Here is a 230,686-nt window from a genome sequence, read left to right as displayed (position 1 = left end):
CTGAATTTGGCCCATTGCCGGATCAATCCATGCATGAGAAAACGACCGTTCCAGCATTGATAAAGGAAATTTATGATTTCTTGCGTCAAGCAGATGCCATCGAACTCAACGATTTATTTGCAAGGCTTGAAAAGGGTGAAGACGTACAGGACCAAATTGATAATTTTGAAACCCATATTGTTCCAATTATTGCGGATATCGACGCTGGTTTTGGAAATGAAGAAGCGACTTATTTGTTAACGAAGAAAATGATTGAAGCTGGTGCCTGTGCGATTCAAGTTGAGAATCAAGTTTCCGATGCCAAACAATGTGGCCACCAAGATGGAAAAGTAACCGTGCCACATGAAGATTTTATAGCAAAATTAAATGCAATCCGATATGCTTTTATAGAATTGGGCATCCCTGAAGGCATCATTGTGGCAAGAACAGATTCTGAGGGCGCCAGTTTAACCCAAAAGTTACCCGTCAGCAAAGCGCCAGGCGATTTGGCTTCTCAATATCTAGCCTTTGTAGATGCAGAAGAAATTACGATCGACGAGGCCAAGGATGATGATGTCATGCTTAAAAGAGACGGAAAACTATACCGTCCCATAAGATTGGCCAATGGATTGTATAAATTCAAAGAGGGCTCAAATATAGATCGCGTGGTTCTGGACTGTATTACGAGTCTACAAAATGGAGCAGATTTATTATGGATTGAAACGCCTACTCCAAATGTTAAGCAAATTGCACATATGGTCAACAGAATTAAAAAAGTGGTACCAAACGCCAAATTGGTTTATAATAATTCACCATCTTTTAACTGGACCTTAAATTTCCGTCATCAAGCTTACGATGACATGCTTGCAGAAGGTGAAAACATGACCGGTTACAATAGAAACAATTTGATGGATGCAGACTATGATCATTCAGAATTATGCTATCGTGCCGATGATAAAATTAGATCCTTCCAAAGAGATGCTGCAAGAGACGCAGGGATTTTCCATCATTTGATCACTTTACCAACATACCACACCACAGCACTTCACATGAATGATTTGACTGAAGGCTATTTTGGAGACGAAGCGATGCTGGCTTATGTAAGAGGTGTTCAAAGGCAGGAAATCCGCAAAGGTGTTTCTTGTGTAAAACACCAACGTATGGCAGGCTCCGATCTTGGGGATAGCCACAAAACCTTTTTTGCGGGAGATAATGCGCTAAAGGCGGGAGGCGAAAAGAACACGAGTAACCAATTTGAATTTCAAAGAAAAGTTGCGAAACCAGAGCTTGTGTTGGAGAAATAGATTGGGTTTTGTTAACTGCGGTAGGTGCTCTATCGCAGTTAACATTACTTTTTATCAAATACGCGGTCGGTGATGGAATTAGCAGCATTGAGTGTTTTTTTTTAGCGCTTGCACCAGATGACGGCATTCTTCAATTCTCAAATTGAGTTCACGGCGCAACACTTTATCGTATGCTATTTCAAATATCCTATGAATTGATTTCAGAAATTTCTAATTCACCATCCTCTACAATTTTTTCATTATTTTTTTATCGTAATTAATAGTTGCGATTTATAAGAGACTCTATATTTCTCCTAACCTATAAAGTCTCATTGAGCTTATAAGCTTAGAATTCCCGTTTTTCAATGGATAAAATATACAAATAAAAACTTAACCCCACCCTCCTATCAGAATAATCTTACTTGTTGTAAAAATGGTTCCATTTGTGTTGAACTCATTTTATGCTAATAGCTAACAATTTTCTCAATGATTGGAAGCTCAGAACACTAACAGATTTGATTGATTTTCCTTCTTATCGTAATTTGGATTATAGAAAATTAAATCTATATTTGTTAAGGTCAATATAACGTTTTGTTAATTAAAGGCTAAAATAAATGAATATTAATTAATTATTTACTTAAATTATGAAAGTAAGATTAACTGGATTTTTAACACTGTTAATGCTTTTTCTTGTGCATTTGAGTTTTGCACAGGGAAAAATAGTTACCGGGACAGTGACCGATGAGAAACAACTTCCACTGCCGGGTGTGAACGTAATCATTCAAGGCGCCGCGAGAGGGGCCGTAACAGATTTTGATGGAAAATATTCATTGGAAGTCGCTGAAGGACAAACCTTACAATTTACCAGTATGGGATTTGAAGATCAATTAATAACAGTTGGAGCATCCAATGTTATTAATGTTTCTTTAAGAGAATCCGCAACGGCTTTGGATGAAGTTTTCGTAGTCGCATACGGAACCGCTACAAAAGACACCTACACCGGATCGGCTTCTGTTGTTAAAAGCAGTGACATTGAAGACGTGCCGACTGCTTCTTTTCAAGATGCTTTGGCAGGTAAAGCTGCAGGAGTGAATGTTACCAAAGGATCAGGACAGGTTGGATCTTCAACTAGTATTCAGATTCGTGGAATTGGCTCTATGAATGCGTCCACACAACCGTTGTATGTTATTGATGGGGTTCCGGTTTCTTCTGGAAACTCAGGCCAACTATCAGATCAAATATTGGTTAGCAATAATATCATGAATACCTTGAATCCAAGCGACATTGCATCGATCACTATTTTAAAGGATGCGGCAGCATCTGCACTATATGGGTCTAGAGCCGCTAACGGTGTGGTTATGATTACTACCAAACGAGGAAAAAAGGGAGAGCCTCGAATCACGATCAAATCTTCAACCGGTTTCAGTCCATCTTGGGCAACCGACAACTATGAACCTGGTAGTACTCAAGAGAACGTAAATTATTTATATCGCGTCTTCCATGACTATAATACTTCAAGCGGAAAAGATGACACAGTCGCAAATGCAGATGCTCTAAGACGTCTAAACGTAAAGTTTAATAAGCATGGGTATTATTTTGAAACTAATGGTACTGGCGTAGGAGAAAACCTGATGATTAAAGGAATGACCGATGGGTTGGTAAATAGAGAAGGTCAATATTATGATTGGGAGAAGGCTTATTTCAGAACCGCTGTAAATCAAAGCCAAGATATTTCAATAAGTGGTGGAGACGAAAAAACTAATTATTATTCTTCTTTTTCTTATAGCAAAGATGAAGGCAGAGTAAAAATTAATGGAAATGAACGTATTTCAGGACGAGTCAATTTAGAACAGAAAATCGGGAAGTACATCGAATTCACGGCTAAAGTGAACGTTGCACAAACTGAATTGTCTGGGTTCAATGATAGTCGAAATCTTAGTTCTAACTATTACGAGCAAACCCGAAATCTCCTTTGGGGCTTATACCATCCTACAAATTATAAAACTGGCGAACCGTGGACCGCGCGTTTCGGAAGTTTGGCACAGAACAACGTATATTATGACAATGAATGGGAAAACTCTTCAAGAACATTAAGGGTAAGCGCAATAGAAGGTGTTAAAGTTAATATTCTCCCAGAGCTTAATGTACAAACTCTTTTTTCTTATGACAATATTGAAACTAAAGATCACTTGTATTACAGCCGATTACATTATAATGGACAAGGTCTCGGAACAGTAGATGAAATGTCTACAAATACTCGAAGTTTGGTTTCTTCGACTACCCTAAATTACGCGAAAGATTTTGGTGTACATCATTTAGATTTTTTGGCGGGTTATGAAGTTGAAAAAAATCAAACCGACTATATACGCGCTTCTGGTAAAGACTTGCCTTCAAGCAACCTGCACACTGTTGCCACTGCTGGCGAAAAAGATGCTACCGCTTACTACTGGGGCAACAATATGATGTCTTTCCTTTCCAGATTGGAATATAGTTTTGATAAGAAGTACTATATTTCTGGATCTTTCAGACGTGATGGGAGCTCAAAACTTGGCCCGGATTCACGCTGGGGTAACTTTTGGTCAGTTGGTGCTTCTTGGAACATCAGTAAAGAAGGTTTCTTAATGGATGTAGAAGCAATCAACAATCTAAGCTTAAGAGCTTCATACGGGGTTAACGGTACTTTGCCACCTTCTAATTTCGGTTGGAGATCACTTACAGGGTACGGAGCCCAATATATGGAGACTGCTGGTGGAACACTGAGTAATGTCGCTGATGAAAATCTATCATGGGAGACCAATTATTCAACAGACATAGCTTTGGAGTTTGGATTGTTACAGAATCGGATTTATGGCACCATCGAATATTTCACTCGGGACAGCAAGGATTTATTGCAAAGTGTACCAATTTCAAGAGTAACAGGATTTGGTTCCACCCTTAAAAACATTGGGTCTATTAGGAATAAGGGCTTGGAGCTATCGTTAGGAGGTGATATTATCCGCTCAAACGATATAACCTGGAGTGCTTCCGTAAATGCATCTTTTGTTGATTCAAAAGTGCTTGAGTTAAGTGAAGGTGCAGATATTATATGGGTTAATGATGGAGACGCTACAGCCCAATACATTTACCGTGAAGGGGAATCAACCTTAGCTTTTTATGGTTATGAATATGCTGGAGTAGATCCGGCAAATGGTTTGAGCAGATATTATGTAAATGATAAAGACAATCCTCAAACTGGAGATTTTCTTCTTAATGGACGAGGTGCAACCTACGATTTCAAAGATGCAAACTACACTATTATAGGTGATGGTATTCCTGATGTTTTTGGAGGCATAAATACTCAAGTTAAATATAAAGGAGTTTCCTTAGGTTTAGATTTCATCTACAAATTGGGTGGAAAACTATATGATGGGGCTGAAAAGGATATTGCAGATGATGGTTATTACTGGGAGCGTATCCGTTCGCAATATGCTATTGACAATATGTGGACTGAGGAAAATCCAAATGGTAGTTTGCCTCAAGTAAGAGGAACCGACCTCACCGATGCCATACAGAAAAGTGGAAGACACATTTATGATGCAAGCTTTCTTAGATTGAAGAATATCCGATTAAACTATGATCTACCGACCAAATTGATAAATCCAATTGGGTTAGAAAACGTAAGATTATATGTCATTGGAACCAACTTACTCACGTTCTCTAAGTATAAAAATGCAGATCCTGAAGTAAATCAATTTGCAGCAAGAGGCTGGGAAACGCCTTTTATGAAGAATTATACCTTTGGTATTGAATTATCATTATAATTAATTAAAAACTACTGAAAAATGAACAAGATAAAATCTGTCATAATTATTATTCTATTCCTTGGGTTAAGCTCATGCGATGATGATTTTCTTGATGTTACCCCAAGCAATTCCGGAGATGCTTCAACATCTATTCAAACGCTTGCTGACGCAAAAGTGATGCTTACCGGAATTATGAGCAACATGACTTCCTCAAATTATTATGGTCGTAATTTCATTTTATATGGCGATGCTAAAGGAGGAGATCTTACAACATTTTCCATGGGAAGAGGACTCGACGGTCTTTATTCCTTTAACCATTCTCCTACGAGCGGATCATATTCTGGATTCTGGAATAGCATTTACAATAGTATCCTTCAAACCAATAATCTTATTGTTAATATTGAAAGGTTGGAAGAAGCCGGCGTCGAAGCTAATTTTGACGATGTAAAGGGCCAAGCTTTAACAGCAAGGGCATTAATGTATTTTGATTTGGTTCGAATCTATGGAAAACCATACTCCTACGACAAGGAATCTTATGGAGTTCCTAATATCCTCGTACCTTTAGATGCCTTAGAGCAACCTTTGAGAGCTACTGTAGCAACAAATTATAATCAAATCATCACTGATTTGACAAACGCACAGCCGCTTCTTTCAAAAAGCAAGACTAACGGTTATTTAAATTATTATGCCAACTTAGCCATCCAAGCAAGGGTATACCTTAACATGGGACAATATCCTGACGCTCTTACTGCCGCAGAGGAAATCATTGATTCTGGAGTTTATTCTCTGTATTCTAACAATGAATGGGTCGACTCCTGGACTGGACAGTTTGGATCGGAATCCATATTTGAATTGGCCATTCTTCCAAGCGAAGCAGATTTAGGAAACTCTAGTCTTAGTGTTTATTTAAGAAGAGCGGGACATCAATCTTCAAGTGCAATTGGTCAATTTATAGCCAGTGACTACTATTTGAACCGTTTAGGCGAAGATCCCAATGATGTGAGATTTGGCGTCCTTTCTTACGATGAGGTTAGCGCAACCCACATGGGTGCGAGTTACAAATATAGTGGTGATATAGCTTTAAGTGGAGATGGAAAATCTACGACTACAGCAGTAAACATCAAAGTTATTCGGTTATCTGAAATTTACCTTATTGCAGCCGAAGCAGCATTCCATTCGGACAAAGATTTGGCAGCCACTTATCTTAACGAGATTCGAAAAAGAGCGCCTGATTTAGCACCTGCTACAGACGGTACAATTACTATTGATATGATTTTGGACGAAAAAAGTAAAGAATTGTTTACTGAGGGCCAACGATTCTTTGATTTGTTGAGATTAAATAAGCAAATAACATTTAATGACGATCTTGGAGGCGTTCCAATTTCAACCAGAGCAAAAACAATTGATCGGTCATTTTATAAGACAATTTTACCAATTTCTCAGGAAGAGATCAATGCTAACCCTGAAATTGGGAATCAACAAAATCCAGAATACTAAAACTTATGAGCATCAATTTTCGTTGAATCGAAATTAATCAATAATTAAGGGTATTGTCTTTAATGTCTATTACCCTGACAATAAAAGCCTAAAGAATCGTTGATTTTTTAGGCTTTTTTTTGTCTACTTTAACAAAGTGTTCGAATAACGATCAAGAACCTCGGCGGTCATCCAACCAGCAAGGAAGGCCAAGTCCTCTAAACATGAATAATAAACTGTCTTTTCGATCGAGGCACACCTTCAAGTGATAAACGCCACGTGCGGGAATACAAAATATTACTTTGGTTGTGATAACATAAAGGTTAAGAGGTATAAAATATCGATTTTTCCCGAACATTTCGTCAGGATAAGCTAATAGCAACCCTATACCTCAATATTATAAAGCCGAAATATAAATACTATTTCGTAAATGATAAAAATCAGCACGAGAACCTTATGGAAAATTCTGTTGCTGGTTATTATAGCTAAAAGACAAAGAAGCACGTGAGCTGCAATACATATATAATATTCAGTGTTTGCCCATATAAAATAATCTGCACCTTTTATCAAGGTATCGACCAAATCGGCTAAAAAGCATAAGGCCAACAGACCAAAAAACCATTTTTTTCGCGAATAGAAATAACCCTCGTATCCGTCGTATCCGTCAAGATCTTCAGGATATAAAATGGCGCATAGAAGAAAAAAAATCAAAGCGTAACAGATGATAAAAAAATAGTCCAGAAAATACCATTGAACGATCACTTTAAGATTAAATTCCCACCACCAGAAATGTATAAGCAGGAGAAAAATATAGAATACCCATAGCAAATGCGATTTTAGACATAGGAGTACGCTCAAGTCCGCGTTCAACAATAAGCTGGAGCGCCGCTTTTAAAATTCGTTCTGTTTTAGTCATTACAAAATATTATAGAGTGACAAAAATACGATATAAATAAAAAAACATTTATTGCGATACCGAATAAAATTGAGATCCTTGCATTTTAGGTGAAATTTATTGTATTCTACGACTTTCGAACATGCATTAGTTTAAAATGAACAACCGCAACCTAAGAGAACGAAGCCACAAATAAGAAATTCTTTTTTAACTTCGACGCAGAGCGCTGGAGAATAGAACCGAAGGATCCTGCTGAAAATCGGGATTATCATGATAGCTATCAGGACAACTATCACTTTTTGAAAATTGAGTTTCACTAATTTAAATACCAACTAAAATCAGTTTCCTACTTCTTATTAATTAAGCAGCGGTTTTAGCGCCCAACCGAAAGGAATTTTATAAATTTATCGGTTATATGAAAAAACGAAAATGTCCTTCGGAAAAAAACATTCCATTTATAAAAACGAACAGTTATGAAAAATGCACTTCTAATGATCAGTTTAATATTGAGCAGTAGTTTAATGATGGCCCAAAAGACAATGACACCCGAATTATTATGGAAGGTCGAACGCCTAAGCGTGATGGGGCTTGACAAAGAGGGATCAACGATCTATATACAGGTCAAAACTCCAAATATTGACGAAAACAATTTCGACTCCAAATACTATATAATGTCGGTTACGGGAGGTGATTTAGTCGAAATTAAAAAAGAAGATGTCGCGACGACCGACAAAAACACATCACCTGACGGAGCCTACAAATTGTTTCATAAGGAAGTTCACATTGAAGATATCAAAGGGACGGATCTCTATAAAGATTTAGAAAAGTCCGATGCGTATGTTTTTACTGATTTGGATATCCGCCATTGGGATACGTGGCAGGATGGTAGCTACAATCACTTATTTTATAAAAAATCAGGGGCTGACGACGATACCGGCACGGATATTATGCCCAACGAACCCCACCATACCCCACAACGGCCTTTTGGTGGCGATGAGGATTATATTTGGTCCCCAGACAGTGAGAGTATTTATTATGTCAGCAAAAAACTGAAAGGCAAAGCTTATGCCACCAGTACCAATACCGATATTTACAAGTTCAATTTAGAATCCAAAACCACCGAAAACATCACGGAAGACAATAAAGGCTACGATACCAATCCTGCCTTTTCATCGACAGGTGCTTTAGCGTGGCTGCAAATGAAAACCGAAGGTTATGAAGCCGATAAAAATGATATTGTTGTATTGCACAATGGCGTTAAACAAAATTTAACCAACAGATGGGACGGTACGGTCAATAGTTTTTTATGGAGTAACGACGGAAATCATCTTTTTTTCACAGCTCCCATAAATGGAACCATTCAGCTTTTTAAGGTGAATTACCCTGGCAAAAAACGAATCGCACCGTTGGTCGAACAATTATCTGAAGGTCAATTTGACGTCACGAGTATAATTGACCAAAAAGACAATACGCTTTTGGTTACAAGAACGGATATGAACCATGCTGCTGAAATCTTCAGTTTCAACTTAAAGGACAAAAGCTTTAAGGAATTGACCAGGATCAACCAAGATTTATATAATGCTATCGATCTCCCAAAAGTTGAAAAACGTTATGTCACCACCACCGACGGCAAACAAATGCTCGTATGGGTTATTTTACCACCCAATTTTGACGCATCAAAAAAATATCCAACCTTATTGTACGCACAAGGAGGTCCACAATCGGCATTATCGCAGTTTTATTCCTACCGTTGGAATTTCCAATTGATGGCGTCTCAAGGTTACATTATTGTAGCGCCAAACCGTCGCGGCATGCCAGGTCACGGCGTGGAATGGAACGAAGCCATCAGCAAGGATTGGGGCGGTCAAGTCATGGATGACTACCTGTCTGCCATTGACGCTATAGCAAAAGAACCGTATGTAGATAACGACCGTTTAGGTGCCATTGGCGCTAGTTATGGGGGCTATTCGATATTTTATTTAGCCGGAATTCACAACAAGCGCTTTAAGACGTTCATCTCCCACGATGGTGTTTTTGACACCAGAACGATGTATGGAACCACTGAAGAATTGTTTTTTGTAAACCACGATTTTGGAGGTCCGTATTGGGATAAAGACAATAAAACAGCACAAAAAGTCTATAATGAATTTAATCCTATCACGAAAGTTTCAGAATGGGACACGCCTATTCTAATTATCCAAGGTGGAAAAGATTTCCGTGTGCCTATTGAGCAAAGTCTGAGTGCTTATCAAGCCGCACAGTTGTTAGGGATAAAAAGTAAATTGGTGTATTTCCCTGAGGAAAACCACTGGGTGTTAAAACCTCAAAATGCTCTGGTTTGGCAACGTGAATTTTTTAAGTGGCTAAAGGAGACGCTGTAGGCAACGTTCCAATTTATAAATCATCTGTTAGTATTCAATCTTAAATCCAATTAAAATGACTTTTACATTTTCAAAAAACACCTTTCCGTTATTCTTTTTATTATCATTTTTAATGATTTCCGTAAACACAAGTAACGCCCAAGGCAAAATAAAAAACATGCCAGGCTATGATCGGTATCAAGAAATGTCATCACAGTTATATAGTTCCGTACCGAGAATTTCATCAAATATCGATTGGAGCGCAGACGGAAAAACATTCACTTATTTCGAAAATGATAAGGCGCATACGTTTGATGTTAGAAAAAAGAAGGTCATTAAATCTGAAGATTACCAAGCGCCTCCAAGAACTCGTTTTTCTCGCCAGGGCAGACCAGCAAGGGGAAGACAATACGCATCGTCCATCTCTCCTGATTCTACATTAAAAGCTTTTACAAAAGACAGAAACATGTACATCAGTAATCCTGATGGCTCCAATAGTGTTGCAATAACCACTGATGGAAATGAAGAAAACCAAGTAAAATACGGCATTGCTACATGGGTTTACGGTGAAGAATTGGGCCAAAATACAGCCATGTGGTGGTCGCCTGACAGTAAAAAAATTGCGTTTTACAGATTTGAAGAAAAAGATGCCATAAAGTATTATGTCCTATATCATCAAACAAAAATTCAAGACTCGGTTGAAGTTGAAGCCTATCCAAAAGTGGGCGCTAAAAATTTGCCTGTCGATTTGTTGGTGTATGACCTTGAAACAAAAAAGACGATTACCCTTGATACAAGAGACGGAAAGCCTTTTAATGACGGCGCTGTTGGCACCTATTTATACGACATAGAATGGTCACCTGATGGGAAGGAATTACTTTTTCACAGCACCAATCGCAAACAGGATATCATGGAGTTTAAAGCGGCCAATCCGACAACGGGCGAAACTAGGGTTGTGGTTAGAGAAGAATGGTTGCCAAGTTTTACCGTAAATTCGCCAGAAATCCATAAGCTTTCAGACAATAAACATTTTATTTGGGCTTCTGAACGCAGTGGTTTTAAGAATTATTACCTCTACAACTTTAATGGTAAGTTGGTAAATCAGCTCACAGACCACGATTTTGAAGTGCAGCGCATTATTGAGGTTGATGAAGTCAATAAACTCGTATATTATATGGCAGCCAGTGGTGATAACCACATGAAAATGCAGTTGCATCGCGTTAAATTTGATGGCTCAAAAGATGTTCGATTAACCGATCCTGCTTTCAATCATAATGTGATCCTATCGCCTACGGGGAATCACTTTATTGATATTTCACAAACCCATAACATCCCTCCTTTCATGAATCTCGTGGATGCCAAAGGAAAGGTGGTTTCAGAAATCTTAAAAACCGATCTGTCCAAATTTAAGGAGCTGGGATTGAAAACTGTTGAAGCTTTCGAATTTACTTCCGCAGATGGCGAAACTCGACTGCACGGCATGATTCATTTTCCATCGGAGTTTGATCCTTCAAAAAAATACCCGTTAATTTTAAGTAATTATGGTGGACCTGGGGTTAATGCATTTACAGAGACATTCCGTCTCCCGAGTGCTATCACCGAATTTGGATTTTTAGTAGTCAATATAGACGGAAGAAATGTTGGCGGAAGAGGTAAAAAGATGCTGGATAAATTATATGGGAACTTGGGCATTGTTGAAATGGACGATTTTGCTGCGGGCGTACGCTCATTATACGATCGTCCGTATTTTGACAAAACGAGAGTTGGAGTCTATGGCACATCCTATGGAGGAACTGTTGCCGCTATGAGTATACTAAGATTTCCAGATGTTTACCACGTAGCCGTTGCCAATTCAGCAGTAACCGATTGGAGGAACTATGACAACATCTATACCGAGCGCTTTATGAATTTATTGGAAAACAATCCAAAAGGCTATGAAGCTTCCAATTTAATGAACTATGCCAACAATTTGGAGGGGGAATTAATGATTTTTTACGGTACGAACGACAATAACGTGCATCCGGCAAATTCATTGCAATTAATACAAGCTTTACAGAAAGCAGGGAAAAGTTTCGAGGTACAGGTGGGACCTGATCAAGGCCATACTGCAGTGAATTTTGAGCGAATGATGGAGTTTTTTATTCAACATTTGATTTTGAAATAAACCACTATGGATTGGAAATCTGTGGTTTTATCTCGGCATATTTGTTGTTTGTTTTAGAGTCGTTAAATTTCCATTTTACAGTACTATTGCATCTGAAGACCAAAAATGTAGCAGTAGAACACCCATTGGTATTTACTAAAGCGAGATCCATGTTTTTCAAGATGCTATTTTAATCTTTATTATATTTGTTTAACCTTAGCCTAGGCATCTTTTTGAAAATCTGACTTATATGAACCATTCCAAACTCTTATTTCCCGTCTTTTTTCTATTGATATTTGCCTGTGAAAAAACGACCCAAAAAGAGCAAAGGGAATTAATCTCTACAGATCACAAATTAGAAAAATCTATCGAAATAAAAACGGATAGCATTTACCAAACAAAGAAAGTTTATGTTCCCGTTTATTCGGACATCTATCAACGCACCCGCAATGAAAGAACATTGCTCACTTCTACCCTAAGCATTCATAACACCAGTGAGACCGATACGCTTTTTATCAGTCGCATTGATTATTATAATACCGAAGGCAAGTTGGTTCGGAAATACATAGAATCTACCATCTTTCTGACGACGTTTGAGACTTTGGAATATGTTGTGGATGAAGAAGACAAAACAGGTGGATCAGGTGCAAATTTCGTGATTGAATGGTATGGCAATGAAAAACTCAACCCTATTTTTCAAGCGGTCATGATCGGAGGTTTGGGCAATAAGTCATTTTCATTTACCACAGAAGGTGTAGAAATACATTGAGTTTTGATGGTCATGCATGAGCCTTAGGACGATTATACGATGCCAAATCGATGCCCGTTTATAATTCCAAACATAACACAATGGCCTCATTATTATCAACATTACATCCTGTAAAAGCGTGTTTGAATGTCTCTTAACTTATAAAGTCGTTAAGTTTTTCTTAAATACACTATAAAATTCTCTTGTGACCCTTCATTTTATTCTTTTAACAGTAGTTTTGTACTTTATTAAAATACAAAAACACAATTATGAGTCAAGTAAAAGAAAATGATACAGTGAAAGTACATTACACAGGAAAGTTAACCAATGGTCAAGTTTTTGACAGTTCTTTAGAGCGTGAGCCTTTAGAAATTACTGTTGGTGAAGGCAAACTGATTCCTGGTTTTGAAAATGCTCTCATCAATATGAAAGTGAACGAGAAAAAAACAGTTGAAATCGTAAAAGAGGAAGCTTATGGGGATATCCAAAAAGAACTTTTTCATCAAGTTACAAAAGATCAATTGCCACAGGATATCCAACCAGAAGTTGGTATGGGATTAGCTTCAAAAGCTCCTGACGGTACTGAGCATCAGTTTAGAGTTGTAGAAGTTAAAGAAGACCATATTGTTGTTGATGGCAACCATCCACTAGCTGGTCAAGATTTAGTTTTCGATTTAGAATTGGTTGAAATCAAATAAATCACACATATTTTTATTTCAAAAAGCCATTTACTTATCGTGAATGGCTTTTTTTAATATTGGTGTTAAAAATTCAGATCCGTGCGTGTTTTTGTTTCCCTTAGATGACGCAGATGCTCGCAGATGAATTCTGCAAAACCATCTTTAATTTAGCGACTGGCCAGCAAATTTGTTGAGAGATAGTTACAAGATTGGAATTTATAGTTAATTTACGCTTCCAAAACATTCTGAAAAATTCGCCAAACCTATTGACAGGTAGGCCTACAGGAGAAAATAGCATTAGACCATCAAGTCTTTCACTTCCTCAAAATCCAATCCGCCATAAGTACCCGAACTCATCAACAACAAGACCTTGTTGTCAAATTTCTGCGAAAACAGGAAGTTCTTAAAATCGTCAGGATTTGTATAAACAATCAAATCGTCGCGGTCAAATGCATTGGTGATTTGTGCTTGGGTCACTTCCTTCAGTTTTTTAATTTCAACCGCATGTGGCGAATAAAATACAACCGCTACATCAGCGGCATCCAAGGTGCCTTTATATTCTTTTAAAAAATCGGCATTCAAGCTACTGAACGTATGCAACTCTAAACAAGCAACAAGAGTTTTGTCAGGAAACTGCTCTTTGACAGCATTGGTGGTCGCTTCAACTTTACTTGGAGAATGTGCAAAATCTTTAAATGCAAGACTGTTTTCACCCTCTCCTATTTTTTCAAGACGTTTACTGGCACCTTTGAAACTGGCAATGGCTTCGTAAAAATCGTCTTCATCCACGCCCATGTGCTGGCAAATCCATTTGGCTCCTGCGAGATTATTTAAGTTATGCTTTCCAAAAATCTCAATTGGCAAAGGTCCTTCGGAAGTTTCCAAAAGTGTTTCTCCATTTACTACAGTATATTCTGGTGTATGATAAGGTAATTTTCTAATGGTGTTTTCTGAAGCTTCCACTACTCTTTTCACTTCATCATCTTCTTCATTATAGGTAATGCTTCCGCCTTTGACAATGCAATCCACAAAGATTTTAAACTGATCTACATAACCTTCATAGGTTGGAAATACATTGATATGATCCCAAGCAATTCCGCTCAACAGAGCAATATTGGGTTGGTATAAATGGAATTTTGGGCGTCTGTCAATCGGCGAACTTAAATATTCATCACCTTCTAAAACTATAAAATCATTATCATCGGTCAATTTCACCATCACATCAAAGCCTTCCAATTGCGCCCCTACCATATAATCGACATCCCTATCGTGATAGTCCATCACATGGAGAATCATAGACGTAATTGTTGTTTTGCCATGACTGCCGCCAATCACCACGCGGGTTTTATGTTTGGACTGCTCGTACAAAAATTCAGGGTAACTATAAATTTTCAAGCCTATTTCCTGTGCTCTTAGTAATTCCGGATTATCGGCTTTGGCATGCATTCCCAAAACCACGGCATCAATTGAACCATTTATTCTTTCAGGAAACCAACCAAAGTGTTCTGGAAGCAAACCTTTCTGCTTTAATCTTGTTTTTGAAGGCTCATAAATCTCATCATCACTTCCTGCGACCTGATATCCTTTATTGTGCAAAGCTATGGCGAGATTGTGCATGGCACTGCCACCAATGGCTATAAAATGTACATTCATAGTTTAATTTTGAAGACTTCAAAGATAGTTTTTTTGATGCGAATGGCGAATGATTTTATATGAAGATGGAAAGTAATTACGCTGAGCTACGCGGAGTGTCACAGAGAGATTAACAAAAATATTCGTGTATTCGTGGCGATAAAAAGTCAGAGTTTAAGAATGACCGTTTTTTCCGACTGAAAAAGTTGATTCTTTGGCAATTCAGCAATAGCAAGTTCGATATATTTCAACGCATCAGGCTTATGGTTTTTAAGTTTATAAACCTGCGCCAATCGGTAATTTGCCCATGCTTTTGGCACCTCATCTTTCACAGAGTAATTAGTGATATACAGATGGAGATGCTTTTCTCCCTTGTTCAACTGGGTGTTGTTTTCCGCAGCCATCTTCCCTATTTCGTAATTTAGGCTGTTACTATCATGCCTGTCCTGAGCTACCTCCATATTGGCAATGGCCTTATCTGGTTGCTTTTGGGCTTCGTATAAGTTGGTGAGCTTCTCATAGCATGTTAAGGAACCACCTTCTTCCACGGCTAGTTTGTAATATTTTTCAGCGGTTTTTAAATCGTTATCGTATTGATAGATATAGCCTTTTGCCAGATAGCCATCTACCTTAGAAAGTTGTTGCAATTCATCAGCATATTTAAGCGACTTGCTCATGCTACCTCCAATAATTCCCGGCAACTGCATATACAATTCCACCAATGCCCAACGGGCTTCAATATGCTTTGGATCAAGATCTGCTGCGGTAATAAAAGCCTGTTTTACATCTCCGATAATCGATAGCGCTTTCATTTTATTAACCGATAAGGCTTTCATGCCCAATGCACCACCATATTTGTAATGATAATTAGCCGTTTTAGGACTCGCCTCCACCAATTTCTTATAGTTCTCTATTGCGCCTTCCCATTTTTTCTGATGGCCATACGCATCGCCCAAAAGTTCAATTCCAGCAAGGTTATTTGGATTCTCCTTCACATAATTTCTCATCAATATTTCAGCTTTTGAAAATTGTTTGTCAGTTAAAAACTGTTCAGCCTTTTGAAAGTCAGTTTGACTTACCGCTGTCAATGAAAAAAAGAAAATGTAAATAGAGAATTTCATAGTGAAGTTTCTGAATTCAAAAATAAACATTCTCAAGCACTATTCGATATTAGCTATTCGATATTCTCTAACCTTTAATTTGTTCTGGTATTGTTTTTGCTAAATCATAAAAAGTTATAAAGTTAACTTCAGAATTCGTTAACTTCACTCAATCAAACGTAGGTGTGGCGCATTTCGTCTTTTTCAAGAGGTCTAATCGTGTTAACTTACACATAAATCCATGTTAAGGATTCAAATCAATTCAAATGATGAAACAGTTTATAGCCCTATTTATGGTCATATTTTTTGCGAATTTTGCACAGGCACAATCCAACAATTACGAAAAACTCTGGCAAGAGGTCGAAAAACATGAAAATGAAGGTTTGACCAAATCAGCCTTGGCCGTTGCCGAACAAATTTCAAAATTGGCAGTCGCCGATAAGAATACGTCCCAGCACATCAAAAGTTTACTGTATAAAAGCAAATATGCACTCGTTTTAGAAGAAGATGCACAACTTAAAATTATTAACGATTTTAAATCGCAGATTACAAACGGCGAAATTCCGACCAAGAACATTCTTGAGAATATGCTCGCCAATTTATACTGGCAATATTTTCAGCAAAACCGATATCAATTTTATAACCGAACCCATACGGAAAGCAAAGTTGATGCGGACGATTTCAGAACTTGGGATTTACAGACCTTGTTTGCGGAAATTGATGTTCATTATCAAAATTCGCTTAAGAACGGATTGATCCTTCAAGAAACTCCATTGGTAAATTATGATGAATTGTTGCACAAAGCAAACGACTCGAAGCTATTTAGGCCTACGCTGTTTGATTTTTTAAATCACAATGCCTTAGCCTTTTACCAGACCGATGAAACCAGCATCACTCAACCTGCTTATAAATTTCAGATTGATAATCCTGAGTTTCTATCGGATGCCAAGACTTTTTCAAGGCTGGACATCACCCATCGAGATTCCACATCCTTACAATTAAAAGCTTTAAAGATTTACAAAAATTTAATCGCATTTCATCTTAAAGACAAAGAGCCTTACGCTTTAGCAGATGTTGATATTCAACGACTCCAGTTCGTTAAAAACAACGCTACCTTTAACGCTAAGGACGCTGTCTATTTGAAGAGTCTCAAACAAGCTTCATCCTCATATAAAAACCATGAAGTATCTGCACTTTACGATTTCGAAATAGCATCATTATACCATCAACAAGGTCAAAGTTACGATCCTAAAACCAATGCTGATGTCCGTTGGAAAATCAAAGATGCCATTGCTATCTGTGATTCTGTAAATGAAAATTTCCCGAAAAGTAAAGGTGCAGAAAAATGTGCTGTTTTAAAGAATATCATTTCAAATCCCTTCTTACAGTTGACTGCTGAGAATAGTGTTCCTATTCAAGATAACAGCTTAATATTGGTTCGCTATTCAAATTTAAACAGTTTAAAATTTAGAGTTTATAAACTATCACCATCACAGTTAGAGAGCTTCAATAAGACCTACCGTCAAGATGAACGTTATGCCTTTATCAAAAAGTTAAAGGTAACGGAAGAATGGGACAAGCAGCTCAAGGATGAAAAGGACTTTCAGGTGCACACTACCGAAGTTGTGGTTCCAAAATTGAGCAACGGACAGTATCTTATTGTGGCGACTCCAGATGTCTCGAACGATGGATTTTTCTCCACCAAAACCTTTCAAGTGACCAATATGGCTTTGGTAACTAAATCAGATAGCAATAGAGAGCTTTTTCAATTGATCAATAGAACCAATGGCCAGCCAATTGAAGGTGTAAAAGTGACGGTTAGATACCAAATCAATTACAATAACGAGTACAAAACGCTCAATTTTCAAACAGATAAAAATGGGGAATTCAGCATGGAGAATTCCAAGAATCACTATTATAACATGGATATCACAGCGGTCAACAATTCAGACACCGCATACTTCAAGGGTTATTATAGCCAAGGATATTACAACCGAGACACTAATCAAAAACAGATTAGTTATCATTCATTTTTATTCACAGATCGAAGTGTTTACAGACCTGGTCAAGTTGTCTATTTTAAGGGGATTGCCACAAAAACAGAAAACAAAAAGACCACGGTTTATGCCAATCAATCGGCCAAAGTGACGCTCACCAATGTTAATGGTGAAGTGGTCAAGGAACTGCAGCTCAAGACCAACGATTATGGTTCAGTCTCTGGAGAATTCGTTCTGCCGAACACTGGATTAACCGGTCAATTTAGTCTAAGCATGCAAGCAGGTAGCCTTGGATATGCAAACATTTCTGTTGAAGAATACAAACGTCCAAAATTTGAAACGAAACTTCTTCCAATCACTGAAACCTTCAAAATCAATGATTCTGTAACGATAAAAGGAAATGCTTTAGCCTATGCTGGCAGTTCGATTACGGATGCAAAAGTAGTCTACCGAGTGCATAGAAAAGTCCAGTATCCGCGTTGGTATTACTGGTATAGACCGTGGTTTAACAGTGAACCGCAAGAAATTGCCCATGGCGAAAGCATGACGGACAAGAACGGCAATTTCGAAATAAAATTCAAGGCTATTCCTGATGAAAGTGTGGACAAAAGCAGTCTCCCGGTATTCAATTATGAAATCACGGCGGACGTTACAGATTTAAATGGTGAAACCCGCAGTACTACTACCATTGTGAATGTTGGTTACCATGCGCTTTTAGCCAACATAAGTATAGAGAACCAATTGGATAAATCGAAAAAAAACCATCAACTTTCTCTAAGTACAAAAAACTTGAATGGCGAATTTGTTGCCGCACAAGGCACTATCAAAATTTATAAACTCCAATCTCCGAAAGAAGTTTTAAGACCACGCCCGTGGTCTGCACCAGATTATCAAGCTTTATCCCGAGAAGAATTTAAAAAATTATTTCCTCATGAAGCGTATCAAGATGAGCACAATCCCGAAACATGGGAGAAAGCCAAGATGGTATTTGAGACCAATTTTGACACTTCAAAATCGAAGGATATCAAATTGGAAAACCTTAAAAAATGGGAATCTGGCAATTACATCATTATTTTAGAAAGTAAGGATCGGTTTGGTCAATTGGTAAAAGATCAAGCGCGGACTTTTGTGTTCAGTCCTGATGACAAAACGCTTCCGGATAATCAGTTGTTTAGTTTAAGTACGGATCAGTCCACTTATAAAACAGGTCAAAATGTGATCATCACCTTTGGCTCTGCCGCAGAAAACGTAGCGATTACCGTGGATGTTGAAAAAGGTCAAAAGATTATCAACACCTATATTCTGCAGTTGAGCAACAATAAAAAATCAATTACGATTCCTGTGACCGATGCCGATTTGGGCGGTTTCGCAATACATTACAGTTTTGCGGCCTTCAACAGTTTTCAAACCGGGACACAGACCATTGCAGTCCCATATCCAAAATCGGAGTTGACCATTGAAACGAAAACGTTTAGGGACAAATTAGAACCAGGAACAGACGAAACCTGGAGTTTCAACATCAAAGGGCCACAAGGCGATAAAGTGAGCGCTGAACTATTGGCAAGCATGTATGATATGTCATTAGATCAGTTTCAACCACATCAATGGCAATTTAGCCCATTATATCAACCTATTTATTATAGCCACAACCAAAGACGCGCCATCCAAAGCTTTGGAAGTACTAATTTTAACGTCTATTTACCGACCAACAATTTGAGCTACCCTTATCAAAGCTACGATCAGTGGGATTGGTTCGGGTTATATTTTGGTCGAGGCAGATATAATATGATGCCAATGGTTAGAGGAAGTGCCTCTGGTGTTCAATTGGAGAAATCCAATATGATCGCTGAAGAATCAGAGTCAAGCTTGGATGAAATTGTCGTAACAGACAATGAAACAACTGAACAGCCAAACAAACCTTCTACTGATTTACCTGAGCCAAAAGAAGACTTGCAATCCGTTGCCATCCGTAAAAACCTTCAAGAAACGGCATTCTTCTTTCCTCAATTGCAAACGGATGCCGACGGCGATGTGTCTTTCAGCTTCACAACACCTGAAGCATTGACAAAATGGAAATTGCAACTCTTGGCGCATACCAAAACCTTAGAAAGTGCTACGTCCACTATGGAAACCGTCACTCAAAAAGAATTGATGGTGATCCCGAATGCACCTCGTTTCTTACGTCATGGGGATCAAATCTCAATAAGCACAAAAATTACCAATCTTACCGAGAATTCATTATCTGGAAGAGCAATACTCCAACTATTTGATGCTATTTCAGGTAAAGATATCTCTGATAAAATTATTCGCAAACAAGCCAGTTCTCCCACTTCGGGGGAGTTAGAGGGGGCTTTTATTGTACCTGCCAAAGGCAACACCCAAGTTACTTGGAGCCTTACCGTTCCTGATGATGTAGACGCCGTCCAATACAAAGTGATCGCAAAATCAGGTGCATTTAGTGATGGCGAACAAAACTTACTGCCTGTACTTTCAAACAGAATGTTGGTGACGGAAACCTTACCGATGTGGATACGCTCGAATGAAACACGCACTTTTACTTTGGACAAATTAGCTGCGACAAACGCTGTCAACAACTCCAAAACGCTTAAAAATCATAAATTGACCTTGGAAATGACCTCCAATCCAGCGTGGTATGCCGTTCAGGCCTTACCTTACTTAATGGAATATCCGTACGAATGCAACGAACAAATCTTTAGTAGATATTACGCCAATGCCTTGGCAAGTCATATTGCCAACAGCAATCCGCGAATTAAAGCAGTATTTGATCAATGGGCTTCACAGGATGCCTTAATCAGTAATCTTGAAAAAAATGAAGAACTGAAAAGTCTTCTTATTGAAGAAACCCCTTGGTTGCGCGATGCCCAATCTGAAACGGAACAAAAGAAACGCATTGCTCTATTGTTCGACATGAACAAGATGAACAACGAATTGCAGTCGGCGCAACGCAAACTTCAAAACAATCAAATGAGCAACGGCGCTTGGGCGTGGTTTGAAGGCGGACGACCAAACCGATTTATTACACAACAGATTATTGTTGGTTTTGGGCATTTAGATCATCTCAATGTCAAGTCCTCTAAAGACAAAGAGTTCTCCAATGAAATGATCAAAAAAGCCATCTCCTATCTTGATGCGGAATTTGTCCAAGAATACAAAGACCTTCGCAAATACGATAAAAACGTGGATTTGAGCAAAGACCATTTAAGCTACACCCAATTGCATTATCTCTACATGCGTAGCTTCTTTCCTGAAATCGCCAAAAACAAAGAGGTGCAAACCATAACGGCTTACTACCAAACCCATATCCAGAAGTATTGGTTAAGTCGATCGTTGTACGCAAAAGGACTAATGGCGATGGTTTCGCACCGTACCAAAGATTCTAAAACAACTGATAAAATACTAAAATCCCTAAAAGAGAATAGTATTACTTCTGACGAAATGGGCATGTATTGGAAGAGTAATAAAGCGTCATGGTTTTGGTACCAGGCGCCGATTGAAACCCAAGCACTCATGATTGAAGCTTTTTCTGAAATTCAAAATGACGTGCGGACAATTGATAATCTAAAAATCTGGTTGCTTAAGAATAAGCAGACCAACAGTTGGAAAACAACCAAGGCTACTACCGAAGCGGTTTACGCATTGTTATTGCAAGGCAGCGATTGGTTGAGCGTCACCGACATGGTAGATGTTACTTTGGGTGGCGAAAAAATAGAAGTTTCAAAATTAGAGAACGTCAAAGTAGAAGCGGGAACTGGCTACTACAAAACGGCTTGGGATGGCTCTGAAATAAAACCAGAGATGGCAAATGTTACCTTGACCAAAAAAGGCGACGGTATTGCCTGGGGAAGTTTGTACTGGCAGTATTTTGAGGATTTGGATAAAATAACTTTTGCCGAAACACCTTTGCAATTGAAGAAAAAACTGTTCTTAAAATCCAATACCGACAAAGGTGAACAGCTTTCAGAAATCACTTCTAAAACCGACTTAAAAGTTGGCGATTTGGTAAGGGTACGAATCGAATTACGAAGCGATAGGGACATGGAATTCTTACATATGAAAGATATGCGTGCGGCAGGTTTCGAACCCGTCAATGTGTTGTCTACTTATAAATACCAAGACGGACTGGGTTATTACGAAAGCACAAAAGACGCTGCCACAAATTTCTTCTTCGACTATTTACCAAAAGGCATCTACGTTTTTGAATACGATTTACGCGTGAATAACAGCGGCGATATGAGCAATGGCATCACGACCATTCAAAGCATGTATGCGCCGGAGTTTACGAGTCATAGTGAAGGGATGAGAGTGAATGTAAACTAAAACACTGGAAAAATTAAGTTTATCGTCATACTTTCAATCTTACAGATGCCCTGAAAATTCCTTCCCTTTAAAAGGGAAGGTGGATTCATCCCGCTGATACGGGATGAAGACGGAAGGGTTTATTCTAAAAATCGATAATTTAGGAATAAAAGAGAATAACAAGAACTATTGAATTGCTCCAAACTAAAAACCACCTCGACTTCTGCTTCTCTACGGAAGCAGAAGCCACTCCTCCTTAAAAAGGAGGAGAAGTTGGTGGGAGCCACATTTTTAAAATGTAGACAAATAATAAAACTAATTGAGAAACAGGAACTGACGAGAAGTTAGAAATGAAAGTATACTCTTTCATTATAACAGCAAACGCAGCTCAAACAAAAATTCCTTCCCTTTCAAAGGGAAGGTGGATTCATCCCGCTGATACGGGATGAAGACGGAAGGGTTTATTCAAAAGCGACGATTTAAGAATTAAAGAGAATAACAAGGACTAATGAATTGAGCCAAACTAAAAACCACTTCGACTTCTGCTTCTCTACGGAAGCAGAAGCCACTCCTCCTTAAAAAGGAGGAGAAGTTAGTTGGTTGCTAAGTTTTTAAATGTAGACAAATAACAAAATTAACCGAGAAGCAAGAAGTGGCAAAAGTTTGATTTTTAACTAAATCTTGAACCGTGTCCAATCAAAAAACTCCTTCGCTTCCGCAAGAAAAGGAGTTTTTTTGGCTCACAGAAAAATAAAAGCCCGAAGGATTATCAATACCTGAGCAATCTTGATTCCCACCTTCAAAAAATTTACGGACGGGCAGACCAGATTCTAATAGCGAAGCGGTCTTGATTCTATTAAAATTTAATCAATATACCCCATTTCTTTCATCCACTCGTTGTTGAACATTTTGCCCACATAACGACTGCCATGATCATGGAATAAAACCACCACCACATCATCTTTAGTAAAATGTTCTTTCAATTGCAATAGACCCTTAATGGCGGCTCCCGCAGAATTGCCTAAGAACATGCCTTCTTTCTTCGCCAATAATTGGGTATAAACTGCGGCGTCCTTATCAGTCACTTTCTCAAAACCGTCAATAATATCAAAATCGACATTTTCAGGAAGAATATCTTCACCAATCCCTTCGGTTACGTAAGGATAAATTTCGTTTTCGTCAAATATTCCGGTCTCGTGATATTTTTTGAAAACACTGCCATAGGTATCAATTCCCCAGACTTTGATATTCGGATTTTGTTCTTTCAGATATTTGCCAACGCCAGAAACCGTTCCGCCAGTCCCTACTCCTACCACAAAATGCGTAATCTTACCGCCCGTTTGTTTCCAGATTTCAGGCCCTGTACTTTCGTAATGCGCTTTTGTATTGCTTAAATTATCGTATTGATTCACGTACCAAGAATTCGGCGTTTCTTCACTCAAACGTTTGGCTACCGAATAATAACTTCTTGGATCGTCTGGTGCTACATCGGTAGGACAAACAACAACCTCTGCACCAACCGCACGGAGGATATCCATTTTCTCTTTGGATTGCTTATCGCTCATCACAAAAATACATTTGTAACCTTTCACGATGGCCACCAAGGCCAATCCCATTCCCGTATTTCCAGATGTGCCTTCTATAATAGTACCTCCAGGCTTCAATCGGCCGTCAGCTTCAGCATCTTCAACCATTTTAACCGCCATTCGATCCTTAACGGAATTGCCGGGATTGAAGGTTTCATATTTAGCCAAAACTAAACATGGTAAATCTTCAGTTAATTTATTGAGTTTGACCAAAGGAGTATTCCCAATGGTTTCAAGAATATTTTCTGCGTAGTGCATGCGTTTTATTTTAAGAATGCAAAGGTAAGTGGAATTTTTGATTTATTAAATTGTAGGTGACACAGAGATTCACAGAGAAATCACGGAGATGCATAAAGTTTTTTGAGATCTGCACCAATCTACACAATCTGCGGGAAAATCATCAAAAGTTATTGCACAAAGTTTCACTGAGACGCACAGTGTTTCGTTGAGAGATCTGCGCCAATCCGCGCAATCTGCGGGAGAAATTCAGCTATCTATTAACTGCTGACTGCGAACTGCTGATTGCAAACTGCCGACTGCTGACCGCAAACTGAACTAATCAAACCGCATCGCCTTAACCGGAGAAATCTTAGTGATGATCACGGAGGGAATTAAAAGCATCAATAAACACACAATGAAGGTTCCCAAATTCAACAACAAAACATAGTCCAAATTGAGATAAACAGGAGCTTCTGAAACATAATAGACTTCGGGATTTAACGGCACCAAACCAAAATATTTTTGTGCAAACAACATTCCCAATCCGATTAAATTTCCCCAGAATAATCCCAACCCAATCAAATAGGTTGCATTATATAAAAACACTTTTCTAATGCTCCAATTATTGCTTCCTAAAGCTTTCAAAATGCCAATCATTTGGGTGCGTTCCAAGATGAGCACCAATAATGCTGTGATCATATTAATACCAGCCACAAGAATCATGATCCCGATAATGCCATAAGTATTATTGTCAAAAATACTGATCCACTCAAAAATAGAGATATATTTTTGCTCCACAGTTGTTGCATCAAGATCAGAAGGGATATTCTGGTAGATTTCCATTCCTTTGGTATCAATCTGTTTAAAATCGTCAATGAACACCTCAAAATTTCCAACTTGATCCTCATTCCATTTATTGAGTCGCTGTACATGGCGAATATCACCCATTAGAAATTTTTCATCCAACTCCTTAAAACCGGAATTATAGATCCCTACGATCTTAAAAGCACGTAAAAAGGGCATCTCATCAATGCTTTCCTTTTTAAAAACCATTTGAAAGCTCTCGTCCAACTTGAATTGCAATCGGTTGGCTAAATATTGTGAAATCAGAACTTCATTGCTCATTTCACCCTTATAATCTGGCAATCTTCCTTCAAGCAGAAACTCTTCAAAATAGCGCCAATCATAATCTGATCCAACACCTTTGAGAACAACCCCTTCAAAATCAGTTGATGTGCGAATGACGCCAAATTTGGTAGCTGTTGCCTGAACATGCCTAATTCCATCAACGCTCTTGAATTCCGGATAAAAATCTTGGTTTTTGCTGATTGGAATTTCTGATTCATCAGACACATTACTATCAAAATTAGTAATGGTCACATGGCCATTGAAAGCCACCACCTTATCTCTTATTTTTTGCTGAAGTCCGATTCCAGTAGCAATGGCGATAAGCATCACCACAATACCAATAGCAATGGCCGCAATACCAATTTTTATTATTGGGGCCGATACACTACTTTTATACGCTTTACTGCCTATAATACGTTTAGCTATAAAAAACTCGTAATTCAAAATTTTAAGATGCGATTAAAGATGTTCAAAAATACATTATTCCCGATAATAACGGTGATTGTTTTGGTATTGATTTCTTGTGGAAATGGAACTAAGAGTACAAAGTATGAAGTACAAAGTACAAAGGTGGTCGACGGAGATCAAAAAACATACAAAAGTAAACTGCCTACTGAAGACTTGCTACTGCCGACTATAGAAGTGGGCGCCAATCAAACGGAAAACTACCTGAAACTATTAGAAACCAAACGGGTTGGTGTTGTTGGGAATCAGTCGAGTGTTATTTTTAAGGACAAAAACCGAAAGAATGATCACGGAGATTACACCCATCTTGTTGATTCACTACTTAGTTTAAACATCAACGTAAAAAAGGTTTTTTCCCCAGAACATGGATTTAGAGGTACCGCTGATGCTGGTGAGAAAATTCAGGATGGTCTCGACCCTAAGACAGGGTTGCCCATCATTTCACTTTATGGCGACAATAAAAAACCAAAACCAGAACAGCTCAAGGGATTGGATGTTTTAGTATTTGACATTCAAGATGTGGGGGTACGTTTTTACACCTATATTTCTACTTTGCATTATGTCATGGAGGCTTGTGCGGAGGCCAACATTCCACTTATTATTTTGGACAGGCCTAACCCAAATGGCCATTACGTAGATGGGCCAGTTTTAGAAAAAGCAAATACCAGTTTTGTGGGAATGCATCCTATCCCAATCGCTCATGGGATGACCATTGGCGAATATGCAAAAATGATCAATGGCGAAAAATGGCTAAATAATGGTGTGCAATGTCAATTGACCGTTATTTCGATGGCAAATTATACACACCAAACGCCTTATAGTTTACCTATTAAACCATCGCCAAATTTACCCAATGACCAATCCATTGCCTTATATCCAAGCTTGTGCTTTTTTGAAGGCACCAATGTGAGTGTCGGGCGCGGGACAAATAAGCAATTCCAAATTTTCGGCAGCCCCGACTTAAACAAGAGTCACTTTACTTTTAGCTTCACGCCACAACCTAATGAAGGTGCAAAAACCCCACCTCAACAAGGAAAAAAATGTTATGGAGAAGATTTAACGCAAGTTGAAGTTAAACCAGGGATAAATTTAGATTATGTTATTGATGCTTATGCACATACGACGGATAAGATCAAATTCTTTAATTCGTTTTTTGTGAAATTGGCTGGCACTACAAAACTTCAGGAGCAAATAGAAAAGGGGCTTTCTGAAAAAGAGATTAAAGCCACTTGGTCAAAAGGACTTGAAGATTTTAAAAAGATTCGGAACAACTATGTACTGTACCAATAGAATAAGGTATTGGTTTCACGATCCTTTATAAGGCCTTGAAAGTTATTTAGAAATGAAGATTGGTAATCAATTGAGCTTTCCTCACATTGACTAAAGAAACTTTACTTTTCCACAGCTCTGAGTTTTTTTCATCTTTTCTAAGTTGGTACGCGGTATAATAAACGAAAGCAAGAAGAGATTCAGTGGTTTCATCAATTTCTGTAACGTCAAATCTTCTCAGTAATCTTAGCACCTTTTTTGGTCTATTTTGAAGAAGGTATTGTGACCATCTCAATAGGCTGATCTTATCTTCAAAATGCTTCGTACCATTGATACTATCAGTTAATAAATATCTTTCGGCATCGTCCAAATACCTCAGACTTAAGTTCACAATGTCTTTTCTTGTTTTTTGATTAACCAAAATAGCATAATCCATATATTTTGAAGCCAACCGATAAGCAGTTCCAAAATTTTTGTGCTCGGAATAATTACGTAACTCAGCATTCAGATAAGAAGTACTCAAACCATAATTGGTTATGAATTGGGATAAATTAAAATAAGCTTCAGGGGAAAATGAGGTATTGACAATATTTAAATTGGGATCCATAATCTTAATATTATCATCTTCAAATTGAAGCATATAACTTCTGCTTTTCGTGTCTTTAATCTCATTATATAATTCTCTATAAAGATTTTCGTCTACTTTTACTGGCACAAAATATTTCCAAATAATCCGAGTGATCTCTTCATTTTTAAACAAGTCGTCAAACAATATTTCGTTCCCATCTGTATCATTCATAATGGCAGGGTATGGAATTGAAGCAGCTTCTTCCCAAATCATGAACAAAAATTTATCTTGAACTAAGGCCGTACGTTTTGCAGCCTCCAAAGAAGTCATCCATTCCTGAGACAAACAAATATTGGACGTTAACATGGTTAACAGTAAAATTAAAACGCCTTTTTTGAAATTCATAAGTTTATAATTTATTACGCTGTTTCACTCCTGCTATAGTATAGAATAATTCTGACAAAACAACAACATTTTTATCACAAATTCATTACTGAGCTGATACCTTCATTTAAGACCCAATGTATCTCCTCTACAAACTTGCTACTTATCTGAATGATCGCAGCGCCGATTGAAAAACCTCAAAAATAAATGTTCTTTCACTTTCGACTATCTGAGAGAAGTTTTCATTTTCCTTATATGTATCTTTGCTCTGCTCTGTGAGATTCTGGGAGCAATCTTATAGAGTGTAAAAATAGCACATTTTGAACTTAAAATTTCCAGCATTATGGAAATGAAAAAAAATGCCATGAGAGATATATTTGGAAAAGCATTATTGGATTATTATAACGGGAATTACACTGAAGACGTTTTTACAGCGACAAATATCTCTGATGAAGATGCATTGCCACTGCCATTCCTCTTCAGAAACTATGAGGAAATGCCAATATTAGAGAAGAAGTCCATGGAACTTGCCAAAGGAAGAGTATTGGACGTCGGCTGCGGCGCAGGAAGTCACGGGTTGTATCTTCAGGAACAAGGCTTTGAAGTAAAAGCTATTGACGTTTCTGAAGGCGCCATTGAGGTTTCGCGAAAACGTGGACTTAAAAATGTAGAAGTAATTGCTCTTTTAGAAGAAACTGAAAAATTTGATACCATTTTGTTATTGATGAATGGTAGTGGAATTTTTCAGGAACTCTCAAAAGTCCCCCTCTATTTGAACCATCTCAAGTCATTATTAAATCCTGGAGGTCAGATATTACTCGATTCCACAGATATCATATACATGTATGAGGATGAGGATGGCGGGATTTGGCAAGACCTGAACGCCAATTACTATGGCGAACTCGATTATCTTGTCAGTTATAAAGGCGAATCAGAACCCCTTACAACCTGGCTCTATCTGGATTTCGAAACTTTGTTGACGGCTTGCAAATCGGTGGGATTAGAATGTGAATTGGTGATGGAGGGTGAGCATTATGATTATTTGGCACGAGTTTATTAACGGTTATTACACAGAGATTCGCGGAGAAGTCACAGAGGTACGCAGAGAATTAATTGTAAATTAAGGTATTTCTGTATAACTCCTCTGTGTAATAATTAAAGAAATAGCAGGTACTTATTGCTTCTCCCCGCCCACAAAGGTTCCTTCCACTTTAATGTTCGGGATCTCATGAACCTCAACGGTCATTATATCTTTATCAAGGATGATAAAATCGGCGAATTTACCTTTTTCGATGCTTCCCTTTTCATTTTCCTCAAAATTTGAATACGCAGCCCATAGCGTCATTCCTTTTAAAGTTTCTTCTCGGGTCAATGCATTTTCCATTTGGTAGCCACCTTCTGGAAACGACTCCAAATCCTGACGTGCTACTGCGGCATAAAAGGTTAAAAACGGACTCACCTGCTCCACCGGGAAATCAGTTCCCAAAGCAACTTTCCCATAAGCGTCCAATAATTGCTTATAAGCGTAAGCACCTTTAATACGTTCTGATCCCAAACGGTCTTCTGCCCAGTACATATCGGATGTGGCATGTGTTGGCTGGATCGATGGCATCACGTTTTTATAGAGTTCGAAATCTTCTGGTGATACAATTTGCGCATGCTCCACACGCCAGCGTCTATCAGATTGACCCTTTAGTACTTTATTATAGGTTTGCAATACCGCATGATTAGCAGAATCGCCGATAGCATGAGTATTCATCTGAAATTCAGAATTTGCAATCCGCTTTGCAGCATCATTAAAAGTTTCCAAATCCGTTACCATCAAACCAAAATGATTTGGCTTATCACTATATGGAGCTCTTAACATTGCTCCTCTTGAACCCAAAGCACCATCGGCATAAAACTTAAAACTGCTCACGTTGAGTTTATCGTTTTTACGAACACCTTTATTCAAATAATAATCTACATTTTCCTTTGACCCAGAAACCATCGCATAAACGCGGATAGTCAAATCGCCAGATTGTTGCAAGCTATCGATAAGCTCAATGGCTTGTCGAGATAAACCAGCGTCATCTACAGTGGTCAATCCATAATCAAAGCAAATTTTCTGAGCATCCAAAAGTGCGTTTATCAACTCTTTTTTTGAAGATTTCGGCCAATGGGCCATCACCAAATTCTCGGCGTTATCTACTAATACTCCTGTCAGCTCTCCATTTTCAATAACCACTTCTCCACCGTCAACCTTGCTGTCAACAGTCACATTGCCCAAATCCAAAGCGGCTTGATTAGCTAAAATAGCATGTCCATCAATACGTGTTAGGACGATTGGCGTATCAGGATACAAGGCGTCCAACAAGGCTTTATTTGGAAATTCCTTGACCTCCCAATTGTTTTGGTCCCAACCACGACCCGTTATGAAGTCGAGGTTTTTCTCATTCTGAAAATCGCTGATGCGCTGAACTATTTCCTCAAAACTTTTAGTACCTACTAGATCGACAGATTGTTGGTTTAGCCCCAATCCCAAAAAATGGCAGTGTGCATCAATAAACCCCGGAACAATGGTTTTCCCATTAACATCGATGATATTGTTGGAAGCATACTTCTCCTGAATAGCTTTGGCACTCCCTATTTCAAGAAATTTTCCATCTTTAATGGCGAAGGCTTCGGCTTTGTCCGAATTGTCATTTACCGTATAAATATTAGCATTGATAATAATCGAATCAACCTCAGTTTTTTCGTTTTCACAAGAAAAAATAAGGGCTAAAAAAAGGAGAACTAATAGTTTTTTCATCTTAATGAATGGTTTGAGTTGGATATTGATTGTCTTGTAAAAATAAGAAAAGCATTCCAAATGAAATGCTTTTCAAAACTTATCTCTTACGTTTTCTGTTTTTCACGTAATCATCTATAGCCTCCTTTGTAGTCAACCAATTCCTGCCTTCCTTATAAGCATCTATCTTTCCTGTACGAGCCAAAAGGCTGATATATTCCTGACCATAGGGAAGATTTTCTTCTTCTACCAAATTGGAAATCTCTGTATATTCTAAGGTGTTCCCTGGCAAAGCATTCAGATAAATGTTTAAGGTACGCTCTATGGCCTGGGACATAAGAAGCATCAACTTTCCATAACGTCCTTTGTTGGCATCATTAAGCGCTGTATAATATTTCACTCGATCATTTGTCAAAATAATAGCAGGCGGAAATCCATGGGTCATCAACAACAAATTCATGGCCAACCGTACGGTCCTACCGTTTCCATCAAAAAATGGATGTATCCAAACAAACCGATGATGAAATACGGCAGAAAGTTCAATAACATTCAAATTTAAAGGATTCTCTTTCGTAAAAGTTAAAAGATCATCCATCAAACCAGACACTTTTACGGCATTTGGAGGCACAAAATTCGCTCCTGAAATACGCACACCACCGTTGCGAAGTCTTCCCGCAAATTCTTCTTCTATGGAATTCAAAACGAGTCCATGTAAAGAAAGGATGTCATGAATGGAAAGTGTTTCACGACGTTCTACTAATTTATAAAGAAGGTTTATGGCTCGTTCATGGTTTTTTGCTTCAAAATGCTCTCGGAGTGATTTCCCTTTTATAGTAATGCCATCTTGCAATACCATTTGGGTTTCTCTTAAACTTAAAGTGTTACCTTCTATACTATTGGAATTATAGGTCCACTCAACAGTCAAAGCCTCCCTGATTTTGTTTAAGGCCAATGAAGGCAAAGGTCGGTGCTTTTTTAATTGCTCCAGTTTCATTTCAAGACGCTCAAAAATAGGCGTCATTTCTTCACGATATGTTAAATCCAAATGTTTCACTTAACAAAGATACTCTTTTTATCGGATACTATCTAAATTATATCTATCCGATATTAATATGATTGAAAATCGCAAGAACCCATTTTAACGGGGAAATATTTATTTTCAACAATGAGCAATACAATTCTTTAATGGAACGTAAGCCTAACCATCAGTTCAAACAGGTGACGCTGATTGCCCATGATGAACGATGATTTAATTTGGCATTCAAATTAGTAAAGAAAATTAAGCGTTTATGTTTCAATGATTTCTACCTGAATCCATACTATATAAAAAAGCACCCAAAATTTGGGTGCTTTAAAGCTCTGGTGGTAGTCGAATAAACTAATTTTCACTTCTCATCATGAGATTCCTGCCTCCGCAGGAATTTGACTCCGTAGGGATTTTTAGAAATCAAATTGATAAGTAGCTCCAGCTAAAAACTGAATCCCTTGAACTGGCGTATTGATCCAGCGTTGATATCTCTTATCTGCAATATTATTGGCCTTTACATAAAATGATAATTGGTCATCAAAACGATAGCCTACGTGAGCATTGGCATCAAAATAACTATCCAAAGTTACGGTTGCCTGTATAGGCGTTATGTCTTGAATGTAACTATACTGCAAAAACTGATCCTTGCGTTCGCCTACATAGAACAAGCCTGCTCCAGCAAACCAGTTTTCGTCAATTTGGTAATCCATAAATAACGATGCTTTAAGATCTGGAAGATTCCATGCCTCTGCTTCGCTACTGGAACTATAGGAGAAATATTCGGCTTTGGCACCCAATTTAAAATTTCGGTTGACATCGACATTTAATTCACCACCAAAGGAAAACGTTTTGACATCATCATGGACTATTCCGAAGGAGTTTCCATATTGATAATCCTCAGTAGCTTCGATAAAAACAGGGTTTGAAGTGTACAAGGCTTTATTAAACTCATTCATATAACGGCCGCTCACGCTATAGCTTATGCTATTGGACAATTTCCCTTTTAAGCCGGCTGACAAATTGTATTTTTGATCGGTGGGACTGATATAAAGTGTAGGTGATACAAATGGATTCTCTTGGGCAAAATCATAATATGAATGTTGTTGGAGTCCACCTTCAAGACCGCCAAAAGCAATCATCAACTCGTCCACCACTCTGAAAGTTGCCGTAATATTAGGATAAATATGCAATTTACTCGCTCCGAAATCGCCCGTATTATTCTTATATACCAGATTCACACCTAAATTCAGTGTTAAATCATCTTGGGTCAATTGATAACTTGGTGCAATTCCGAAACTTACGTTGCCGTAGTTTATTTTATTGTCCGTATAAAAATTTCTATCAAAAGATCCGTTGATATAATCGATAGTAACTTCGGTAGAAATCAATTCATCCTGAAATGGGATATCTGCAGTTGCTTTTACCACAAAGCGGTTTTCACCCGAACCTTGGTTGTCGCCAAATCTTCTGTAGCGTGCACTGGCATCATTAATTAGATAATCATGAAACTTCACTTTAGCCCCAACATTTCCACCATAAAATGTGTGACTTACATTTAGCGTGTCAGCCGTTGTAGCATCAAAATAAGGCTGCGGCAAGCCATACCAATTGTATTTTTGAAATAAACCGCCAGCTTCTATAGTCCAAGACAGATCTCTAAGGCGTTGACTGTAATTCACATTCAGCTTGGTGTCAATAAAATCATCGTCCAAAAGTACGCCATCAATACCACCACTCGAGGAATGGTGCGTAAAATAGCCACCTACATTCTCTCCTCTACCCAACTCATGATTTAAATACACTTCGCCCAAAACCGTGGTGTAGGTGCCGACACCCAAGGTGGCATAATTATCATATAATTTAACCGCTTTAGGCCTGTTGACCGTGGCCGCTTTTCCTTTTGCCGGAGTAAATGTTGACGCCACGGGAATTGAAAAAATATTGTATTTAATCTCTTTTTTCGTGGTATTGACATCATCGTCCAGCACTGGAGTTTCCTTTATTTTAAAGGCATCTGCAACCGTTGGCGTATAAGGTTTGACAACATTGACCACTTCAGAATCCAAAGTGTCTTTTGTGCGTTCTTGTGCAAAAGATGCAGTGCTTATCAGAACTGCGATGAGGGAAATATATTTGATTTGTTTTAGCATTGTTTATTTCGTGTTAATTTCCAAAAATAAAATTCCAAATTCCAACCGTTACTGACATTCATAATCGAGAAATATTCCAGAAAACGTTGCCTTGACAGGAATTTAGTTTTCTGTTGTGATTGATGAATTTGTTTTTGCTTCTTGTGCTTTAATGTTACTGAGTTGCGCTTGTGCTTCCTGAACCACATCTTTAAATTCGGGGAAGTTTGTAATTACACTCTCCAAAATATAAGTGGCTTGGAACGCATCTTTAAGTGCATAAAAATTCTTGGCCATAAGCACCAGACCTTTTGCACTGAAGTATTTGTAACTTCCGTAATCTTTAGCCAATTTCTGAGTGGTTGCATTAGAAGCTTCGTAATCACCTTCCTTGTTTTTAAAGTAGGCGTTGTAATACAAAGCTTCAGCAGCCAAAGCGCCTGTGGCTATTTTTTCAACTGTGGCGTATGCTGATTTCGCTTTAGATTCATTCCCCGTTTTAATGGCAGAACGCGCAATAATGATCTGTGCGTCACTTTTAACCTTATTATCTAATTTGGATCCTGATAACACCTTTTCAGCATAACTTTCTGCGTCCTTGTATTTCTCCTGTTGGTAGTAGGCATTCATCAGGTTAGACTGTGCATAAATGATGTTCTGTGGATAATTGGCTTCTATTTCCAATTGCTTTAACAGCGGAATGGCTTTGTTCCATTGTGAACCGTTCAAATAAATCTCTGATAGTTTGACGATGGCTTGCTCCGTATATTCACTTTTAGGTCTGTTAACTACAAACTCATAATGTGGTTGTGCAGTTTCTGGCAAGGATTTTTTAGTATATAATTCCCCTAAATAAAAGTGCGATTTTAAAGCATGCATCCCATTAGGAAATTGATTTAGGTACCCATTAAATTGTTTGATGGCATTATCAGTCTTGTTTTCCAAATATTGTTTTTCTGCCGCCAAGTAAGTGGTATTGTCCAAATCAGCATCGGTCACTTCAACAAAATCCAAAGTTTTCACCCAGGCCGCATATTCGTCAACCCTTCCCGTATCAATATAAATCAATCGGGATGTGGATACTGCTTGAACGGCTTCTTCACTACTTGGATAATTTCTGGCAACGTTTTTAAATTTGTTCAAAGCTTGTTCGTTTTGACCAGCATTGTAATAAATAAGACCTTGTCTCAAAATTGATCTCGAAATGAACACAGAATTCTTGTACTCCGAATTCAATCGGTCATACATGGCAATCGCTTTATCATTCTGATTGGCTTTCACATAAGAATTTGCCAATTCATACATCGCATCATCTCTTAAAGACGATTTGCTGTATCTGTTTATAAAACTGTTCAGTTCCTGGATCTTTGTATTATCCTGTCCGATATAGCCATAACTCATCGCTTTTTGAAAATCGGCATAATCAGGTTCAATTTGTTTAAGGGCGATGGCTTTATCATAAGCGCCAATCGCATCCTTATAATCAGACGATACAAAATAACCATCTGCCAATCTCAAATAAGCGTCATTCAATCGCAATTTATCATCCTTACTTTGGTTGACAAATGTTTTGAAATGTTCGGTCGATTTTGAATAATTTTTCTGTTTGAAATAGGTATAGCCCAAATTATAATCGATGTTGGTCATCTCTGGTGTTGTAGCAGCTTCATTTTGTTGTTTAAACTGTCTAAAACCGATTAAGGCCTCATCATAATTCCCAATATTATAATCAGATTCTGCTTTCCAAAACGTGGCTCTTGCGGTAAATTTTGCGTCACGTGGTTCCTTTAAGGATTTTTCAAACAGGTTTTTTGCTGATCTATAATCGCCTTCATTATACACTTCAATTCCTCTGTAAAAAGCAACCTTTTGATAAGCGACTTTATTTTCAAAGCTGTTTTTACCTTCCAACAATCTTAAGGCTTCCTTATAATTTTTTGAGGTGATATAAGAGTCAATCAATAAGGTTTCAATTTCAGCTTTGCTTGCAGTTTGTGGATATTTCTCCAAATAACTGGTCAGCACCTGCGGCACCGATTGGTATGGATTTCCTATTTCATAACTCAACTTTGCATAGTTCAACCAAGCATCTTCTTGGATTTTAAGATCATAATCCATTTGAGAAGCATTTCTAAACGCATTCAATGCTTCTTGTTTTTTGTCCAAATTGACATAGCTTTCACCTAAATGGTAGTATGCATTTTGTGCGACACTATCATTCCCCCCAATTATTTTATTGAATTCAGAAATGGCTTTCTCAAAATCATTTTGCTTGTAATAGGCGTAACCCAATTGGTAATAATCGGTATTGCTCCATTTTCCTCTTTTACCGTTATATGCGGTCAAATATGGAATGGCTTCCTTATATTTTTGGAGGTTGAAATAACTTTCGCCAATGATTTTAGACAATTCCGACTTTTCACTCGGATTGCTCTTTTTCATTTGTGCTTCGGCAAGCTTTATTGCCTCTTCAAATTTGCCGAGCTTAAAGTTCAAATCCGCTTGGTAGTATGAAAGTTTCTCTTGATATTTTTCATTATCGCTGACTTGTTCAAAATATTCATTGGCCCGATCATAATCGTCACCTTCGTAAGCCATAAATCCGATATAATATTTGGCTTGTGAGCCATATTCCTTCGAATTCACGACACGATTAAAATATTTTTGTGCTTCCGCCTGGTCCTTTGTTGAATACAGGCTGTAGCCGTAATTGAACGAGAATCGATCCCGTTCAGCAGCACCAATACTACCTTCGTCAACTTTTTCATACCATTTTCTGGCATGGGCGTATCTTCCGCTATCAAAGTAATAGTCGGCTACATCCATAAACGCAGAATTCCGTTTGGTACTGGTTGGATGTTTTTCAACAAAGTCCTCAATAAGCGCATCGGCGTTAATCTGGTTGAGCCGCACTGCACAATTTGCGTAGTAGTAGGTGCAATCAGCAATCAACTGTTCATTATCGGTCGCATCTTTCACCTTATCAAACATACTTTGTGCTGCTTGATATTGTTTGTTGTTATATAACGTAAGTGCTTTTTGATAATCAACAAGTTCATTGGTATAAGTTGCCGATTGTTGCGCGTAAGTATGTCCTATAAGTAATAGGAAACCTACTAAAAGTGAGAGTTTTTTATTAAGCATTAAATTTGTTTTTTTTGACGATCAAAGATACTTGAATCTTAAAGCTATAACGAAGGATTTTTTTTTTAATTATACACGAAGTTATTAAAAGAGAAGTTGACGGTTTTTAGTGGGTAGTGGGTAGTATTTAGTCTTCAGTCAGCATTCTTCAGTCAGCAGTAAGTAGTAATTAGTAGTCAGTCGGAAATTGGAATATTTAGTCAATAGACAAAAGATGTCAGGAGATAAAAACTATCACACCACTCCTATGTTTGAAAATCCATTGTTTTATATTGGTAGATTGAAAGACTACTTCGTGAAATAGCTGGTAAAATATAAAAAAAAACAATTATTCGTGCACCCGCCTGAACGTACGGGCAGGTTCTTGGCTCAAACATTTATAGAAACACTATGCGACTTATTCAAAATCATCTGCCGAAAAGAGTTTTATAAGCGTAGCGCAAAAAAGCTTCCGACCGATAAACTGCCCCATTAACTTCCAACTGCAAACTGCCGACTGCCGACTGCCGACTGCCAAAAAATCACTCATCCTCCCCATAGATCAATGCGATAAAATCGTCTTTTGAAATATCTCCAAAGTACTCATTTATCTCGATCTCTTTCAGTAATTCTATAATATCTGCTTGGTCATAACGAGCGCCACTAAGTAGTTTTTCAAGATTTTCTACAGGCTCTTTTCCAAAGAAATCTCCAAAAACCTTAAATTCTGTAATATGTCCTTTCTCAACGAATATTCGGAGATCAATTTCTCCAATAGCAAAACGTTTGCTGCGTTGAATGTTGAATTTTGGAGAACGGCCATAGTTCCAATCCCAGGTATCATACTTTTCTTCCTTTAATTGGTGAACTGCTTTCCATTCGTCAGCCGTGAGATGGTAGCTTTCAAAAGCTTCACTTTGATCGTAGAGGCCCTCGAGTAATAACTGTCGAAAATCCTCAATTTTCAATGGGTCATTTAAAAATTCTGTGATGTTAGCGACGCGACTTCGCACCGATTTATGGCCTTTGGATTGAATTTTACTCATTTTTACGTTCAGTGCATTGGCAACTTCACCTAAATCTGTATTATACAATAAAGTCCCGTGACTGACCATCCGCTTGCCCGTAGAAAACTGAGCTGTTCCGGAGATCTTTTTGTCATCCACCTCAATGTCATTCCGACCTTTCAATTCGGCATTCAATCCCAAACCGTTCAAAACCTTAATGACTGGAGCCGTGAACTTTTTGAAATTACTCAAACTTTTGACATCGTGATTGGTAATGAAACTAAAGTTGAGATTGCCAAAATCATGATATACCGCGCCCCCACCAGAAATTCGTCTTACAATATGAATGTTGTTTTCCTCAACATAATTGTGGTTGATCTCCTCCAATGTATTTTGATTACGGCCTATAATGATGGAAGGTTCATTGATATAAAACAGCAGATAATCGTTCTCAGCACTAAAATTTCGCAGTGCATATTCCTCCAAGGCCAAGTTTAGCTTCGGATTGGTATTGCCTTCATTTTCTATAAAAATCATGGTAGTGGTTTGTTTTGCACAAAGATAATTAATTGTTGGCAGGAAATGGGATGAGGGATTAGGGATTTAGGACCTGCCCGAACGTACTTTTTCCTACCCAAATAAGTCCGTTCTGGCGGGCAGGTTAGGGATTAGGCATGAGGAATTAGCATTCGGCACATACAAAGGGCAGGAAGGAGGTTGAAGTTGAAAATGAAAATGAAATTGATAGTGGAAACGCGAAACCTGCTTGCCCGAAACTTTTGTATATGCGGGAAGCGAAGCGGAGGTGGGAAACTCGGAACTCGGAACTTGGAATTTCCTTGCGATAAGCTTAGTTTTACAAAAAATTGAATTCCATGAAATTTTCGATTACCAAGTTAAAGGCTGCTTTTGGCACTAATAAATCTGTTGAAGAACAACATGACAACACCTATACTGAAGCTATTATTAATGATGTTGAAGGTGCGCCTTTTGCGATGTCAAATACCAACGTCATGTACGCTGGAATGAGCGAATTAGCTGGTTACCATTATTTTAAAACCATCATTATTGGCACTTTTAAGATTAAAACGTTTAAAGGCGCAAAACTGATTATAAATGGAGAGGGTTTTAAATTGGAACTAAAATCGGATATGCTCGAATTGAATTCTGAGTCCTCTGCCGTTCCTAACCGAAATATTACGGCCATTGATTTTGAAATTGATGAAGAAGACCTCCCAAAAATCAGTAGATCGAAAATTCAGTCTCTTGAACTTTCAGCTAAAAAAGAAAAAATAGTTTTCGATATTATAGAAAATACGAAAGAGGAGGAAGAATAAAAGTTATTTCGGAGCGAGACACAGAATTTTATGGAGTTTCCCATAGAGAAAAGAGAATAAAAGCTTCCTTGTCCGGTATTTTTGTGATGACAGCAAACTGAAAATGAGACTTAGAACCATCCAAATTATCACTTAAAACTGACAACCGAAAACTGACAACCGCCTTCCGACAGCTACCTTCTACCCACTTTTCAACAAATAACTGAGCCTGCCTACTGCTGACTGCCAACTACCCACTGATATCTCAATTCGCCACTTCACTAATAAATTTAATTCGGTATAATCGTAATTCCTCATCGTCGTAATCGCCATCAAATTCATCTATCGCCACATCAATTTTATCGGTTTTTGATTCCATAAAATAATCATGGATTTCTTCTTGCTGCTCTTCGTCCAAAATATCATCAATCCAATAACTAATGTTCAATTTAGTCCCAGAATAGACTATAGCTTCCAATTCTTTAATAAAATCCTTCATATTCATCCCTTTAGCTGACGCAATATCATCCAAAGGTAATTTACGGTCGACATTCTGTATAATATAGAGTTTTAAAGCCGAATTGCTACCCGTACTCTTGACCACCAAGTCGTCTGGTCTGATGATATCATTTTCCTCAACATATTCTGCAATAAGGGCAATAAAATCCTTACCGTATTTTTTTGCTTTCCCATCTCCTACCCCATGAACATTACTCAACTCCTCTAAGGTAATCGGATATTTCAGAGCCATATCTTCCAAAGAAGGATCCTGAAAAATAACAAACGGAGGTACCCCTATTCTTTTGGCATTTCGTTTTCTTAAATCTTTCAACATGGCCATCAGTTGTTCATCAGCCACAGCACCTTCACCTTTTGAAGCTGTAATGATCCCCTCATCCGTAGTCTCGTCAAACACATGATCTTCCGACATCATGAATGACGTAGGCGATTTTAAGAATTCTCTCCCACTATCCATCAAGCGCAGAACACCATAAGTTTCAATATCCTTTTTCAATAGTCCTGCCACCAATACCTGACGGATCAATGCCATCCAATAGCGCTTATCCTTATCTTTTCCAACACCAAAAAATGGCATCGTATCAGTTCTATGGGATGCAATCAATGCATTCGATTTCCCGGTAATGACGTGTACCAAATCCTTCGATTTATATTTATCGTTGGTCTGATCTACGGTCTCCAACAAAATGACAACATCGTCCTGTGCTTCAAATTGCTTTTTAGGATAGCGAACATTATCGTCCATATCACCACCATCACCCGTTTCGTTGTCAAACTCTTCCCCGAAATAATGGAGAATAAATTTCCTCCTCGACAATGAACTTTCGGCAAAAGCAACCACTTCCTGAAGTAAAGCGTGTCCAATCTCCTGTTCGGCAACAGGTTTACCCGCCATAAATTTCTCCAGTTTCTCAATATCTTTGTAGGCATAAAAGGCCAAACAATGACCTTCTCCACCGTCACGTCCCGCACGACCTGTTTCTTGATAATAACTTTCTATACTTTTAGGAATATCATGATGGATTACAAAACGAACGTCGGGTTTATCGATGCCCATTCCAAACGCAATAGTAGCAACCACCACATCCACATCTTCCATCAAAAACATATCCTGATGTCTCACTCTGGTTTTTGCATCCAATCCGGCGTGATAAGGCACCGCCTTAATCCCGTTGACTTGTAACACCTGAGCCAGTTCTTCAACACGTTTGCGACTCAAACAATAGATAATTCCCGACTTTCCATCATTCTGTTTCACAAATCTGATAATATCAGAATCTACATTCTTTGTTTTTGGTCGGACTTCATAATAAAGGTTTGGCCTATTAAAAGACGCTTTAAATGTATTGGCTCCGGTAATGTCCAAACTTTTAAGAATGTCTTCCTGAACCTTAGGCGTAGCAGTAGCAGTCAACCCAATGATGGGAATATTATCTCCAATACGCTTTATTATATGTCTAAGATTTCTATATTCTGGCCTGAAATCATGTCCCCACTCACTAATACAATGCGCCTCATCAACAGCCATAAACGAAATGGTCACGGACCTTAAAAATTCAACATTCTCTTCTTTGGTCAATGATTCTGGAGCAACATAAAGCAGTTTTGTAATCCCGCTTTTTATGTCCTCTTTAACCTGTTTAATTTCAGTTTTGTTCAATGATGAATTCAACACATGGGCAACGCCCTCATGTTGTGATACAGCTCTAATAGCGTCCACCTGATTTTTCATTAGTGCAATTAAAGGTGATACTATAATTGCGGTGCCTTCTTTTATCAATGCAGGTAATTGATAGCACAACGACTTTCCACCTCCTGTTGGCATAATAACAAAAGTATCGTCTCCTTTAACCAAACTCTTAATAACGCTTTCCTGAAGACCCTTGAATTTAGAAAATCCAAAGTATTTTTTTAGTGCTGCATGTAAGTCAATTTCTTCTTTACTCATTAATCCCTATTAGTATTTTATATACATTTGCATTGGATTAAAGATACTAAAATTCTTTAGATGCATCAAACCCAAAAATCAATAAATTTTGAATATTAAAAATTCGATCCTAAACACTGCAAAAAAGACCATTGACTTAGAGAGTTCTGCTATCTCCAATCTTGCCAATTTATTGACTGACGACTTTGCTGATGCCGTAGAACTTATTTACAACTCAAAAGGAAGGGTCATTATCACAGGCATAGGAAAAAGTGCCATTATTGCCAATAAAATCGTAGCCACATTAAACTCCACAGGTACACCAGCTGTTTTTATGCATGCTGCAGATGCCATTCATGGCGATTTAGGACTTGTTTTGCAAGATGATGTGGTGATTTGTATATCTAAAAGCGGGAATACGCCAGAAATAAAGGTTTTAATCCCTTTATTGAAAAGCGCCAAGAACAAAATGATTGCCATCACTGGAAACATAACATCCTATTTGGGGCAACAAGCGGACTATGTTTTAAATACTCACGTTGAGCAGGAAGCCTGCCCAAATAACTTAGCCCCCACAACCAGTACCACTGCGCAATTGGTTATGGGTGATGCCCTTGCTATTTGCCTGGTGGAATTAAGAGGATTTTCAAGTAAGGATTTTGCCAAATACCATCCCGGTGGTGCCTTGGGTAAGCGTTTGTATTTACGAGTGAACGATCTATCCTCCGTTAATCAAAAACCTCAAGTAGGTATAGATACCAATGTGAAACAGGTCATTGTTGAAATTTCCGAAAAAATGCTGGGTGTGACAGCTGTTGTGGAAGACGAAAAAATCATCGGCATCATTACTGATGGCGATTTAAGACGAATGCTCACCAAGAGCGACGCCTTTATTCACTTGACCGCAAAAGACATCATGAGTTCCAACCCCAAAACAATAGATGAAAATGCGATGGCCGTCGATGCATTGGAGCAAATGGAAACTAATGGAATCTCACAACTTTTGGTAGAAAATGAAGGCAAGTATGCTGGTGTAGTGCATCTACATGATCTTATCAAAGAAGGAATTATCTAATGACAAAAACAACTTCCAATGAGATGTCCTTTTTAGACCATCTCGAAGACTTACGCTGGCACCTCATCCGGATTACTTTAAGCATTGTTATTGCAGGATCAGTTGCATTCATTTTTTCACGATGGATTTTCGATGTCATTATTTTCGGTCCGAAAAGCATGGATTTCCCTACGTATAAATATCTGTGTAAACTATCAACGTTTTTAAATATCGATTCTACATTTTGTGCGGATGCATTTCCGTTTACCATTCAAAGTAGAACGATGGGTGGCCAATTTTCCGCCGATATCTGGACCTCTATTTTTGCTGGGTTCATCATTGCATTCCCTTATATCATCTATCAGCTCTGGAGCTTTATTAGCCCTGGACTTTTGGAAAATGAACGCAAAAACTCCCGTGGCTTTATTGTCGTATCATCTTTATTGTTCTTTATGGGTGTATTGTTTGGCTATTATGTCATTACCCCGTTATCCATCAACTTTTTAGGCACCTATTCTGTAAGTAGTGAAATTACAAACCAATTTGATATCAGTTCCTATATCAGCTTAGTGAGATCCTCCTCTATTGCGGCAGGATTTGTATTTGAATTGCCAATCATTATCTATTTTCTGACCAAGGTTGGCCTCGTTACCCCACAGATTCTTAAAAAATATAGAAAATACGCTTTGGTGGGCGTTCTGATTATTTCTGCAGTCATCACACCTCCAGATGTGGCAAGTCAGGTGATTGTCGCCATTCCTATTTTAGTATTGTATCAAGTAAGTATCTATATTTCCGCCATCGTGGTGAGAAACCAAAAGCGACAAGAAAAACGTAAAAACAAGAAACATGTCTGATATTGTAAATGAGTTTAATGACTATCGCACCAAAATGAACGATAAAATTTTAGGCGATGGCAATAACAAGATCATCAAGCGGATTTTTAATCTCGACACCAATGCCTATGCAGAAGGTGCATTGGACGTCAAAACCAAAGAACTCTTGGGTTTGGTGGCTTCTACAGTATTGCGATGTGATGATTGCATTAAATACCACTTGGAAACAAGCTACAAACAAGGACTTACCAAAGCTGAAATCAACGAAGCACTCGGCATAGCCACGTTGGTGGGCGGCACCATTGTGATTCCGCATCTTCGTAGGGCTTACGAATTTTGGGAAGCTTTAGAAGCTCAAGGTTAAACTTTTTATAAAAAGGAATTGGATTATTAGGTGTCCTCTATGATTTTACTATTTTTAGCCTTACAAATGAAGCTATGAAGTTAAGCGCAACAAATTTAATGAAGTCCTACGGTGGACGTCAAGTGGTCAAGGATGTTTCTTTAGAAGTCAATCAGGGTGAGATTGTGGGCTTGCTCGGCCCAAATGGTGCTGGCAAAACCACCTCTTTTTATATGATTGTTGGCTTAATCAAGCCCAATGGCGGCAAAATCTTTTTGGACAATAAAGAAATCACCAAATATCCAATGTACAAACGTGCCCAACATGGGATTGGTTATTTGGCACAAGAAGCATCCGTTTTTCGAAAGTTGAGCATTGAAGACAATATTTTAAGCGTATTGCAAATGACAAAACTCTCTAAAAAAGAGCAACTTGATAAAATGGAATCCTTAATTGACGAATTTGGACTGGGACATATTCGTAAAAGCAGAGGCGACTTATTATCTGGTGGTGAACGCCGCCGAACTGAAATTGCGCGTGCCTTAGCTACAAATCCTAATTTCATTTTATTGGATGAGCCTTTTGCAGGAGTGGATCCAGTGGCCGTGGAAGACATTCAACGGATTGTAGCCCAACTGACCAAAAAAAATATTGGGATTTTAATCACTGATCACAACGTACAGGAAACGCTGGCTATTACGGACAGAACCTATTTAATGTTTGAAGGCAATATCTTAAAAGCCGGAATTCCAGAAGAATTGGCTGCGGATGAAATGGTGCGAAAAGTATATTTAGGCCAGAATTTTGAATTGCGCAAGAAGAAGATACTTTTTTAGAGCTTGAAGCTCTTTTTTATTTGATTTTCTTATTTGGATCCTGATGCGTGTTGAAGACTGAATACACGATAATCTCTGAATCAACTTCTTTTACCTCATAGACTAACTACGTTATTGTTGGTGTTTCCCACCAAGAATTCCCCCTATCAACACAACTTGTAAATATAAATTAAAAAACTTAATCTTTTAGACTCAGCAAACTTCAGCAGAAGAAAAACTGTTGAAGTCCTTCCTGCTACAAAAATCACTTCTTCAACATGCCAACCAACATTTTTATCCCATTAAAAATTAATAAGGCTACAAATCCAAAAATGACACCCACAATAAATTCTCGAAGAAGAGAAGGCCAAGTTTCTAAAAAATGATGAAAGAAGTCCAGATTATGTACAAAAATTCCACCGGCCACAAGCAATAGGGCAATCGTACCAATAACACCTAAACTTTTGATAACCCAAGGTAAGGCATTGACCAGAAGATGACCAAAAAAATCGGAAATACTTTTATCCTTGTCATTGAAATTAATCAGACTGTACCCAAAGTCGTCCATTCTGACAATAAGTGCGACAATCCCATACACACCCACGGTTGCAATAAGCGCCACAATGGAGACCACCAAAATCTGATTAAGAAGAGGGAGACCCATAACAGTACCCAAGGCAATAATGACGATTTCTACGGATAAAATAAAATCGGTGACGATGGCGGATTTAATCTTGGATTTTTCAAGTTCCACAATCTCGGTTGGGCTCATGCCACCTTTATCTTCAATGGCTGGAGAATGATGATGAGGCACTAAATATTCATAAGCCTTCTCAGCACCTTCGTATGCCAAATAAATTCCGCCCAACACCAACACCACTGTCACGGCAACTGGAAAAAAAGCACTTAATAAAAAGGCCACCGGTAAAATGATAAGTTTATTGATAAAAGAACCTTTCGTAATGGCCCATAGCACCGGGATTTCTCGCGAAGCAACAAATCCAGATGCCTTTTCGGCATTTACTGCCAAATCATCGCCTAAAATACCAGCGGTTTTTCTAGTTGAAATCTTAGCCATGGAAGCCACATCATCCATTAGGGCGCCAATATCATCTAAAAGTGCAAAAAAACCTGATCCCATTAGTTTGAAAGAATTAGTTACGACGATACGCCGTTAATTTAAATAATAATGATGGTCTATGTTGTTAGCGATTTTGAAAACAGAGATAACAAAACATAAAAAACAATAATCAATGGAATCGCCAAAAACTTGAAAAGAACGATAAATATGATGCTCATAATGATGAAAACATAACGCACCGCATTCGTTTTAAAACTCCAATCTTTGAATTTCAATGCGAACAAATTTATGCCTGAATTCAGTAAATAGCAGCTTAAAACAGTTACTGCAACCAAAAACCACGGATTCAAGATGATCGTATTTATGGTATCACTGTTTTGAAACTCCATGATCAACGGCAATGAAATAATCATCAGCGCATTTGCAGGCGTTGGCAATCCCTTAAAGGAGGCCTGTTGCTCCTCATCAAGATTAAATGTTGCCAACCGATATGCAGAAGCCAGTGTGATAAAAAAGCCAATGAAGGCCAATGGTGAATAATGATGTAGACCTTCAAATATATTTGAGGAGTCCCAAAGTGTATCGGCATTTTCTGCAACTGGATGACCTATGGCCCAATTCAGTAATTTGAACATAACAATCCCTGGCACCAAACCACTGGTGACCATATCTGCCAAAGAATCCAATTGAAGTCCCAACGCGCTCTGTACATCCAATTTCCTGGCGACTAGACCATCAAAGAAGTCAAAAAATATTCCTAAAAACATGAATAAAGCTGCCGCCACAAAATAGTTTTGCACGGCTAATACAACTGCAATGCTACCGGAAAACAAATTGAGTAGTGTAATGATATTGGGAAGATGTTTCTTTATGGCCATGGTATAAGTTTGTGTAAAAATAACAAACTATTTTTATAAGAATATGCTCATAAGCGAATATTGAAAACTTAAATGCCGAAATTTTCTGGCGCCATTGGAATCAAGAACCTCGGGGCATTAAAACCCACCGGTGGAAATTAATACAACATCCATTCGTCAAATCGTTGATAAACACAATATCTACAGAGATTTATAGTTTAACTAAAAGAAGTTATACTTAGGCAAATTCGCCCTTAATTGTCGAAGTTTTAAACTTGAGATCCCGCCAAAAAAGCGAAATTAGTTCAACTTTTTGTGCATCTTTGTAAAAATTTTGCGATTGAAAACGAATATAGTTGTTGCGTTCTTCCTCTTGTCCATACTTGCCTATGGTCAAACTACGCGTAAATACTCCAATGAGTTTATGAATATTGGAGTTGACGCCGCTGCCTTAGGAATGAGCAATGCCGTTGTATCGCAATCTTCCGACGTGAACTCAGGCTATTGGAACCCAGCGGGACTGGTCATGCTTGAAGACAGTCAAATCGCCTTAATGCACTCCAGTTATTTTGCCAACATAGCCAATTACAATTACGCAGCCTTTGCCATGTCTCTTGATGATAGAAGCGCTGTGGGAATTTCGTTGATCCGATTCGGTGTCGATGATATTCTGGACACGACACAATTGATTGATGCTCAAGGCAATATTAATTACGACAGAATCAGTCTCTTCTCAGCTGCCGATTATGGTTTGACGTTTTCTTATGCCAGAAAAATTCCTTTGGATGGGTTTAGTTATGGTGTTAATGCGAAAGTCATCCGCAGGATTATTGGTGATTTTGCCTCGTCTTGGGGATTTGGTCTCGATTTGGGCATCCAATTCGAATCGCAAAACAATTGGAAATTCGGATTGATGGCTCGGGATATTACGACTACTTTTAACGCGTGGACTTTTGATAAAGATAAACTGGCGGACATTCAAGATGCTGTGGCCGGTCAAAATCAGGAAGTTCCGGAATCGACTGAATTGACCATCCCAAAACTTCAATTGGGCATGTCCAAAAAGTTCATTTTCCATTATGACTATTCTCTGGTAACTGCTTTGGATCTCAATGTACGATTTGAGCAAAACAATGATGTCCTCTCTACTTCCTTTGCAAGTATTACGCCTTCCCTAGGATTCGAATTTGGTTATACTGACTTGGTGTTTTTAAGAGCTGGCGTCGGCAATTTCCAAAATGAACTCCAACTTGACAATTCAGAAAACTTGACCTTTCAACCTAATTTTGGCGTCGGTTTTAAATATCGTGGCATCCAAATAGATTATGCATTTACTGATATTGGCGACCAAAGTGCCGCCTTATATTCCAACGTATTTTCTTTAAAATTGGATTTCAGTGTTTTTAGGTAATCCGGGAGTCGTTTCTTGTTTCTCGTTTTGAGGTTTAGCCATAACTATCAACCTTCGATCATCTATTCTCAATGACTGAACACGATCAACAATCAGCAATCTTAAATCGTTAATCATCAATCAATAGCGTCCGATATAAGAGTCAAGACCGCTGCGCTATAAGAATCAAGAACCAAACCTAAAAAACTTAAAGCATTTAAATTGTGGATTTTAAAATTTAAAGCTCGACGGAATTAGCATAATTTTGTGTTTTTTTCTAAACAGATATAATGACAGTTATCCTAAAGAAACTCTCCGAGAGACTTTAGTGGTCAGACTTTTAGAGGATCATTGAATTTTAATCGGACACCATTGAATCATCAATCGTTAATCCTCAGCTTTGAACCGCAGTCTTGAATCTTGGTTCTTGGTTCTTGATACTTAATACTTATTTCTTATTCCTCATTTCATACTACCAAATTAATATTTTTGTTCGTAAATTTCCCCAATGAAAAACTTCCTTTTTGCCATACTCTCAGGATTACTTTTAGCTTTTGCATGGCCTACCTACGGATTCCCAATCTTGCTCTTTATTGGGTTTGTGCCGATTCTATTCGTGGAGCGTCATGTCCGACTTTCCGATATCAAATGGAAAAAAATATCGATTTTTGGATATAGCTACATCAGTTTTGTCATCTGGAATTTCATCACCACCAATTGGCTCCAATACGCCGATGTATTTGGTGCCAGCTTTGCCATTTTAGTGAATTCCATGCTCATGGCCATCCTAATGGTGGTTTATCACAGCATTGCAAAACGTGCTACCGTCAACATTAGTCTTTTGTTTTTGATGTGCTTATGGATAGCTTTTGAAAAGTTGCATTTAGGATGGGATTTTTCTTGGCCTTGGCTGAATTTGGGTAATGGATTCTCAGAATATTTCACTTGGATCCAATGGTATGAATACACCGGAACTTTTGGAGGTACCTTATGGGTTTGGCTTGTGAACATTTTGATTTATAAATTGATTGTGAAATATCAGATTCAGAAATCCATAAATAGCGTTAAATCAAATGGCATCATTATTTTGGCTGTAATCATTTTGCCGATTTTAATCTCCTTAACCATCTATTACACTTACAATATTGAAGGCGAACAGATAAATGTAATTGCTTTACAGCCCAACATCGATCCCTATTCTGAAAAGTACAATGTGTCCAATGAAGAAATTGCCGATATGTTGCTAAAGTTGGCAGACACTAAAATCAATGCACAGACAGACCTTGTCGTAGCTCCGGAAACGGTGTTTGCGGACAATGTGAAAATCACCCAGTTGGAAAACGCCTATTTCAAAAGAAAACTGGATGTCTATATTTCTGAACATCCCAATCTAAATATTTTAACAGGGATTTCGTTTATCAATTTCATCACAGACAAATCACTTGTCAAGAAACAGTCCAATTACCACAAAAGCGGATTTTGGTATGACGATTACAATTCGGCCATGATGCTCAACGCGAGCGATGATGTACAACTCTATCACAAATCAAAATTGGTTGTAGGCGTAGAAACGCTGCCTTATCAAACCATTATAAAACCTCTAATTGGCGATTTCATGATTGACCTGGGCGGTACATTGGCCATGAAAACCACCCAAGAAGAACGCACGGCATTCACAACCACTAATCCCGATCTAAAGGTTGGTCCCATTATTTGTTATGAATCGGTATATGGGGAATTTGTAACAGGGTACATTCGAAATAATGCCAACGTATTGGCCATTATCACCAACGATGCTTGGTGGGGTGAAACACAGGGCCATAAACAACATTTAAGTTACGCAAGACTGCGCGCAATAGAAACACGAAGAGATATCGTGAGAAGCGCTAATACTGGTATTTCTGCACTGATCAATGCCAAAGGAGATATCACATCGTCATTAGCCTATGATACGCAAGGTGCTTTGTCCGGAACCGTCACAACTAACGAAAAAATAACATTTTACACTTGGGCTGGTGACTATATTGCGAGAATTGCGATGTTTATTGCGCTTTTTGTGTTTTTGATTACGATGTATAGAAAAAGCAGGGTGTCTTGATCGACTTAGTTTTTTAAAAATCCTACTTTAAAGTAATGCACAAACCTATAAACAGATAGACCAGTATTCAAAAATAAAAATCAACTCTCCCCCTATCGTTAATCTGCTGTAGACTAATGACTTGCAACTATCCATCCAAATAATTCAAAATAGCAATACTTAATGTCCTTCTGAAGAGTATCACAAAACCTTAAAATGGTACGGAATTACAGTGTTTTAGAAAAAAAATGACACAAATGATTTTGCTATCCTATAAATAGCAGTTAATTTTGCAATAAATAAATTTAAATTCTAAATAACAATGAAAAAGTTAATCTTAGTATTTTTAGTAGCCTTAGCATTTAGCTGTGGCGACAAGAAAAAAGAAACACCTGCAGCTACAACTGATACCAAAGTTGAGAAAAAAGCACCTGCTGAAGATCCAAATGTGGCCGTTTTGACCATAGAGGGTAATGACCAAATGCAATTTAACAAAAAAGAACTTAAAGTTAAAGCAGGTCAAAAAGTGAAACTTACTTTAAAGCATGTTGGTAAAATGGATATACAAGTTATGGGTCATAACTGGGCTTTACTTACCCAAGATGCTGATGTAGCTACAGTAGGAAATGCTGCTGCAATGGCAAAAGACAACGATTATATCCCTGCTGATATGACCGACAAGTTTATTGTTCATACAAAAATGATTGGTGGTGGAGAAACTACAACTATTGAATTTGACGCTCCTGCTCCAGGAACCTACACTTATTTGTGTACTTTCCCAGGGCACTACGCTTTGATGCAAGGTAAATTTATCGTGGAATAATTAAACACGAGTTACTTAGGACCAAGTAGTACACTTGAAGTTCTAAAAAAGAATAAAAACTAAAGTGCCCATTAAAGTACTTTAATTTAAAAAGCTGCAAATTTATTGCAGCTTTTTTTATGCTTATTACTGCTTTTCAGTTCTCTGACATCCTAAGTATTCTGATGTCAAGTCTTATAAAGGAACTGCTGTTGACTACCGACTCATTTTTAAAATATTTGATATTTGATTATTTTAACAATACATTTACAACTCTTAAAAACATACGTAAAAAAATGTCTGAAACTGTTTTAGAATTAAAGGATGTCTCGATATATCAAGGAGACAGCATGGTGTTGTCTGAAGTTAACGTCGAAATGAAAAAGGGTGATTTTGTGTATCTCATTGGGAAAACAGGAAGCGGAAAAAGTAGTTTTATGAAAACACTCTATGGCGATCTGGAACTGACCACTGGGGAAGGCCATATTGTCGATTTCGATTTGCGAACGTTAAAAGAAAAGGACATTCCGTTTTTAAGAAGAAAGTTAGGTATCGTTTTCCAGGATTTTAAATTGTTGCCGGACAGGACGGTTAATGGCAACTTGGAGTTCGTCTTGAAAGCAACCGGTTGGAAGGACAAAAGCAAAATCAAGGAACGTGTTGAAAAAGTTCTCGATAAAGTCGCCATGAAAACCAAAGGCTTTAAATTTCCACATGAGCTTTCGGGCGGTGAACAACAGCGTATTGCCATTGCAAGGGCCTTATTGAATGACCCTGAACTTATTTTGGCCGATGAACCTACAGGAAATTTAGATCCACAGACCAGTATTGAGGTTATGGAAGTCTTGCGTGAAATCAACAAAAACGGCAATACCATCTTAATGGCCACCCACGACTATGCACTTCTATTACGTTATCCAAGCAAAACCCTAAAGTGTGATGAAAATAAGGTTTTTGAAGTGGTACAGCGTAAAGGTTAAATTCCTAACCAATCAAATAAGCGTTTGAACAACGGTAATTTCTTTTCTGAACGCTCTACACTTTGAAACTCAATAATAAACACCCCGAAGTTCGCAAGAGTATATTTAGAGATAAACCTACCCTGATTTTGACTACAGCAGCAACTGATTTAATTAGGATTTTTTCTTATAAACATGCGGATTTTTACGAATCCCCTTTTTAAAGATTCTCCTGAGCAGCATTCTTAAACTCGCATCAAGGTTCAAAACGACATTTGTAAAAGTGTCTTCTGGCCTTCCTCTAAATTTGGTTACATGGAACTTATCCGTAGGTTTTAAGGGCGAATCACTAAAATAATAATTGGAAATGCAACATCTGCTCCCATTATCAGTGACTTTATTTACGGAATGCCAAGACGTATCGTGTGTGGCCATAATCACCAATCTGTTAAACTTACTTTCAATGAGCACAGGTTTTTGTTTTGGACCATCAGGCCACACTTCCAAATGCCCACCGTTTTCTAATTTCCAATCTGGTGTAACGTAATAGAGCAAATTCAAAACCCTCCAACGCTCACGTTCGGCATCGTGCGAATTATCTAAATGGGGATGTAAAAAATTATCCTTCGCCATTAATGATAAGCCTCCTGCATATAGCGATTCGTCAGCATAAAGCGAATCAATACCACAAATTGCGCCAATAAGTGTTACAATCTTGCGGTCTTGAAAGGCGTAGATAACAGCTTCTAAAAATGGTTCGTGTTTATCCATTTGTGCCGATACGTGCTTGTATTCTCTCATACTTTTCAGACAGCGCATTTCTGAAGGATCAGGAAAAACCTCATAACATTTTTGCGCGATGGCTTCAGGCAAAATATCATCAATATAAAAAAAACCAATTTGAGATTTGGTCTTGTTATAAGCAGCCGTCAAAGCTTTTTGCTCACTTTTTATTTTAGCATAGATGTATTCTGAAATTTCATCCGACACTGAAACATTCATAGTAATACGGTATTTATGGATTTGATGCAATTTAAATCTTTTATACCGAAGACCTCTTTTAAACCTTCATAAATCGCATTTCTAAACTTCTATTTACGTGGTATTATTTCGGTGCTAATTTCTAACGACAGGTCTGTGGACTTCCCGTCGAATTATACAATCCCACAAAAAACATGAAAAATAATGGGCTTTTATTACCCTAAACTTCTGTCACAATTTGCTGTAGTTTTTTCGCCATTAAAGCTGGATGGAATTGTTCCAAAACACGCGCTCTTTCAGGTGGAAATTTATAATCTTTATTAAACACATCCTGGATCCTTTGAAGGTATTGCTCGGTGGTATTAGCTACCTCACAGATTTTTAAGATCCGATCATCATCAACAATGTTATTATTTACAATGCAAAAGCGTCCATTGTACAAAGAATAAAACACTTTCAACTTTGTGCCTGTGGCTTGATTGGAATACAACACATTCACATGGGCCTCAGCAATCAATTGATTTACTTGCTCATCATCACCAAGTTGGACGTAACGAATATGCTCATATTTTTCGATCAGTTTCCCCAAACTAGCAGGCATGACAGCACTCGCAATGATTAATGGGTATTTCAATTTCTTAAATAACGATAGAATATATGTTGCGGATGCAATATTGTCTGCAGTGGATAAATCGCCATGGTATAAGGCGTATTTACCATTGCCAATTTGTTTTTGAATAACCTCATTCCCATGAAAAACAGGTAGATAATATGCTTTTGAATTGTACTTCTTTTGGAAATAATCAAATTCGATTTTTGAAAGTGCCAAAATTCCGTCAGATTTATTGAGAACTTTCTCGTAGTTCTCGAATTTGTTACCTTCAATCCTGTACACCAACTTTTTCAATAGATTTTTTTCACTATTGGCCAGACCATAAAAATAAGAATGCTCAATGTTATGAACCCTTATAAAAATCTTACATTTGAACTGATGGTTCAGCAACACGTGGGTTGTCTGCAAACCTTCAAATAAAATGGGGGCATCGACTTGAGTCAGATTATTATAAATTTGTTTGGATGTTCTTGAAGCGACTCTAAATGGCAAAGCATTAAAAAGCTTAAAAAATGATTTGTTTCTTTTATACACAAAAATCTTTTTGCAATAGGGCTTTAAGGCTTCGGTATCAAAACGATCATCAAAAAAGATATGTAGATATAGTTCAACTCCAAGATTATGCAAATGTTTAATCTTATAAAAAACATCAATCACACCACCATAATTTGCAGGATATGGATTATTGAAGGACACAATTTGTAGCTTTGTAAGAGTCATTAAAACAAATTTAAGATATTCATCTGCACGATTTCATTTAAATGCATTAAAGTTTAATCATGGCTTATTTTTCAGTAATTATTTCACTTTACAATAAGGAAACACATATTAAAAGCACGATTGAGAGTGTATTGGCACAAACGTTTCAGGACTTTGAAATTATTGTGGTCAATGATGGCTCTACAGATGGCAGTGAAGCTGTGGTAAACTCAATTTCAGACCATAGAATAAAGTATTTTAAACAAGACAATAAAGGTGCCTCTGCAGCTAGAAATGCCGCCATCTCAAAAGCGAGCGGGCAATACCTTGCGCTTTTGGATGCGGACGATCTTTGGCAAGAAAGCTATCTTGAAACTATAAGTCAGCTTATTAAATCTCATCCTGACCATCAGGTATTTGCGGCCGCAGTAAATATAGAAACGTCAAATGGTGTCATCCGCTCAGTTTACTCTATCAAAGATATCAGAGACAAAGACATCTATATCGTTGATTATTTTGAATCCAGTTATATCAACACAGTGCTGACAAGCTCTAGCACTGTTGTTCACCAAAGCGTTTTCGACAAAATCGGCACTTATGATACTTCCCTGAAAAGTGGACAAGACACAGACTTATGGATCCGTATTGGACTGCACTACAAGGTTGTTTTCATTAATGATGTGCTTGCAACCTATCGCTACGAAAAAAAGAGTCTTTCCAATAGAACAAAACGTGCGGATAAACCGAAATTTGATAATTACATCAAATTTGAATCGGGCAATCCAGGCTTGAAAAAATTTATAGACTTAAATAGATTTTCGATGGCCGTTTTATCGAAATTGGAAAATGATCAAGATAGTTTCAGAAGATTCGAAAAAGAAATCGATTATAACAATTTGAATAAAAAACAGCAGTTTTTATTAAAACAACCAACAAGTGTAATTCGGTGTTTTCATTTCTTCAAAAAACGAATGCAGCATTTAGGAATTCATTTAAGTGCTTTTAAATAGCTTAAATTCGTCATAATCTCTAATGTAGTCTGCTTCATCAAATGTGTCTGAAGCCAACACCAAACAGACCGCTCCAGAAGAGAAATTATCAAGTTCACGCCACATCATCGTGGGAACGAATAGGCCCTTATTTGGTTTGTTCAACATGATTCTTCGAGTTTCAAAACCATCGTCCAAAACCACTTCAAAACTACCACTGAGCGCTATCAAGAGCTCGCTCTGTTCTTTGTGGGCATGTCCTCCCCTAAAAGCATCACTTGGCACATCATATAAATAATAAACGCGCTTGAACTCAAAAGGGACGGTATCTTTTTCCAAAATTGCCAAATTCCCCCTAACCTCATTTATGGTTGGTATATCAATGATTACAATGTCTTTAATTCTATTCATTACATACTTCTTGGATTAAATTATTCCACTCCTTTGCAATTTCAGTATGTGAAAGATGGGCGACACTTTCTGAAGCATTACTTGCACAGATATTATATAAATCTTGAGTAAAAGCCATAGCATTCATAGCTTCCGATAACTTTTCTGGATTGTGATTCTCTACAAGCAACCCATTTTTAGCCTCAACAATCACTTCTCGGGGGCCAGACTCACAATCCACCGAAACCACAGGAACTCCTAAAGATAAGGTTTCCGGTATGACCATCGGAAAACCTTCATACCTACTGCTCAATACCATAAATTTACTTTGTTTGACATACGGATAGGGATTAGAAGTGAAGGGTTTAAAAATAACTTGCTTATTCAACGCCAGTTCATCAGCATAAGATTGCAACTTTTCAGCATCATCACCACTTCCTAAAATAAGTAAATCTATCTCATTTTCAGGTAATTTAGAAAGTTTATAGGCCTTTAAAAGCAACTTTATGTTCTTGTGCCTATCATCTAATCTTCCATAAAATATGATATATGATTTTTTAGCAACCTCAATCTGTTGATTCGCTTTATTCTTAATATCATCAAAATCAAATCCATTATAAATAGTTCTAATTTTTTCAAGACCAAACAAGTTTTGGTATTTTAATTTGGAGGCTTCAGAAACTGCGGTCATATACGTATTCCGATACAACCATTTGTTCAACCGATTATAAGGTGTAAATGCTGACTTTTCATTAAAATTATGAACCACATAAATCGTCGGTACCTTATATATAAATTTCGTAATGATAAATTCCCGATAGGCTTGCACACGCGTTCTATTATCTATTATGATTTCGATACCCTTAGCTTTTAAAAATGCTTTAAATTTGTTTAATCGGGAGACTCTGCCAAGAATAGAATCATCTTTTTTCTTTGAGGCTCCAAGATTATATAATGTACCTTCGTAATGGTAATCGATATGATCCAAAACAGAAACAATATAAATATCATGACCCAGATTATGAAGCATAACTGATAATAAAGCTCCGGATTTCTCAGCACCACCTTCACCTAATGATGATACAACAATACATATCTTTTTTACTTTTGATTTCAACAGTTAGTATCTTTATCGCAAATATAGCTTAAATGAGAATATTACTAATTGGCGAATACAGTGGACTTCACAATTCTCTAAAAAAAGGATTAGAGTCTCTTGGCCATGATGTTCTCATTATTGGCAGTGGCGATGGTTTTAAAAATTATCCGGTTGATATTAAAATTGACCACTCGTTTCACAGTCCGATCCTGAAAAAAATTAAAGTGGGTTTTTATAAGTTGACTTCTTTTGATTTAGGGGCTTTTGAAATCTATTTGAGAGGTCGATTCCTTTCGAAAAAATTAAAAGGATTTGACGTGGTGCAGTTGATCAATGAGTTTTCAATAAAATCTACGCCTCGCTTAGAAATAAAATTCATAAAGCATCTTTTAAAACATAACAGCAAGCTTTTTTTACTTTCTACTGGCATTGACTACCAATGCATGCGATATATGATGGATGGAAAACTCAGGTATAGTGTGATGACTCCTTATCTAAAAGACCCTTCCCTTAAATCTTTATACAAATATCAGTTACAATATCTCACTGACGATTTCAAAAAACTTCACGATTTCATTTACAAGAATGTTCAAGGTGTCATTGCCACAGATATGGACTATCACATTCCGTTATTGGGTCATAAATCCTATTTAGGACTGATTCCAAACCCGATAAAAACTGACGTCATTGAATATATTCCGATGGAAATAAGCGGAAAAATTAAAATATTCCATGGTATCAATACCGCATCCGTTATTAGAAAAGGAAATGATTATTTCACCGAAGCCTTAAAAATAATCGCCACTAAATATGGCGACAAAGTAGAGATTACATATACCCATAGCTTGCCCTACGATGAATACATAAAGGTTTATGACGACTGCCATATTTTAATGGACCAAATCTATTCTTTTGACCAAGGTTACAACGCACTTGAAGCGATGGCCAAAGGTAAAGTTGTGTTTACAGGCGCTGAGCAGGAATGGTTGGATTATTACGATGTGGAGGAAGATACCATCGTGATCAACGCCCTACCAGACATTGACTATTTAGTCCAGAAATTGAGCTGGCTGATTGAACATCCTGAAAAGATTATGGAGATTTCTAAAAAGGCAAGAGCCTTTGTTGAGAGAGAACATAATTATAAGGATATAGCTGAGAACTATTTAGCTGTCTGGAAATCAGAATCAAGAACCTCGGGGCATTAAAACCCACTGGTGAGATAATGATTTAATCAATACATAATTTTTATAATTTATAAAATGCCAAAATACAACTTCACTCTGCCCAATGACAGTTATTATATTTTGCTGACGCTGTATAATTGTGCGCTTTTATTGAGCATTGGCGCTGGTGGTTGGGAATATCCAAAAGTGACGGCGTTTATTATTTGCATGATAGGGCTACAGTTTTTGAGTCGGAAATTTTGGTTCACGACATTCTTATCCTGCATACCTTATTATTTTATCTATGCTCCCATATTTCCAAGAAGTACCAATCACGGAAATCTACAGGTATTTATTGGCATCTTGTTCGTTCTTTTTGTGATTCTAAAATTTAGAAAAATAAAAGAAAACAGATTAGACCATAAAATGATTGCCAATATTTTTATCTACTCCTTAATCACTATATATTTTGTTTCGGGGTTTCATAAATTGAATGCCGGTTTCTTTGATCTCACTTCCAGTTGCACCAATTATGTAAGTTCAAATTTTACCAGCTTTTTGTTCGGAGAAAGTTATAGGCTTCCGCCAATGGCCGTAAGAACATCTCAAATATTAACGATCCTATTTGAGATGGTAATTCCATTTGGGTTATTGTTTCATAATACACGCAGAATTACCACTTGGTTATTGATTGCTTTTCATTTTTTCATGTCTCTATATGGATTTTCAAATTTTAGTGCTTTTGCAGGTTTTCTGATTTGTGGGTGCATCATCAACTTTGACCATCAAAAACCCTACTATCAATCTATTATCCGAGGATTGCGATATTATATTTTTTTCTGTATCCTATCCGTACTGATCTCTTTTGCCGTAAGTCGTTTAGGTCTTTTTGACAAAACACATATAAGAGTCTATAATGGCATCATATTCAATATGGGATGGTTGGTTTTCTTTGCTATTCTATTAAAGAAATCTACCTTTATAAAAGAGCAACAAAGCCTTAAAATAATACCCATAATATTCGTGATATTTATTGTGATGTGGGGAGGACAAGCTTATGTTGGCCTATCAAATGCTGGAAATCTGACCATGTTCAGTAATCTGTTGACAGAAAAAAGCCGGAGTAACCATTATTTGATCGATACCAAAAGAACGAAGATTTGGTCATTTGAAGAAGATATTGTCACTATAGTGGACATTGCTGACTCTCTTAAATGGGAAAATGCAGAACCCCTTAAATCCTTTCAACTTCCTTTGATAGAATTTAAAACACAAGCAGATCAATGGGTAAGGAAGCATGATAGACCTATAGAAATAATTATAAGATATCAAGATAAATTGCACCACATTCCTGATTTAAAGCTTTCAGAATTCAGCAAGGTAAAATGGTGGTACCGCTACATCCAGTTTCGAAAACTTCCAAAACCCGGCACTAATGATTGCCTTTGGTAACTTTAAATCTGTTTTCCAACAACAGGCTTTTCTCCAACATCGCTCTTTCACCTTCCCAATCGCGTGAGATATTTGTTTTAAGAAGTTTCGCGGGAATTCCACCTATAAGTATATTGCTACCTAGATGTGAATAATCTTTATTGCATAGTGTATTTGAAGCAATCGTACAATAATCTGGTGTCACAGCACCTTTCAATAGTGAAGTCCATCTGCCAACATAATTATAGGCGCCAATGGTTATCGGTTTTGTCACCTCATAGCGTTCGCCTGTTTCCGTATTGATCATTTGATGAAAATCCGTATCCACCACTTGACATTCAGAACCAATCCTTGCATAAGTTTTTAATGTGATTTCATCGGTACAAATCAACTTACCGCGGGAAGCCATACCAGCCATATTTCCAAAATCTAAAACGGCATTGTTGCCCACCATTAAGAAACAGTCTTTTCCAAACTGGCCGTAGCCCCGAAAAATAATTTGGCCTTTCAATACAATCTCGGCCATTTTGCTTGAACGTGTCGTCATCTCGTAAGCCTGTCCAAATCCAATCATCCCTCTTTTGATTGGGGCTTCAATCTGGACACTTCCTTTTAAGCTTGTAAACTTGACACTTCCATAAAAGTAAAAAGGCAGTTTTTTTGCCGTCTCATAAGGCAGCATTTTAAAATTAAAATAAAGCGTTTTGATCCAATTTATTGAAAAAAAGAATTTGAGCTTCTCATATTGAAGTCTAAAGAAATAGTAAATTGCTTTAAGATGTTTAATCATTTTTTCTTTTTAAGAACTGCTGTACTAATCCTCTGAGGTCTATTTTCTTATTTATTTCATATACGCTGAATGTTAAAGAAATAATGACCATCAAAAGCATCAGACTATATTTTAATAGTGGTGTATTTAAATGGCTAAACGCAAATGAAACGCCACAGATCAACAAGCAAACTACAAACAGCCAATTAAAATTTTTATTAAAATACAAATCATATTTATAAAAGGTAATCAACTTTACGATAATGAGATGTAAAATATTGTAAGCAAAAAAAGCGATGCCCACACCAAACAATCCGTAAAAGTAATAGCCAAAAACCATTGAGCCTACAAATATAGAATTAAATAAAACAGCTGTTTTTATAAATAGTTTTGAGTCGCCCTTTGCCAAAATCACATAACCCATGGACCATGATACCGCCTTAAAAAGTGTTCCAAACATTCCCCAGCTCACAAAAACCGTAATCAATAAAAACTCCTTGCTATAAAGTAGCTGAATGGCGAGAGGTGCCACCATAAAAAAGATCACAATAATCGGTGTTATAATGAGCAACGCTATAACCGCTTGATGAAGTACGGTATGCCTTAATTTTTCAGTATTATTTGCCATTGCGGACAAACGAGGGAAATAATCCGTTTGCATTGCATTAAAAATAATACCAACATAAGAGTTGATGATGACGAAACCTGCCAAATAAAACCCCACCTGATCTATACCTCCAACATGACTGATAAATATCTGAACGGCATAAGCACTTAACAAGGTAATAGAACTCCTAATACTCAACATGAGGCCCAATTTCAACATGGGTTTGCCTTCTCGAAATGCGTCTCTATTGGATAGTTTAAGTGGTTTTATTTTTACTTTATGAGTAAAATATTTGCTAAACACATAACTGAGGATCGTACTAATAATAATGGCGGGCACAATTCCGTCAATTCCAAAAATATAATACAGCGGAATGACTACAAAAAGTCCGACAAAACTGGCATATAAATTGGATTTTGCCAAAAACTTCAACTTTCTTAAACCTTGCAGAATCGCCAATTCTCCGTAAGTGAGCTGTTTAAACAATAACGCTACAGAAATCCAAACAAAAGACCAGGTGTAATCTGTGTTTCCAAATGTCAATTGGCTTAAAAATGATGAGAAAATTATGGTGAGAATTGCGCTCAGAAATCCAGTAAACCAAACAATTCGTTTTAATGAATTAATGATTATGATGAGTCTTTCTTCGTCTTTATTTTTAAAGTAGGCAATTTCCTTTACCGCGCTTGTGTCCAAACCAATTTTGGTCAATTCACTCACAACATTAATTGTAGAGTTTAAAAGCCCCGCAATTCCCATACCCATGGGTCCCAAAAGAATCGCTACAAATTTTGAGCGGATTATTGAAATGACAATATTAACAACTTGAACACCACCAAACAATGATGTGGACTTTAGAACCTGCCTGTATGAACTTTGAGTTTCTGACATTTGTTTACCTGAGCGTCATTCGTTATCTGTCTTTTCGGATATCACCCCAAATAGCGAACTTCCAAATATCAACAAAATAATACCATAATGCATTAAGTAGCTCACAAAATGGCCCATGACCGCACCTTTAACGCCAAAAATATCAATCAAATAAACACTCGACAAATACATGATGACCACCAAAAAGATTTCGATAATGATAAAATGCGTAAACATTTTTTTAGCGATAAATTGATAGGCAATTACTATAGAAAGCACCTTTACAAAATCTCCCAAAAGTTGCCATAAAAATAAATCTTCAGTAGGTTTAAAGGCCTCAGAAAACATAAGGGGCACCAATAAAGATCGCAACAAATAAATGACGATCAGTCCTATTCCAAAGATGGGCATGGCGGTTTTATAAAAACTGAAGACTTCCTTCCTAAACTCCTCCTTGCTCTCAATCTCACTAAATCGCGGTAAGAAGTACAAAGTCAACAACGAATTGATAAACATCAAATAATAATCTGAAATACGCTGCATGGCTTCCCAATGTCCTGCTTCTTTTATACCAATCTCATCAATTATATAATTTCTGATCACAATAGACACCACTGGGATGGCAATAGCAGTCACCAAAGCCATCGTTGCAAAGGGCGCAAATTTCTTTAATACGCCAATACTGACATTTGATATTTTTACCGAAGCTACCAAACTGCGCTGGTTTAAAAAGCCAATAAAAGTAATAAAGAAAATAAGTGAAGGCGCGATAACCGCCGCTATCATGGCGCCATCAATATTGTATTGATATATTAAAAGCAAGGTGATGGATAGGCCTAAAACCTGACCAATAATATTGATGATCAGTAAAATCTTATACTTTGAAAAACCATTAATTATCGCAAAACTGAACATGTTCAACGCATAGAACGGTAATGCCAGCGCCATGATCTTAATGACATAAGCATAATTATAATGGGCAGCAAACAAGAAATTATTAATGGATTCTGCATTATAATAACTTAAAAATGCAATCAACAGCGTTGACAAAAACCCCAAATAATACGCTGTAGATAGGGTTTGACTTAGTTTAAAAACGTCATTTTTAACCTCCGCAATGGATTTGACCAAACCATTGTAAAACCCCAAAATTGAAAAAGTCTGGATTGCACCGAGGAAATTCCGGAGATTTCCGATAAGTGCCATGCCTTCCACCCCAATAAACACGGCTATGGCCTTTGAGGTCAAAATTCCAGCAATAATCTTAGTGATTATGGTTACGGTATTGAGATTGGCCACCTTGAACAGCACATGCTCATTGATATAGTTATTGAACTTCCCCACTTAATACGCGTTTAGAGCGTTAATAACTGTGAAAATTTCATCCGCTGCCATAACTGGACTCATTGGAATACTGACGACAGTTTTATGGATCTCTTCCGTAATAGGATATTTATTTTCGTTTAACATTGACAAGGCCTTTTGTTGGTGGGGTGGAACTGGATAATGGATCAAATACTCTACACCTTTTGACTGTAAATAAGTTTCAAAACCTGAGCGATCAATTACTCGTATTACAAAAACATGAAACACGTGATCATCCTCTCCACTATAGAACGGCAAGGTCAACTTTTTATTTTTAATCTCATGAAGATAGCGTTTTGCCATCGTTCGGCGCATATCATTGTCCTTATCAAGCTGTTTTAATTTGATATTCAAGAATGCCGCTTGAAGTTCATCCAATCGACTGTTGACACCTATAATCTCATTGACATACTTCTTTGAACTGCCATAATTACGCATCAGTTTTACGGTTTCCGCTAAATCCCTGTCATTGGTGGTCACCGCTCCGGCATCACCCAAAGCACCTAAGTTTTTAGTCGGATAAAAACTAAATGCAGCTGCATCACCCAAGTTTCCAGCTTTCTTAAACCTTGAACTTTGAACTTCAAACTTTGAACTTTCTACCGCTCCGTGTGCCTGTGCCGCATCTTCTATTACCAGCAATCCCTTAGACTTTGCAATGGTATTTATCGCGTGCATATCAGCCAACTGACCATAGAGATGTACCACCAATATAGCTTTTGTGTTTGGGTTAAGATGTTTTATTGTTTCTTCAGCAGAAAGATTATAGGTCTCAAGATCAGGCTCTACCAAAACTGGTTTTAAACCTGCATTGATAATAGAAAGGATTGAGGCAATATATGTATTCGCTGGGACGATAACTTCATCATTAATTTCCAGCTTTCCCAAATGGATATAACTTTTAAAAATCAATGTTAAAGCATCCAGTCCGTTGGCCGTACCAATACAGTATTTAGTGCCACAATATGCTGCAAAATCCATTTCAAAACGTTCCACTTCACTTCCTAAAATATAATGTCCTGAATTTAAAAAACTCTTAAACCGCTCTTGAAAATCCGTTTCAAAACGCGCATTGATTTTATGGAGATCTAAAAACTTTATCATTTGAGAACCGTTTTCAATGCTTTATAGTTTTTGGGGTCAATTCTATAAAAATCCTGCGTTATGGTTCTGGCACCAAATCCTTCTTTCCAGAATTGCAGTCCCTCATTAATGTTTTTTCCGTTATTTTCATTAGACGTGCCAAAATCAAAATAACGCTTCTTGACATAAACGGTATTGATCAAATAATCGTGCAAGCCATCCAAACTCCCTAAGGTATTTTTATCTTCATTGCCAGAAATATATTGGCAATGTGCCACATTTTTAGTTTCAAATATTGTGGCACCAGCAACAATCTGACCTTCATGATACACGTTGAATTGCTTAATATTTTTAGGAAACCTCTGCTTTAGATATAAAATATCTTCCAAAGAATGTACTGGATTTGCGTTGTGTTTTTTAGTCAAATTAGGAATTAGAATCGCATTCCAGAACGTTTCAAAATCATCATTATTTTCAATCCTTAGCTCATTTTTCTGAGCACGTTTGATACCCTCAAGTCTGCTGTTCGAAAAGTTTAGCTGGTTGTGGTTATCAATAACTGAAAGTGTATCCCTTCGTATTAATTCGGCATTGAGAATAAAATTCAAATATGGAATTTCCTCTGAAGGAAGGTGATGATAAATGGAAGGGATTTCCTTTATATGAAGTGATGTGATATTTTGTTCATGCAGAAATTTTAAAAGCATTTCAAAGCTCTGCAGAACATTTTCAAACCTAATGTTTTTTGGCAATACCAATCCGCCATAAGTCAAGCCCTGATGTGAATAAACTTCATCTCCTACTCTATTGGCAGGTAATAAAGCGACCAATTTCTCCTTCTTATAAACCATCAAGGAAAAGTCTTCAAAACGATCCTGGTGATACTCCATAAAATCACGATGGAACAAGAATGTCGCATTTTTGGAATTGGACACAAAAGCATTCCAAACCGACTTGAATTTTGGTTGATATTGTTCAATTGAATACGCTTTCAACAGACGAAGTGGATTATAAAGTTCTATGATTGAAATTGGCATCCAAAATACAATATTTTTATAGAAGGCATCTCGTTTGGCTCTAATTATTCTCACCACTCTACAGAGGTTACTATGCGGAATTCATCGGCAGAAACCAAGAATCTCGAGGTATTAAAATCCACTGTTGGGAATAAAAAAAGGAACTCCATATGGAATTCCTTTTTTATTACGTTTCAAATTAATTTTATTAGATCGACTTATTTCTTTTACGCTCAACTTCCGTCAATAAAATTTTACGCAAACGAATATGGTTCGGAGTGACCTCGACGTATTCATCTTTTTGGATGTATTCCAAAGCTTCTTCCAACGAAAATTTAATCGCTGGAACAATGCGCGCTTTGTCATCTGCACCTGACGAACGAACGTTACTCATTTTCTTGGTTTTAGTGACGTTAACCGACATGTCATCGCCACGTGAATTTTCACCAATCACTTGACCTTCGTAAATATCTTCTCCCGGATCGATGAAAAACTTTCCTCTATCCTGTAATTTGTCAATAGAATACGGAATGGCTTGACCTTTCTCCATGGAAACCAAAGAGCCATTTTGACGTTCTGGAATCCCACCTTTTAGCGGTTGGTATTCAGTAAAACGGTGGGTCATAATCGCTTCACCAGCCGTAGCAGTCAACAATTGGTTACGCAACCCTATAATACCACGAGAAGGAATTAGGAACTTACATACCATACGATCGCCCTTAGCTTCCATACTTAACATTTCACCCTTACGCATGGTCACCATTTCTATGGCTTTACCAGAAACTGATTCTGGTAAATCAATAGTCATTTCTTCAACTGGCTCACATTTAACGCCATCAATTTCCTTAATGATTACTTGAGGCTGACCAATTTGAAGCTCATAGCCTTCGCGACGCATGGTTTCAATTAATACAGACAAATGCAGAACGCCACGACCAAATACCATAAATTTATCAGCACTGTCCGTTTCACTAACACGTAATGCCAAGTTTTTCTCGAGTTCTTTTGTCAAACGGTCTTTGATATGTCTGGAGGTTACATACTTTCCATCCTTACCAAAAAACGGCGAATCGTTAATGGTGAACAACATACTCATCGTTGGTTCATCAATAGCAATAGATTCCAATCCTTCTGGATTCTCATAGTCGGCAATGGTGTCGCCAATATCAAATCCGTCAAGTCCTACCAAAGCACAAATATCTCCAGCCTGGACCTCTTCAACTTTTCTACGGCCTACACCTTCGAACACATGAAGTTCCTTAATTTTGGATTTCACGATTTTACCATCGCGTTTAACCAAAGAAATGTTCATTCCTGTTTTTAAAACACCACGTTGTAAACGTCCGATAGCAATTCTACCGGTAAATGATGAATAGTCTAAAGAAGTGATCAACATTTGAGTAGTTCCCTCTTCAACTTCCATTGACGGAACATGTTCTATTACCATGTCCAATAAAGGTTCCAAGGAATCGGTTGGTTTTTTCCAATCGGTACTCATCCAATTATTTTTGGCAGATCCATAAACCACCGGAAAGTCCAATTGCCATTCTTCAGCGCCCAATTCAAACATCAGATCAAAAACAGCCTCATGCACCTCATCTGGGGTACAGTTCTCCTTATCAACCTTGTTGACCACAACGCAAGGTTTCAAACCTAAATCAAGTGCTTTTTGAAGCACAAATCGAGTTTGTGGCATAGGCCCCTCAAAGGCATCGACCAAAAGCAAAACGCCATCAGCCATGTTTAATACACGCTCCACTTCACCGCCAAAATCCGCGTGACCTGGTGTGTCAATAACATTAATTTTAGTATCCTTGTAAGTTACAGCAATGTTTTTAGAGGTAATTGTAATACCTCTTTCACGCTCCAAGTCGTTATTGTCAAGGAATAAGTCACCCGTATTTTCGTTTTCACGAAACGTGTGACAGTAGTACATAATTTTATCAACCAAGGTAGTTTTGCCGTGGTCAACGTGTGCAATAATTGCAATATTTTTTATCTTCGCCATATATATGGTGCTTTTTTTCAGCGTGCAAATGTACGCTATTTATTTTTTACAAGCTTTCTCACAGCTTCTATATTTTATGATTTATTCTTTAAGCGTTTATAATAACAATAATTAATCACTTATACAAGCTATTGAAGCCCACGAAATTAGTGGGATAATCCAAGAGCTTCCCGAATTTCAGACAGTTAATAAAATGTTATTGTTGAAAATAATTATACTTTCAATTTGTATCTTTCGTTTAAGAATTGATTAATAGTAAAAGGCCATTCCCACCAACTTAATGAATTCATTGGCAATTTACATCTGACAGTTTAGTAATTATAACATCTGTATATTGAAAACAAAATAACTATTGTTTTTTTTGAGAGGTGCAGTGATTAAAAAATTCAAAATTTACAGATGAAAGCACTTAGAACATACTCAAAATATATTCCCTACTTCTATTTCATTGCAGTAATCATCTATTGGTTTACTGACGTTAACAGAAGCGAAGGTCTTACAGCCTATCCTATATTGTTGTTTGGAATTCCTTTTTTATGGCAATTGATTAAGCCAAATGAAAAACTCAATTTTTCTTTGGGAATCACATTCGTTTGCCTCTCATCTTATATGATACTGGCTTATTTATTTGATCACCTAAACATCGTGAGCATTTCTTATGAAACCAAACGCTTTCTAATTATGGGAGGGTTTTTCGTTATTGGCAATTTTGTAATGGCACTCTGGATGATTCGCAATAGCATCAAGAAGGTGTTTTAGGCAAATAGATATTAGATTGCTTCGCTGCTTGGTTTTATCGGGCTGAGAAGAAGGTTAGATTGGATTCAATCGTATTTCGATTTTTGGATGTCGTCTTATAGAACAAGCTTAGTATCCTTAAAAGTTTTAAATATTTGTTTTAAAGAAACCTCTCATCGCTGACGAATTGAATCTTCGAGTTCCTTTAGAGAAATAGCGTCAATACCATCATTGAAATTCCATATTCAACAAGCATAACTTCGTGCATAATTTTCCGTAACTTTGCATTCTTAAATTAATAAGCAAATGACTCTTAACGACGTTCCAAAATTAAAATATACAACTGCCAATAATTTCTTTTTATTATGTGGACCATGTGCCATTGAAGGCGAAGAGATGGCGCTTCGCATTGCTGAAAAAGTCGTATCAATCACTGACAAGTTGCATATTCCTTATGTTTTCAAAGGGAGTTTCAAAAAAGCGAACCGCAGTAGAATTGATAGTTTTACAGGAATCGGCGATGAGAAAGCTCTTAAAATACTACGTAAGGTTTCTGAAACCTTTGACATTCCAACAGTCACCGATATTCACGAAGTTTCTGATGCAGCCATGGCAGCCCAATATGTAGATGTTTTGCAGATTCCGGCCTTTTTGGTGAGACAAACCGATTTGGTTGTTGCAGCGGCAGAAACCGGAAAAGTGGTCAACCTCAAAAAGGGACAGTTTATGAGCCCGGAAGCCATGAAGCATGCGGTTCAAAAAGTGAAGGACGCAGGCAACCAGAAAGTATGGATTACCGACAGAGGCACGATGTTCGGCTATCAGGATATGATTGTTGATTTTAGGGGTATTCCTACTATGCGTGAGTATGCGCCAACTGTATTGGACGTCACCCACTCTTTACAACAACCCAACCAGAGCATAGGTATTACCGGCGGTAGGCCAGATATGATTGAAACTATAGCCAGAGCTGGTGTTGTTAATCATGTTGATGGTTTGTTTATTGAAACACATTTTGATCCTGCCAATGCCAAAAGTGATGGTGCCAACATGCTTCACTTGGACAATTTGGAAAAACTACTCACTAATTTGGTGGCGATTAGAAAAACAATCAATACTTTATAATCCATTTTTAAATGTTTAAAAAAATTCACGCACCAATTATTGGTGCACTACTTTTTTTGCTCACACTCAACAGTTATTCACAAGATATCACAGAACCAATAAGATACACAGCGACCAACAAAGGTAAGTTTTTTGTGAGTTGGGGTGGCAACAGGGCAGCATTTTCAAAATCTGATATCACATTTAAAGGAGAGGATTACGAGTTTACCATTAAAGACGCGACTGCAAAGGATAAACCTAAAGGTTGGCATATTGATTATGTAAACCCTGCACGTATTACCATCCCTCAGACCAACTTTAAACTTGGTTATTTCTTTTCAGAAAAATATTCATTAGCACTTGGTATGGACCACATGAAGTATGTCATGACGAGAAACAAGAACAGAGTGGTTGACGGCTATATTAATTTACCATCAGATGATGTAGGATCTGTTTTTAATGGTGTTTATGACCAACAGAACTTTTTGGTTTCAGAAGAATTTTTGCAATTTGAACATACTGATGGATTAAATTTTGTGTATCTTGAATTGGCACGACGTGATGATATTTCTTCACTATTCAACATTCAGAATACCGATAAATTTCAGATAAACATCACAGAAGGAATTGGCGCAGGGATTCTTTATCCAAAAACCAACACGACGCTTTTTGATAGAGATCGCTATGACGAGTTTCATATTTCAGGCTATGGCCTTTCAGTTGGGGCAGGCTTGAACTTTACCTTCTTCAAACACTTTTTTATACAAGGTGATCTGAAAGGTGGTTATATCAATATGGGCAATATTAGAACAACCCGCAACCCAAGCGAAGGCGCTTCACAACATTTTTTCTTTGCCCAGAGTGTTTTTAACTTAGGTGGTATATTTAGAATTTAGTATGATTGAAATTAGAGAAGCAACTTTAGAAGACATTCCTTTTATCACTACAATTTTTAGGGATACGATCACGCATGTCAATGTAAAGGATTATTCTGAAAAGCAAATTCGTATCTGGGCATCAGGGGCTTTGGACGTTGATAAATGGGAAGACCGTATTGCGAATTCCTATTTTATTGTCGCCGAATTAAAAGATACTATCGTGGGTTTTGCATACCTCAGCAAAGGCAACGATTTTGATGGTCTCTTTGTGCATAAAGATTATTTACGAAGAGGTTTTGGCATTAAATTGATGCGTATTATAGAATCTCAAGCGCTGGCTAAGGGCTACGAGGTTATCAAAGCTGATGTAAGTATCACGGCTCTACCTTTTTTTGAAGACCAATATTACATCGTTGAAAAGAAACAGAAGAAGAACTATAAAGGTCTGGCATTTGAAATCTTTAAGGTGTATAAGGAATTGTAAAAAACGCTTGTTTCTTGTTTCTTGTTTCTCGTTTCTCGTTTCTCGTTTCTCGTTTCTCGTTTCTCGTTTCTCGTTTCTCGTTTCTAAGATAAAAATAATTAATTCGCATTAGCCTATTTCAACGCAAATAGCAATGGTTTTTCGATAAGGTCGCAAGGTGATTTTTAATCTCATAGCTGCTTTTGATTAGCAAAAAATTTGACCGATGAATGTATTTCTAAATTTTTGTAAATCGACTGTTCTGGCCACACTCATTTTTTGGATGATCACCAGTCCTAAAAGTTTTGAGGTAAAGATGCTGCTCTTTGTTCTCCTTTCAATGATCCCTGTATTTGTAGGTTGTGTCGTTACCATCGCTTTAACCATATATCCATTTTTTAGCTTGTTTGAAACAAAAGCTTTCGACAAAAAAGCGGTCTTTAATACCTTTTTCCCGTTTTACGCTATAGTTGCATTCAGTCTATGCGTTTACGGCATTTTTTTAAGTAATTTCGAATTTTATATGATCGCATTCTTTACGTCTGCCTTCATGACCACCTTCATGGGTCTGGTTCTCAAAAGAACCCATGTGATGAAAACATGTCAATAATCTCCAATTTATAAACTATTTCATATTTTTCAATAATTTTTGTTAAAAGTGGCCGTTGATCATTTTCTAGAAGCTATCTTTTCATCAAAACAATTAAGGGGCATCGTTATGCCTGATATTTGAACTTATACTATGAAATATTTCAAAACACTTCTTGTTCATTCCAGCCTATGAAATTTCTAAAATTCATATTGCTTATCGTAGTCCTTGGAGTCGTTGCATTGGTATCAACCAACTATTGGGTGATTTATAAGGCAAAAGAGGATGTATATTCAAAAATCAATGATCTTCCAAAAAACAAAGTGGGTTTACTTCTTGGCACTAGTAAATATATGGCCAAAGGAGGCATCAACCTCTATTACGCCTATCGTATTGATGCTGCCGTAGCCCTATTTAAAGCTGGTAAAATTGACTATATTCTTGTGAGCGGTGATAATGGAAGTGAATACTATGACGAACCCACAACATTTAAAGACGACCTCATCAAAAGAGGGATTCCAGAAGACAGAATTGTTTTAGATTTTGCGGGATTTAGAACTTTGGATTCTGTGGTGAGAGCTAAGGAAGTTTTCGGACAAGACGCTTTTACCATAATCTCCCAGAAATTCCATAATGAACGAGCCATCTATTTAGCGAAAAACTTTAAGATTGACGCCATTGCCTTTAATGCCAAAGATGTCGGTAATCTTTACGGACTAAGAACAAGAGGAAGAGAATATTTGGCAAGAGTAAAAGCTTCTATTGATGTGTTATTTAATGTCCAACCGAAGTTTTTAGGTGAAAAAATACAGATAGAATAACTATGAATATCACATTTAACAGCATTTACTTTCTATGGTTTTTGCTGCTATTGGCAACGGAAATCGCAATCGCCCTATTTTTGAAAACCGGTTTTATTCGACATACGTTCGGCGATTTTTTAGTGGTCATTCTTATATATTGCTTTATTAAAAGTTTTTGGAACACCAAACCTCTCACTGCAGGTATCTTCGTACTGCTCATTGCTTATGCCATCGAGTTCTTACAGCTTTCTAATTTTCTGGAACATCTTAATCTGAGCAACAGTACCGCAGCAACGCTCATTTTTGGCAACACTTTTCAATTTGGTGATTTACTCGCATATACTCTCGGAATTTCAACCATTCTTTTCATCGAACACAAATTCAATTCACATGGAACATATAAAAGTTCTACTCAATAATCAGTTCAAAATAATAACTGGGTTCAGGTCTTTATGGCTTTTAGCATTTAAGTATATTCGTTTTTCAAAGCCATTCCTAATATCATATGGTATTCCAGTCCACATCTGACGGCATGGATATTCTCTTTGACTTTCAGCATTTTCCTAAGCGTAGGCTATTGGATCTTACAAGGGCACAACGTATTAAGACCAAAGATCGACACCTTCCATAATTAAAACTAAACTCAACTTTAGGAGGAAATCAAGGTTGTTATATCTTTTTAAAAACGCAAGATCCAATTGAACATCATTCTATAAAATTTTATCTTTCACTGATTATTCTCTATTTTTATTGTCCTATAAACTCAAAAACATCACATGAAAAAAATCACACTGTATTCATTGCTAATGCTTTTGGCACTATTCTCCTGTAAGAAGGAATCAGAAAAAATAGCCCAACCACTGACTATGGGTCAATTGACCCTCTCCAATGGACAGCCTATGCCGGGAGACGATTTAGACATTATTTATGATAGCGATAGAGAAGTCGAGGCCTTTTACTTATACCTGGTAGGCGACAAAAATTATCCCGTTGACATCGACTTCTCAGAAATAGATGGCGAACAGCATGCGTCCATAAAAGTCCCGGATTCTGCAGTAGCGATGGCATTTCTTATTAAGGTAGACGACCAGTTTGACCATAATGATAAAAAAGGGTATTTCCTGCCGCTTTACAATGAGAATAGCGAGAAAATGAAAGGAGGTAATTCTGCTATTGCTTTTTATGCTCTAAGACAAGGAAGTGATTATGGTATTAAAATGGATACAAAAGCCGCCTTTGAGACTATCCATGCTGAAGTGAGCGCCCATCCTGAACTTCAGTCGGACTGGAACAGTTCATACTTGCAAATGGCTTATAGAAATGATAAAGTAGAAGGTAAGAAACTTATTGATGCCTACGCCGAAACCTTTAAATCACGGTCCGATATACCTGAAAAAGAATACTCAGCATTAATGGAAACTTATTCTTTGACTGGCGATAGATCCAAATTTGATTCGATAAAAAAAGTAGCACTGGAGAAATTTCCAAAAGGCAACACCGCCAATTATGAACTGGTAGATCAATTCCAACAAGAACGTGATTTAAATAAAAAAGCTGAGATTTTTAAGACTTTTGCCGATGCCAATCCCAAATTGGGATCGATTGGGAATTATATGGCGGGTGCCTTAGCCGGGACCTATTATCAACAAAAAGACATGGTCAATTTTGAAAAATATATTTCCCAGATCGATGATAACAGTCGCAGAGCATCAACCATGAACAATTTGGCTTGGCCATTGGCCGAAAGTGGAGAAAGTCTGGATCAGGCAGAAAAAATGTCAAAAACATCACTCGATTTGATCACTTCCCTACAAAAAAATCAAGAAGACAAACCTGATTACTTCAGTAAAAAACAATATCAAAGATATTTGGAATCCCAATATCGCATGTATGCGGATACCTATGCATTGATATTATTCAAACAAGGCAAAACGAAAGAAGCCATTGCTTACCAAGAAAAAGCCATAGATGCAAAGGCTAGCGACGCTGATGTTAACCAACGCTATATTGACTACTTGATGGCAGACAATCAATATGAAAAGGTAAAAGAAAAAGCCGAACACTTTATGAAGTTGGGCCATGCCACTAAAGACATAAAAGAGGCCTATAAAACGGCTTATCTGAAAAAGGATCCGTCTGCTACAGATGTGGATGCGAAAATAGCCGCTTTTGATGAAGAAGCTTACAAGACACAGGTTGCAGAAATCAAAAAAACAATGCTTGATGAAGAAGCACCAAGTTTCAGCTTAAAGGACATGGATGGAAAAGAGGTCTCATTGGAAGCCTTGAAAGGAAAAACAGTGATCTTAGACTTCTGGGCAACTTGGTGTGGACCATGTATCGCATCATTTCCCGGTATGCAGGAGGTCGTGACAAAATATAAGGACGATGATTCTGTGGCGCTCTTATTTATAGACACTTTTGAAAGAGGTCCAACCCGGGAAAAAATGGTTGAAGATTTTATCAAAAGCAACAAGTACACGTTTCATGTGGTTTATGACCCAATAATTGAAGGCAGCAATGACTTTGAAGTGGCTTCAAAATATGACATTACCGGAATTCCTACCAAAGTGATCATTGGACCTGATGGGCGAATGAAATTCAAATCGGTGGGCTACAGCGGTTCTATCGAAAGATTGGTTACGGAAATGGATATTATGATTGACATTTTAAAATCTTGATCGTCAGATTCGATCCATAAATAAAAGCCTAAAATTCAATTTTTTAGGCTTTTTTATTTGTATTAATCTAAGAATTGAAAACTGCCAATAGGCAACTGGTACCTGAGGACTGGAGACTGCCAACTGAAGACTACCTATTTCCCATCCACATATTCCTGTAGATATTCATACCGTTTTGTGAGTTGCCCATTTTGGGACATTCTGGCGCGCTTAAGAATGCCGCGTTCATCATTATTGAAAAACGCAGGAATAACATGCTCCAAAAACATCTCACCAAAACCTTCACTGGCATCTTTTGGAAGTTCACAAGGCAAGTTGTCCACCGCCATAACAGTGATGGCATCTTCAGCATCAAAAACCACTTCTTTTTCCGATTGGGCATCATAGCCATAAAAAGGATTGGCAATGGTTGAAGCCCTCAAGGTTGATGCTACAGGTCCATCAATATCACAACTGATATCCGCTATGAGGCTAATATTAAAATCTGGCGACTTTGCATCCTTTCGAGTAAATAAATATGGCGCATTGTTGCCATAAAAATGCCCGGCAATAAATAAGTCGGTCTGCTTGGCATAAGGCATGAAATTGCTTTCATACCCTGATGGGTCTTTATAAAATTGTTGTTTAGAGCCTACTCTTCCGTCTTTACGTTTGTTATAATCCATAACATCGATCATACAGTATACTGGTTCTGTAAACTTTGAGGTCAGATAGAGCGCATCGCTTATCTCTTTTATCTGTAAGTGATCTATAATTTCTTTGGCGCCATAAGCCACTTTGCCTGTCCCGGAAAGCAATATCTTAATCGGTGGAATAGTTATTTTATCCAATTCCCTCTTCACAGCATTCAGATCATCTAGAGTTTCAACTTTTGGCAAATTGAACAATCCATCTCTTAACCCCAAGGCTCTGAATCCATTGTAGGCTCCGACCAATCCAGCGTACCTTCCAAAGCCGATCAAGCGGGTGCCACTTTGTTTGACGATGGTTTCGTGATCAAACAATTCGATGTTCTTTTCCAAAATCGTCTGGAGCAGGCTCCGATTATACGATTGCTTTTTGATGGTATGTGAAAAGAAAAAATATTTTTTATTCGGAATTAGAGCCTCCATCGGTACTTCTTTTACTCCCAGCATGACATCTGCATCTGAAACATCATCAGTAACTTCAAATCCCAAGGCTCTATATGCCGAATCTGGAAACACTCTAATATCACTCGACTCCACAATAAACTCTGCCTGTGGAAATTGCATTCGGGCCTTTACTAATTCGTCCGGTGAGAATACGACACGTCTGTCAGGCGGATTTTTACGTTCTTTGATAAGAGCAAATTTCATAGAAAAATGGAATTAGGCATTTCCACGATCCCGATAGTTATCGGCAGGGAAACTATTATTTTGTAACTCCACGAAAATAAGTCGATTTGAAAGCTTTCACAAGCATTCCCTAATTAAAATATTTATGAAATGTGACTAATTTTGTTGTATACTACACACTTGCGTAAATCCAATTATAATTCTATTAGTTTATAGATCAGTTATTCTTAATTTATTATCTAAGATCAAACCCATTCCATCCTATCACATAATCCAACAGAGCTTCAATGCTAATCAAAAAAAGATTTATTTATTTATTTTAAAGAAAGGCCGTTCATAAAAAGTTAGTCTAATTCCAAAAAGCAGAACGAATCCACCAATTACCATTTGTAATGAAATCTCCTCATCAAGCAACCACCACGCCAGAATTGAAGCCAATACCGCTTGTCCCAACAAACTCACGGACACTCTCGTGGCTCGCATGTGCTTTGTCGCAAAACTGATGAGCAGCCATGCCAAAAGCTGACATACCACGCCTTGGATAACCAACACCAACCACCCAGCATTTGAAAAGCCACCAAAAGGCTCTCCCAAAGCATAACTCAAGATCCCCAATGCCACGACGGAAGAAAGCAAACTAATGGTCATAAATGTCATGACTTCCAGTTCTCCTAAAATCCGTTTGCTGGTCAACATATAAATGGCATAGAGCATTCCCGATAGGATTCCGAAAATGAAGGCCAAATTAAAATCCAAGTTGAGAAAGAGTTCAAAGCCTACCAAGAGCACCATGCCTATAATTGCCACCACCGTACCCGTCCAAAAGTTCTGTTTTGGTTTATCTTTTAGAAATAGAAACGCACCTATTCCCACCCAAACTGGCGATAAATTAGTCAAGAGTGTTGCCTGCGTCGCGGTCGATTCCTGAATGGCAATATTCCAGACGCCAACATCCAAACCAAAAACGACCCCACAAATTACTGCGAGCCAAAAGGCTTTTCGCGACGTCACCTTAAACTGCTTAGTGATAATCACATAGGGCAAAAGAATAGCAGAGGCGATGGCCATTCTATAAAACGCAGAAATAAGTCCGGGTGTTAAATTCAACTTCACCAAAATTGGAAATATTGAAATACAAATAATACCAATCGCAAGCGCAACTCTTGGTTTTGTCATGGTTTTAAGCTTTAAGTTTAAAGTGTGCAAAAGTAGTCTTTAATGCCCATTACTTCATTATACTAAATTAGCTATTTTCAATACTATATTATCCTACAAATTCTCTAATTTTATAGTGTTTGAAGAAAATATTACCATTATATTAGATTGTCTTTCCAGTTTTCTAATACTTAAGGTCATTATGGCATGTTTCAAGATGAATAGTTGTGTTGGCATAATTTTTGAAATAAGTTGGACAGAGTTGCAAGGTTAAAAGAAACTTTTTGGTAACTTTGCAAGCTGCGTTAGCGATGGAGGCATTGTTGGAGCTCCTTGAAAAGAGCGACTGCCGAGAGCGCGACCTGAAAGGGAACATGCTTATGATTAGGCAAGCGCATAAATATTGAATATTATCTTTTTTATAAATAGATTCCTGCCTACGCAGGAATTATGGGGTCGACTGGTTTTGACAGCGAGATTTATTAGATGGTAAGCACGTCGTGTAATGAAATTGAAACACGTAAAAGACTATTTCAAACTTTTAAACGGCGAGAATAACTACGCTTTAGCTGCGTAATCCGAATTACAGTAGGATTTTGCTAATCCCTACTAGGTAGGGAAGCTAAATGTCTCTTGAAAGCCCTGGTCAGCGGCGGTCAGCTCAGAGACATCGTAAATGTTGACATAGGGAGCAAAGCGCTTTGATTTGCTCTTGAAACTAAAGAAGCTAAGTTGTAAGTAGGTTGTCTTTAACCAGCTTGCAATCGAAAAAACAAGAAAAGAATAAACGTGTAGAAAGCCCTTTGGTAACTTGTTTGGACGAGAGTTCGATTCTCTCCGACTCCACTTTTAAGCCCCGTAAGCCCAGTGTTTACGGGGCTTTTCATTTTGCGTTGACAAAATGGTTGACAATCTCGACAAACTATTATGTTTTGCTACTTGGTACGAATTTAGTAATTTTATGCTAATTAGCCCTAATTTAGCATGGATTACACATTCTTCTTATTACTACTTTTCATTCTAATTACTTTCTTTCATTCTGGATTGTTAGTTAAAAATGTTTGGGGATCAATTATTTCATTTAAATCTCCCGATAACAAAGAAGCCGAAATCAACATTTCTCCTGGTCACTCTAAAAGAAGAGATTTTATTAGAACCATTATTTCAATTCCCTTCTTGATCGCTCCAATATTATTATATAATCTATATGCCGAATTTAAATTTGACAATGTCTCGTCACATAATGTTGTCTTGATTATTTTTATAATTCTTGCAGGGTATTTTACTTACGTACATCATTACAAACTTTGGTCTGATAAATTCAAGGAAGATTTTAATCCAAGTAATCCTCTGGGAATACTATACGACAAGATTTCAAATAATAAGGATATCCTAAAAAAGGAAATTCAATCTACTAAAGAGGAATTAGTTAAAACCAGTGAAAACACTCATAAAATAGAAAAAGAGGTTGAAGATTTAAAAAAGAAAACAATTGTTAAACCTCGGGAGTCTCAAAAAAGACAACAAAGAATTGATAAAATTGAAGCTGGTTTTAAATTATTCATTTCAGAATTGGAATCCTTCCCAGATTATAATGCCAAAGAGAAAACTATAGATTACAAGAAATTTGAATTGACAGAATTACAGAGCTATCAAACTTTGGTCGAGTTTTTCAAAAGAAATTATGATGTTCCTCAAGACAAGACTTATTCAGCAATGTTTAGAATATTTAATTCACATTTCAACATAAAAGAAAGAGACTTACATTCAAATAACTGGCAGGACTTCAACATTAGGCTACTTCCAGACATTGAAAATAATTATTTATTTAATGATTTAAGTCTTATTAGAAATAAATCAACTCAACAGTTGAGTGATTCGAGTAAAAGGCATATCTAACTGGATAATATTGCTGTATTGAAACCTATTAAAACAATACACAATGAGATCTATTTACAATCCTTACGACGCTCTACTCGAGCAAATGTCAGAACTTAAGAAAATAGTTTTAGACATCAGAGACCTACCTAAAGAAGATTATACTACTAAATACTACACACGCAAAGAGGTAGCAGAAATTTGTCGCTGTTCCGTCCAAACTGTGGACAACTATATCAGTAGAGGTCAGATTAAAACAGAAAACTTCGGTGTTAAAGGTGTGCTTATACACCATTATCAGATCTTCAATAAAGACAACACTCTTAAAGAACTTAAGTATAAAAGAAAAGCATAAAGCTACCACCGCTTTATGCTTTTATAATTTTCACCAAACACAGTATTAACAACCGTGTATGCGAATATACGGAATATTCTTATGTCCATGAGCAAAATTCCCTATTTACGAATCGGCACCAGCTACTATAAAGTTGTACAAGTGCCAACTTTACATGATCAGTTTAATGAATCCCTTGTGAAATGGGATATCACAACAATCATTCAAGACCACGGAAGACCATACCTGTCCGATATCCCAAAATATGATGGTAGCATCTGTTTTCCTAATCATATTAATTTTACAAAAGAAAAGCATGGCTTTTACAATACTTACTCTCCTATTGATCATAAGCCAAAAGAAGGAGACATAAAAAACACTTTAAAATTCTTTAAGCACATATTTGGTAGACAAATAGAGATTGGATTGGATTATTTCAAAGTTCTATATGTTTTGCCTACCCAAATCTTGCCAGTGTTATGCTTGGTCAGTAAAGAAAGGTCAACCGGGAAAAGTACTTTTCTAAAATATCTCAAGGAGGTTTTTGGTCATAACATGACCTATTTAGATAGCCATTCGCTTAACAGCAATTTCAACCTTGATTGGGGCAATAAACTTCTAATGGGTATGGATGAGGCATTTCTTCAGAAAGAAGAAATCACCGAAAAAATAAAATACCTGTCAACCACAAATAAAAATAAAATCGAAGCAAAAGGCAAAGAACGCTTTGAGGTGGATTTCTTCGGGAAATTCATAATGTGTAGTAACAAAGAAGATTCATTTATAAAAATTGATTCGGACGAAACGCGATTTTGGGTAATCAAAGTGCCGACGTTGTCATTTGACGATGTTGCCTTCTTAGATAAATTAATTAAGGAGATCCCGGCCTTTCTAAATTACACTTTACAAAGAAAGTTTACCTATGAAAGAAAAACAAGAATGTGGTTCACTCCTGAACAAATTCGGACTACAGCTCTAATTAAGCTCGTTAACAATAACAGAAATCGAGTACAGAAAGAAATTGCGCATCTGCTCTTTAGTGTTATGGAGAAATTTGACTTAGATGAAATTAATTTTAGCATTATGGATCTCCTTTATAATTTAAACAAAACAAGGATAAAAACAGACATAACACAGCTACGCAATCTGCTCCAAAATGACTGGAAAATTGAACGAAAAAACAACTCTTTTGCCTATAGCAAATTCACCATTTTAAGTGATGGAGAAATCATTCTTATAGACTCAAAAGGACGATACTTTACGGTTACAAAAAGTTTTTTACTCAAAAACTTTGATGACTTGATGACGGAGTAACCTTTATACCCTTTAACTCCAGTAATAGTAAGGGAAGTTGCCGTCATCAAAGACGTCATCAAAGCATCATCAAGAAAAGTCTTGATGATGAAAAAAGCAAAATGTTGATGACTTGATGACAACTTGATGACGGACGAAACTCGCTCTACTATTGAGCTACAAGAAGATTATCATCAAATCATCAAGTTTTGAAGATTTTATAACTCTATACAATACTCAATATGAACTACGAAACAGCAAAGAAAATAGCCATCGTTTCATACCTCAAAAAACGCGGTAAGGAACCTGAAAAAACACAAGGGAATAATGTTTGGTTTATCTCCATTTTTCGAAACGAAAAAACAGCCTCTTTTAAAGTGGATATCGAGAAGAATCTATGGTATGATTTCGGTGCTGGCATCGGAGGAACTATTATTGATCTGATAATGTACCTACATAATTGTTCGGCAAAGGAAGCACTCAAAATTCTTTCCAATGATTCTTTTTTATTTCATCAGCCTATAAAACCTGTGAAAAAGGAAACACAGTTTTCCGTCCTTAAATTGGTTGAAATAGAGAACAAAAATCTATTAATGTATCTCGAGGAAAGGAAATTAAATATTGATTTTGTTAGGCAATACTGCCATCAGATACACTACACCTTCGACAACAAAAAAGAATATTATGGAATTGGCTTCATGAACAATTTGGGAAACTTTGAAATCCGGAACAAATTTTTTAAAGGATGCTACGGAAGAAAATATATCAGCACCATTTCGAACAAGTCTAACACGGTTTGTCTATTCGAATCTTGGTCAGATTTCCTATCCTATCTCACTCTTAAAAACGAAATTCCTCACGAAGATTTTATCGTCCTTAATAGTACAGCTCTTGTTAAACTGACGAAAGAATTGTTACAGAAATACACCACGTTAAAAGTGTTCTTTGACAACGATGAATCTGGATATACTGCTTTAAAATTCATACAAGATAATGCACAACATGAAGTCATAGATTGTAGTGTTCACTATACAGAATACAATGATTTAAATGACTACCTCCAAAGTTCGAAAAATAAACGATGGAGAGCTTAGCCAGTCGTGGGTAACGTGCCTACTTCGTGCCCTTTTACCCAAGCCTGGCTATTCGCAGCAAAAGCTGCTCATAGTTTAAAAACCTATAAAAATTGAAACAAAATGAAATCAAATAATAAAGTTAAAGTAGTTTTTTATTTAAACTCAGAAGACAAAGAACTCCTCGAAAATCAATGTGAATTGCTACAAATAAAAGCATCGTCATTTATAAGAAATAGCGTCTTAGAGAAATTGGGCAAACCCATTTTTGAAGTCAAAAAAAGAGATTTAGAAATACAAAATTACCTTGGTTTACTTTTAAAGATCGGCGTCAATTTAAATCAAATTGCAAAGAAATTAAACGCTGATGCCAAGTTCCAAATTGCAGATCAGCACAAAGTATTAACAGATATAGAATCCTTAAAGAATCATATTTTAGAAATAAAATCTCAACTATAAAACTAAAATTATGTCAGATAAAAACAATGAATATATCTTGGAACTGATGCAAAATGTATCAGATAGATTAGACGGGATTTCGACTGATATCAGCGAAATAAAATCACAAAGTAAAGATCAAGAGACTTTATCCAACACCGATGAAAATCTCGAAAAACTTATCCAAACGCAAAAAAATTACTACGACAGATTGTATCAAACTATAAAGGATTTAGGCAATGCGCTAGAAGAAAAACCTTCGATAATTAATCAAAGCCATAAAACCGAATACATAATATTTGGCAAGGACACCCCTTTTTCTTCTAAACTATTATTGTCCATAATTGCTGTGATCCTGTTAAGCATTCCGATGTTTAAATACATTCCAACTTATGTGAATGAAAAAAACAGAATCACCGAAGAAAGAGATAATTATAAACTCTTCCATGATTATGTTTTTCTAAATGCTTTTGATAATAGGAAAACAGTTCCTACAGACTTAATTGAAACATTTAACATCATCAAAACTAAGGATTCAGCTTTCCTCAATTATGTAGATCGGCTGCACTCTAAGTACGATACCCATTTGAAAAAGGAAAATCTCAAAGCAGAACTACAAAAACTACAGGAATGATAGCAAAACTACAGTCCATATCCTATACCAGCAACGCGCTTTTATACTGTGAAAAGGGCGGTCAACTGTTAACGTCTAATGAATGCTTGGGTAATGGCAACCAAATTTACGCACAAATGAAAGAGTTGGAGAATCGAAATGATCGTTGTGTAAAGAAAGCCTTCCATATAAAAATAAGGATAGCTCCCGAAGATAAAGGCAAATTGAATAGCCAAAACTGGATTGACATCTCAAAAGCCTATGCCAACAAGATTGGTTTTCAGAAAAATATGTATGCGGTTTATATACATGAGGAAGGCACCGAGAAAGAACATATCCATATAGTCGCCAGTCGGATTATGGAGAACAACTTGGCAGTGCCGGATAATTATACGCATTACAAGAATCTCGATTTTTGCCGTGACATAGAAAAAGAATACGAATTGAGAAAAGTGGAGCGTAAACTTGAAAAGATAAAGATTCAAGAAGAGTTTATCCCTACGGATAAACGTTCAGTTGACTTAAAAGAGGCTATTTTTTCTGCCATCTCCGTTTCAGACTCCATTGAAGATGTCGTTTTCCACCTCAAAAATCAACAAATCAAGACCAAAATTGGTCGGGGTATTTCATTTGTAGATCGAAACGGTGTAAGTAAAAAAGGTTCAGAAATTGACAGAAAACTATCCTTAAAGGGAATTGAAACCCTTTTAAGTTATAACCATCAAGAACTCACTTTCAATAAGAGTAGATCACGCTAATTTATTATGGCAAAAATTATTTTAATTACACATCAAAAAGGTGGCGTTGGAAAATCAACACTCGCCTTTAATCTGGCTCAAAACATTTCTGCTAATGCCACGGTGGCGATGCTTGACATGGATCTGCAAGGTAGTTTAGCTCAACTTAAAGACTTGGTGTCCAATTTTGACATCATCCCTTATCAAAATACAATTGAAGACATTAGAGAGCTCCCTTACGACTTCATTTTTATTGACACGCCCCCTTACCTATCAAACCATTTACCGGGTTTGATCCAGATGGCTGATTTGATCATTATACCTACAAAAGCAGGAATACTGGATCTCTTAGCCATAAAAAGCACAATAGAGCTTATAGAAAACGAAAATAAAATGGACAGCACCCTAGTGGTATTCAATATGATAAAAGCCAACACTACATTAACATTGGATATTCTTATAGGATTGGCAGAGTATAATGTAAAAATTGCAGAAACTCACATTTCAGATTTGGTCTCTTTTACACGTTCTGTTTTGGTTGGCGGTGTGCAAAGTGATAAAAATGCTCAAAAGCAACTCGATAACCTAACTCGTGAGCTATTAAATAATCTCATATAAATATATAAACTCATAATTATACACATCTATAATTATATAAAACTACAACAATGGAAAAACAAAGTATCAATGAGTTGATTAGCAAAGCCAAGGCAAGCAATCAAAGTAAAACAGTACAGAAGGTTATTCCCGTCAAGAGCAGCCAGAATGAGGAAGTCCAGTTTTCATTCTACTTATCCAAACAACTTTTGAAAAAGGTAAAATTAAAAGCCTTGAAAGAGGATGAAAAGATAAAGACCATTATCAATAAGGCTTTAGAACTATACTTGGAAGTAAATTGAGCCTTTTATCAAAGTAGAATGGCGGTAAATACTTTTCAAATGGCTCAATCCAAGCTTTAGGATAGAAAACAGTATCTACAAAATATAAAATTCCTTAAATTTGTAATGTTGTAGAAATAAAAAAGAAAAATATAGATAGATAAATAAATATTAACATATTAAGCGTTTAGCTTCTGATTAGGTTTTAGAAAATCGCCAGTTTTTGAAATCGACCAAATCGTAGTTAAGACGCCCACGTTTCGGCGTGGGCTGTTCTTATTTGGTCGATGGGTGTCTGGCGATACCTCTAAAACTAATAGGTTCAGTTCCACGCTTTTTTTATGCCGAACCGTATGAAACATTTAAATGAAAAACTTCAAAAGATTGAATTACTAATATCAGATGATTGTCCTGATAAAACAAAAGAACTTATTCAGGAATATTGGGATCACGATTCCAATTATAAATTCAGCGAAATTCCTTCACAGATTAGATTCAAATATCGTTTGAAGCAGAAAGAATTAAATGCTACGATAAATAAATTCTCTAAGCTAATCCTCCATATCTACTGTGGCACGTGCAAAAAAACAGAGCCCTTACCTATCACCAGTCAGACAGGATTTACAGATACTATATACCACCTTAAGAGAAAGAATCCTCATAAATGTGAGCAATGTAAAACCAATGAAGCTGAGCAACGACAAAATAGAATAGTATCAGAACAAGATGAAAAACAAAAAGCACAAAGGGAAATGGTAATGCAGCTGATAAAGGATTCTAATAAGGCAATTGATGCTAAAGCATGGAACAACCTTTCAGAATTTGAGAACACCGTACTAAAACACGCTATACAATTAGATAGTATCGTAGAATTAAAAAGATATTATTATGGTCAAGGATCTCAAAGCTACAAAATGCTCTTTACCGTATTGCGACTCCTAGAAGCTGAAAAACTGCTATTTCTTGATGTGGATTTAGACGATAAAAATATCATAAAAAATTATGGATTTCTGGATAGATTGAAGGATGAGTATGAATATGTAAAGACACAAATTACAATTGAAGATAAAGTTTCAAATGTGGCATCTGAAAAGGAAACCAACGAATTAAACTTAAAGCTTACAAGTAACATTGATGATGAAAACCCCAACAACCCTCAGTACACATCATTGTTTACGGTGAAAGAAAAAGTAACACTCAAACCAGGAGATGAATTTGTGTGCCACTTGTATCATTCAGAAAATGGAGAAATGTATCTAAAAATAGCGTCTCTAGAAAGCATTAAAAAATTGCCCGCTCAAATAGCATTACACTTACTACCCATCGAGCTTAGAATACAAATTGAAGATTATTTAAAAGCCAATCCAAGACTGAACAAATAGACGAAATCATATAAATAAAAAAAAACATGAAATTCATAACTATCCATCTCGCCCTTGTCCTTAGTATTATTTTACCAATCATGAGTTCAGGCGAACTCACTAAAGCTAAAGCAGAAGAAATTATTAGAGCCTGCGAAGAAAAAACAGGCAAACCAGCTATTAAAACAGGTTCCATCAGTTATGGTCGTGTCGAAGTTGTATCCTACATGAATACCCGGCACGACTCTAAAATGGAACCGTATATTAAATACAGAGACATGGGACTTGTAACAATTGATACTTTGCCCACCATAACAAAAGGGAGTTGGGGAAGGAAAGTCGAAGCATTTCAGATTCAACTCACCCCAAAGGCATCCGAACACATTATATCGCGCGACACATTAGATGATGTGATAACTGCTAAGTTCAAGATCTTTCAATATCTTTTTGACAGCGTCACTGAAGTTCATATTATTCCAGATAAAAACATCGCTTCGGTAAAGGCTAAATTAATAAGAAGCAACGAAACCCCATTTTTTACTGAGGTTTCTGAAAAGAACAATAAAAAAGAAATTATTAGAACACTAACTTTCAGGAAAACTACGGATGGATGGAAGCTTTGTGATTAATACAGAATAGCTCATTTCGGCAGCAAATATGCCTTTAATCTTCTATTTTTTATTTTTACTCATTTCTAAATAACTATTATTCAGCAAATTCTGAATGAGAAATTTATTCTTATTCATTCTACGTTTTATTCTTATAAATTGCTTTTCATCAATTTTCTTTTTTAATTTAAGTAAATTAATGTCCACAAATAAAATTCTATTCCAAACAATATTATTCTTTAATCTGTTACCAGAAACTTCGAACGGAAAGGCGGTATGATTAAGAAATGCTAGAAAATAGGCAATATTGTAAATTGTTATTTCTGAAAGATCATTTTCATAATCAAGCAAAATTTCTTCGAAAATTTTAATTGTTTCGGAAGTAGCTATGTGCTTTGAGGAAAAGATATCATCAAAAAGATTTTTGCTATAATTAAGTATTGTAACAAAAGGCATTTTATTAAATAGAGACTCTGAATTATTTTGGCTTTCTTCTAAAATAGAAATGAATAAGTTATTAAATTCAAAAATTAATTTCCTTACTACCATTTCTCTATTAGAGATTGAGATAGAATGACTTGCTTGTAAACATTTTGAATGATTAACTAAATACATCGCCTTTTGGCGACTACCGATAGGAATTATTTTCGAATTTATTTCGTGATGTAACCTATTGCTTCTTGGTTTTTTACCACAATAAAACACGATTGAATTACTCCACCAATCATTAAAGAAATTATCAATCAAAATAGAATCAGCATCATCTTCTATGCATAAACTTGCAAAGTATTCTTGAAAATAATGGTTGAAAAAATAGAAGGATTTATTTGAGTTATCATAATTAAATACTCCATTCTTCGATTTCAAGTGTTCAACAAAATCTTCAATATTGTTTAATTCATCATAATTATAATCTTTGCGCAGTTCTAATAAAAATAATTTCAAGTCATCTTCTAATATTGAGTTAGAACCCTTTTCATGAAGTTGAAAAGCGATGAACGCCAAAATATTTTTTGTTTGTTCATATTTATATAGTTGCGTAATTCCTTTTGTAGCATCCCATTTATCCAAATAAACATCAGTAAATAAGTCATATAAAGAAAAAATATTTGCTGGCAACTCTTTTAAATCAATTTTATCATCTCTATATAAAATCGCTAATAGAGTTAAAGAAAGAGGAGTTCTTTGCAATGAGGTATTTAACATCGAGCTTTTTAAAGCAGATAAGAAATGATTCGTCTTTAGTTTATCATTTGGTATAATTCTTTTTACTAAACTTAGTGCTTGACCGAAATTAAATGGAAGTAATTCAGTATCTTTAAATTCAGTTAATATTTTCTCACCTTTAATAAAATTATAATTTCTTGTTGCAAGGATAATTTGGAATTTCTCATTCTCTTTCGATATTTTTTCGATTGATTTTAAAATATTTATTTTTATTGAATCATCTTTAATAAAGTCTATGGAATCAAACAGTATAATCACTTTATTAAATTCTTCTTCTTTGAAAACCTCTCCCTTAGTTAATTTCGAAAACTGTTCATCAATTAATAATTTGATTTCTAAACCATTTCTTGTATGATTCTGTAAATCAAAATAAAAAACTGCATTTTGTTTGATAGTATCTTCGCATAAGGCTTTTAACCCTATACGTTTCAAAAAAAGAGTTTTACCACTAGTGGGAATACCATGAATAATAAAGTTTTTGTTTGAATTTAAAATTTCATTTGAACCTTCAACATCCTCTTCTTTATATTTCTTGTCAGATTCATCAAAAGTTACATAATTATTTATCTTTTTTAGTTCTCTTGTGTAAGTCGTTTGAACATTAATAAAAATCTCATTAATATCATTTAATTTTAAATCAAAAATAGAATTTGAAAGGCTTATATCAGATAAAATCTTAGTTTGTTCTTTAACAAAAATACTTAATGAAGGCTCGATATTATCTAAAAAAGATTCTTTAGAATATTCTTCTATTTGATTTCTTAAATCTTGATAATCATATATTTTAATATTAGGTAAAATGATTTTAGAAACGAATTCAACTAGCATATCAGTTGAGTTTTCAGTAACATTTCCATTTATGACAATGAATAGTCCTGAAACATTCTTTTCTTCACCTTTAGGCGTTCTATAAGGTTTATTTATGGCTTGAAGAATTTGATTTGCAATCTCACCCCCAACCATAAAATCATTTTGTCTAGCAGGTTTATTTTTAACAATAACCGCATACCATTTATCTTCTTCAAAAGTTTCATCATATTTTGAAAAAACTAAATCTTTCCCATATTCTTTATTTCCATGCGTAATTTTTACATTTTGAAATCCTTTGTTCTTGAATAGAACTGATAAATCACCAAACAGTTCAGTTTCGTTGCATTCTTTTTGAATATATTCAAGTTTGTCCTTGACGTTTTTGAAAGTTTTATTTGTTAAAGTCTCTTTACTCATAACTCCTTAATTGTTCTATTTTCATAAAATGGGAAACGAAGATATGCACACACATCCCTTTTGATGATCTAAATTCTAAAATGCATCTCTAATTTGACAATTATCAAACATATACTTTTTTCACAAAAAAAACCAACCAGCCTGTAAATCAATGTCCACAAGGTTATTAACACTGGTTTGTCATCAAATATGCTAAATTCCAAATCGCACAATCTACTTTTCATACAATTCTATATTTATACATTTATATAATTATAGCTTTACACATCAATACTCACTCGGTTTTGCTATTTTTAAAGCGTTAAACCAAACAGTCAATACATTTACATGGCAAAAAGTAAAAATACCTTTGAACAAGACCTGTTCAAAGCAGCAGATAAATTGCGTAAAAACATCGATGCAGCCGAATACAAACACGTGGTGTTAGGGCTCATCTTCTTAAAATACATTTCAGAATCCTTTAACGAGTTATACCATAAATTGGAAGCTGACGAATGGAGCGATCCTGAAGATCGCGATGAATACATTGCCGTAAACTGTTTCTTTGTGCCGAAGCTCGCACGTTGGGAACATATTCACGCCAACGCCAAACTACCAAGCATCGGACAAACCATTGACGAAGCGATGGAAGTTGTTGAAAAAGAAAACAAAGAACTCAAAAACGTACTTCCGCAAGTGTATGGCAAAGCCAATCTGGACAAAACGTCTTTAGGCGAATTGATTGACTTGATTTCCAACACCGAGCTGCAAGTAGAAAACGAAAACTCTAAAGATCTTTTTGGACGTGTTTATGAATACTTTTTAGGCGAATTCGCCAATGCCGAAGGTAAAAAAGGGGGACAATTCTACACGCCAAAAGCCATTGTAAAACTGATGGTGGAAATGATTGAGCCTTACAAAGGACGTGTTTATGATCCTGCCTGTGGTTCTGGTGGTATGTTTGTGATGTCGGAAAAATTCGTCACTGAACACAGCGGAAACATTAAAGACATTACCGTTTACGGACAAGAAAGCAACCAAACCACGTGGAAACTGTCGCGGATGAACCTTGCCATTCGCAATATCAACTCCCAGTTTGTGGCATGGAATACCGAAGGCACGTTTTTAAAAGATGCACACCCCGATTTAAAAGCCGATTATATTCTTGCCAATCCTCCCTTTAACCAAAAGGAATGGGGTATTGATATTTTACAAGACGATGCACGTTGGCAATATGGTATTCCTGCCAATGGCAACGCCAACTTTGGATGGATGCAACACATGTTATACCACTTGGCACCCAATGGTGTGATGGCAACTGTACTGGCTAATGGCTCGTTGAGTTCTAACACCTCTGGCGAAGGCGAAATACGCAAAGCATTAGTAGAAAATGATTTGGTAGAATGTATTGTGGCATTGCCAAAACAACTGTTTTATAACACTGGTATTCCTGCCTGTATTTGGTTTTTACGTCGTGAGAAAAGTGACCACAGTAAAGAAGTTTTATTTATTGATGCTTCCGAAATGGGACATATGATTAACCGTGTGAACCGTGACTTTAGCGATGCGGATATTGCCACCATTCGTGACACCTATTACAATTGGAGAAAACCAGAGAGAATCGAACTCTACTCCGATATTAAAGGTTTTTGTAAGTCCGCAACTCTCGAAGAGATTCGCAAACACAACCATGTATTAACACCAGGGCGCTATGTAGGAATTGAAGATGAAATTGACGATGGCATTTCGTTTGAAACTAAGATGGAAGAGTTAACAACCTTGCTAAAAGCACAAATGGAACAAGAGGAGGCGTTAAACCAAGAGATTAAAACACAATTGGCTAATATTGGATTTGAATTATGAGTCAAGTGAAAAATAAAACTAGTGCTGAGCGCAGCCGAAGTATTTCTGAAGGATGGGTGGAGACCACTTTAGGCAAAGTCATTAAAATTATAGGTGGCGGAACACCCAAAACTTCCGTTCCCGAATATTGGAATGGTGAGATACCTTGGTTATCTGTAGTTGATTTTAATGACGATAACAGATGGGTGAGCTCCACAGAAAAAACGATAACTTCTTTAGGACTTGAAAAAAGTTCAACAAAACTTTTGAATAAAGGCGACATCATAATTTCTGCAAGAGGAACGGTTGGTGCGATGGCACAATTAAAAAGAGAAATGACTTTTAATCAATCTTGCTATGGAATAAGAAACATTGAAAACCTCTCCGAAATAGATTTTATATTTTATTTACTAAAATTCAGTTTAAAACAGATTAACCAAAACACCTATGGAGCAGTATTTGACACCATTACCACAAAAACTTTTGATTATATAAATATTAATCTCCCCCCTCGCCCAGAACAAAAAGCCATAGCCAATGTCTTAACCGCTTTTGACGATAAAATAGAAAATCTACGTGCTCAAAATGACACCTTAGAGCAAACCGCACAAACTATTTTTAACGAATGGTTTGGGAAATATCAGTTAGAAGATGAATTGCCTGAGGGATGGCGGGTTGGGAAGTTGTCAGATTTATTAGATATTAAATATGGCAAAGACCATAAACATTTACAAGATGGAGATTATCCGCTATATGGTTCTGGTGGAATTATGCGATATGTTGAAAAACCGCTTTATAAAAAAGAGTCTATCCTAATTCCTCGAAAAGGTACATTAACTAATTTGTTTTATTTAAATCAACCTTTCTGGTCTGTTGATACAATGTTTTATAGTAAAATAAAAAATCCAATTCAAGGAAGATTTATTTATTTATTTTTAAAATCAATTGATCTATCGGCAATGAATGTTGGTTCCGCGGTTCCGAGTCTAACAACAAACGTATTAAATCAGATTCCACTAATTATTCCAGAAAACAATATAATGAACGAATTCAATAATATAATTAGTTCATTTTATACAAAAATCAATTTCAATATTTCACAAATCCAATCCTTAAGTAAAACCAGAGACACTTTATTATCAAAATTAATGAGTGGGGAATTAAGAGTGAAATTATAATCAATCATGATAGAAACGCCGAATATATTTAAACATGCTGGCAGTGAGTTAAGTCAAGATGCATTCACAGCATCGCTTTTAGAGTGGTCAAATCCTGAATATAAAACCTAAAGGGAACATGACAAAAGCTTATATAGGTTATTGGTGGTTACCAGGACATGAAAAAAACAGCATACCCGGCACCTTAACAATTCATAATAATGGAGATTACATTTTACAATTACTTGATACTTTCAAAAGCGGTAGTGTAATAGTAAATTTTCGAACCATCAGAGAGTTCGAATTAATTATAGGTATTGCAAGAGAGGAGGACTCAAATTACGATTATTCTTTTAAACTTTTAAACTCAATAGTTGTAAGTAATTCACTAAATAAATTAACATACTATAAGCTTCATGCAAGTTTCATCTTAAAATCCGTCTCATCTGAGCTAAGTGATACTCTTAAGTTTGATAGCATTATACTAGACCCTCAATTTCTGAATGAATGGATAGATACTAATAGTTTTGATATATCATACCCAAACGAACAAAATAATAAACTTCATAATTTCTCTCTTCGTTACAAACAGCCGGAACCAATTATTTTATTTGAGAACCAAGATTTCACATTAAAACTACTCACAGTTATTTCATATAAACATCCGACAAATTCACATTTTAACTGTAGTCAATCAGCATTTTTAAAATTAGAGTTTTTAGAACAGAAAAGTTTGACAGAAATAAGAGAAACTTCTAAAAAGATTAGAAATTTTTTTACTCTAGCTATTGGAACACCTATAAAAATAAGAAGGATTAGTGTTGGTTGGCAAAATAGTGAGGGTGTTTATTTTGATTATTTATGGAAAGATAAATTTCAAAACAATTTTAATAACCCTATAAAAATACATAACTCAATGCAAATGTTATTAGGCTATGACTTTCTAAAGGACAATGTACATCAGGTTTTTCAAAATTGGTTTGATAAATACGATGATCTCAAATTTACCATAAACAACTTTTTTGGCACGCTCTATAACGACTTTCTTTATACTGAAGATAAATTCTTAAATTATGTTTTTGGTTTAGAGGTTTATCATCGTACTAAGTATGGTGGATTCAATCATAAAAACGAAAACTACCTTAAGATTCGAAAAGAGATTTTGGATCAAATTCACAACAAAAGACATATTCAATGGTTAGAATCAAGATTAAGAAAACACACTGAGAATAGCCTAAAGCAACGATTAGAACATTTGTTTGAAGTTCATAACCAAAGCTTAAATGGTCTTGTCGATGACGTTGAAAAATTCATTGATAATGTTGTAGAAACAAGACACTTTCATGTTCATGAAAAGGTTCAAAATAAAGAGCTTGTAATTACTGATGTTATCGAATTAAGTAGAATGACAAAAAAGCTTAGAGTGGTTATTCAGGCAATTTTAATGTTTGAACTTGGTTTTGATCACGAAGTTATAAATAAGCAATTACATATTACTTTTCATAATAGTCTAATATTTGATAATAACAATGACTAAAATCACCGAAAACACCATCGAACAATCTTTTATAGAGCAATTAGTTGGGCAAGGCTACACGTGTCATTATGGTCCAGATATTGCACCTTACAGCAATAATCCGCAACGTGAGAGTTTTGAGTCGGTGTTATTGGAACAGCAATTAAAAAACGCCATTCAAAAGCTTAACCCTGAGGTGCCAGAGGTAGCCAGAATAGAAGCTTTTCAAAAAGTACGCAACTTGGGCACTTTGGACATTATGGAAAACAACGAGCGTTTCCATACCTACCTCTCCAATGGCGTTACTGTAGAATATTACAAAGACGGCAGAACTCGCGGTATCAATATAAAATTATTAGATGTGGTTCAGCCAGAGAACAATAGTTTTTGGGCAGTCAATCAACTAGTGGTTAAAGAAAATAATAACGAAAAACGTTTTGATGTGGTCATTTTCGTGAACGGCTTGCCTTTGGTTTTTGCCGAACTTAAAAATGCCACCGACGAGCAAGCCACTTTGATCAGAGCGCACCAACAAATTCAGAATTACAAAACGGCAACACCCAGTATTTTTTATTTCAACAGCATTTGCATTATCAGTGATGGTATTGATGCCAAAACTTCGAGTTTATCCGCACCGTTTTCGAGATATTTAAGTTGGAAAGCCCCTACTCCACTGCCCAATGATCCGCGCACAGATTTACAAATATTAACCGAGCACATGCTCAATAAAAAAACACTGGTCGAACTCATTCGCTATTGTACTGTTTTTGAGCAAGAAGAAAAAAAGGATAAAAACACAGGCTTAATATTTCAAGTCAAGATTAAAAAAGTAGCGGCTTACCATCAATATTATGCCGTTCAAAAAGCGGTAGACCAAACCGTAAGAGCCACACACGCCGAAGTTGGCGACCGTAAAATTGGTGTGGTCTGGCATACACAAGGATCAGGAAAATCACTGTCGATGGTGTTTTATAGTGGACAAATAGTAACCCATCCCGCCATGGGCAATCCGACCATCGTTATCCTTACCGATAGAAACGATTTGGATGATCAGCTCTTTTCCACCTTTGGAAACTGTAAAGAATTATTACGTCAAACTCCGGTACAGGCGCAAAACCGAGATCATATCAAAGAACTATTAAATGTGAGTGGCGGTGGCGTTATTTTCACCACCATCCAAAAGTTCTCACCCGACGAAGGCAATGTGTTTGATACTTTATCAGAACGCACGAACATCGTCGTCGTTGCCGATGAAGCCCACCGAAGCCAATACGGTTTTAAAGCGCGTGAAGTCGAAACGGAAGAAGGAAGTGAAATCCGTTATGGCAATGCCAAATATTTGAGAGATGCGCTACCCAATGCTTCCTACATCGGTTTTACAGGAACACCCATTGAAAAAGAAGACAAGTCAACACCAGCCGTTTTTGGGGATTATATTGACGTTTACGATATCAAACAAGCCGTAGATGATGGTGCCACAGTACCAATAAGTTATGAATCCCGCTTGGTAAAAATTAAACTCGATGCACAAACGGCATCCACCATAGATGAAGAAATCAATGCCATTGCGCATGTTTCTGAAGAACAATTAGAGTACGTAAAAAAGAGAACGGCAACTATTGAAGCGGTTATTGGACATCCAGAGCGCATCAAAGATATCGCAAAAGATTTAGTAGCACATTTTGAAGCACGGCAAGAAGTGTTTGTGGGCAAGGCTATGATTGTGGGCATGACACGCAGAATTTGTGTTTTGCTTTATAATGAAATCGTTGCACTTCGCCCTGAATGGCATAACGAGGATTTAACCCAAGGAAATATAAAAGTAGTCATGACTAGTTCGTCTGATGATCTTCCAATATTTCAACCACACCACACCACCAAAAGACAACGCAAGGAATTGGCTTTGCGAATGAAAGACAAAAACGATCCGTTACAATTGGTCATTGTCCGTGATATGTGGCTCACAGGTTTTGATGCGCCAAGTTTGCACACCTTATACGTGGATAAAAAAATGCAAGGAGCCAACTTAATGCAAGCCATTGCAAGAGTGAACCGTGTTTACGGCGATAAGCCCGGCGGTTTAATTGTCGACTATATTGGAATAGGTCAAGATTTGCGTAATGCCATGGCGGTTTATTTACAAAGCGGTGGCGAAGGCAGTCCTGTTGTTGATATTAGAGAAGCGATTGCAGGCATGCTTGAGAAATATGAAGTGGTGGATCAAATGTTTCCAGGTTTTGATTATCGGAGTTATTTCACATCAGAAGTTTCCAGGCGTTTACAAATTATTTTAGGAGCGCAGAACTTTATTTTAGCAACGCCAAAACTTAAAGATCGTTTCTTAAAAGAAGTGACGCTATTGTCTAAATTGTATGCTATGTCTGTTCCCAGTGCAGAAGCCAATAAAATCAAAGATGATGTGGCTTTTTTCCAAGCCATTAAAAGCCGAATCAATAAATTTTCTGGAAATACCGTTATTTCAGATTACGAAGTTGAAACCGCCATCAAACAGATTATTGACGATAAGTTGGGCAGTGATGGCATCATTGATATATTTCAAGCCGCAGGAATAGAAAGTCCGTCGGTAAGCATTCTTTCAGATGAGTTTTTATTGGAAGTAAAAAACATGCAACAAAAAAACGTTGCTTACGAATTGCTTAAAAAGTTATTGAGCGATGAAGTAAGGATACGTAAAGTCAAGAACATTGCACAAGGGAAGCGTTTTTCAGAGATGTTAGAATCTATCGTTAAAAGATACCACAACAATCAAATAGATTCAGCACAAGTCCTCGCAGAGCTTTCTGAAATGGCTAAAGAAATGCGTTTGGAAGATCAAAAGAGCGTAGATCTCAATTTGACTCCTGAAGAATACGCCTTTTACACCGTGCTGTCTCAAAACGACTCCACGAAAATGCTGGACGATGAAAAGATGAGAGAACTCATTCATACCATCGTTGATGTCGTCAGAAACAATGCCACGGTAGATTGGCAAAACAGAGATGACGTTCGCGCCAAATTAAGGCTCACCGTTAAAAAGATTTTAATGCGTTACGGCTATCCACCAGATTTAGCAAAATTGGAAGCTGATAAGGTGTTAGCACAGAGTGAGAACTTGGCGGCGTTTTTTGCGGGGAAATAAAAAATAATTGTACAAACCTCTCCGAAGATATGAGTATTTAATGTAAGTAATTATAAAGACGAATACGTATTCAGGTTAGCCAAAAATCAATCAAGCTATTTCTTTTAGGTTTTCATTCCAAAAATGGATTAAGGTTAATCAAACTATAAAAAAATTTAAAATTAGATTTATATTGCTAACTCAATTAAGGGCATTAAAACTATTGATACACTATCAAAGAGGTCTTACCGGTAGGTTTGGTGCTGGTATAAACAAGTTAGCACCAATTTGAAAAAAAATATGTTCGGAGGATTATTTAAGAAAAAAAAGACTGAATTAAAAGAAGTTGACGAAAGTTTTGTGTTTGATAAAGCGAAATATCATTTTGAAACAATATCTGAGGCGGGACTTGATGAGGAACAAGCATATATTCATACTGGATTATTTTTTGCGTGGATAATAAAAAATGATTTGTATAGCGAATTCTTTATGGAAGAAAATCGCGAAGAAATTGAACTGACTAAAAATGAAAAAATGTTACCTTCCGAGTTGTATATGAATTGGGACGGAGTATTAATTGGAGAACTCTTGAATAAAGTTGGTTATAATTTCACAAACGATTATTTTGATTTTGAAAATGGAAAATATGTAAATGACTATGAACTGACTTTAGCTTCGAATGACCCTGATATTTTTAGAGTTCAAAACAATTGGGAAAACTATCATAAATTAGCTAAAGTAATTGACGAACGATTCGCAAAGTGGAATAAAAACTGGTGCTAACAATGTATATAAAAAATAGCGCAAGTCCTTGCTAACACGAAGGCTTGGGCATTTTTAGGAAGTCGCCAAATTTTTAAATTTGACAAATTCCAAAAAATAAAATAATTAATAAAATTTAAAAATTTGGCTTGTGTATAATCCGAAATTTATCGCTTATTTTCAGCGCTACTTTTCATATACGAGACGTTAACAATAATTAAAACAAACCAAGAAACAATCAATTAATTATGGCTTTATACAAAATTACAGTTAAAAGTTCTTCTACGACAAATGGAATTAGATTAGAGAAAGGAATGTCTGTTCAAGTTGCCACCAGAACTGCATATAACCCAATATCGACGAACGGTGGAAAAGAAGTTGTTGATGCTTTTATGAGAATTTATGGCGTAGATATTAAAAGAGCTGGAAGGCTATCCTCTTCATATCTTGAACTTGAGCAGATAAACTAATGACAGATTCCCAAAAAAAAGACTTTAAGGATAATGGATTAACTTGGTTTCCTTGGATAGGAAACAATTATGAGAATGGTGGAATATTTAATAAAAAGATACTCATTCTTGGAGAGTCACATTATGGAACTGACAAAGATGCTTGGTTCAACGAAAATCTGACAAGATTATCAATCCAAGAGAAAATTGGAGAAGCAAATGGAGAAGAAGGTAAGTTTTACAAAAAGGCATTTCACACTAATATTTTCAACGCATTCAATGAAAAGCCAGCGACTAACGAAAACAAAATAGACTTTTGGCATTCTGTGGCATATTTCAATTATGTACAAGGTTCAGTAGGAGAAAAACCACGAGAGCGACCAAAAAAAGACGATTGGGATTTATCTTTTCCAGCAGCAAAAAAAACTTTAGATTTCTTAAAGCCAGAAATTATTGTTGTTTTAGGGTATACGCTTTGGGAAAATATTTGGAGAAAATTTGATTTTGAAATTCACGAAAAAACTACTTTTAATAAAAATCATAATATACATAGATTAAAGTTAGAATATAGACCACTAATGTTCTGCATTAAGCATCCAAGCTCTGGTTTTTCAAGTGATTACTTTAGACCAGAGATTTTGAAATACGTAAATACCAAATTAAATTAAAAAGCCCTGGGCTATCGCCTAGGGCTTCTGATTTAAAAACAGTTTACTATAAAGATAGTTTTGATAAACTATATTTAATAAAATCAACCTTTTTCCTCGATGCCTTCTACTTTAAACACAACATCTTTTTTGACTAATTCATTAACATTCAATGTTGGAAGTAAAAAACTATTAAACGGAGTGTTTTCCGTTTTGCTATGCAAAACGCCTCTTGTAGTTCCAATAGTTAACATGACTAAATGACCAATAAATCCTTTAGGAACTACTAATTCAGTTTTAGATTCGTTATAAAAACTACCCCAAGCTTCTGCTGTTATATTGAAGTGACAACCAACCTCTATTAATAAAAAAGGTGATTTTTCTTGAATGAGACTTGTTGAAAATATTACAGAGATTATCTTATTCTCATAATTCATCCCAAACCGTAATCCAGCCTTTAAATCTACTAAATCACCTTCTTTATAAGAAGATTCAATAATAGCAAACTGTTCTGTAGTTATTTTTTTTAAAGCAAAACCAATTTTATTTTTCTCTTCAGTCATTATGCAACTAATTTAAGACAGTTATCCGGTCCACTTTCATAAGAAAATGAACTAAATAATTCATCATAATTTGAAAGACTGGACGCAACACTTACTAATTCATCAGGTTTAGTGTAACTGCTATATTGCTCAACTTGAACTTGAATTGTTGTTTGAAATTCAGGCACTTCAATTAAATGAACATTTAAGATCTGTTCAATTTTAACAATGGTTTCTAATTGAAGGTTCTCAGTTCCTTTCAATAATTTATTAACGTATTGTGGTGAACAATTCATTGCTTCCGCTAATTCCTTTTGAGTTTTCGGAAAAATATTAGAGGTCTTGTTTGCTTTAATTGCAGACATTATTTTTACAGCAATAGCAAAAGAAATATCAAGCCAAGCTTTATTTTCTTTACGATATTTCGCTCTTTCAATCCAAGTATTATCTTGTTTTGAAGAATTTTTAAGTCTGCTTTTTATGTTGTTAATACTCATCGGTATGTATTGGTCTTTTTTTAATTTAACTCAAAGAATTCTAAGTTGTCATCATCTTCCTCTTGTAGGTAATTTCGAGTGAATTTCAGTTTATCTAATTCCAAAATTAAATGATCTCTTGTATTCATTGTAGGTGTAAGTTTAATTGCTCCACCGCAAACAACAAATAAGTTGGCTTCTATTCTTATTGCATAGATACGAAGCCAGCTAGGCCTGTTCATTCCTTTGGCTTTGTCTCGTTCGAGATTCTCGCCGATAACTCTTTGTGATAAGGGTTCAAATAATGTAGATAATGTTTCAAGTCTTTCAGTTTTTCCAGATTCGGCTATGTATAATATTTCTTCTTCGAAAAGTCTTGCGTCTTCTCTTGTTTTTATAATAGCTTGTTCAATTGATATGCCATTCCAAAACTTATTGTCTAAATCTTCCTTGTGCTGTTCGAAAAACTCTCTTAAATAAATAGGATCATTCCATAATTCAAAACATTTAGCAAATTCATTTAACGCTTCAGTATCGTATTGAACTGAATATAAACTCTCTTTTACTATTGCAAATGTATCAATTATTTTCATTAAATCAACCTGTAGGTTTATTTTTTGGACAAATTTAACTCTTTTAAAGAAATAGTATAAATTTAATGTTCAAAGTAAGCAACAAGATATTAACATTTTTCCAATCTGTAATATAGAATTTTATCCTAGACCTTCCTTAGTATCTTTAATCCTAACAGGCACCAATTGATGCCCGAACATTTTTAAAACTTGATTTACTTTTTCAAGATTCAAATTTGTTTTGTTCTGTTCTATTTTCCGGATGACGGTCAATGCCACTCCTGCTCTATCGGCAAACTCTTCTTGAGTGAGATTAACTTCTTTCCGTCGTTTCTTTACAAATTCCGCCAATTCTTCCATTGTATGTCTTTACGTATATTTACAAAACTATATGCATTAACATACAATTTCTATCAAAAATAAATAACTATATGCAATTACATATAAATTTCAAATAGCACTAAAAATCCTGTTTATCGCATTAACGGTTGCCATGGAACTCACTTGGTGGTACATATTGAACGTTTTAATATCTCTATGTCCTGTCACACTCATGATAACTTTATCGGCAAGTCCAGCATTCCTAAGGATCGTCACAAAGGTTCTACGAGCAGTATGGGTTGTGATACGATCACAGAACGGCTCTACAAACCTTTCTTGTTCTACTCCTTTTGTACGTGAATACTCTACTTCATGTACATAACCCATCGTTCTTAATATCTTCTTGATTGCTCTGTTCTGTTCTTGATTTGTACTTAATGGTAAGTCATAATCGTACTTCTGTAGAATTTCCATGGCTATTCTATATAATGGAATTTCTCTATCTGGTTTTGTATGATCCTTTCCTTCTTTCAGAAACAAACAACCATCAGCTGTAACGATACGTTTATTGACGAGCATTAAATCGCCATACCTCAAACCGGTAAGGCATTGAAAAACAAAAACATCCTTCGCCTTTGTATGAGATTCTGTTGCACACTTAAATTCATATAATGCTTTCACCTGCTCCATGGTTAGAGCCTCTTGACGTGTTAATACACGCTGTGGCTTTTTGAAATCCATAAAATCGGAATTAAAAGCATATCCATTCTTAACTGACCAGAACATAAAGGTTTTGAATAACCCGACATTCCGACTGAATGTATTAGTATAATGATCTTTGTGTTCATAACAAAAATCTGTGAACTCTGTAAAGAATTTTTTATTCACTTTTCCAAAAGTCAATTTATAGTTTTTGACAATCTCGAACTCCTCCAATAGGTTTTTAATGTTCTTATAACGTTTGATGGTAGATTTCGACCACTCTTTGAGTTTAATTTTCTCCTCCGTAAAACTGTCATAAACGTCAAAAAAGGAGCTTACTTTGGTGACCCTTTCAAAAACTTGATCAAAATGCTCTTTTAGGATAATGCTATTAAAAGTTTGCTCCCCTAATTCCGAACGCGATTTGATTTTTTGGAATTCTGTAGCAAACTCATGTAACCGTTTTGTAATTTGAGTTTGATGATCAGAAACCAACTTCCCTTTATTATTAGGGGTTTTATTTTTAGAATCCCAATGCTCAGGTAGAATTGTCTTTTTTGTAGAATACACGAACTTCTTTTTTTCTTCATTGAAATAACATGAAAATAAAATTAAAGTTTCGCTTTCAGATTTTGGTTTACGTAGGTAAAAAGAATACTTCATAATTTTTGAAAAGATTTAGTTAAAATGATGCGTTGACAAAATGGTTGACAATTTTGTTATATCTCATTACTACTAAATTTTATAATAAGACATAAAAAACAGCCGTAAACCACTGTCCTATAGCAACATAATAAATAAATCTAAATAACCAACTATAGACTAAAGTATAGTCTCCGACTCCACAATTATGCGTAACTTCGTTACGATTTAAAACATAAGAAATCCGTCAAGCTCGCTTGAACGGATTTTGTTGTTTTAAAGCACCTGGACTGCAAGGACAGCCAGTTGTAGTTGCAGGATTGGAGTGATAGTGAACATCGGAGTTAATCTCTACGCATCAAAACCCCATCAATCTTTTAGCGCACATTTAAAATCGTTATAAGATATAATTCCTTCAAAATTTATCTTAAATTACGAATATGCTCACAATTCAGTATCTATGAACTCCAATCTATCAACATCCGATCAAGATATTTCAGTAACATTGCCGGTACGAATTGGCTTTGATGTCATTGAAGCCTTTCTGAAAAAAAGATTCAGCGGTACCATTATCAGTAAAAACGACGCTAAAGGAAAAGCATCTCAATACTTTATAATACTGGATCTTGATCTAACCGAAAGTCAAACCGAACCGTATAATCTACAATTAAGGCTCAAACTAAAAACCCTCACTCTTCTATTCCACAAGAAAGAAATTGAAGTGTCGATTCTGGCGGAATTAAGACTGGACATCGAGACCCAAAAATTATATGTTGAAGCTTACAACATTAACAGTAGCGGTGAAAGTTGGATTGCGAACACCCTTCTAAAATCTGTCCTCAACACGTTTATTTACAAAAGAATCATCAATACCTTAAGCATTGATTTAATGCCCTTATTACAGGAGAAAATTGAGCTTATCAACACGAAGTTGGCGTCAGATCTCAAAGCCACAAAAAACATTTCAATCATGGGGAATGTTGAAAATTTTATCATTAGTCATTTTAAGGTCAAAAAAGATGTGATCTGGGTGTTCATCCATACCCAAGGTTGGGGTGTTATTTCAATTGATGATTTAGATGATTTAGAGGTTTAGAATGTTTTTATTTATAATTACAGATTATGGCAAAAGATAATCATCAACTAATAATCTTATCTTGTGGTTGAATTGAAAAACCAGTCTCAATGCGAACACTTATTCCATTTTTTATTTTCTCGTTTTTGCTGCTATCCGGTCAAGTTTCCGATCTAAACAAAGAAAGAGTGCCATGTAGCTTATTCAACGGAAAAGACCTTACGGGATGGCACGTTGATGTTCCCGACATGGACAACGACGCTTATGCAAAAAGTCCCTTTATTGTTCGCGACAACATGCTCGTCACTCTCTGTGAACCACGCGGGCACCTCATCACAGACCGTATTTATCAGGACTATAAACTGGAAATTGATTACCGATTTCCGAGTCAACCAGGCAATGGCGGTGTTTTGGTCCATACTTCCAATCCAAGAGCGCTGTACGGCATGTTTCCAAAATCAATCGAAGTGCAAATGGAGCATAAAAATGCCGGGGATTTTTGGTGTATCGTAGAGGATATTGAAGTCCCGAATATGGAAAAACGACGTGGTCCAAAAGAAAACTGGGGTACCACCGATGGTAAGGAACGAAGAGTCCAAAATTTGACCACTGGCTCTGAATCCCCTTTGGGACAATGGAATACCATGGTTATTGAATGTCGCGGTGATACCATTAAGGTTTGGGTCAATGGAGATCTGGTGAATGAAGGTTTCAATGCAACCACCGATAGAGGTCAAATTGCACTCCAGGCAGAAGGTGCCGAAATGGAGTTCAGAAAAATTGAAATCAGCCACTTATAATCCCTACCACAGAAAAGAACTTCCATTATTGTCCGATAAAGAATAGAAAAATACACTAAATAATTTGTGTTCCCTTGAACAATCGGGATTTGATTAAAACACTTGTTTAATTTAAAATTGCCCAAGCACTCTCCTATAAATAATTTTTGAAAACAAGCGGTTATTTTGAAAACCTCGTAACGTCCCGTTCTATAAAATGGTTGATTGAATTTTTATTTTTTCACAGGACACTACTTAAAAAACATCCTAAAAATGTACCCAATAAGGAATCAACACAATTATAGATTTATAAACTTTGAATCCTAATAGTTTTGCATATCTTCGAAAAACAGATGAATACCAAACCAACTTTAAAACCATGAAACAAATTTGCATCCAACTTACCGATGAACGACATGCAAAACTAATTGTAAAATCACAGGATCGAAGTAAAAATAATTTAGAGCATGGCACATTCTCTGGCTTTTCGATAATCTTAGAGGAAGCATTCCCAGCCGAAACTTCATTTTTGGTAAACTGGAATGGCGAATTGGATCTGGGTGACATGACATGCGAAATCATTTAATTAGGAAATCATTTTTCGTAATAAAGTCATTTGAAACTATACTCCAATGCCTAAAATAAAGATTAATACGTTCGGTGAAGGCATAGAAATAAGGCGATTGCATTTAGATTCAGACACCTATCAGCATTGGAAAACAATTGCCGCTAAAAAGAATCGCACCGTCCCTGATTTAATTTTAGATCCTTTTTTCTATTATAGTCTTAAAGACAAGAAAGTAAATCAACTGGAAGATATTAACGCCAATCTCATTTCCGGAATGCTCAACACTCCTAAAAGCCAAATAGAAATTTGGTTTGACCGTCGGAAAGTTTTAAAAATTCCATCCCATGAATTGTTCAATGAATTGGTTTTGTATCCATTATTCAATTTAGAGCCAACAGTGAGTTTCCTTTCGGAAGAGTTAGCAAAAGGGATTTATGTGATGCAAAAAACGGTTGGTTTATTGAACTCAGCACAACTTGAAATTGACAGTCCGCAATTGGACATTCACGACTTCACTTTTAAAACGGCCAAATATGAAAATCATCAATTCTCTTCTGAAATAACCTATCAAAACCAAAGTTTAAATTTCATAAAGAATGATACCGTGGTGACCTACCAAACTGCTTTCGAAATATTCTAAAAAAACACTTTAAAATTTATGTTGTATTAACGCTTCTTGTAAACAAGAAAAGAAGGATATTAAAAAACTTAACCATTAAAACACTTTATTTAGGTAACGTGATGCGAAATACAACGCGTTTTAATCGATCAGCAATAATTTTAAAGCTAAAAAATTAATACCTTTAATCTCTCTTTATTAAAATAAATTTCATGAAGTCACTTATCTATAAAAGTATATGCCTCGCGGCGCTTTTCCTTTTGGTCAATTTTTCCATAAACGCTCAGGTCTTGAGCGGTGCACAGATTGACAGTTTAGTCCAAAAAACGATGACCACATTTGATGTTCCCGGAATGGCTGTTGCCGTTTTGAAGGATGGTAAAACTTATCATAAAAACACTTATGGTGTAAGCTCGTTAAAAACAAATGCAGAAGTCAATGAGAACACACTTTTTGGTGTGGCTTCAAACACCAAAGCATTTACAACAGCAGCTATGGGGCAACTTGTAGACCAAGGCAAACTTACATGGGATACGAAAGTCATAGACGTCATCCCGGAATTTCAACTTTACGACGCTTACGTGACGCGAGAATTCACGGTTCGTGACCTCGTCACCCATCGTAGCGGCTTGGGTCTTGGCGCTGGAGATTTGATGGTTTTTCCCGCCTCCAATACCACTACTAAAGATGAAATGATCCATAATCTTAGATATCTAAAACCAGTATCCTCTTTCAGAAGTAAGTTTGATTATGACAACTTGCTCTATATTGTGGCGGGCGAAGTCGTTTCAAGGATTTCAGAAAAGTCATTTGACGATTATATCTTAGAAAACTTTTTTAAACCATTAAAAATGGATCGTTCATTACTTTCATTAGCTGAAATAAAAGCAGACAATAATAGAATTGACGGCCACGCACCTGTAAATGGGAAATTGGAATTGACTGGAGATTCTTTCACTCAAATCTCTACTCCCGCGGCAGGGATTTTTGCGTCTATCAACGATATGACCACTTGGGTACAAGCATTATTAAACGAAGGCAAATACGGCGAAAAACTAAAGGATAGTCTTTTCAGTACTAAAACCCTCAACGAAATGTGGACCCCACAAACACTTATAAAAACCGGGAAAGGTCCGTACAATACGCATTTCTTAGCTTATGGCCTGGGATGGTTTTTGAGTGATGTCAACGGCCATTTTCAAGTGACCCACACTGGTGGCTTGATCGGAATTGTGAGTCAGGTGACACTTATTCCAGAAATGGATTTGGGAATTATTGTGCTCACCAATCAACAGAGCGGTGCGGCGTTTAACTCTGTTACAAATTCCATCAAGGACGCCTATTTTGGCATCAAAAATAAAGACAGAATAGATGAGTACAACGAACGGCGATTGGCGGGCGAAAAAAAAGAAGATAGTATCATTGCTGCTTTAGAAAAAAGTATTGACGCGCAGCTTAAAAGTAAATCTCAAAAACCCAATCCTACAGATTATACAGGAACTTACATAGACAATTGGTTTGGTAAGGTAGCCATCACCAATCAAAATGGCCGCCTTCATTTCAAATCTTTGAAATCCTCGGATTTAACTGGAACAATGACTTTTTATAAGGGTACGACTTATGTGGTACGTTGGAATGACGCATCGCTTAAAGCTGATGCTTTTGTGAATTTCAGTTTGGACACCGAAGGCAAAGCGAATGGGTTTAAAATGAGCCCAATTTCGCCATTGACTGATTTTAGTTATGATTTTCAAGATTTAGATTTTAAGAAAAAGGACTAAACCGAATATATCTTTAGTGAATATGTGTTTGAAATGTATGTAACAGCCTTAGCTATTAATTTTTCACATTTGACAAGTCTTGTCAGCCTAAATAATGTTGATCATGTATTCAAAAAAGAAAATAGAATCCTTTGTGGAAGTCGCTCCCATTCTACAGGAGATCATAAAAGCTAAACCCGTGTCTTGGCTGAACCCTGAGTTACAGTCTGTGCAGGATGCTCCCAAATTTTCCATAAACCTAGAAGATATGAGAGCAGCCGAGCAATTATGGACGCGTTTTGCACCATTTTTCGTAAAAGCTTTTCCCGAAACGGAAGAAAGTCGCGGAATTTTAGAATCTCCTCTCCTTGAAATCCCAAATATGAAATCGCTTTTAAATGATAACAAAGAAGATATTAAGGGGCGACTGTTTTTAAAATGTGACAATGCACTACCTATTTGCGGGTCTATCAAAGCTCGTGGCGGATTTTTTGAAATCATGACCTACGCAGAAACATTAGCTCTTGAATCGGGCCTATTGAAAAAAGAGGACAATTACAGTATTTTGACCGCTCCTAAATTCCAGGAATTTTTCAGCAAACGTCAGATTGGTGTTGCGTCAACTGGCAACCTCGGACTCAGTATTGGTATTATCAGTGCGAAATTGGGTTTTCAAGTGACAGTATATATGTCTGCCGATGCCAAACAGTGGAAAAAAGAGTTGTTACGTAAGGCTGGAGTGACCGTGGTCGAGTTCGATGGCGATTTTAGCGAGGCTATTTCTGTGGGACGAGAAAAAACAAAGTCAGATCCGAATGCCCATTTTGTTGATGATGAAGATTCACACGATTTATTTCTTGGTTATACCGTAGGTGCGCTTCGGATAGCGGAACAATTAAGATCGCAGAATATTAAGGTTGATGCAGATCATCCATTACTGGTCTATTCTCCATGTGGCGTTGGTGGCTCTCCAGGCGGTACCGCTTTTGGATTAAAGCAAATTCATGGCGATCATGTGCATTGCTTCTTTGTTGAACCTACGCATTCGCCAGCGGTCTTGACAGGATTGGTTACCGGTGAAATGAGCCGTATCAGTGTACAAGATATTGGGCTTGACAATACAACTGATGCGGATGGTTTGGCTGTGGGCCGACCTTCACATTTTGCCACAGAAATCAGTAAATCTTTAGTCAGCGGTATTTTCACGGTAGAAGATGACGAATTGTTTAAACTTTTAACCCAATTAAAAGATACCGAAAACATCTTTCTCGAGCCTTCTGCTACAGCAGGTTTAATCGGACCTCAACGGTTACAAAAAACAGATTACGCAAAAACATATCAGCTCAAGCTGAAAAACGCGACGCATATTGTTTGGGCCACTGGGGGTCTTCTCGTCCCTGAATTCCAAAAGAAAAAGTTTTATGAAAGAGGACGGCAACTACTGGAGAAGTCTTAAATCACCCATAGAATTAATCGTCAACAGACTTGACACCATATCTGTATCGGCATTATACCTCACGGAAGCAAACACGACATTAAAAAATAAATTGGTATTATATCCGGTTAGTTTTCACGAGCCTTGTATTTATCCAAGATCTCCAAGGTTTCCTTTATGGGCAGTGCTTTCATTTTCCTTCCTTTTTGCCCAACAATGTCCTCAGCCTTAAACATGGAATTATAAATGGCTTCTTCGGTAGCTTCAAAGACAGCCAAAAACAAAGGAGACATAAAGTCATTTAGGACTTCGGGACTGTTTTGTTCAATTGCTTCAGGATCATGTGGAACTCTAACATCTTTATGGGTACTAAAAGCAATGCTGTAATCGCCACTTCCATTTGACGAGAAGGAACCTACTGCCCCAAAAGCTAAAAATGAACGTCGCGCCAGGCGTTGTAAGTTTCTACTTGAAAGCGGGGCGTCTGTGGCAATAATTATCATGCACGAGCCATCAACTTGATACGGGACGTCGTTGGCCATGTAATAATTGTTCAACTCTTTACCTACAGGCGCTCCGTTAATTCGCAAAATGCCACCAAAATTTGTCTGTACCAATACCCCTACGGTATATCCACCTTTAGCTTTGGGAAGTACACGTGAAGACGTTCCAATGCCTCCCTTAAAACCAAGCGTATTTGTACCCGTCCCAGCTCCTACATTACCTTCAAGCACTTCTTTAGTTGTAGCAATATTGATGGCCTCCATAACGTCAGAAGTTTGTACATGGCGCCCTCTAATATCATTCAACCAACCATCATTGGTTTCTCCAACAATGGGATTGACCGACCTAATTCCCGAGTTTTCCGGAATGCTCAATGTGTAATCAACAAGTGCATTCGCTACCAAAAAAGCGTTCAATGTGTTCGTTAAGGCTATCGGTGATTCAATATTTCCCAACTCCTCAATTTGTGTGGTTCCAATTGACTTCCCAAAGCCATTGCCTACAAAAATACCGGCAGGGACTTTCTCTTTAAATAGATTGCCTTGATGTGGTAAAATAACGGTTACCCCCGTACGAATGGAATCGCCTATATTCAAGGTCTTTTGGCCTACAGAAACACCAGCTACATCAGTAATGGCATTGTATTTTCCAGGAGTCAGAATTCCTGGTTTAACGCCCAAATCACGCGCTCGTTGTCGTTCTTGAGCACTATTTTGGAAGGGTATGCTAACCATTAGAATGAATACCAATATAATTCTTGTCATCAGTTATAAGGTTTTAGTTTTGCTGGATTTATTTTATGAATTAATTTTCTTGCCAATACGTTGGTAGGATTGATTGCAATCATACCATTGACTTCCTTGGTAGTGATTACCAAAGGTATTTCAGTGCATCCTAAAATCACAGCTTCTGCACCGTTTTCTTTAAGATAATCAATGGCAATCTCTAAATTGTTTTTTGCATCTGGATGAAAAGGATTCGACTTTGATTTTATTCCATATTCTGGATGGTAAATTGCTGGATGAACACATCTTTCCTGTAGATCCAAAGTAGGTACAACAGCCTCAAAACCATTATGTTTTAGGGCATTTGAATAAATTTTTTGCTTATAGGTCCCCGTTGTAGAAAGCACGCCTATTTTAGAAACATGCGGATAATTCACTTTAATAAAATCGATCGTTTCATTGATCATATGTAGTAGCTCAATGTGACTCCCCTGCTTGTGCAATTCGTCCATAACCAAAGAAAAAATCTCAGGTGAATGTGCAGTATTACAAGGTATACCAACGACTGTAGCGCCCGATTTCTCTAAGTCTGAAATTATTTTTGCAATAGAGTAGCCAGGGTTTTCATCGACTTCTCCTAAGAGGTATTCTGTTCTATCCTTGATCTTGGACGGTAAAGAAAACAACAATGCATCCAAATGGTCCTGATCCCTTTTGGCCAATGTGTTATCGAAAATATTCTTTAATAAATCAATTCCTGCATAAGGTCCAACACCTCCCACAATTCCAATCATAAACATTTCTTTACCATGAACAGCAGAATGATTCTGCGCGTTTCAACATTTTAACTAAGGTAATGAGATTTTCAAGTATATCAATGATGAATTAATTTTTTAAGGCTGACCTTCCGCAACCGTTTGAAAACAACCATGGAAATTTCATTGGTTCACTTCCCTTATTCAACTATGACCGTGACAAAAACCGGAAAATGATCCGAAGGAAATCTCAGATCAATTGAACTTGAAAGCGTCGCATATTTTTCAACCTTAATCCCATTAGAAACTATGATATAATCAATTCTTCTGGTTACAGGCTCATCATATTTAAACGCATTGAACGTACCTTCGGGTCCAAAAACAACCTCAGCTTTTTCTCGAGAGTCTGAAAGTTGGGTTTTTAAAATTTTTATGACTTCTGAATCTGGTTCTACATTAAAATCGCCCATAATGATCACCGGATAATTTGTGGTGTTCACCGCTTTAATCTTATCCAAAATAAGCAGCATGCCATCTTTTTGGGCCACCTTACCAATATGATCCAAATGGGTGTTGAATACCCATATTTTCTGTTTGGTTTGCTTCAATGTAAATAATCCATACGTGCAAACCCTTGGATAGGCAGCATCCCAACCCTTGGAGACAACTTCCGGAGTTTCAGAAAGCCAAAATGTATGTTCTTGCTCAACACTTAAATTCTTGGTATTAAAATAAATTCCCGCATGCTCACCTTTCTGTCCGCCATCACGACCTTTACCAAAAAACTTGTAATTCTTTAAAGATGCTTTTAAGTCCTCTACCTGATTCGGCTTTGCTTCCTGAACCCCAAGAATGTCGGGTTCCAAAAACAGGACCTGAGAAGTTAGAAAGTCCTTTCTATTGGGCCACGCATTTTCTTCGTCTGATGCAATATCAAGGCGCACATTATAGGTCATGACCTTGAGTTCGTTTTCTGGTTTCTTTTGAATCCGATTTTGCATGCGTTCAAACACCAGTTCTGGCATATCCGTGGTGATATAATCAAAATCATGAGTCAAAAACATATCGATATCTTGGGATTTATTGACAGTCCAAGCATTTAATTTTAGATTATGTTTCTTTGCACTTTCTATCCATTCGGGATTTCGTTTATAGACACCAGTTGCATAATCCAATCCTGTTATGCCATCGTTATTTAGGATTTCAGGAGACTTGGACCCGTCCAAAAACTGTGTTTTGGCATTCGGATCTATTTCTATGATCTTTTTTAAAAGCTCATAACTAAAACTGATATAATAGGAGATATACTTTTCAGCGTTCAACTCATTCACCAAATCCAATACTTTTTCTGCCATGAGCTCATTCCGACCTTCTGTTTTGGAAGGTTTGATTTCGCAAACTAAGCCTGTGCGATAATTGTTGTCCATGCCTGCAAGCAGATAATCTCTTAAGGTTGGTAAGACCTCACCATTGGACAATTTGTGTTTTGACAATTCTGAATAGGTGGTCTCCTCAATAAACAAACCTTTGTGGTCAGGATCATGATTAACGACCAACACGTTGTCCGAAGTCATACGTACGTCAAATTCTGAACCAGCACACCCCAATTCTATGGCATGTTTTAACGATGCAATAGAGTTTTGGGGAAGGTTTTGCGCCTTCCAAGCACCTCTGTGGGCAATCACAGGATTTTCTGAAAACGTTACAGCAACCGGTAATTCGGTCGATTTGCATGCATGCAGTGAAATGACGGTTAAAATTATAAAAACATAACGCATATTGTGAATTTTTAAAAAATGTCAAACCAAGATGTCAGCTTAAAAACTGTCTTCGATATTAAGCCGAAGATATGCCCTAGTTTGTAAATTTGTTTTTAAAATACAGTATTTTAAAATAATTCGGCACTAATTACTAGAGATTATTATAACAAACGAAAATCGGGGAACCATCTTCTTTTAATTGATCCAACGCATTTTCCAGCAAAAAAACGTTGTTACTGTACGAATACTTTAATTAAGACTAAGCATAGTTCTTAAAAATGATGTGCCTTTCCGATAAAAACCAATCGATTTTCAGTACTATTTCATAATGAATAGTGATAGAACTAATGACTCGGAAAACTGGTACCTAAGATTGGCTCACTTATACAATATATTGATCTGCCAATTGGGTAAACTCCTCAATCTGTGATTGTATCCAAACCTCGTCCTTATCTAAATACTGTGCCAATATCTCAGCAACTTCTGGTGCGACGTCTTGAGAAGCTTTCGCATCCAAAAACAGGATGCGCACACGTCTTGCCAAGACATCTTCTACCGTTAAGGCCATTTCGTTTTTTACAGCCCAGACCACTTCGGCTTTTAAAAACTCCAATCTTGGATGTAATTTTTCACCGAGTCCTGGCGACTCTTTGATTAGTTGTTCAATAGCTTTTTGATCTGTTCCATAAATGTATAGGTGGTCGGAATCTTCTGCGGAACCGTCGGCGCCATGGATACTCAAATGCTTTGTTTGACATTCCCGACGCGGCAACTTACCTAAAGAAATCACCTTGTTAATAGTGTCCTGGGCCATCCTTCTATAGGTCGTCCATTTACCTCCAGTAATGGTAATTAAATCAGAAGCTGACACTATTATTTTATGACTTCTCGAAATTTCCTTGGTTTTTTCTGAAGGATCTTTTGGTGCAGCCAGCGGTCTTAATCCTGCAAAGATGCTCAACACATTAGCCCTGGACACGTGTTTATTCAAATAGGCGTTGGCAGTTTCCAAAATAAAGTCAATCTCCTCTTCAAGAGGTTTAGGTTCCAAGCTATGGCTATCGAGCAGCGTATCGGTAGTACCAACCACCACTCTATGATGCCAAGGCACCAAAAAAAGTACTCTCCCATCAGCTGTTTTAGGAATCATGATAGCATCATTGCCTGGCAGAAAGGAGCTGTCCAGCACCAAGTGGATGCCTTGACTAGGTCTTACTGTATTTTTGGCATCAGCAATATCCATTTGCAAGATCTCATCGGTAAATACGCCAGTTGCGTTGATCACTACTTTAGCATTGAAATTATATTCTTTATCTGATTCCTGATCAAGAGCTGTAACACCATTGACTTTCCCGTCGGCATCCTTTTGCAATCGAACTACCTTAAAGTGATTCAATACCGATGCCCCCTGTTCAATTGCAGTCTGAGCAATATTGACTGCCAATCGGGCATCATCAAATTGCCCATCATGATAAACCACACCTCCTTTAAGATGTTCTGTTTTGATGGTTGAAAGTCGGCGTGAGGTATCCTTTTTTGAAATTCTGGTAGACTTGCCAAAGCTTAATTTTCCTGCCAAAAAATCGTAAATTTTCAATCCCACAGTGTAAATTATAGTATCCCACCATTTATAATTAGGAATAATAAACGATTGATTCTTCACCAAATGTGATGCGTTTTTCAACATCAGTCCTCGCTCGTATAAGGCTTCCTGAACCAAGTCAATATTACCTTGCGCCAAATAACGTACACCGCCATGCACCAATTTTGTGCTTCTACTAGAAGTTCCCTTTGCAAAATCAGATTGTTCCAAAAGCAGGGTCTTGTAACCTCTGGTGACACTGTCCAACGCAACCCCGAGACCCGTTGCCCCGCCACCTATAATAATAACATCCCAATCAGGACTGCTATCCAAAGGTTCTACTAAAGATTTTCTATCGAACAAAGGCTATGGGTTAGAATGACTATTCAGTTTCAAATATAAATATTATATCCTCCATAAATAGTGTATCATTCAAATGAAATGAAACAAAAAAAATACGGACGGAGCAAAATCACAATGGCGCAATTTATTATTAAAGTCCGTAATTTTATGCTTAATATTAATCCATGTCGATGCTATAATAATTCGCTACGGAAACTCATTAAAAATCTACTACCAGTGTTATCTCATAAACCTTTGAAAACATCAAAACCCAACATCCCGATATTAAGTCCGACGATTTTCAGAAAAGATCACATCAAAAACAACACGGATAAATTATTGAATGATGACAGTATCGCTGAGTTTTTCATTCATTCTTTTAAGGACGATGATGTCTATCTCAATCTTCCCCTCCCGCCGCATAAAAAAACGGTTCACGACTTTGTTTTTATCACTAATGGCATTATGACGAAAAGCTTAGGACTTGAGTCTTATCAATTGAAGAAAAACGATTTTCTATTTACGCCCAAAAACAATATCACCACTACCACATTAGTTTCTGTGGATCTTGAAGGATTTTATTGTCATTTTTCAGATGAGTTTATTGGAGCGAACCCGTTTTTGGGCATCTGGATCACACAACCAAGTCATCAAAATTATTTGAAGATCACTCAAAAAGAAGCATCCAGTTTAGAGTTATTATTAGTTCGTATGGTCGAGCTGTTTAAACATCGTAAAAAGAATCCCAACAACGATCGTTTAATCACTTTTTATCTTTCTACTTTTATTGCAGAATTGTTTTTAACGGTAAAAAAACAAGAGCTTAAACCAAGGCTGAATAATGCTATTTTTCTCAACTTCATGTGTTTAGTTCACAAGAAATTCAAACAACATTGGACCATTCAAAAATATGCATCAGCGCTGAACATCACCCCTAATCACCTCAATAAACGTGTGAAGCAGCAATCAGGAAAAACAACCTCGAAAATCATTAAGGAAACCATCATTTTAGAAGCTAAAGTATTACTCCTTCAAACCAATATGAACATCAAGGAGATCAGTACAGAATTGGGTTTTGATGACGCTTCATATTTTAGTCGACTTTTTAAAAACGAAACGAATGCCACACCTTCGATGTATCGAAAAATGATTGATTTATCCTAACTTCAGCATAAAACATCCTCTAAAAGGGAACTCATAAGCCTTATATTTGCCAAAAATATAATATAATGAAACCCTATAGACTTACCTCCACTTTTCTAATTTTGACATTGGTCCTTGTAGGCTTTGTTTCATGCAAGGAAACATCAAAAACTGAAATGGTAAAAAAGGAAATGACCAGTGAAGAATTAGAAAAACTATCAAAACAGGACACGATAACCATCCTATTGAATTCTAACGATAAAATGCAATTTGACAAGAGCGAAATCACTGCCTTTGAAGGTCAAACCGTAATTCTAACCCTTAAACACACCGGTACGATGCCTGTTACCGCAATGGGCCATAACTTTGTACTGATTAGCAAAGGAGTTTCCGTTTCTGAATTTGCCAAAATCGCAATTAAAGCAAAGGAAAACGACTATATCCCAAGAGATTTAAAGCATGTTATCGCTCATACAGATCTTATTGGAGGCGGAGATAGTACCACCGTTATTTTCAAGGTACCTGCAAAAGGAACATACGATTTCTTGTGCTCCTTTCCAGGTCATTCTGCTATCATGAAAGGTAAGTTTAACGTTAAATAAATTCAAAAAATGTACACTATTCTTAAAGAATCACATAACGGCATTGGAATGCTTTTACTGTTCCTCTTATTGGTTGTAATTATTTTCATTCTTGTGCGATTTTTATTAAAAAAACCTTTCAACAAATCAGTGAAAGTTGCTGCCTTGATAGGAATGGTTACCATGCACATCCAGATACTAATTGGTTTAATTCTATATTTTTTATCTCCTTTGGGAATGTCAAACTTTTCAGGAGAATCCATGGGACATTCCATCTCAAGGTTTTATATTGTAGAACACCCTATTGGAATGCTATTGGCTGCCGTTATAATTACCATAGGTTATAGAGTCACGAAGAAAATCAGTCTCTCAGATACTTCCAAATACAAAAGATTGCTGATTTATTATTTTCTTGGTTTTGGAATCGTAGCCTACTTAATTCCTTGGTTTTTATGGTCGTAAACCTCAGAGTCTAACCATCAATTAATTTTCATCTGAATATTTATAAACACCATCAGCATTTAAGTGAAAGATTATCCTTTCATCATTGACTTTAAGTTCACCAGCCTGATTTGGTTTTCCAACAATCTGAGCGGCCTCAACACGACCATTTTTCCATAGGATATCCACTTCAAAACCGCCACGAGCTTTTAGTCCTTTAACCTCTCCTGCTGGCCATACATCAGGTAAAGAAGGCAACAGCTCAATAATTCCTGATTGTGATTGGAGCAACATTTCCACCATTCCGGAAGCGCCTCCCATATTGCCATCCAGTTGAAATGGTGGATGTGCACACAGCAAATTAGAGTAAGTCCCACCAGCGGTTGACATCTCAACGCTTGTATTAGAAACAGGTTGTAATAGGTTTTTCAACATCTTATGCGAGCGATTGCCATCGTTTAATCGTGCCCAGAAGTTCATCTTCCATGCACGAGACCAGCCAGTTCCACTATCACCACGAGCATTTAAGGTCACTCGTGCTGCTTCTGCCAATTCCGGTGTTTGAGCAGTTGAAATCTGATTCCCCGGATGTAATGCGAATAAGTGGGAAACATGGCGATGATCGCTCTTTGGGTCATCCACATCTTCGGTCCATTCCTGTAGTTGGCCCCAAGAACCAATTTTAGGTTTTAAAATCGCATCCCTGGTCAGCTTTGCCGTTGCGGTGAACTCATCATCTATCCCTAACACCTCAGCAGCTTTGATACAATTGTTCAAGATATCCCAAGCAATCTGATGGTCCATGGAGGCACCTTCCGATATCCCACCATGCTCTGGAGAATAAGACGGGGTTGAAACTAAGTTCCCGTTATCATCCTTGGTCAGATAATCTATCCAAAATAAGGCGGCTTCCTTCATCACGGGATAGGCGTTTTCCTTTAGATAGGTTTTATCTTGGGTAAAGTCGTAATGATCCCATAAATGTTGTGAAAACCAAGCGGCACCTGTCGGAAAGAAACCCCAATCTACGCCCCATCCCGGGGAGGTATAACCAAAGGCATTGGTCATGGTATTGGTCATCCAACCTCGGGTATCGAAATATTCTTTCGCAGCCAATTTCCCCGGTTCTACCAGACTTTCTATATAGTCTAAAAACGGGACATGGCATTCAGATAGATTGGTCAATTCTGCCGGCCAGTAGATCATTTCCAAGTTGATATTGCTATGATAATCAGCAGCCCAGGGCGGATTGGTGGAATGGTTCCATTTACCCTGTAAGTGCATGGACATCGTGTTGGGGCGACTTGCCGAAATCATTAAATACCGTGCATATTGAAAGTAGAGACTTTCTAAAGCGTTATCATCCGAACCATTGGCGTAAGCAATTAAACGCTCGTTGGTAGGAAGGTCAACTTTCGGACTTTCGCCCAAATTCAAACTCACCCGATCAAATAAATTGGAATAATCAGCGAGATGCTCTTTTTTCAAAGCATCAAAGGTCGTGCTTTCCCATTTTTGCAGTACGGCGTTGTTGGCGGCTTTATAGTCATTGCCCTTATAGGTTGGATAATTTAGTGTATAACCCGTAGCAGAAGTATTTAAGATGATGACATCCGTCGCATCCTTTATATAAATAATCCCATCCTTATAGGTGATTTTACCATCTGCTAATTTCAACGATAGTTTTGTTTCAAAGGGCATTCCATTATCGGCTACTTTTCCATCGTAGGTGTATATGCCGTCTTTAAATTCCTGTGCAACCATCACATGAGGCGTTTCAAATCTGATTTCGTAATCCGTCTTTTTAGAGCTTTCAAAACGATAGACCATAGTATTGCTTGGATAATTACCAAAATACGTTCGGGTATAGGTCTCCTTCCCAATGTTGTATGCAACCTTACCCAAGGCATTGCTAATGTCAAGACTGCGTTTATAATTGTTCACCTCACCAACATGCCCCACTTTTATGAAGATATCTCCCATGGTTTGTTGGGCACCATAATCGCCGAAGTCCGCATTGTACCGTTTGCCAGTGTCAATGAGTCCTGTAAATTCCGATTGTGCAATTTTATGTGCCTCAGCTTTTTTTCCTTCTTTCAACAAAGCTCTTACCTCGGGCAAATGTTCGTGGGCGTCTTTTCGGATTCCAAAATTATAATCGGGACTGGAATCAGGCCCGCCAGACCATAACGTGCCTTCTGAAAACTGAATCTGCTCTTCGTGTATACCTCCAAAAAACATCGCGCCCACATAACCGTTTCCTATAGGTAAAGCTTCGGTCATCCATTCGGAAGCCGGTGCGTTATACCAAAGCTCCAATGGCTTTTTATCTTGGGCGCAAGATGAAATGGTCAATAAAACGAGAGACAGACTGCAAATGAGTTTCAATTTTTTCAATTTCTTTTAATTTATTTAATAATCGGATGGATTATGGACTAATAAAAATCAGGATGACGGCATTTCATCACTCAGAAAAACTGTTAAAATCTCCTTCTTGGAACTTTTAAATACGCGACATCTATTTCTTCAAACTTACTAAACTTAAGAAGATTTTAAACAACTATCTGCTTCATTTTTCTGTAATCAGAAATTCATTATTTATGCGCTAAATTAAAAATCAAAAACTATAATTTACTATATTTAGTGTATGATCGCCATCACCGACATACCACCTGTTGAAGTTCAAGACAATCTGTATTTATTAAAAACCGATTTAGACTCAAAAATTCCTTCTAAAAAATTAGATAAGAATCTGTTGATCGCCACTTGGAACATTCGGGCTTTTGGGAATTTAACTCGTAAATGGGATTCTGATGATGACGATTCTCCCAAACGTGATTTGCATTCCGTTTTATGCATTGCAGAAATCATCAGCCGATTTGACGTCATTGCTATTCAAGAGGTCAAAGACAATATTAGAGCACTCAGAGACACTTTAAAAGTATTGGGGAAGAACTGGTCTTTTATCCTCACCGATGTCAATAAGGGCAACGTGGGCAACGGGGAACGAATGGCCTATTTATTCGATACCCGAAGAGTGCATTTATCAGGCTTGGCAGGAGAATTGGTAGTACCCGAAGAATGGGAAGACAATATTGGGGAACACGCCTTATCCAAACAATTTGTGCGATCTCCTTATGCGGTCAGTTTTCAATCTAACAAACACACGTTTATCTTAGTCACCTTACATATTCTGTACGGCAAAAGTCCGCAAAGTCGTGTTGAGGAACTGAGGGGCATTGCCAAATGGCTTTATAGTTGGGCCGACAATATCAATGCTTATCATCAAGATTTTATCGCTTTGGGCGACTTTAATATAGACGCAAGAGGGGATTTATTAGAAGACACCTTCCTTTCCGAGGGTTTGTATATTCCTCCCCAACTCCAGAATGAGGACGTTACCCGATCGATTTTTAATGCCACTAAATTCTACGATCAGATTGCTTGGTTCAACAGCCAAGGCAACGGACCAAAATTATCCATGGAATTTATAAGCGGTGGCAATTACGACTTTGTTCCTTATGCACTTGCAAATCGAGATTTAACCAAACAAAATCTGTCTTGGCTGATTTCTGACCATTATCCATTGTGGGCTGAATTTAAAGTTTGATATCTCATTTCAAAAATCCACTTGTAACAATTCCTCTTTAAACAAGAGCATTATCAATGAAATATTGGCGTAATTTGTAATTATAATAGAAGTTATTAATATGCCCACAACCGATAAAATAGTTATTATTTGCGATGATGAAGCGACCACAGAGGATTGGAGAAATGCCATAGCGGATTACGCTCCCAATATGACGGTAGAAGTTTATCCTAAGGATACTGAACGAGAAAAAACGCAATTTGTCTTAGTATTCAATCCACCAGAAAATGTTTTTCAAAAGTATCCCAATCTGAAAGTTATTGCTTCCATGGCCGCGGGTGTAAAACATATCACAAAGAAAAACAAGGTTTCAAAAAACATAAATGTTACCAAAGTCAATGATGCGATGCATCACGATGATATGGCAAATTTTGCTTTGACCTTAACTTTAAGTCATTTGAGACGGTTGCCAGTATATTTTCAGCAACAAAATCAGGCCTTATGGAAAACGCATCCCTACAAGCGACCTGAAGAAACAACTATCGGTATTATGGGGATTGGCACCATTGGAAAAGTTATCGGAACCTTGATGCTCAAAAATAATTTTAAGGTCACGGGATGGTCACGATCGAAAAAGGATATTGATCACATTAAAACCTTCCACGGAAAAGACCAAAGAAATGCATTTCTGGAAACGGCAGAAATCTTGATCTGCATCCTGCCACTTACCAAAGAAACAGAAGGTATTTTAAATAGGGAAGTTTTTAATAAATTACCCAAGGGCGCTTATCTTATCAATATTGGCCGTGGCAAACAGCTTGTGGAAGCTGATCTATTGGAAGCCATTGATAAAGGTCAGCTTGCCGGAGCGGCCTTAGATGTGTTCCGCGAGGAACCCTTGCCCAAGCAGCATCCTTTTTGGAATCACAAAAGCATCATGATTACGCCACATACCGCGGGAAGCGTTACCCCCGAATCGGCAGTCAGGAAGATAGCATCTAATTATAATGCCATGAAAAACGGCAAAAAACTTGTAGATGTTGTTGATTTTGAGAAAGGCTATTGAAAAATCAATGGTTTCAATGAGGTCCTAAACCCTTTAGGACACCACCCGTTCTCCGCGGTGTTTAGATTTAATTAGATTTAAGGTGTATTGAGTTTTAGACAGTTCATCCAAACTTCAAATTAAATCAGTTCAATTTTAGAATGGCGTTACCAAACTCTCAAACCATGTTTTGACTTCACCGTCCAAATGTGGTCCGAGTTTTTCACTAACCATGCGATGATAGTTATTGATCCATTCGATCTCCTCTTGGGAAAGCATTTCCTCAACGATGATATTTTTAAAGAAAGGACACAGGGTCAAGGTCTCAAATTCATAAAACGTATTCCATTCGTTAGTCTTCCAGGTTTTGATCAGGATGAGATTTTCATGACGTATGCCATATTTCCCTTCCACGTAATACCCAGGCTCATTGGACAGCACCATGCCAGCTCTTAGTTCCACAGGATTCAAATCTTTACGGATGCTTTGCGGCCCTTCATGGACATTCAAGAAACTGCCCACACCATGACCGGTACCGTGATTAAAATCTTTCCCTTCTTTCCACAATGGCATTCGCGCCAAAGCATCAAGATGAGCGCCTCTCGTGCCTTTCGGGAATTTCGCCAGAGTCAACTGGATCAAACCCTGAAGCGCTTTAGTAGCATCTTTCTTAAACTCATCAGATACTGTTCCTAACGCAAACGTACGGGTAATATCTGTAGTGCCTTCCAAATACTGACCTCCAGAATCGATCAAAATACTGCTGTCATTAGTGACTTTGGCACTTCCTTCAGATTTGGCAGAATAATGCATAATGGCGCCATTGTCTTTATAACCGACAATACTGCCAAAACTATTGCCAATGAAATTCTTTTGCTCGGCACGAAACGCATATAGTTTTTTACCGATACTATATTCGTCGAGATCTTCTTTACCTACGGAATGGATCAACCAATGGAGAAATTTGACCATCGCCACACCATCGCGTACCATGACCGTTTCAAAACCTTTTTGTTCTGTTTCGTTTTTAATCGCCTTCATTAAATTTCCAGGGACTGGTTTTTCAATGATGGTGTTATTAGTTTTAACCGCCTCAAAAATAGATTGGTTACTATTTGATGCAATTAAAATTGATTGGTCCTTTAAAGTCGCAAGGTGATCGAAGAACGTATCATAAGATTTTAGCGTCACGCTTGACTTTTGCATGAGCTTTTCTGCGTCATCCTCTAATTTGTTCAAATCAACAAAAAGGAAACAGTCCTCAAGTGACACTAAGATATAAGCTAAAAAAACAGGGTTACATTCGACGTCACTTCCTCGCAGATTAAGCGTCCACGCCACATCATCCAAACTTGAAATGACGTGTGCCGTTGCGCCTTCTGCTTTCATTTTCCCTCGAATAGCAGCAATTTTATCGGTTACCGATTGCCCTGCGTATGTCATAGGATGTTCAAAAACAGGATTCTGACTCGGCGTAGGGCGATCCGTCCAAACATTATTCAGCAAAGGTAAGTCTTTAAGCTGGCGCTTGTTCTTAGTCAATTTAGTATCTAAATCCACCCAATTGGAATGGGAAGTGGCTAGGCCATTTACCGCTACGTTCGCACCTTCTGATGTTTCGGAAATGATCCAATCGATATAATTTGGTGTGCCTTCTATCCCATCCTTAAACAAATCAATGCCCGATCCTTCCAGTTCTCTGGGACCTTGGGTAAAGTAACGGCCATCTGTCCAAAGGCCCGCTTTATCTGAAGTAATCACCACAAATCCAGCTGAACCTGTAAATCCAGTAAGCCAAGTACGTTCTTGCCATTCGGCGGGAAGATATTCACCCAAATGTGGATCGGCAGAATAAACAATAAAGGCTTCAATACTGTTTTTCTTCATTTCGGTTCTCAACAAGGCTACTTTTTCTTTGACGGTCATGATTCTAATTTTTATGAAGGCCAAAGTTAAAGAATCTATAGCAAAATCGTGCTGATGATTGTCATTATAACGCTATCAATTCGTTAAAATAAAACGCGGAGTCCATGCCACAGTTTTCTATGGCGAATTATATCTCACAACTCAAAAGAGAATAAAAGTTAGGTTTTATAATTCATTGTTCTTCAAACAACGTCCTCTAGGTGCATCATCTTCATGAAGTACAATTTCGGAATGCAGGAATTGTGCAGCGGCTGCTGAATCTTTTACTTTGGCAGCACTACGTTCCAACATTTCTGATTCAAAAGCGCTTAATACATTCTTCCTCAATCCGGCATCTCTCCATTGGGATAAGGTTCGACATCCTTTGAAGATTTCTCGAGCCAGCGCTAATGCATCCAACAAGGCTTGATTTGCCCCTTGTCCTTTAAACGGACTCATAGGGTGAGCTGCATCCCCGATCAGCGTCACTTTTCCGCATTTATCCAATACTTCTAAATCAAGTAATTCACGGTCATATACTGGGTACCCCGAAATCTGATCTAATTGTGTTGCCATTAAAATCTGTGGAATGGGATCGTGCCACTGGGTTCTACGGCAGGCCTCGTCTTTGAGCGCTTGAGCACCTTGCGCTTGTAAGGCCTTCGCCTCATGTTCTGAGATCGGGAAGCTCAATTGCCACATGACTTTGTCAGAGGTATACGGCATCATATAAATCCGCTCCTCGCCATTAGCGGTTTGAAATACTGTGGCCGAATCGAGCAAAGCACTTTCAATACCTTTGAGATCCGCCAATGGACAAATGCCCAAGATCACCATACAATCCAGATAATGTAGTGGCTTGACAGCCTCACCAATCATTAATTTCCGTACCGTACTACGAATACCATCAGCTCCAACCACAAGATCTGCTTTAGTCGTCTTCATTTCACCATCCACTTGAAAGCTCAAATCAACTCTACCATCTTCATTTTCTTTGAGATCCACTAGCTGGTGACCCCAATTTATTACGTCGTCGCCACCGAGTTGATCAAGTAGTTCTAAACGTAAAGATTGGCGTGCAATATGGACGTTGGTACGTTTCGGAGAGGCTTTGGCATCTTGCTCCAACCATTTTCTCATCCCCCATTCACCAATCACATGTCCGTCAGTCGTATGAACGACATGTCGGGTTGAAATCACCCCGTCTTCCAAAGTGGAAATCCCCAATCCTTCTATCGCTTTACGCGCTTGCTGCAAAGTAAGCCCATAGCCCTGAGACCTCACATTGAAGCCATTGTCACGCTCATAAAGTGTAAAAGGAATCCCACGGTGCATGCAGGCCACAGATAGTGCGATACCGCCTATGCCTCCACCAATAATAGCAAGGTGTGGAAAGTTGTGATTATCAACTTCTGGAGGAAGGATAGAAGAGATTAGTCCAGATCCAGAACAGTTCATGCACAACTTTAAGTGTGCCTTCGGACGCACTGGCGCAGTCCCTTCGCCATTGGCTTTTTCAAACTGATCACAGGCCAATTTATAGCGGAGTCGCACTTTCTTTTTGAGCTTTTGGCTTTTCTTTCCACGTCCCTGACATTCTGGACATGCCGACCAACTTGACTCTTTACTTTCCGAATTTTGCACTTTAGGTTTGTTTAAACTGAACTTGACTCCTTGCAATTTTCCGAAAATTAGCCAATACAATTAATGATCGGCAAAAGTAGTGATTATGGATTTTATATCTTATAGATAATTTGGTGGACGAAATTCATATGATTTTACATGTCCTCTTTGCAGAAGAACAAAGAGCTATTGAAAGGCTATACCCACAGCTAAGCAACAACTGTGACAACCTTTTTTAAAAGATGACTCACAAAGTAAGACCGTTTTATCTTACTAAAAACTTAGGCAAATCTTCTACTTTCTCACAACAGACCTGTTCCATTACTTGTTGGAATTCGCGTTTCATCAAAGAAATGGTGTGGTTACCACCATCTTTTCCCAAAGCACCAACACCATACATAAAACTGCGACCCATAAAGGTAAACTCAGCGCCACTTGCCATGGCTCTTGCAATGTCAGGACCTCCGCGTAAACCAGAATCGACCATGATTTTTATTTGACCTTTAAACTTTTCGGCTAAATGTGTCATCGGCACAATCGACGATTGCCCAGCATCCAATTGACGACCGCCGTGATTGGAAACTATTAAGCCATCAACACCAAGACCAATAGCCTTCTCTGCATCTTCTTCACTCACAACGCCTTTAATTACCAATTTACCTTTCCATTGTTCTCTTATCGAGGCGATCCGATCGGTATTTAATCGTCCAGAAAAAGTGACGTCCATCAGCTCTCCCAACTTCGCTAAATCTAATCCTTTTGGCATGTACGGCTCCATAGTTTTAAAAGCGGGCCGCCCATGAATTAAGGTTTGAATGGCCCAATCAGGTTTCGTAAATATCTCAAGAATATTTTTCATGCTCATTTTAGGCGGCATAGCCAATCCGTTTCGGATATCACGTGGGCGAAATCCAAAAGTGGGCACATCGGCTAAGATTATTAAAACATTGGTGCCGGCATTGGCCGCTCGATCCAACAAATCCCGTTTGATTTTTTCATCCGCGGGATGGTATAGCTGAAACCATGATTTCCCTTCGGTCAACTCCGCAATCCGCTCGATGCTGGATGTGGTCACCGTACTGAGAATAAAAGGAATGTTATGGGCAAAAGCAGCTTTCGCCAAAATCTCCGGAGAATTAGGCCACATCAGACCCTGAAGTCCAACGGGTGCTATTCCAAAAGGTGCAGCGTAGGTATGTCCAAACAATTCGGTTCTGGTATCCGACTTATCAAACTTTGATAAGTATTGCGGCATTAATTCGACTTTTTGGAGGTCAGAACGATTTTTATCCAAGTTGATATCTTCGTTGCATCCGCCATCCAGATACTCAAAAGCAAACTTTGGCATTTTCACCATGGCTCGGTTTCTCAAATCGGTTACAGACGGATATTTCGTGTTTATTGTTATTTCCATGTGATTAGGCTTTTAATTGATATATCTGATCCATCAACAACCACTTTTCACCAGCTTTTGCCGTTGGAAGTGCCTGTTGGTATTTCCACATGAGGGTTTCCCATTCTTGTACTTTTGGGTTGTTGGCATCCATTTTATTCTTCTTTTCAAAAGAGAACGACTCGTTAACCTCCATGATCATAAACAGTCGATTTTCGACCAAATAAATCTCTAAAGCCAAAATCCCACTATTCTTAATGCTTTTGACAATTTCTGGCCATACAGTTTCATGATGTTTTTTATAGGCTGAAATCAGTTCGGGATCATTTATTAAATCGAGCGCAAAACAGTGTCTATGTGTTTTCATTCTTCATGGTTTTATATCCGAAAAGTGCTACCACTGCCAAACAGATCAACGGTAGGATAAAAGAGAAATTCACTTCAGGAATGTAGCCAAGGATTTTTGTGTCGGCAAAACCTGGTCCGCCAATATCTAAAATACTACCTTGTAAAACTGGCAATAAAGCACCACCCACAATGGCCATCACCAATCCGGCAGAACCAATTTTGGCTTCGTCTCCCATATTATTTAAAGCAATCCCATAAATTGTTGGGAACATAATACTCATAAAGAGCGATGTTGCTACCAAGCCATACAAACCTATATGCCCGCCGACAAAGACAGTAATTAGGGTGGTTATCACCCCTCCCACTCCAAAAATAAACAATAATTTTGAGGGACCAATCCGCTTCATCGATAGGGTTCCAAGCCATCTTCCTGAAAGGAACAACAGCATTGCGCCAACATTAAACCAAGTGGCCGTGAGTTGTTCATTCACTGGCAATGACGCATTCAAATTATCAACATATTGAAAAATAAAGGTCCAACACATAATCTGTGCACCTACATAAAACATTTGCGCCACAACCCCTGTGACGTAGGTTTTATTTTTTATTAAGATTTTAAAGGTTTTTGAAAGTGCGATCTTTGAATGTTCTATCACCTTCGGGAATTTCACCATCATAATCGCTACCATGATAATCAAAACCAAAACGCCCAACGCAATATACGGCACACTGATCACGCCTAAATCATTTTCCCGAATGGCGGCCATTTCTGAACTGGACAAGGCGTGATATGCTTCTTCCGTAAAGTCAACTGAACGCAAGGCATCAATGATAAACACCTGCGCGATGATCATTCCCGTTAAAGAGCCTATCGGATTAAATGCCTGTGCCAAATTGAGGCGCTGTGTTGCGGTTTCTTTAGGTCCCAATGCCAGAATCAACGGATTAGAAGTGGTTTCTAAAAATGCCAAGCCACAGGTCATGACCCATAAAGAAATCAAAAAGTAATTAAAGGTTTCAAACTTCGCAGCAGGAAAAAACAAAAATGCGCCTATGGCATAAAGTGATAGTCCCACAAGAATTCCAGATTTATAACTGAATTTTCTAATAAATAATGCTGCTGGCAATGCCATAAAGAAGTAGCCAAAATAAAACGCAAATTGCACCAAGGACGCTTGTGTATTCGAAAGCTCTGGCATGACTTTTTTAAATGCTGAAACCATCGGATTGGTGAGGTCGTTGGCGATTCCCCAAAGTGCAAACAATGAGGTAATCAATATAAACGGCAATAAGATGTTTCTGGAAACTATCGGTTGTTTTATGGCATTTTTCATCATTATAAAGAGCGGTCTAAATGGGTGTAACCACCATCAACAAACAAAAGTTGTCCGGTGGTATGGCTTGAGACTTCAGATAACAAAAATGCAACGGTATTTGCAATTTCTATGTCAGTCGTCATTCGGTTTCCTAAAGGGATATGTTTGGTAATACTTGCTAATTTTTCTTCCGGATTTGGAAATGTATCCAACCATTTCTTATATAATGGTGTGTAACATTCGGCCACAATTACGGCATTTACTCGAATACTGTAGGGCAATAATTCCACAGCCCACTCTCGGGTCAATGCATTTCTTGCACCATTGGCAGCGGCATAACCTGAAGTGCCACCTTGACCAGTAACCGACGTTTTTGATCCAATATTTACAATAGCACCTTTACTCTTTTTGAGCTCTGGCAACGCGTGATGGGCCATGGCATAATAATGTGCGACATTGCGTTGAACCGACCTCATAAAATCGTCATAATTCCCATGTTCAAGACCAACGTTATCATTTACACCGGCGTTATTGACCAAGCCATCAATACGACCAAATTCCTTGATCACACTATCCATTGCGTTTTTACAGGCGACTTGATCGGTTAATTCTGCCAAAGCGTAAAATGCTTGTCCGCCATTGTCTTTTATGGTGTTCACCGCCTTTATAACATCCTGCTCATTTCGACCGATAATTACAGGAATGGCGCCCTCTTGGACCAATACTTTGCAAATACCATTACCAATACCTTTTGAACCACCGGTAACAACAATCACTTTATCTTTTAGTTTTAAATCCATAAGTCTAATTTTCTAAATGGTACCAGTTTTTGGCATTCAAGCCCATAATTTGTTGTTGTTCGGTTTTTGAGAATTTGGAAATATAATCTTCGACAAGAGCGATCGTTTCGGCATAACTTCCCGCCAACAAACTTACGGGCCAGTCGCTGCCAAAGAGTGTTCTTTTGGTTCCGAAGGCATTAAAAATCACCTCAAGATAAGGTTGCATACTTGTTTTGTCCCAAGTGTTCCAATCTGCTTCTGTGGTTAATCCTGAAACCTTACAAGCCACATTTTCAAAACCTGCCAGTGTTTCCATCTGGCTTTTCCACGGCTCTATTTTCCCGTCTTTGATATAAGGTTTTGCACCATGGTCCAGTATGAATTTTTGCTTCGGAAATGTTTTGACGAATTCAAAGGCTTCTTCCAATTGATGCGGAAAAATCAAGATATCATAAGTGAGATTGTATTTTTCCAAAGCTGAAATACCCCGCTGAAAATCCTTGCGAAGCAAAAAGCCATCAGGTTCCGCTTGAACAATATGCCGCAGGCCCTTTAGTTTTTTGTGTTTTAAAAAATGCTCTAAACGCTCATCAATCGTGGGACTACACAGATCCAACCAACCGACCACCCCTTTAATAAAAGAATGTTGATCTGCCAAGTCCAATAAAAATGTGGTTTCCTTTTCTGACGTGTCCGCTTGCACGGCAATACAACCATCCAATTGATGCTGTTGCAAAACAGGCTGCAAGTCTTCAGGCAAGAAATCACGTTGGATTACTGACATGTCATCAGTAATCCATGCGTCTCTTTGCGGATCAAATTTCCAAAAATGTTGATGTGTATCTACCCGCATTTATTTGTAGGCTACTGCTGTTTGTTCTTGTACCCCTAAACCTTCAATTCCTAAGCGCATGACGTCTCCTGGCCTTAAATATCGTGGGGGTTGAAATCCTAATCCAACGCCAAAAGGCGTTCCTGTGGAAATCACATCGCCAGGCAACAAGGTCATAAACTGACTGATATAGGACACACAATGTTGGATATTAAAAATAAAATCTGAAGTGGAAGAGTCTTGCAAACGTTCGCCATTGACATCTAACCACAGATGTAAGTTATTGCCATCTTTTACCTCATCTTTTGTTGCCATAAATGGTCCTAAAGGAGCAAACGTATCACAACCTTTTCCTTTACACCATTGGCCCTCCTTTTCAATTTGAAAAGCACGTTCAGACACATCGTTATGCAAGACATAACCAGCGATATAATCGTCTGCTTCTTCCACAGATATGTATGACGCTTTCTTACCAATAACAATTGCCAACTCCACTTCCCAATCCGTTTTCTCACTGTTTTTTGGAATAATGACATTGTCATTTGGCCCCACAATAGCAGTGGTCGATTTGAAAAACAATACCGGTTCTGAAGGTATTTTGGCATTTGTTTCTTCGGCGTGTTTCGCATAATTCAAACCAACACACACCAATTTTGAAGGCCTGCCTATTGGCGACCCCAATCGTACGGCATCATCAACGGTTGGACAATTGGCTTGGTTGGTTTTCAACCAGTCCTTTAAACGCTCCAAGCCATTGGACTCGAAGAATTTTTCGTCAAAATCCTCGGCAAAGGCGCTGATGTCAATACGTTTATTTTCTAATTGAAGTCCTGGTTTTTCTTGGCCTTCCGACCCAAATCTTATGAGTTTCATTTTAATCTATTATTTATTTTTTATTATTTTCTTTTATTGGTGCAATCACTATCGGGAAGGATGGAAATTACCCATTCAACTTAATAAAACCACCATCAATAGGAAAATCAGTTCCCGTAATAAACGAGGCTTCGTCACTACATAAATACAGTGCCAAATGCGCTATTTCTTCAGGTTTCCCCATACGTCCGATCGGCTGTGTCTTTGAAAGATTCTCAAACATTTCCGCTTGATTGTCTGGGTAATTCTTTGCTATAAATCCATCTACAAATGGCGTATGTACACGTGCTGGCGAAATGCAATTGCATCGGATGCCTTCCGCAACATAATCTTTTGCTACCGAATAGGTCATGGTCAAGACCGCGCCTTTGGTCATGGAGTAGGCAAATCGATCAGAAATTCCGACCGATGAGGCAATGGATGCCATATTGACGATCACTCCCTTTTTCTGCTTCTTAAAATATGGGATGGCTGCTCTCATGCCGTTGTAAACACCTTTGATGTTCACGTTGTACAAGCGATCTAAGTCCTCAGAATTTGTGTTTTCAATATTTCCGACATGGGCAATCCCAGCGTTATTCACCAAAATATCGATGGGATTGTTTTTAGCAATCTCGTTAAAAATGTCTTCCACTTGTTCTTGATTGGCCACATCACATTGGTAAAAACTTGTCGAACCCTTATCTTTTTCAATTTCTGAAACGGTGGCATTGCCGTTTTCAACATTGAAATCCAAAATACAAACGTATGCACCCTGTTTTGCAAATGTGGTGGCAATTGCTTTTCCTATCCCGCTTCCGCCGCCGGTGACAATAGCGGTTTTTCCTTTTAAACTGAATACCATAATTATGCTTTTTGTAATTTTTTAGTCCAAACTTCTCCATTAGGAAAACTATAAGTTTCCAACGATTCTGGTTTCATGGTGATGCTATACCCCGGTTGTTGTGGTGGCATATATGCGCCATTTTTGATCACAACAGGATCAAAGAAATGCTCATGTAAATGATCGACATATTCAATAATTCGATCTTCCATGGTGGCACTGACACAAATATAATCGATCATGGATAAATGCTGCACATATTCGCACAGACCAACACCTCCAGCATGCGGACATACAGGAACCTTATATTTTGCTGCCATTAATAAAATGGCCAAAATCTCATTAACACCTCCTACACGACAGCTATCAATTTGACAGATCTGCAAGGCGTCTGCCATAATTAACTGTTTGAACATGACCCGGTTTTGGCAATGTTCTCCGGTGGCCACTTTTATTGGTGCTACGGCTCTGGCAATTTTGGCATGCCCTAAAATATCGTCTGGACTGGTAGGCTCTTCAATCCAATACGGATTAAATTTTTTGAGCGATGCCATATTTTCTATGGCCTCATCCACATCCCATTTTTGGTTGGCATCCATCATCAATTGTAGATCGTTTCCAATTTCCTCACGGATAATCTGTGCCCGCCGCATATCATCCTGCAAATCAGAACCGACTTTAATTTTCATGTGTTTAAACCCTTCCGCTTTCGCTTCTTGGCATAATCTACGCATTTTATCATCGCTATAGCCCAGCCAACCAGCAGAAGTGGTATACGCAGGATAGCCATCTTTTAGTAAAATGTCAATGCGTTCTTGTTTTGTCGCCTCGTTGCTTTTAAGAATTTTCAAAGCTTCTTCTGGGGTGATCGCGTCGGTGATATAGGTAAAGTCAACACACCTCACGAATTCTTCAGGTGACATGTCAGCAATCAATTTCCAGAGTGGCTTGCCTTCAACTTTCGCATATAAATCCCAAACAGCATTTACAACGGCGCCAGTGGCCAAATGGATGACTCCTTTTTCTGGCCCCAACCAACGCAACTGACTATCGCCAGTGATCATCTTCCAAAAATCACCCATATTCTCAGTAAAAGACTCTAAAGTCTTTCCGATGATCAGATGTGAAAGCGACTCAATGGCCGCAACACATAATTCGTTGCCGCGACCAATGGTAAACGTTAGTCCATGGCCTTCAAATTCTGGGTGGTCGGTTTTTAAAATGACATAGGCTGCTGAATAATCAGGATCCGTATTCATGGCATCAGAACCGTCCAATTCATCACTTGTAGGAAAACGGACATCTTTGGTTAAAACTTCGGTAATGGTTATTGTTTGTTTCATTTCTTGATAAGTATTGTTTAAGAGACCTGATGAATTTCATGACGATTTGAAATCTCTGTCGATTTAGATAATCATTCATTTTCATAGAAACCCATACCTCACAAATCTATATGATGAATTGCATAAAGTCCACTAATTATTCCACCTCAACTAATACTATTTTTGCACCTAAAAAAACTAAGTCGCCTCTTTAGTTAAAATACTATGTTTTTTCAAATAAACCGATGGCGACATTTTCTTTATTATTTTAAACTGTCGGTTGAAATTCGAGAGATTATTAAAACCAGATTCATAGGCAATTGCCGCAATATTTAATTCGTTTTCCATAAGGAGCTTGCAGGCGTATCCGATTCTAATTTCATTGATATATTTTGAAAACGTTTTACGATGCACTCTTTTAAAAGATCTGCTAAATGCCGAAGGATTCATATTCACAAGCTTTGCCACCGTCGCAAGGTCCATATCCTTGTTAAAATTCTTGAAAATATAGGCGATGACCTTGTTGGACAGCTTTGGCTCTTCCAGTTTTAATGAAGCGACATATCCTGAACTTGCCAAGAACTTAATGTCTTCATGCAATGCCAATTGATGCAAAATGCCCAAAAATTGATGTGTTTTATTAAAATCAGTTTCGTCATTAAGAGTAATAATTGCTTGCCGCAAAGCTTTTGGAACATTTCTAAATTGAATACCGTTCTCTGCTTTTTTAAAAAGTTCGGCGATAGGCTTCATCTCAGATAATTGCAGAAAGGCATCTCCCAAAAAATCTTCCCTAAAATGAATAGCGACGGCCTCTGCCATTAGGTTCTTGTCTTCCTGAAAATACTTGGGATCATTTAACCACATGTGTGGCAAGTTTTTACCGATGAGCACGACATCGTTCGGCTGAAACTTCTTAATGCTATCTCCAATGAATCGTGTGCCCTTACTTTTAAGTACCACCACCAATTCCAATTCGGGATGGTAATGCCAAATCTTAAGAAAATTGGCATAACTATTTTTTCTTACGGACAACGCAGAAGCGGTATGGCTCCGATCTAATAGATGTAATTTCATTGCTATGAAAATAACACTTTTGAATTAACTTTCCATGTATTGTGCAATAAAAGTACTACTTCAAAATGATGGGATCATTGTAAATCATTAAAAACGCTCATACAACCTATGGAAGTAATCATGTCCACAGATTTTACAGCTAGCAACCAAAGACTGATCATAAAAAAAAACACCCCATAGCGCGGTTTGTAACAAATACAAGCCACCACTATGAGGTGTCAATTAAGATAAGGTTTAGACTTTATTTAGAACAGGCATTTCGCAAATTTTAAGAAAATGCACTATGATGATATCTAAATACTAATATTTATATTTATTCGATCCCCATTGCCCAGTCGTCGCCTCTTGGGTCTGCTGCTCCTTCCAAGGAACCATCAGGTCTTACCAAGATAGCATCAACCCGTCCAATGGAACTACGCTCTTTAATGACGTGTCCCATAGCCTCCAGCTCAGCCCGTACGGTATCACTAAGAGCTCCCTTTTCAATAGAAATCCAATCAGGGTACCACTGATGGTGAAATCTTTTTTCAGAGACGGCTTCGCTCATCGTCATGCTGTGATCAATAACATTGAGTATAGATTGAAACACAGAAGTCATGATTGTAGAGCCTCCAGGGGTTCCAACCACCATGTACAATTGTCTATCCTTTTCAATGATGGTAGGCGTCATGGCACTTAGCATTCGTTTTTCTGGTTGAATTGAATTTGCTGCACCACCTAACAAGCCATATACGTTGGGTACACCTGGTTTGGCACTGAAATCATCCATTTCGTTGTTCATTAAAAACCCAGCACCTTCTACAAACACTTTGGATCCATAAGCCGAGTTGATTGTGGTTGTCAATGAAATGGCATTCCCCATTTTATCCACGATTGAATAATGGGTAGTTTCTTCACTTTCTGCCAGGTTCGCAAGCTCCATAGCTTTTACGTCGTCGCTGTTCGTGGCTTTTGAGATGTCTATTTGAGCTGCTCTGGTGGCCAGATAATCATCGTCCAATAATTGCTTTACAGGAACATCCCAGAAATCCGAATCGCCCAAGTGCGTCGCTCTATCGGCATAGACACGTCTTTCCATTTCTGCCATAAGGTGGATGGTTTTTGCCGTTTTCGAACCATACTCAGAAATTGGGAAATACTCCGATAGCTTCAAGAGTTGCACCAATGCAATCCCTCCACTACTTGAAGGTGCCATACTATAAACTTTATAGCCTCTAAAGTTTCCGGTGATAGGATTTCGCCATGCAGAATCGTAGTTTTTTAGATCTTCTAATGATATTATACCATTGCCTGCTTGCATTTCAGCGACCAAGAGTTCGGCAGTTTTTCCTTCATAAAATCCAGCCCTGCCGTTTTGTTTGATACGGCTTAAGGTTTCGGCCAAATCCTTCTGAACCAATAGATCGCCCTCTTTCCAGTCTTCGTCTTTAATTAAGGTGACCTTTTCTGGATTACGATTGTTTTTTACAAACCTCTCCTTAAAATTATTGTAATTTCTAGCCTGTTGCGCCGAAATATGAAATCCCTTTTTTGCCAATTGAATGGATGGTTCGATTAACCTATCGAGGGGTAAAGAACCAAACTTCTCATGGGCTTTAATCATTCCGTCTACAGAACCAGGAACACCAGATGCTTTTGGCCCATAAAGACTCTCACCATCTATAACGTCTCCATTCTCATCTAAATACATCTCTTCAAAAGCATTGCCAGGTGCCTTTTCTCTAAAATCCAATGAGAAAACCTCACCATCATTTTGTCTGTACATCATAAATCCTCCTCCACCAAGATTACCGGCAGACGGATAGACTACGGCTAAAGCAAAATGTACACCTACCATGGCATCTACGGCATTACCTCCCTGCTTTAAAATTTCCATTCCCACTTTGGTAGCTTCAGGATGGGCAGAAACCACCATTCCGTTTCTAGCGATTGCCGTTTTCCCCGAAATTGCTGTTGTTTCGAAACCCGGCTTTCCGCCTCCACAGGTTAAGAAAAGCACGGAAATAACTGTCAAACTCAATAATCTCAATCTATGTTTCATGTTTTTTTAGGATGAATTGCGAATATGCAATAAGTTTTTATTTTTTAGACAGAATTCTACTTTAAGAAGTTATTAGTTTCACGAGTAACAATCAATGATGCTTGAAAGCATTACCTCACAATTTTTGGCTGAAACCTTATTTTATCAATTTTTTCATTCCTTTATTGGATTCTTATGGATTCGTCCAGATATTGGGCTTTTACATTAGAACGGTTAAACGCTTCAATGAGCTTATAAGTTTCAGGGATTGATTCTTTAAAACGATCCAAGGTTTCTTGTGAGATATTACTTTTACTGAAAGGAACTATTTTCACATACTCCTGAATGTCATTTTCCGTTCTTCCGTATTTATAGTCGTACGGAAATCTACCATTGTCATCGATCTTCACGTTCTTATTTTCCGAATTGGGGACACTAATAAAAAATTCGCTCGTCATAATATCTCCGGCAGGGTTAAAAAGGTTCGTCTCTTTCATATACACATATAATTCTTCGGCAACATTGACTGCTGGATCAACAATAGCAATATCTTCAACCATAAAGTTACGATAGATATACTTGTCATCTTTCTTATAATTATAAAGTTCATCCAAAACCTCATTGATCTCGTTGGTCAAATAAGGATAATGTGTACACCCTAAAACAATGGCTTTTAAAGGCTGCGGATTTGCGGCTGTTCTGATTTTCTCCAATAGACTGACGACGTGATACCGCACGTAGTTTTCTGAGTCATTGATTTGAAGAATTTGACAGTCAGCAGTATCCTGATTATCACAAAGCATTTTGCCGTGATCAAAATCAAAATTATAGATATCCATTAAAGTTTTGTCAATGGTAAAATTTGGATCGTCTAATGAAGGGCCTCGGTAATCCTCGCGAGGTTCTTTAAAATCCTTATTTACAAAGTCAGGTTCTTCGTCAACTGCTTCTGCAATTCCATGGCCTCCCTGGTTGAAAATTTGAATATTCCCGGTATATCCCAACTCGTCCTTAACCCTTAATAGTGTATTTTCATAGCCTTTGGACTGAATGGTCCCTACCGTAGCCATGACACCAATCGAACCATTTTCATCCTTTTCAAAAGTAGATAAGGTGCCACGAGCTCCCGCATCTATAACGCCAATCACCTTTAGTTCGATCCCAGTCTTATCAATGAATGCTTTGATAAATTCACTCCCATAAGCAGTGGCCGTATTACAAGCAATAACTATCGATTTTACCGGTTGTTTATCTTTTTGATATTGTGTATCGCTGGCGTCTCTATAATATTTTTTTGACAGCAAGAACTGCATATCCTTTAGAATATGCTCAACAAGCAACTCAGTTTTATCCTCACTGGAATAATTGCCATACGGCATGTTGGCCTGATCAGCCAGGTAAATAAATTTCTCTGAGATAAAATCAGGGACCGCATCGCCACCTCTTTCTTTGTTCGAATTATTATGACCATCAAAATTTACGATTGCATCCAATACCGTCAGTCCACCAGTTCCAGAATCGAAAACTCCGATCGGCAATCTTCTATCCATCTCGGGATAATTTTTAAAATTGATGTGGTAAAAAGAATCATCCTTCTCTAAAATAGCGGTTTCAATGGCGCGCTCCTTTTTTAGGTCACTCTCATTTTTGATAAGGTCTCTATTTTCAGAATTTTTGCAGGAACTTGCCAAGACGACCAACAAAGCCCACAAATACTGATTCTTAACGTGTTTCATTTGATTTTAATTTTTAAGTGATGACCTTAAAGTTGGCTTTCGTATAAATTTAGACCCCTAAAATTAACAAGTGTTTCTATATATCCCAACTCCAGCATTATATTATTTAATTATTGAACTAAAATATTGAAAAATATTCACTTATGTAAATCAAGAACCTCGAAGTCTTAAAGTTCAATGGTGGAAATAATGAATTTCGAAAAGAACTATTCTGAAATTAGCGCTAAGAAAAAGGGTGGTGCGAGCTGTAAATATCCTAAAACAGCATCAACCAACTTAAAATGTCTGTTTTCCGATCAAAGAATATTAAAAAAACAAAAGTAGCAATCAACACAACAGACCTAATACCTTCCAAACAAATTTGCTTTTCGAATAAACCTCATACTTCTTTCCGTATCGCCTGGAGTTAAAAGACTAATCCCCACATAAAGAACCAAAGAAATTGTGATGCCAATGATGGCTTGCTTTGCAGAGGCAATATCCCATGCTACAGGGAGATCCACACCCAAGGCTACTAAAAGATTATAAGTAGAGAACAACAGACCAAATATCATGGACATCGTTGCAGCTATGGAGGTTCCTCTCGCCCATAAAAAACCCAGAACTAAAGGTACAAAAGCTCCACTGGTCAGAAAATCGGATGCGATCCAGGAAATTGTAAGCACTGATTGTATCTTTAATGCCATAAATAGTGCTATTGCTGCCATGACAAAGGTTGAAACTCTTGCCACGATGACACCAACTTTAGGCTTGGCTTCTGGCTGGATATATTTTTGAAACACATCTACGGTTAATGACAAAGCACCTGTATTAATGAGTGAATCCATGGTGGACATAATTGCAGAACATAAGCCCACAAACAAGATAGCGCTGAGTACGGGACTACTGAGATTGCTTACCATATCCGGAATAATCCCAGTTTCTGGAACTGTTTCATACAATACAGAACTGAACATCCCTGTATAAGTCACCATGAGATATAATGGAATGAACGCCAAGAAACTTAGAAACATCATTTTCTTTGCATCTGAGCCAGTTTTTGCCGCTGAAATACGTTGCCAAATATTAGCTTGAATCATCCAAGAGGTTCCAAAGGTGATGACATAGGCCAAATTATCTGCCACATTAGAAAAAAAGGAAGTGTAGCCTTCTTTGGCATTTGCTATAGAATTTATTTTAACAACTTCCAGTCCGCCTGATTGCGAATAGGTAATATAAAACAAGAATATCCCCGTAAACAGGAAAAATACAAATTGTAACAAATCGGTAAGCACAACACCTTTAAACCCTCCAAACATAGAATAGGTAAGGACAATCACAGTGCCCAATATGGCACCATTCTCATAGCCCATATCAAAAAAAGCATGAAAAAAGCGCCCCATAACAATGACCTGGACCGTAGCGGCAATCACCATAAAAACAATGATAAAAATGGTCAACATTAACGCTACCGTATCATTATAACGCTGCCCCATAAGCTCAGGTTGCGAAATGGTTCCGATATTTCTGATGCCTTTTGAAAACAAATACATCAAGGCAGTGGCAATGAGAACTGGCACACCATAGATCCAAAAAGAACTCAACCCGTTATTGTGGGCATGATCCACCAAATCAATAGCAGAGCCACCTCCCCACCACGAGGCGATAAAAGTAATGGCGAGCAACCACGCCGGCAACTTTCTGGCTGCCAAAAAATAATCTTCACTGCTGTCATTTTTACTATTCCATATTCCTATGGCAATAATAGCGATGACATATACTGATAATAAGAAAATGGTAAGGGTGGTTCTTTCCATCGTTTTAACTATAAACTTGTAAAATTAAGGTTTTCTACTTTTTGTGTCATTTTGAAATGTGAATCTTTCAGGATCAACTTCGTTATTCAATTAAAGTTTAAAATCCTGAGATTTCGTCACGACAATTTTAATTTCTAAATATTCTTCAACCACAAGCCTGCTCATCCATTCAGACAGGTGCACGAATAATTATATGGTTTTTAATTCCCTTTACCTGCTATTCATGAAGCATAGGATCAACCTGCCAATATAAAACTATGGATTTTATTTTATCAAATTCAAATACTAAATGAGTTTAATACCAATTAAATATTCATATGTAATTTCTATTACACCCAACTTATCAGCATAAAAAAAACCTATAAATAATATTATTTACAGGTTTTTGAAATTATTTTGAAAAGCGGAAAGCTCAGTATTCAATCCGATTAAGTCTATGATAATTTTCAATAAAAGAAAGGAATTCTGATAGATTCTTCCACATTTTTAGACCAAATTTTCTGCACTTGCTTTTAACAGTAATCTCAGAAGCAAAGGTGTTTTCTTGTGTTGCTTTTTTTTCGATTTTTACCTGTCCGTTAGGGAAATAGATCGTCAAGAACGATCCATTTTCTTGTTGAAAAAAGTAAAACTCCATCCGTAACCAATTGATGAATTGATCGTACTTGTTTGAACATGGAAAGTTCATCTCCAAAAACCAATGGTGCTGGTCTCTCTCATCTATATCTGTCATGTGCTCCATATTATTTATCTTCTTTTCACTAACCATAATCATCACTACCTCACCTTCCTTAAACGCATTAAAACTTATAGTTTTTCTTGTTTAAACGACATTGATACGCAGATCATCATTTACATTTATTTTTGAAAATAATGAGGTGATGATCTTTTTCCCAAAGTGTTTATAGTCTTGGGCTTTCAAGGTTAAATCCTCTACTCTTTTTATGATGGTAGGAAACAATTGATCTTTAGAGTTTTGTTTTAAATTTTCCAAAGACGTGGACGTACCAATGACGATAACCCCGTCAATTCCTCCATTCCTTAAGCTTTTCAAGCATTCCAATTCTCCATTTTCATAGTTCAGATATTGTTGTACCACCACACGGTAACCTTGTTTATAGGCTTCCATTTGGATGCTGTTTAACATACTTCCGTAGATCATAGAATCAATTTGAGGTACAATTACAGCAATGGTATTGCTCTTTTGCGATCGTAAGGCAATAGCTGAATTGTTAGGAACAAAATCATAACTCTCAGCCAACTCTTTAATAATCTGTCTGGTTTTGATGCTAATATCCTTTTTGTCACGCAACGCCTTAGATACCGTGGACACAGAATAGCCACTCATTTGTGACAAGGTCTTCATGGTTACTTCCATCATATTTCATTTCTTTTAATTAATCCATGCCATGTTTCAGAAGGAGTCTATCATAGCATGGTGTGATAGACCCCATCTCATATTGAATTTCTACAGGCTAAAAATGCCATCTTACAAAGGCTTCCATTGCGGCGTAATGCGCTAAACCCAATTGGTCATATATTCCTGCGGTTTCCTTGTTTCTATCTTCTGCACGTTGCCAGAACTCCCTTGCATCTGATCCTTGAAAGACTACACCATCCTTTTGTGACTGGTGTTTAAATATGCCATGTCTTTTCTCCAAGACTTGATCTGGACTCATTGGTACAGCCATTTCAATTTCGTCGATTCCCCATTCTTGCCATGCACCTCTGTAAAGCCACACCCAGCAATCTTTCATAAATGGTTTGTCCTTAAGTCTTCTGACCGATTCAAATACAGCATCCAAACAGACTTTATGCGTTCCGTGTGGGTCAGCTAAATCTCCTGCAGCATATATCTGATGTGGTTTGATACGTTCGATAATGTCAACAGTCATTTGGATATCTTCTTCACCTAAAGGATGTTTATCGATGGTTCCAGTTTCATAAAACGGCAATTCCATAAAATGGATATGATCATCGTTCAAACCGACAAAATGGCTTGTAGCCCTTGCTTCCCCTTTTCTAATTAATCCTTTGATATATCGTGCTTCAGGGATATCTATCTCACTTGGCTTCTTGTCCGTAAGTGATTTCACTACCTTTTTGTATATCTTTTCGGTGGCTTCGCTTTTGATATCAAATTTATCGTTGTAATCAATTACGAAATTCGCAAAACGTAAAGCTTCTTCATCTGCTACTGCAATGTTTCCGGAGGTTTGATAGGCGACGTGTACTTCGTGTCCTTGCTCATGGAGCCTTTTAAAAGTACCTCCCATACTAATGATATCGTCGTCAGGGTGTGGGCTAAAAATCAAAACACGTTTCTTACCTGGTTCTGCACGTTCGGGTCTGTTGGAATCGTCAGCATTTGGCTTCCCTCCTGGCCATCCAGTAATGGTGTGTTGTAATTTGTTAAAAATCTTAATATTGATGTCATAAGCTTGACCGAATTCTGCCAAAAGATCACTCATCCCATTCTCTATATAATCAGCATCGGTAAGCATTAAGATCGGTTTCTCGAGATGCATTGCCAATCCTAAAACCGCTTTTCTGATGAGGCGATCAGTCCAAGTCACTTTCTCCACCAACCATGGTGCATTCACACGGGTCAGTTTTGATGCGGCTTCTTTGTCAAGTACAAAAGTGACATTATTATGCTCTTGCAAAAAGGATGCAGGCACTTGATTGGTCACTTGTCCTTCTGCCGATGTTTTGATAATTGCAGCTTTACTTTCACCCCAAGCCAAAAGGATGACGCGTTTAGCTTCCATAATCTTCTTCACTCCCAAAGTAATCGCCGTCCTTGGTGTGTTTGACAAACCTGCAAAATCCTTACTAGCTGCAACCCTGGTAATATGATCCAATGCCACTAACCTCGTTTTGGAATTCTGTAGAGATCCCGATTCGTTAAATCCAATATGTCCATTACCACCAATTCCTAAGATTTGAAGATCAATTCCTCCAAGGGCCTCGATTTTCTTTTCGTAATCACTGCAATAACTTGCAATTTTATCTTTCGGAAGCGTTCCGTCTGGTATATAACAGTTTTCAGGAAGAATATCTACTTGATCAAACAACATTTTCTTCATGAAACGCACATAACTATTCACAGCATCCGGTTCCATTGGATAGTATTCATCCAAGTTGAATGTCACGACGTTTTTAAAACTCAAGCCTTTCTCTTTGTGCAGTCGTACTAGTTCAGCATATAATCCTTTTGGTGAAGAACCTGTTGCCAATCCTAAAATACAGGGTTGCTTTTGAGATTGTTTCACCTTAATAAGATCTGCTATTTCTTTTGCAACGGCTTTAGAGGCCACTTGAGAATCCTCAAACATAACCGTATTAATATTTTCGAATCTTTTTTCGAAATCAGTTGCTTTATCGATTGTGCTTTTTAACATGTCCTAACTTATTTAATTATTAATGACTTCTAATTTATTTTGTAATATCCTATCCATGATCCATGCAGTATGCATTGCCGTTTCACCTGTTGATGAATGCCATATCCCACCTGATAGATGGGCTTTTATATTCTGAACGTGATACCATTGTACGTGCTCAGGATTTTCAATGGTCAGACTTGTCGTTTCCTCATCACGCTCTAAAACGATAGGGAACTCTCCAAATACTGAAAAGGTAATATTTCCTTCATTACCGTATATTTTAACGACATCCTCTCGTTTATCCGCTCCAAAATCCCAACTACCAAACCCCGTAACTCCCGAATTATGTCGCCATTGTCCTTTAACCAAATCCTTGGCAGTATATAGTCCCAGCTTATTTTCAGACGTTCCACTTGCAGATTTGACGGTCCCTAACATAAATACAAACAAATCCAATCCGTGTGATGCCAAATCATCAAAGTAACCACCTGGAGCTATTTCGGCATCGGTACGCCAATTATATGATTTCGACTTATCCATATCATTCGGTGGTTTGGTAAAATTCCAATGGATGTGTCTTATGGTGCCTATTTTATTTTGATCAATCCATTCCTTCACCTGTAAAAAGCGAGGTAATGATCGCCTATAATATGCCACAAACAATGGCAGTTTTCTATCTTCAAATGCTGCGTTGATCCTTGAGCAGGCCTCATAACTTGGTGCCATGGGTTTTTCAATACAACATATTTTTCCTGCTTCAGCTACTTTTAACGCATAGTATTCGTGCGAATCTGGCGGGGTAGCGATATAGATGGCGTCAATTTCTGGGTGATTGATAAGCGCATCAGCCTCATCATAAAAATAAGGCACTTGATGTCTTTTGGCATAATCTTCGGCTTTGGCTATATCCCTTCGCATGACTGCAACAAGTTCAAAATCCTCAGTTTTTTGATAAGCAGGACCACTCTTCAATTCGGTCACGCTTCCGCAACCAATCATTCCCCATTTATATGTTTTATTCGCCTTCATTTCAAAAATTTCATCTGCCTATCTTCTACCGATATCTATTTTCTCCAACTTTTAATCTTATGTCCCCAAACTGCAAAAAACAGAACGATAAGGTAACAAGGAATCAAAATCCAGTAACTACTTGTTGATGCCGCTGACAACTCTGCGGCATCTTGAACACCGTTTGCCATCATCTCATGTTTTCCAGAATCAACCAAGCGTCCATATAACGGCGGAATAATGGCGCCACCTGAGATGGCCATGATCAATAATGCAGAGGCTGTTTTGGTATGTCTTCCAAGACCATCTAAAGTCAAAGGCCAAATTGCAGGCCATACCAATGCGTTTGCGATACCTAATGCAGCAACAAATAAAACTGAGGTGAATCCGGAGGTATATAAAATACAGAGACTGAAAACAATCCCTAAAATGGCACTGATGATCAATGCTGTTTTTTGTTTAATATATTTCGGAATCAAAACGACGCCCAAGGCATAGGTTCCTACCATGGCCATCAAGGTATAGGTCGTAAACCATTTCGCATCATCGGCCGAAATTCCAAGGGAAATTCCATAAGCGATTATCGTATCTCCAGCAATCACTTCTGCACCAACATAAACGAATAAGGCCAAAACACCCAACCATAAATGTGGATATTGGAATATGGTTTTGCTGGTCTTTTTCACTCCTCCTTCTACAACTTCTTCCTCTTCAACTGCTTCAACATGTGGTAAATTTGCTTTTCTAATAAAAAACGCAAAGATAAATAGGATGACAGCCATCACAATATACGGCGTGTGCACACTATCGGCCATGGTGTCTAACAACACATTCTTTTCGTCATCAGAAACAGTTCCCAATTTCTCATTCACCTCATCGATACCTGACAATAATAAAGCACCAAAAATAACAGAACCAAGCGCTCCAGCTACCTTGTTTGCAATACCCATCATCGCCATACGTTTGGCACCACTTTCTATTGGCCCCAAAATAGTAATGTACGGATTGGCAGCGGTTTGACAGATGGTCATCCCGATACCTTGAATAAAAATAGCCAATAAAAACACCCAATAGGTACGAGCATCAGCTGCTGGAATAAACACTAAAGCACCAACGGCCATAATGGCTAGTCCCAAAGATATTCCGTTGCGATACCCAATTTTATTAATAATATAGGATGCCGGTAAAGCCATAACCACAAAGGATATATAAGATGCTGTAGCCACGAAATAAGACTGAGCTTCAGTGAGCTCATTAAGCGTCCTCATGAACGGAATGAGCGCCCCATTAATCCAGGTAACAAATCCGAAAATGGCGAAGAGTCCTCCAATAATAAGAATTGGGACGAGGTTGTTTTTTTGTGTTGTATTCATAAAGACAGGTTATCGGTTAGCGACTTATTATTTATTGGTTAATTCGTTGTTATAACATGAATTGATTGATTTTATAATCTCAGTAATTGCTATTGCGTTTTAAACTCTCAACTTTTCGGAGAGACTCTGCAATAGTTTAAATTGATTTTTTGCACGATCTAAATTATGATCGGCATATTTTGTTTTAAAATAGATATCACCATTCAGATAATCAGTCAAAAATCGCAATCCGATAATAAAAATCATCGTTTTGGCGCCTAACGGTAAATATTTTAATTCAATTGGCGTTAGAGATTTTCCCATTTTCTTTAAAAATCCTTTGGTATAGGCATTATAATAATCGACGTTAAATTCTACCAGATCCAAATTGGCTTCATCTTCTGCTGCGGTATTGCAAATCGTTCGGATGGCATCACCAAAGTCATAATGCACAATTCCCGGCATCACGGTATCCAGATCGATCAAACAAAGTCCCTTATCGCGCTTGTTGAACAAGACATTTGATATTTTGGTATCATTATGCGTAACGCGCAATTTGATATCGCCCGATTCTTTTAGATGTTGAAGAATATGCATTTCCTCTTTGGCATTTCCCACCAATTCTATTTGGGCCTTCGCTTTTTCAAGTCGCTCTTTGGATGCCTTTCGTTTCGCTTCTTCAAATTCCCAATATCTGAAAGACATGTCATGGAATTTCGGAATGACCTCAGTTAATTTGGTCGCATCAAAATCGTTGGTCAAGGTCAAAAACTGACCCAACAATCGTCCGCCTTCATAAGCAACCGTTTCATTGGAGACCGTCAAATGCGTGACACTTTTATCGATAAAATGCATGAGATTCCAGTAATTCCCTTCATCACCTCTATAATAAGAGTCACCTGATTTGGTCATATAAAATCTCAGGATACGTCTGTTCTGTTTTTTTGGGGATAAGTGGCTGAGTTTTTCTTTGATATGGTTACTGATCAGCATTTTGTTTTCAATAAGTCCCGGCACGTCTTTAAACACCCCGTGATTGATCCGTTGTAAAACGAAATATGGCTTCTCTTTGGTCTTTATCAAATAGGTATCATTGATATGACCGGAAGCCAGTTCTTTATAGGAATCAAATTCGGCATCATGCTCAAACTGTCCAAAAATATATTTTAGTCTTTCTGATATCATCTTACCATAACTTTTTGGGATACACACCTTTGTCTTTTAGCTTTGCGATAGCCGTTTCGACGATTTCCTTATCTTCCAAATAAGTTACCCCAAACCATTGCGCATCGGATTTTAGCACTTTTACGCTTGCATTTTCCGATCTCAAGATTTCATTGATCACATAAGGAATAAAGAATTCAGCTTTCGGATTATTCTTGTTGACTTTTAAAAACGCATCGAATAACTCTCCACCAAATTCAAAGCATCTCGGCGTAAAGCCCCAAAAATTCATGGAGACTATGGTGTCACCATCAATCGGGATAAACTTACCATTGGCATCCTTACGCTTAAGCTGACCATCAATCTTTTCAATATGGGTGCGCTCAGTTACATCTTTCAAATATCCATTTTCATCAACTTCACATTCCCCTCTTGCTACATAACCATGATCTGAAACCGTATTTTTAAGTAGATAGGCCATCATACTAAAATCATAGGAATCTTTATCTGTTTCTGACAAATACTTGGCCATAGTCATAAACGCTTCCCTTCCATAAAAATCATCAGCATTAATGATGGCAAAGTTTTCTTGAACCGCATCTTTGGCCATTAACAATGCATGACCTGTACCCCAAGGCTTTGTTCTTTTAGGGTCTATATATTTTTTCGGAACGCTATCAAACTCTTGAAAAACGTAGTCAACTTCGGCTTTGCCCTTTAACTTTTTACTAAAGATTTCTTTAAAATCCTTTTCAAAACTCTTACGAATAATGAAAACAAATTTTCCAAATCCTGCTTGAAGAGCGTCATATAGTGAAAAATCGATAATGGTGTCGCCCTCAGGAGTAAAAGCATCCATTTGTTTTAAACCGCCATATCTACTCCCCATTCCCGCGGCTAAAATGACCAATGTCGGTTTGTTTGTTTCTACCATGATTTTTATTTTAACTCGTAATTGACCTCAAACGATTGAGGTTCATTTGAAAATTAGTGTAATTTGGACCGACACAATCCATCGAATTATTACAATCTTGACGTATAATTTTGAATTGCAACAGAATTTTTCATAAATTGTGCTCGAACACAGTTATGCGAATATACACATCTCTTGTGTACTATACAAATGTGAATGATGAAAAAATATACCATAAAAGATATAGCCGAACTAGCTGGAGTTTCAAAAGGAACTATCGATCGTGTCATCCATAACCGAGGTAACGTAGCAAAAGATGTTGAGGACAAAGTAAAACAGCTGCTTTCAGACATTGATTACCAACCCAACCTAATTGCCAGAAACTTAAAAAACAATCGAATTTATCAAATTGGCGCTTTACTCCCAGATCCAAAAAAAGATGCCTATTGGGAGGTGTGTTCCGATGGGATCCAGCAAGCTCTTTCCGAATTCAGCGCTTTTGACATTAGGATGAATACCTTTTTATTTGATCCCACAGATACTAAGTCGTTCGTGGCACAACACAAAAAGCTATTAGACTCAGCTCCCGATATTATCTTGATGGTGCCTTTATTTTATAAAGAAGCCAAAACCGTCTTGGAACAATATAAATCCTTGAATATTGAAGTCTGTACTTTTAACAATCAAATTGATGCCTCCTCAGCAAGTTTTATTGGACAAGACCTTTATCAAAGCGGACGCGTCGCAGCAAAGTTAATGCACAGCATTATCGATAATGGCGATATGGCCATCATTCATATTGATGAAAAATATAAAAATGCGGTGCACATGCAAGAAAAGGAAAAAGGATTCAAAAGTTATTTTGAGGATCTCAATGGCTTCAAAGACGCTATTTTAAAGTGCAAAATAAGATATACGGAGACGGAAGATAAACTAAGGGACTTTTTAAAGGACCATCCTAATTTGACAGGTATTTTTGTAACCAATTCAAAAGCTTTTCATGTGGCACGATTATTAGAATCTGAAAACAAGAACCATATTAAACTGGTAGGCTATGACTTATTAGCAGAAAACGTCAATTATCTGAAAGATGGAGTCATTGATTTTCTGATACATCAGAACCCCAGGCAGCAAGCCTATTTGGGCCTGAAATTTTTAATCGAACATTTGGTGTTTGAAAAAGAAATCCCTGGTAAACATTTATTACCAATAGACATTATAAATTCAGAAAATGTTAAACCTTTTTTGAGAGCTTAAAGTTTTCAAGTTTTAATTTTCCAAAGGATGACGCGGTATGAAAATTAGGGGTTTCGGTTTGAGGATTGACCCAAGTAATCCAAGTTGGCTTAAACTGTCCATTTTGCTGTTGATTATACTTTGCCCGATAAATTCCTGCTTCAATATGTCCATCATTTTGGATGAGACTGAATCTTTTTAAGGCGTCTATAGAAATCGCCATTTCCACACTAAAAGACGTTGATGTAATGTGAGATTTTATTGCAATATCCTTTTTTGGCCAATCCCACAGATAGTCGAACTCCCTATTTGGGCGCGCCATAAAATCCTGTAGTCTCGCCAATGGATCTATTTCAAGACAATAATAAGGATCTAATTGTTTATCAGACCTTAGAAACAACTCTACTCTATCAGAATTATCAACGCTTTTTTTTGAATCGTCGGTACGATCAATATGCAATGAGTCATCATTTACCCTATATGACACGAATAAATAAGTACCGTCGTGTAGGGCTCTGAATTCAATACTCTCCACCTCTTCAGAATTCCATGGCGATGAAAAATCCTTTAATACCTCTGCCTTTTCCCATAAGGGATGACTGACTTTTCCGTTGATTTCCATATGATTGGCATCAATCACATTTACGTTGTATGTTTTCATAATTTAGAGATCAAATAGACTTGTTAATCAGAAGCGATTATCTGCACAAATAAATGCATTAAATAACCGTCAACCAATAAAACTCGTATTTAATAAATGTATCAAGGAGTATTGCAAACTTTGATCTGTAAACACTTGAACTGATTATTAAATTATTATTTAGTTGTAAAACGCATCGAAACCTTATCATCTCAACCATATTTAAGTTTTAAATCAAAGGCAATTGTGCATAAAATAGATACATTAAAAAAAGATCAGAACACCTATAGATTGGCAATTTAAGTTGCTCGCAATAAAAATATATTTCAATACATTTGCACGCGATTTCGACAAAAGGTCGACATCCTTAAGATCCCCCAATTCGTTAGTTACTTTATCAATATGGAACAGTTTTTTTTCGATAATTTCGGCGTGAGCGAGAATACTCTAAACTACGTGATTATTCCGTTATTAATATTTTTGGCAAGGATTGGTGATGTTTCAATTTCTACCATCCGAATTCTTTTTGTGATGAGTGGAAAAAGGAATATTGCTCCTATCTTGGGGTTTTTTGAAGCGCTAATCTGGTTATTGGCCATTGGACAAATCATTAGTAATATTGACAATGCCTTGTCCTACGTTGCCTATGCCAGCGGCTTTGCCGTAGGAACTTTTGTTGGGATGTATATCGAGGAAAAACTTGCCATTGGCCGTGTCGTATTAAGGTTGATCACCAAAGAGCCAGTACATGAATTATTAACTTTTTTGAGCGATAACAATTATCGTTATTCCATTCTGGATGCCGAAGGAAAAACCGGAAAAGTCAACGTGGTTTTCTTAGTTTTAAAAAGAGAAAACTTAAAACATCTGACCGAAGCCATTAACAGATATCACCCAAGTGCATTCTACACCATAGAAGGAGTGAAAATGGTAAATGAAGCCAATTCCATTGATGATAGTCCGAGACAAATAGGGTTTTGGGGTTTACAATTAAAGCGGAAGTAGCAAGAGAGATAAGGACATCTTTATTTTGTTGGAATAAAGAGATTAAAATGAATAGGCTTAATCCTTCTTCTCAGAATCATTCATTTTCAGATTAGTAAGTTTTGCTTTTAAACTCTCCATTCTTTCAGGGAACTTTGAGGCCAAATTCTCTTGTTCTTTCGGATCATTTTTTAGGTGATATAATTGCGGTTCTAATTGAAAACCAGTTTCAATGATTGGACCCCATGGCACGAGTTTTGGTCCGTCAAAAGCCTCAATATATTTCCATTCACCTTCAATATAAGATAAGGGTCCTCTGATACTTTCTTGTATGAGTGAGATTCTGCCAGCAGTGCTATCGCCCAAAAAGACATTCAAGGTGTTTTGACTATCGATGACATCATCATATTTTTTATCTACATCTGTAAGAGCTGCAAAAGATCTTAAAAAATCAACCTGACTTACAAGAGCTTCGGAAATTGTTCCTTTTCCCGTACCATCTGGCCAACGAATGATCAATGGTATTTTAGTGCCACCGTCATAAGCGCTGTATTTGCCTCCACGTAAACCGCCGGTAGGGTTATGGTCGCCCAGCATTTCTCGCGCCTGGTCTTGATAACCATCATCTACAACCGGACCATTATCACTAGAGAAAATGATAATCGTATTGTTCAATAAATCCTGTTCTTTAAGTGTGTTGACAATTTCATTCACGGTCCAATCCAATTGCAGAATAACATCACCTCTTGGCCCCATACCGCTTTTGCCTTTAAACTTGCTATTAGCAACTCTTGGCACATGAATGTCGTGGGTGGAAAGGAATAAGAAGAAAGGATGATTTTTGCTTGAAGCGATGAATTTTTTCGATTTATCAACCAATTCCATAGGAATGGTTTCATCATCCCATAAAGCAGCTGTTCCTCCTTCCATATACCCGATTCTACTGATGCCATTTACGATGGTTTGGTTATGTCCATGCGAAGGTTTCATGGTTAGCAACTCAGGATTTTCCTTGCCTGTAGGCCAATCACCAAGCTTCTCTTTGTAACTCACCGAAATTGGATCATTAGGATCTAAATTGACCACGTGGTAGTTTTCGACAAAAACACATGGCACCCTATCACCAGTTGCCGGAATGATATACGAATAATCGAATCCGATCTCCAAAGGTCCAGGGCTAATTTTTCCATTCCAATCTGGGCCATTTTTACCGCCCAAGCCTAAATGCCATTTTCCAACGACACCTGTTCTATAGCCTGCAGATTTTAAAACACTGGGCAAGGTAGTCTTTTGGGTATCGATTAGAAGTGATTCGTTTCCAGCAGCAACACCCGTTCCTTTTTTACGCCAGGCATAATCCCCGGTCAACACCGAATATCTTGAAGGGGTGCAGGTTGCTGCAGTAGAATAGGCATTGGTGAATAAAATTCCCTCATCTGCCAATGCATCTATAGCGGGTGTAGAAACTGAAGTAGCACGGTAAGCACTAAGATCGCCATAACCCAAATCGTCGGTATAAATAAAAACAATATTTGGTTTTTGATTTTCTTTAAGTTCAGTTTCTGAATCGGATTTATTTACTGAGGCAGAGTCTTTACATCCCGCTATAATAAAAGCAAGAAATATAAAACCCAAGAAATAATGGCGTTTAAAAGTCATAATTAAATTCTATTTGATAAGATCCAAATTCCAATTTACTTAAAGATCTTTGAATTGTGGTTTGTAAACCGCAACATTCAAAAGTTAAGAATTTTTGATTTAGGATAGAAAAACAGTAATTCAATTGGTCTATAACAGTCATTTTAGATTCTATTGCGAATCAGAAATGGATTTAAACTTATCCAAATCATACTTGGAAAGCATGCTTTTTGCATCATTATAACCTATCTCAACAATGGCATCGATGTTTTTCTTATCGAAAGTTCCAAAACCGTTCAATTCAGAAGGTAGCATCATGAGATCACATTCAGCAAATTTAGGTTGATTTTCCAATACGGACTTCACTCTAAATACCCGTTCGACCACTTGGTGAGAATGCTTCAAATCTTTTATGGTGAGTACATCAAATCCATCTACATAAACTCCAATAATCCGATCACATTTTTTCTTAATGGCTTCCAAAGGGAAGTTATTAAGTGCTCCCCCATCGATATAATAAGAACTTTTTATTTTTACGGGAGCAAAAAGACCAGGAAAGGCAGCAGATGCCAATACAGGTTTAATGAGTTCCCCTTTCTCAAATATTTTAAGTTTTCCATTTAAGATATTGGTAGCTGTGATGAAAAGCTTCTTTTTCAAGAACGAGAAGTCGTCATCTTTCAAATAGACTTTAAATTCATCATAGAACTTTTCCGCATCAATAAATCCAGGCTTATTGATGGCATATTTCCTTATATTAAGAATTTGGACCTCCTTAAAAAAGGTCAAGATTTCTTCCCAATTATATCCGTAGGCATAAAGTGAACCTACAATGGCCCCGGCACTTGAGCCTGCAATGTGAGTAGGATGTATTTGATGCTCTTCAAGCGCTCGGATGACACCAATATGGGCGGCACCTCGCATTCCTCCTCCCGATAACACTAAACCAATATTCATAGGATATCTTTAACTATAGAGATTTTATCTATGTTTAAAATTAAACATTTAGGGTAAAACATGTTGAATTATTTTTAACGACTTGGTTGATTTTTATCAGCCATCAACAGATTTGAATTCGATTTCTTGAGAACTGATAGCAAATCGACAAGTGGAAGTTCAATAGAGTAAGAACCTGTATACGACGGACACATAACACAATCATCAAAGTAAAATTCTATGTTATTGTCATTGATTACAAAGTTATTTTTGCTTTCAAAAAAATCGCTTGCTGATAGTTCCCAGCAATCATAATACAACTCCGAATTTTGAATCTTATTAACGATTCTTTCATTAATTAGCGTCAATAATTCCTCCTCAGAGCCTTGATTGAAAAAGTCTTCATAGGTCATAAAAACACCTTTGTTCAAATCGAAATTAAAGCAGTCAAAAGAATAGCTCGGATGCATGGCACCTGAATAAAAGTTCTCTTTATAAAATAGGACACTTACCAATTGGTCATTAACAATATAGATTTTGTAATCTATAAATCGATCTTCTCTAAAGTTAATGGCCTCTATGCTATCACATAACATTTTGCTCGCTTCTATATCAGCAACCGTCTTCTTAATATTCACATAGTAGTCATTGATAAATTCGTTGAAATTCCGGTTGGTGGCCTGGAGCGATTCGTCAAGTTGTGGATATTTAAAATTGATCGTATAGTCGGGTTGTTGAATTGCATAGCTTTTGTCGATAATCAACTTTTCAAATTCAGATCTTTGATCCTTTTTCTCAATCAACTCTTTTTGTTTGTATTCAATAGAAATGGATTTAGTCCTAGCTTCACCATCTATCTTTTGCAAAGTGTCTCTATCTTGCGGCATCATTTGTTCCGTATCTTCGGTTTCAAGAATAGTTTCCTCACGCTTATCACTTTTACAACTCACTAACAAAAGAACTACTAAGATTAGGTTTAAATATTTCATGTAACTTTATTATAATTGATTTTTATTCGATTCTGTAATCTCATCGATTTTCATGCAAGATAAATCTTACTGCAATTTATACAATGGCAACATCATTCAGGCAACTAATTTAGTATTTCAATCGGTCTTCCATCAGTAAAAATTCATGTAAATTGTCAAAATCAATGGCACCAATAAGTTCGTTCTTTTCTATGACCGGGAAAAAAGGATGAATTTCATCTTGCATCAGGATATAAGCAGCTGAAAGATTTTCTTCCGTCTCCATAGTTTTAAATGTGGTCGTCATTAAATCCCGGACCTTAAGTGTTCGGTTATCTGAATTTTTAATAATATCCTTATGGTACAACAACCCCACTATTTTCTTATCCTCAACGACAACAAAATTGGTCTCAGAGCCTCTAAGGATAACTCTAATAATTTCTTCCATAGTATCGTCAGGATCAAAAACAGTAATGTTTTTTAACATAGCATCCTTAACCGAATACCCTTTGAGCAAATCTATATGTTGCACGACTCTATTTTCACTGAAACTTCCAATCAATAAAAATAAAGATAAGAACAATAGTATTGGATTAAACAATAAACCAATCAACAATAGTACTATAGCAATAACATGACTTATCATGGTTGCCACACGTGTTGCTTTCACACGACTGAGCTTGATATCCAAAACAGCCCTCAAGATTCGGCCACCATCCAAAGGAAAGGCTGGTATCATATTGAACACGGCCAAAGCTACATTCACAATAAAAAGAAAGAAAAGAAAGGTTCTAACAGAAAAATCATTTAGCGCAGTAAAGTATTGCCCAAGATCATAACTGATATAATCACTTACTGGAATAGCGAAAAACAGGATGATCGCTATGATAATATTTACCAAAGGCCCTGACAAAGTGATCAACAGTTCTTCTTTTGGCGATTGGGTAGATTTTTCTACGGTTGAAATCCCTCCAACGGGCAATAGCACCATCTTCGTGGTTTTAATGCCGATTTTTTTTGCGGTTAACAAATGACCAACTTCATGCAACAGCACACAAATCATGACCGCGAGGATAAACTGAAGATTAAATAAAACCCGATCAATAGAGGCACCACTTAAAACCTCACTCAAAACAACCCATACGACGAGCAGAAAAAATGTCCAATGGAGTTGAACTTCCGTCCCATAGTATTTACCTAACTTAAGATTAGCACTCATAGTATTATACCTTGATTTGTGTTCATTAATTGCATCATCAAATTGATAGACAAAAGATGCATAATATTTACTCTACTTTGAGAACTGACCATTTTTTTTGTGCATTCATCACTGCAAAAAGTGTGTTTGAAATTACTTTAGAATAAATTACCGGTGGCTTTCTAAGTTTTTCTGCCGAGAGTGTAATATGTACAGGCTCTTGAGTCAAATAGGTGATGACTTCACCATTTAAATTGATGGCGACCTCAAAATAATCATAATTAACAACAGCCTTATTCAAGGCAATATTCTTTGACAGTTCATTCCTTCTCAACACCAATACTATGGCGACATTATCGTTGAAATTTGTAGCATTCAAATACTGAGGTTCAATCACGGTTTTCCCTGTACGATCGATGTAGCCATAATAATTAATGCCATCCTTTTTTTGGGCGATAAGACATCTGCCATTGTGGAAGATAGGATAACTGCCATCTGCGGTTTTGGAAACTACCAAATCATCTCTAAAATTAATGGCCATATTTCCTTCAGAATTAATAAAGCCCCATTGATTTCCTTTTTTAACTGCTGCCATCTCGTCATTCATGGATGACACAAAATCTACATTGTCAATACTTTGAGAATAGAGAACAGTAGTAAAAAACACCGTAATTAAAATTAAAAAATTTGAACGTTTCATGATTTTATCATTTTATGGTTAAGTATAAAATTACTTTGAATTAAAACCATATAAAATGACATCCCTCATGAGTAAGAGAAATAATGACTACGTTTTAAAATAATTTACGACAAAATTAGAGTTCGATATTACTAGGTTCTATTGCCTAGCTTATAACAATAGATTCATCTTTAGATACCTATAAAGTATATAAGATGAGATTTGATTGCGACTTTAATCTCTATATGACGTGATATTTATCATAGGTCTTCTCCCATTTAGTGATTAACTTTAACTCATTAACCATAAGGAGCCTTCATCCTTTTTCATAAAAAAACTATGAACACCAATATCGACATCATTAAATCCTCTGGTGAAAAAGTAAAGTTTTCGCTGAAAAAACTACGTACATCGTTGGGCAAATCAGGTGCAGATCAGCAAACAGTGGACGGGATTATTGAAAAAGTGAAAGAAGAATTATACGATGGCATTTCAACCAAGGAAATCTATAATAGAGCATTCGCATTATTAAAAAAGAAAGGGGGCCATCTCGCATCAAAGTACAAACTTAAAAAAGCGATCTATGAATTGGGGCCTACCGGCTATCCTTTTGAGCGTTTTATTAGTGCAATTTTAAAATATTCAGGTTATGACACGCAAGTAAGCAAAATTATGCAAGGTGAATGTGTGCGCCATGAAATAGATGTCATCGCCGAAAAAAATGGAATGACAACGCTCGTGGAATGCAAGTTCCATACTGAACAAGGCAGAAACTGCAACGTTAAAGTGCCATTGTATATAGCTTCAAGATTCAAAGATGTCAAATCGGATTGGGATTCAAAACCCCGTGAAACAAAATTAGAAGCAGGCTGGGTGGTCACTAACACTCGTTTTACCAAAGATGCCATTCAATACGGAAACTGCATTGGTTTATATCTTTTGAGTTGGGATTATCCAGAACATGATGGGTTAAGAGATCGGATTGACAGGTTAGGCTTATATCCAATAACCGTGTCCACTTTATTGACCAATCGTGAAAAACAATTTTTGTTAAGTAGAGATGTGGTGTTGTGCAGAGACTTGATTGACGATCTTTTTTTCTTGGATCATCTTGGGATCTCGGAAACCCGCAAATCGAAAATTCAAAAAGAAATAAATATGTTATGCAAACATTAAGATTATGGACAATAGTGTAAAAGTAAGTTTTCTGGGTGCATCGAGTGTTGTTACGGGCTCGAAGTTCTTTGTTGAAACCTCAGAAAAAAACATCCTAATTGATTGTGGGATGTTCCAAGGTTTAAAAGAACTCCGCGAACTTAATTGGATCAATCTCCCTATCGATGTGAGCACCATAGATATCGTACTGCTTACCCATGGTCATTTAGATCATGTTGGCTATTTACCACGCTTGGTTAAGCAAGGTTTTAAAGGAAAAATCATTGGAACTGGCCCTACTTTGGCTATCGCGGAAATCATTTTGAAGGACAGTGCTAAAATCCATGAAGAAGAAGCGGCAAAGGCCAATGATGAAAAATACACAAAACATGATCCTGCCCTGCCTTTTTATACGGTTGCAGAGGCAGAAAAAACCATCCGTTTGTTTCAAGTTGAGATGGGAGACAAATGGATTGGTCTATCCGAGCATATCTCCTATCGTTTTCAATACAACGGCCACATCATTGGTGCAACATTTATAGAATTAGATATCAATTCCAAACGCTTTGTATTTTCTGGAGATATTGGCCGAAACGACGATTATTTATTGGATGACCCTAAGCGTCCTGAATGGGCAGATTTCCTATTTATCGAAAGTACTTACGGGAATAAACTCCATCCCGAAGACAATGTAGAGCACATTCTTACGGATATCATACTTGAAACCATTCACAAGAAAGGCAATCTGATCATCCCAAGTTTTGCAGTAGAACGACTCCAAACACTGATGTATATTCTATGGAAATTATATAAAAAGAATAAAATCCCCAACATCCCCATTTTTGTAGATAGCCCAATGGGGAACAATGTTTTAAATGTATTTAGACTATTTCCTAAATGGCATAAATTGTCCGATTCAGATTATAACGCCATGTGCAATCATGTGAATATAGTCCAATCTTACAAAGAAACCTGGGAAACCATTGACGACAAACGTTCCAAAATAATCATTGCCGGAAGCGGTATGGTTACTGGAGGAAGAGTCCTCACCTATCTACAACAACTCATTGATGAGGCTTCGACCACTGTTTTATTGGTAGGCTATCAGGCGGAAGGCACACGCGGCAGACAATTACTCGACGGCGCCCATGAAATCAGGTTTTCTGGGAAATATCATCCGGTAAAAGCAACAATCAAGCATATTGAGAGTTTATCTGCCCATGCCGATCAAAATGAATTGCTCCATTGGATGGGTGCTATCAAGAACATTCCTGAAAAAGTTTACCTCATCCACGGTGAACCGGCCGCTTTAGATGCGTTTAGAGTAAAAATAACAGACACCTACAAATGGAATGTCTATATCCCAAAACTCAATGATGTTGAAAATATCATTGTTTAAAAATTGGTTTATTTACTGAGATTTTTATCCATAAAAAAATGCTGTCAATGCAGCCCTTTACTTTACGGTTTAGGCATTCAAAAATCTATAAATGAAAATCGAATATGTTGGAAGGAAATTTAATTGATTTTAATTAATCAAGAACCTCGGGGTATTGAAACCCATTGGTGGGAATAAATTATTTCACATCAAAGACCAAATCTACCTCCTTTGAAGGTAAGCACTGGATGTCATTGCAGACCATAAACTCCACTACAGCATTCACTTTGAAAGGGTTTTTATTCTTGACTCGGATACGTTGTTTAAAATCGGCTGTCTTAGCAAAATATTTGATGCGCATATTAAAGGTTTTGTCATGAGCTTCATGACCAGGTCCTTCTGAAGTATTTCCTCGTTTCATATAATCTGAACTCCCTTCAAAAATAAAACTTGTAGGCTCAGGTCCGCCTTTAGGAATATTTTGAGAGTACAGGTGCCATTCACCCTGAATATTAGCGGTGGCGACAAGCTCATATTCTATATTTGAAATTTTATTCACCGAAGTCTTCCACTTCACGGGGTCATGGATTTGAGAAAATACCTGGACACTAAATAACATAAGAAATAGATAAACTATATTTTTCATAGGCTTGATTTTTAGATTGCGGATGGATTTAATGCAAATGTCATCCATAATCCTAAGATGTTTTTTAAATCTACTAATTATTAGTTCACAATCGATTTACACTTTCATTTTCTCACATAAAAATTAAAGATTATCACATGTCACATTTTATATTGGTTACGGATATTTGTCTAAATGCTCCCATAAAAAAACCTTGTAGTGGTTACACATACAAGGTTTTACAATTTTGGTTTAAGGTTGGCTATTTTATAGGAATTGTGTCCTTCGATTAATTTGCCATTTCAATGTCGCGGTCTTCAAAAAGCCATTGGGTAATCCCACCTTCAAGGTCATAGACTTTAACAAAACCGGCCTCTATCAGCTTCTCGGCACAATCTGCACTGCGCTTTCCTGAACGACAATATATAATAACGGGTTTACTCTTATCCAACTTTAAGATGTCTTCATCAAATGTTGGCGAATAGAAATCAATATTTTGTGAGTTTTTAATATATCCGTCCTCTCTTTCCTTGGCCGTTCTCACATCAACTAATTGAACATCCTCCAACTCCATTAAAGACAACATTTCTTCAGCTGTAACCAAATTAATCTCACCTTCAGCTTTGTCCTTACAGCTGGTTAGGAAGACAGAAGCAATAATAAAAATCAATAAAAAACGGTTCATAATATGTGGTTTAACTTCCTTATAAAGAAAAAAATCATGGTTTATTGTGTGGATGGGCCTTTCCATTCACTAAAACCTCCCATTAAGTTATAGGCATTTTTGAATCCCAAAGAATTCATTATAGAACACGCTTGACCACTTCTTCCCCCAGATCTGCAATACACATAATAATTCTTATCAGGATCAAGCTTTTTGATTTCATCAATAAACTCTTGCCCTTTATGTATATCTAAATGAATGGCTTCTGGAATGTATCCTTCATCAACTTCCTCTTGTGTTCTTACGTCCAAAATGATTGCGTCTTTGTCATTCTCCAATTGAGATGCCCATTCTTGTTGCTTTAAATCTGCCATAGAAATTATTTTTAAAGGGACAAAATTAACATTTCTTTGTGATATAGACGAAAAAAATCCGAAGTGTTACACCTCGGATTCAATTTTTAACATTTGACTCTTTTTATTCACCGCAATGAAGTCTCTATTTTGCTCAAATAAATTGGTTTACAACTTGATAGAACAGCCGATGGCTCTTGTTTGAGATTCCTTAATTGGTTGTCCAGACAATAGTGCGTCCACTGCATTTTCGACATATTTCGATTCTACTGCAGTTGCGTCTTGATAATTATCATCAATAGCACCAATATATTTTACTTCATTGCCCTTATTTGTCTTTTGTAACACATAAACTTCAGGTGTTTTTGTGGCGCCATATTGTGGAGAAATCTTTTGACCTTCATCTTTGAGATAAGGAAATGTGAATCCTTTTCTCTTAGCTCTTTCTTTCATGGCCTCCATATTGTCTCTAGGCTGAACTTCTGTATTGTTCGGCATTATGGCAATAACGGGATATCCTTTGCTTGCATATTTTTTGTCAAGCGCTATAATTCTATCTTCATAAGCCACAGAATATGGACAGGTATTACAGGTGAAAATGACAATAAATCCTTTCGCATCTTTATAATCAGACAAGGACACCATCTTACCGTCAATATTTTCAAGTTTAAAATCTGTAGCAATATCACCAATCTTATAACCACTCTTCATGGTTGCAAATCCAGAAAGCATGACAATAGCAACGACAGCGATAATTCCTTTTATATTTTTCATATTTATTATATATTGTTATTCCGTCTTATACTGTTCAATAATTGTTCCATTCTTTCGAGGGCGAAATGCGATTTTTTAATTTAAAAATTGCTTAACTTCTGCTTCTAATTCCTCATAGGTAAATGTTCGCTCATAGAACTGGCGCTTATCTTTATTAAAAATCAGCGTTGCAGGAATGGCACCTGACCAATCTGGATGTATTGCGGGGATCCAAGAATTGGAGTCATTGTCATCCAGGGCTACAACTTTGGAATTTAAATTATTCTTTTTTATGAAGGGTTTTAAATGGGAATCATATTTCTTTGGAAAATCTAAACTCACCAACAGTACTTCTACGTTCTTATCTCTGTAAGTGGAGTTCAAATCCTCAAAATAAGGCAGTTCCTTAATGCAAGGCGCACACCAAGTGGCCCAAAAATTAACAACGTAGATTTTATCTGTGTTCGTTTTCAGGAAAGGTTTTAAACCTTCAAAATCATAAATTTCCAAAGGAACTGTAGAATAATCTTCATTATGTTCAATATCTACCTTGGTCTCATTTTTACGGTTCTCCTCTTTGCAAGATGCCGTTAAAATCAATATCAATAAACATAGTGTTCTCATGCTATAAAAATAAAAATCCATTTGAAGACCATTTAAACTTTAACAAAACATTATAGCCTAATTAATTATAGTAATCAAAAATAATCATACATTTGTACCTACAATAGTTGTATATGAAAGAATTAGAAGACATCTTATTAACCACTTCCCAAATACCATTGGCGAAAAAGACCGTTTTGAATATTTCTTATACAGCTAATATTATTAAAGACAGTATTTCAAATACTCTTAAGCCTTCGGATATTTCCATTGAACAGTTTAATGTGCTCCGAATTTTACGAGGACAAAAAGGTAAGGCCACAAACCTTCAAGACATTCAAAGTAGAATGGTCAGCAAGATGAGCAACACCACGAGATTGGTAGACAAGCTTATATTGAAAGGTTATGTAGAACGTTTTGTATGTGAAAAAAATCGCAGAAAAGTTGAGATTTTCATAACCTCACAAGGTTTGAATTTCTTAGAGGAAATCGATCCTTTAGTTGCAGGTGCAGAAGCAAACATCACGTCCCCTTTATCTCAAGAAGAGCTCAAAACTCTAAATAATTTATTAACAAAACTCAGAAATTAAAACCATTAATTACACTTTTAAAACAAATTTTATGAATAGTACACTAATTTTAGCAATGGCTTTTGCAGCCAGTTCATTTACCACTTCAATCGAAAAGAAAGTTGATGTTGACAACAGTAAAATAATCTGGAAAGGCCATAAAGTAACTGGAGAGCATGACGGATTTATCATTCTTCAAAAAGGTGCACTTCAATTTGACGACAAGAATCAGTTGACTGGTGGAACCTTTACAATGGATATGACCACATTAACTGTGACAGATCTTGAAGGAGAGATGAAAGGCAAACTTGAGGCACATCTAAAGTCAGATGATTTTTTCAGTACAGACAAGCATACTGCTGCGACATTTGTCATTACGAATGTGTCAGGTAAAGACGGCAAATACAAGGTAACAGGAGACTTGACCATCAAAGGTATCACGAATCCGAACACTTTTGATATGGTTGTTTCTGGAAATACTGCCAAAGCTGACCTTAAAGTAGACCGTACCAAATATGATATAAAATTTAGATCAGCGAGTTTCTTTGACAACCTTAAAGACAAAGCTATCTATGATAATTTTGATCTCAATGTAAATCTTAAGTTTTAGACCTAAGATTTATTAAGAGCTACATTTTAACAAGAAAGAATCCTGCTTCCAACTTCTCGGAAGCGGGATTCTTTTTTTTATTTTCTTCCCAAATTATTTGTAAACTAAATATTGATTTCTATATTTGACAAAACAAAAACATGTACACAACATTAAATCATACTTGGTGGTGGAACTTTTCGAAACAAAATTCGTGAGGTAATGCTATAGTATATTTAAATTTAATATAAAAAAGGCTTGTCATTCACGACAGGCCTTTTTTTATTTGCCGATTGTCATTTCCGCGAAGGCGGAAATCCAAAGAAAAAATTAAGATTGTTGAATTATGTTTCAAGAAAAAAACTTCTTTGTATATATCATGACCAATAAAAACCATACTGTAATCTATGTAGGTTTCTCAGGTCAAGTTTATGAAAGGATTCATCAACATAAAAAGAAATATAGCAAAGGATTTGCCAACAAATACAATCTAAACAAACTTGTTTATTATGAAAAATTCGAATCACCAAATGAGGCGATTAAAAGGGAAAAGCAAATTAAAAAATGGAATCGGGAATGGAAAATAAACCTCATAAATGATTTTAATCCTAATTGGGACGACTTATCACATTTTTTACAACCATAAAACATTAAGATTTCCGCCAAAGTCTATCTTGAACGAAAGTCTCAACGCAGAAATAAATTCAAACATTTAAATGAAAACCTACAGTCTATACACCCATCACAAAAAAATCCTCGCAGACACCATCACACCTGTGAGCATTTATTTGAAAATAAGGGACAAATTTCCTAACAGCATTCTTTTGGAGAGCAGTGATTACCGCGCCAACGACAATAGTTTTTCTTACATCTGTTGCAACCCTATTGCTTCCATTAAGGTAAAAAACGAAGTCATTACAGAGCGCTTTCCAGATAAAAGTGAAATAAACCATCCCATAACCCCAGAGACAAATGTGGCGGATGTCATCCACAAATTCACCAAACGCTTTAAAACGCATTCTGAGGATAAATTTAAGTTTATCAACAATGGTGTTTTTGGATATATTGCCTATGACGCCGTGCGTTATTTTGAAGATGTAGAAATCACAAAAAAAGAAGGCCATCAAGATATCCCGGACATTTATTATGCGGTGTACCAAAATATTATCGCCATCAATCATTTCAAAAATGAGGCTTATGTATTTGCAAATTGTTATGAGACCGAAAATAATATTGATGACCTATTGCAGCTCATCAAATCAAAAAACTTTGCAGCTTTTAACTTTTCAACGCACGGCGAAACGTCCTCTAATTTAACGGATGACGAATATAAAGAGAATGTCGTCCTTGCAAAAAAACACTGTGCCCGAGGTGATGTATTTCAACTTGTGCTGTCTAAAAAATTCTCACAGCAATTTAAAGGTGACGAATTCAACGTGTATCGCGCCTTGCGAAGCATCAACCCCTCCCCTTACCTATTTTATTTTGATTACGGCGATTTCAAGATTTTTGGAAGTTCACCAGAAGCACAATTGGTCATCAATAAGGATAAGGCTGAAATCCATCCGATTGCAGGAACTTTTAAACGAACGGGCAACGACGAAAAAGATGCTGAACTCGCCAAACTCCTGGCCGTCGATGATAAGGAAAATGCCGAACACGTGATGCTGGTAGATTTGGCGAGAAACGACTTGAGTCGTCATGGAAGTCAGGTAACCGTCGAAAAGTATAGAGAAGTCCAATTCTTTTCACACGTTATTCATTTGGTGAGCAAGGTTACAGGTAAAAAACACAAAGATACCACCACCATGCAAATGGTCGCCGATACCTTTCCTGCAGGAACCTTAAGTGGTGCACCAAAACATAAAGCCATGCAGCTTATCGAAAAATACGAAAAAACAAGTCGCGATTTTTACGGTGGTGCCATAGGTTTTATGGATTTTAAAGGCAACTTCAACCACGCCATTATGATCCGTACGTTTTTGAGTAAAAACCATCAACTGCATTGGCAGGCAGGCGCAGGATTGGTTTCTAAGTCAAACCCTGACGATGAATTGCAGGAAGTGTATAATAAGTTGGGGGCATTGACCAAGGCCATTGAGATGGCTAAGGAGATATAAGAGGACAAATAAGGTTTAAGTGCCAACCTGCAAGGTTTCATAAACTGACCTGCAAGGTTTCAAAAACCTTGTAGGTCTAAAAACAGGTGTTAAAAGCCTGAAAGGTCTCAAACAAAAAAAATTAACATTTAACTAAAAAGATCCCCGCCTTCGCGGGGAATAGATATGAAAATATTAGTTATAGACAATTACGACAGTTTCACTTACAATCTCGTCCATTATCTTGAAGATTTGGGTTGCGAGGTCACTGTCCGACGCAACGATCAATTATCGCTTGAAGAGGTAGATGCCTTTGAGAAAATAGTGCTATCCCCAGGGCCAGGTCTTCCTGATGAAGCAGGCTTGCTAAAAGCTATCATTAAAACCTACGCCCCCACAAAAAGCATTTTGGGTGTTTGTCTCGGCCAGCAAGCCATTGGCGAAGTGTTTGGTGGCACCTTGATCAATCTCGACAATGTTTATCATGGTGTAGCCACTAAAGTCACCAGTTGCGTTACCGATGAATCACTCTTTAACGGATTGGACAAAACCATTGAAGTTGGGCGTTATCACTCTTGGGTGGTAGACCCTAATTTACCGGATGTATTGGAAGCCACTTCCTTTGACGAAAATGGTCAAGTAATGTCCTTACGCCATAGAACATACGATTTAAAAGGGGTACAATTCCATCCAGAATCAGTGTTGACACCGGATGGGAAAAAGATATTGGAGAATTGGATTCAAATTCCTGCGAAGGCAGGAATCTTATAAGATCAGCAACGCTAGTCCTTTAAGTCTTAGGGAAGCAAACACTTCAGGTTTAAAAGGTGAGATCTGATAAAGAATGTCAAAAATTACGTAGTTGTAAAAATCCTTACCTTTTTAATGGAAGGTGGATCCATTCCGAGAAATCGAGATGAAAACTAAAGGGTTTATATAGTATCAAAAACTAGTTAATCTAGAAAGAATTAAGTTTAACAGCAAAAGATTCCTGCCTTCGCAGGAAGTATTATGAAACACATACTCAACAGACTTATCAACCAAGAAAGCATCTCCAGCGAAGAAGCCAAACAGGTCTTGGTCAACATATCACAAGGAAACTATAATCAAAGTCAGATTGCATCTTTCCTAACCGTTTATATGATGCGAAGCATTACCATTGAAGAATTGCAAGGTTTTAGGGATGCGCTTTTAGAACTTTGCTTGCACGTAGATTTGGCCGAATATAACGGTATCGATTTATGTGGCACTGGCGGTGATGGCAAGGACACCTTTAACATTTCAACCTTGGCATCATTTGTCACTGCAGGAGCAGGCGTCAATGTCACCAAACACGGCAACTACGGCGTTTCTTCGTCCTGCGGTTCGTCAAATGTCATGGAATATCTGGGTATCAAATTCACCTCGGATATTGATTTCCTCAAACGATCTTTGGACGAAGCGGGTATTTGTGTCTTGCACGCCCCGCTCTTTCATCCAGCGATGAAAAATGTGGCACCCATCCGAAAGGATTTGGCCGTAAAAACCTTTTTCAATATGTTGGGACCTATGGTGAATCCAGCATTTCCGAAAAATCAATTGGTGGGCGTTTTCAACTTGGAATTGCTTAGAATGTATAGCTACCTCTACCAAAACACGGATATCAACTATACCATCCTTCATGCCTTGGATGGTTATGACGAAATCTCATTGACCGGACCGACTAAAGTGATTCGGAACACTACAGAGTCTATGATTTCACCAGATTTTTTTGGAGTAAATACCTTAAACCAAAGTGATATTTATGGTGGCGATTCTGTAACAGCGGCAGCACATATTTTCACGCAAATATTAGACGGGCAAGGTAGTGAAGCACAAAACAATGTGGTATGTGCCAATGCAGCCATGGCCATTGCAACAGTGACCAAAAAATCGGTTGAAGATAGTTTTGGGATGGCGAAAGACGCTTTATTGAACGGAAAGGCCAAGGAGAAATTTAAGAGATTGGTTGAAATAAGTAGATAGGCCCATCCTAAATCCTTCCCAAAGGGAAGGACTTTTGGTCGTGGCTAGAAGTAATAAGGAACAGGTATTTAAAAAGAAAGATTGAAGACTGAATAAAAGATTGAAGACTGAATAAATGAATATTTTAGAGCAAATAGTAAAGGACAAGCGTAAAGAAGTTGATTTAAGAAGATCAATCATACCTACGTCACAATTGGAACAATCGGTTTTATTTGAAAGAGATACAGTTTCACTAACGGAAAGGTTAAAACACAGCCCTTCAGGTATTATTGCTGAACACAAGCGCCGTTCACCCTCAAAGTCAGTGATCAATCAGACACTAAGTGTGTTTGACGTAGCCCAAGGTTATGAATCGGCTGGAGTTTGTGGGATGTCAGTTCTAACTGACGGGAAATATTTTGGAGGCTCTCTGGACGATTTGCTATTGGCAAGAGCCAGTTGTAATTTGCCTTTGCTAAGAAAGGAATTCATCATCCATCCCTACCAAATCTTGGAAGCCAAAGCTTATGGCGCAGATGTCATTTTACTCATCGCGTCGATTTTATCAAAAGTAGAAATTAAGAAATTTTCAGAACTGGCAAAAAGTTTAAATCTGGAAGTCCTGTTGGAAATTCATAATGAAGAAGAGTTACACAAATCGGTGATGCCAAGCTTGGATATGATTGGTGTCAACAATAGAAATTTAAAAACCTTCGACGTCAGCTTGGATACGAGCAAGCATTTGAGCACGCTAATTCCAGATGATTTTATAAAAATATCAGAAAGCGGCATCAGCAGCGTTGAATCTATAAAAGAATTACAACCCTACGGTTATCAAGGTTTTTTAATCGGAGAAAACTTTATGAAAACGGACAATGCGGGAGAAAGTGCGAAATCATTTATTAAAAGCCTGATTTAGAAAGTAAAATGAGTACCGACAATGACATAAGCAAAACGAATCAAACTCCCTTGCCTTCGGATAGGGCTGGGGTGAGGATCAAAGTCTGCGGCATGAAATATCCCGAAAACATTGATGATATTGCCATGCTTCAACCTGATTATCTCGGATTTATATTCTATGAAAAGTCCAGCCGATTTTTCAATGGCACAATCCCGAAGTTACCCTCAGGTATTAAAAAAGTAGGCGTATTTGTAGATGCAACGATTGAAGAAGTTATTGAAAAGGTTGAAAAATATGATTTGGATCTGGTTCAATTACATGGAGAGGAATCGCCGGAGTTTTGCAAAGAACTAGGTGGTCTTCTTACTAATACTGATCGAGATAAAAATTCTGAGATTCCTGCCTGCGCAGGAATTGTGAAGGTGTTCTCAATCAAAGACCATTTCAATTTTGAAGAATTAATACCTTACGAATCGGTGTGTGATTACTTCTTGTTTGATACCAAAGGTAAACTTCCAGGCGGCAACGGCTACACGTTTAACTGGGAAGTTTTGAAAGACTACCCATCCACAAAACCTTATTTTTTAAGTGGTGGGATTGGTTTGGAAGATGTTAGTAAACTTGCAGAATTCCTGCGAAAGCAGGAATCTGAATATTGCCACGCCATCGACATCAACAGTAGATTTGAAATTGAACCTGGACTTAAGGATTCGGGAAAATTGGAAGTTTTTGAAAAAAAATTAATTGATTTAACCAGACCTGACAGGTTTTAAAAACCTGTCAGGTCTTTTAAACATGAGATTCCTGCCAATGCGGGACTGATAATAAATTAACAAGTTTGACGAATTTGATTGAACTTATAAACATGAGATTCCTGCCTTCGCAGGAATAAGAATATGACATACAATATCAACGAAAAAGGTTATTACGGCGAATTTGGCGGGGCATACATCCCAGAAATGCTTTATCCCAATGTGGAAGAATTACGCCAAAACTATCTCAAAGTCATGGTAGAACCTGAATTCCAAGAAGAATTCAACGCGCTGCTAAAAGATTATGTAGGACGCCCTTCCCCGCTCTATTTCGCAAAGCGATTAAGCGAGAAGTACAACACCAAAATTTATTTAAAACGCGAAGACCTCAACCACACCGGCGCACACAAAATCAACAACACCATTGGTCAGATTTTGATGGCGAAACGTCTCGGCAAAAACCGCATCATTGCTGAAACTGGCGCGGGTCAGCATGGCGTAGCAACGGCAACGGTTTGTGCATTGATGGGATTGGAATGTATTGTCTATATGGGCGAAATTGACATTGCCCGTCAGGCACCTAACGTCGCAAGAATGAAAATGTTGGGCGCGACCGTTGTTCCCGCACTTTCTGGTAGCCGCACCCTAAAAGATGCCACTAATGAAGCCATTCGCGATTGGATCAACAATCCTGTGAACACGCATTATATTATCGGCAGCGTGGTTGGCCCACATCCATATCCGGATATGGTAGCCCGTTTTCAGGCGATTGTTTCCGAAGAAATCCAATGGCAGCTCAAAGAAAAAGAAGATACCTCAAAACCCGATTATGTAGTGGCTTGTGTAGGTGGCGGCAGTAACGCTGCAGGAGCATTCTATCACTTTTTGGACGACACAGATGTCAAACTTATTGCTGTGGAAGCTGCAGGAAGAGGGGTGCATTCTGGAGAGAGCGCAGCTACATCAGTTTTAGGCAAAGAAGGGATTATCCACGGTAGTAAAACGCTGTTAATGCAAACGCCCGACGGACAGATTACGGAACCGTACAGTATTTCGGCAGGTTTGGATTATCCCGGCGTCGGACCGATGCACGCGCATTTATACAAAAGCGGACGTGCGGAATTTATTGCGATTACGGATGATGATGCCATGACAGCAGGACTGGATTTGTGCAAAATGGAAGGCATCATTCCTGCCATTGAAAGCTCACATGCCTTGGCGATTTTTGAACATAAAAAATTTCAACCTGATGATGTCGTTGTGGTCAGTCTTTCTGGTCGTGGAGATAAGGATTTGGACACTTATATAAAGCATTTTAAATTATAAGATTAACAAAACCTCACAGGTTTTTAAAACCTGTGAGGTTTATAAGAATCAAAACAACCTTGTCTACGAAAGAAGAAGAAGAAGAAGAAGAATTAAATAGGTATTATAAAGGAAAAGATTCCTCCCGATATATTTATCGGGAGAGGAGTTCCGACAATACCTCAAACCTTTGGTTCACGAACTCAATAAAATTAATTATTAACGAGTGAGTAATCATTAACGCAGTGACGGCAATTTGTCCAAAATCGGACATATTTAAAGTTAATAATCAATTCTTTCCCGTTTTAAGGGAAGGTGGCTTTGGGCTCCTGAAAAGCCCAAAGACGGAAGGGTTTGCATAAAAAAACTCGTTTACGAAAGAAAAAAATTAAACAGTTAATAAATAAGATGAGATTCCCACAATCCCGACAGCTATCGGGATCGCGGGAATGAAGTTAAACTAAAAGAGATTCCCGCCTTCGCGGGAAGTAAACATGAACAGAATCAATCAGAAATTACAAGAAAACAATAGCGAAAAGTTACTTTCCATATACTTTACCGCAGGATATCCAAATCTCAACGATACGACAACCATCATCCAAGATCTGGAAAAAGGCGGCGTCGGAATGATTGAAATTGGGTTGCCATTTAGCGATCCTTTGGCTGATGGCCCAACCATTCAAGCGAGTTCTACCCAGGCTTTAAAAAACGGAATGACAACGGAAGTGCTTTTTGACCAACTTAAAGACATCAGGAAAACGGTCAACATTCCTTTGGTCATTATGGGATATTTTAATCCAATTATGCAATTTGGCGTGGAAGCCTTTTGCAAGAAATGTAAGGAGATTGGTATTGACGGACTTATCATTCCTGACTTGCCGGTAGATGTTTTTAATGATCAGTACAAGTCCATCTTTGAAAAGTATGATATCATCAACGTGTTTCTGATTACACCGCAGACTTCTGAAGACCGCGTTCGATTCATCGACTCCATTTCAAAAGGTTTTATTTATATGGTCAGCAGCGCCAGCGTAACCGGAAGCAGTTCTGGTTTTGGAGATACCCAAACAGATTATTTCAAGCGTATCGCTAAAATGAACTTAAAAAACCCTCAAGTGATTGGCTTCGGTATTTCTGATCATGAAACTTATATCCAAGCTACTAAATACGCCAAAGGCGCGATAATTGGAAGTGCGTTTATCAAGAACCTCTCAAAAAATGGTGTAGATAATACAGCGCGTTTCATACACTCCATTCTAAATTAAAAATTATATTTGACGCCTAACCAACCTTTAAAATTTAATTTATGAAATGGTATTTAAAAGTAGTCAGAGATAATTACGCGAATTTCAATGGACGTGCAAGACGCGAAGAGTATTGGATGTTTGTCTTATTCAATGTTCTTTTTGTCATCGGCATTGGCATTATTTCTGGAGCATTAGCAGGCATGACAGACGCTCCAGCATTTATGGGAATCTATTTTATTTATCTCCTCGCGGTTTTTATCCCAAGTTTAGCCGTAGCGGTGCGTCGATTACACGATATCAATAAGAGCGGCTGGTTTTATTTAGTTGGTCTGATCCCTTTTATCGGAGGTATTTGGCTAATTGTCCTTTTCGCTACTGAAGGTGACAAAGGTCCAAATCAATACGGTCGAGATCCTAAAAGCGCTAGTGACTTAGAAATTGACGAAATTGGGACAGTTTCGTAAGTTTAACAAACAGCATTTTTACAGTCAAAATATCGTGGATCTAATCGTTTAAAAATTTTTTTTTAAATCGCATCTTCGTCAAACGTGGCTTTAACAAATGGCACTGATGTTTTATGATACTTTTAATAGAATTTCATTCTGTTTTCATTAACTTATCAATGAATAAAAAAAGTAGAATCATGGGGATTATAAAAGACACTAAAAAGTTTAAAAGAACAACTGAGCAGACCAATCCTACTAATCCAACAGGAGACACTAAAATGGATACCAATCAGTTTGATATTGATAAAAAGACGATAAAAGATCAAAAATCGAAAACTTGATTCGATGATATATTTTAAAAAGAAACCTATTCTTATCTTTAACGAATAGGTTTCTTTTTGGTTGAAAACTATCATAAATGACCAAAAAATACTTTTATTGATCGTTAGAAAAATTTAAAAACCTATAACTTTGGTATGCCCTTAAACATAGTATTGATGGAACCTGAAATCCCAAATAACACAGGTAATATTGGGAGGTTGGCTTTAGCTTCCGGAGCACATTTGCACTTGGTCAAACCTTTCGGATTTGAAATTACCGATGCTCGGCTCAAACGCGCCGGATTGGATTATTGGCCACACGTTACTATCAGTACCTATGAAAATGCAACCTCATTTTTTGAAGCACATCAAGGCGAGAAAATGGCGTTTTTATCAAGTCATGGCGACAAAGATTATTGGGACATTCCGTTTGAGGATAATTTGTTTCTGATATTCGGTAAGGAATCGGTAGGATTGTCCAAAGATATTATTGAAAAACACAAAGAGCACCTGTACAAAATCCCACTGTTCAGTGAGCATGTGCGCAGTTTAAACCTTGCAAATGCCGTAGCCATCGTGGCTTATGAAGGCATTAAAACTTTAAATAAATAATAAACGAAGTCCTGTTGTAAAGAACAAACTTCAAGAGAAAAACCAACCCACATTGTATTGACACCATGGAAGACATTGAAAACATCGAATTAAAATATTTAAACCTGGAAGATTATCAGGAATTAAAGGAAGCAATGATTGCCTCCTACACCACCATGCCTGATGCATTCTGGCAAGAACATCAAATTAAGAAATTAATCGAAGAATTTCCAGAAGGTCAAGTCGTCATTAAAATCAATGATCAAATAGCTGGTTGTGCCTTGAGCATTATTGTAGATTATGAACAATTTGATGATAACCACACCTATAAGGATATTACCGGAAACTACACGTTTAGCACGCATACCAATGAGGGCGATGTCATTTATGGCGTTGATGTATTCATCAAACCAGAATTCAGGGGGTTACGTTTGGGACGCCGTCTTTATGACTATCGTAAGGAATTATGTGAGCGTTTAAACTTGAGAGGTTTAGCCTTTGGGGGACGAATCCCTAACTATCATAAGTTTTCAGATACACTAACACCTAAAGAATATATCGATAAGGTAAGACGTAAGGAAATCCATGATCCAGTCCTTAATTTTCAAATTTCCAATGACTTTCACCCAACACGTATTTTAAAGAATTATCTGGAAGGCGACGCCTCCTCCCAAGATTATGCTGTGCTATTGGAGTGGAGCAATATTTACTATGAGAAGAAATCCAAGAAAGCCACGACCATTAAAAAGGTTGTTCGCTTAGGATTGGTACAATGGCAAATGCGTTTGTATAAGGATATGGACGAAATGATGCAACAAGCAGAATTCTTTATCGATTCGGTTTCAGGATATCGAAGTGATTTCGCCTTGTTCCCAGAGTTTTTCAACGCCCCCTTAATGGCTGGAAACAATCATTTATCCACACCTGAAGCCATCAGGGAATTGGCAAAACATACGGCAGAAATGGTGCAGCGTTTTTCCAAACTTGCTATTTCCTACAACATCAATATTATCACCGGGAGCATGCCAGAAGTTGTGGATAACAGACTCTATAACGTGGGTTATTTATGTAGACGTGATGGTAGCACAGAACGATTTGAAAAACTACATATCACTCCAGACGAAGCTAAGATTTGGGGAATGGTTGGTGGGAACAAACTCCAGGCTTTTGATACCGATTGCGGCAAAATAGGCATCCTCATTTGCTATGATGTCGAGTTTCCTGAACTGAGCCGTATTTTGGCAGATGAAGGCATGGACATTCTATTTGTGCCATTTCTGACCGATACCCAGAATGGATTTTCCCGCGTGCGCCATTGTGCACAGGCAAGAGCCATTGAAAATGAATGTTATGTTGCCATTGCGGGCAGTGTGGGCAATTTGCCAAATGTTGAAAATATGGACATTCAATATGCACAATCAGCGGTATTTACGCCTTGTGATTTTGCATTCCCAACCAACGGGGTTAAAGCAGAAGCCACACAAAACGCCGAAATGATCCTCATCGCCGATGTGGATATTGATCTTTTAAGAGAGCTCAACCAATTTGGAAGCGTCAGAAACTTAAAGGACAGAAGAACAGATTTATTTGAACTAAAAAAGAAGTAATTATGAACTATCATATTGTTATCAACAGCGTTAAAACTGTTGAAGAATTTAAAGACGCATGGACTAATGCCGATTATATTGAACTTTTGGATCGCTTCGGATTTCCGGGTGCCGAAAAATCAAAACCTGAGGAACTTGAAGAGTTGCTCTTTATGGCCATCTCAGATTTTGAAGGGCATGAGGCCGCAGCAATTCTTTTAGATTATAAATTGTCTGAGCATTTAACAGAAGGCCAAATCGACCAAATGTCGCACGATATGTTGCTCGATAAAATCTCGGAAGAATATAGTGACATCAGTTTGCACCATGAACTTTTTAATATCAATCAGCTCCTATTTAAAGCTTATAATGGAACCTTTCCATCTGCGAAAGCGACCATAGTTGAGTTTGAAATCACGCCCAACGAAGGTGTGACCAAAGAAGTCATGTTAAAAGTTTTGGACAAGACCTTAGCCAATAGCAGCGTCATCACCCGTTTGTATGCTGATCAATTGGCAGGAAAAGAAGCCTTTGATGAAGCTGAAGATATTGTGTGGGAGCTAAAAGCTACAGGAGACAATTCTTATATCATGACCACGTCGGAATATTGGATCAGTAGGGATGAGTTTAAGGATGCGGAATTTGACGCTACGATTGCGATTTTTGAGGAGGAGGAAGATTAAGAAAAGACCGCTTCGCTGTTAGATGTAAGAATCAAGAATAAAGACAGGATTCGATTGAGGCTCCGGGTTTTTATTTTAAACCTGGAGCTTATATTTTGCTAACAAAGGAGCATTGAGACGCTTGCTTCGAGTGCGCTCAACACAGGTCGGTTTTAAAAATAATTACTAACACTAGTTTTGGAAATAATAAAACCTAAGTTTTAATGCAATCTTGGATTAATAAAATTCATGGCTAAAACTCGTTTCGAAATAAAGCTATCACACAGTTCCAATAAGGAAACGCTATGGCTTAAATGAATTAGTGTTCTACGTGAATCCGCGAAATCTGCGGGAGACTAACAGCTATTTCGCAGAGGTTACACAAAGAGCATTTACTGTTTTAAGGTGAAATCTTGAATATTAATGACAAATCTTATATTATAGACGTTAATTTAAAAATTAATGAAATATTTGAATCGGTGTAATTCGTGTAATCCATGTCTAAAAAAATTAAAATAATTATCGATTCAAAAAGTTAAAAACCTTAATAAAACCCCATCAATACACTATATTTAACCCATTCTCATAAATCAAAAAGCATCCAAATTATTCCCTAATAATGAAACACCTTTTTTTTTATATTTTTTTGATTACGATTACCCATAGCTCTGCGGATGCACAAACCGCCTTAAAGGAAAGTTCAAAAGCACCATTAACAATTGGAGAAGTGGTTTCCATCGATTCCAAAATTCTATCAGAATCCAGAACGCTCAACATCTACTTGCCTGATGGTTATAAGACTTCCGATACTTTAAAATATCCAATAATCTATGTATTGGACGGCAGCATGAATGAAGATTTCATGCATATTGTTGGCCTGGTGCAGTTTTTCAATTTGCAGATGAATATGCCAAAATCTATTGTGGTGGGCATAGCCAACATCGATAGGAAACGGGACTTCACCTTCCCGACCATGGATAGAAAGTTAAAAATGGATTTTCCAACTACAGGTGGTTCGCGAAAATTCATCGACTTCTTAGAGCGTGAGGTGCAACCTTATATCAACGCCAATTATCCAACGACAAACCAAAAAACACTCATTGGGCAATCCCTTGGAGGTTTGCTCGCCACTGAAATCCTATTCAAAAAACCAACACTATTTACGGATTATATTATTGTGAGTCCGAGCTTATGGTGGGATAACGAATCCTTACTTAAAGATGCCAAAATGTTCTTGGGTGCACATTCTAAAATGCCAGCCAATGTATATGTATCGGTAGGTGCTGAAGGCGAAATTATGGAGCGTGAAGCGAGGAGTTTGGCCGAATTGCTAAAAACCGCAGAAAAACCAAATCTCAAATCTGAGTTTCTTTTTTTACCAAATGAAAATCATGCCACAATTTTACATCAAAGTGTAAACGACACTTTTAAATTGATGTATCCATATAAAGAAAATTGACCGTTGGTCCAATATCAAGGCTTTTTGAGGTGATTATTTAGAAATCTTTCTATTTTAGCACTTACCTCAACTTAACTTATAACCTATGAATTGGTATTTAGACGCTTTCAAAAACAAATACGCCGACTTTAGCGGCCGTGCACGACGAACGGAATATTGGACGTTCATACTTTTTCATGTCCTAATCATTTTTCTTTTGGCATTTTTGTCAGGAGCTCTGAGTGAGTTGCAATTGGGTTCTATAGGTGCGATATTATTAGTGATTTATGTACTGGCATCCTTCATTCCAGCTTTAGCAATAACAGTTAGGCGTCTACATGATACAGGAAAAAGTGGGTGGTTTTATCTACTTACTTTAATTCCTTATATAGGCTCGTTTATTCTTCTGATTTTTACAGTTCAAGATAGTGAGCCGATGCAGAACAAATGGGGACCGAATCCAAAAGGACCAAATACAGATGAGATCAATGAGATTGGAAAACCTGTGGAATTTTAGCGTTTCTTAGCCAACATATTTAAATACATCCATTCCACTTTGGTACGTGCCCAAGGCGTGCGTCTTAAGAATTTTAAGCTGGATTTGACCGATGGATCTTCATTAAAACACTTGATTTTAATAACCGTGCCCATATATTCCCATCCATAATGCGCTACAAGATCATTAATGATTTGTTCGAGTTTTATGCCGTGTAAGGGGTTGTTGGGTTGCATTTTTTGAAGGTTTTTTTGTTTGTGGTTTCTAGTTCAATCCAATCATTGGAACGCTGACCTGCCCGTTCGTTCAGGCGGGTGACGCTGATTTTACTGATTTTCACGGATTTTGTTAGAATGCTAAATTAAAAAATCTTTGGATAACTCTTCTGGAATTTGGAATTTGTCTTTTGGAATTTCAGTCTGTATCTACTCTAGAAGAAAACATCCATTAATCCTTCACCATCGCCAATATTTTCACCGCCTTCTCAAAATGATCCAACTTATGGGTTAGGATCCACCACGTAGCAGCTTCCATCAACAATTCAGGAGTCTCATTTTTATTGGCAAAAAAAGCATAAAAAGACAAACCGACATTGGGGCCTTTTGAAGCAATCTTTGCCTCACAAACCGTAATCATTTTATCTTTTAGCGTTGCATTTAACATTTGAAGGTTCGTGTTTCTTGTTAACTAAAATTATACTCGTACGGAAAATTACAACTTCAGTTTCAAATTCAATTCCCCGTCACGGCAGATACATCCTATGGGTAGGCTTGTTTCTTGATTGTTATCTAAGCCAATAATACTTACGGACTGGTAATTTTATTTTTGACTTCAACTTCGATTTCTCGCCTACGCAAAAGCTGCGGACTGGCAGACGGACGTACTGGCTATTTTAATTCCGTCTATTCCTATTTCTATTTCTACCCGAACCAGTTCCAGAACTTGAGCTTTTGGAGCTTGTTTTAGTAGTACTTGCTTTTCTCTGTTGTGGCCTTCCACCTCTTCCTTGGCCTTGTTTGATAGGCTCAGTAGAAGCGTTTGGATCAGGTTCAAAACCTTCGACAATCTCCACAGGAATACGTTCCCCAATTAACTTTTGAATATCACGAAGGAAGCTTGTTTCATCAGCACTGACCAAAGAAACCGCCAATCCACTTGCTCCTGCCCTACCTGTTCTGCCAATACGATGCACATAATCCTCGGCAATATTAGGCAGTTCAAAATTGACTACATGTGGCAATAACGGAATATCCAATCCGCGGGCAGCAATATCAGTCGCTACCAATACGCGCACAGTACCTCTCTTGAAGCCGTCCAAAGCTTTGGTTCTTGCTCCTTGGCTTTTATTACCATGGATGGCCATGGCCGTAATATCACTGCTGATGAGTTTCTTGGTCAATTTATTCGCACCGTGCTTGGTACGTGTAAAAACCAATACCTGCTCCCAATTTCCTTCTGAAATCAACTTCACCAATAAGTCAGGTTTTAACCCTTTAGCAACGCGATATACCTGTTGGTCAATAGCATCTACTGTTGTGTTTTCTGGAGTGGCTTCCACCATTACGGGATGGTTAAGAATCTCATTGGCAAGCGCTTTAATATCTCTTGAAAACGTAGCCGAAAACAAAAGATTTTGTCGTTTGGCTGGCATGACTGCCATGATTTTTTTGATATCGCGCAAAAAGCCCATATCCAACATACGGTCGGCTTCATCTAATACAAGAATCTCAACATTGGCGAGTGACAATACGCGTTGGTTGTGCAAATCTAGCAACCGTCCTGGGGTGGCGACAAGCACATCTACACCATTGCGAAGTGTTGCCACTTGCGGATTTTGGTTGACACCGCCAAAAATAACGGTGCTTCTAATATCTAAATACGTACTGTATTGTTTGACGTTTTGATACACCTGAGCCGCCAATTCGCGGGTTGGTGTCAATACCAAAGCGCGTACTGGGCGTTGGCGCAAAGTTTGTCCTTGAGACAACAATTGCAGTAATGGTAGTGTAAAACCTGCTGTTTTCCCAGTCCCCGTTTGAGCCGATGCTAAAACATCTTTTCCTTCTAATATTAATGGGATGGCTTTTTGTTGAATTGGTGAAGGCGTTGTATAGCCTTGTTTGCTGACTGCTTTAAGCAAAGCATCAGATAATCCTAATGAATTGAATGACATAAATTGTGTTTACGAAGCAAACACTATTAATTTAGGTCACTCCTTTAAATTTTGTGCAAATGTACGGCTAAATTGGTCGTAATTACGCAATGTGCTGTATTATATTGAAAATCGCATTCAACCAAATCAACCACAAACGCTCGCCCTATAAGGTATAACACTATATTAAGCCAACTACAAATCCCAACCCATACCTGTCGCCTATTGTCTGCTTTTTAATAGTTCGGTCCGCTTTTTAGGGGTTTTCTCCCAGTTTTGTTCGATACTTGTTCGAGTGAGCCTCGGTAAAATGGGGTATTGCAGAAGATTTGTCGAAGGAATGTAAAAAACAGTACGAATGCGAACCTATTTCCAGTAGGCTATAAATACTTAATTCTACTTATAGGTTATCTGATTAGAATAAGGTATTTTGGTGGACTCCAATTAATAATCTCAGGGCAAGCCCAAAAGGTATGATTAAGAAATTGTATTTTCAATCAATAAAAGCCTCATAGTATTAAAGCCCACTGCTAAGAATAAAGCATACTGCAAAAGACGTTCAGGCATACAAACTGAGGTTTATACGCAGATGTACAAAGAAATTAAAAAAAATGGAAGATTTTTGGAATAACAGATACAAGGAAAAAGAATTCGCATACGGAACGAGTCCAAATGTATTCTTTAAAAATACGATTGATAAACTAAATATAGAGGGAACACTACTTTTACCAGCTGAAGGTGAAGGCAGAAACGCTGTTTATGCAGCAAAAAAAGGACTGAATGTACTGGCTTTTGATATTAGCGAAGAAGGCAAAAACAAAGCGATGGAGTTAGCCCGTTCAGAGCATGTGGAAATCGATTATCGGGTTGGGGAATTAAACCAACTCAATCTGAAAAAGAACAGCTTTGACGCTCTCGCCCTAATTTACGCTCATTTTGCTGCTAACGAAAAAGACAAATTACACAAGGATCTAGCTAAATTAATAAAACCGAATGGCTATCTGATTTTGGAAGGTTTTAGTGTCAACAATCTTGAACTTCGTGAAAAAAATCCTAATGTGGGAGGCCCAGCAAATAGAGAGATGCTATATTCGAAACAGGAAATTAAACAAACCTTCATCGATTTCGAAATCATTGAACTTGAAGAAACTCAAATAGAATTAAAGGAAGGTAGTTTTCATAATGGATTAGCAAGCGTGATTAGGTTTATTGGAAAGAAGAACGCGTAAACTTTATGTCATTAATTGCCTTCCAAATCCAATACAAAATTGAATTCTATGAAAAATAGCAATCAAGATTATGTTCCTGACATACTTGGTGATGGTTTTGAACAACTGACCTTGACCCTCAATGATGATTATGAAGGTAAGGTCATTGCAACTTTAATCCGTAGGGAATCTATAACTTCTTCCGCTAAGGCCATTTTATACATTCATGGTTTTAGCGATTATTTCTTTCAAGAGCAAATGGCCAAACGCTTCAGTAAAGAGGGCTATACGTTCTATGCTTTGGACCTAAGGAAGTACGGTCGGTCGTACATGAGCCATCAAATAATAAATAATGTCCGTTCGCTTATAGAGTATGATGAAGAGATAAACGAAGCTTTACATATCATTAAATCAGAAAAGCATTCAGAAGTGATATTAATGGGCCATTCTACTGGTGGGCTCATTATCACCCATTATGCCGGGAGGTATTTTAAAAGCGGTTTATTCCATGGAATCATCTGCAACAGCCCGTTCTATGAATTTAATCTGAGTGCTTTTGAACGGAAAATTGGAATCCCCACACTATCTTTTTTAAGCAAATATTTCCCCGACATGTTAATCTCAGGTGGCTTTTCAAGATTCTATGGCTACAGTCTTCATCAAGACAACTATGGGGAATGGAACTATAATCTCTCGTGGAAACCTCACGACCTCCCAAAGGTGACGCTAAGTTTCATAAACGCCATTCACACGGCTCACAAAAGCATACAAAACAATCTGAAATTGGCCGTACCTGCCCTGGTACTTTATAGCAGTCAAACTATTAATGATAGAAAATGGTCAGAACGGTTTATGGAAGGAGATGCTGTTTTGAATGTGGACCACATCCACGAATATGCCAGTCAACTCAGGGGCGAAGTGACCACTTGCGAAATTGAAAATGGTTTGCACGATTTAGTACTCTCTAAAAAGCCTATTAGAGAACATGTTTATAAAATAATATTTGAATGGCTTAAGGTCAATGTCAGATAAGAAACGATAACAATTTCAAAACCCCTACAGCAATGACAGAATTTTGGGAAGAAACATTTAAAATGAATCAGGAAATGTGGGGTTTTAAACCCGCAAAATCCACTGTATTGATAAATGATTTCTTTGTTGAACACAACGTAAAAAACATACTTATTCCTGGGATTGGTTATGGACGAAACGCACAAATATTTAGGGATAACGGAATAACGGTAACAGGTATTGAAATTTCCAAGACAGCCATTGATTTAGCACATAAACATTTTGGCGATGATTTACATATTTATCACGGTTCTGTCACTGAAATGCCATTTGATAAAAACCAGTATGACGGTATATATTGCTATGCGTTAATTCACCTGTTAGACAAAAAAGACAGAAAAAAACTAATTACAGACTGCTATAACCAACTCTCAGAAAACGGTTTTATGGTGTTTACAACGGTTACCAAGGAGGCACAGATTTATGGTCACGGAACCTGCATCGACAAAGACAGATTTGAAATATTTGGTGGCGTAAAAATGTTCTTCTACGACAGGGAGTCCGTACAAGAAGAATTTGGTCAAGCAGGTCTTTTTGAGATAACAGAGGTGATGGACATTTATCCGTTTTATCTTATAAAATGTAAGAAAAGAGAATCAAAAAGGTTCATAACAAGTTCTGTGCTATAAAAACCATCCTTAAAGATTATTTTTGTTATGCAACGTCGACAACTATTTATTTTAATTATCTTTAAAAATCCTACGAGGCCCTTTAAAAAATCGTCATGATCAGAAAACTGACTATACTATTTCTAATTACCTTCCAAATTGGTGCTGCCCAAAACTATGATACGGTCGTTATGGACACGCACAATATTGACGCTTCCAATGAGGTGTACTTGGTAGGAAACGCTTATATATTTGATTACGAAATCATCAAGGACGGTAAAGTTCTGAAACTCAAAAGCAATAAAGGCATGTATGGAAGTGCCGAATTTGAATTGGTACCTTTAGCTACTGATGATATTGATGTAGACAAAATTCGATTAGTGGTACAACAGGTTTCAGATACGGAAAGAACCAACGAGGGACAAACGGAAATATCCTATATTCAAGATCCACTGTCAAAAGGCATGAGTTTAACTGGATTGGTAGATAATTCACACAACATTTGGCTCCACCCCGTCCGAACCGGGTTTTTCAATGCCTTGCAAACCGCCCCGTTTCCATTTGTAAAGAAACCCTTATCTGTCGGTCAAGAATGGACGGACAAAATGGGAATTGGAAAAAATTGGAGTAATGCACTTTGGGGAATCTGGGAAGAGCCCTTATTACTCTCCCTCAATTACAAAATAAGCAAAATGGAAAAGATTAGAACCGCTTTTGGAACCTTAGACTGTTTTGTCATAGAAAGTTCTGCCATCTCTGATATTGGCACAACCAAATTGACAAGTTATTTTTCCAGCCTCTATGGTTTTGTGCGTATGGAATATGAACTTCTTAACGGCATTAAAGTGAATTTTTGGTTAGTGGATTTAAAAAGAGGCTAAACCGATTAATCAAATGTCAACGTCATTCGAGTTTATGAATTAGATTCTTAACACTGATCATAAACATGATTAACGCTCCTCACCAAGAATTAGACTGCCAAAATCAAAAAATTATTTCCATAGTATTATCAACTCAGCTACTGTATTTAAACTTCATAAATTAAAAAAACTGATCAAGCTTTAAAACATACTGTAACTATAAGCCTATTTTTGCACTGAGTCCATCTTAATCTCACGCATTCTGATAATTTAAAAGAACACTATCCATGTCCAAACTTGAAATAGTACATGAAAACAATGATTATATAGTTATCAATAAAACAGCTGGACTCATAAGTGAAAAAAGCCCGTACGAGAATACTACTGTCGAAGATCAAGTGTTCAATCACTTTTCGAAGAATAAACAAAAACCTTATGTTGGCGTCATACACCGATTGGATCGGGTGACCAGTGGCGTATTGGTATTTGCCAAGAAAAAAAGTATTCTTGTGGAATTTAACACGCTTTTCAGCAGTCGAAAAGTTCAAAAGACATATCTGGCCATTGTTAAAAACAAACCCCTAAAAGACAAGGATAACTTAACTAATTTTCTCGTCAAAAACACATTGGAAAAAAGAGCCGATATCGTTCCATCGAAATCAAAAGACTCTCAAAAATGTATGCTTTCCTATGAAGTTATAGGCAAAAATGATTTGGGTTATCTTTTAGAGATAAAACCAAAAACTGGTCGTTTCCATCAGATAAGAGCGCAATTGGCACATATAGGCCTGCCCATTATTGGAGATGATAAATATGGCTCAGATGAAGATTACTTCCCACTTGCTATTTGTCTTCACGCTTGGAAATTAAGCTATCAAACCTCGGAATCCAAAGAAGTAATAACCTACGAAGCAACGCCACCAAGAAACGCTTTTTGGGAATTTAAATCCTTCACAATGTAGTAGCATAAAGAAAAATGTCAATCAGAGATTTATACCTTCCTGAAGTTCAGCTCAAGATCTTCCTCCTCCACAAATAATCCGAAGTTTAAAAGAATAAAAAATCTTATTACCTTTCTACCTTTCATTTCATTTCAACCAAAGATGTTTAAAAACATATATTGTCTGAGTTTTTATCTTTTTATTGCTTTCACATTTTCTTGTACGTCACAAGAAGAAACGAAATTAAAAGTCTTACAATTCAATATCTGGCAAGAAGGCACCATCGTTCCCGGTGGATTTGATGCGATTATTGACGAGGTCATTCGCACCGATGCAGATTTAATAGCCTTGAGCGAAGTCAGAAATTATGATGATAAAACTCTTGCGGATCGTTTGGTAAAAGCCCTATCAGAAAAAGGCCAAACCTATTATTCAGAGCGCAGTGAAGATTCGGGTATTCTTTCGCGTTATCCTATCCTTTCCCAAACCGCGGTATACCCTTTGAATAATGATCAGGGTTCGGTTACAAAAGCAATAATAAAGGTTAAGAACAACGAAATTGTATTCTATAGCGCTCATTTAGATTACCGTCATTGCAGTCTTTATTTACCACGTGGCTATCATAGTTCCACTTGGGAAAAGTTAGACGCTATCGTTACGGATTCATTAACCATCGCCACCGATAATTTGGCATCTATGCGTGATGAAGCCATTAGTGCGCTAATTACGGATGCTTTGAATGAAAAGTTGCTTGACAGATTGGTGATTTTTGGTGGGGATCTAAACGAACCGTCCTTTTTGGACTGGACAGAAGCCACCAAGGATTTATATGATCATAACGGCGTTGTGATGCCCTGGCACAACACCTTAGACCTCCATAAAGCAGGCTTTATTGATACTTATCGTGAAATATACCCAAATCCCGTAACGCACCCAGGATTCACATTTCCAGCCGATACACCATTGATACCGATTGATAAATTAGCCTGGGCTCCAGATGCTGACGATCGCGATCGGATTGATTATATTTTTTATTTACCTTCTGATAAATTAAAGCTCATGGACGCCAAGGTCATTGGCCCGCAAGGTTCTATTGTCCGCAATAAACGTGTTTTAGAAACTTCAGATGATCCCATTGAAACGCCCGAAGGCATCTGGCCTACAGATCATAAAAACGTGCTTGCAGTTTTTAAAATGATTCAATGATATTTTATTTTATCAGCATAAAGTCAATCTAACAATGTCAGTGGAAAACACCACTATTGGCATAATTTTTTACTAAATTAGAGGTTGAGAAAATCACTGTCTTCATCATCATATAAACTTATTCATGAAACAAATCAACACTTCTTTTATTATCGGCCTTTTGTTGGCGACATTTATTATTTCCACGGATAGTTTTAGTCAAACCTATGGCCAGAATGGCATGGTGGTTTCTGATAATACGGTGGCATCACAAGTTGGTACTGACATCCTTAAAAAAGGAGGTAACGCTATTGATGCGTCTATTGCTACAGCTTTTGCACTTGCCGTAACCCATCCGCAAGCTGGAAATATAGGTGGCGGCGGTTTCATCGTCTACACCGACGCTACAGGCAAATCCACAACCATCGATTTTAGAGAAAAAGCGCCATTGTTGGCTACTGCGGATATGTTTTTGGACAGTTCCGGAAACCTCGTAAAAGGCAGCAACCATGAGGGACTTAAATCTGTTGGCGTCCCCGGAACGGTTGCCGGCTTATATTTGGCCCATCAGAAATATGGTGCACTACCTTGGAAAGATCTGGTGCAACCGTCAGTAGATTTAGCTGAAAAAGGGGTCATATTATCTTATGCTCTGGCTGAACATGCTAAAAACTTCAATAAGAGTTCCAGTACCAAACCACAATTCTTGAAAGATTACTATAAAAAACCAAGCGGTGAACTGGTCAAATTTGGTGAATTATGGGTTCAGAAGAACCTTGCAGAAACTCTAAAACTGATTCGCGATAAGGGTAAAGATGGTTTTTACAAGGGCGCCGTAGCTCAAGAAATTGCAACGTTTATGAAAGCGAATGGTGGGATCATCACTCTTGAAGATTTAAATAAATACGAAGCTGTAGAACGCGAAGCGATTACAGGGACTTATAAGGATTATGGCATTGTGTCCATGCCCCCACCAAGTTCTGGAGGTGTTGCAATTATAGAAATGCTCAACATTATGGAGCAGGCCAATTTGGATTCCATCCCCTTTAATTCCACCCAATATGTACACTTGGTTGCCGAAGCCATGCGACGTGCTTTTGCCGACCGAGCGCAATATCTTGGTGATCCTGATTTTAATTTGGAAATGCCATTGGACCGACTGACTTCAAAAGAATTTGCAAAAATGCGATATGAAAATATCGATATGAACAGAGCTTCTGTGAGCGATTCACTAAAATTCGGACAACTTTATGATGGTCCAAACACCACGCATTTATCGGTGGTTGATAAAGCCGGAAATGCCGTATCCCTAACGTATACCATTGAACAATCTTATGGCTCAGGACTGGGTTCACCAAAGCTTGGCTTCATTTTCAATAATGAAATGGGCGACTTTAATCCGCAACCGGGATATACCGATACCGGCTGGTTGATTGGCACGGATCCGAATATTATCCAACCAGAAAAAAGAATGTTGAGCAGCATGAGTCCTACCATTGTTACGAAAAACGGAAAACCTTATTTGGTGATCGGAAGTCCGGGTGGAAGAACCATTATCAATACAGTTTTTCAAACCATTTTAAACGTCATCGCCTATGACATGCCTATTGACAAAGCCATCGAAGCCATGAAAATACACCATCAATGGTTTCCTGATCAAATCATCTTTGAAAACGACCTGATGTCGCCAGATACTCAAATGAATCTGTTGCAAATGGGCCATAAACTTCAAGGCACAAAGAACTTAGGGCGATTGATGGGCATTTTAATCCCTACGGATGGCGATGTATATATTGGCGCAGCAGATTCATCGAGTCCGGATGGTGGTGCGGTGGGGTATTAATCTGCGAAACTAAACCTTAAGTTTTAGTTGCATTACTTTTACCTTTTTTGATGTTTGACACCAATAAACATCTATCGTAAAAAAATTAAAGATGATGTTGTATTCAAGCTATAAGCTCCATCTTGCATAATTTTAAGAACCAATTATTAGCTCATAAACAAATTTACATGCGAACACCGATCCACGCCACCAAAAAATTAGAAAAACTGATCAAAAAATTGGTTAAGCCACAAAGCTCCAATGAAGCCTGTGGCATTTTAGGGAAATGGAATGCCACTATTTTCTATGTTGACCGCAAAAAATGTTGGCTTGTTTCAAATGCCAGAACTCAGTATGTCATTATTTTGACAGACATAAAAGCATCCGACTTACGAGATATCGAAGATGTTTTCAAGAATGCGTTTTACGGGCAATTGGTTTATGACGAGATAATCACCGATTTTGAAAGAATTGAAACACTAATTGGCGGATTGGATTTTTTACCAACGGATAACGATAGAAAGACTACAGGTTTTCAAAACCACCGTCTTCAAGACTTGAAATTATGGCAATGTCAATTTGGAAGCTTAGAAAATATGCCAATGAAAGAATTGAGCAGTCGCATGAACGGCATGCCAATCCATCTCGGCGCCGGAAAAAAGATGTCTGACTACACCACATCTATAGACGCAATGAAAACACTTTTAAATTTCTAAATCCCAAAGAATAAAGTAAGGTCCGAATAAATGCAATCCCCATAAAATAGTCTTTTCGAACCTTTGATAGAACGCAGATGGCACTGATTCAACTGATTCATTAATTTCCTTTAAACATCAAGAGGATTTTGTGAAACCTTTAAGTCTCCCCTGCCTCGCCAAAATTCAGGCTTACGAAACACTATATAATAGCTTCCTTTCAGAATGAATTTTAGACACTAATTTCACGGATTACACGGATTCAAAAATTGCACTATTTTGAAATTAATCTACATAATAAAACATTGGCCAGTAATGTATCAAAAATAATCACTACAATAATTGTAAACGGCTCTGTGTACCATTTTGCTTCCTTTATGCTCTGTAACAACCCGAAAAATCTCCATTTCAAATAAAGAATTTTTACCAACCACACATAAAAATAATGACCGATAATCAACCATTTCATCAAAAAAACGTAACTTTTACAGACATAAGACTACTCATAAAGCAATCAACCAAACTAATCTGTCATGAAAAAATTTATCTGTCTTTTCTTTTGTCTCGCCCTTTTTAGCTCTCCCTACGCACAAACTGACAAGCGTCTAAAAGGTCTTGATAAAGACCTCAACGCCATTTTAGAGGCCACGAAAGCGCCTGGTTTTGCAGTAGCGGTCGTTGATGGTGACAAAGTTATTTACTCAAAAGGTTTTGGTTATAGCGATTATGAAAATAAAGTGCCTGCAGATGCCAATACGCTCTTTGCGATTGGTTCTTCCACAAAAGCATTTACCTCAGCCCTTCTTGGTCAATTAAGAGCGGAAGACAAATTATCGTTTGATGACAGTCCCATAAAATATATTCCCGAATTAAAATTCTATAATGATAATTTAGACAATAAGATCATCATCAAAGATTTGATGCGACATAGCACGGGCCTACCTCGTCATGATTTAAGCTGGTATTTTTTTCCATCCGCGGACAAGGATAGCCTAATTGCGCGTATCGCCTACCAGGAACCTTTTACAGGGCTCAGACAGGAATGGCACTATAATAATTTTATGTTTTTGGCACAAGGAGTCATTGCAGAAAAGATTACAGACCAATCTTGGGAAGAGAATATCAAGACACGGTTTTTTGATCCGCTGGGCATGTCACGTTCACAAACTTTATTAAGCGAGCTGCAAAAGATGGACAATACCGCCTTCGGTTATGAACTCAAAAAGAACGATAATATCAGCAAAATGGATTACTATGACATCTCCGGCATGAGTCCCGCAGGAAGTATCTATAGTAGCGTCAATGACATGACAAATTGGTTAAAGCTATGGATCAACAAGGGGAAGCATTACGACCAACAGATTTTATCAGAAATGTATATTAATGAAGCCATGAGTTCTCAAATGGTAATGAATGGTGCATTACCTGAAGAAGAAAACCCTGATCTGTTTTTTGCCAATTATGGTTATGGATGGATGGTCATGTCGTACAGAGGCCATTATCGCGTGGAACATGGTGGTAATATTGATGGGTTTGCAGCAAGTGTTGCTTTCTTCCCAAGTGATAAATTAGGAATTGTGGTGTTGGCAAATCAAAATGGCTCTTCAGTGCCAAGCTTAGTAAGAAATACTATTGCAGATAGACTCTTGGGTGGAAAAACCACAGATTGGACCAAGCGGTTTGTTGATGCTCAGGAGAAAGCGAAAAAGATGGAAGCAGAATTGAAACTGGAAGACAGTGAAACTACTCAAGTCAAGAACACAAAACCTTCGCACGTCATGAGAGATTATACGGGCAGTTATGAGAATGCGGGCTACGGCAGCTTTAATGTGGCTATTGAAAACGACTCGTTATTTGCAAATCTTAAGCATAAAAAATTATATTTAAAACATTACCATTATGATGTGTTTGAGCCTTTAGAAGTGACCAAAACTGACATCGACACCACTGATGCCAGCCCAATGCGATTAAATTTTGCAACTGGAGATGGTGGTGAGATCATTAATGTCACCATGAAAACGGAAGCAGCACTTGAACCTATTGCATTTAAGCGTACGCCAAACACCATAGATGTAAGCCCTGCCAATTTGGAAATGTATGTAGGTGATTATAATATGATGGGCACCACCCTAAAAATCTATATCAAAAACGAGACTGTACTTTATCTTTTTGTTCCCGGCCAACCAGAATATGAACTGATGCCTACAGAAAAACATAAGTTTTCACTTAAAGTAGCCGATGGGTATAAAATTGAGTTTTTGGAATCTGAAGACGTCATTACAGAGATGAACCTGATTCAGCCGAATGGAACGTTTAAGGCGAAAAAAGAAACCAATTAACCCAAGCTTTTCAAAACGTACGTAAAGAACTGTTCCCAGACTACCAATGTGATGACAGATTTTAATTAAAAAACAGGATTGTGGAGAATTTACAATTCAAATCATAAAAATATACATCTGAATTACCTCACACATAATTCTATATAAAATTTATTTTGAGATGTTCTCAACACGATTGAAAGAATTAAGTAATATTGCTGAGGAATAATTAGAACTCGATTTTTAGTTAATAAATTACAGTATCACGTCTCATTTTAAAAAAACGCTATGAGCATATTCAAAAAATTGTTTGATAATAAACCAGAGAACATTGCCTCCTACGCTGATTTTTGGAATTGGTTTAAAGACAACGAAAAAACCTTTTATAATGTAATCAAGAACAAAGGCGATATCCAGAAAAGCTTTTTCAATAAGCTAGGACCAAAACTTGACCAAATAAATGAGGGCATTTGGTTTTTGGTTGGTATGACTGATGATACCACTGCCGAAATAATCTTCACACCCGACGGCATCATAAAAAATATCGTTTTTGTTGAAGAACTGGTTAGGGCTGCTCCAGATTTAGAGCATTGGAAATTTACCGCACTCAAACAACCTTCAAAGCCAGATAACCCGTTTGGAATTGAAATGGAAGGCTATAAATTTGATGCAGATAAATTGAGTTTCTACGCTACTGATCATCCCAATATGCCAGATATAATAGATCTCACCATTGCTTATAAGGACTACAATGGACAGGACAAATCTGTGATGGATAATGGTGTCTATTTGACTTTAGACAATAATTTAGGCGAATTAAATTCAGTGACTGCAATTGATCGTCTCAACATTATAGATCCCTCAGATGCCACACAAGAGCTTATACCATTTAACAAATTAAACGATTTTTTAATTTGGAGAGAAAAGGAATTTGTTGAAAAATATCATGGACTCAGACACGATACCGAGAACGATACTTATTCGAGCATGGAAGCTACCTTAGAGAATGGGTTGCCTTTAATTGCCATTGTCAACACTGATTTATTGCAATGGGACAGTAAAGCCTCACATCCATGGATTGCAACGGTTAAAATAGCATATAACGGCGAAAACAATAATGGTTTGCCAGATTCTGACACCTATCAACTCCTCAACGAGATAGAAGATCAAATCATGAAAGAATTGAAAGATTCAGAAGGCTATTTAAATATTGGAAGAGAAACCGCCGATTCTCTTAGAGAAGTCTACTTTGCATGTATTGACTTTAGAAAACCCTCAAAAGTTCTTCATAATATGCAGCAGGACTATAAAAACAAATTAGACATCACATTTGACCTATACAAAGACAAATACTGGCAATCATTTGATCGCTATTTGCCTCACCATTAAAAATAGGCTTTCAACTTCGCCATCGGATTTGTCTCTCTATTGATGTATCCATGGGTCAAACTGCTCACAATGAGAACAAGGGCTGCACCGCCCGCTACATAGGCAATTGTGACTTCATGCTCATAATTGGTATAGGCAATGGCTATGAGTGCCCAAGCGCCAACCAAGGCAAATTCACGCATATTTCGAGTCCAAGTCACAATTAAATTAATGATCAAGGCCACAATAATCATGAAAATCGTCCATGCCTCTTCAGACATTCCAAAGCCGCTCCACTCTATTTTTGTTAAATAGGAAGACACGTTGGCAATACTTGCTACGGTAACCCAACCGCTATAAAACACAAAAGGCCACCATAAAAAAGCGATCACAGAAATGGGTGCATCCCACAATTCCATCGCATTGTTTATCACAATTTTTAATAACGAGAACAACAGCAAAAAGATGAACACACAGGACAAACCAATATAGCCATAAAGCCATAAAAACACCCATGCAGAATTCGCTAGGCATGATATCACAAACCACCAGCCAATTTTTAAAACAAAATCATCATCCCTCACTTTCACAAATAAGCTTCTCCCCTGATAAACAATAAAACCAATGAGTAATAAGTAAATAAATCCCCAAATGGAAAAAGCATAGCCTGCTGGAGTAAAAAGTGAATTCAAATCACCTGAAACCTCACCGATAGTTGTGTTGTTGATAGCACCAGTATTGGAAATATAATTGATGATAATAGTGGAAACGAGCGCAATACCATTGCTAATTTGTAAGATTCTTTTCATAGGAATGTTCTGCGATGTTACGAAGGATCAAATTAAAATCACCTCTTGCTAATGACACAATTTACGAAATACATCGCAAAAAATTAACACATTCAAAAGTGGTGTTGACTCAAATAAACTCACGGTACTGAAGCACTCTAAAATCGAAGGTATTGAAATTGGGGTTTTTGGCCTTTAGATGTTGGTATAGAGGCATCCTGCTAATGGAAATATTTGCCGCTCCTGATCCTGAAGTAAGGGAGACTGTTTTGATAGTTCGAGTTTGAAGATCTCCGGGTTTTACTTGAGATGATATACTTGCATCTTTAACTGTGTTTAGTTTGGCGGGAAGTTCAAATTCATGGATTCGTGGTACCTCATCAGATACCACTTTCAATTTCAATCCGTAGGTTTTTAAATGTTTTCTGAAGAAATATTCCGGACCATTTTTGCTATTGCCACCCGTAAATAATAAGGTGTCGATATTGGGATAGTTTTGAAGATATCCGATCAGGTTGCGCAAGTGAATATTGGTCATGCCCAAGTCAGAGGCATTTATTTTTTCCCGCTCACAACTTTCTACAATATCGCAGATCCCAATTTTATGTTCAATTAAAAAGGTTTTCCGTTGAGCAACGGCTTCTTCCGAATTATCAAATCGCAGATGGAGCTTATAAATCTCATCAATAAATAACCACAACGAATTAAAATAGCTGCCATAGCAAAAATCGACATCCTTTTCCAACAATTCGCCAACTGAGAAGCGTGGCGGCGGCAAAGTTCCAACAATCAGTTTTGTGGTATCGTTTTTAATAAATGGCGGATATGGGTGTTCGTGAAAAAACAACTACAAACTTTTTTTCAATTTTTCAACCTCAAGAATGGTCTCTTTATAAATGCGTTGGTTGGTTGATGTCATATTTTGCATTTCAATAGAGAGCTCTTCCAAAATTTCTTTGGCATCAGAGGTTTTATCAATACTCAACATCAGTTTCGCAAACGCGACACGTTCATTATAGTTGGAATAAGGCCTGTCAATCATTCTCAATAAGGCCTCTGCTTCTTCTGTCCTGCCCTTTTCTGCCAAGGCCATCCCATAAAGAAATGGAACTTCTGATTTTTCAAACTCGTTATGACTTTCCAAACCGTCGCTATGTTCAATCACCTGGTCATAATCTTTGATATTATAATAGGATTTGATCAAATGCTCTTTAACGAAAAAGTCGTTTTGTGTCTTGTCCTCCAAGGCGATGTTATAGTGCTCAATAGCAGCCGTATAATCATTGGCCTCCAGATAGGCATCGGCAAGATTGACCCTATGGAGATAGGTGTCCGCAAAGTCAAGCTTTTGTTGCATTGCCTTTAACTTATTGGAAGGATTGATTCTTTTCTTGATATTTTCCTGAATTTTTTCAGAATCATTCTTTTTGGGAACTTGGGTAACCAAATACGCGACACAGCCAACCAGTGGCAAAAATATAATCGCAAAAATCCAATAAAAGGACTTTCTATTTTTGAATAGATGATAGATACAAAAGGCCTGAAAAGCAATAATAAAATAAAAGTACATCTGTTAAATTATGATTAAAGTCTGAAGGTATCGGTTTGTAGTTCTAAAAATTGAGTACCTTCAGGATTACTTCATTTTAACTACAATTAAACTATAATAACAATGGGAAAAGGCGATAAAAAAACGAGACGAGGAAAAATTCAACGTGGATCGTACGGTGTAAAACGTCTTAGGATAAAAAAAAGACCAACCACACTTGAAAAAATCAATTTAGAAAAGAAGTCTAAACCTTAAAAGTTTGGGTCGAATTTGTTTCTATCATCATAAAGCTATCTCGTAAAAACCAATTTATTTTCTACAGATAGCTTTTCATGAAATCTGTAGTTTTCCTTGTCAAAGCCCTTCACATCATCAATGGTCTTTGCATCATTATCTATAATATATCGGGTCATGAGTCCGCGTGCTAATTTGGCATAAATTCCGATGGTCTTATACTCCCCATTTTTCAATTCCTTGAAATCCACATCTATCACAGGAACTTTTAAAGCCTTTTTATCTATGGCTTTAAAATATTCAACACTCGCTAAGTTAAGGAATATCTCATCATCTTTCAACTCGGCATTTAAAGCTTTAGTAATATCTTCTTTCCAAAATTCGTATAAATTTTTATTTTTTCCGATGCTCAATTTAGTGCCCATTTCCAAACGGTAAGGTTGCATCAAGTCCAATGGCTTTAAAATGCCGTACAATCCAGAAAGAATACGTACGGTATCCTGAACTTTCTCTATTTTATTTTTAGGAATGGTATAGGCATCTAAACCTCTATAAACATCGCCGCTAAAGGCATAAATCGCAGGTCTCGCATTGTCTTTTGTGAATGGCATTTCCCAATCCTGATTACGATCATAATTGAGCTGGCTCAAATCTTTCGAGATCCCCATAAGCTCTGCTAAAGCCTTAACTGATTTCTTTTTGAGGACTTTATTGAGACGCTCGGATTGTTTTAAAAAATCAGGTTGCGTAGTTTGATCTGTGGGCAATTCCGTTTCAAAATCTAAGGTTTTTGCTGGCGATAATACAAGTTTCATAATTTTCCCCACTAAAGCGGGTATCTTTTGTTAGATTAATACACTCTTAACATGCAAAGTTACGAATCAAATTGCAATTGGGAAATGAGGTATATCATATCAACAGACTTTCTGCTAAGAAATGTCATATTTTGAAACTTAATGATAAATTAAGGTGACAAACGCTCTATATTTTTAATCTTAATGCCTACGAAACAATCGTCCATACAACCGTTTTCGACATAACCACAGGTGGATATCAATCCGTTGTAGTCTGTCTCAAAATAGACCTTTGCATTTTCTCTTTTAATCAACCATTCCTTTTTAGCCTTAGCATATATTTCGTCTAAAGTCAAGGCCTCTGCAGCTTGATCTTGGTGACTTCCCACTTCTTGCCCCTTCTCAATCCATTCCACGTTCTGGTCCGGAACATCATCAGGATCGCTAAATTTGAAATGTCTCTCAACGGCTTCTCCTTTCAGTATCGTTATAGTTGTTTCCCATCTAAAACCTGTCCAAGAACTACCAACAACAGTATATTGATAAGAGTTTCCGGATAGCTTTTTAAAATCCAACCAAGCCTTATGGCTTTCTTCATAGTTATTTTGATAGTTCAAATCATAGTCAGTAGAACAGGAAATAACTAAGCTTCCAATCATCAAGAATGCAATGATATAAATATTATTTTTCATAATTTTTTAAAATAGAGTCTATTGTGAGTTATCCCAATTGGTTGCGTCAAATTATTGCGAATATTCAATTTGCAAAGATACGAAACGAAACAGCAATTAGCTCATTCACTACGTTATGCGTTACTCGTCCTCTTTTAGGTGATAATTATGTTCTCGTGAATACTTTGTATTTGAAACGGCATGTTTGAGCTCCTCTCGCAATAATTATCGGGAGAGAGCGAGAAATAAAAACATGACCCTCTGTAAATTTATTGGAAGAGGGTAACGTCCAAATGAAAGTTCTATTAAAATTAACTGCTCTGATGAAAAGTCATGGTAAATGACTTCGACTATTCCGGATCCATATCCTTATGTTTGGCATAATGCTGCCATTTGGCAATACATTCCTGCATATCTTGCGGAATTTCAGAATCGAAACTCATAAACTTACCTGTTGTAGGGTGTTCAAAACCCAAGGTTTTGGCATGCAGCGCCTGACGTGGTAATATTTTGAAGCAATTGTCAACAAATTGCTTATATTTTGAAAAGGTAGTCCCTTTTAAGATCTTCTCTCCACCATAACGTGCATCGTTAAATAATGTATGCCCAATATGTTTCATGTGCACACGGATTTGGTGTGTACGCCCAGTTTCCAACTTACAGGACACTAAGGTCACGTACCCCAAGCGCTCAATGACTTTGTAGTGTGTGACGGCAGGTTTGCCCTTTGCTTCATCATCATCTAAATACACGGTGTTTTGCAACCTGTTTTTGGGGTGTCTGCCTATATTACCTTCAATAGTACCTTCATCCTCCTCAACATTGCCCCATACAATCGCAATATATTCGCGCTCACTGGTTTTATTGAAGAATTGCTTTGACAGATTGGCCATGGCAGCTTCGGTTTTGGCAATGACCAACAATCCGCTGGTGTCCTTGTCAATACGATGCACCAAACCAGGCCTGTTGCTGGAGTTATTGGGCAGATTTTCAAAATGAAATATCAGAGCGTTGATGAGCGTTCCCGAATAATTACCATGCCCTGGATGTACCACCATGCCGGCTTCTTTATTCACCACAAGTAAATCATCATCTTCATATACAATATTAAGCGGGATGTCTTCTGGTGTGAGCAAATATTCATAAGGGGGATGCTCAAAAAGCACACGGATCTTATCGAAAGGTTTGACCTTATAATTGGATTTTACAGGAATGTCATTGACATAGATACTACCATTTTTGGCGGCTGCCTGAATTTTATTTCGGGTTGCGTTCTCAATGAAATTCATCAAGTATTTATCGATACGCAGTGGGGTTTGACCTTTTTCTGCTGTAAAAGCGTAATGCTCATACAAATCATCATCATTTTGATCTTCTAAATCTGGGGTGTTTTCTATCATTCTTCGTCTATACCTCTATTACCATTCCCCAAAACAATATCAATTTTGGAGGTCATGGGCAGTAAATCGCCCGCGTTGACCGATTCGCCTTCAAATGAAATGGATTGCACTTCGTCTTTGCCAATATCATCAATGTAGGATATTTTGCCTACCTCAAAACCAATGGCTTCTAAAGTTGGCTTGGCTTGACGGAAAGTACGACCAACCACAATAGGCACTTCCACTTTGCGATAGCCTGAAGGATTTAGAATCAAATATATTTTTCGATCTTCTTTTACCTGACTTCCTGCTAATGGATATTGTTCTATTACTGAATATTTAGGATATTTAGGATTATAATTGGCAGAGTCTTGAATCTCCATAGTCAACTGATTGTCGTTCAATAAGATTCCTGCGGTTTCAATGGTTCTACCTGCCAAATCTGGCACCGTTACAAAACTCCCATGCTTAGTGCGATAATCTAACCACTTCAACATTAAAAAAGACAATACTATAAGAGCTACAATAGCAAGAATAATTTGTTTCAAAAACGCTTTACTCGTTAAAAATTTTATTAGACTCATGAAGTTTTGTTATAAGTGGCAAAGATATATAAATCCAACCGTTTTTTCTTTTCCTTTTAATGTGATATTTTTGTTCGTGGATTATCGTGCATTAATTTACGAATGTATAACTTTTATAACTTCTAAATATTGCTATTTCAATACATATATGTGAAATGGTATTATTAAAAGCTTTATAAACGACCATAAATATTCGTGCATTCGTGGCTAAAAAATGAATCCAAATTAGATCCCTGCTTTCGTGGGAAGCGAAAAAACCGTTTTTATTGCAAGATAAGATTCTAAATCAATTATGAACACTAATTAATAAGATTGCCTCCCGATAGCTATCGGGATCGCGGGATATAAATATGAGAAAGAACGTTGCCATCATCATGGGAGGATTTTCGAGCGAATTCGAGATTTCCCTCAAAAGCGGACAAGTAGTTTATGAAACGCTTGACCCATCAAAATATAATCCTTATCGGATACATATTTTTAAGGAAAAATGGGTTTACGTAGATGCCAACGACAACGAGTTTCCTGTGGATAAAAATGATTTTTCGATTTCTGTTGATGGATTAAAAACCACTTTCGACTGTGTTTTTAACGCCATACACGGGACTCCTGGTGAAGATGGTTTTATGCAAGGCTATTTGGAATTGTTAGAAATTCCACAGACCAGTTGCAATATGTACCAAGCAGCACTGACATTTAACAAGCGGGATTGTTTAAGTACATTAAAGCCGTATGGTATTAAAACAGCTGAATCCTATTATGTAAATTTAGGCGATGTTATTGATGAAGATGCCATTATCGCCAAAGTAGGTTTGCCTTGTTTTGTAAAAGCCAATAAAGCAGGAAGTAGTTTTGGGATTACGAAAGTCTATAAAAAAGAAGAGTTTAACAAGGCATTGGAAGTAGCATTTAAGGAAGATGATGAAGTGATCATTGAATCTTTTTTAGATGGCGTAGAGGTGTCTGTTGGCGTCATCATGTATAAAGGTGAAGTCACCGTACTTCCCATTACCGAAATTGTAAGTGAAAACGACTTTTTTGATTATCAGGCTAAATATTTGGGACAATCCCAAGAAATTACGCCTGCAAGATTGACTCAAGAACAAGAGGAAAAAGTAAGGACTGTTGCAAAGAAAGTCTATGAAGTTTTAAAAATGAAAGGCTTTAGTCGCAGTGAATTTATATTTAAAGACGGCGAACCACATTTTTTGGAAATCAATACCGTTCCAGGAATGACGAAAGCAAGTATTTTACCTCAACAAGCGGCCGCAGCCGGTATTAGTTTAGTGGATTTGTTCGGCAATGCGATTGAGGAAGTCCTTTCTTAATCCCTCCAAAGGAGAGAAACTGTTGTGAAAAGAAATTCTGTTGTATATTTGATAAATTTCTCCCCTTTGGGGAGACAAAGAGGGGCTTTATGAAACGCGCACTATTTCCTGGGTCATTTGATCCGCTAACTTTAGGACATTTTGACATCATCAAACGCGGTTTAAAAGTGTTTGACGAAGTGGTGGTTGCCATTGGCATCAATGCCGACAAAAAGTATATGTTTTCTTTGGAGGAGCGTCTAAAGTTCATAAAAGAGGCATTTAAAGATAATCCCAAAGTAAAAGTGATGACCTATAAAGGTTTGACTATTGACTTTTGCAAAGAGATTGATGCACAATTTATTTTAAGAGGCTTACGTAATCCCGCCGATTTCGAATTTGAAAAGGCCATTGCACATACCAACCGAAAACTTTCCAAGATAGAAACCGTCTTTTTACTGACCGCTGCGAGTACATCCTATATTTCTTCTTCCATTGTAAGGGATGTGATCAGAAATAATGGAGATTATACGGTTTTGGTACCGGATAGTGTTCGGGTTTTATAAGGTTCCAATCCCTTTCAAAACAAAAGAATTTTTCTCTACAATAATTGTTACAAGTCTGAGAAACCGAAGTTGAAATTGAATTTGCTGGCCCGACCGTAGCTTTAGCGATGGCGGGAAATTGAAATGTTCTTAGCTAAAAAAGTGAAGCATTAAACCCTGAATCATCTTCCGCAGTATTAAAAATTCGACAATCTTCAATCTTCAATCGTTAATCACTCACAAATTGAACTTCCTTGATTAGTTTTGGTTGTACATCTCTCTATCGTCTATTTCTCTACCCTCTACCGTCTACCCTCTACCCTCCACCAAATCAAATCAAATTATTCCGCTTAGCTTTTTGAACCGCTTCAATTTTGTTGTGCACCTGCAGTTTTTTGTAAATATTTTCGATGTGTTTGCGTACTGTTCCCGTGGAAAGAATCAAGTTTTCGGCAATTTTATTATAGTTCAATCCTTTGCTCAAGTGTTCCAAAACTTCGGTTTCGCGTGATGTCAGTTGAATATCTTCTTGATCTTTTCTATTGTCTATATCAATCGGATTTCTGAGCAATTTCAAGGTTTTTAAGGCAATGGATGGATTCATGGCTGCACCGCCATTCAAGGTTTCCAAAATACCACTATGTAAGTCTTGGGCATTGATTTCCTTTAGCAAATAGCCGTCTGCTCCGGCTTTGATGGCGTTAAAAATATTTTCGTCATTGTCAAAAACGGTCAACATGATGATTTTGATGTGGGGATATTTGTTTTTGACCAATTCTGTGGTTTCAATGCCATTTAATACAGGCATCTCAATATCCATCAAAATTAGATCGAGGTTGGAATTCTCTTCCAATTTAATCAATAACTCTGAACCATTGAAGGCCGAGAATTTAAAATTCAAATCCTCAAAAAAGGAGAGTTTCTCCTTAACGGTAGAGATTAAAAAAGAATTATCATCTACAATAGCTATTTTGATGTTCATAAATGCTTTTTTGATTGGTTAAAGTCTAAAGTTCGGATGTTTTTAATGATCTACCTATACGTCAAACGTCGTATTTATTGTCTGCAAAGGTATCTTTATAAGGACTTTGGTTCCTTTGTCAATGCCTGAGTCAATCAAAATCTCTGCTCCAATATCATCTGATCTTTTAATCATATTGTTCAACCCATTGCCCTTTTCAACCGTTTTTAGATCAAAGCCTTGGCCATCATCTGATATTAAAATTTTCAATTGTTGATTTTCGGAGTGGATTGTGACACCTATATGTTGCGCATTGGAATATTTTAAAGCATTGTTCAGTGCCTCTTGAATAATGCGGTAGATATTCATCCCATCAACAGAAGAAAATTTGATTCCTGCCTGCAACTTATCATCCGATTCAAAGCTAAAGCTCACATTTTCTGAAGTAGTATTGGCCTTATCTATAAAGTTGGAAATACGGGCCTTCAAATCCTCCAAAGAAATGTCATTTTTATTCATGGCCCAAATAGTGTCCCGTAACTCATAAATTGTGGTTGTGGTAAACTCGCTTATAAACTTGAGTTTAGCACTCAATTTATCAGGCAATTGAAAGCCATATTTGAGATTGTCCAGAGACGAAATAATAAAGGTCAGTTGCGCTCCAATATTGTCATGCAAATCTCTACTGATCCGCAAACGCTGTTCCTGTAATCTGTTTTGGGTCTCAATTTTAATCAAGGCATCCTTGAGTTCGTTTTCCTTTTGAAGTTGACGGTTTTTAAGCTTTTGTTGGTTGTAAAACAGCATTCCCAAAAGCGTCAATACCACAGCTAAACCAAGGAGCCCCCATATATAGCTGTTCTTTTTGCTCAAATCAAGTTCCTTTTCAGCTAAATCAGCGCGTTGTGAAAGGATTTCCTTTTCCTTTTTCTCGGTTTGATATTCAATTTCCAATTTTGCCACCCTACTATTGGTTTCAATATTGAGCAGACTATCTTTTAATGTCGTGAAATTTTTATAATAATGAAGGGCCGTTTTTGTATCATTTTTCGCTTCGTAATATTGTGAATACATATTTAAAGCGGTTTCAATATCCACCGCCGTCTGCGATTGATTGGCATAATGATAAGCACTATCAATATAGATTTTAGCATCGTCCACACGTTCATTTTCCAATAGAATTTGAGCAATATTGTTATAACTGGCGCCAATACCTGCCACATTCCCGATAGCTTTCTCGATACGGGCAGACTCATTGAAGTACACCAACGCCGAATCAATCTCTTGCAAATAATAGAAAACCGCACCAACATTATTGGTCGATTCTGCAATTCCTTTTTGGCTTTTCAGGGATCTTTCAATCGCTAACGAATTTTTAAAATAATTTAGAGCTTTATCCAATTCGCCTTCATTGGCATACAGAATGGCAATATTATTATAGCCTTCAGACATTCCCTTTTTATTGTTTTCCTTTTCAAATATCGCTATGGCTTTCAAATGATTTTCGACCGCTTTGGAATTCATTCCCAAATAACTATAAACCATTCCAATATTATTGATTACTGTAGCCTGCTCAATCAATGCATTTTCCTTTTCATAAATAGCCAAGGCGTTTAGATAGGCGGTCAGCGCGGCTTCATAATCGCCCAAACTTCGATTGCATGCTCCGATGTTGTTATACGCTGAGGCCAAAGCACGTTCATTTTTTACATTTATCAAGGCTTCTTCAGATAAAGCTTTCGCCTTCTGAAATTGCCCTAAATCTCGGTAGACGATGCCTAAACTATTTTTTGAGTAGGCAATCCATTCAGATTGTTTGTGTTTCTGGGCAGTTTCAAGAGCACTTTCCAACATCACCAAAGCTCTTTGTGGATCTTGTTTATATAATGCCATGGCCGAATCATTTAACTTTTCTGCATTTCCCTGAGAAAAACTAATACTGATTATAAGGAAAAATAAAAGACAGATGAACGGTTTCAAGATCATTTTATAGATTGCAACTGTTAAAATACTGATTTTTAAGAATACCGTTAGTTTCTATATGACAAAACTTATTTTGGTGCCATGATTTGGAAAGGATTCAATTTCAAACTTTCCACCAATTTCATGAATTCTTTTTTGCATATTCAACAAACCATTTCCTTTTTCCACAGTAGTCATATCAAATCCCTGACCATCGTCTGAAATTGTGAATTTTAAATGCTCCATAAACTTTTCCACCTTAACCTCGATATTTTTGGAGTTGGAATGTTTCAAACTGTTGTGAATGGCTTCCTGAATAACCCTATGAATATTCACACCTTCCATAGAGTTGAATTTTCGTTTAAGGTCTACATCTGGGTCAACCTGAAATGAAAAATCCACCTTCCCTTCAAATACATGTGCTTTGTCAATATAATTTGAAAGACGGGATTGCAAGTCCTCAAAAGTGATTTCGGTTTTATTCATTGCCCAAATGGTGTCACGCAATTCATAAATGGTTTCTGTAGTAAAATTGCTGATACTGGTTAGTTTATCCTTGAGTTTTTGATCCGTAATGTCAAATCCGTATTTTAAATTATCAATAGATGAAATGATAAAAGCCAATTGTGCGCCTATATTGTCATGCAGGTCTCTACTGATACGTAAACGTTGTTCTTGAAGTCTGTTTTGGGTTTCAATTTTCAGTAAGGCATCTTTCAATTCACTTTCCTTCTGAAGCTGTTGGTTTCGAAGTTTTTGTTGATTGTAAAACAAATAACCAATAAACGTTAAGACCACTGCGAAGGCAATCGTTCCAAAGAGCTGTGAATTTCGTTTTTGAATGGTCAAATCCCGTTCTGCCAAATCTGTACGATGGATCAAAATTTGCCGCTCTTTATCTGCCGTTTTGTAGCGCTCTCCCATTTCAGCAATCTGACGGGTTTTTGTTTCGTTAAGAAGAGAATCTTCTATAGATTTATATTCTATATAATTGTTTAATGCGCTTTTATAGTCGCCCTTTTTAACATCCAACTCATGAAAACGATAATACGCTTCCAGTTGGTATTTGCGCGTTCCATATTTTAAGGTATTACGCATGGCACTATCTAAAACCTTTTTGGCTTCGCTAAAGCGTTTGGTCTCCAAATAGATTTTTCCCAAGTTGACCAAAGTCACACCTTTTCTGGATTCAAATCCTGGTACTGCGAGGGATTTCAAAGTGTATTCTTCGGCCTTTTTATAATCTTTTAATTTAGAATAGGTGTTACCGATGTTTGAATATGTTGTTCTTGAAAAGGCCAGGTTATTAATACTTTCGCTCAATCGTGCGGCTTTTTTATTGTAATATAAAGCGCTGTCAAACAGTCGTTCATTAAAATTATCTTTTTCTGCCAATTCATCAAAGGCGATTCCAATACGTCCATAACATAGTGCTTCACCATTTTGATCCCCAATTTTTTTGGCGATTTTCAAGGCCTCTCTGTTCCACTTGATAGATTCCTTAAACTCATACATTCGGTCATAGATGTAGCCTATTAAAGACATGTCTCTTAAAACATTGGCTTCAATGTTGTTTATTTTATTAAATTCCAAAGATTTAAAACCAAGATCTAATGCTTCAGGAAATTCTGAAAACAAGGTATGGATTTGAGACTGTTTATAATAAATATCTTTTAGAGCCTGATCTGCATAATCTTCCAAAATTTTGGTGGCCTCTTGGTAATAATCCAATGCTCTTATAGATGACGACGTTGAATTTATTTTACCTTTTAAAAATAAGGCTCTTCCTCTGTATTGAGCTTGGTTGGAAGCTGTGGCTTTTTCTATGAGTAACTCAGCATAAGTATTTGCTATGGAATCTATTTTTGAAAGATAGGTGGAAGCCAATTGATAATAGAGTTCAAGCTTTTCTTTATCATTCGCAGATTTTAGACGATTTTGATATTTTAATATTTGAAGGGAGTCAGCCTTATTTAAAACCATTAGAGAATTTTGCCCATGCTTCTGTCCAAAGACGACAACAGCAAAAAACAACATCAGAATTAAAAATACCTGTCTCATTTTAAACATTTGAAAAAAAGAAAGCATCAGTATCAACCCATATTTTTCAATAATGGAAATAACTGATGCTTTCTTAAGAAAATTGATTAATAGCATGACCAATATAGTTCTAAATGTTTTTGTGATTGGTATTTTTCGACAAATAGCAATTAAAAAAGATTAAGCGTAATTATATGATAATCACGCCTAATCTTCATCCCAAGAATACAATTACTTATTAAGATCGTAGGCGTAGATAGACTTGTCGTTAGCCTTATAATACAATACTCCTGCGACATCATCCACTTGATATTCAGGCTTTTTATCCTTTAAAACAATCTCTTTATCAACATTTCCGGTATCTTTATTCACCTTGACCAAACCTACACCGTCATCCAGTTTTGTAAGAATGAATTGGGCGTTTTCGGTCGCCGCTGTAGCCTTAAAACGTTGCGACATCATATTAAACGACGCATCACCAATAGAAGCAAACATATTTGCTGCACGCTGGTTTTCTTTACCATAATCATTATAGTTTCTCAAATCGTTGCTACTGCCATAGCCTGTTTTGTTCATTCCAGCTTGTGCAGCATGGGCCATGGACAAACCAGTAGATGCCACTGCCACGACACCTCCCATGACTTTCATAAATCCGCTTTTTCCCGGAGATTTATAGTAACCATGGTATTTTTGATCACCATTATCACCTAATACCATCATATTTTGTGAAGCGCTAAGAAAAATGTTGCCATCTCTCATTTCCATTGAATTCGCAGCCTCCTTTTCATCAAATTTCACTTTTGCCAATTCTGAAACATCTCCTGTATTCGCATCTATAGCATATACCGTGTCATCTGCAGCAATAAGATATCTATTTTTGGCACTATCAAAAGTTGAAGCCACCGCAGCTGAATTTTTATATTTCAAAGGTTTTTTCCAGACTTGGTCGCCCGTTTTTAAATCGACAATATTGGCATCTTCACCAGTGATATAAATCAAGCCTTGCGGAGACTCAGCCATTACAAGTATATTCTCACCAGTTTTTAAAGGTTTATTAAACAACGTTTTTCCATCAAAAGAGATTTTGTTGATGCCACCTTGTTGAATGCCAAATAAGATCCCATCATCTTGAACATAGAAATGTTGGACATAGCCTTTTGTTTTTGGTGCTTTGTCCCACAAATCCTCTCCAGAAGATGCGCTTAAAAATGCTATTTCAGATTCATTTTTTGTTGAAAACACACTCGAACTGCCACCATCACTTTTATCACTGACCACAGCCAAGCCCTGAGGAAGAATCTGGAAATTGGAGATATTACCTTGTACTTTGCGATCGTCCTTCCAGAGTTCTGCACCATTAGAGCCAATTTTATGGATGCGGGTGTTTTTTCCATTCGACGTGGTTTCAAAACCATAGATTTCCTTTTCATAAGCATCAGCAACCATCCAATTAATTCCTTTTATTTTATTGGTCCATATATCTTCACCTGTATGTGATTTTGCAATTAAACCTTGTGCTGTTGGAAGAATTAGCATGTCTTTTAGGAGCAATGGTGTTCCGGTCATACTGACATCCTTGGCAACACCAACACGACCTGGTTTGTCCAAGAAAAAGCTAAAGTCTATTTTTGAGGTTGCAAGATCATAAACGGCAACCTTTGGTGTGGATTTTTCAAATTTATCACCTTCTTTTTGGATGCCACTTATGATCAATTTATTCTGTGGCAACACCACATCGCAAGTAAAAACTTGGTTCCAATTGTCCGTATCCGAATTGAAAATCACTTTCCCGGTCATATAATCGATTACGGCGCGTTTCGTTTTGGCTATACCAGCAAACTTAGAACCTACGCCTTGAGAAACGATGATGTATGGGGAATTGGGAACAAATTGAGTTTCTTCCGGCTTAAGTTTGCCGAAATCATTGAATTTAAAAACGGGTTGGCTTTCGGTTGGTCTAATCCCTACCAAGCCATCATTTGTTGCGACTACCAAAACACCTCCTACGGTGAGCGTCATTTCGTTGATGCTTGATCCAAGATCATAATTTTGATTGGGGGCTTCAGCTTTTTGGGCATTAACGGAAATCGTTCCGATAAAAAGTGCAAGCAGTGCTAAAATTTGTAATTGAAATGCTTTCATGTTTATTGTTTTTTAAGATTAAAGGAACCGTCTGTAATATTTTTCATACTGCCATTACTAGTACTCTTTGCTTTAAATATGAAAGTACCAATGATATGGGTACTTGTTTCTTCTGAAATTTTTATTTCACCAACAACCCCAAAGTCTTGGTATGGTGCAGTCCAAGTGGGAGAATTGGTAGGATCGGAAACTTTGGGTTCAATATAAGTGGCAGTGATGAACACATTGGAGTCTTTCAACTCATAAGTTCCCACACCTTCATAACCAAAAATAGTCATGCTAATTCCTTGAGAGGCTGTATTTCCCTGGAGTGCCAACGTATTTTGTCCGCCACCTGAAGTTTTTGAGGCAAAGGAGGTGATTTCCATAGATGAAAATTGTGCACCATCTACTTTAGCTTTTATAATGCCTGACGCAGCATCGCCACCATCGCCGCCATCATCGTCCTTTGAACAGGAAATTAAACTTGCGAAGACAATTGTTAATAACAGTAGTTTTTTTAAATTTTTCATTGTTGAAATGTTAAGGGGTTTATAATATTCCAAAATTGCAATTTAAGAGAAGGGGAAACAATACGGCATATGTCGTATATTTTGGGGAAGGATGAGCGTTGGGAATAGGGATTAGGGATGAGGGATTAGGTTTTCATTCAACGATTGATTTTTGATTTTTGAATATCGAATACTGAAGCTTGAATATCGAACGCTGAAGTTTGATCAGGTCCAGAATTTGGAACTTGGAACTTGGAAGTTGGAACTCGGAATTTGGAATTCAATTCTATTCCGAAAACAATAAAAGCTGTTTTCTTAATAAATTCTTGGATGTTTTGCCATCATAAAGTTTCTCAACAAGGTAATCGAGAACTTTGGTGTCTTCCCGAATGGCAGATAGACTGAAATCGATAAGCGATTTGAAAAAAATAAGTAAAAGCGCTGCTGTGCGTGCTGCGTCGGAAAATATTATAAAGAAAAAGAAAGCAATTATGACGGCAAATTGTTGAATCACTATTCGGACATAAGGTTTATACATCATTTCGTAAGCAGCAAACTCAAGATGTTTTTTTGGCAGCATAAAATCAAAAATAAATTTCATCAACTGTGTTCCTATTAAAATAGGAAGCACATAAGCCATGCCTTCCAGAGCCAGTATCCCACGATAATTTTCAATGATGTAAAACGGTTCCCTGATAAACGTTTGACCATCTATTCCGATGATCACAAAAACAAAAACGGATTGAATCGCTACAAACATGCCGTAATGGAACATAAAAAAAAGAACTAAAAAACCAATGGTTTTGCCTGAGCCATCGTGACGAGATGCCGCCACCATCTTAAAAACATTGAACACTCCGATAATCAGCGTTTCTAAAAAATACCCAAACAAGATCGCATAGGGTGTGATTTTTCCCATCAGAAGGAAACTTACCAAAAACACGATATTCATCCACACATACGAATTGTTGCGATTTGGCATAAAAACAGAAAACAACATTGGCTTACTTTTTTACAAATAAAATCCTTTGAAGTCTTTAATCCTATACGATGAAATACGTATTTTAAACAATATCCTATTTTCCCTCCGCAGAGGCGCGAAGGCGCTAAGTTTTTAACATTTCAAGCTTATCTATCTAAGCTCCAATTAATGTACTATCCATTTAATCTCAGCGTCTCTGTGACTTTGCGAGAGATTCAATTGACGCCTCTGCGAGAGATGGCACTTTAACCCATTTCGAGATAAACTATTTCAAGTACTCCGCCACAGCCTCCAAAGCCTTTTCAATGCCAGCCGGATTTTTGCCCCCTGCTGTTGCAAAAAATGGTTGTCCGCCACCACCGCCTTGGATATGTTTACCCAATTCGCGGACAATAGTACCAGCATTCAAACCTTTGCTTTCCACCAATTCTTTAGAGATATAGCAGGACAATAAGGCCTTTCCATCATTTTCAGCGCCAAACAACAAAAACAAATTGTCATATTGCTGACCCATTTCAAATGAAAGATCTTTGATTCCTGAGGCATCTAGATCGACTTTTTTAGCTAAAAACTGGACACCGTTGACTTCAGTCAATTCGTTTTTAAGATCGCCTTTCAAATTTTTAGCTTTCTCTTTTAACAAATTCTCGATTTGCTTTTTTAATTCGGCGTTCTCAGATTGCAAACTCTGAATGGCTTTGACCGGCTCTTGAGCATTATTCAAAAGGCCTTTGATTCTATAAAACTCACGATCGTGCTCTTGATAGTAGTCTTTTACGGCATCATTGGTAATAGCCTCTATCCTACGTATTCCTGAAGCTACAGCTCCTTCTGAAATGAGTTTGAAATACCAAATATCTGAGGTGTTCTTAACATGGGTACCGCCACATAATTCAAACGATTTACCATAACGAACCGTCCTAACGGTATCGCCATACTTTTCTCCAAATAGTGCTATGGCACCTTCCTTAATCGCTAACTCCATCGGAATATTGCGCTGTTCCTGAAGGTCTAATTTCCCATCAATACGTGCGTTGACGAAATTCTCCACATCGCTCAATTCTTCCGGTGTCATTTTTGAAAAATGCGAAAAATCAAAACGAAGATACTTTGAATGTACCGCACTTCCTTTTTGCTCTACATGTTCGCCTAACACTTCACGCAAGGCTTGATGCAACAAGTGCGTTGCCGTATGGTTGGATTCAGTTCGTCTGCGCTGTTTTGCATCTACTGAAGCTTTGAAAGTTCCCTTGAGATCTGTTGGTAGGTTCTTAGTGAAATGAATGGCAACATTATTTTCTCTTTTGGTATCCAAAATATAAACAATATCACCGTTACTGTCGGTTAAATAACCCTTATCACCCACTTGCCCACCACCTTCAGCATAAAATGGCGTCAGATTGAATACCAATTGGTACATTTCGCCATCCTTTTTAGAAACAACTTTTCTGTACCGTGTAATTTTCACATTGGTTTCAAGAAAATCATAGCCTATAAATTCTTGCACGTCATCTTCCATCAAAACAGTCCAATCTTCTGTGGACATTTCGCCGGCTGCACGTGAGCGGTCCTTTTGCTTTTTCATTTCAAGATGAAACCCTTCCTCATTCAGTTCCAGTCCTTTCTCTCTCAGAATTAACGCCGTTAGGTCAATTGGAAATCCAAAAGTGTCGTAAAGTTCAAACACCTTTTCACCCGAAATAATGTTCGAGTTTGATTCTTCAACCACTCTGTTTAAAAGCACCAAACCTTGATCTAAAGTTCTTAAAAACGATTGTTCTTCTTCTTTAATGACGTTTTCGATCAGCTGTTTTTGCGATTTCAATTCCGGAAAAGCATCGCCCATCTTCTTGCTCAGTACATCAACTAACCTATAAATGAACGGCTCTTTCTGATCTAAAAAGGTAAAACTGTAACGAATGGCCCGTCTTAAAATTCGGCGGATAACATAACCTGCTCCAGTATTGCTTGGCAACTGTCCGTCAGCAATAGAAAATGCGACGGCACGCACGTGATCGGAAATGACGCGTATGGCAACGTTAATTTCTTCCTGTTGGTGGGAATCTGTGATTGGGTTGGATGTGCCATTTTTGGACAAATCTTGATTGTTGGACACGTCACGATTGTTGGACACGTCACCATTGTTGGACAAGTCACGACTTGTCCCTACAATGGGGATATATGGTTTGTTTGAAATGGTTTCTATCTCACGAATAATTGGTGTAAACACATCTGTATCATAATTTGACTGCACACCTTGCAACACCATACATAGACGTTCAAAGCCCATGCCTGTATCAATATGTTTTTGTGGTAATGGCTCTAAAGATCCATTGGCCTTTCTATTGTATTGCATGAACACAAGATTCCATATTTCAACCACTTGTGGGTGATCCATATTCACTAAGGTCTTGCCATCAATAGCTGCCTTTTCTTCTGCTGAACGGATATCCACATGGATTTCACTACATGGTCCACATGGACCTTGCTCGCCCATTTCCCAAAAGTTATCATTTTTATTACCCATCAAGATGCGATCTTCAGAAATAAAGGATTTCCACAAATCATAAGCTTCCTGATCCATTGGCAAATTATCTTCGGCACTACCTTCAAAGACGGTGACATATAGGATGTCTTTATCTATTCCATACACATCAACCAACAATTCCCAGGCCCAAGCAATAGCTTCTTTCTTGAAATAGTCTCCAAAACTCCAGTTGCCCAACATTTCGAATAAAGTATGATGGTAGGTATCATAGCCCACCTCTTCCAAATCATTGTGTTTGCCTGAAACACGAAGGCACTTCTGGGAATCGGCAATCCGATTGTTTTTGGGTTTTGCATTCCCTAAAAAATACTCCTTAAAAGGTGCCATTCCAGAATTAACAAACATTAAGCTAGGGTCATCTTTTAAAACCATTGGTGCAGATGGTACAATGCTATGCTGTTTGTCCTTAAAAAAGTTTAAAAATGTGGAACGTATGTCTTGAGATTTCATTTTGATAAATTGATGTCTTATTTTTATATTATAACTGCAATATGACCGATTTTTTCACAAATTTATTTTAAAGTTTGCATATCGCAGGCCTAGTTTAATCGAGAATCATTTAGTTTTACTAAATTTACAAATAAAATATTTTGTAGGTTTGTTCGTTAGCTTCATGTCTAAAGACCTTTTACAGTCTTTTTAACTGTGCAAAAATAGTATAAATTAGGAAATGAGTAAGGTAAAATATTATTACGATTCTGATACCCTCTCTTATAAGAAAATAGAGCGTAGAAAAAGGAATACTTTTAAGTATGCTTCTATCTTTATTTTAGGCTCCGCATTGTTCGGTTTCCTATTTGTGTTTTTGGCGAGTCAGTTCATACAATCGCCTAAAGAGCGTGCTTTAGCAAGGGAGCTCCAACACATGGAGTTGCAATATCAATTGCTCAACAAGAAAATGGACGAGGCCCAAGCAGTATTGGCCAATGTTGAACAACGTGATAATTCCATTTACCGTCTTTATTTCGCAGCCAATCCTATTCCCGAAGAACAGCGTAAAGCGGGTTTTGGAGGGATCAATCGTTATAAGGCTTTGGAAGGTTTCGATAATTCAAAAATAATCATTGAAGCCAATAGGCGTATGGACATCTTACAAAAGCAAATTGTAGTCCAGTCCAAATCCTTGGATGAAATAGCGGTCCTAGCTGAGGATAAAGAAAAATTTCTATCATCAATTCCAGCTATCCAGCCGATAAACATTGAAGATATGACCCGAATGGCCTCAGGTTATGGCTACCGAACGGATCCGTTTACGAAAGTTAGAAAGTTTCATTACGGTATGGATTTTACCGCACCTCAAGGGACCCCAATTTATGCTTCAGGTGATGGTGTTGTGACACGGGCAGATAATTCCTCAACAGGTTATGGTAACCATATCCGTATTGATCACGGCTATGGATATGTCACATTATACGCACATTTATACAAATACAATGTACGAGCAAATCAGAAAGTGAAACGTGGTGATTTAATTGGTTTTGTTGGTAGCACAGGACGTTCTGAAGCCCCACATTTGCATTATGAAGTGTTCAAGGATGACGAACGGATCAACCCTATCAACTTCTATTACGGTAATTTGTCGGCCGAAGAATACAGTAAATTATTGGAGCATGCTTCTCTAGAAAATCAATCCCTAGATTAATATGCAGATCGATCTTCCAGAAAAAAGATATTATGGTATTGGCGAAGTTGCTAAGGCATTTAAGGTCAATACATCTTTGATCCGATTTTGGGAAAAGGAATTTGATATCCTAAGGCCAAAAAAGAATGCTAAAGGCAACCGAAAGTTCACACCAGAAGACATTACAAATCTTAAATTCATATACCACTTAGTAAAAGTGAGAGGATTTACTCTTGAAGGCGCAAAAACTCATTTAAAGGAACAAAAACAAGAAGCGCTCAGCACTTTCGAAATCATCAGTAAATTAAAAGGTATAAAAGCTCAACTTATAAAAATTAAATCACAACTCTAAAACCAACATCAAATGAAAAAATGGCTCGTTCCTGTAATAATCATTGCTTTAATTGCAATAGCACTTTACTCTTGGGGAAAAAACTTTAACAACACAGCGGTGGAACTCAAAGAAACTGCCACGAGAAGCTGGGGTGACGTAGAAAGCAGCTACCAACGTCGAAATGACCTTATTGGCAATCTTGTAAAAACAGTACAAGGCGCCGCCGATTTTGAGCGTACTACTTTAACGGAGGTTATTGAAGCAAGAGCGAAAGCAACGTCAACAACCATTGACGCCAATAATCTTTCTGAAGAAAACATGGCACAATTTCAACAAGCCCAAAGTGGATTGAGCGGTGCACTATCTAAACTTTTGGTATCTGTGGAGCGTTATCCAGAATTAAAAGCGAATCAAAACTTCCTTGAATTACAATCGCAATTAGAAGGTACTGAAAACAGAATCAACGTGGCGAGAGATCGTTTTAACGGAAATGTTGAGCCTTATAACAAACACATCAAAACCTTTCCCAACAGTGTCTTGGCGGGCCTATTTAATTTTGATGACTTGAGTTATTATAAGGCAGATGCAGGTGCAGAAAATGCCCCTGATGTGGATTTTGATTTTTAATAGTCCTCAATAAGTTAGCGCTTTCAATCAAAGCACAAATGTTTAAAAAAAGAAATTAGAATGTCTAAAATAGAAGATTTCCTAACTGCTGCAGAAGAGCAACAAGTGATTGAAGCCATCAGGACTTCGGAAAAGAATACTTCTGGCGAAATACGCGTACATCTAGAGAAGACCTCTAAGAAGGACCCCTATGAACGCGCATTGGAAGTTTTCCAGCTACTCAAAATGGACAATACAAAACTCCAAAATGGCGTATTGATTTATGTTGCTGTAGAAGATAAGACCTTTGTGATTTTTGGTGATGAAGGCATTAACAATGTTGTGGAGGATGATTTTTGGGAAAGCACAAAAAATGTGATGCAAGCCCATTTTAAAAGAGGTCATTTCAAACAAGGACTAGTAGATGGTATTCTAAAAGCAGGAAAACAATTGGAAACTTATTTCCCATGGGAAACCGGAGACAAAAATGAAATCCCTGATGATATTTCCATAGGATAATAAATTAAGTAAGCAGTATGCAATCTTCAGTCAACAGTCAATCTATAGTCACAATCAAGAAAAGCGTTTTTAAACGCTTTCTTTTTAGCTCACTGTTGATTTTATGTAGTGTCCAATTTGGATTTTCACAATTTAATATCCCTGATAAACCATCCAAAACTACTGAACAAACCAGTGTTTACCAATATATTCCTTTATTATCAGAAAGCCAGAAAAATAGTTTAGAACAAAAACTTATTAAATATTCAGATACTACTTCCACACAGATTGTGGTGGCTATAATTAGTTCTACACAAGGAGAAAACATCAATTACCTAGGTGCGCAATGGGGCCAAAAATGGGGCATTGGACAAGAAAAAGAAGACAATGGTATTTTGATTTTATTGGCGAGAGACGACCGTAAAATTGCCATCAACACAGGGTATGGCACCGAGCATTTATTAACTGATGCCATGTCCAAACGGATCATTGAACGTGACATCCTCCCCTATTTTAGACAAAATGACTATTACGGTGGCCTCAACAGAGGCGCTGATGCCATTTTTGAGGTGATGACCGGAGAATATCAAGGCACACGGCAAAGCAACACTGAAGAAGGGTTTCCGGTTGGATTTATTTTCCTTCTCTTCATCATTTTCATCATCATTATGATCTCCATTTCCAAAAACAATAAAGGTGGCGGCGGACCTGGGAACCATAGAGGTTCGGGACCAAGTATTTGGGATGCGATAATTTTGAGCAATTTAGGACGTGGCGGTTTTGGCGGAGGCGGTCGCTCTTCTGGAGGCGGATTTGGTGGTGGCTTTGGAGGTGGTGGAGGCTTCGGCGGTGGATTCGGTGGCGGTGGCTTTGGAGGTGGTGGTGCTTCTGGAGGATGGTAGAATTTAGTTGGCAGTAGGCAGTAAGGACGATAGATAGTAAGCAGTGTTCCGGCCCTCGAAAATGCTAGGTACGGGCAGTGTTCAGTGTTCAGTGTTCCCGCCTCCGCAAATGCTACGGACGTGCCGGCAGTGTTCTAAGTTAAAAACATTTTAAATTTTGAATTCAACTTCATTTTCATTTTCAATTTCAATTTCAACGTCATCATGTCTTCATACAAACCAAAAAACTACAATTCCTTATCGCCATATCTTATTGTTGACGACGCAGAAAAACTTGTCGAGCTTTTAAAAATCGTATTTGATGCCAAAGAAATAAGACGCTATGATCGTGAGGATGGCTCCATAATGCATATAGAGCTCCAACTGGATGATTCCGTTGTGATGATCAGTGATAGTACAGAAGATTATCCCGCCATTACCGCGATGTTGCACATCTATGTTCCTGATGTTTTTAAAACCTTTGATTTGGCCATTAAAAACGACTGTCTTCTGTTAGAACGACCAGTCAGTAAAGCCGATGAATCTGATACCAGAGGTGCTTTTCTGGATTATGCTGGTAATTATTGGTCAGTGAGCACACAAATAGAATTGTGAAAACTAACGTTAAGGTTACAATAGCAGTATGAGATTTTGACTCTTCACTTTTTCAATTAAAAGCTGGCCATTCGTCGATTATAGTTCATGTGACTTGCTTTTTATCGGATATTTAGTACCTTTAATAGGTGTTTTAAAGAAATTATATATAAATTCTTTAGATTTAAAGAGATTCAAACCCCAAATTGATCTACTTATGGAAACAAATGCTAATCATTTTAGTAATAGCGATATTACTATTACTTACGAACCATCTGTTTGCATCAACGCAGGACGTTGTGCGAAAGAACTTTCCGATGTATTTAGAAACTCAGTAATCCCATGGATTGACTTGGATGGTGCACCATCTGAAAGAATCATTGATCAAGTCAGAAAATGCCCTTCAGGTGCTTTGAAAGTTTTTCTTAATCAGAAAGTGGCTTAAAACATTAACGAAAAAAATCCCTTTGAAAATAAATTCAAAGGGATTTTAAAGTTTTTGATGGAGCACACCAACGAGATTTTTATTAAGCTTGACCTGTCGGTCCAAAGTTTAATGGGATGGGTGCTTGCTCGTAATCCTTTATTTCACCATGTGCGTTTTCAAAGCGCTTTACGTTTTCACCCAAAGCCTTTAGCAATCTTTTTGCATGCTGCGGCGTCAAGATAATACGTGACTTCACTTTGCTCTTTGGTGTTCCAGGCATAATGCTGACAAAATCGACAACAAATTCAGATACTGAATGATTGATGATTGCTAAGTTGGAATAAATTCCTTCTGCTACCTTTTCATCCAATTCAATATTAATCTGTCCTTGTTTTGGTGCTTCTTGGTTATCGCTCATAATTCTTACATTCCTGCGAAGGCAGGAATCTCGTCTTTAAAAGTTAATATCTCAAATAATTCGATGCGTCCATATTACAAACTTATATAACTGAAAATCATCGATTTATTAAAAAAATCCCCACTTCCGCGGGGATTAATTTATTAATTATAATTCAATTCTTCTTTAGCTTTCATCATTTCATTGAACTCTTCTTTAGAACCAACGATGATATTCTCATATCGTCTTACACCAGTTCCAGCAGGAATTCTATGACCAACAATAACATTTTCTTTCAAGCCTTCTAAGTAATCAACTTTAGCGCTTACTGCAGCTTCGTTAAGTACTTTAGTCGTTTCTTGGAACGACGCCGCCGAAATAAATGATTTTGTTTGTAATGAAGCTCGCGTAATACCTTGCAGTATTGGAGTTGCAGTAGCTGGTTGTGCATCTCTTGCAACAGCCAACTGACCATCTTCTCTTCTTACTACAGAGTTTTCATCTCTTAATTGACGCATCGTTACGATTTGTCCTGGTTTAAGCGTTTTAGAATCTCCAGCATCTTCAATCACTTTCATTCCAAAGATTTTATCGTTTTCTTCGATGAAATCTGATTTATGTGCCAATTGATCTTCTAAGAAAATAGTATCACCAGAATCAATGATTCTCACCTTACGCATCATTTGTCTTACAACAACTTCAAAATGCTTATCGTTGATTTTAACACCTTGTAAACGGTACACTTCCTGTACCTCATTTACCAAGTATTGTTGAACCGCCGCTGGGCCTTTGATATTTAAGATATCGTCTGGAGTGATAGAACCATCAGATAATGGCATACCTGCTTTAACATAATCATTTTCTTGAACAAGAATCTGACTGGATAGTTTCACCAAGTATTTCTTAACCTCGCCTAATCGCGATTCGATGATAATCTCACGGTTACCTCTTTTGATTTTTCCAAAAGAAACAACACCATCAATTTCACTTACTACAGCTGGGTTAGATGGGTTACGCGCTTCAAACAACTCAGTCACACGAGGTAAACCTCCCGTAATATCACCAGATTTAGCTGATCTACGAGGTATTTTAACCAAGACTTTACCAACATTAATCTTCTCACCATTATTAATCATCAAGTGAGCTCCAACTGGTAAGTTGTAAGAACGAATTGCGTTGCCTTTAGCATCTTCAATATGTAACGTTGGAATCAACTTCTTGTTTCTCGATTCAGAAATTACTTTTTCTTGGAATCCAGTTTGTTCGTCAATTTCAACTTGGTACGTGACACCTTGTTCAATATTTTCATAAGAAATCTTACCGGCAAATTCAGAAATAATTACACCGTTATAAGGATCCCAAGAACAAATCACATCTCCTTTTTTCACTTTATCTCCTGGCTTACAGAAAATGAATGATCCATAAGGAATGTTATGCGTACTTAGCGTAATACCTGTTTTAGCATCCACCAATTTGAATTCAGAGGTACGAGAAATCACGACATCAACAGGATCACCATTGTTATCAGTTCCTTTTACCACTTTTAAGTCTTCAATTTCAGCAATACCATCAAACTTAACGGTCAATTTATTTTCTTCAGAAATATTACCTGCAATACCTCCAACGTGGAAAGTACGTAGGGTTAACTGTGTTCCTGGCTCTCCAATTGATTGGGCAGCAACAACACCAACAGCTTCACCTCTTTGAACCATTTTACCAGTTGCAAGGTTACGTCCGTAACACTTAGCACAAATTCCTTTGGTAGCCTCACAAGTCAATGCTGAACGCACTTCAACTGAGTCTAACGCAGAGTTTTGAATGCGTTTAGCAACCGCATCACCAATATGTTCACCTGCAGCTACAATAAGCTCTTCTGTCAATGGATCATAAACATCATTTAATGATGTTCTACCGACAACTCTATCTTCAAGTCTCTCAATAATCTCCTCATTCTTCTTCAAAGCAGACACTTCAATACCTCTCAATGTTCCACAATCTTCACTGTAGACAATCACATCTTGAGATACATCTACCAAACGACGGGTTAAGTAACCTGCATCAGCCGTCTTAAGAGCTGTATCTGCAAGACCTTTACGCGCACCGTGAGTAGAAATAAAGTATTCCAAAATTGAAAGTCCTTCCTTAAAGTTAGAAAGAATTGGGTTCTCAATAATCTCTCCACCACCTGCACTAGATTTTTTAGGTTTCGCCATCAATCCACGCATTCCAGTTAGCTGACGGATCTGTTCTTTAGATCCACGAGCTCCAGAGTCAAGCATCATATATACAGAGTTAAACCCTTGCTGATCTTCACGGATACGCTTCATTGACAATTCAGTCAATTCAGCATTCGTAGAAGTCCAGATATCAATAACTTGGTTATAACGCTCGTTATTGGTAATCAATCCCATGTTATAGTTAGCCATAATACCATCAACCTGGTTGTTGGCACTATCAATCATACTTTGTTTTTCAGCAGGAATGATAATATCTCCTAAACTGAACGAAAGCCCACCTTGGAACGCAAATTTATATCCTAAATCTTTGATCTCATCTAAGAATTCAGCCGTTTCAGGAACAGAAGTTACTTTTAGAATGACCGCAATAGCATCTCTCAATGATTTTTTGGTCAATACTTGATTTATATAACCTGCTGCAGCTGGTACTGTTTCGTTAAACAGCACACGACCGACCGTAGTTTGGATGATCTTGGATACCAACTCCCCTTCTTCATTGAAATCTTTTGTTCTTACCTTGATACTAGCATTTAAATCTACTCTCTTTTCATTGTAAGCAATAGTCACCTCTTCTGGAGAATAGAACGTTATGCCTTCACCCTTTACTTTTATTTCATCAGTTGACAACCGCTCTTTGGTCATATAATAAAGACCAAGAACCATGTCTTGAGAAGGGACTGTAACAGGCGAACCGTTAGCTGGATTCAAAATATTGTGAGAAGCCAACATTAATAATTGGGCTTCCAAAATAGCTTCTGGTCCTAATGGTAAATGCACTGCCATTTGGTCACCATCAAAATCCGCGTTAAACGCCGTACATACTAATGGGTGCAATTGGATTGCTTTACCTTCAATCAATTTAGGCTGGAAGGCTTGAATACCGAGTCTGTGTAATGTAGGAGCACGGTTTAAAAGAACTGGATGTCCTTTTAAAACATTTTCTAAAATATCCCAAACTACTGGCTCTTTTCTGTCTATAATTTTCTTTGCAGATTTTACAGTTTTTACAATCCCACGCTCAATCAGTTTTCTGATGATGAATGGTTTGTAAAGTTCTGCTGCCATGTTTTTAGGCAATCCACATTCAAATAATTTTAATTCTGGTCCAACGACAATTACCGAACGTGCTGAATAATCTACACGTTTACCTAGTAAGTTTTGACGGAAACGTCCTTGTTTTCCTTTTAAGGAATCAGATAATGATTTTAACGGTCTGTTAGAATCTGTTTTAACTGCAGATGCTTTACGAGTGTTGTCAAATAATGAATCTACAGATTCTTGCAACATACGCTTCTCATTTCGTAAAATAACTTCTGGAGCTTTGATCTCAACCAAACGCTTCAAACGGTTGTTACGAATAATCACACGACGGTACAGATCATTTAAATCTGAAGTTGCGAAACGACCACCATCCAAAGGCACCAACGGACGTAATTCTGGTGGAATTACTGGTACGGCCTTCATAATCATCCATTCTGGAAGATTTTCACGGTTAGCGTTAGAATCACGGAAAGCTTCTACAACTTGAAGACGTTTTAACGCTTCAGTCTTACGTTGTTTTGAAGTTTCAGTGTTTGCTTTGTGACGCAATTCAAAAGACAACTCGTTCAAATCAATTCTTGAAAGCAAATCAATCAAGCATTCCGCTCCCATCTTTGCAATGAACTTATTTGGATCGTTATCATCTAAATATTGGTTATCCTGTGGAAGTGATTCAAGAATAGTCAAATATTCTTCTTCCGTCAAGAAATCCATTTTCTGCAATGGTTCCCCATCGGCGTTTTTACCATTACCTGGTTGGATCACTACGTAACGTTCGTAATAAATGATCATATCCAATTTCTTGGAAGGTAATCCCAATAAGTATCCAATTTTGTTTGGTAAAGAACGGAAGTACCAAATATGAGCCACAGGAACTACCAAATTGATATGTCCTACTCTGTCTCTACGTACTTTCTTCTCAGTTACTTCAACACCACAACGGTCACAAACAATACCTTTGTATCGGATACGCTTATATTTACCACAAGCACATTCAAAATCCTTTACAGGACCAAAAATACGCTCACAGAACAAACCATCTCTTTCTGGTTTGTGTGTACGATAATTAATAGTTTCAGGTTTAAGAACCTCACCACGAGATGCTGCTAAAACAGACTCTGGAGACGCTAAACCAATGGAGATTTTGTTAAATCTCTGTACTGTATTCTTATCTTGTCTTCTTGCCATTTTTTATGGTACTAACAAATTATAATTTAATTTTTATGATTGGTGCGGTACGGGACAGCTCGCGAGCTGTCCCAACGCGGAATAATTTCTGCGAAATTATTCTTCCAATCTAATATCCAATCCTAATCCTTTCAATTCGTGCATTAACACATTGAACGATTCAGGAAGTCCTGGTTCTGGCATTGGCTCTCCTTTCACGATTGCTTCGTAAGTTTTAGCTCTACCTATAACATCATCAGATTTTACTGTTAAGATCTCACGTAAGGTTGCAGATGCGCCGTAAGCCTCAAGTGCCCATACCTCCATCTCACCAAAACGCTGACCACCAAATTGAGCTTTACCACCCAATGGTTGTTGTGTAATCAACGAGTAAGGTCCAATAGAACGCGAGTGCATCTTATCATCAACCATGTGTCCTAATTTCAACATATAAATCACACCAACAGTTGCAGGTTGATCGAAACGATCTCCCGTACCACCATCATATAGATAAGTATGTCCAAAACGTGGAATTCCAGCTTCATCAGTCAATTCATTAATCTGATCCAAAGTTGCACCATCAAAGATTGGTGTTGCATAGGTTCGTCCTAATTTTTGACCAGCCCATCCAAGAACAGTCTCATAAATTTGTCCAATGTTCATACGAGAAGGTACACCAAGCGGATTCAATACGATATCTACCGGAGTTCCATCTTCTAAGAATGGCATATCTTCCTGACGGACGATACGTGCAACGATACCTTTGTTACCGTGACGACCTGCCATTTTATCACCTACTTTAAGCTTACGTTTCTTAGCGATGTAAACTTTAGCTAATTTGATAATACCTGCTGGCAACTCATCTCCTACAGAAATTGTAAACTTCTCACGACGCAATGACCCTTGAAGATCATTTTCTTTAATCTTGTAGTTGTGGATTAAATCCAAAACCAAATTGTTCGTCTGGTCGTCAATTGTCCAAGTTCCTGAAGTTAAATGTGTATAATCATCAACAGAGTTCAACATTTTTAAGGTGTACTTTTTACCTTTTGGAATGATTTCCTCTCCAAGATCATTAAAGATTCCTTGTGCAGTTTTTCCGTTTACTATAGCGAATAACTTATCGACCAATACGGCTTTTAACTCATCAAACTTTCTGTAGTAAACAGATTCTAATGCATCAATGTCTTCTTTATCCTTAGCTCTCTTACGTTTATCTTTTACGGCTCTTGAGAATAACTTTTTCTCAATAACAACACCATGCAATGATGGAGAAGCTTTTAACGAAGCATCTTTAACATCGCCGGCTTTATCACCGAAGATCGCTCTTAACAACTTTTCTTCCGGTGTTGGATCAGATTCACCTTTTGGAGTAATCTTACCAATTAAGATGTCACCTGGTTTGATCTCAGCACCAATTCTAATCATACCGTTTTCATCTAAGTCTTTTGTAGCCTCTTCAGAAACGTTAGGAATATCATTGGTCAATTCTTCGTTACCTAATTTGGTGTCACGAACTTCCAATGAATATTCATCAATATGGATAGATGTAAAAATATCATCACGAACAACTTTCTCAGAAATCACAATCGCATCCTCAAAGTTGTAACCTTTCCATGGCATGAACGCCACTTTCATGTTACGACCAAGAGCAAGCTCTCCATTTTGGGTTGCATAACCCTCACAAAGTACTTGACCTTTTTTAACTTTATCACCTTTGGTTACAATAGGTTTTAAGTTAATAGAAGTGCCTTGGTTGGTTTTTCTAAATTTCACCAATGGATAGGTTTTGGTATCACTATCAAAACTCACCATAGCTTGTTCTTCAGTACGTTCGTATTTGATCACAATTTCATTAGCGTCTACATACTCTACAGTACCAGCGCCTTCGGCATTAATCAATACTCTTGAATCTGAAGCTACTTGACGCTCTAAACCAGTTCCAACAATTGGTGCATCAACACGCAATAGTGGTACTGCCTGACGCATCATGTTAGATCCCATCAAGGCTCTGTTGGCATCATCATGCTCCAAGAAAGGAATCAATGATGCTGAAATAGAAGCCACTTGGTTTGGAGCAACGTCAGTATAATCAGCCGTTACACCATCAATTACTGGGAAATCACCTTCTTGACGGGCAATAATCTTGTCTTCAAGAATTTTTCCAACGTCATCAACATGAATATTAGCCTGAGCGATCAACATATCTTCTTCTTCTTCCGCGCTCAAATAAACTGGTTCATTTTTAATATCAACAACACCATCTGTAATCTTACGATATGGTGTTTCAATGAAGCCCATTCCATTAACTTTCGCGTAAACCGAAAGTGAAGAAATCAAACCAATATTTGGTCCTTCAGGAGTTTCAATTGGACATAAACGACCGTAATGTGTGTAGTGAACGTCACGAACCTCAAAACCTGCACGTTCTCTGGATAAACCTCCAGGTCCTAATGCTGATAAACGACGTTTGTGCGTAATCTCAGCCAATGGATTGGTTTGATCCATGAATTGAGATAACTGATTTGTTCCAAAGAAAGAGTTGATTACAGAAGACAAAGTCTTGGCGTTAATCAAATCAATTGGTGTAAACACCTCATTGTCACGAACGTTCATACGCTCACGAATAGTACGTGCCATACGTGCTAAACCAACACCAAACTGTTGTGATAATTGCTCACCTACTGTACGTACACGACGGTTAGAAAGGTGGTCAATATCATCAATCTCAGCTTTAGAGTTGATCAACTCGATTAAATATTTGATAATGGTAATAATATCCAATTTGGTAAGCACTTGCTTATCCATACCAATATCAAGATTCAATTTTTTGTTCATTCTATAACGACCTACTTCACCTAAAGAGTAACGTTGGTCTGAGAAAAACAATTTATCAATAATACCACGCGCAGTTTCCTCATCTGGCGGCTCCGCGTTTCTTAATTGACGGTAAATATGTTCAACAGCTTCTTTTTCGGAGTTTGTTGGATCCTTTTGAAGCGTGTTATGTATAATGGCGTAATCTCCCTGCTGTGCACTTTCTTTGTGTAAAAGAACAGTTTTTGCATCAGCTTCAAGGATTTCCTCAATATTATCTTTATCTAAAACAGTATCACGATCAAGCACAATCTCATTACGCTCAATAGATACTACCTCACCTGTATCTTCATCAACAAAATCTTCGTGCCACGTGTTAAGTACACGAGCCGCCAATTTACGGCCGATGATTTTCTTAAGACCAGACTTAGAAACTTTCACCTCTTCTGCAAGGTCAAAAATCTCAAGAATATCTTTATCACGTTCAAAACCAATGGCTCTGAACAATGTTGTAACAGGTAATTTTTTCTTTCTATCAATATAGGCGTACATGACGCTATTGATATCCGTAGCGAATTCAATCCAAGAACCTTTAAAAGGAATTACTCTGGCAGAATACAACTTAGTTCCATTCGCATGGAAGGATTGACTGAAGAATACACCTGGTGATCTGTGCAATTGTGAAACCACAACACGCTCAGCACCATTGATACAAAACGTACCACTTGGTGTCATATAAGGAATTGTACCCAAATACACATCTTGAACAATGGTCTCAAAGTCCTCATGTTCAGGGTCTGTACAATACAATTTTAAACGCGCTTTTAAGGGCACACTGTATGTTAATCCTCTTTCAATACATTCTTCAATAGAATACCTTGGTGGATCAATGAAATAATCCAAAAACTCCAAAACAAATTGATTGCGAGTGTCGGTAATTGGGAAGTTTTCCATGAAGGTATTGTAGAGACCTTCATTCCCTCTTTCTTCAGATTTAGTCTCTAATTGGAAAAAATCCTGGAAGGATTTTATTTGGATATCCAAAAAATCAGGATACTCCGTTCTATTTACAATAGACGAGAAATTTAATCTTTCAGCTTTTTGTGCTAACATCGATGAACGAGATTTTGATTAAAATAATTGTGTTTTTTTTATGTACCTTTAATATACACAAAAGGGTTTAGGTCATTCCGAACAATTCGGAAGACCTAAACCAAAATTTGTAGTTTGGGTTAAGCTTATTTAAGCTCAACTTCTGCTCCTGCGTCTTCCAATTGACCTTTTAAAGCTTCTGCTTCATCTTTAGAAACACCTTCTTTAATGTTGCTTGGTGCATTATCAACTAATTCTTTAGCTTCTTTCAAGCCTAAACCAGTTAATTCTTTTACCAATTTAACAACTGCCAATTTAGATGCACCTGCAGCTTTAAGAACTACGTCAAATTCTGACTGCTCTTCAGCCGCTTCAGCAGCACCGCCTCCACCTGCAGCAACTGCAACAGCAGCAGCAGCTGGTTCGATACCATACTCATCTTTTAATATTGTAGCTAATTCGTTAACTTCTTTTACTGTTAAATTAACTAATTTTTCTGCGAAATCTTTTAAATCTGCCATTTTCTATCGTTTTAATAATTTTAATAAAATATAATTTGTTTAAGTGCGTACTGTTTTGACTATCCTTCTTTTTCGGATAGTGTTTTAAGAATACCTGCTAATTTACCACCACTTGATTTAAGCGCTGAAATAACATTTTTAGCAGGAGATTGAAGTAATCCTACGATGTCCCCAATTAACTCTTCTCTTGATTTGATGTCGACTAATACATCTAATTGCTCATCACCAATGTAAATTGCTTCTTCAATAAAAGCTCCTTTAAGCAAAGGCTTATCAGATTTTTTACGGAATGCTTTAATTACTTTAGCTGGAGCGTTTCCAGTTTCTGAATACATTACTGAAGTGTTTCCTATTAAGATTTTTGGAAGTTCTCCAAAATCTTTAACAGAAGCTGCCATAGCTTTCTCCAACAACGTATTCTTTACGACCGACATTTTAATACCTGCTTTAAAGCAAGCGCGACGTAATTCTGAAGTGTTTTTCGCATTTAACCCAGAGATATCTGTTAAATAGATATGTGTATTATCTGCTAATTGAGTAGTCAACTCTTCAATAACTTGTGATTTTTCTTCTCTTGTCATAATATTAAAGTTTAACTACTAACCTATTTTAGTATCAATTGATATACTTGGACTCATGGTGCTTGACATGAAGATACTCCTCACATACACACCTTTCGCTGCAACAGGTTTCATTTTCATTAAAGTTGTCAAAAGCTCATTCGCATTATCCAATAACATTTCAGCAGTAAATGATGCTTTTCCGATTGGAGCATGTACGATTCCTGTTTTGTCAACTTTAAAGTCAATCTTACCAGCTTTTACTTCAGCAACCGCTTTGGCCACATCCATAGTTACTGTTCCTGTTTTAGGGTTTGGCATTAAGCCTCTTGGACCTAATATTCTACCTAAAGGACCTAATTTACCCATGATTGCCGGCATGGTGACAATAACGTCAACATCTGTCCAACCACTTTTGATTTTATCAAGGTATTCATCCAGTCCTACATAATCAGCACCTGCATCTATAGCTTCCTGCTCTTTGTCAGGGGTAACCAATGCAAGAACTTTCATGTCCTTTCCTGTTCCGTGAGGTAAAGAAACTACACCTCTTACCATTTGGTTTGCTTTACGAGGATCAACTCCAAGTCTTACAGCGATATCCACTGAAGCATCAAATTTGGTATAAGTGATTTCTTTTAATAAAGCCGAGGCCTCTTCAAGAGAATAAAGTTTGTTCTTATCAACTTTAGCTCTTGCCTCTTTTTTCTTTTTTGTTAATTTTGCCATTTCAGAAATTTTTAATTAGGTTTTTTACCTGTTACAGTAATACCCATTGATCTTGCTGTCCCAGCAACCATGTCCATTGCTTTTGCTTCTGTAAATGCATTTAAATCTTGCATTTTATCTTCTGCTATTGCTTTAACTTGATCCCAGGTTACTTTTGCTACCTTCTTTCTGTTCGGTTCTCCAGATCCTTTCTTTACTTTGGCCGCTTCCATTAATTGTACTGCAGCTGGTGGAGTCTTAATAACGAAATCAAACGATTTATCCTTGAACACAGAAATTACAACCGGTAATACTTTACCTGCCTTATCCTGAGTTCTAGCATTAAATTGCTTACAGAATTCCATGATATTAACTCCAGCAGCTCCTAAAGCGGGTCCTACCGGTGGCGATGGATTCGCTGCACCTCCCCGAACTTGTAGCTTAACTACTTTACTTAATTCTTTTGCCATTTTTTAATTTTTAGTGTACATCTTTTCATTGGAAGCCAAAAGACATACGATCTATTTGTAACAATTATTAAACTTTTTCAACTTGCATATAACTCAATTCCAACGGTGTTTTTCTTCCGAAAATCTTCACCATTACTTCAAGTTTACGTTTTTCTTCATTTATTTTCTCGATGGTTCCATCAAATCCATTGAACGGCCCATCAATTACCTTGACGGTTTCTCCAATGGTGAAAGGAATAGCTGCATTAGCGTCTGCATCAACAGTAAGCTCATCTACTTTACCTAACATCCTATTTACTTCAGACTGTCTTAAAGGCACAGGATCTCCACCTTTTACTTCTCCTAAAAACCCAATTACATTCGTAATAGATTTTATAATATGAGGAATCTCACCACTTAAATTGGCTTGAATCATGATGTAACCAGGAAAATAAACTTTTTCTTTGCTTATTTTTTTTCCGTTACGAATTTGTATTACTTTTTCAGTAGGCACCAAAACTTGATCTACATAATCTCCAAGACCCAAACGGGCGATTTCGTTTTCTATATAGGTTTTGATTTTGTTTTCTTGACCGCTTACAGCCCTTACAACATACCACTTTTTATTTCCACTAGTTTCAGACATTCTTTATTTGTATTTTACTTGATCCAGTCGAAATACGCTTCGATAACTCCGCTAAAAACCGTATCAACTCCCCAAATTGCCAAAGCAAATATGATTGAAAAAACAGCTACTACTATGGTTAAACGTTGCGCTTCAGCCCATGTTGGCCAAGTAACATTGTTCTTTAATTCACCAAATGATTCTGATATATAATTTACAAATCCTGCCATTACAGTTGTGTTTATTTTATAATGAGAGCTTCTAATTCTCTATTAATTTCGTTTAAACCATTTAAATCAAATGTTCTAAATTGCTCTGCACGGGTTGAGAGACTCGAACTCACGACACCTGGTTTTGGAGACCAGTGCTCTACCAACTGAGCTAAACCCGTATTATAAAAAGAAAACTATGATGAACATCCTTTTCTTTTTATTATAATTTCTACTATTAAATGACTCAGTTGCTGAGCTCACGTTTAAAGCGTGACAGATAAATATAAATCAAGGCATCCTGAAAAATCAAGACGCCTTAATGAATATTTAAATTATAATTAGTCTAAAATTTCAGTTACCTGACCTGCACCTACTGTACGTCCACCTTCACGAATTGCGAAACGTAAACCTACTGTCATTGCAATTGATTGAATCAATTCAACGTGAATAGTAAGGTTATCTCCAGGCATTACCATCTCAACACCTTCTGGTAACGTAATGTTTCCAGTTACGTCAGTTGTACGCACGTAAAACTGAGGACGGTAGTTATTATGGAATGGAGTATGACGTCCACCTTCTTCTTTTTTCAAGATATAAACCTCAGCTTTAAACTTAGCGTGTGGCTTAACAGATCCTGGCTTAACAATAACCATACCTCTTGAGATTTGAGTTTTCTCAATACCTCTCAATAAGATACCTGCGTTATCTCCAGCCTCACCTCTATCAAGGATTTGACGGAACATTTCAATACCAGTTACAGTAGAAGTTAATTTCTCTGCACCCATACCGATAATTTCAACTGGATCTCCAGTTTTAGCTATACCTGTTTCGATACGACCTGTAGCAACAGTTCCACGACCAGTAATAGAGAATACATCTTCAATAGGCATTAAGAAAGGCTTATCAATTTCTCTTGTTGGCTCTTCGATCCATGCATCAACAGCTTCCATCAATTCCAACAATTTATCAACCCATTCTTGCTCACCGTTAAGTGCACCTAAAGCTGAACCTTGAACAACCGGTCCATTATCACCATCATATTGATAGAATGATAATAATTCACGGATTTCCATTTCAACTAATTCCAATAATTCTGGATCGTCAACCAAGTCGACTTTATTCATAAATACAACAATTCTAGGAATACCAACTTGGCGACCTAAAAGGATGTGTTCACGTGTTTGTGGCATTGGACCATCTGTTGCAGCAACAACTAGGATAGCGCCGTCCATTTGAGCAGCACCAGTAACCATGTTCTTTACGTAATCCGCGTGACCTGGACAGTCAACGTGAGCGTAATGACGATTTGCTGTTGCATATTCAACGTGTGATGTATTAATTGTAATACCTCTTTCTTTTTCTTCTGGAGCGTTATCAATTTGATCAAATGATCTTGCTTCTGAAAAACCTGCATCAGCTAATACTTTAGTAATAGCTGCTGTCGTAGTTGTTTTACCGTGATCCACGTGTCCAATAGTACCTATATTAAGGTGAGGTTTTGAACGATCGAAAGTTGCCTTTGCCATGTTTAATTTATTTTAATCTTAATTTATATTAGTGTTCAAAAATTTAATTTTGCTTATTTAAAAAGAGCCAATGACGAGAATTGAACTCGTGACCTCTTCCTTACCAAGGAAGCGCTCTACCCCTGAGCTACACCGGCGATTGAGTTTGGTGGTTTCAGGTTTCTGATTTCAAGTTCAAAAAGTTGTAACAAGAAACTTGAAACTTATCCAGAATAGTAAATCCTATATCCTAAAACATAAGACTCACTCTTTGAGAGGGCCGGTCACGTATTGCGACGTGACAACATTTCACTCTTTTGAGCGGGCGATCACGCTTTCGGCGTGACGACACTCACTCTTTGAGCGGGAGACCGGGTTCGAACCGGCGACATTCAGCTTGGAAGGCTGACGCTCTACCAACTGAGCTACTCCCGCAATTTTTCATGGAAATTCCAAACAGAAAATTCCAAATTCCAATATTCAATGAACGTTTTCAAACTTTGGCTATGATTCATAACTAAAACTTGAGATTCCTGCCTTCGCAGGAATTTAAGGGTGACCCCTTATTAAAACTTTCAAAACACCGTTCTACAAAAGCGAGCTTAAAAGCCTTATCATATTATTTTGGATTACCTCCCTTCGGTCGGTGATCCGTAAGGGTGACCCCTTACTAAAACTTTTAAAACGCAGTTTTACAAAAGCGAGCTTTTGACAACTGCTTATTTAAAAGTTTTGTGGGGAGAGCAGGATTCGAACCTGCGAAGACGTAGTCAGCAGATTTACAGTCTGCCCTCGTTGGCCGCTTGAGTATCTCCCCAAAAACAATTCAAAATTTCAAATTTTAAATTCCAAATCCCAATAATTGGGAGTCGAACTTTAAAAGAGCCGATAGAGGGACTCGAACCCACGACCTGCTGATTACAAATCAGCTGCTCTAGCCAGCTGAGCTACATCGGCTTTTTACGAACTTTTACTTCAATAAAAAAGCCCGCTATTTCTAACGGACTGCAAATGTAGAGATTTATTTTTTTATTCAAAACATTTTAAGAGAAATTTTTATCAAATATGTGATCTTAATTTCTCTTTTCGCCTTTTTAACTGTCTTTCGAGAGATGAAACGGCCATATCTACCCCTTCCTCAAATGTTTTACACTGTTTCTTCACCACAAAACTATCTCCTGGAACGCTCACTCTGGCTTCAAATATTTTATTTTCCTTATCACTTGTGTTTTCGACTTTAAGATAGACATCTGATTGGATGACTTTATCATAAAACAAATCTAACTTATCCATTCTTTTCTGAATGAAGTCGATCAACTTCTTGTCTGCTGTAAAGTTAACTGATTGCGTGTTTACTTTCATCTGTTCGATTTTTTAATAAATTAAAAGCACAAAATAATTAACGTTTCATGCTTTCATTTGGTTAGACACTAGTTATTATTTTTACTTCTTGGGTGCGCATTGGCATACACCTTCTTTAATTCTGCTATACTATTATGTGTATAAACTTGGGTCGCTGCTAAGCTTGAATGCCCCAGCAATTCCTTAACGGCATTTAAATCAGCTCCTTGATTAAGCAAATGAGTCGCAAATGAATGCCTCAATATATGTGGACTCTTTTTTACTTTACTAGAAGCCAAACTAAAATACTCATTTATAATTCTGTAAACAAGTGTTTCATATATTTTTAACCCTTTTTTAGTTAAAATCAAATATTCCCTGTCTTCTATAATTTCTAATTCATTTCTTAGCTGCAAATAATTATTTGCAGTCATCACTACGCTATCAATTAACGGCACAAAACGCTCTTTATTTCTCTTGCCGAGAACCTTCAAAGTTTTATTGGCTAGATCCAGATCTTTTAGCTTAATCTGAATAAGTTCGATACGTCTAATCCCCGTTGCGTAAAAAAGTTCCACAATAAGGCGGTTTCTCAATCCTTCAAAATCAGTTTCCAATTCCAAAATTTGAATAACCTCTTCCATTTCCTTTTTCGAAAATGGAATCTGAACTTTTTTAGTAGTTTTTAACGCTTTGTGCTTGGATAGAGGGTTGGCCTTAATAGTTTCTGTCTTAATCAGAAATTTAAAATAAGAGTTAAGTGATGAAATTTTACGATTGATACTTCTATTGGAGATTTCTTGTTCCACCAAAAAAACAATCCAACTTCTTATTTGTGAATAATTGACATCATTAATGGCACTGGAGTCATATTCCTCATTAATAAATACTGAAAAACCTTCAAGATCCGTGAGATAAGCCTTCACCGTCAATTTTGAATAATTTTTTTCGTGTAGGAGGTATTCGGTAAAAGAATGGAATTGTGATTTCAGTTCAGACATTAATGATCACATTTGAATTTGGTTCATTAAATATAAGGCAAAAAAAATTCCTGCGGCTGCAGGAATCTCTTTTATTTGATTTCAAATTTACAATTATACATTTTCACGATCTCTTAATCCTTGGATGTATTGTGCTTTTTGAAAAGAAGCTCTATTTAGAACTGAAGGCTTGTCAAATTGCTTACGCGTCTGCAATTGACGTTTCGTACCGGTTTTATCAAACTTTCGTTTGTAACGCTTTAACGCTCTATCTATATTTTCTCCTTCTTTAATTGGTATTATTAACATAGTGTCTTAACCTCCTCTCTTTTAGAATTTTCAGGCTGCAAATATAAAAAGTATATTATAATTTCCAATTAATATTTAAAAATAATTAATCGAAAGTTTATCAACTTTAAAAACCACTAAACCAGAGTGAAAACAACACTTACCTTTATAAGTTACTCCTTATACAAGGAAGATCGCTTGGTCAAATCTTGAATCAACTTTTCATCTTCCTCACTTTCCAACAAGGTGTTATAGTTTCTCCAAAAGTCCTTATTATAAGGTTTTACGGCGAAAATATCCGGATCCCAAGGCTGGCTTAAAGCCATTTCAATTTGTTCTGGATCAAGAATGATTTCAGTGAACAATAATTCTTGGACCGTATAGTAAAAGCGTTCATCTGTATTGGCGTCGGGATCATTTACTTCCCCTGGCTTTGTGGGTTTGTACCCAACATTCACCAATTTTGGGGTTTCATAGTACAGATAGTTAGGATACATTTTATCTTCATACTCTCTAAAAGTCATTATCAACTTATGGTTGATCTTCGTATCGAAAAGCGTTTTGCTTCTGCTTTTTTGGGCGTCTGACGCAGCAACCAATTCATACTCCAATTTCTTAATGGCATAATTATCATAATAAATATAAAGCCATCCTTTAGCGTGGTAGCCATCATTATAGATGCCTTTGGTCTCCAGATTTATGTATTTATAACTTTCTGAAATCTCGATTTTATAAATCTTTCTATCATCGTCAACCAAAATAGTGTCTAACCTGAATTGGTGCCTGTCTAAAATGTCTTCACCAAACAAAGCACGATTATTATTGGAATTTCTTAAGACGTTCAATTTACTTTCAAATAAATTTTGGAGACCATTGATTCTGGTGTCGTTCCATTTGATGGCTTTCACCAAAGTAGATGTTTTGATCGTATCTCTTCTTAGGTTTCTTGCCATGAGATTGCCTCTATTGGCTTTTTCCTTAAGATAGGCGGTGTAGGTGAGTAAGCTATCCACATCACGCAGATCATAGCTTTTTCTGACTTGATCTACATTTATTTTAAGATTGGAGGCCGCCGATGACATATAGCTGGAATCATAAACCGTTATCGCACTTTCGATGAGCCACTTAAACTCTCGTCGGTTTCGTTCTTTATGACGTAAAAAACCTTTTTGAATATACGGTGTTTCAGGCATATTTACAGACAATCTTTCCAGGGCCCTGAGTACAATGTCATTGGCTGTTTTCGGTCTGTTTTCCGCAATCAGTACTATTTCATCTAAGGAAGCAATATCCTCTTCCAAGTAAATTTCTTGAGAATTGTCAAACTCATTTACGGGTGTTTTAAAACTTTTGTACCCGATGGATGAAATGACTAAGGTGTCGTTTTCAAATTGAATTGGCACCAATAGAACAAATTTACCATCGGCGTTACTAACCGTTCCGATGGTCGTATTTTGCACATAAATGCTGGCACTTTCGATAGGCATCAAGGTGCCAAAATCAGAAATTTTATTTTTGACTTCCTTTTGAGAAAATACTGAAAAAGAAAAAAAGCAAATTGATAACGTCAGTAGGTATTTGAAATAATTGACTTTCATGTTCAGGATGTAGATTAGTTATATATCAGACTTACACTGTTTTTTTAAATCATGATTAAAGCCAATTTGGGGTTTTTAGCTAAAATGATGAGCAATTATATTATGTCACAGGGTTGTACTCTTTTTTTACCAATCACCAATTTAGTACAATTGGGGTGAATTTTCACTAAAATGATGATCAAAATATTTATGTTGTCGGTTTATAGTCTTTTTTATCAATCATCATTTTAGCGCAATTGGAATGAATTTTTGCTAAAATCATGATCAAAATACTTAGGTCGCCGGTCTATAGTTCTTCTTATCGATCACCATGTTAGCGCAATTAGAATGAATTTTCGCTAAAATGATGATCAAAATACTTAGGTCGCCGGTTTATAGTCCTTCTTATCAATCACCATTTTAGCGCATTTGGAATGAATTTTCGCTAAAATGATGATCAAAATACTTAGGTCGCCGGTTTATAGTCCTTCTTATCAATCACCATTTTAGCGCAATTAGAATGAATTTTCGCTAAAATGATGATCAAAATACTTAGGTCGCCGGTTTATAGTCCTTCTTATCGATCACCATT

199 protein-coding genes, 5 tRNA genes and 1 other RNA gene (1 of these 205 cut by a window edge) are annotated in these 230,686 nt (G+C 37.4%); 100 read left to right on the top strand and 105 right to left on the bottom strand.

The window, feature by feature from the left end; genetic code table 11:
* The 3 genes from J4051_RS05315 to J4051_RS05305 form a co-directional block, all read left to right on the top strand.
* On the top strand, positions 1 to 1,283 hold the 3' portion of the coding sequence (locus tag J4051_RS05315) for an isocitrate lyase (protein WP_208232814.1). It extends 343 nt beyond the left edge of the window; 1,283 of the gene's 1,626 nt are visible here — the last part of the coding sequence; its start codon lies beyond the left edge, outside the window; it ends in the stop codon at positions 1,281 to 1,283.
* 623 nt (positions 1,284 to 1,906) lie between these two features.
* Positions 1,907 to 5,062, top strand: a complete 3,156-nt coding sequence (locus J4051_RS05310; RefSeq protein ID WP_208232813.1) for a SusC/RagA family TonB-linked outer membrane protein — start codon at positions 1,907 to 1,909, stop codon at positions 5,060 to 5,062.
* Positions 5,063 to 5,083: 21 nt separating this feature from the next.
* On the top strand, positions 5,084 to 6,541 hold the full coding sequence (locus tag J4051_RS05305; protein WP_208232812.1) for a RagB/SusD family nutrient uptake outer membrane protein: 1,458 nt from the start codon (positions 5,084 to 5,086) through the stop codon (positions 6,539 to 6,541).
* A 748-nt stretch (positions 6,542 to 7,289) separates the two neighbouring features.
* Here the strand turns inward: J4051_RS05305 and J4051_RS05300 are convergent.
* On the bottom strand, positions 7,290 to 7,436 hold the full coding sequence (locus J4051_RS05300) for a TetR family transcriptional regulator (protein ID WP_208232811.1): 147 nt from the start codon (positions 7,434 to 7,436) through the stop codon (positions 7,290 to 7,292).
* A gap of 452 nt (positions 7,437 to 7,888) precedes the next feature.
* On the opposite strand from J4051_RS05300, the gene J4051_RS05295 reads away from it, so the two are divergent.
* The 4 genes from J4051_RS05295 to J4051_RS05280 all read left to right on the top strand — a co-directional run bounded on the left by J4051_RS05295 (position 7,889) and on the right by J4051_RS05280 (position 13,364).
* Positions 7,889 to 9,796, top strand: coding sequence for a S9 family peptidase (locus J4051_RS05295; RefSeq protein ID WP_208232810.1), 1,908 nt, complete (start codon positions 7,889 to 7,891; stop codon positions 9,794 to 9,796).
* A gap of 55 nt (positions 9,797 to 9,851) precedes the next feature.
* Entirely contained in the window at positions 9,852 to 11,939 is a 2,088-nt protein-coding gene (locus tag J4051_RS05290; RefSeq protein ID WP_236027239.1) for a S9 family peptidase, read from the top strand.
* Between the two features lie 229 nt (positions 11,940 to 12,168).
* The gene (locus J4051_RS05285; protein ID WP_208232809.1) at positions 12,169 to 12,687 is read left to right on the top strand and encodes a DUF3124 domain-containing protein; all 519 of its coding nucleotides are present in this window, start codon (positions 12,169 to 12,171) and stop codon (positions 12,685 to 12,687) included.
* A gap of 248 nt (positions 12,688 to 12,935) precedes the next feature.
* Positions 12,936 to 13,364, top strand: coding sequence for an FKBP-type peptidyl-prolyl cis-trans isomerase (locus J4051_RS05280; protein ID WP_208232808.1), 429 nt, complete (start codon positions 12,936 to 12,938; stop codon positions 13,362 to 13,364).
* A 279-nt stretch (positions 13,365 to 13,643) separates the two neighbouring features.
* Here J4051_RS05280 and J4051_RS05275 read toward each other — a convergent pair whose 3' ends face one another.
* A complete protein-coding gene (locus tag J4051_RS05275; RefSeq protein ID WP_208232807.1) occupies positions 13,644 to 14,999 on the bottom strand; it encodes a UDP-N-acetylmuramate--L-alanine ligase in 1,356 nt (451 codons plus the stop codon).
* Positions 15,000 to 15,145: 146 nt separating this feature from the next.
* Positions 15,146 to 16,099, bottom strand: a complete 954-nt coding sequence (locus J4051_RS05270) for a tetratricopeptide repeat protein (protein WP_208232806.1) — start codon at positions 16,097 to 16,099, stop codon at positions 15,146 to 15,148.
* Positions 16,100 to 16,347: 248 nt separating this feature from the next.
* On the opposite strand from J4051_RS05270, the gene J4051_RS05265 reads away from it, so the two are divergent.
* Positions 16,348 to 22,413: an alpha-2-macroglobulin family protein gene (locus J4051_RS05265; protein ID WP_208232832.1), complete on the top strand. Its 6,066-nt coding sequence runs from the start codon at positions 16,348 to 16,350 to the stop codon at positions 22,411 to 22,413.
* A gap of 842 nt (positions 22,414 to 23,255) precedes the next feature.
* Here the strand turns inward: J4051_RS05265 and J4051_RS05260 are convergent.
* On the bottom strand, positions 23,256 to 24,236 hold the full coding sequence (locus J4051_RS05260; protein WP_208232805.1) for a PLP-dependent cysteine synthase family protein: 981 nt from the start codon (positions 24,234 to 24,236) through the stop codon (positions 23,256 to 23,258).
* A 297-nt stretch (positions 24,237 to 24,533) separates the two neighbouring features.
* Positions 24,534 to 25,769: an ABC transporter permease gene (locus J4051_RS05255; RefSeq protein ID WP_208232804.1), complete on the bottom strand. Its 1,236-nt coding sequence runs from the start codon at positions 25,767 to 25,769 to the stop codon at positions 24,534 to 24,536.
* Between the two features lie 21 nt (positions 25,770 to 25,790).
* Between J4051_RS05255 and J4051_RS05250 the strand changes: the two genes are divergently transcribed.
* Positions 25,791 to 27,080: an exo-beta-N-acetylmuramidase NamZ family protein gene (locus J4051_RS05250; protein WP_236027237.1), complete on the top strand. Its 1,290-nt coding sequence runs from the start codon at positions 25,791 to 25,793 to the stop codon at positions 27,078 to 27,080.
* Between the two features lie 46 nt (positions 27,081 to 27,126).
* Here J4051_RS05250 and J4051_RS05245 read toward each other — a convergent pair whose 3' ends face one another.
* Entirely contained in the window at positions 27,127 to 28,032 is a 906-nt protein-coding gene (locus J4051_RS05245; RefSeq protein ID WP_208232802.1) for a hypothetical protein, read from the bottom strand.
* 343 nt (positions 28,033 to 28,375) lie between these two features.
* Here J4051_RS05245 and J4051_RS05240 point away from each other — a divergent pair, with 343 nt between their 5' ends.
* A complete protein-coding gene (locus tag J4051_RS05240) occupies positions 28,376 to 29,071 on the top strand; it encodes a class I SAM-dependent methyltransferase (protein ID WP_208232831.1) in 696 nt (231 codons plus the stop codon).
* A 114-nt stretch (positions 29,072 to 29,185) separates the two neighbouring features.
* On the opposite strand, the gene J4051_RS05235 is transcribed toward J4051_RS05240, so the two are convergent.
* The 5 genes from J4051_RS05235 to J4051_RS05215 form a co-directional block, all read right to left on the bottom strand.
* Positions 29,186 to 30,802 (bottom strand): amidohydrolase, encoded by a 1,617-nt coding sequence (locus tag J4051_RS05235; protein WP_208232801.1) that lies wholly within the window; start codon positions 30,800 to 30,802, stop codon positions 29,186 to 29,188.
* A 79-nt stretch (positions 30,803 to 30,881) separates the two neighbouring features.
* Complete coding sequence (locus tag J4051_RS05230) at positions 30,882 to 31,835, bottom strand: Fic family protein (protein WP_208232800.1); 954 nt, start codon at positions 31,833 to 31,835, stop codon at positions 30,882 to 30,884.
* 386 nt (positions 31,836 to 32,221) lie between these two features.
* Positions 32,222 to 33,958 (bottom strand): porin family protein, encoded by a 1,737-nt coding sequence (locus J4051_RS05225; RefSeq protein ID WP_208232799.1) that lies wholly within the window; start codon positions 33,956 to 33,958, stop codon positions 32,222 to 32,224.
* A 102-nt stretch (positions 33,959 to 34,060) separates the two neighbouring features.
* Positions 34,061 to 37,081 carry a tetratricopeptide repeat protein gene (locus J4051_RS05220; RefSeq protein ID WP_208232798.1) on the bottom strand — a complete coding sequence of 1,007 codons (3,021 nt, stop codon included), beginning with the start codon at positions 37,079 to 37,081 and terminating at the stop codon, positions 34,061 to 34,063.
* 521 nt (positions 37,082 to 37,602) lie between these two features.
* Positions 37,603 to 38,604 (bottom strand): lipoate--protein ligase, encoded by a 1,002-nt coding sequence (locus tag J4051_RS05215; protein WP_208232797.1) that lies wholly within the window; start codon positions 38,602 to 38,604, stop codon positions 37,603 to 37,605.
* Between the two features lie 338 nt (positions 38,605 to 38,942).
* Here J4051_RS05215 and J4051_RS05210 point away from each other — a divergent pair, with 338 nt between their 5' ends.
* A complete protein-coding gene (locus J4051_RS05210) occupies positions 38,943 to 39,404 on the top strand; it encodes a hypothetical protein (protein ID WP_208232796.1) in 462 nt (153 codons plus the stop codon).
* A gap of 244 nt (positions 39,405 to 39,648) precedes the next feature.
* Here J4051_RS05210 and recQ read toward each other — a convergent pair whose 3' ends face one another.
* A complete protein-coding gene (gene recQ, locus J4051_RS05205; protein ID WP_208232795.1) occupies positions 39,649 to 41,850 on the bottom strand; it encodes a DNA helicase RecQ in 2,202 nt (733 codons plus the stop codon).
* 88 nt (positions 41,851 to 41,938) lie between these two features.
* Between recQ and J4051_RS05200 the strand changes: the two genes are divergently transcribed.
* The 4 genes from J4051_RS05200 to lptB all read left to right on the top strand — a co-directional run bounded on the left by J4051_RS05200 (position 41,939) and on the right by lptB (position 44,898).
* Positions 41,939 to 42,904: a KpsF/GutQ family sugar-phosphate isomerase gene (locus J4051_RS05200; RefSeq protein WP_208232794.1), complete on the top strand. Its 966-nt coding sequence runs from the start codon at positions 41,939 to 41,941 to the stop codon at positions 42,902 to 42,904.
* Positions 42,904 to 43,740, top strand: coding sequence for a twin-arginine translocase subunit TatC (gene tatC / locus J4051_RS05195; protein WP_208232793.1), 837 nt, complete (start codon positions 42,904 to 42,906; stop codon positions 43,738 to 43,740). The genes J4051_RS05200 and tatC overlap by 1 nt, the downstream gene beginning before the upstream one ends.
* On the top strand, positions 43,733 to 44,083 hold the full coding sequence (locus J4051_RS05190; protein ID WP_208232792.1) for a carboxymuconolactone decarboxylase family protein: 351 nt from the start codon (positions 43,733 to 43,735) through the stop codon (positions 44,081 to 44,083). The genes tatC and J4051_RS05190 overlap by 8 nt, the downstream gene beginning before the upstream one ends.
* Positions 44,084 to 44,157: 74 nt before the next feature.
* Positions 44,158 to 44,898: an LPS export ABC transporter ATP-binding protein gene (gene lptB / locus J4051_RS05185; RefSeq protein ID WP_208232791.1), complete on the top strand. Its 741-nt coding sequence runs from the start codon at positions 44,158 to 44,160 to the stop codon at positions 44,896 to 44,898.
* A 244-nt stretch (positions 44,899 to 45,142) separates the two neighbouring features.
* Here the strand turns inward: lptB and J4051_RS05180 are convergent, their stop codons facing one another.
* Entirely contained in the window at positions 45,143 to 46,018 is an 876-nt protein-coding gene (locus J4051_RS05180) for a DUF808 domain-containing protein (RefSeq protein ID WP_208232790.1), read from the bottom strand.
* Positions 46,019 to 46,074: 56 nt separating this feature from the next.
* Positions 46,075 to 46,836, bottom strand: coding sequence for a CDP-alcohol phosphatidyltransferase family protein (locus J4051_RS05175; RefSeq protein ID WP_208232789.1), 762 nt, complete (start codon positions 46,834 to 46,836; stop codon positions 46,075 to 46,077).
* A gap of 319 nt (positions 46,837 to 47,155) precedes the next feature.
* On the opposite strand from J4051_RS05175, the gene J4051_RS05170 reads away from it, so the two are divergent.
* The 4 genes from J4051_RS05170 (at position 47,156) to J4051_RS05155 (ending at position 52,064) form a co-directional block, all read left to right on the top strand.
* Positions 47,156 to 48,226, top strand: coding sequence for a putative type IX sorting system protein PorV2 (locus J4051_RS05170; RefSeq protein WP_449528484.1), 1,071 nt, complete (start codon positions 47,156 to 47,158; stop codon positions 48,224 to 48,226).
* 487 nt (positions 48,227 to 48,713) lie between these two features.
* Entirely contained in the window at positions 48,714 to 50,303 is a 1,590-nt protein-coding gene (gene lnt / locus J4051_RS05165; RefSeq protein WP_208232788.1) for an apolipoprotein N-acyltransferase, read from the top strand.
* Positions 50,304 to 50,604: 301 nt separating this feature from the next.
* A complete protein-coding gene (azu, locus tag J4051_RS05160; protein ID WP_208232787.1) occupies positions 50,605 to 51,105 on the top strand; it encodes an azurin in 501 nt (166 codons plus the stop codon).
* A 275-nt stretch (positions 51,106 to 51,380) separates the two neighbouring features.
* Positions 51,381 to 52,064 (top strand): cell division ATP-binding protein FtsE, encoded by a 684-nt coding sequence (locus J4051_RS05155; RefSeq protein ID WP_208232786.1) that lies wholly within the window; start codon positions 51,381 to 51,383, stop codon positions 52,062 to 52,064.
* A gap of 153 nt (positions 52,065 to 52,217) precedes the next feature.
* On the opposite strand, the gene J4051_RS05150 is transcribed toward J4051_RS05155, so the two are convergent.
* A complete protein-coding gene (locus J4051_RS05150) occupies positions 52,218 to 53,045 on the bottom strand; it encodes a 2OG-Fe(II) oxygenase (protein WP_208232785.1) in 828 nt (275 codons plus the stop codon).
* A gap of 199 nt (positions 53,046 to 53,244) precedes the next feature.
* On the bottom strand, positions 53,245 to 54,357 hold the full coding sequence (locus J4051_RS05145; protein WP_208232784.1) for a glycosyltransferase: 1,113 nt from the start codon (positions 54,355 to 54,357) through the stop codon (positions 53,245 to 53,247).
* 59 nt (positions 54,358 to 54,416) lie between these two features.
* Here J4051_RS05145 and J4051_RS05140 point away from each other — a divergent pair, with 59 nt between their 5' ends.
* The gene (locus J4051_RS05140; RefSeq protein ID WP_208232783.1) at positions 54,417 to 55,346 is read left to right on the top strand and encodes a glycosyltransferase family 2 protein; all 930 of its coding nucleotides are present in this window, start codon (positions 54,417 to 54,419) and stop codon (positions 55,344 to 55,346) included.
* Here the strand turns inward: J4051_RS05140 and J4051_RS05135 are convergent.
* Positions 55,329 to 55,736 (bottom strand): sugar 3,4-ketoisomerase, encoded by a 408-nt coding sequence (locus tag J4051_RS05135; protein WP_208232782.1) that lies wholly within the window; start codon positions 55,734 to 55,736, stop codon positions 55,329 to 55,331. The two genes, J4051_RS05140 and J4051_RS05135, sit on opposite strands and share 18 nt — an antisense overlap.
* The gene (locus J4051_RS05130; RefSeq protein ID WP_208232781.1) at positions 55,729 to 56,832 is read right to left on the bottom strand and encodes a glycosyltransferase; all 1,104 of its coding nucleotides are present in this window, start codon (positions 56,830 to 56,832) and stop codon (positions 55,729 to 55,731) included. The genes J4051_RS05135 and J4051_RS05130 overlap by 8 nt, the downstream gene beginning before the upstream one ends.
* Before the next feature lie 32 nt (positions 56,833 to 56,864).
* On the opposite strand from J4051_RS05130, the gene J4051_RS05125 reads away from it, so the two are divergent.
* Entirely contained in the window at positions 56,865 to 58,022 is a 1,158-nt protein-coding gene (locus J4051_RS05125; RefSeq protein WP_208232780.1) for a glycosyltransferase, read from the top strand.
* Positions 58,023 to 58,076: 54 nt separating this feature from the next.
* Positions 58,077 to 59,432, top strand: coding sequence for a hypothetical protein (locus J4051_RS05120; RefSeq protein ID WP_208232779.1), 1,356 nt, complete (start codon positions 58,077 to 58,079; stop codon positions 59,430 to 59,432).
* On the opposite strand, the gene J4051_RS05115 is transcribed toward J4051_RS05120, so the two are convergent.
* From J4051_RS05115 to typA, 6 genes are all read right to left on the bottom strand, one after another.
* Positions 59,413 to 60,201: an acyltransferase gene (locus J4051_RS05115; RefSeq protein WP_236027235.1), complete on the bottom strand. Its 789-nt coding sequence runs from the start codon at positions 60,199 to 60,201 to the stop codon at positions 59,413 to 59,415. The genes J4051_RS05120 and J4051_RS05115 overlap by 20 nt on opposite strands.
* A complete protein-coding gene (locus J4051_RS05110; protein WP_208232778.1) occupies positions 60,194 to 61,678 on the bottom strand; it encodes an O-antigen translocase in 1,485 nt (494 codons plus the stop codon). The genes J4051_RS05115 and J4051_RS05110 overlap by 8 nt, the downstream gene beginning before the upstream one ends.
* A gap of 15 nt (positions 61,679 to 61,693) precedes the next feature.
* The gene (locus J4051_RS05105) at positions 61,694 to 63,001 is read right to left on the bottom strand and encodes an O-antigen translocase (protein WP_208232777.1); all 1,308 of its coding nucleotides are present in this window, start codon (positions 62,999 to 63,001) and stop codon (positions 61,694 to 61,696) included.
* Positions 63,002 to 64,126, bottom strand: coding sequence for a DegT/DnrJ/EryC1/StrS family aminotransferase (locus tag J4051_RS05100; protein WP_208232776.1), 1,125 nt, complete (start codon positions 64,124 to 64,126; stop codon positions 63,002 to 63,004).
* Positions 64,123 to 65,142 carry a GNAT family N-acetyltransferase gene (locus tag J4051_RS05095; protein ID WP_236027232.1) on the bottom strand — a complete coding sequence of 340 codons (1,020 nt, stop codon included), beginning with the start codon at positions 65,140 to 65,142 and terminating at the stop codon, positions 64,123 to 64,125. Before J4051_RS05095 ends, J4051_RS05100 begins: the two co-directional genes overlap by 4 nt.
* A gap of 187 nt (positions 65,143 to 65,329) precedes the next feature.
* Positions 65,330 to 67,129, bottom strand: a complete 1,800-nt coding sequence (gene typA, locus J4051_RS05090) for a translational GTPase TypA (protein WP_208232775.1) — start codon at positions 67,127 to 67,129, stop codon at positions 65,330 to 65,332.
* Positions 67,130 to 67,528: 399 nt separating this feature from the next.
* Between typA and J4051_RS05085 the strand changes: the two genes are divergently transcribed.
* The 7 genes from J4051_RS05085 to J4051_RS05055 all read left to right on the top strand — a co-directional run bounded on the left by J4051_RS05085 (position 67,529) and on the right by J4051_RS05055 (position 74,385).
* Positions 67,529 to 67,888: a hypothetical protein gene (locus tag J4051_RS05085; protein WP_208232774.1), complete on the top strand. Its 360-nt coding sequence runs from the start codon at positions 67,529 to 67,531 to the stop codon at positions 67,886 to 67,888.
* Positions 67,889 to 68,173: 285 nt separating this feature from the next.
* Complete coding sequence (gene kdsA / locus J4051_RS05080; protein ID WP_208232773.1) at positions 68,174 to 68,992, top strand: 3-deoxy-8-phosphooctulonate synthase; 819 nt, start codon at positions 68,174 to 68,176, stop codon at positions 68,990 to 68,992.
* Positions 68,993 to 69,003: 11 nt separating this feature from the next.
* Positions 69,004 to 69,867, top strand: coding sequence for a hypothetical protein (locus J4051_RS05075; RefSeq protein WP_208232772.1), 864 nt, complete (start codon positions 69,004 to 69,006; stop codon positions 69,865 to 69,867).
* 1 nt (position 69,868) lies between these two features.
* A complete protein-coding gene (locus tag J4051_RS05070; RefSeq protein ID WP_208232771.1) occupies positions 69,869 to 70,333 on the top strand; it encodes a GNAT family N-acetyltransferase in 465 nt (154 codons plus the stop codon).
* Between the two features lie 759 nt (positions 70,334 to 71,092).
* Positions 71,093 to 71,722 (top strand): SanA/YdcF family protein, encoded by a 630-nt coding sequence (locus tag J4051_RS05065; RefSeq protein ID WP_208232770.1) that lies wholly within the window; start codon positions 71,093 to 71,095, stop codon positions 71,720 to 71,722.
* Between the two features lie 2 nt (positions 71,723 to 71,724).
* A complete protein-coding gene (locus tag J4051_RS05060; RefSeq protein ID WP_208232769.1) occupies positions 71,725 to 72,123 on the top strand; it encodes a ribosomal maturation YjgA family protein in 399 nt (132 codons plus the stop codon).
* Positions 72,124 to 72,480: 357 nt separating this feature from the next.
* Entirely contained in the window at positions 72,481 to 74,385 is a 1,905-nt protein-coding gene (locus J4051_RS05055; protein ID WP_208232768.1) for a TlpA disulfide reductase family protein, read from the top strand.
* Positions 74,386 to 74,519: 134 nt separating this feature from the next.
* On the opposite strand, the gene J4051_RS05050 is transcribed toward J4051_RS05055, so the two are convergent.
* Together J4051_RS05050 and J4051_RS05045 are read right to left on the bottom strand one after the other, a co-directional pair.
* Entirely contained in the window at positions 74,520 to 75,722 is a 1,203-nt protein-coding gene (locus J4051_RS05050) for an NAD(P)-dependent oxidoreductase (protein ID WP_208232767.1), read from the bottom strand.
* Between the two features lie 285 nt (positions 75,723 to 76,007).
* Positions 76,008 to 76,877, bottom strand: coding sequence for a DMT family transporter (locus J4051_RS05045; RefSeq protein WP_208232766.1), 870 nt, complete (start codon positions 76,875 to 76,877; stop codon positions 76,008 to 76,010).
* A 431-nt stretch (positions 76,878 to 77,308) separates the two neighbouring features.
* Here J4051_RS05045 and ssrA point away from each other — a divergent pair.
* The 12 genes from ssrA to J4051_RS04985 all read left to right on the top strand — a co-directional run bounded on the left by ssrA (position 77,309) and on the right by J4051_RS04985 (position 86,090).
* Positions 77,309 to 77,705, top strand: a transfer-messenger RNA (tmRNA) gene (gene ssrA, locus J4051_RS05040).
* A 135-nt stretch (positions 77,706 to 77,840) separates the two neighbouring features.
* Positions 77,841 to 78,755, top strand: coding sequence for a hypothetical protein (locus J4051_RS05035; protein WP_208232765.1), 915 nt, complete (start codon positions 77,841 to 77,843; stop codon positions 78,753 to 78,755).
* A gap of 43 nt (positions 78,756 to 78,798) precedes the next feature.
* Positions 78,799 to 79,089, top strand: a complete 291-nt coding sequence (locus tag J4051_RS05030; RefSeq protein WP_208232764.1) for an RNA polymerase sigma factor sigma-70 region 4 domain-containing protein — start codon at positions 78,799 to 78,801, stop codon at positions 79,087 to 79,089.
* Positions 79,090 to 79,176: 87 nt separating this feature from the next.
* Complete coding sequence (locus tag J4051_RS05025; RefSeq protein ID WP_208232763.1) at positions 79,177 to 80,382, top strand: primase-helicase family protein; 1,206 nt, start codon at positions 79,177 to 79,179, stop codon at positions 80,380 to 80,382.
* A 221-nt stretch (positions 80,383 to 80,603) separates the two neighbouring features.
* The gene (locus J4051_RS05020) at positions 80,604 to 81,455 is read left to right on the top strand and encodes a toprim domain-containing protein (RefSeq protein WP_208232762.1); all 852 of its coding nucleotides are present in this window, start codon (positions 80,604 to 80,606) and stop codon (positions 81,453 to 81,455) included.
* 102 nt (positions 81,456 to 81,557) lie between these two features.
* The gene (locus J4051_RS05015) at positions 81,558 to 81,893 is read left to right on the top strand and encodes a plasmid mobilization protein (protein ID WP_208232761.1); all 336 of its coding nucleotides are present in this window, start codon (positions 81,558 to 81,560) and stop codon (positions 81,891 to 81,893) included.
* 10 nt (positions 81,894 to 81,903) lie between these two features.
* Positions 81,904 to 82,506, top strand: a complete 603-nt coding sequence (locus tag J4051_RS05010; RefSeq protein WP_208232760.1) for a hypothetical protein — start codon at positions 81,904 to 81,906, stop codon at positions 82,504 to 82,506.
* A complete protein-coding gene (locus tag J4051_RS05005) occupies positions 82,503 to 83,243 on the top strand; it encodes a relaxase/mobilization nuclease domain-containing protein (RefSeq protein ID WP_208232759.1) in 741 nt (246 codons plus the stop codon). Before J4051_RS05010 ends, J4051_RS05005 begins: the two co-directional genes overlap by 4 nt.
* Positions 83,244 to 83,249: 6 nt before the next feature.
* The gene (locus tag J4051_RS05000; RefSeq protein ID WP_208232758.1) at positions 83,250 to 83,840 is read left to right on the top strand and encodes a ParA family protein; all 591 of its coding nucleotides are present in this window, start codon (positions 83,250 to 83,252) and stop codon (positions 83,838 to 83,840) included.
* Between the two features lie 50 nt (positions 83,841 to 83,890).
* Complete coding sequence (locus tag J4051_RS04995; protein WP_208232757.1) at positions 83,891 to 84,121, top strand: hypothetical protein; 231 nt, start codon at positions 83,891 to 83,893, stop codon at positions 84,119 to 84,121.
* Between the two features lie 332 nt (positions 84,122 to 84,453).
* Entirely contained in the window at positions 84,454 to 85,482 is a 1,029-nt protein-coding gene (locus J4051_RS04990; protein ID WP_208232756.1) for a hypothetical protein, read from the top strand.
* 26 nt (positions 85,483 to 85,508) lie between these two features.
* Positions 85,509 to 86,090 (top strand): hypothetical protein, encoded by a 582-nt coding sequence (locus J4051_RS04985; RefSeq protein ID WP_208232755.1) that lies wholly within the window; start codon positions 85,509 to 85,511, stop codon positions 86,088 to 86,090.
* Positions 86,091 to 86,132: 42 nt separating this feature from the next.
* Here J4051_RS04985 and J4051_RS04980 read toward each other — a convergent pair whose 3' ends face one another.
* On the bottom strand, positions 86,133 to 88,523 hold the full coding sequence (locus J4051_RS04980; RefSeq protein WP_208232754.1) for an NACHT domain-containing protein: 2,391 nt from the start codon (positions 88,521 to 88,523) through the stop codon (positions 86,133 to 86,135).
* Positions 88,524 to 88,850: 327 nt separating this feature from the next.
* Between J4051_RS04980 and J4051_RS04975 the strand changes: the two genes are divergently transcribed.
* From J4051_RS04975 to J4051_RS04945, 7 genes are all read left to right on the top strand, one after another.
* On the top strand, positions 88,851 to 90,365 hold the full coding sequence (locus tag J4051_RS04975; protein ID WP_236027230.1) for a class I SAM-dependent DNA methyltransferase: 1,515 nt from the start codon (positions 88,851 to 88,853) through the stop codon (positions 90,363 to 90,365).
* Between the two features lie 5 nt (positions 90,366 to 90,370).
* Positions 90,371 to 91,522: a restriction endonuclease subunit S gene (locus tag J4051_RS04970; RefSeq protein WP_208232753.1), complete on the top strand. Its 1,152-nt coding sequence runs from the start codon at positions 90,371 to 90,373 to the stop codon at positions 91,520 to 91,522.
* 118 nt (positions 91,523 to 91,640) lie between these two features.
* Positions 91,641 to 93,038: an ApeA N-terminal domain 1-containing protein gene (locus J4051_RS04965; protein WP_208232752.1), complete on the top strand. Its 1,398-nt coding sequence runs from the start codon at positions 91,641 to 91,643 to the stop codon at positions 93,036 to 93,038.
* Positions 93,031 to 96,156 (top strand): type I restriction endonuclease subunit R, encoded by a 3,126-nt coding sequence (locus J4051_RS04960; RefSeq protein ID WP_208232751.1) that lies wholly within the window; start codon positions 93,031 to 93,033, stop codon positions 96,154 to 96,156. The genes J4051_RS04965 and J4051_RS04960 overlap by 8 nt, the downstream gene beginning before the upstream one ends.
* A 279-nt stretch (positions 96,157 to 96,435) precedes the next feature.
* Positions 96,436 to 96,918: a DUF7832 domain-containing protein gene (locus J4051_RS04955; RefSeq protein WP_208232750.1), complete on the top strand. Its 483-nt coding sequence runs from the start codon at positions 96,436 to 96,438 to the stop codon at positions 96,916 to 96,918.
* Positions 96,919 to 97,145: 227 nt separating this feature from the next.
* Positions 97,146 to 97,367 (top strand): DUF6140 family protein, encoded by a 222-nt coding sequence (locus tag J4051_RS04950; protein WP_208232749.1) that lies wholly within the window; start codon positions 97,146 to 97,148, stop codon positions 97,365 to 97,367.
* Positions 97,367 to 98,014 (top strand): hypothetical protein, encoded by a 648-nt coding sequence (locus J4051_RS04945; protein WP_208232748.1) that lies wholly within the window; start codon positions 97,367 to 97,369, stop codon positions 98,012 to 98,014. Before J4051_RS04950 ends, J4051_RS04945 begins: the two co-directional genes overlap by 1 nt.
* Positions 98,015 to 98,097: 83 nt before the next feature.
* On the opposite strand, the gene J4051_RS04940 is transcribed toward J4051_RS04945, so the two are convergent.
* The 5 genes from J4051_RS04940 to J4051_RS04920 form a co-directional block, all read right to left on the bottom strand.
* Positions 98,098 to 98,556 (bottom strand): hypothetical protein, encoded by a 459-nt coding sequence (locus tag J4051_RS04940; RefSeq protein WP_208232747.1) that lies wholly within the window; start codon positions 98,554 to 98,556, stop codon positions 98,098 to 98,100.
* Positions 98,556 to 99,032, bottom strand: coding sequence for a helix-turn-helix domain-containing protein (locus tag J4051_RS04935; RefSeq protein WP_208232746.1), 477 nt, complete (start codon positions 99,030 to 99,032; stop codon positions 98,556 to 98,558). Before J4051_RS04935 ends, J4051_RS04940 begins: the two co-directional genes overlap by 1 nt.
* A 20-nt stretch (positions 99,033 to 99,052) precedes the next feature.
* Entirely contained in the window at positions 99,053 to 99,604 is a 552-nt protein-coding gene (locus tag J4051_RS04930) for a hypothetical protein (RefSeq protein WP_208232745.1), read from the bottom strand.
* A gap of 120 nt (positions 99,605 to 99,724) precedes the next feature.
* Positions 99,725 to 99,943: a type II toxin-antitoxin system Y4mF family antitoxin gene (locus J4051_RS04925; protein ID WP_208232744.1), complete on the bottom strand. Its 219-nt coding sequence runs from the start codon at positions 99,941 to 99,943 to the stop codon at positions 99,725 to 99,727.
* A 90-nt stretch (positions 99,944 to 100,033) separates the two neighbouring features.
* Positions 100,034 to 101,269, bottom strand: coding sequence for a tyrosine-type recombinase/integrase (locus J4051_RS04920; protein WP_208232743.1), 1,236 nt, complete (start codon positions 101,267 to 101,269; stop codon positions 100,034 to 100,036).
* Positions 101,270 to 101,708: 439 nt separating this feature from the next.
* Here J4051_RS04920 and J4051_RS04915 point away from each other — a divergent pair, with 439 nt between their 5' ends.
* The 6 genes from J4051_RS04915 to J4051_RS04890 all read left to right on the top strand — a co-directional run bounded on the left by J4051_RS04915 (position 101,709) and on the right by J4051_RS04890 (position 107,505).
* Positions 101,709 to 102,344, top strand: coding sequence for a hypothetical protein (locus tag J4051_RS04915; RefSeq protein ID WP_208232742.1), 636 nt, complete (start codon positions 101,709 to 101,711; stop codon positions 102,342 to 102,344).
* Between the two features lie 89 nt (positions 102,345 to 102,433).
* The gene (locus J4051_RS04910; protein ID WP_208232741.1) at positions 102,434 to 103,123 is read left to right on the top strand and encodes a 3-keto-disaccharide hydrolase; all 690 of its coding nucleotides are present in this window, start codon (positions 102,434 to 102,436) and stop codon (positions 103,121 to 103,123) included.
* Positions 103,124 to 103,481: 358 nt separating this feature from the next.
* The gene (locus J4051_RS04905) at positions 103,482 to 103,688 is read left to right on the top strand and encodes a hypothetical protein (protein ID WP_208232740.1); all 207 of its coding nucleotides are present in this window, start codon (positions 103,482 to 103,484) and stop codon (positions 103,686 to 103,688) included.
* 46 nt (positions 103,689 to 103,734) lie between these two features.
* On the top strand, positions 103,735 to 104,310 hold the full coding sequence (locus J4051_RS04900) for a hypothetical protein (protein WP_208232739.1): 576 nt from the start codon (positions 103,735 to 103,737) through the stop codon (positions 104,308 to 104,310).
* Between the two features lie 191 nt (positions 104,311 to 104,501).
* Positions 104,502 to 106,070, top strand: coding sequence for a serine hydrolase (locus J4051_RS04895; RefSeq protein ID WP_208232738.1), 1,569 nt, complete (start codon positions 104,502 to 104,504; stop codon positions 106,068 to 106,070).
* A 103-nt stretch (positions 106,071 to 106,173) separates the two neighbouring features.
* Positions 106,174 to 107,505: a D-serine ammonia-lyase gene (locus J4051_RS04890; protein WP_208232737.1), complete on the top strand. Its 1,332-nt coding sequence runs from the start codon at positions 106,174 to 106,176 to the stop codon at positions 107,503 to 107,505.
* Between the two features lie 107 nt (positions 107,506 to 107,612).
* Here the strand turns inward: J4051_RS04890 and J4051_RS04885 are convergent, their stop codons facing one another.
* The 4 genes from J4051_RS04885 to J4051_RS04870 all read right to left on the bottom strand — a co-directional run bounded on the left by J4051_RS04885 (position 107,613) and on the right by J4051_RS04870 (position 113,173).
* Complete coding sequence (locus tag J4051_RS04885) at positions 107,613 to 108,752, bottom strand: DmpA family aminopeptidase (RefSeq protein WP_236027226.1); 1,140 nt, start codon at positions 108,750 to 108,752, stop codon at positions 107,613 to 107,615.
* Positions 108,752 to 109,507: an aspartate/glutamate racemase family protein gene (locus J4051_RS04880; protein ID WP_208232736.1), complete on the bottom strand. Its 756-nt coding sequence runs from the start codon at positions 109,505 to 109,507 to the stop codon at positions 108,752 to 108,754. The genes J4051_RS04885 and J4051_RS04880 overlap by 1 nt, the downstream gene beginning before the upstream one ends.
* A 161-nt stretch (positions 109,508 to 109,668) precedes the next feature.
* Positions 109,669 to 111,246: a glycerophosphodiester phosphodiesterase family protein gene (locus J4051_RS18960; protein ID WP_236027224.1), complete on the bottom strand. Its 1,578-nt coding sequence runs from the start codon at positions 111,244 to 111,246 to the stop codon at positions 109,669 to 109,671.
* 364 nt (positions 111,247 to 111,610) lie between these two features.
* Positions 111,611 to 113,173 (bottom strand): glycerol-3-phosphate dehydrogenase/oxidase, encoded by a 1,563-nt coding sequence (locus J4051_RS04870; RefSeq protein WP_208232735.1) that lies wholly within the window; start codon positions 113,171 to 113,173, stop codon positions 111,611 to 111,613.
* Between the two features lie 234 nt (positions 113,174 to 113,407).
* Here J4051_RS04870 and J4051_RS04865 point away from each other — a divergent pair, with 234 nt between their 5' ends.
* From J4051_RS04865 to J4051_RS04855, 3 genes are all read left to right on the top strand, one after another.
* Positions 113,408 to 114,316: a helix-turn-helix domain-containing protein gene (locus J4051_RS04865; RefSeq protein WP_208232734.1), complete on the top strand. Its 909-nt coding sequence runs from the start codon at positions 113,408 to 113,410 to the stop codon at positions 114,314 to 114,316.
* A gap of 65 nt (positions 114,317 to 114,381) precedes the next feature.
* Entirely contained in the window at positions 114,382 to 114,897 is a 516-nt protein-coding gene (gene azu / locus J4051_RS04860; protein ID WP_208232733.1) for an azurin, read from the top strand.
* 9 nt (positions 114,898 to 114,906) lie between these two features.
* The gene (locus J4051_RS04855) at positions 114,907 to 115,338 is read left to right on the top strand and encodes a hypothetical protein (protein WP_208232732.1); all 432 of its coding nucleotides are present in this window, start codon (positions 114,907 to 114,909) and stop codon (positions 115,336 to 115,338) included.
* 21 nt (positions 115,339 to 115,359) lie between these two features.
* On the opposite strand, the gene J4051_RS04850 is transcribed toward J4051_RS04855, so the two are convergent.
* On the bottom strand, positions 115,360 to 117,714 hold the full coding sequence (locus tag J4051_RS04850) for a glycoside hydrolase family 95 protein (RefSeq protein WP_208232731.1): 2,355 nt from the start codon (positions 117,712 to 117,714) through the stop codon (positions 115,360 to 115,362).
* 250 nt (positions 117,715 to 117,964) lie between these two features.
* On the opposite strand from J4051_RS04850, the gene J4051_RS04845 reads away from it, so the two are divergent.
* Positions 117,965 to 118,927, top strand: coding sequence for an endonuclease/exonuclease/phosphatase family protein (locus J4051_RS04845; RefSeq protein WP_208232730.1), 963 nt, complete (start codon positions 117,965 to 117,967; stop codon positions 118,925 to 118,927).
* 100 nt (positions 118,928 to 119,027) lie between these two features.
* Entirely contained in the window at positions 119,028 to 119,972 is a 945-nt protein-coding gene (locus J4051_RS04840) for a 2-hydroxyacid dehydrogenase (protein WP_208232729.1), read from the top strand.
* Positions 119,973 to 120,107: 135 nt separating this feature from the next.
* Here J4051_RS04840 and J4051_RS04835 read toward each other — a convergent pair whose 3' ends face one another.
* The 21 genes from J4051_RS04835 to J4051_RS04735 all read right to left on the bottom strand — a co-directional run bounded on the left by J4051_RS04835 (position 120,108) and on the right by J4051_RS04735 (position 145,641).
* Entirely contained in the window at positions 120,108 to 121,877 is a 1,770-nt protein-coding gene (locus tag J4051_RS04835; protein ID WP_208232728.1) for an aminopeptidase P family protein, read from the bottom strand.
* 165 nt (positions 121,878 to 122,042) lie between these two features.
* Complete coding sequence (locus J4051_RS04830; protein WP_208232727.1) at positions 122,043 to 123,500, bottom strand: FAD-dependent oxidoreductase; 1,458 nt, start codon at positions 123,498 to 123,500, stop codon at positions 122,043 to 122,045.
* Positions 123,501 to 123,744: 244 nt separating this feature from the next.
* Complete coding sequence (locus J4051_RS04825; protein WP_208232726.1) at positions 123,745 to 124,893, bottom strand: alpha-hydroxy acid oxidase; 1,149 nt, start codon at positions 124,891 to 124,893, stop codon at positions 123,745 to 123,747.
* Positions 124,894 to 124,897: 4 nt separating this feature from the next.
* Positions 124,898 to 125,239, bottom strand: a complete 342-nt coding sequence (locus tag J4051_RS04820) for an L-rhamnose mutarotase (RefSeq protein ID WP_208232725.1) — start codon at positions 125,237 to 125,239, stop codon at positions 124,898 to 124,900.
* Positions 125,226 to 126,554, bottom strand: a complete 1,329-nt coding sequence (gene fucP / locus J4051_RS04815; RefSeq protein WP_208232824.1) for an L-fucose:H+ symporter permease — start codon at positions 126,552 to 126,554, stop codon at positions 125,226 to 125,228. The genes J4051_RS04820 and fucP overlap by 14 nt, the downstream gene beginning before the upstream one ends.
* A 2-nt stretch (positions 126,555 to 126,556) precedes the next feature.
* Complete coding sequence (locus tag J4051_RS04810) at positions 126,557 to 127,336, bottom strand: L-fucose dehydrogenase (protein WP_208232724.1); 780 nt, start codon at positions 127,334 to 127,336, stop codon at positions 126,557 to 126,559.
* A gap of 4 nt (positions 127,337 to 127,340) precedes the next feature.
* Positions 127,341 to 128,171 carry an amidohydrolase family protein gene (locus J4051_RS04805; protein ID WP_208232723.1) on the bottom strand — a complete coding sequence of 277 codons (831 nt, stop codon included), beginning with the start codon at positions 128,169 to 128,171 and terminating at the stop codon, positions 127,341 to 127,343.
* The gene (locus J4051_RS04800; RefSeq protein ID WP_208232722.1) at positions 128,172 to 129,023 is read right to left on the bottom strand and encodes a fumarylacetoacetate hydrolase family protein; all 852 of its coding nucleotides are present in this window, start codon (positions 129,021 to 129,023) and stop codon (positions 128,172 to 128,174) included.
* A gap of 67 nt (positions 129,024 to 129,090) precedes the next feature.
* Positions 129,091 to 129,867: an SDR family NAD(P)-dependent oxidoreductase gene (locus tag J4051_RS04795; RefSeq protein WP_208232721.1), complete on the bottom strand. Its 777-nt coding sequence runs from the start codon at positions 129,865 to 129,867 to the stop codon at positions 129,091 to 129,093.
* 2 nt (positions 129,868 to 129,869) lie between these two features.
* Positions 129,870 to 131,189, bottom strand: a complete 1,320-nt coding sequence (locus tag J4051_RS04790; RefSeq protein WP_208232720.1) for an L-fuconate dehydratase — start codon at positions 131,187 to 131,189, stop codon at positions 129,870 to 129,872.
* A gap of 177 nt (positions 131,190 to 131,366) precedes the next feature.
* Positions 131,367 to 132,245, bottom strand: coding sequence for an AraC family transcriptional regulator (locus tag J4051_RS04785; protein ID WP_208232719.1), 879 nt, complete (start codon positions 132,243 to 132,245; stop codon positions 131,367 to 131,369).
* 313 nt (positions 132,246 to 132,558) lie between these two features.
* Positions 132,559 to 134,286, bottom strand: a complete 1,728-nt coding sequence (gene ggt / locus J4051_RS04780) for a gamma-glutamyltransferase (RefSeq protein ID WP_208232718.1) — start codon at positions 134,284 to 134,286, stop codon at positions 132,559 to 132,561.
* A gap of 161 nt (positions 134,287 to 134,447) precedes the next feature.
* The gene (locus J4051_RS04775) at positions 134,448 to 136,001 is read right to left on the bottom strand and encodes a glutamate racemase (protein WP_208232717.1); all 1,554 of its coding nucleotides are present in this window, start codon (positions 135,999 to 136,001) and stop codon (positions 134,448 to 134,450) included.
* Between the two features lie 341 nt (positions 136,002 to 136,342).
* Entirely contained in the window at positions 136,343 to 137,797 is a 1,455-nt protein-coding gene (locus J4051_RS04770; RefSeq protein WP_208232716.1) for a sodium:solute symporter family protein, read from the bottom strand.
* Between the two features lie 412 nt (positions 137,798 to 138,209).
* Positions 138,210 to 138,530, bottom strand: coding sequence for a hypothetical protein (locus tag J4051_RS04765; protein ID WP_208232715.1), 321 nt, complete (start codon positions 138,528 to 138,530; stop codon positions 138,210 to 138,212).
* A 90-nt stretch (positions 138,531 to 138,620) separates the two neighbouring features.
* Positions 138,621 to 139,178 (bottom strand): LacI family DNA-binding transcriptional regulator, encoded by a 558-nt coding sequence (locus J4051_RS04760; protein WP_208232714.1) that lies wholly within the window; start codon positions 139,176 to 139,178, stop codon positions 138,621 to 138,623.
* A 94-nt stretch (positions 139,179 to 139,272) separates the two neighbouring features.
* A complete protein-coding gene (gene nagB / locus J4051_RS04755) occupies positions 139,273 to 141,201 on the bottom strand; it encodes a glucosamine-6-phosphate deaminase (protein WP_208232713.1) in 1,929 nt (642 codons plus the stop codon).
* A 12-nt stretch (positions 141,202 to 141,213) separates the two neighbouring features.
* Positions 141,214 to 142,212: a Gfo/Idh/MocA family protein gene (locus tag J4051_RS04750; protein ID WP_208232712.1), complete on the bottom strand. Its 999-nt coding sequence runs from the start codon at positions 142,210 to 142,212 to the stop codon at positions 141,214 to 141,216.
* Positions 142,213 to 142,247: 35 nt separating this feature from the next.
* Entirely contained in the window at positions 142,248 to 143,564 is a 1,317-nt protein-coding gene (locus tag J4051_RS04745; RefSeq protein WP_208232711.1) for a sugar MFS transporter, read from the bottom strand.
* A 99-nt stretch (positions 143,565 to 143,663) separates the two neighbouring features.
* Positions 143,664 to 144,728, bottom strand: a complete 1,065-nt coding sequence (locus J4051_RS04740) for a phosphotransferase enzyme family protein (protein WP_208232710.1) — start codon at positions 144,726 to 144,728, stop codon at positions 143,664 to 143,666.
* Position 144,729: 1 nt separating this feature from the next.
* The gene (locus J4051_RS04735) at positions 144,730 to 145,641 is read right to left on the bottom strand and encodes a nucleotidyltransferase family protein (RefSeq protein ID WP_208232709.1); all 912 of its coding nucleotides are present in this window, start codon (positions 145,639 to 145,641) and stop codon (positions 144,730 to 144,732) included.
* Between the two features lie 195 nt (positions 145,642 to 145,836).
* Between J4051_RS04735 and J4051_RS04730 the strand changes: the two genes are divergently transcribed.
* On the top strand, positions 145,837 to 146,877 hold the full coding sequence (locus J4051_RS04730; protein WP_208232708.1) for a LacI family DNA-binding transcriptional regulator: 1,041 nt from the start codon (positions 145,837 to 145,839) through the stop codon (positions 146,875 to 146,877).
* On the opposite strand, the gene J4051_RS04725 is transcribed toward J4051_RS04730, so the two are convergent.
* Positions 146,855 to 147,517: a carbohydrate-binding family 9-like protein gene (locus J4051_RS04725; protein WP_208232707.1), complete on the bottom strand. Its 663-nt coding sequence runs from the start codon at positions 147,515 to 147,517 to the stop codon at positions 146,855 to 146,857. The genes J4051_RS04730 and J4051_RS04725 overlap by 23 nt on opposite strands.
* 381 nt (positions 147,518 to 147,898) lie before the next feature.
* Between J4051_RS04725 and J4051_RS04720 the strand changes: the two genes are divergently transcribed.
* Positions 147,899 to 148,501 (top strand): DUF2179 domain-containing protein, encoded by a 603-nt coding sequence (locus tag J4051_RS04720; RefSeq protein ID WP_208232706.1) that lies wholly within the window; start codon positions 147,899 to 147,901, stop codon positions 148,499 to 148,501.
* A 57-nt stretch (positions 148,502 to 148,558) separates the two neighbouring features.
* On the opposite strand, the gene J4051_RS04715 is transcribed toward J4051_RS04720, so the two are convergent.
* The 5 genes from J4051_RS04715 to J4051_RS04695 form a co-directional block, all read right to left on the bottom strand.
* Entirely contained in the window at positions 148,559 to 150,139 is a 1,581-nt protein-coding gene (locus J4051_RS04715) for a sulfatase family protein (RefSeq protein WP_208232705.1), read from the bottom strand.
* 150 nt (positions 150,140 to 150,289) lie between these two features.
* Positions 150,290 to 151,075, bottom strand: a complete 786-nt coding sequence (locus J4051_RS04710) for a patatin-like phospholipase family protein (RefSeq protein WP_208232704.1) — start codon at positions 151,073 to 151,075, stop codon at positions 150,290 to 150,292.
* Positions 151,076 to 151,149: 74 nt separating this feature from the next.
* Positions 151,150 to 152,043, bottom strand: a complete 894-nt coding sequence (locus J4051_RS04705) for an RsiV family protein (protein WP_208232703.1) — start codon at positions 152,041 to 152,043, stop codon at positions 151,150 to 151,152.
* A gap of 109 nt (positions 152,044 to 152,152) precedes the next feature.
* Positions 152,153 to 153,241 carry a site-2 protease family protein gene (locus J4051_RS04700; protein ID WP_208232702.1) on the bottom strand — a complete coding sequence of 363 codons (1,089 nt, stop codon included), beginning with the start codon at positions 153,239 to 153,241 and terminating at the stop codon, positions 152,153 to 152,155.
* A 67-nt stretch (positions 153,242 to 153,308) separates the two neighbouring features.
* Positions 153,309 to 153,920 carry a WG repeat-containing protein gene (locus tag J4051_RS04695; RefSeq protein WP_208232701.1) on the bottom strand — a complete coding sequence of 204 codons (612 nt, stop codon included), beginning with the start codon at positions 153,918 to 153,920 and terminating at the stop codon, positions 153,309 to 153,311.
* A 318-nt stretch (positions 153,921 to 154,238) separates the two neighbouring features.
* Between J4051_RS04695 and J4051_RS04690 the strand changes: the two genes are divergently transcribed.
* Together J4051_RS04690 and J4051_RS04685 are read left to right on the top strand one after the other, a co-directional pair.
* On the top strand, positions 154,239 to 155,075 hold the full coding sequence (locus tag J4051_RS04690; RefSeq protein WP_208232700.1) for an ATP cone domain-containing protein: 837 nt from the start codon (positions 154,239 to 154,241) through the stop codon (positions 155,073 to 155,075).
* Positions 155,076 to 155,079: 4 nt separating this feature from the next.
* Complete coding sequence (locus J4051_RS04685; protein WP_208232699.1) at positions 155,080 to 156,453, top strand: MBL fold metallo-hydrolase RNA specificity domain-containing protein; 1,374 nt, start codon at positions 155,080 to 155,082, stop codon at positions 156,451 to 156,453.
* Positions 156,454 to 156,631: 178 nt separating this feature from the next.
* Here the strand turns inward: J4051_RS04685 and J4051_RS04680 are convergent, their stop codons facing one another.
* The 5 genes from J4051_RS04680 to J4051_RS04660 all read right to left on the bottom strand — a co-directional run bounded on the left by J4051_RS04680 (position 156,632) and on the right by J4051_RS04660 (position 159,451).
* Positions 156,632 to 157,078, bottom strand: coding sequence for a protein-disulfide reductase DsbD domain-containing protein (locus tag J4051_RS04680; protein ID WP_208232698.1), 447 nt, complete (start codon positions 157,076 to 157,078; stop codon positions 156,632 to 156,634).
* A 268-nt stretch (positions 157,079 to 157,346) separates the two neighbouring features.
* The gene (locus J4051_RS04675) at positions 157,347 to 157,742 is read right to left on the bottom strand and encodes a rhodanese-like domain-containing protein (RefSeq protein WP_208232697.1); all 396 of its coding nucleotides are present in this window, start codon (positions 157,740 to 157,742) and stop codon (positions 157,347 to 157,349) included.
* Positions 157,743 to 157,783: 41 nt separating this feature from the next.
* A complete protein-coding gene (locus tag J4051_RS04670; protein WP_208232696.1) occupies positions 157,784 to 158,095 on the bottom strand; it encodes a rhodanese-like domain-containing protein in 312 nt (103 codons plus the stop codon).
* Positions 158,096 to 158,242: 147 nt separating this feature from the next.
* Entirely contained in the window at positions 158,243 to 158,848 is a 606-nt protein-coding gene (locus tag J4051_RS04665; RefSeq protein ID WP_208232695.1) for a thioredoxin family protein, read from the bottom strand.
* Between the two features lie 75 nt (positions 158,849 to 158,923).
* Positions 158,924 to 159,451 carry a TlpA family protein disulfide reductase gene (locus J4051_RS04660; RefSeq protein WP_208232694.1) on the bottom strand — a complete coding sequence of 176 codons (528 nt, stop codon included), beginning with the start codon at positions 159,449 to 159,451 and terminating at the stop codon, positions 158,924 to 158,926.
* Positions 159,452 to 159,564: 113 nt separating this feature from the next.
* Here J4051_RS04660 and J4051_RS04655 point away from each other — a divergent pair, with 113 nt between their 5' ends.
* From J4051_RS04655 to J4051_RS04575, 17 genes are all read left to right on the top strand, one after another.
* Positions 159,565 to 160,020, top strand: coding sequence for a MarR family winged helix-turn-helix transcriptional regulator (locus tag J4051_RS04655; protein ID WP_208232693.1), 456 nt, complete (start codon positions 159,565 to 159,567; stop codon positions 160,018 to 160,020).
* Between the two features lie 31 nt (positions 160,021 to 160,051).
* Positions 160,052 to 160,609, top strand: coding sequence for a YceI family protein (locus tag J4051_RS04650; protein ID WP_208232692.1), 558 nt, complete (start codon positions 160,052 to 160,054; stop codon positions 160,607 to 160,609).
* A gap of 325 nt (positions 160,610 to 160,934) precedes the next feature.
* Complete coding sequence (locus J4051_RS04645; RefSeq protein ID WP_236027217.1) at positions 160,935 to 161,234, top strand: GIY-YIG nuclease family protein; 300 nt, start codon at positions 160,935 to 160,937, stop codon at positions 161,232 to 161,234.
* A 70-nt stretch (positions 161,235 to 161,304) separates the two neighbouring features.
* Positions 161,305 to 162,708 carry an anthranilate synthase component I family protein gene (locus tag J4051_RS04640; protein ID WP_208232691.1) on the top strand — a complete coding sequence of 468 codons (1,404 nt, stop codon included), beginning with the start codon at positions 161,305 to 161,307 and terminating at the stop codon, positions 162,706 to 162,708.
* A gap of 165 nt (positions 162,709 to 162,873) precedes the next feature.
* Positions 162,874 to 163,458 (top strand): anthranilate synthase component II, encoded by a 585-nt coding sequence (locus J4051_RS04635; RefSeq protein WP_208232690.1) that lies wholly within the window; start codon positions 162,874 to 162,876, stop codon positions 163,456 to 163,458.
* Between the two features lie 240 nt (positions 163,459 to 163,698).
* Positions 163,699 to 164,691 (top strand): anthranilate phosphoribosyltransferase, encoded by a 993-nt coding sequence (gene trpD, locus J4051_RS04630; protein ID WP_208232689.1) that lies wholly within the window; start codon positions 163,699 to 163,701, stop codon positions 164,689 to 164,691.
* A gap of 115 nt (positions 164,692 to 164,806) precedes the next feature.
* Positions 164,807 to 165,589 (top strand): indole-3-glycerol phosphate synthase TrpC, encoded by a 783-nt coding sequence (gene trpC, locus J4051_RS04625; RefSeq protein ID WP_208232688.1) that lies wholly within the window; start codon positions 164,807 to 164,809, stop codon positions 165,587 to 165,589.
* An 8-nt stretch (positions 165,590 to 165,597) separates the two neighbouring features.
* The gene (locus J4051_RS04620; RefSeq protein ID WP_394368895.1) at positions 165,598 to 166,344 is read left to right on the top strand and encodes a phosphoribosylanthranilate isomerase; all 747 of its coding nucleotides are present in this window, start codon (positions 165,598 to 165,600) and stop codon (positions 166,342 to 166,344) included.
* Positions 166,345 to 166,467: 123 nt separating this feature from the next.
* Entirely contained in the window at positions 166,468 to 167,649 is a 1,182-nt protein-coding gene (trpB, locus tag J4051_RS04615; RefSeq protein WP_208232687.1) for a tryptophan synthase subunit beta, read from the top strand.
* A 473-nt stretch (positions 167,650 to 168,122) separates the two neighbouring features.
* The gene (gene trpA / locus J4051_RS04610) at positions 168,123 to 168,893 is read left to right on the top strand and encodes a tryptophan synthase subunit alpha (RefSeq protein WP_208232686.1); all 771 of its coding nucleotides are present in this window, start codon (positions 168,123 to 168,125) and stop codon (positions 168,891 to 168,893) included.
* A 41-nt stretch (positions 168,894 to 168,934) separates the two neighbouring features.
* Positions 168,935 to 169,339, top strand: a complete 405-nt coding sequence (locus J4051_RS04605) for a DUF805 domain-containing protein (RefSeq protein ID WP_208232685.1) — start codon at positions 168,935 to 168,937, stop codon at positions 169,337 to 169,339.
* A gap of 179 nt (positions 169,340 to 169,518) precedes the next feature.
* Entirely contained in the window at positions 169,519 to 169,662 is a 144-nt protein-coding gene (locus J4051_RS04600; protein ID WP_208232684.1) for a hypothetical protein, read from the top strand.
* Positions 169,663 to 169,797: 135 nt separating this feature from the next.
* On the top strand, positions 169,798 to 170,253 hold the full coding sequence (locus tag J4051_RS04595; protein WP_208232683.1) for a tRNA (cytidine(34)-2'-O)-methyltransferase: 456 nt from the start codon (positions 169,798 to 169,800) through the stop codon (positions 170,251 to 170,253).
* 65 nt (positions 170,254 to 170,318) lie between these two features.
* Positions 170,319 to 171,839, top strand: coding sequence for a carbon-nitrogen hydrolase family protein (locus J4051_RS04590; RefSeq protein ID WP_208232682.1), 1,521 nt, complete (start codon positions 170,319 to 170,321; stop codon positions 171,837 to 171,839).
* A gap of 2 nt (positions 171,840 to 171,841) precedes the next feature.
* Positions 171,842 to 172,501 carry a hypothetical protein gene (locus tag J4051_RS04585; RefSeq protein WP_208232681.1) on the top strand — a complete coding sequence of 220 codons (660 nt, stop codon included), beginning with the start codon at positions 171,842 to 171,844 and terminating at the stop codon, positions 172,499 to 172,501.
* A 598-nt stretch (positions 172,502 to 173,099) separates the two neighbouring features.
* On the top strand, positions 173,100 to 173,939 hold the full coding sequence (locus tag J4051_RS04580) for an alpha/beta hydrolase (RefSeq protein ID WP_208232680.1): 840 nt from the start codon (positions 173,100 to 173,102) through the stop codon (positions 173,937 to 173,939).
* An 85-nt stretch (positions 173,940 to 174,024) separates the two neighbouring features.
* Positions 174,025 to 174,435, top strand: a complete 411-nt coding sequence (locus J4051_RS04575; RefSeq protein WP_208232679.1) for a DUF805 domain-containing protein — start codon at positions 174,025 to 174,027, stop codon at positions 174,433 to 174,435.
* On the opposite strand, the gene J4051_RS04570 is transcribed toward J4051_RS04575, so the two are convergent.
* The 3 genes from J4051_RS04570 to J4051_RS04560 form a co-directional block, all read right to left on the bottom strand.
* Positions 174,432 to 174,650, bottom strand: coding sequence for a VF530 family protein (locus J4051_RS04570; protein ID WP_208232678.1), 219 nt, complete (start codon positions 174,648 to 174,650; stop codon positions 174,432 to 174,434). The two genes, J4051_RS04575 and J4051_RS04570, sit on opposite strands and share 4 nt — an antisense overlap.
* A gap of 211 nt (positions 174,651 to 174,861) precedes the next feature.
* Entirely contained in the window at positions 174,862 to 175,077 is a 216-nt protein-coding gene (locus tag J4051_RS04565; RefSeq protein WP_208232677.1) for a DUF6500 family protein, read from the bottom strand.
* A gap of 229 nt (positions 175,078 to 175,306) precedes the next feature.
* Positions 175,307 to 176,587, bottom strand: a complete 1,281-nt coding sequence (locus tag J4051_RS04560; RefSeq protein WP_208232676.1) for a DEAD/DEAH box helicase — start codon at positions 176,585 to 176,587, stop codon at positions 175,307 to 175,309.
* 590 nt (positions 176,588 to 177,177) lie between these two features.
* Between J4051_RS04560 and J4051_RS04555 the strand changes: the two genes are divergently transcribed.
* From J4051_RS04555 to J4051_RS04510, 10 genes are all read left to right on the top strand, one after another.
* Entirely contained in the window at positions 177,178 to 177,795 is a 618-nt protein-coding gene (locus tag J4051_RS04555; protein ID WP_208232675.1) for a class I SAM-dependent methyltransferase, read from the top strand.
* A gap of 48 nt (positions 177,796 to 177,843) precedes the next feature.
* Positions 177,844 to 178,806, top strand: coding sequence for an alpha/beta hydrolase (locus J4051_RS04550; protein WP_208232674.1), 963 nt, complete (start codon positions 177,844 to 177,846; stop codon positions 178,804 to 178,806).
* Between the two features lie 32 nt (positions 178,807 to 178,838).
* Positions 178,839 to 179,474 carry a class I SAM-dependent methyltransferase gene (locus tag J4051_RS04545; RefSeq protein WP_208232673.1) on the top strand — a complete coding sequence of 212 codons (636 nt, stop codon included), beginning with the start codon at positions 178,839 to 178,841 and terminating at the stop codon, positions 179,472 to 179,474.
* A 95-nt stretch (positions 179,475 to 179,569) separates the two neighbouring features.
* Positions 179,570 to 180,334: a hypothetical protein gene (locus J4051_RS04540; RefSeq protein ID WP_208232672.1), complete on the top strand. Its 765-nt coding sequence runs from the start codon at positions 179,570 to 179,572 to the stop codon at positions 180,332 to 180,334.
* A 266-nt stretch (positions 180,335 to 180,600) separates the two neighbouring features.
* Positions 180,601 to 181,275 carry an RluA family pseudouridine synthase gene (locus J4051_RS04535; RefSeq protein WP_208232671.1) on the top strand — a complete coding sequence of 225 codons (675 nt, stop codon included), beginning with the start codon at positions 180,601 to 180,603 and terminating at the stop codon, positions 181,273 to 181,275.
* A gap of 141 nt (positions 181,276 to 181,416) precedes the next feature.
* Complete coding sequence (locus tag J4051_RS04530; protein ID WP_208232670.1) at positions 181,417 to 182,460, top strand: endonuclease/exonuclease/phosphatase family protein; 1,044 nt, start codon at positions 181,417 to 181,419, stop codon at positions 182,458 to 182,460.
* A 124-nt stretch (positions 182,461 to 182,584) separates the two neighbouring features.
* Positions 182,585 to 184,282, top strand: a complete 1,698-nt coding sequence (gene ggt / locus J4051_RS04525; RefSeq protein ID WP_208232669.1) for a gamma-glutamyltransferase — start codon at positions 182,585 to 182,587, stop codon at positions 184,280 to 184,282.
* Between the two features lie 167 nt (positions 184,283 to 184,449).
* A complete protein-coding gene (locus J4051_RS04520) occupies positions 184,450 to 184,977 on the top strand; it encodes a DUF6933 domain-containing protein (RefSeq protein ID WP_208232668.1) in 528 nt (175 codons plus the stop codon).
* 512 nt (positions 184,978 to 185,489) lie between these two features.
* Positions 185,490 to 187,295, top strand: coding sequence for a serine hydrolase (locus J4051_RS04515; protein ID WP_208232667.1), 1,806 nt, complete (start codon positions 185,490 to 185,492; stop codon positions 187,293 to 187,295).
* A 267-nt stretch (positions 187,296 to 187,562) separates the two neighbouring features.
* Positions 187,563 to 188,663: a DUF695 domain-containing protein gene (locus J4051_RS04510; protein ID WP_208232666.1), complete on the top strand. Its 1,101-nt coding sequence runs from the start codon at positions 187,563 to 187,565 to the stop codon at positions 188,661 to 188,663.
* Here the strand turns inward: J4051_RS04510 and J4051_RS04505 are convergent.
* The 3 genes from J4051_RS04505 to J4051_RS04495 all read right to left on the bottom strand — a co-directional run bounded on the left by J4051_RS04505 (position 188,660) and on the right by J4051_RS04495 (position 191,000).
* Entirely contained in the window at positions 188,660 to 189,451 is a 792-nt protein-coding gene (locus tag J4051_RS04505; protein ID WP_208232665.1) for a tryptophan-rich sensory protein, read from the bottom strand. The genes J4051_RS04510 and J4051_RS04505 overlap by 4 nt on opposite strands.
* Positions 189,452 to 189,560: 109 nt before the next feature.
* The gene (locus J4051_RS04500; protein ID WP_208232664.1) at positions 189,561 to 190,277 is read right to left on the bottom strand and encodes a uracil-DNA glycosylase family protein; all 717 of its coding nucleotides are present in this window, start codon (positions 190,275 to 190,277) and stop codon (positions 189,561 to 189,563) included.
* A complete protein-coding gene (locus J4051_RS04495; RefSeq protein WP_208232663.1) occupies positions 190,278 to 191,000 on the bottom strand; it encodes a hypothetical protein in 723 nt (240 codons plus the stop codon).
* A 102-nt stretch (positions 191,001 to 191,102) separates the two neighbouring features.
* On the opposite strand from J4051_RS04495, the gene J4051_RS04490 reads away from it, so the two are divergent.
* Positions 191,103 to 191,234 carry a 30S ribosomal protein THX gene (locus J4051_RS04490; protein WP_163517873.1) on the top strand — a complete coding sequence of 44 codons (132 nt, stop codon included), beginning with the start codon at positions 191,103 to 191,105 and terminating at the stop codon, positions 191,232 to 191,234.
* A gap of 35 nt (positions 191,235 to 191,269) precedes the next feature.
* Here J4051_RS04490 and yaaA read toward each other — a convergent pair whose 3' ends face one another.
* The 4 genes from yaaA to J4051_RS04470 all read right to left on the bottom strand — a co-directional run bounded on the left by yaaA (position 191,270) and on the right by J4051_RS04470 (position 194,641).
* On the bottom strand, positions 191,270 to 192,028 hold the full coding sequence (gene yaaA / locus J4051_RS04485; RefSeq protein WP_208232662.1) for a peroxide stress protein YaaA: 759 nt from the start codon (positions 192,026 to 192,028) through the stop codon (positions 191,270 to 191,272).
* Between the two features lie 149 nt (positions 192,029 to 192,177).
* Positions 192,178 to 192,699, bottom strand: a complete 522-nt coding sequence (locus J4051_RS04480; protein ID WP_208232661.1) for a hypothetical protein — start codon at positions 192,697 to 192,699, stop codon at positions 192,178 to 192,180.
* A gap of 329 nt (positions 192,700 to 193,028) precedes the next feature.
* Positions 193,029 to 194,078 carry an RluA family pseudouridine synthase gene (locus J4051_RS04475; RefSeq protein WP_208232660.1) on the bottom strand — a complete coding sequence of 350 codons (1,050 nt, stop codon included), beginning with the start codon at positions 194,076 to 194,078 and terminating at the stop codon, positions 193,029 to 193,031.
* Positions 194,075 to 194,641 (bottom strand): PASTA domain-containing protein, encoded by a 567-nt coding sequence (locus J4051_RS04470; RefSeq protein WP_208232659.1) that lies wholly within the window; start codon positions 194,639 to 194,641, stop codon positions 194,075 to 194,077. The genes J4051_RS04475 and J4051_RS04470 overlap by 4 nt, the downstream gene beginning before the upstream one ends.
* 350 nt (positions 194,642 to 194,991) lie before the next feature.
* On the opposite strand from J4051_RS04470, the gene J4051_RS04465 reads away from it, so the two are divergent.
* Together J4051_RS04465 and coaD are read left to right on the top strand one after the other, a co-directional pair.
* The gene (locus tag J4051_RS04465; RefSeq protein ID WP_208232658.1) at positions 194,992 to 195,966 is read left to right on the top strand and encodes a D-alanine--D-alanine ligase; all 975 of its coding nucleotides are present in this window, start codon (positions 194,992 to 194,994) and stop codon (positions 195,964 to 195,966) included.
* Between the two features lie 89 nt (positions 195,967 to 196,055).
* Positions 196,056 to 196,511, top strand: a complete 456-nt coding sequence (coaD, locus tag J4051_RS04460; RefSeq protein WP_208232657.1) for a pantetheine-phosphate adenylyltransferase — start codon at positions 196,056 to 196,058, stop codon at positions 196,509 to 196,511.
* 310 nt (positions 196,512 to 196,821) lie between these two features.
* On the opposite strand, the gene J4051_RS04455 is transcribed toward coaD, so the two are convergent.
* The 7 genes from J4051_RS04455 to alaS form a co-directional block, all read right to left on the bottom strand.
* Positions 196,822 to 197,472, bottom strand: coding sequence for a response regulator (locus J4051_RS04455; protein ID WP_208232656.1), 651 nt, complete (start codon positions 197,470 to 197,472; stop codon positions 196,822 to 196,824).
* A 54-nt stretch (positions 197,473 to 197,526) separates the two neighbouring features.
* Complete coding sequence (locus J4051_RS04450) at positions 197,527 to 199,344, bottom strand: tetratricopeptide repeat-containing sensor histidine kinase (protein WP_208232655.1); 1,818 nt, start codon at positions 199,342 to 199,344, stop codon at positions 197,527 to 197,529.
* 144 nt (positions 199,345 to 199,488) lie between these two features.
* Positions 199,489 to 201,474 (bottom strand): tetratricopeptide repeat-containing sensor histidine kinase, encoded by a 1,986-nt coding sequence (locus tag J4051_RS04445; RefSeq protein WP_208232654.1) that lies wholly within the window; start codon positions 201,472 to 201,474, stop codon positions 199,489 to 199,491.
* Between the two features lie 210 nt (positions 201,475 to 201,684).
* Complete coding sequence (locus J4051_RS04440) at positions 201,685 to 203,595, bottom strand: outer membrane protein assembly factor BamB family protein (protein WP_208232653.1); 1,911 nt, start codon at positions 203,593 to 203,595, stop codon at positions 201,685 to 201,687.
* 2 nt (positions 203,596 to 203,597) lie between these two features.
* Positions 203,598 to 204,107, bottom strand: a complete 510-nt coding sequence (locus J4051_RS04435) for a DUF6252 family protein (RefSeq protein WP_208232652.1) — start codon at positions 204,105 to 204,107, stop codon at positions 203,598 to 203,600.
* A gap of 265 nt (positions 204,108 to 204,372) precedes the next feature.
* A complete protein-coding gene (locus J4051_RS04430; protein ID WP_208232651.1) occupies positions 204,373 to 205,086 on the bottom strand; it encodes a DUF6498-containing protein in 714 nt (237 codons plus the stop codon).
* Between the two features lie 247 nt (positions 205,087 to 205,333).
* A complete protein-coding gene (gene alaS / locus J4051_RS04425) occupies positions 205,334 to 208,066 on the bottom strand; it encodes an alanine--tRNA ligase (RefSeq protein ID WP_208232650.1) in 2,733 nt (910 codons plus the stop codon).
* A 220-nt stretch (positions 208,067 to 208,286) separates the two neighbouring features.
* Here alaS and J4051_RS04420 point away from each other — a divergent pair, with 220 nt between their 5' ends.
* The 7 genes from J4051_RS04420 (at position 208,287) to J4051_RS04390 (ending at position 212,595) form a co-directional block, all read left to right on the top strand.
* Positions 208,287 to 209,258 carry a M23 family metallopeptidase gene (locus J4051_RS04420; protein WP_208232649.1) on the top strand — a complete coding sequence of 324 codons (972 nt, stop codon included), beginning with the start codon at positions 208,287 to 208,289 and terminating at the stop codon, positions 209,256 to 209,258.
* Position 209,259: 1 nt separating this feature from the next.
* Positions 209,260 to 209,589 (top strand): MerR family transcriptional regulator, encoded by a 330-nt coding sequence (locus tag J4051_RS04415; protein WP_208232648.1) that lies wholly within the window; start codon positions 209,260 to 209,262, stop codon positions 209,587 to 209,589.
* A 12-nt stretch (positions 209,590 to 209,601) separates the two neighbouring features.
* Positions 209,602 to 210,198, top strand: coding sequence for a LemA family protein (locus J4051_RS04410; protein WP_208232647.1), 597 nt, complete (start codon positions 209,602 to 209,604; stop codon positions 210,196 to 210,198).
* Positions 210,199 to 210,258: 60 nt separating this feature from the next.
* Complete coding sequence (locus J4051_RS04405) at positions 210,259 to 210,696, top strand: TPM domain-containing protein (RefSeq protein ID WP_208232646.1); 438 nt, start codon at positions 210,259 to 210,261, stop codon at positions 210,694 to 210,696.
* A gap of 17 nt (positions 210,697 to 210,713) precedes the next feature.
* Entirely contained in the window at positions 210,714 to 211,577 is an 864-nt protein-coding gene (locus tag J4051_RS04400) for a TPM domain-containing protein (protein WP_208232645.1), read from the top strand.
* A 204-nt stretch (positions 211,578 to 211,781) separates the two neighbouring features.
* Complete coding sequence (locus tag J4051_RS04395; RefSeq protein ID WP_208232644.1) at positions 211,782 to 212,171, top strand: VOC family protein; 390 nt, start codon at positions 211,782 to 211,784, stop codon at positions 212,169 to 212,171.
* 196 nt (positions 212,172 to 212,367) lie between these two features.
* Positions 212,368 to 212,595: a (4Fe-4S)-binding protein gene (locus J4051_RS04390; protein WP_208232643.1), complete on the top strand. Its 228-nt coding sequence runs from the start codon at positions 212,368 to 212,370 to the stop codon at positions 212,593 to 212,595.
* An 82-nt stretch (positions 212,596 to 212,677) separates the two neighbouring features.
* Here the strand turns inward: J4051_RS04390 and J4051_RS04385 are convergent, their stop codons facing one another.
* From J4051_RS04385 to J4051_RS04295, 19 genes are all read right to left on the bottom strand, one after another.
* Entirely contained in the window at positions 212,678 to 212,995 is a 318-nt protein-coding gene (locus tag J4051_RS04385; protein WP_208232642.1) for a DUF3467 domain-containing protein, read from the bottom strand.
* 143 nt (positions 212,996 to 213,138) lie between these two features.
* Positions 213,139 to 217,440 carry a DNA-directed RNA polymerase subunit beta' gene (gene rpoC, locus J4051_RS04380; RefSeq protein ID WP_208232641.1) on the bottom strand — a complete coding sequence of 1,434 codons (4,302 nt, stop codon included), beginning with the start codon at positions 217,438 to 217,440 and terminating at the stop codon, positions 213,139 to 213,141.
* A 96-nt stretch (positions 217,441 to 217,536) separates the two neighbouring features.
* Positions 217,537 to 221,349 carry a DNA-directed RNA polymerase subunit beta gene (gene rpoB, locus J4051_RS04375; RefSeq protein WP_208232640.1) on the bottom strand — a complete coding sequence of 1,271 codons (3,813 nt, stop codon included), beginning with the start codon at positions 221,347 to 221,349 and terminating at the stop codon, positions 217,537 to 217,539.
* A gap of 125 nt (positions 221,350 to 221,474) precedes the next feature.
* Positions 221,475 to 221,849 (bottom strand): 50S ribosomal protein L7/L12, encoded by a 375-nt coding sequence (gene rplL, locus J4051_RS04370; RefSeq protein ID WP_163517896.1) that lies wholly within the window; start codon positions 221,847 to 221,849, stop codon positions 221,475 to 221,477.
* A 59-nt stretch (positions 221,850 to 221,908) separates the two neighbouring features.
* Positions 221,909 to 222,430, bottom strand: a complete 522-nt coding sequence (gene rplJ, locus J4051_RS04365; protein WP_208232639.1) for a 50S ribosomal protein L10 — start codon at positions 222,428 to 222,430, stop codon at positions 221,909 to 221,911.
* A gap of 18 nt (positions 222,431 to 222,448) precedes the next feature.
* Positions 222,449 to 223,138 (bottom strand): 50S ribosomal protein L1, encoded by a 690-nt coding sequence (gene rplA, locus J4051_RS04360; protein ID WP_208232638.1) that lies wholly within the window; start codon positions 223,136 to 223,138, stop codon positions 222,449 to 222,451.
* Between the two features lie 11 nt (positions 223,139 to 223,149).
* Positions 223,150 to 223,587 carry a 50S ribosomal protein L11 gene (gene rplK / locus J4051_RS04355; RefSeq protein WP_163517899.1) on the bottom strand — a complete coding sequence of 146 codons (438 nt, stop codon included), beginning with the start codon at positions 223,585 to 223,587 and terminating at the stop codon, positions 223,150 to 223,152.
* A gap of 67 nt (positions 223,588 to 223,654) precedes the next feature.
* The gene (nusG, locus tag J4051_RS04350) at positions 223,655 to 224,212 is read right to left on the bottom strand and encodes a transcription termination/antitermination protein NusG (protein ID WP_208232637.1); all 558 of its coding nucleotides are present in this window, start codon (positions 224,210 to 224,212) and stop codon (positions 223,655 to 223,657) included.
* A gap of 14 nt (positions 224,213 to 224,226) precedes the next feature.
* Entirely contained in the window at positions 224,227 to 224,421 is a 195-nt protein-coding gene (secE, locus tag J4051_RS04345) for a preprotein translocase subunit SecE (protein ID WP_199600045.1), read from the bottom strand.
* 88 nt (positions 224,422 to 224,509) lie between these two features.
* Positions 224,510 to 224,582, bottom strand: a tRNA-Trp gene (locus tag J4051_RS04340).
* 159 nt (positions 224,583 to 224,741) lie between these two features.
* Positions 224,742 to 225,929: an elongation factor Tu gene (gene tuf / locus J4051_RS04335; RefSeq protein ID WP_208232636.1), complete on the bottom strand. Its 1,188-nt coding sequence runs from the start codon at positions 225,927 to 225,929 to the stop codon at positions 224,742 to 224,744.
* A gap of 65 nt (positions 225,930 to 225,994) precedes the next feature.
* Positions 225,995 to 226,066 (bottom strand) — tRNA-Thr (locus J4051_RS04330).
* Between the two features lie 204 nt (positions 226,067 to 226,270).
* Positions 226,271 to 226,343 (bottom strand) — tRNA-Gly (locus J4051_RS04325).
* Positions 226,344 to 226,643: 300 nt separating this feature from the next.
* Positions 226,644 to 226,725: transfer RNA gene (locus J4051_RS04320), tRNA-Tyr, on the bottom strand.
* Between the two features lie 66 nt (positions 226,726 to 226,791).
* Positions 226,792 to 226,865 (bottom strand) — tRNA-Thr (locus J4051_RS04315).
* Positions 226,866 to 226,967: 102 nt separating this feature from the next.
* Positions 226,968 to 227,270: a ribosome hibernation-promoting factor, HPF/YfiA family gene (gene hpf / locus J4051_RS04310; protein ID WP_129016654.1), complete on the bottom strand. Its 303-nt coding sequence runs from the start codon at positions 227,268 to 227,270 to the stop codon at positions 226,968 to 226,970.
* Between the two features lie 68 nt (positions 227,271 to 227,338).
* Entirely contained in the window at positions 227,339 to 228,250 is a 912-nt protein-coding gene (locus tag J4051_RS04305; RefSeq protein ID WP_208232635.1) for a tyrosine-type recombinase/integrase, read from the bottom strand.
* Between the two features lie 93 nt (positions 228,251 to 228,343).
* Entirely contained in the window at positions 228,344 to 228,538 is a 195-nt protein-coding gene (gene rpsU / locus J4051_RS04300; RefSeq protein WP_208232634.1) for a 30S ribosomal protein S21, read from the bottom strand.
* Positions 228,539 to 228,690: 152 nt separating this feature from the next.
* On the bottom strand, positions 228,691 to 230,115 hold the full coding sequence (locus J4051_RS04295) for a carboxypeptidase-like regulatory domain-containing protein (RefSeq protein WP_208232633.1): 1,425 nt from the start codon (positions 230,113 to 230,115) through the stop codon (positions 228,691 to 228,693).
* Positions 230,116 to 230,686: the final 571 nt, after the last annotated feature.

This window comes from Gelidibacter pelagius, from assembly GCF_017581925.1.
Classification (GTDB): Bacteria; Bacteroidota; Bacteroidia; order Flavobacteriales; family Flavobacteriaceae; genus Gelidibacter; species Gelidibacter pelagius.
Note: the sequence above shows the minus strand (reverse complement) of the source record. Positions and strands in the feature narration are given on the sequence as shown.

Coding starts and splice junctions, on each gene's coding strand:
- J4051_RS04710 (WP_208232704.1), bottom strand. CDS start 151,075: ATGAATATTGGTTTAGTGTTATCGGGAGGAGGAATGCGAGGTGCCGCC.
- J4051_RS05100 (WP_208232776.1), bottom strand. CDS start 64,126: ATGATAAAGTTTTTAGATCTCCATAAAATCAATGCGCGTTTTGAAACG.
- J4051_RS05215 (WP_208232797.1), bottom strand. CDS start 38,604: ATGATTTTTATAGAAAATGAAGGCAATACCAATCCGAAGCTAAACTTG.
- J4051_RS04845 (WP_208232730.1), top strand. CDS start 117,965: ATGATCGCCATCACCGACATACCACCTGTTGAAGTTCAAGACAATCTG.
- J4051_RS04635 (WP_208232690.1), top strand. CDS start 162,874: ATGAAAATATTAGTTATAGACAATTACGACAGTTTCACTTACAATCTC.
- J4051_RS04685 (WP_208232699.1), top strand. CDS start 155,080: ATGGACAATAGTGTAAAAGTAAGTTTTCTGGGTGCATCGAGTGTTGTT.
- kdsA (WP_208232773.1), top strand. CDS start 68,174: ATGACTCTTAACGACGTTCCAAAATTAAAATATACAACTGCCAATAAT.
- rpoC (WP_208232641.1), bottom strand. CDS start 217,440: ATGGCAAGAAGACAAGATAAGAATACAGTACAGAGATTTAACAAAATC.
- J4051_RS05305 (WP_208232812.1), top strand. CDS start 5,084: ATGAACAAGATAAAATCTGTCATAATTATTATTCTATTCCTTGGGTTA.
- J4051_RS04775 (WP_208232717.1), bottom strand. CDS start 136,001: ATGAAACACGTTAAGAATCAGTATTTGTGGGCTTTGTTGGTCGTCTTG.
- J4051_RS04975 (WP_236027230.1), top strand. CDS start 88,851: ATGGCAAAAAGTAAAAATACCTTTGAACAAGACCTGTTCAAAGCAGCA.
- coaD (WP_208232657.1), top strand. CDS start 196,056: ATGAAACGCGCACTATTTCCTGGGTCATTTGATCCGCTAACTTTAGGA.
- J4051_RS04655 (WP_208232693.1), top strand. CDS start 159,565: ATGAAAGAATTAGAAGACATCTTATTAACCACTTCCCAAATACCATTG.
- J4051_RS05020 (WP_208232762.1), top strand. CDS start 80,604: ATGAACTACGAAACAGCAAAGAAAATAGCCATCGTTTCATACCTCAAA.
- J4051_RS05115 (WP_236027235.1), bottom strand. CDS start 60,201: ATGATTAAACATCTTAAAGCAATTTACTATTTCTTTAGACTTCAATAT.
- J4051_RS04415 (WP_208232648.1), top strand. CDS start 209,260: ATGCAGATCGATCTTCCAGAAAAAAGATATTATGGTATTGGCGAAGTT.
- J4051_RS04805 (WP_208232723.1), bottom strand. CDS start 128,171: ATGCGGGTAGATACACATCAACATTTTTGGAAATTTGATCCGCAAAGA.
- J4051_RS04570 (WP_208232678.1), bottom strand. CDS start 174,650: ATGCAACCCAACAACCCCTTACACGGCATAAAACTCGAACAAATCATT.
- J4051_RS04895 (WP_208232738.1), top strand. CDS start 104,502: ATGAAGTCACTTATCTATAAAAGTATATGCCTCGCGGCGCTTTTCCTT.
- J4051_RS05125 (WP_208232780.1), top strand. CDS start 56,865: ATGAGAATATTACTAATTGGCGAATACAGTGGACTTCACAATTCTCTA.
- J4051_RS04670 (WP_208232696.1), bottom strand. CDS start 158,095: ATGGCAGATTTAAAGCAACAAGAATGGGCATCTCAATTGGAGAATGAC.
- J4051_RS04565 (WP_208232677.1), bottom strand. CDS start 175,077: ATGTTAAATGCAACGCTAAAAGATAAAATGATTACGGTTTGTGAGGCA.
- J4051_RS05235 (WP_208232801.1), bottom strand. CDS start 30,802: ATGAAAAAACTATTAGTTCTCCTTTTTTTAGCCCTTATTTTTTCTTGT.
- J4051_RS04595 (WP_208232683.1), top strand. CDS start 169,798: ATGCCCTTAAACATAGTATTGATGGAACCTGAAATCCCAAATAACACA.
- azu (WP_208232733.1), top strand. CDS start 114,382: ATGAAACCCTATAGACTTACCTCCACTTTTCTAATTTTGACATTGGTC.
- J4051_RS04520 (WP_208232668.1), top strand. CDS start 184,450: ATGCGAACACCGATCCACGCCACCAAAAAATTAGAAAAACTGATCAAA.
- J4051_RS04955 (WP_208232750.1), top strand. CDS start 96,436: ATGTTCGGAGGATTATTTAAGAAAAAAAAGACTGAATTAAAAGAAGTT.
- J4051_RS05175 (WP_208232789.1), bottom strand. CDS start 46,836: ATGGCCATAAAGAAACATCTTCCCAATATCATTACACTACTCAATTTG.
- rpoB (WP_208232640.1), bottom strand. CDS start 221,349: ATGTTAGCACAAAAAGCTGAAAGATTAAATTTCTCGTCTATTGTAAAT.
- J4051_RS04660 (WP_208232694.1), bottom strand. CDS start 159,451: ATGAGAACACTATGTTTATTGATATTGATTTTAACGGCATCTTGCAAA.
- J4051_RS04740 (WP_208232710.1), bottom strand. CDS start 144,728: ATGATATCAGAAAGACTAAAATATATTTTTGGACAGTTTGAGCATGAT.
- J4051_RS04935 (WP_208232746.1), bottom strand. CDS start 99,032: ATGAGTATTAACAACATAAAAAGCAGACTTAAAAATTCTTCAAAACAA.
- J4051_RS05250 (WP_236027237.1), top strand. CDS start 25,791: ATGTTCAAAAATACATTATTCCCGATAATAACGGTGATTGTTTTGGTA.
- J4051_RS05005 (WP_208232759.1), top strand. CDS start 82,503: ATGATAGCAAAACTACAGTCCATATCCTATACCAGCAACGCGCTTTTA.
- J4051_RS04590 (WP_208232682.1), top strand. CDS start 170,319: ATGGAAGACATTGAAAACATCGAATTAAAATATTTAAACCTGGAAGAT.
- J4051_RS04980 (WP_208232754.1), bottom strand. CDS start 88,523: ATGAGTAAAGAGACTTTAACAAATAAAACTTTCAAAAACGTCAAGGAC.
- alaS (WP_208232650.1), bottom strand. CDS start 208,066: ATGAAATCTCAAGACATACGTTCCACATTTTTAAACTTTTTTAAGGAC.
- secE (WP_199600045.1), bottom strand. CDS start 224,421: ATGGCAGGATTTGTAAATTATATATCAGAATCATTTGGTGAATTAAAG.
- J4051_RS05300 (WP_208232811.1), bottom strand. CDS start 7,436: ATGACTAAAACAGAACGAATTTTAAAAGCGGCGCTCCAGCTTATTGTT.
- J4051_RS05070 (WP_208232771.1), top strand. CDS start 69,869: ATGATTGAAATTAGAGAAGCAACTTTAGAAGACATTCCTTTTATCACT.
- trpD (WP_208232689.1), top strand. CDS start 163,699: ATGAAACACATACTCAACAGACTTATCAACCAAGAAAGCATCTCCAGC.
- J4051_RS04445 (WP_208232654.1), bottom strand. CDS start 201,474: ATGAGACAGGTATTTTTAATTCTGATGTTGTTTTTTGCTGTTGTCGTC.
- J4051_RS04515 (WP_208232667.1), top strand. CDS start 185,490: ATGAAAAAATTTATCTGTCTTTTCTTTTGTCTCGCCCTTTTTAGCTCT.
- J4051_RS04945 (WP_208232748.1), top strand. CDS start 97,367: ATGACAGATTCCCAAAAAAAAGACTTTAAGGATAATGGATTAACTTGG.
- J4051_RS04435 (WP_208232652.1), bottom strand. CDS start 204,107: ATGAAAAATTTAAAAAAACTACTGTTATTAACAATTGTCTTCGCAAGT.
- J4051_RS05085 (WP_208232774.1), top strand. CDS start 67,529: ATGAAAGCACTTAGAACATACTCAAAATATATTCCCTACTTCTATTTC.
- J4051_RS04930 (WP_208232745.1), bottom strand. CDS start 99,604: ATGAAAATAATTGATACATTTGCAATAGTAAAAGAGAGTTTATATTCA.
- J4051_RS04665 (WP_208232695.1), bottom strand. CDS start 158,848: ATGAAAAATATAAAAGGAATTATCGCTGTCGTTGCTATTGTCATGCTT.
- J4051_RS05060 (WP_208232769.1), top strand. CDS start 71,725: ATGAATATCACATTTAACAGCATTTACTTTCTATGGTTTTTGCTGCTA.
- J4051_RS05280 (WP_208232808.1), top strand. CDS start 12,936: ATGAGTCAAGTAAAAGAAAATGATACAGTGAAAGTACATTACACAGGA.
- J4051_RS05000 (WP_208232758.1), top strand. CDS start 83,250: ATGGCAAAAATTATTTTAATTACACATCAAAAAGGTGGCGTTGGAAAA.
- J4051_RS05260 (WP_208232805.1), bottom strand. CDS start 24,236: ATGCACTACGCAGAAAATATTCTTGAAACCATTGGGAATACTCCTTTG.
- J4051_RS05240 (WP_208232831.1), top strand. CDS start 28,376: ATGAGAGATATATTTGGAAAAGCATTATTGGATTATTATAACGGGAAT.
- J4051_RS04505 (WP_208232665.1), bottom strand. CDS start 189,451: ATGAAAAGAATCTTACAAATTAGCAATGGTATTGCGCTCGTTTCCACT.
- J4051_RS05145 (WP_208232784.1), bottom strand. CDS start 54,357: ATGACTCTTACAAAGCTACAAATTGTGTCCTTCAATAATCCATATCCT.
- J4051_RS04585 (WP_208232681.1), top strand. CDS start 171,842: ATGAACTATCATATTGTTATCAACAGCGTTAAAACTGTTGAAGAATTT.
- J4051_RS04785 (WP_208232719.1), bottom strand. CDS start 132,245: ATGAAATTACATCTATTAGATCGGAGCCATACCGCTTCTGCGTTGTCC.
- J4051_RS04795 (WP_208232721.1), bottom strand. CDS start 129,867: ATGGTATTCAGTTTAAAAGGAAAAACCGCTATTGTCACCGGCGGCGGA.
- J4051_RS05150 (WP_208232785.1), bottom strand. CDS start 53,045: ATGAATGTTTCAGTGTCGGATGAAATTTCAGAATACATCTATGCTAAA.
- J4051_RS04825 (WP_208232726.1), bottom strand. CDS start 124,893: ATGGAAATAACAATAAACACGAAATATCCGTCTGTAACCGATTTGAGA.
- J4051_RS04790 (WP_208232720.1), bottom strand. CDS start 131,189: ATGAAACAAACAATAACCATTACCGAAGTTTTAACCAAAGATGTCCGT.
- J4051_RS05310 (WP_208232813.1), top strand. CDS start 1,907: ATGAAAGTAAGATTAACTGGATTTTTAACACTGTTAATGCTTTTTCTT.
- nusG (WP_208232637.1), bottom strand. CDS start 224,212: ATGTCTGAAACTAGTGGAAATAAAAAGTGGTATGTTGTAAGGGCTGTA.
- J4051_RS04715 (WP_208232705.1), bottom strand. CDS start 150,139: ATGACTTTTAAACGCCATTATTTCTTGGGTTTTATATTTCTTGCTTTT.
- J4051_RS04735 (WP_208232709.1), bottom strand. CDS start 145,641: ATGGTAGAAACAAACAAACCGACATTGGTCATTTTAGCCGCGGGAATG.
- J4051_RS04810 (WP_208232724.1), bottom strand. CDS start 127,336: ATGGATTTAAAACTAAAAGATAAAGTGATTGTTGTTACCGGTGGTTCA.
- J4051_RS04855 (WP_208232732.1), top strand. CDS start 114,907: ATGTACACTATTCTTAAAGAATCACATAACGGCATTGGAATGCTTTTA.
- J4051_RS05015 (WP_208232761.1), top strand. CDS start 81,558: ATGAAATCAAATAATAAAGTTAAAGTAGTTTTTTATTTAAACTCAGAA.
- J4051_RS04605 (WP_208232685.1), top strand. CDS start 168,935: ATGAAATGGTATTTAAAAGTAGTCAGAGATAATTACGCGAATTTCAAT.
- J4051_RS05075 (WP_208232772.1), top strand. CDS start 69,004: ATGTTTAAAAAAATTCACGCACCAATTATTGGTGCACTACTTTTTTTG.
- J4051_RS05155 (WP_208232786.1), top strand. CDS start 51,381: ATGTCTGAAACTGTTTTAGAATTAAAGGATGTCTCGATATATCAAGGA.
- J4051_RS04560 (WP_208232676.1), bottom strand. CDS start 176,587: ATGTCATTCAATTCATTAGGATTATCTGATGCTTTGCTTAAAGCAGTC.
- J4051_RS04465 (WP_208232658.1), top strand. CDS start 194,992: ATGAGAAAGAACGTTGCCATCATCATGGGAGGATTTTCGAGCGAATTC.
- J4051_RS04455 (WP_208232656.1), bottom strand. CDS start 197,472: ATGAACATCAAAATAGCTATTGTAGATGATAATTCTTTTTTAATCTCT.
- J4051_RS05030 (WP_208232764.1), top strand. CDS start 78,799: ATGAGATCTATTTACAATCCTTACGACGCTCTACTCGAGCAAATGTCA.
- rplA (WP_208232638.1), bottom strand. CDS start 223,138: ATGGCAAAATTAACAAAAAAGAAAAAAGAGGCAAGAGCTAAAGTTGAT.
- J4051_RS05225 (WP_208232799.1), bottom strand. CDS start 33,958: ATGCTAAAACAAATCAAATATATTTCCCTCATCGCAGTTCTGATAAGC.
- J4051_RS04440 (WP_208232653.1), bottom strand. CDS start 203,595: ATGAAAGCATTTCAATTACAAATTTTAGCACTGCTTGCACTTTTTATC.
- J4051_RS05190 (WP_208232792.1), top strand. CDS start 43,733: ATGTCTGATATTGTAAATGAGTTTAATGACTATCGCACCAAAATGAAC.
- J4051_RS04720 (WP_208232706.1), top strand. CDS start 147,899: ATGGAACAGTTTTTTTTCGATAATTTCGGCGTGAGCGAGAATACTCTA.
- J4051_RS05055 (WP_208232768.1), top strand. CDS start 72,481: ATGAAAAAAATCACACTGTATTCATTGCTAATGCTTTTGGCACTATTC.
- J4051_RS04580 (WP_208232680.1), top strand. CDS start 173,100: ATGAAACACCTTTTTTTTTATATTTTTTTGATTACGATTACCCATAGC.
- rplL (WP_163517896.1), bottom strand. CDS start 221,849: ATGGCAGATTTAAAAGATTTCGCAGAAAAATTAGTTAATTTAACAGTA.
- J4051_RS04550 (WP_208232674.1), top strand. CDS start 177,844: ATGAAAAATAGCAATCAAGATTATGTTCCTGACATACTTGGTGATGGT.
- J4051_RS04495 (WP_208232663.1), bottom strand. CDS start 191,000: ATGTACTTTTATTTTATTATTGCTTTTCAGGCCTTTTGTATCTATCAT.
- J4051_RS04840 (WP_208232729.1), top strand. CDS start 119,028: ATGCCCACAACCGATAAAATAGTTATTATTTGCGATGATGAAGCGACC.
- tuf (WP_208232636.1), bottom strand. CDS start 225,929: ATGGCAAAGGCAACTTTCGATCGTTCAAAACCTCACCTTAATATAGGT.
- rpsU (WP_208232634.1), bottom strand. CDS start 228,538: ATGTTAATAATACCAATTAAAGAAGGAGAAAATATAGATAGAGCGTTA.
- J4051_RS05065 (WP_208232770.1), top strand. CDS start 71,093: ATGAAATTTCTAAAATTCATATTGCTTATCGTAGTCCTTGGAGTCGTT.
- J4051_RS05270 (WP_208232806.1), bottom strand. CDS start 16,099: ATGAAATTCTCTATTTACATTTTCTTTTTTTCATTGACAGCGGTAAGT.
- J4051_RS05140 (WP_208232783.1), top strand. CDS start 54,417: ATGGCTTATTTTTCAGTAATTATTTCACTTTACAATAAGGAAACACAT.
- J4051_RS04510 (WP_208232666.1), top strand. CDS start 187,563: ATGAGCATATTCAAAAAATTGTTTGATAATAAACCAGAGAACATTGCC.
- J4051_RS04765 (WP_208232715.1), bottom strand. CDS start 138,530: ATGACAGATATAGATGAGAGAGACCAGCACCATTGGTTTTTGGAGATG.
- J4051_RS18960 (WP_236027224.1), bottom strand. CDS start 111,246: ATGCGTTATGTTTTTATAATTTTAACCGTCATTTCACTGCATGCATGC.
- J4051_RS04450 (WP_208232655.1), bottom strand. CDS start 199,344: ATGGCATTATATAAACAAGATCCACAAAGAGCTTTGGTGATGTTGGAA.
- J4051_RS04675 (WP_208232697.1), bottom strand. CDS start 157,742: ATGAACCGTTTTTTATTGATTTTTATTATTGCTTCTGTCTTCCTAACC.
- J4051_RS04600 (WP_208232684.1), top strand. CDS start 169,519: ATGGGGATTATAAAAGACACTAAAAAGTTTAAAAGAACAACTGAGCAG.
- J4051_RS04990 (WP_208232756.1), top strand. CDS start 84,454: ATGAAACATTTAAATGAAAAACTTCAAAAGATTGAATTACTAATATCA.
- ggt (WP_208232718.1), bottom strand. CDS start 134,286: ATGAAACATAGATTGAGATTATTGAGTTTGACAGTTATTTCCGTGCTT.
- J4051_RS04530 (WP_208232670.1), top strand. CDS start 181,417: ATGTTTAAAAACATATATTGTCTGAGTTTTTATCTTTTTATTGCTTTC.
- J4051_RS04730 (WP_208232708.1), top strand. CDS start 145,837: ATGATGAAAAAATATACCATAAAAGATATAGCCGAACTAGCTGGAGTT.
- J4051_RS05045 (WP_208232766.1), bottom strand. CDS start 76,877: ATGACAAAACCAAGAGTTGCGCTTGCGATTGGTATTATTTGTATTTCA.
- J4051_RS05180 (WP_208232790.1), bottom strand. CDS start 46,018: ATGGGATCAGGTTTTTTTGCACTTTTAGATGATATTGGCGCCCTAATG.
- J4051_RS04695 (WP_208232701.1), bottom strand. CDS start 153,920: ATGAAACGTTCAAATTTTTTAATTTTAATTACGGTGTTTTTTACTACT.
- J4051_RS05265 (WP_208232832.1), top strand. CDS start 16,348: ATGAAACAGTTTATAGCCCTATTTATGGTCATATTTTTTGCGAATTTT.
- J4051_RS04575 (WP_208232679.1), top strand. CDS start 174,025: ATGAATTGGTATTTAGACGCTTTCAAAAACAAATACGCCGACTTTAGC.
- fucP (WP_208232824.1), bottom strand. CDS start 126,554: ATGAAAAATGCCATAAAACAACCGATAGTTTCCAGAAACATCTTATTG.
- J4051_RS04295 (WP_208232633.1), bottom strand. CDS start 230,115: ATGAAAGTCAATTATTTCAAATACCTACTGACGTTATCAATTTGCTTT.
- lnt (WP_208232788.1), top strand. CDS start 48,714: ATGAAAAACTTCCTTTTTGCCATACTCTCAGGATTACTTTTAGCTTTT.
- J4051_RS04410 (WP_208232647.1), top strand. CDS start 209,602: ATGAAAAAATGGCTCGTTCCTGTAATAATCATTGCTTTAATTGCAATA.
- J4051_RS04475 (WP_208232660.1), bottom strand. CDS start 194,078: ATGATAGAAAACACCCCAGATTTAGAAGATCAAAATGATGATGATTTG.
- J4051_RS04395 (WP_208232644.1), top strand. CDS start 211,782: ATGTCTTCATACAAACCAAAAAACTACAATTCCTTATCGCCATATCTT.
- J4051_RS04820 (WP_208232725.1), bottom strand. CDS start 125,239: ATGAAAACACATAGACACTGTTTTGCGCTCGATTTAATAAATGATCCC.
- J4051_RS05095 (WP_236027232.1), bottom strand. CDS start 65,142: ATGCCAATTTCAATCATAGAACTTTATAATCCACTTCGTCTGTTGAAA.
- J4051_RS05025 (WP_208232763.1), top strand. CDS start 79,177: ATGAGCAAAATTCCCTATTTACGAATCGGCACCAGCTACTATAAAGTT.
- J4051_RS05210 (WP_208232796.1), top strand. CDS start 38,943: ATGAAATTTTCGATTACCAAGTTAAAGGCTGCTTTTGGCACTAATAAA.
- J4051_RS04540 (WP_208232672.1), top strand. CDS start 179,570: ATGATCAGAAAACTGACTATACTATTTCTAATTACCTTCCAAATTGGT.
- hpf (WP_129016654.1), bottom strand. CDS start 227,270: ATGAAAGTAAACACGCAATCAGTTAACTTTACAGCAGACAAGAAGTTG.
- J4051_RS04480 (WP_208232661.1), bottom strand. CDS start 192,699: ATGAAAAATAATATTTATATCATTGCATTCTTGATGATTGGAAGCTTA.
- J4051_RS04535 (WP_208232671.1), top strand. CDS start 180,601: ATGTCCAAACTTGAAATAGTACATGAAAACAATGATTATATAGTTATC.
- J4051_RS04680 (WP_208232698.1), bottom strand. CDS start 157,078: ATGAAAAATATAGTTTATCTATTTCTTATGTTATTTAGTGTCCAGGTA.
- rplK (WP_163517899.1), bottom strand. CDS start 223,587: ATGGCAAAAGAATTAAGTAAAGTAGTTAAGCTACAAGTTCGGGGAGGT.
- J4051_RS04995 (WP_208232757.1), top strand. CDS start 83,891: ATGGAAAAACAAAGTATCAATGAGTTGATTAGCAAAGCCAAGGCAAGC.
- J4051_RS04915 (WP_208232742.1), top strand. CDS start 101,709: ATGAACTCCAATCTATCAACATCCGATCAAGATATTTCAGTAACATTG.
- J4051_RS04900 (WP_208232739.1), top strand. CDS start 103,735: ATGCCTAAAATAAAGATTAATACGTTCGGTGAAGGCATAGAAATAAGG.
- tatC (WP_208232793.1), top strand. CDS start 42,904: ATGACAAAAACAACTTCCAATGAGATGTCCTTTTTAGACCATCTCGAA.
- J4051_RS04985 (WP_208232755.1), top strand. CDS start 85,509: ATGAAATTCATAACTATCCATCTCGCCCTTGTCCTTAGTATTATTTTA.
- J4051_RS05245 (WP_208232802.1), bottom strand. CDS start 28,032: ATGAATTTCAAAAAAGGCGTTTTAATTTTACTGTTAACCATGTTAACG.
- J4051_RS04770 (WP_208232716.1), bottom strand. CDS start 137,797: ATGGAAAGAACCACCCTTACCATTTTCTTATTATCAGTATATGTCATC.
- J4051_RS04640 (WP_208232691.1), top strand. CDS start 161,305: ATGAAAACCTACAGTCTATACACCCATCACAAAAAAATCCTCGCAGAC.
- J4051_RS04390 (WP_208232643.1), top strand. CDS start 212,368: ATGGAAACAAATGCTAATCATTTTAGTAATAGCGATATTACTATTACT.
- J4051_RS05295 (WP_208232810.1), top strand. CDS start 7,889: ATGAAAAATGCACTTCTAATGATCAGTTTAATATTGAGCAGTAGTTTA.
- J4051_RS04920 (WP_208232743.1), bottom strand. CDS start 101,269: ATGAAGTATTCTTTTTACCTACGTAAACCAAAATCTGAAAGCGAAACT.
- J4051_RS04940 (WP_208232747.1), bottom strand. CDS start 98,556: ATGACTGAAGAGAAAAATAAAATTGGTTTTGCTTTAAAAAAAATAACT.
- typA (WP_208232775.1), bottom strand. CDS start 67,129: ATGGCGAAGATAAAAAATATTGCAATTATTGCACACGTTGACCACGGC.
- J4051_RS05275 (WP_208232807.1), bottom strand. CDS start 14,999: ATGAATGTACATTTTATAGCCATTGGTGGCAGTGCCATGCACAATCTC.
- J4051_RS04960 (WP_208232751.1), top strand. CDS start 93,031: ATGACTAAAATCACCGAAAACACCATCGAACAATCTTTTATAGAGCAA.
- J4051_RS04305 (WP_208232635.1), bottom strand. CDS start 228,250: ATGTCTGAACTGAAATCACAATTCCATTCTTTTACCGAATACCTCCTA.
- J4051_RS04880 (WP_208232736.1), bottom strand. CDS start 109,507: ATGATTGGAATTGTGGGAGGTGTTGGACCTTATGCAGGAATTGATTTA.
- J4051_RS04885 (WP_236027226.1), bottom strand. CDS start 108,752: ATGACAAGAATTATATTGGTATTCATTCTAATGGTTAGCATACCCTTC.
- J4051_RS05120 (WP_208232779.1), top strand. CDS start 58,077: ATGCCAAAATACAACTTCACTCTGCCCAATGACAGTTATTATATTTTG.
- J4051_RS04800 (WP_208232722.1), bottom strand. CDS start 129,023: ATGAAACTCATAAGATTTGGGTCGGAAGGCCAAGAAAAACCAGGACTT.
- J4051_RS05135 (WP_208232782.1), bottom strand. CDS start 55,736: ATGAATAGAATTAAAGACATTGTAATCATTGATATACCAACCATAAAT.
- J4051_RS05110 (WP_208232778.1), bottom strand. CDS start 61,678: ATGTCAGAAACTCAAAGTTCATACAGGCAGGTTCTAAAGTCCACATCA.
- recQ (WP_208232795.1), bottom strand. CDS start 41,850: ATGAGTAAAGAAGAAATTGACTTACATGCAGCACTAAAAAAATACTTT.
- J4051_RS04700 (WP_208232702.1), bottom strand. CDS start 153,241: ATGAGTGCTAATCTTAAGTTAGGTAAATACTATGGGACGGAAGTTCAA.
- J4051_RS04750 (WP_208232712.1), bottom strand. CDS start 142,212: ATGAAGGCGAATAAAACATATAAATGGGGAATGATTGGTTGCGGAAGC.
- ggt (WP_208232669.1), top strand. CDS start 182,585: ATGAAACAAATCAACACTTCTTTTATTATCGGCCTTTTGTTGGCGACA.
- J4051_RS05035 (WP_208232765.1), top strand. CDS start 77,841: ATGGATTACACATTCTTCTTATTACTACTTTTCATTCTAATTACTTTC.
- J4051_RS04905 (WP_208232740.1), top strand. CDS start 103,482: ATGAAACAAATTTGCATCCAACTTACCGATGAACGACATGCAAAACTA.
- J4051_RS04760 (WP_208232714.1), bottom strand. CDS start 139,178: ATGATGGAAGTAACCATGAAGACCTTGTCACAAATGAGTGGCTATTCT.
- J4051_RS04430 (WP_208232651.1), bottom strand. CDS start 205,086: ATGTTGTTTTCTGTTTTTATGCCAAATCGCAACAATTCGTATGTGTGG.
- J4051_RS04690 (WP_208232700.1), top strand. CDS start 154,239: ATGAACACCAATATCGACATCATTAAATCCTCTGGTGAAAAAGTAAAG.
- J4051_RS04545 (WP_208232673.1), top strand. CDS start 178,839: ATGACAGAATTTTGGGAAGAAACATTTAAAATGAATCAGGAAATGTGG.
- trpC (WP_208232688.1), top strand. CDS start 164,807: ATGAATATTTTAGAGCAAATAGTAAAGGACAAGCGTAAAGAAGTTGAT.
- J4051_RS04405 (WP_208232646.1), top strand. CDS start 210,259: ATGTCTAAAATAGAAGATTTCCTAACTGCTGCAGAAGAGCAACAAGTG.
- J4051_RS04470 (WP_208232659.1), bottom strand. CDS start 194,641: ATGAGTCTAATAAAATTTTTAACGAGTAAAGCGTTTTTGAAACAAATT.
- J4051_RS04965 (WP_208232752.1), top strand. CDS start 91,641: ATGACAAAAGCTTATATAGGTTATTGGTGGTTACCAGGACATGAAAAA.
- trpA (WP_208232686.1), top strand. CDS start 168,123: ATGAACAGAATCAATCAGAAATTACAAGAAAACAATAGCGAAAAGTTA.
- J4051_RS05220 (WP_208232798.1), bottom strand. CDS start 37,081: ATGCTTAATAAAAAACTCTCACTTTTAGTAGGTTTCCTATTACTTATA.
- J4051_RS04490 (WP_163517873.1), top strand. CDS start 191,103: ATGGGAAAAGGCGATAAAAAAACGAGACGAGGAAAAATTCAACGTGGA.
- lptB (WP_208232791.1), top strand. CDS start 44,158: ATGAAGTTAAGCGCAACAAATTTAATGAAGTCCTACGGTGGACGTCAA.
- J4051_RS04645 (WP_236027217.1), top strand. CDS start 160,935: ATGTTTCAAGAAAAAAACTTCTTTGTATATATCATGACCAATAAAAAC.
- J4051_RS05290 (WP_236027239.1), top strand. CDS start 9,852: ATGACTTTTACATTTTCAAAAAACACCTTTCCGTTATTCTTTTTATTA.
- J4051_RS04400 (WP_208232645.1), top strand. CDS start 210,714: ATGCAATCTTCAGTCAACAGTCAATCTATAGTCACAATCAAGAAAAGC.
- J4051_RS04725 (WP_208232707.1), bottom strand. CDS start 147,517: ATGAAAACATACAACGTAAATGTGATTGATGCCAATCATATGGAAATC.
- J4051_RS04890 (WP_208232737.1), top strand. CDS start 106,174: ATGTATTCAAAAAAGAAAATAGAATCCTTTGTGGAAGTCGCTCCCATT.
- J4051_RS04745 (WP_208232711.1), bottom strand. CDS start 143,564: ATGAATACAACACAAAAAAACAACCTCGTCCCAATTCTTATTATTGGA.
- J4051_RS04835 (WP_208232728.1), bottom strand. CDS start 121,877: ATGACCGTCAAAGAAAAAGTAGCCTTGTTGAGAACCGAAATGAAGAAA.
- J4051_RS04650 (WP_208232692.1), top strand. CDS start 160,052: ATGAATAGTACACTAATTTTAGCAATGGCTTTTGCAGCCAGTTCATTT.
- azu (WP_208232787.1), top strand. CDS start 50,605: ATGAAAAAGTTAATCTTAGTATTTTTAGTAGCCTTAGCATTTAGCTGT.
- J4051_RS04705 (WP_208232703.1), bottom strand. CDS start 152,043: ATGAAATATTTAAACCTAATCTTAGTAGTTCTTTTGTTAGTGAGTTGT.
- J4051_RS04925 (WP_208232744.1), bottom strand. CDS start 99,943: ATGGAAGAATTGGCGGAATTTGTAAAGAAACGACGGAAAGAAGTTAAT.
- J4051_RS04950 (WP_208232749.1), top strand. CDS start 97,146: ATGGCTTTATACAAAATTACAGTTAAAAGTTCTTCTACGACAAATGGA.
- nagB (WP_208232713.1), bottom strand. CDS start 141,201: ATGTTAAAAAGCACAATCGATAAAGCAACTGATTTCGAAAAAAGATTC.
- J4051_RS05010 (WP_208232760.1), top strand. CDS start 81,904: ATGTCAGATAAAAACAATGAATATATCTTGGAACTGATGCAAAATGTA.
- J4051_RS04620 (WP_394368895.1), top strand. CDS start 165,598: ATGAGTACCGACAATGACATAAGCAAAACGAATCAAACTCCCTTGCCT.
- J4051_RS04555 (WP_208232675.1), top strand. CDS start 177,178: ATGGAAGATTTTTGGAATAACAGATACAAGGAAAAAGAATTCGCATAC.
- rplJ (WP_208232639.1), bottom strand. CDS start 222,430: ATGACAAGAGAAGAAAAATCACAAGTTATTGAAGAGTTGACTACTCAA.
- J4051_RS04910 (WP_208232741.1), top strand. CDS start 102,434: ATGCGAACACTTATTCCATTTTTTATTTTCTCGTTTTTGCTGCTATCC.
- J4051_RS05285 (WP_208232809.1), top strand. CDS start 12,169: ATGAACCATTCCAAACTCTTATTTCCCGTCTTTTTTCTATTGATATTT.
- J4051_RS04385 (WP_208232642.1), bottom strand. CDS start 212,995: ATGAGCGATAACCAAGAAGCACCAAAACAAGGACAGATTAATATTGAA.
- J4051_RS05050 (WP_208232767.1), bottom strand. CDS start 75,722: ATGAAATTTGCTCTTATCAAAGAACGTAAAAATCCGCCTGACAGACGT.
- yaaA (WP_208232662.1), bottom strand. CDS start 192,028: ATGAAACTTGTATTATCGCCAGCAAAAACCTTAGATTTTGAAACGGAA.
- J4051_RS04420 (WP_208232649.1), top strand. CDS start 208,287: ATGAGTAAGGTAAAATATTATTACGATTCTGATACCCTCTCTTATAAG.
- trpB (WP_208232687.1), top strand. CDS start 166,468: ATGACATACAATATCAACGAAAAAGGTTATTACGGCGAATTTGGCGGG.